A 230,686-nucleotide genomic window follows, 5' to 3' on the forward strand; every position below is an offset into this window, starting at 1 on the left:
GCGTGCGCCGCCGTTCTGCTGGGACGAGGTCGCGTAGGAGCCCTCGGGGGCCATCCAGTGCAGCGGGTCGTAGCCCCAGTTGTAGGCGTCCTGGTCGGCCACGGCCGTGACCGCCGCCTGCTGCTCCTCGGACGCCGGGCCGGCATCCTCGGGGATCGCGGGTGTCTTCTGATCAGTGCGATTCTCAGGGATGGTCGCGATGTCGAAGGTGGGCAGCAGGTGCACCGTGTTCATGCCGGCGCGCGACAGCTCGGCCAGGTGGCGCATGCCGTTGGACTCGAACTGCGTGAAGGCCATGTAAGTGCCGCGCATGTACTCGGGCACCGACGTATCCGCGGCGGAGAAGTCGCGCACGTGCAGCTCGTAGATGGAGCGCTGGGCGTCATCCTCGATGACGGGAGCCTTGGAGTCCGTCCACACCGAGGGGGCGATCGACGGATTGTCCATGTTGACGGCGACGGAGCGCGTGGAGTCGACCGTCAGGGCCACCGAGTAGGGGTCGGTCACGAGGTTCGTCTCGACCTTGCCCGTTTCAGGCACGTAGACGCTGACCTCCCACAGGTACTGGGCGCCCTCGTGGATCTCACCGGCAGCATTGTCGACGCTCCAGCGGCCGTCCTCGCCGCGCACGGCGGCGGTACGCAGGCCGTCACCCTGCACGTCGGCATCGGAGCCGCGCGGGGTCGAGGTGTTCCACGACAGCAGGGTCACGTTCTTAGCGGTCGGTGCCCACAGCGCGAACGTCGGGTTACCAACCTCGTTCCAGCCCACGCCGTACGAGGCCTGGGTGGCCTTCGCCGCGTAGAGCGAGTCGAGGACCGGGGCGATCTGCACGCCGGTGAAGGCATTGACGCTCTCCCCCGACTTCTGGGCGACCGCGATCTGGCCGGTGAGGGCCTCGCGCGCCCCGGCCTCGTCGAGGGAAGCCTTCAGGGCGATGTATCCGTTGAGATTCGGGTGGGCCGCGGTCACCTCGGCAGGCAGGTCACCCGCGACAGTCAGGGCGCTCGTCGTAGCGCCCGTGACGGCACCATCCGCCAGGCCAGCGCCGCCTTCGGGGGCGGTCACCAGCTCGTAGGAAAGCTTCGCGGAACCGTCGAGGACCTGCGCGCGGGACACGCCCTCGGGCAGCAGCGAGGTCGGCCACGCGAGAATGTTCGAGGTCACCCAGTAGGCGCGCTGCTCACCCGAGCCCGCGACAGGCGCGTCAGAGGCCGCGATGTCGAGCTTATGCGTCGCAGAATCGTAGGTGAAGGTCACGAGCTTATTCGCTTTCGTTGCAAACTGGTAGTTGGCTCCGCCAACGGCGCCATCCTGCCCGTAATTCTCGTTCCACGATCCATCAATGGCAACCTTAAGTTCGTAGGAGCCTTCCGGCAGAGCCGTCGTCTCGTAGGTGTAGGTGCCTTTGCCCACCGGCTCCATGAGGGGCGCCAGGCATTCGGGCTTCCAGTTATCCGTGCAGCCCAGCGCCTTCTGGAACGAGCCAGGCAGCGTCACCATCTGGTCGGTCGCGGTGTTCCACACGCGGTGCGTCGCGCGGTTGTAGAAGAAGGTGACGGACGTCGTCTCGGTCAGGGTGTAGGAGATGTTCGCTCCCCCCGCAGCACCCCCGGCACCAAACGACGTGTCCCACGAGCCGCCCTCGGCAACCTTGTACTGATAATCGCCGGCCGGCAGCGTGAACGTCGCACTGTACACGCCCGTCGCGTCGCGCGTGAGTGCAGCCTTATCGCAGCCGGGTGCCCAGTCCGCGTCGCATCCCATCGCCGCGTTGTGGTTACCGGGGATTGTCACCAGCACGTCGGCGGCGGCGCCAGCAGCTCCCGCGTCGACAGCAGTCGCATCGTTCCCCTCGTTTGACGTTTCCGTCCCGGGCGCGGCCCACGCGGCTGGAAGCACACCTCCCATCAGCGCGATAGCCGCGCCAACGCTGAGCGTTCGGCGCAGGAATGTCCTATTGAGTCGGTATGTCACGACAGACTCCCTCGTCCAAAAGCGATCCCCTCCCATGGGGCTGCTCCTAGGTTAGACACACTGCAACGGTTCCGAAACTTTTCTGCAAAGCACAAGAGAAAACGCGGACCGAGTGGTTAACAAAAAACCTCGCCACCGCTCAGGTGCCGAGGTCATTGGTACCCCCAACCGGATTTGAACCGGTGTTAACGCCGTGAGAGGGCGTCGTCCTAGGCCGCTAGACGATGGGGGCCTTGATTCACTTATGAATCCGTACCCCCAACCGGATTTGAACCGGTGTTAACGCCGTGAGAGGGCGTCGTCCTAGGCCGCTAGACGATGGGGGCCTTGACTGAAACTTGTGTTTCAGACTGCTGGGGTACCAGGACTCGAACCTAGAATGGCTGAACCAGAATCAGCTGTGTTGCCAATTACACCATACCCCATTGGGTATCACCTGCTTCGCTTTCACGTCGCTGGCGACAGGAGATAACTGTAGCGGACTGAGGCCCTCATGCCAAATCGAAGCCCAGTGGTCCCGATCACCCACCGCCTCTCCCCCGCGAACAGGACACCTCCGGGCACGACGAAGCCCCGACCTCGTCCTCAGACAGGGCGACGAGGCCGGGGCTGGTCTCAGCGATCAGGCCAGGGAGGCGCGCAGGGCACGCAGGCGGGTCAGCGAGGAATCGCGACCCAGGATCTCCATGGACTCGAACAGCGGCGGGGAGACCTGACGGCCGGTCACGGCGACGCGCAGCGGGCCGAAGGCCAGACGGGGCTTGACGCCCATCTCGTCGACGATGCGTGCGCGCAGCGACTCCTCGAGGGCCGCGGTCGTTAACTCGGTCAGACCCTCGACGGTCTCGATGGCGGCGTCCAGGACGTCCGCGGCGTTGTCCTTGAGCTTGGAGACGGCCTTCTCGTCCATCTCCAGGGCGTCGTCGGCGACGAAGAGGAAGGCGAGCATGCCCGTGGCCTCGCCGAGCAGCTGGATGCGCGTTTGGATGAGCGGCGCGGCCTCGGTGAGGATCTCGCGCTCGCGATCGGTCAGCGCCTCGAAGGAGTCGGCCGAAACAACCTCGTCGCGGTGCAGGAAGGGCACCAGACGGTTGCGGAAGTCCTCGCCGTCCAGCAGACGGATCTGCTCGGCGTTGATGGCGATGGCCTTCTTCTGGTCGAAGCGCGCCGGATTCGGGTTCACGTCCGAAATATCGAAGGCCTGGGCCATCTCCTCCATGGAGAAGATGTCACGGTCCGCGGCGATCGACCAGCCCAGCAGGGCCAGGTAGTTGTTAAGGCCCTCGGGGATCATGCCGGCGGCCTTGTGCAGCAAAAGGTTCGACTCCGGGTCGCGCTTGGACAACTTCTTGTTGCCCTCGCCCATGACGTAGGGCAGGTGGCCGAAGCGCGGCATGAACTTGGCGACGCCGATGGCCTCAAGCGCGCGGTACAGGACGATCTGGCGGGGCGTCGAAGAAAGCAGGTCCTCACCGCGCAGCACATGGGTGATCTCCATGAGCGCGTCGTCGATCGGGTTCACCAGAGTGTAGAGCGGGTGGCCGTTGGCGCGCACGATGACGTAGTCCGGCACCGAGCCGGCCTTGAAGGTGATCTCGCCGCGGATCAGGTCCGTGAACGTGATGTCCTCGTCGGGCATGCGCAGGCGCAGGACGGGCTGGCGTCCCTCGGCGCGGAAGGCGGCGATCTGCTCCTCCGTCAGGTTGCGGTCAAAGCCGTCGTAGCCGAGCTTGGGGTCCTCACCCTTGGCGCGGTGACGCTCCTCGATCTCCTCGGGGGTCGAGTAGGACTCGTAGGCGTAGCCGGCCTCAAGCAGGCGGGCGGCCACATCACGGTAGATGTCCATGCGCTCGCTCTGGCGGTAGGGGCCGTGTGGGCCTCCCTTACCGACGCCCTCGTCCCAGTCGAGGCCCAGCCACTGCAGGGACTCGATGATCTGGTCGAAGGACTCCTGGGAGTCGCGGGCGGCATCCGTGTCTTCGATGCGGAAGACGAAGGTTCCTCCCGTGTGGCGGGCGTAGGCCCAGTTGAACAGGCACGTACGGACCATGCCGACGTGAGGGGTTCCTGTGGGCGAGGGGCAGAAGCGGACGCGAACGTCGGCACCGGTGGCAGTTGTTTCACTCATGATTCCTCCATCCTACTCCAGCGGTAGCTGTTGCATTTGCTTGATGGGTGGGCGCGCTGCGACGCGCGCCGGGGGTGCGGATAGGCTGGTTGCATCACCGAGATCGGCCCGCGCCGCTTCCACCGACTCATCCAGGAGGACACCGTGTCCGTTCGTCTCTTTTCCGACTCCCACCTCTACCGCACCGGCTCCCTGAAGTGGACGGGTATCACGACCGCGAGCGGTGAGCCGACGATCGGCGCGTGGGTAGCGGAAATGGACTTTGGGACGGCCCCAGAGGTCGCCGAGGCGATGAAGGGGGCGATCGACGACGGCCTGCTCGGCTACCAGCCGACCTGGCTGGAGCCGCGCATCGCGGGCGTGACCGCGGAGTTCCAGAAGCGTCGCTTCGGCTGGGACGTGGATGCTTCCCACGTGCGCCTCGTGGCCTCGGTCCTGCCCGCGCTTGAGGCGACCATCCAACACCTGGTGCGCCCGGGCTCGCCGATCATCGTGCCCACGCCCGCCTACATGCCGTTCCTGACGATCCCGGGCAAGTTCGACCACCCCGTCATCGAGGTTCCCTCGCTGCGTGGCACGCGCGCCGGCGGGCGCGGCTGGGCGCTCGACCTGGAGGGGATCCGCGCGGGGCTCGAGGCCGGGGCTGGCCTCGTCATCCTGTGCAACCCGTGGAACCCGGTCGGCCGCGTCCTGCGCGAGGACGAGCTTCGCGCCCTGCATGACGTGGTCTCCGGCTACGACGCGCTCGTGTTCTCCGACGAGATCCACTCCTCCCTCGTGCTGGACGAGCAGATTCCCTTCGTCTCCTACGCGTCGCTCAGCCCCTCGTTCGCATCCCACACGGTGACGGCGACCGCCGCGTCGAAGGGCTGGAACATCGCAGGCCTGCCCTCCGCACAGGTGATCCTGCCCGACGAGGCGCTGCGCGAGCGCTGGGACGTGTTTGCCGCCGACGTGCGCCACGACGCCAACGTCATCGGCACGGTGGGCGCGATCGCAGCCTACGAGCGCGGCGATGCCTGGCAGCGCGAGGTCAAGGACCTGATCCGCTCCAACGTGGACCTCGTTGAGCGCGCTCTCGCAGATACACCGATCGACTTCGTACGCCCCGAGGGCACGTACCTGACTTGGTGGGGCTTCGAGGGAGTCGACCTGGGTCCCCTCTCCCCCGCCGCGACGCTGCGCGAGCGCGCCCGCATCGCCGCCAACGAGGGCCGCACCCTGGGAGCGGACTACGCCTCGTGGGCGCGCATCAACCTGGCGTGCGCCCCCGACGCGGCCTCGCGGATCGTGGAGAGGGTCCTCGGCCTGCTCTGATCTTCTCCTGCACGAGACGAGGCCGTGGCCGGCAACGGTGGACATCCACCTCCCGACTACGGCCTCGTATTGCGTCTGTGCGCTTAGGCTCCCAGTGCCACCTCGATGCCTGCGACCACGGTCTGGCGGGCCGCGGAGGCCGCCTCAACGACGGCGGTCGGATCCGTCGGGCCATCGGCGAACGACAGGTCGGAGACAACCGACATGCCGGCGACGCGCACGCCCAGGGCATGCAGGGTGATGGCCTCCATGACGGTCGACATGCCCACACAGTCCACGCCCAGGCCCGAGAGGATGCGGGTCTCGGCCATCGTCTGGTACTCGGGGCCGCGCAGGATCGCGTAAGTACCCTCGCGCTGACAGACCCCGCGTAGCGCCTGCGTCATCTGGGCGTCCCACACGGCCGACACATCCAGGAAGAGCGGCCCATCGAAGGGCGAGGCGCCACTGACGTTCACGTGGTCGGTGATCGCCATGACGTCGCCCAGGTTCCAGGGCTTCAGGCAGCCGTTCGCGTTTGTGAGGACCGCGCGGCTGATCCCCGCCGCAACCGCAGCTCGGGCAAGAGCCGCGACGGGGCGGACGCCCAGCCCCTCGTAGAGGTGCGTGCGGCCCGTGGCCACGAGGACCACTCCCCCGCACGCCTCGTAGGCGCGCAGCTCGCCACCATGCCCGTCCGCGACCGGCGCGACGACTCCGGGGATGTCACCCAGTGAAACGGTGGCCACGGGGGCTCCCCAGGCCTCGTCGAGAGCCTCGGACAAGCCGGACCCGAGCACGACGAGCGCGTCCGGGCGTCCCGCAAGAACGGTGAGGACCCGGGCGCCGGCCTGGGCCTCGTCGTCGAGAAGAGCCTGCGTAAAGCGCGGGTCGACGCTCACTGCTCGTCCTCATGCGCGCCCTCGGCGTAGGTACGCGAGGGAAGCTTCTCCTGCGCGCGCACGCGGCCCGCGCTGGTCACCCAGTAGCCGACGAAGCCAACGACCATCGCCAGGAGGATGCCGATGTTGGCGCCCGCCCAATCACCGTCGCGGCCACCCAGGGGACCGAGGAGGTAGCCCTGCCAGGACAGCCAGGAGGCGCTCGCGTTGACGACGAGGCCCCAGCCCACCAGCGAGCCGACGATCAGGGAGGCGACAGCACCCCAGTTCACCGAGCCGTAGCGACCCGAGGGAGCGAAGAGCGAGGGCTCGTCGTAGTCATTGCGACGCAGCGCGATGTCCGCCAGCATGACGCCACCCCACGCGGCGATGACGACACCGAGGGTTGTGAGGAACGCCGTGAAGGGTGTCAGGAAGGAGTCCGCGAAGAACACGACGACGATCGTGCCGACCGTCATGATCGTGCCGTCAATCGCAGTGGCGACCGGGCGCGAGACGGGCACGCCCGTGGCCAGCAGCGACAGGCCCGAGGAGTAGATGTCCATGACGATGCCGCCGATGAGGCCCAGGATCGCGACCAGCGCGAAGGGAATGAGGAACCAGGTGGGCAGCAGCGTGGTGAGCGCGCCGATCGGGTCGCCGCCGATGGCCTCGGAGAGAGACTCGTCGGCCGAGCCAACCAGGAGGATACCGAAGAAGACGAGGATGATCGTGGGCAGCGCCGCACCCACAGTCGTCCAGCCGACAACGCCCTTCGTCGAGGCGGCGCGCGGCAGGTAGCGCGAGTAGTCGGCGGCCGCGTTAATCCAGCCGAAACCGAAGCCCACGAGGAGCATGCAGCCCGCACCGAGCACCGCAGTCATGGGCGCCGAGGGGCGCGAGGAGAGGACCGCGAAGTCGATCGTCGGTGCGACCAGGACCAAGTAGACGATCGTCAGGGCCGCGGTGGCCCACGTGATCCACGTTTGGACCTTCATGATCGCCTCGAAACCGAGGATACCCGAGCCCGCCGCCAGCACGACGACGAGGATCAGGGCGATGATCTGGGCGACGACGTGGTTCGTGAAGCCCAGCGCCCCCATCACCGTGGCCGTGGCCTGGACGGCCATGATCGCCAGGAAGGTCTCCCAGCCCACCGTCAGGATCCACGAGATCGCAGCCGAAATACGGTTGCCGTTGAAACCGAAGGCCGCGCGCGACAGGACCAGCGTCGGGGCGGAGCCACGCTTACCGGCGATCGCGATGAGGCCGCAGACCAGGAAGGACAGGGCCACGCCGACGACGGACACAACGACCGCCTGGCCGAGGGAAAGCCCGAAGCCGAGGATCCACGAGCCCCACGAGATACCCAGGACCGAAATGTTCGCCGCGAACCACGGCATGAACAGGTCGGAGGGTTTTCCCTTGCGATCGGATTCGGGAATGACGTCCAGACCGGCCATTTCGACGGCCAGCGCGCCCGATGACTGGGGTTCGCTCACGGTGTGCTCCTATGCGACGGAGATATTGTCAGAACGACATGATCCTATCACACAGGTCACACAATTAGGCTCGGACGACAGGATTCGTCAGGCTTCCAATCCCCTCGATCTCGATCTCCACGCGATCACCCGCGTGAACGATCTCGACGCCCGCGGGCGCACCCGTGGCGATCACGTCGCCGGGCAGCAGCGTCATCTGATGAGACACGTAGGACACCAGCTCGAAGGGGTTCCAGATCATGTGCGCAGTCGAGGAGTCCTGAGCGATCTCACCGTTCAGGTACGAACGAATCGCCAGGTTGGTGACATCAAGGGCGGGGTCGACCGTGATCCACGGGCCCAGCGGGCACGCCGAGTCAAAAGACTTTCCGCGCGACCAGGGGCCGCCCGTCATCGCGTCGCGGGCAGTGGCGTCGTTAGCAATCGTGTAGCCGAGGATCATCTGCGGCGCGTCCTCGACGCTCACGTCCTTGGCGAGGGACTTGATGACGATCGCGAGCTCGCCCTCAAAGGCCACCGCGTTCGACCAGGCGGGGATCGCGATCGGGTCATCGGGGCCCACGACCGAGGTATTGGCCTTCAGGAAAATCGGCGGCTCGGGGCGCTCATCAGCCGGAATCGGGGTGTCGGAGTAGTTGTCGCCGATACCCACGACCTTCGAGCGCGGAATCACCGGGGAGAGCAGGCGCACCTCGTCCAGCTCGTAGATCTGGCCGGAGGGTTCCACGGGCGAAAACAGCGGGTCACCCTTGAGCCCCACAATCCTCGTCGAGCCCTCCTCAAGGGCACCGTAGACCGGGTTCGTACCATCGGAAAAACGTGCGATTCTCATGCCGGTAGCCTAACGCAGCTCCGCGCGCGCCGCGCCGAGCAGCGCCGACATACACGACGCCGGATACGCGAGGCACGAGACATGCCCGGCGCACCCGGCGAGGTGGTCGGCAGCTATTACTTCTTCTTCTGCTTGGGGCGCTTCCACACGCTGCCGGGAACGTCGCCGGGCAGCAGCGGGTTCTTCTCGCCCACGAAGACGGGCTCGGCGACGCCATCGCGACGCTGGGCCTCGTAGTCGCGCAGCGCGCCCAGCACCCAGCGGGCCAGGAAGACCAGGGCCACCAGGTTCGTGATCGTCATGACCGCCATCGCGATGTCGACGGCGTTCCACACGACGTCCAGGGTCAGCAGGGCACCGATCGTCGCCGAGGCCACGCACACAACGCGCACGGTCCAGGTCGCCCAGCGGGCGTCACCGAAGACGAAGGACATATTCGTGTCGGAGTAGACGTAGGCGGCGATGATCGAGGAGTAGGCCAGGACGAAGATCAGGATCGCCATGGGCACGATCGTCCAGGCGCCCAGCTCGTTGGCCACGGCCAGGGTCGTCAGGTTCGAGGGGTTCACGTCCGCGCCGCTCCACACCTTCTCGCCGGCGATGAGGATGACGAATGCGGTCGCCGTGCACACGACGATCGTGTCGATGAAGACGCCCAGGGATTGGATGAGGCCCTGGCGCACCGGGTGGGACACGGTCGCGGTCGCGGCAGCGTTGGGAGCGGTGCCCTGGCCAGCCTCGTTGGAGAAGAGGCCGCGCTTGGTGCCGTTAATCATCGCGGCAATGATGCCGCCGCCCAGGCCGCCGACTGTGGCATCCATGGAGAACGCGGAGGTGAAGATCTGGCCAAGAACGGTGCCGAACTGCGTGATGTTCATGAGGCAGACGATGGCGACCATGATGACGTAGATGGTCGCCATGATCGGGGCCATCCACTCGGTGACACGGGCGACGGTGCGGATACCGCCGAAGATGACCATCGCGGAGAAGACGAAGATCAGGCCTGCGACCGTGAGCTGCGCAGCCGAGAAGCCGCCCGCGCCGGGCAGGGGCTGCTTGGCGGCTTCACCGAAGGCGCTCGTGAGCGTGCCCGCAATGGCGTTGGACTGCACGGAGGTGATGACGATACCGCAGGTGACGACGGTGATAACGGCGAAGACGTTGGCCAGGACGCGGTTCTTCATACCGCGCTTGATGTAGTAGGCCAGGCCGCCGCGGAAGGAGCCGTCAGAGTGCTTCACCTTGAAGATCTGGGCCAGCGTCGCCTCGAAGAACGCGGTCGCCATCCCCACCAGGGCCACGACCCACATCCAGAAGATCGCACCCGGGCCACCGAACATGAGCGCCGCGGCCACGCCGAACACGTTTCCGATGCCCACGCGCGCGGCGAGCGAGATCGCGAACGCCTGGAAGGAGGAGATGCCACCGTCGGCGCCCTTGCGCGAGCCGAGGACCGTGCGCACCATCTCCGGGAAGAGGCGCAGCTGCACGCCGCGGGAGACGACCGTCAGGACGAGGCCCACTCCGATTAGGATAACAATCGTCAGGTGCATCGTGATCCAGTCAGCGATCTGCTGCTCGATCTGGGCAATGTGTTCCACAGGAGCCTCCCGGGGTGTCAAAAAACGAGGCCGGGGACGGGTCGCCGCGCCTCGCGCGCTTCGCGGGGCGCACCCGCGCGTTGTAATGGGACTCGTTCATCTTGCCACAGGGCTCCGCGCCCGGCAGGCGACGTCTCGCGACGCGCACGCCCGCGCCTGAGTGCATGGGGCGCCCCGGCCTCGTCGATGAGCTGCGGGGAGGGCCCGGCGGTGCGGGGACGCAGACGTGGGCGCACTCTGGGACAATGGGGCTATGAGCGCGACTTTGAACGAGATCCTGGACGACCTGGAGGACGAGGGCCGTCTGGGCCACGACGACGCCCTGTACGAGGCCTTCGTGTCCTGGGCCGAGGGCACCGGGCGCCCGCTCTACCCCCACCAGGAGGAGGCTCTGGTGGAGATCCTGGCGGGCAACCACGTGATCGCGGCGACCCCCACGGGGTCGGGTAAGTCGATGATCGCGCTCGCCGCACACTTCACGTCGATGGCGCACGGTGGCCGCTCCTACTACACGGCGCCGCTCAAGGCCCTGGTGTCGGAGAAGTTCTTTGACCTCGTGTCCCTGTTCGGCGCGGACAACGTCGGCATGGTGACCGGCGACGTGTCTCTCAACGCCGACGCGCCCATCATCTGCTGTACCGCCGAGATCCTCGCGAATCAGTCGCTGCGCGAGGGGCCCACACTGGACGCGGACATGATCGTCATGGACGAGTTCCACTTCTACGGGGACCGTCAGCGCGGCTGGGCGTGGCAGGTGCCGCTCCTGGAGCTGAGGACCCCGCAGGTGGTGGCGATGAGCGCAACGCTGGGCGACACGACGCGTTTCGAGCGCGCGTGGAAGGAACGCACCGGGCGCGACGTGTCCCTCATCGACGACGCGGAACGCCCCGTGCCCCTCGAGTTCGAGTACGTCGTGGACCGCCTGCCCGACACGGTCGAGCGTCTGCTGGGCGAGGGCCGCTGGCCCGTCTACATCGTGCACTTCTCCCAGCGCGACGCCGTGGCCACCGCGCAGTGTTTCGACCGTTCCTCGCTGATTTCTCCCGAGCAGAAGAAGGCGATCGCCGCGCAGCTGGCGGGCGTGTCGTTTACGAAGGGCTTCGGGCAGACCCTCAAGTCGCTGCTGGCTCAGGGCATTGGCGTGCATCACGCGGGCATGCTGCCGCGCTACCGTCGCCTCGTCGAGCGCCTCACGCAGGCGGGTCTGCTGCCGATCGTGTGCGGCACGGACACCCTGGGGGTCGGCATCAACGTGCCGATTCGCACGGTGCTGATGACGTCACTCGTGAAGTACGACGGCCGACGCATGCGCCACGTGAGCGCGCGCGAGTTCCACCAGATCGCGGGCCGCGCAGGCCGCGCAGGCTTCGACACGGTCGGTTTCGTGCGCGTCCTGGCCCCCGAGCACGAGGTCGACGCCGCCCGTGAGCGCGCACGCCTGAGCGCCGCGCAGGAGGCCGCACGCGACGCCCGCGAGGCCAAGCGCGCCGCCAAGAAGTCGGCGAAGAAGCGCAAGGGCCCCGGCGAGGGCGAGATCTCGTGGACGCGATCGACGTTCGAGCGCCTCGTCGATGCGGCTCCCGAGCAGCTCACGAGCCGTTTCGAGATGACGCACGCGATGGTCCTCAACGTGCTGGCCGGTGCGCCTGCGGCCGGGCGTGACCCGGGTGAGCACCTCGTGTGGCTGGCGCGCAACAACGACGATCCGCCCACGGATCGCAACCCGCACCTGCGCCGCCTGGGTGAGATCTACACGTCGATGAAGCAGGCGGGCGTCGTTGAGCACGTGTCCTCTGCCGACGCCTCGGCGTCGGGTGAGCCTCGTCTGCGTGCGGCCACCGACCTGCCGGACGACTTCGCGCTCAACCAGCCGCTCTCTCCCTTCGCGCTGGCGGCGCTCGAGCTCTTGGACCCCGAGTCCCCGACCTTCGCCCTGGACGTCGTCTCGGTCATCGAGTCTGTCCTAGAGGATCCGCGCCCGCTCCTGTTCGCGCAGGAGAAGGCGGCGCGGGCCGAGGCGGTGGCCGCGATGAAGGCGCAGGGCATGGACTACGACGAGCGCATGGCCGCCCTGGAAGAGGTGACGTGGCCGCGCCCGCTGGCCGATCTACTGGGGGAAGCGTTCGCGGTATACCTGCACGCGAACCCGTGGATCGAGGATCAGGAGATTTCCCCGAAGTCGGTCGTGCGCGAGATGATCGAGAACGCACTGACGTTCACGGGCATCGTGGGCCGCTACGACGTGGGTCGCTCCGAGGGCATCGTGCTGCGCTACCTGACGGACGCGTACCGAGCGCTGCGCCAGATCGTACCGGACGAGCTGATGACGGACGAGCTCCGTTCGATCATTGCGTGGCTGTCGGCGCTGATCCGCGCGGTGGACTCCTCGCTGCTGGACGAGTGGGAGGCCATGTCCACGGGCCAGGCCATCCCCGCGTCCGAAGGCGACGGCACCCAGGGCGCGGAGCTGGCGTTTGGCGCTCGGGAGGACGGGACGGTTCCGTTCAGCGCGAATCGTCACGCGTTCCGCACGGCGATCCGTGGTGCCCTGTTCGAGCGCGTGGAGGCGATGAGCCGCGACAACGTCGAGGCCTTGGCGCGCCTGGACAAGGCCTCGCGCACCCCGGTAGCCGCACCGTGGGGCGAGGACGAGTGGGACGCGGTGCTCGAGCGCTACTGGGCGGAGCACGAGTGGATCGGCATCGACCAGCGTGCGCGCGCCCTGTCGCTGTGCTCGCTCAACGAGGCCCCGACCCGCGAGGACGTGCTGGAGCTGGCCCCCGCTGTGGTTTCCTCTGATTTCGAGCGCGCCCAGGTGGCGCGCATCGAAGCGATCGCGGACGCGGTCGATCAGGCTGCGGCCGGCACGTTCTGGCTGGCTACGCAGACCCTGTTCGACTCGGAGGAGGACATGGACTGGCGTATCGTCGCCCTCGTGGACGTGGGAGCCTCGGACGAGGCGAACCGCGTCGCCTTGGCGACGGTCACTGTCGGGCCTCGTTAGGGGCCTACTCTCCGCCTTGGGTCTCTGGCGCTCGCCGCTCGCCGATCTCCTGCTGGAGGCGCACAAGGTAGCCGTCGGGGTCCTGGACCAGGAACTGCCGAACGCCGATCTCGCGCTCGCCCGCCCGATACCACTGTTCTTCGGGTTCGACGAAGATCGGCCACTGCGCCTGCGTGAGGCGCCGCCACGCGGCGTCCAGATCTTCGACCTGAACCTCGAGGTTGATCCCACGACCAAGCGGTGGCTCAAGGGGGCCGGTCGCCCACGTCCTCCCGTGGTTGATCTGGTCGAGCATCAGGTGCGCGTTGTCCAAGACGAGGTATCCGAAGCCCTCCTCGGGCCGCTCGTATCGAAGGCAGAAGCCGACGAGGTCGCACCAAAAGCGGCGCGACGCCTCGTAGTTGGTGACGGCAAGTTCGGGAACAAGCCCGGGTTCGCTGGTCATGGCCTCACTCTAGCGGCCACCGGGCGCGGGGGCGACTGGGCTGGCTGCCGCACAGCGGGTCAGCGGCGGGCGTAGCGTCGTACCTTCTCGACAAATTCGGCGCGGTATTCCGGGGTGTCCTGCGGATGATCGATCTTGCCAAGGATAAACGTGTCCGTCAGACGAATGCCGACAAAGCCCAGGATCATGTGCTTCCACCGCGTGACCGGACCACCGAAGAGACGATAGATGAGAGCGGATGCGCGGGAGGTGAGGATCAGCGCCGCGGTCTTGCCCGTCAGCTTCGCCTCGCTCTTGCCGTCGGCGAATCGGTATGCGAAGCGCGGGGTGAAAGTACGATCGATGAATCCCTTGAGGATCGCTGGTTCGGCCGACCACCAGATCGGGAAGCTGAAGACGAGGTGATCCGCCCACGCGATCAGCTCCTGGTAGCGTTCCGGGGCGCTTTCGTCCTCCATGTGCTTGCGGTACCCGTATCGCAGGTTCGGGTCGAAGTCTTCGGTAGCGAGGTCGATGGTGCGCACCTCGTGACCGGCTCTGCTTGCCTCTTCGGCGTAGGCGCTCGCCAGCTCCTGGGAGTAACTGGCTACGTCGGGGCTTCCTTGAATAACGAGGATCTTCATGATGACTCCTTCACTATCAGACACGCGGTCTAATTATACACTTTATGCCTGGACACATCGTTGATCCATCGTTACTGTCGACTATCCTCCGAGATGCTCATACGATGACAGAACCAGTATTTACAGGAGAATTCTGGCGTTCCTTTACGCGCCTTTGAAGCGTTTCGCACCAGTTCGACCGGTTTGTAGGATTATCCAGTCGATACCGGCAAAGATGGCCATGAAGAGCAGGGCGCCGATCAGGATCGCGACGATGTTGATCGTCACCTGCACGTAGCCAATGCGCCACACGTTGACGAAACCGTAGGGGTACTGGTGTGTGAAGGTGCCCCGAATCAGCGTGTACGCCACCCACGTGATCGGGATCAGCAGCGCGCGGCCCAGCGTCGCCCACGCAATGCCGCCGCGCGGACCCGCGAGCGCGGCCGTACCCACGAAGGCGGCCGGGACGACGATGTGCTGCAGCGGGTTGGTGACGAGCGCGAAGCCGGAGAGGACCTCGTAGGGGCCAATCAGCGTCGCGTAGACGATCGCGGTCACGGTGATCATCATGAGCGCACACAGGTGCGTGGCCCTCCCCCACGCCCCGACGCGGCCTCGGCGCGCGAGGCGGGTCGAGATGATCGCAACCATGATGTTGGACAGCTCGGTGAAGTAGGACAGGCAATTGATGAGGCGCTCGGGCGCGCCCGCCCAGCCGTGGGCGACACCCGCGAAGAGGCCCTCCTCGACGTAGGTCGGCGCAGCGTATCCATCAAAGGCCGTGATAATAAGAGTGGCGGCGACGCCCGCCCAGGCGAGAGCAGCGACCACCCAGTAGGCGGCGCGCCCGCGACGGCTCAGTTCAGTCAGCTCAACCATGCGATCTCAACTCTCCCGGATGAAAATAGCGGCTATTGAAACAGGTCCGAGTGGGAACCCGTACGAATTGCGGTCACAACGCAGATCTCTGGCTCATCCAGATAGATCAACAACCAATCCGGCCGAATATGACATTCGCGGAACCCCGCATAGTCCCCGGTCAAGAGATGATCCCTCCACTGGGGAGGCAACACTTCACCCGCAAGAATGAGATCAATGACCGCTTCGAGCTCCTTGATAGAAAGCCCTCGTTTGCGGACTCTCTTGAGATCCTTCTTGAATTGACCGGTCATCACAAGGGCACGCTGGCCCCGCTGAGGCTCACTCATCATCGACGTCCGCGAACGCTTGTGCCGCGGACGCGTAACGGGTAGCGGCAACACGCCCTGCGGCAATGTCGCGAGCCTCGCGCATAGCTAGCTCTGTGTCAGCATTAAAGCGGGGCTGGCGCAAGTCAAAGGGCAAGCCGCCCTCCATGATGGACTTGTGCAAGAAAACATTCACAGCGTCGGTGAGGTTCATACCGAACTGGGCGTACACCCTCTCAGCTTCTTCCTTCACGCTTGGATCAACGCGCATGTTAAGCGTCGCCGTTTTCATATCGCCACACCTTTCAGACGAATGTAATACATCTACATTACCCTGTGTACCTTTTGTGTTACAAGCGCGGCACGGCCTCAATTAGTGCGCGCGTGTAGGGCTCGCGCGGGGCGGACATGATCTGCCGAGTGTCCCCGGCCTCGACGATGCGCCCCTCTTGCATGACGGCGATACGGTCGCACGTGGAGGCGACGGTCGCCAGGTCGTGGGACACAAGCACGAGGGCCATGCCCCGTTTGCGCGTGATCGACCCCAGCAGATCCATGACGGAGGCGCGCGTGGACATATCGAGCGCGGAGACCGGCTCATCGGCGATCAGGACGCGCGGGGCAGGTGCGAGAGCGCGGGCGATCGCGATGCGCTGGCGCTGGCCGCCCGAGAACGAGCCTGGGTACTCCCCCGCGCGCGCCGGGTCGATGCCGACGTCGGTGAGGACCTCGCGGACGCGAGCACGGGCCTCCTGGCCGCGCGAGACACCCAGGGCGTGGAGCGGTTCCGCGATGGAAGCGCCGATTTTCATCCGCGGATCCAGGGACGAGAATGGGTCCTGGAAGACAGTCTGGACGCTGCGGCGCAGCGTGCGCATCGATGACTTCGAGGAGGCGCGGATGATCTCGCCGTCCAGCAGCACCTCACCGGCACTCGGCGCAAGAAGTCCGAGAAGAATGCGAGCGAGCGTCGTCTTGCCGCTGCCCGACTCGCCGACGAGGGCAACAGACTCGCCCGCGTGTACCTCGACGCTCACGTCGTCCAGGCCAGCGTCGCTGCCCGGGTAGCGGAAGGAGACGCCGCGGGCGCTCAGGATCGGCTCACTCATGGGCGTTCCCTTCGTTATCGGTCGACGAGGCAGGCTCCCCCTCGCGCTCCCCCGCCTCGCCGGGCGCATGGCCGGGCTGGGAGTCGGGGCGCACGGCACCGATACGCTCGAACACGGAGTCAAGTGCGCGCGCGGCGGACGCGATGGAGCGCGCCGAGTCGGAGAGTATGTCCGGTGCCGTGCGGAAGACCTCGACGGGCACGTCATCGGTGATGCGGCCGGCGTCCACGACGATGACGCGGTCGGCCATGCGTGCGACGACGGGCAGGTCGTGGCTGATGAACAGGAGGCTGACGCCTCGCTCGCGGGTGACCTCGTCGAGCAGGTCCAGGACGGTGCGCTGGACGGTGACGTCAAGCGCGGTCGTGGGTTCGTCGGCGATGAGCAGGGAGGGCGACGCTGCGAGCGTCATGGCCAGGGCGACGCGCTGACGCTGGCCGCCTGAGACCTCGTAGGGGAAGGACCGGGCGATGCGCGCGGGGTCGGGCAGGGCGACTTCAGCGAGCGCGCGCTTGATGGCCTCGCGCAGTGCGGCGCCTCGCAGGCCGCGGTGGCGGCGCAGCGGCAGCGCGATCTGCTTGCCGAGCCGCATGAGCGGGTCGAGAGAGGTCGCTGGATCCTGGAACATCATGGAGATCTGCGAGCCGCGCAGCGAGCGCAGTTCCCGCTCAGAGGCCCCCACGAGCTCGCGGCCGTCCCAGCGGATCGAGCCCTCCACACGGGCGCCCTCGGGCAGCAGTCCCATGATCGCCAGAGACAGCATGGACTTGCCTGAGCCAGAGGACCCGATGATGCCGACGTGCTGGCCGTCGGGCACCTCCAGGGTGATGCCGCGCAGGATGTGCGCGTCTCCGATCCACACGTTCAAGTCGGTGATGGACAAGCTCACTTGGCACCTCCCTGGGTGGGATCGACGAGGGAACGCAGGCCGTCGGCCGCAAGATTGGCTCCGAGGACGAAAGCAACGATCGCGAGGCCCGGGGCGATGGCACCCAGGGGCTGCGTCGTGAAGGTTGCCTGCGCGTCCTGCAGGAGGCGGCCCCAGGAGGCGTTCGGCGGAGGCGCACCGAGTCCCAGATAGGACAGGCCAGCCTCGGCAAGGACGGCGCCGCCCACGGTGACGGCCAGGTTCGTGGCCAGGGTCGGCCAGATGTTGGGCAGGACGTGGCGGGTGAGGATTCCCCACGTGGACACGCCGGAGGTGCGAGCGGCCAGCACGTACTGCTCGGCGAGGACGCGCCGGGCCAGGATACGCGTCAGGCGTGCCACAACGGCCGAGGCGGCCACGCCAATCGCGACGGTGACCGTGGCCAGGGAAGCGCCAAAGCCCGCGACGATGAGCATCGCGAGGAGGAGCGTCGGGAAGGCGATAAGCACGTCGAGCATGGCCGAAGCCACGTCGTCCACCCACGGGCGAGCCAACGCGATCGCCAGGCCAACACTCACGCCGATGAGGTCGGCGACCACAACTGCTCCGAGGCCGACGATGAGCGCGATGCGCGCGCCCACCATCATGCGCGATGCCAGGTCGTGGCCCAGGCGATCCGTGCCGAGCAGGTGAGCGGCCGAGAAGCCCTCGAGGCGTCCACCACTCGTATCCTCGATCGGATACGGAAGCCACACGAGCGACACGAGGGCAACGAGCGCGAGCACGCCCACCAGGAGAGCGCCGACGACGAGGGACAGCGGGATGCGGCGGGCTTTCACGGGCGGTCTCCCGCGCTCAGGGACGTGCGCAGGCGCGGGTCGATGACGCGCTGCAGGACGTCAGCGACGAAACCGATGACGAGGACGAGGGTCGTCGACACGAGGAGAACCCCCTGAATCGATGGGTAGTCGTGCTGCGCGATCGCGGTCGTTAGCATCGAGCCAAGGCCGGGAAGGGCGAAGACCTGCTCGACGACGACCGCGCCGATGAACGTGGTCGCCAGCTCGATGCCGGCAATGGAGACGACCGGGATCGAGGCGACACGCAGGCCGTGGCGGACCATCGCCTCGCCGCGCGACTCACCCAGGGAGCGCGCGAACTGCAGGAAGGGCGCGTCGAGCACGTCCAGGGCGGCGCTACGCGTGTAGCGCGTCAACGAGGCCGTGGATACCAGGACGATCGTCAGAGTCGGCAGGACGAGGGCGCGCACCGCCTGCGCGGCGTTCGTCCACCCGCGCGCGGGGAAACCAGAGGCGGGCAGCCAGTGTAGGTTCACGGCGAAGACAAGGACCAGGAGCATGCCGATCCAGAACACGGGCACGGCGATACCTAGCTGCGCGAGAGCGGAGATCACCGTTCCCGCCCAGGAGCGGCGCGCCCGCGCGGCCACGTACCCCAGCACAATCGCCAGGATCAGCGAGATCCCGAACGCCGCCAGGGTCAGCGGCAGCGTCACCGCCATGCGCGAGGCAATCTGATCGTTCACGCTCAAACCAGACGTGAACGAGGTACCCAGGTCGCCGTGTAGCAGCACCGAGGCCCACTCCCCAAACTGGCTCCACCACGGCAGGTCCGAACCCACCTGGCGGCGGGCTGCCTCGATCTGCTCAGGTGTGGCCGTGCCCGACAAAAGCGCATTCGCCGGATCACCCGGCAGGAGACGCAGGAGAACGAAAATCGCCAGGAGGGCTGCCGATCCGGTGAGGATCAGCAGCCCCGTGCGCCGCAGCAGGTAACGAGTCATCACTTCTTGGAGATGCCCGAGACGAAGAACTGCGAGTTCAGGCCGTTGACGCCGTAGCCCGACACGTTGGAACGCGCAACGACGATCTGCGGGTAGAGGTAGAGCCAGGCGCTGGCCGCGTCCGCCGCGATCTGCTCGTTGGCGGCGCGCAGCTTCTCGGTCTGCTCATCCTCGGTGGAGGCCTGCTCAGCCTCATCGATGAGAGCGGTCACGGCCTCGTTGTTGTAACCCCAGTAGAACTTCGGGTTGCCGTACCACACGACGTCGCGCGTGTTGACGTGCTCCTGGAGGGTCGCCTGGAAGTCGTGCTCCTTGTAGACCTTCGAGTACCACTCGTCGGCGGTGATCGTGTTGATCGTGACGGTCACGCCCACCTTGGCAAGCTCGGACTTGACGAACTCTGCGACCGTGGGGTGCGGGTCGTAGGAAGGCGTATCGAGCGTGAAGCTGAGTCCCTCAGCCCCGGCCTCAGCCAGCAGGGCCTTAGAGCGCTCGGGATCGTAGGGGTTGACGGAGGTCAGATCCTCGTACCACGGGTCCGACGGAGGAACCATCGAGCCGATCACCTGTCCGGCATTACCCCAGATGGATTCGAGGAGCTTCTCGCGGTCGATGGCCGAGTAGATGGCCTGGCGCACACGCGCGTCGTTGAAGGGCGCCTGCGCGTCGTTGAAGGCGAGCAGTTCCTTCGTCGTAGAGGTGCCCTCGGAGACCGCGAAGTCGGAGTTGCCTTGGAACGTGGCCAGCGCGTCCGGGGACTGCAGGGAGGTGATGATGTCGATGTCACCCGCGCTCAGGGCGTTCGTCATCGCGGTGGCGTCCGTGTAGTAGTGGAAGGTGACCGCGTCGTTCTTGGGGGAATCACCCCAGTAGCCCTCGCGGGCCTTGAGCGCCAGGGTCGAGCCCTTCGTCCACGCGTCCAGCGTGTAGGGGCCGGTGCCGTCGGTCTCGGTCTGCGAGTCAAAGCCCTCGGGAACCATCCACAGGTAGGACAGGTTATAGGGCAGGGAGATCGAGCGCTGCGAGAGCGTCACGGTCAGTGTCTGGGGGTCCGTGGCCTCGACCGAGTTGATGACTGCCAGCTGCGACTTGCGCGCGGACTGGGAGTCCTCGGCCAGGACGCGGTTGATCGAGTGGACGGCGTCAGCCGCATCGAAGGCGGCGCCGTCGGAGAACGTCACGCCCTCGCGCAGGTGGAAGGTGTAGGTCAGGCCATCCTCGCTCACGTCGTAGGAGGTGGCCAGCTGGGGCTGAATCGTACCGTCGTCGGCCAGGTAGAAGAGGCCCTCGTAGACGTTACCGTTGAGCGCCTCGGTGACGCCCTGGCCGCCGCCCGCGATGTTGGAGAGGTTGACAGGTTCGTAGAGCGAGCCGATCTCGATCGCGTCGGAGGCCGAGTTGGAGGCGGCACCGCCCGAGCAGGCCGCGAGCGCCATGGCGGCAGCGATGGTCGCGGCAGTGAGGGCGAGGGGCTTGTGAGCAGTCATGCGGGGCACTTTCATGTCGGGACGGGCCGGCGGTCCGTGGATACCAGGTGAAACTACCGTAGGGACTATTTCTGCGCCTAAGGCTTTCCACCGACTAAAACAACGTGACAGCTCACCCCCACATTCCTCCCCCGCCCGGTGGCCCTGCGCACAATCCCCCTCATTTCCGCACGCAATTCATTATTCGGATCGGCCTTGAGAGCTCAGAGACCGCATGATTTCAACGACCAATCTTCAAAACCTGAAGGAGGGCTGAGGGAATGACGTGCGAAATTGTGGGGGTACGGGAGTATCGGCGGCTGGGACGAAGACCAGGCAGGAGCGTAGGACGACGACGGAAACAGGACGAGGCCGGGCTGCCAAGGCGGCACATGCACACCGCGTAGGGCGGCTTCCACTCCAGCACCGGCACCCGCGCGGAACGAGGCCGGATCAGACCTGAGCCAGGTCCGTGACCTCAGCATCCGTCAGCTCGACGAGGTCGAGGGGGCTCAGTTCGACGCTGAGGCCTCGGCGCCCGCCCGAGATGATCATGGTCTCGTGGTCCAGGCACGCCGAGTCGATGAACACACGGTGCGAGGTGGTCTGCCCGAGCGGGCTGATGCCGCCCACGACGTAGCCAGTGCGGCGCTGTGCGACGGCAGGGTCGGCCATGGCGGCGCTCTTAGCGCCGGCGGCCTTGGCGATCAGCTTCATGGACAGGTGAGCCCGGACGGGCACACAACCGACGACGAACTCGCCGGTAGGCTCCAGGCGCACCATGAGGGTCTTGAAAGCCTGGGTGGGGTCGATGCCCAGCTTCTCGACGGTCTCCTCGCCAAATGAGCGGGCGGCCGGGTCGTGCTCGTACTCGTGAACGGTACAAGCAACGCCGGCCGCCGTGAGCGCCTCGATGGCGCGGGTGGGGCCACCACCGTGGTCTTTGCTGTGTTTACGAGCCATGACCCCAGTGTAGGACGCGTCAGAGGATGGACGCGGTCGGGTCGTCGATGACGGCCTTGCCGAAGGGGAAGCAGGTGATCGGGATCATCTTGAGGTTGGCGATGGCCAGCGGGATGCCAACGATCGTAACGGCCTGCGCGGCGGCGGTAGTGATGTGGCCGATGGCGAGCCACAGGCCCGCGACCAGGAACCACACGATGTTCATGATGCCAGAGCCCGCTCCCACGCCCGGCTTGTCGATGACGCGTTTGCCAAACGGCCACAGCACGTAACCGGCGATGCGGAAGCAGGCCACGCCCGCGGGGATCGTGACGATGAAGATGCAGGAGAAGAGTCCCGCGAGGAGGTATCCCAGGAAGAGCGGGAGCCCTCCGAAGAGGAACCAGATGATGTTGAGCAGGGTACGCATGGCGTGTCCTTTCCTTGATCTGTAAACATTCTAGTCTGCCACACCGCACGTCTCAGGTTCCCCTGAGTGGCCCCTGATTAGCCCCTGAAAGTAACACCGCGCGTACCATGAGGGCATGAGCATTCCCGAGGCCATCGCCACTGCCCGCGACCGCATCGACCGCGCGACGTCCGCGTGCGGCCGCACCGATTCGGTGCACCTGGAGCTGGCGGTCAAGACGCGCACGCCCGAGGAGTGCCGGGCCGCCGCCGCTGCCCTACGCGAGGCGGGCCTGCCGATCCTGCTGGGCCACAACCGGGTGCAGGAGGCGCGCGCGACGGCGGAGGCGATCCGCGAGGTGCCCGGCGCGCGCATCCACCTGATTGGGCCTCTGCAGTCCAACAAGATCAACCACGCGCTGGCCTGCGTGGACGCGATCGAGTCGCTGGACTCCCCCGCCCTGGCCTCGAAAATCGACGCACGCACGACCGGCACGCTCCCGGTGTTCGTCGAGGTGAACGTCTCGGGCGAGGCCACGAAGCACGGCTGCGCCCCCGCCGACGTGAGCGCCCTGGTCGACGTCGTCGGGGCCTCGGCCCACCTGCAGCTCGCGGGCTTCATGACGGTGGGCCTGAACTCCCCCGTCGAGGCCGACGTGCGCGCGGCCTACGCGCAGCTCCGCGGCATCAGGGACGAGGCCGCCGCGCACCTGGGCATCAACGAGTCCGACCTGGCGCTGTCAATGGGCATGAGCCGCGACCTGGAGTGGGCCATAGCCGAGGGCGCGACGATCGTGCGCCTGGGAACGGCGATTTTCGGCGCTCGCCGCGTCTGAGTAGACCGCTGGTTCGCTCCGACGCGCCACCAGGTAGGATTGTCTCCATGATGACCGTTCTCGCTGGAATGTCCGCCGCGATCCTGGCGCTCGCCCCAATCACAAATCCGATCGGCGGTCTCGCGGCGTTCGCAGGACTCACCGCCGGCAATGCTCCGGCTGCGGTGCGCTCGCAGGCGTGGAAGACAGGCATCTATGTGTTCGCCATCCTGACGGTGTTCGCGGTCAGTGGCTCGCTCATCATGCGCTTCTTCGGCTTCGACCTGCCCTCGCTACAGATCGCGGGTGGCTTGGTCGTCGCGCACTCGGGTTTCTCGATGTTGGAAAACAAGCGCCGTGCCACCCATGAGGAGACTCAGCACGCGACCTCCAAGCCGGACGTGTCCTTCTCCCCCATGGCGCTCCCCCTCATCGCGGGGCCCGGCTCGATCGGCGTGGTCATCGCGCTGGCCGCCCGCAACACGGCCATCGGTTTTCATGTCGGCATCGTCCTGGGAATCGCGGTGACAGCGGCCGTCATCGCGCTGCTACTGCGCTACGGCACGCCCTGGATCGACAAACTGGGTGCCACCGGCGTCGGCGCGATCGTGCGCATCATGGGCTTTCTGATCCTCGTCATCGGCGTCGAGCTCATCATCCACGGGGTGCGCGCGCTCCAGCTCTTCTAAGCGGAAGCCCGCCCCGGCCTCGCCGCAACGACGCTGAAGCGGGCAACGGGCCCGGCTCGCACCGAGCGAGCGCGCTCAGGGGATGCGGTGCACCCACTCCTCGCGCGCGAACTTCGTCTCGCAGCGCTTCCGTGCGACCTCGAGATCCGCCTCGGTGATGGTGCCGACGCTCGCGTTGTACTTCTCCTTGAAGTGGTCGAAGAACACCTTCAGGATCTCTTCGCGGGGAAGCCCGGTCTGGGAGCGCATGGGGTCCACGCGCTTGACGGCGCTGCGGGTGCCCTTGTCGCGGATCTTCTCCATGCCGATGCGCAGGACTTCGTTCATCTTGATGGCGTCGATGTCGTAGGCCATGGTCACGTGGTGGACCATGTAGCCGTTGGCCCAGCGTTTCTGCGCGGCGCCGCCGATCTTGCCCGCCTCGGAGGCGATGTCGTTGAGCGGCACGTACTTGGCCTTGATGCCGAGCTTTTCGAGGACCTCCATGACCCACTGATCGAGGTACGGGTAGGCCTGCTCGAAGCTCATTCCCTCCACGAGGGCCGTGGGGATGACGAGCGAGTAGGTGATGCAGTTGCCGGGCTCCATGAACATGGCGCCGCCGCCGGTGACGCGCCGCGACACGGTGATGCCGTAACGGTCGACGCCGTCCTGCTGGATTTCGTTCTGGTAGGACTGGAAGGAGCCGATGACGACCTGGGGGCCGTTCCACTCCCAAAGGCGCATGAAGGGCTTGCGGCGGCCCACGGCCACGTCTTCGACCAGGGTTTCGTCCATGGCGACGTTGATCATCGGATCGACGACGGGGCCGTGGATGACGTCGAAGTCGATGTCGTCCCACGATAGGGCGGCACCCATGGCCCGGCGTACGGCGATGCCGACGGCCTCGGGGGTCACCCCCATGAGCGTGTCACCTTCGTGGAGGGCGGCCTCCACGCGCGCGGCCAGATCCTTCGCGCTCGACGAGGCCGGGGCCCCTTCGAGGGACGCGGTGATCCGGGTGAGTGCGTCGTCGGGGTCGAGGAAGAAGTCGCCAGATACGCTCACGCGCGTCAGGCGGTCCTCCTCCACGTCGGTATCGACGACGACGAGCTTGCCTCCGGGAACTTTATACTCTCCATGCATGCCCACGATTGTAGGCGCTCCGCTCACGCCCAGTCGGGCAGGACGCGCACGCCGCCCTTGTCGGCGGACGCGGCGAGCATGCCGTAGACGCGCAGGGCGTCGGAGACCTGGCGGGGACGAGGCTTGGAGGGCTTCCACGGCGCGGCGCCCTTTTCGGCGCGGCGGCGCTCAAGTTCTTCGTCGCTCACGTTCGCACGCAGGACGCGGTTGTTGACGTCGATTTCGATCTCGTCGCCGGTTCGCACGAGGCCGATCGCGCCGCCGGCCGCGGCCTCGGGAGAGATGTGACCGATGGAGATGCCGGACGTGCCGCCGGAGAAGCGGCCGTCGGTGATGAGGGCGCACTTCTTGCCCAGGCCCAGGCCCTTGAGGTAGGAGGTCGGGTAGAGCATTTCCTGCATGCCGGGGCCGCCCTTGGGGCCCTCGTACTGAATGACGACGACGTCGCCTTCCTTGACTTGCTTGCTCAGGATGGCCTCGACGGCTTCCTCCTGGGATTCGACGACGAAGGCCTTGCCGATAAAGTGGAAGAGGGACTCGTCGATGCCGGCGGACTTGATGATCGCGCCGTTGGCGGCGATGTTGCCGTAGAGGACGGCCAGGCCGCCGTCCTTCGTGTAGGCGTGCTCGACGGAGCGGATGCAGCCGGCCTCGGAGTCGGTGTCGAGGGACTCGAACAGGTTGGCGGTCGAGAATGCCTGGGTGGTGCGCACACCGCCCGGGGCGGCGAGGAAGCGGTGCTTGGCCTCGTCGGTGGCGCTCCCGCTGCGCACGTCCCACTCCCCCAGCCAGTCGGCCAGGTTGTCGGAGTGGACGGAGTGCACGTCGCGGTTGAGCAGGCCGGCGCGGTCGAGCTCGCCGAGCAGGGCGGGGATGCCGCCGGCGCGGTGGACGTGCTCGATGTGGTAGGTCGTGGAGTTGGGGGCGACCTTGCACAGGCAGGGCACGCGGCGCGAGATCGCGTCGATGTCGTCGAGCGTGAAGTCGACGCCGGCCTCGTTGGCGATGGCGAGGATGTGCAGGACGGTGTTGGTGGAGCCGCCCATGGCCACGTCCAGGCTCATGGCATTCTCGAAGGCGGCCTTGGTGGCGATGGAGCGCGGCAGGACGGAGTCGTCCTCGTTGTCGTAGTAGGCGCGGCACATGTCGACGATGCGCGTGCCGGCCTCGGTGAAGAGCTTCTTGCGTTCGATCTGGGTGGCCAGGGTGGTGCCGTTGCCGGGCAGGGCCAGGCCGATGGCCTCGTTGAGGCAGTTCATGGAGTTCGCAGTGAACATGCCGGCGCAGGAGCCGCAGGTGGGGCACGCGTTGGCTTCGATGCTGGCCAGCTGGTTGTCGCTGACGGAGTCGTCGACGGCCATGACCATGGCGTCGATGAGGTCGAGGCGGTGTTCGACGACGCCGTCGACGGCGGCGCCGGATTCCATGGGGCCGCCGGAGACGAAGATGGTGGGGATGTTCAGGCGCATGGCGGCCAGGAGCATGCCGGGGGTGATCTTGTCGCAGTTGGAGATGCACACGAGGGCGTCGGCGCGGTGTGCGTTGACCATGGTTTCGACGCAGTCGGCGATGAGGTCGCGGCTAGGCAGGGAGTAGAGCATGCCGTCGTGGCCCATGGCGATGCCGTCGTCGACGGCGATCGTGTTGAATTCCTTGGCGACGCCGCCGGCTGCTTCGATGGCTCCGGCGACGAGGTCGCCCATGTTCTTCAGGTGCACGTGGCCGGGAACGAACTGGGTGAAGGAGTTGGCGATGGCGATGATTGGCTTGCCGAAGTCGCCGTCCGTCATGCCGGTGGCGCGCCACAGGGCGCGTGCTCCGGCCATGTTGCGGCCTTGGGTGGATGTTGCCGAGCGCAGCGGGCGACTCATGATGTGCCTTTCTTTTGCCTTGTAATGACTCAACAGTAGGAGCGTGAGCGCTGCGTTTCCGTGCGGGTTTCGTCTCATGGACGAGGCCGGGGCTGGGTGGGGGCGGTTTTCGCGCGGTATCTCGGGGGCTGTGGCGAGCGAGTCGCCGTGTCAGTGGGTGGACGCTTGTGGGCGTGATTGCAAGGAAAACGCAAGGGGTGCGTGCGTGAATTAGCATCTTGCCAGATGAGTGGTTGATCGCATTGGTCACGCTTCGGACATTCGGCCTCGTTCTCGACACGCGAAACGTAGGCTGGGTGCACGGATTAGAGAAAGGACTGCGATGACCATTCGCACCACTCATGTTGGTTCCCTGCCCCGTACCCCCGAGCTGCTCGAGGCGAATCGTGCGCGCCGTGAGGGTTCGCTCGGCGAGGCTGACTTCACGTCGCTGCTGCAGGATCAGGTTGACGGCGTTGTGAAGCATCAGGCTGAGATTGGCCTGGATATCGTCAATGACGGCGAGTACGGTCACGCGATGATCGACACGGTTGATTACGGCGCGTGGTGGACGTATTCCTTCTCGCGTTTCGCCGGACTGTCCTTTGAGGACGTGCAGCGTTTTGATGTGCGTCCCCCGGCAGGCCGTGACGGTCGACTTTCTTTCTCATCGTTTGCTGAGCGCCGCGACTGGCAGCGTTTCGCGGACGCGTACGCGGATCCGGATTCGGGTATTCACATTGCGAACCGCAACCCGATCGCGTTCCCGACGATCACGGGTGAGCTGACCTACATCGGCGCCGAGGCCGTGGAGCGCGATATCGCAGGCACGAAGCACGCGCTGGAGGCGGCGGGCAAGCCCGTGTCGGATGGTTTCGTGGCGGCGATTTCGCCGGGTTCGGCGGCTCGCGTGGCCAACGCGTTCTACGAGGACGACGAGGCCGTGGTGTGGGCGTGGGCGGATGTACTGCGCGAGGAGTACAAGCGCATTACGGACGCGGGCCTGACGGTCCAGATTGACGCGCCGGATATCGCGGAGGGCTGGGATCAGATGAACCCGGAGCCGTCCGTTGAGGATTACCGCGCGTTCTCTCGCGTGCGTATCGACGCGCTGAACCACGCGCTGGAGGGCATTGACCCGTCTCTGGTGCGTTTCCACGTGTGCTGGGGTTCGTGGCACGGCCCACACACGACGGATATTGCGTTTAAGGACATCGTGGATCTGGCCCTGCTGGTCAACGCGAACGGCCTGACGTTTGAGGCGGCGAATGCTCGCCACGCGCACGAGTGGACGATCTGGCGAGACATCGAACTGCCCGAAGGCAAGTACCTGATCCCGGGCGTGGTGTCGCACTCGACGAACGTTGTGGAGCACCCGCAGCTGGTGGCTCAGCGTATCCGCCAGTTCGCGGACATTGTGGGCGACGAACGTGTCGTGGCGTCGACGGACTGCGGCCTCGGCGGCCGCATCTACCCGTCGATCGCGTGGGCGAAGCTGGATGCTCTTACCGAGGGCGCTCGTCTCGCATCGAAGTGATTGCCTGATTGCTGCCTGGGGCGCGCGGGGTGGATGAGTATCCACCCCGCGCGCTTTTCCCAGGGTTTTTTCAGGCAACGCTCCCTATATCTTGAGCTTAGCCTCACACAATGAAACGTGTGTTGCAGCCCCCGCTTCCGGGTCGGCCTGCCGCGGTGGGGATCGCACGCCGCGTCGGGTTCCGGGACTGGGGGCTGCGGCACGTTTGGGGTCCTCTGATCATCCCCATCTCAATTCACTTCTCCGTCATGCGGAAAACGGAGCCCTTTCTTCGTTATTCTGGAAGTGGGCACCCATTGTCGAGGCTGTTCGAGGGAGAACATCATGGGAGCAAACAACACGGAGGGCACGCACTCCATCCGTTCGCGCGTTGGTTTGCTCGCTGCCGCTCTTGTCATCATCGCCACGGCCTGCGGCTGCCAACAGACCACGCCCGCGGCGGAGGGGCCGTGGGCGGCCGACATTGAGCAGGCGCGCAGTGAGTGGGCGTCCAACGAATTCGTTCAATCTGTCCTCGCGGACTCTGCCATTAGCGAGGCCGAACTCCAGGACATGCGTCAGCGCGTGCTGAACTGCCTGACAGACAAGGGCGTCACCGGCGCGTCTTTTGGCCCGAGCGGCACGCTGAGCATCCCCGATCAGCCGGTTGGCTCCTCCATATCCGCCGAACAGCAACAGCAGTTCGTCTCCACCTGTTCCAACGATGCCGGTCAGCCGATCATCGAGGCACTCGAGTTCAACATGCGTGTCAACCCAGATCACCGGGATGTCAACGAGCTGTACACACAGTGTTTGATCCGCAACAAGGCGGTCGAGCCGTCGTTCACGGCCCAAGAATTCACGCGTGCTCGCGAGAGCGGAACGCCTCTCGACAGCGCACTGCCGTTCATCGACCCAGCTCAGGGGCCCGACATTTTGCAGCGATGCCTTGACGACCCCAGCAAATGACCACAACCGCCCTCAGGAGTTGAGATGACAACTTCTCGCCGCTGGCTCGCCCTCACCGCGTTCGTCGCTCTCATCGCCGGTGCGGGTGGGGTCAGCGCGGGTATTCTCATCGCCTCGCCGCCCACCCCGGCCTCGCTGGCATCGTCATCTGCTCCGTCGACGGTCCCCGTCACCACGCGCGAGTTCACCGACACGCGCTCCCTCACCCTCACGATTCCCCCGGCCTCGCCTCATGAACTCACCTCCCCCACTGCCGGGCGCATCACGGCGCTTCAGGCAGCGCCGGGAACTCCCATCACGTCAGGTTCTATTCCCTGCGAGATCGACGGCCTGCCCCTTCTTGCCTTAGCCCTGTCCACCCCGCTCTATCAGGACGTGGTGGACGGAGCCACGGGACCCGATATCGGTGCCCTGAACGCTGAACTTGCGCGGCTCGGATATGCGGCTCCCGCGGAATCTCAGCGGGTCACGGTCGCCACGCGAGCGGCCCTGGCCTCGGCGATGGGCGTGAACGACGGAGCCGGAGGTGTCCCCTCCCGCATCGAGGCCTCTCGCGTCCTGTGGATCCCGGCGACTACCGTCACTCCCTCATCGGTCCCCGTTCGCCTGGGTGACAGCGTCGATACGCAAACTGTTCTCCTCGCCCTTGAGGACTCCCGCGACGCGTTGCGCCTCTCCGTCCCGCCGGATGCCTATCCTGCGGACCACGTCATCACTCTGGGGGACACGGACTACCCGGTCCCCTCTGACGGCGTGATCACCGACCCTACCCTAACGGCGGCGATCCTGTCCTCGCGCGAATACGCGTCCTTCGTCCGTTCCGCCCCGAGCGGCGATGGACCCGTTCAGCTGCCCGTCTCGTGGAAGCTCGCCTCCCCCATCACCGTCACTGTCGTCCCGCCGGCCTCAGTGATCGGAGACGCGACGAACGCGTGCGTCTTTGCAAGCGGAACGCCGATCCCCATCTCCATCGTTTCTTCCCAGCTCGGCCGAACCTACGTCCTGCCAACAACCCCGCTCTCCGCCGTCGACACCGCCGTCGAGGGACGCTCATGTCCGTCGAGCTAGACAACGTCGGGCACATGTTCGCCGCCACCCCGTGGCTCTTTCGCCATCTGAGCGCCCGCTGCGAGGACGGTGCCCTCACCGCCGTCATCGGCCCGTCTGGTTCTGGCAAGTCAACCCTGCTGTCGCTGATCGCGGGATGGGACGCTCCGACCGAGGGAACGATCACCATCCCCCGTCCGGCTAGTCCGCAGAGTCCCCGTATTGCGTGGGTCTTCCAGAACCCGTTCGGTGTCCGCGCGCGCAGCGCCATTGACCACGTTGCGCTGCCCCTGTTGGCCCGCGGCATGAGCCGGGCGCAGGCCGATGTCGAGGCGAACCGGCTCCTTGATGCCTTCAACCTGGCGCATCTCGCGACCCGCCCATTTCGGGATCTGTCGGGCGGCGAAGCTCAGCGTGTGCTCCTCGCGCGCGGGCTCGCTTGTGCCCCCACCCTTCTCCTCGTAGATGAACCGACCGCGCAGCTTGATCAGTCCACGGCTCGCGACATCGCCTCCACGCTCGGCTCTCTGCGCGAGGACGGGGTGAGCGTCGTGATCGCGACGCACGATCCGTCGATTCGCGCGCAGTGCGACGCCATCATCGACCTCGCCCACTTCCAGGACGAGGAGGAGCAGCAATGAGCACACTCTCGTGGCGAGCACTCCTGTCCGAAGCGTGGAGGGACTGCCTGAGCGGGACGGCCCGCGTCGGGATGCTGACTATCCTGGCCGCCGCCCTGGTCGGAGGCGTCATCTGCGCCGATGCGTTCTCTCTTCGTTCCGTCAGCGTTGAGGCTGCCTCTTTTCGTGTCCATCTGGGATCAGTGCGAGTCCTCCAAGCGCAAGGCGGCATCGACGGGGCCGCCTGCGATGCGCTGTCACGAATCCCCGGGGTGCGCGCAGGAGCCCTTCGCTCGGTCGAATCCGGCTTGTCCCCGCTCGCTCTTCCGGCCTCATCGCTGCCCCTGTACGAGGTCACGCCTGGAACCGTCTCTCTCCTGGGGACGACAACGGCCGATCCGACGGGAATTCTGCTCCCTGAGCAGGTAGCCGAGGAACTCGGCACCACTCAAGGAGCCCTTCTCCCCCTCGCACACGAGCAGGCCGAGGTCGCGGGCACCTACCCGTGGGACGAGAACGACGGGCGTCGTCCCGGCTACGCCTACGCGGCTCTCGCACCCGTGCCCACGACGGGGACCTTCGATGAATGCTGGTACGAATCCTGGCCGCACAGCGACGACGTGGATGCCCTGGTGCGCTCAACCCTCGTTGGAAGCGACGACCAGAACACCCAGGTCCTCGCCATGAACCCTACGCGCGGAACGGCCTTCGACGCGGCGGGGCAACTGCGGCACAGGCCGACCTGGTGGGCGTGGATCGCCGCGAGCACAATCGGTGCCGCGCTAGGGGCCGCTGCCACGTGGTGGCGTCGCCTCGAGATCGCCTCGGCTCTGCATGCTGGGCTCCGCAGATCAGATACGACGGTCCTCCAGTTGTTCGAGGCCGTGGCGTGGGTGGGCGGCGCATTCGTCCTCTCCTCGGGCATATGCCTCACGATCCTGAGCGGAGCGCCACCCAGTGACCGCTCTGACTTGATGCGCCTGGTCGCTACCGAGGGCATCTGCGCTGCGTCGTGGACTCTCATCGGTGTCGTCATCGCATCAACAACGATCCGAGAGCGCCAGCTGTTCGTTTTCTTCAAGGGCCGATAGGTACCTGCGCGTGATCGCGCCTACAATTGGCGTATGAGCATCCTCGTGATTCAAAACGACCCGATCGTTCCGGTGGGTCAGTTGTCCGCCTTCCTCGGCGGTCACGAGGTGGTGCGCGCCTGGGAGGAGCCGCAGCGCCTCCAGGACCTGGTGGCCGCTCCCCTTCCGGGTGCCCTCATTCTCCTGGGCGGGCGCGCGACCGCCTATGACGACGAGGCATGGCCGTGGCTGGAAGCCGAGCGCGAGCTGACCCGGCGATGCGTGAGCACCAACGTGCGCGTCCTCGGCATTTGCCTGGGCGCTCAGCTGATAGCAGCGACTTTCGGTGGACGGATCAGCATCGCCGACCCCTCAGGCCCCGAACGGGGCGTCATCCCGCTCGTGTGGGGCACGAACGACCAGGCGGGCGGCGGCGGCGCCGTCCCCCTGCGCATGGCGCTGGCCTCGACCCACACGGTGTTCGCCGACCATGGTGACGCCATCGTGGAACTCCCCCACGGCGCGCGCGAGTGGGCGCGCTCGGACAAGTACACGCAGATCTTCTCGTACGGCACCGCCCTGGGCGTCCAGTTTCACCCCGAGGTCACGCGCGAGATCGCGACCGCGTGGGCGGCGAACAACGAGGACGTCGACACCGAGGACATTGTGGCCGGCTACGACGCCCACGAGGGCGATCTGGCCTCCACGTGCAAGACCCTGGCCGACTGGGTCTCCGGCGTCTTCTAAGGCGCAAACAGAATCGCAGTGCGGGCACCCCCACGCGGTACCCACACTGCGATTGACAATCGGGCCTCGTCGCAGCGAGCGGAGATGAGGCCCGATTCCTATTTTAGAGGAAAACGGCACGCCTACAAGGCTTTTCCAGGAACCAAGACCACCACGTGGGACAACTTGACAACACTCCCATTCACGGCCTCGCCACGGCGCGCGACGCACCCCGGTCAGGGGGCCGCGACCTGCACAAAGGAGCCGGTGCCGTACGCCCACACGCGACGCTCGGCGGCCGAGATGAACACGGCCTGGCCGCGGCTCAGCTCCACGCTGTCCCCGCCCTGCTCCTCGCTCACGTGCAGGGAGACCGACCCGGAGGTCGCGATGACGATGCGCGGGCCCTCCCCGGGCACGGCGACCTCGTCCACGCGGGACGTGTGCTTGCCGGGTGCCAGCGTCGTCACCGACAGCTCGAACTCCTGGGCAGGTGCCAGGAAACGATCCGTCGTCGCCGAGGGATGCTCGGGGGCCACGCGCACGGGCGGCAGCGCCGAGAACTCGGCGATTTCCACGAGCTGGGCGGAGTCCACGTACTTGCCGGTGAGGCCCGCGCGCACGACATTGTCGGAGGAAGCCATGACCTCGATGCCCAGGCCCGACTGGTAGGCGTGGATCTGGCGCGGCGGAATGTAGACGGCCTCGCCCGGGCGCAGGGACACCGGTTTCATGAGGAAGGCGACGATGATACCCGGGTCGCCCGGGTGCTTCTCCCCCAGGACGCTCACAAGCTCGTCCGTGCGCGGCGAGGGGGATGTGCCCGACGCGAGGCGGGAGCGGCACGCGGCCACGAACTCTTCGACGCGCTCCGAGGTCGCCGGGGAGTCCTCGTCGAAGAGCCACGTGGCCAGGGAGCGCAGACCTCCGCGCACGGTGGACAGCTTGAGGCGGTGACGCAGGCGGTCCGCGAGATCACCCTCCAGACCGACGAGGAGCTGGCGGGCCTTGCGCGGCACGCGGAAGCCGACGAGCGCGCTGAACTCGGTGAGCGCATAGATCATCTCCGGCTTGTGGTTCATGTCCCGGTAGACGCGGCGAGTGTCCGTGCGCTCGATGCCCAGGACCTCCTCGCGCAGGTATCCTTCGCGCGCGATCTCCTTCGTCGGATGCACCTGCAGGCTCAGGGTCTGCGCGGGGGCGATGATCTTCGCCAGGTACGGCAGAGTCGGACCAAACGCGTAGAGCAGGCCACCGCCGAGGGCACGCTTGGGGTCTTCGCCGATGTACTCGGCGAGGGTCTGCCCGCCCGTCAGCAGCGTCGGTCCGTCCGGGTGGGCGCCGAACCACACCTCGGACACCGGGTCGTCCCCGGCAGCGGCCCCCAGGAACTCGGGGATCGCGTTCGTGGAGCCCCACGCGTCAGCTTTCGTCCAGCCGATCAGTCTTTCCATAGGTCGAATCCTATCGGTATCGGGCGCGTAAATACGCGAGGGACGAGGCCGTGGCCCCATCCCCCGCACGCTCGCGTCTGTCAGGCGCTGGGTTGATCGGTGGTTTCGCGCGCCTCGAGGGCGGCGAGCGCACCGCCGCGTGCGTGCAGCTCGGCGTAGGTGCCGGTCTCCACGACGCGGCCCGCATCCATGACGATGATCTGGTCGGCGTCGCGCACGGCGCTGATGCGGTGGGCGATCTCGACGATGGTGCGACCCTTCGCAACGCGGGCGATGCCCTCACGCACGCGCGCCTCGGTGGCCGGGTCGACCTGGCTCGTGGCCTCGTCGAAGACGTAGATCGGGGCGTCTCGCAAGAGCGCGCGGGCCAGGGCCAGGCGCTGACGTTGGCCGCCCGAGAGGCGCTCGCCCATGTCGCCAACCACCGTGTCCAGGCCGTCCTTTTCCGTGGCCAGCCAATCGGTGAGGTCCACGGCCTCCAGCACGCGTTCCAGGTCGGCCTCGCTTGCGTCGGGTGCGGCGAGCAGCAGGTTGGCGCGCAGCGTGTCGTTGAACAGGTAGGGGCGCTGGGACGCGGAGGAGACCGTCGCGCGCAGGTCTCGTAGGGACACCTCGGCCACGTTCGTTCCGCCGATGGTCACGGCGCCCGAGGCCGGGTCCCACGTGCGGGTCAGCAGCGAGGCCAGCGTCGACTTGCCCGAGCCCGAGGCGCCCACAATGGCGGTGCGCTTGCCGGCGGGGATGTGGATGCTCACGCCGTCCAGGACCGTGGGGGCGGGCGCGGGTGCGTCCTCGTCCGTCGGGTAGGCGAAGGTGATGTCGGTGAACTCGATGTCGCCGGGGGTCAGGGGCTTGGGGTCGGCCGGGTCGGCGACGACGGGCGCTCGGTCGGTGAACGCGAAGACTCGGGCGGCCGACGCGAAGGCCTGGTCCAGGTCCGCGGCGAACTCCTCGACCGCAAGGACCGGGCCGAAGGAACCCATCGCGATACCGAGGGCAAGGCCCGCCTGGGGCAGCGTCAGCGTCTCTGCGAGCACGTTCGAGCCCGCGACCATGGCGACCGTGACAATACCGAGGGCGACGGCGGCCTGGTTCAGGCCTCGGCGCAGCGCGATCCAGCGGCCCTGAGTGCCCAGACCCGAGGAGATACGCTTTTCGATGGCGCTCATCTCGGCCTCGCGGCGCTCCTCCGCCCTAAAAGCGAGGACCTCACGCACGCCCTGCACCGAATCGGTCACGTGGGCGGCGATCGCACCTCGGGCCTCGCGCAGCTCACGCGCTGCACGCGCGGTCGAGCCGGAACCCAGGAAGGGAATGACCGCGCCGACGATCAGCAGGAAGGGCGCCAGCACGGCGGCCAGCGTCCAGGACACTGCGCTGCCCATCCACACGACCGACAGGATCGGAACGATGATGGCCGTCGTGACGGGGGCGAGCGTGTGGGCGAAGAATACCTCGACGCGGTCGATATCCTTCGTCACGCGGTTCATGATGTCGCCCGAATCCAAGCGATCCGTGCCCGCTGGAGCCTGGGGCTCGAGCTGGTCGTAGAAGTAGTTGCGCAGCATCGCCAGGGAGTGGAAGGCCACGAAGTGACCGGCGAACTGCTCGAGGTAGCGGGCAAGGCCCTTGAGCAAACTCAGGCCGATGGCGCAGCCGATGACCAGCGCGATGCTCCAAGCGCTTTCCCCCGAGGCCAGGCCGGCGACAGCCCAGCCGCCCAGGGCGAACAGGGCGATGCCAATCATGAGGAAGACGATGCGGGCGGCGATGGAGGCCGCGAGGGGCGGCAGGACGCGCCGCGTGATCGACAGGAGTCGAAGAGACAGTTGCCTGCGGGTCATCGGATCGTTCCTTCCTGCAGGGTCGCGACGCGGTCGGAACCCTTGATGGTGGCGTCTCGGTGGGAGATCGTCAGGGTCGTGCGCCCGGCGCACACGGTCTCGAGGGAGGCGAGGATCTCGCGCTCGGAGGCCAGGTCCACGTGGGCGGTGGGCTCGTCCAGGATCATGATCGACGCGTTCTTGAGGAAGGCGCGGGCGATCGCGATGCGCTGGGCCTCGCCGCCGGACACGGCCAGGCCTCGGGCACCCACGCGGGCGTCGAGGCCACCGGGCAGGGTGTCGACGAACTCGCCCAGGTGGGCGGCGCGCAGAGCCTCGATCAGCTGATCGTCCGTGGCCGCGGGAGAGGCCAGGAGCAGGTTGTCGCGCAGCGTGCCGGAGAATAGGTAGGTGCTCTGCTCGACGACCGCTGTCTGGGCGCGCACCCACGACAGGGGCACGGTCGCCAGGTCGACGCCGTTGAGGCTCACGCGGCCTCGCGTGGGACGCAGGAAGCCCTGCAGCAACGCCGAGATCGTGGACTTGCCAGCGCCCGAGGGGCCAGCGAGCGCGACGTGCTCTCCCTGGGTGAGGGTCAGGTTCACGCCCTGCAGAACCGGGGTGTCCTTAGTGTAGGAGAAGGACACACCGCTCAGGCGGATCTCGCCGCGCTGGGGCGGGATGGCCGGGGCCTTGACACCCTTGGCGTCCACGACCGGCGGGGTCTGCTTGATGAATTTCGTGATCTCCTTGTTGGCCGCGATGCCACCCATGCCGATGTAGAAGAACTGGCCGATACGGTCCAGCGGGTCGAGCATGATCGAGGAGAGCAGCACGAGGGAGATGCCCTCGCCGACGCTGATCGCACCCTGCTGGTAGCGGATGAGGGCCAGGGCGATCGCGCCGGTGATGATGCCGAGGGAGAAGACGGAGTCGATGACAAGGAGGATCAGCTGGTTGCCGGCCAGGTAGCTCATGACCTTCGAGCGGACCTCTTCGGCGGCCTCGGCCAGGCGCTTGCCCATGTCCTTGCCCGCGTTCATGAGCGCCAGGTCACCCAGACCCTGGATGGCGTCGAGCTCCTTGGCTGCGAGCTGACGCGAGGCGTGGCGGTAGCGCGACGACACCGGCTTGAAGGCCTTGCGGAAGCCCATGACGCAGATCGGGACCAGCGGGATCGCGATCGCGAGGAATCCGCCCGCGGCCGGGTCAATCGCTAGGGCGACGACGATGACAACGAGGATCGGGATCGTCAGCGACGCGATCATCGGGGCCAGGAAGATGCCCTTGTAGGCGGCGACGCGCTCGACGCCATCGGTTGCGGAGTTGACGACGCGGCCCGCGCGTTCATTGGTCCGCTGCGAGGGCCCCAGGGCGAAGACCTGGCGGATCATTGAGTGGCGCAGCGCGGGTTCCATCTGGTTCATCTGGGCGGCTCCCAGGGCGCTGACCACCCACGCGAACACGCCCGATCCCAGGGCCCCCAGCACACCGATCCACCACGTCGACCACGCGTTGTGGCCCACAACATCATCGATGCCCCAGCCGATCGCCAGGTAGGCGGCCGCCAGACAGAGAGACGCTGCCCACGAGCAGACGACTACGATCGCGCGTTTCATTGTTCTCCTATCAACATGACGCACACGAGTACACAACCAAGGATAACCTTAGTTAGGTTCTGACACCACTGTCACTTTGGACCAATTTCAGGCTGACTGGGCGCGAACACTGCCAGCGGCCCACTACTCTATTGCCATACACAAGCCACTCAGCCAGCCACGTATCTCGTGGCAGCCTCCCACGACTCCCGCAGCAGCCGCTCAACGAGTGGGGCGCATGTTCTGGACAGACAGTGACTTTCTGGATAGGAACTGCTCTTCTGGATAGCTTATTTTCCTATCCGGAACGCAATATCCTATCCAGATCGTCGTTTCCTATCCATTTCGCTGATGCCCGACTGCTCGTGCGGCCCCAACCCACTGGCACAGTGGGGGTTTTGCACGACACGAAGCCCTCTGACAGTGCGTCACCGGCATGTCGAACTCTCATGCAGTGCAATTCCCCCATCACCCGCATAATGAAGCCACGGCCTCGTGTCAATCGACGAGGCCGTGGCTCCCCCAAGCGATCACGCTCAGACCAGGCGGTACGTCCAGCCGTAGGGATCCTCAGCGCGGCCCCACTGAATGTCGGTCACGCGCTTGTGAATCTCGCGGGTCTTGTCCCCCACCTCAATCTCCACGTCGAAGTCATCGCCAGCCAGGCGCGTGATCGGGGTGACCACGGCGGCCGTGCCACAGGCGAAGACCTCGGTGACCGCTCCCGAGCGGATGCCATCCACGACCTCGGACAGGGCGATCTTCTCCTCACGTACGGCCACGCCTTCGTCGCGCAGCATGCGCAGGATCGCACTGCGCGTGCCACCCTCAAGGATGACGCCGGTGAGCTCAGGGGTACGGATGGTTCCATCGGCCATGACGACGAACATGTTCATGCCGCCCAGCTCCTCGAGGTACTTGCCCTCGTAGGTGTCCAGGAAGCAGACCTGAGAGAAGCCCTTGGCTTCAGCCTGGATCTGAGGCAGCAGGGAGGCCGCGTAGTTGCCGCCAGCTTTGGCGCTGCCTGTGCCGCCGGGGCCGGCGCGGTGATACTCGCGCTCCACCCAGATGGCCACGCCAGACAGGCCGCCCTTGAAGTAGGGGCCCGACGGAGAGCCGATGACGTAGTAGTCGACAACGCCGGCGGGGTGGACGCCCACGAACTCCTCGGAGGCAAACATGAAGGGACGCAGGTAGAGCGACGAACCGTCGACCTCGGGAACCCACTTGACGTCGGCGCGCACGTAGTCCACGAGGGAGGCCACGAAGTCCTCGCGGCTCATCTCGGGCAGGGCAAGGCGGCGGGCCGAGTGGTTCAGGCGCGCGGCGTTGTAGCCGGGGCGGAAGGTCCACACGGAGCCGTCCTCGCGCTTGTAGGCCTTGATACCCTCGAACACGGACTGGCAGTAGTGGAAGACGGAGGCGCCGGGGGTCAGCTCGAGCGGGCCGTAGGGAATGACACCGCGGTCATCCCAACCACCCTCGCGGGTCCAGCGCATATGGGCCATGTGATCCGTGAACTTCTTGCCGAAGGCCAGGGTCGACATGATCTCGTTGTGCTCTTCCGGCGTCGCCGGGTGAGCGTTGGGGGTCAGAGGGAAACGACCGGCAAGCTCGTCGGCGGCGGGAAGTACTAGGTCGCCGGCAGCCTCAAGTTCCGTGGGGGTATGCTGCGTCGATGCCATGAGGTCTCCTGTCGTGGTTTTTCACAAATATGAAGCCAGAATATGCCCGCCGTCCGCATTGTGGCCGATTGATTTCGGCATGTGACCCTCCATGCACCACCCTGTGGAGGTTCTCACCCCCGTCAGCCCACGAAGCCTGATGTGTTGTCGGCACAGTCTCATCGTACGTTCGCGCGCCGAGCACCGGAGCCCCTCAAGGCTCCGCCTGCTAACGCTTCTCGCCACCCTAGGGAGTTTGCCCTGCGCTGAGTTCTCCCGCGTCCTCCGGCCACATCTCCCGCGAGCTCATGGGCGTGGGTGCTCTGCTCCTGGGTATCGCCCCGACCCCGTAGGCCTCGCCCTCAGCTTCCAACGCACGGGCAGCGCGCCGCAGCATCCGAAACGATACGATCAACCCATGACGACTCTGCCTAAGGCTCTCGCCCTCTGCCTGCCCGCCCGCGAGCGCCGCTCCCCCAGCCTCGAGCTTCATGACGGGCGATGGCTAGCGGCAGCAAAGTCCGGCCTGTACGTCTTCGGGGCCGGGTCCGCATCCGATGAGAAGGCTCAGAAGAGCTACGAGGTCTTCCCCTGGTACGACGTGGCGCGGGCGCAATGGGAGGCTGAGGCGGAATCCTTCACGCTCGAATGGGTGGACCCGACCCGGCCCTCGCTGGTGGGACGAGGGCAGGGCGACCCATCCGACTTCATGCGCCACACAAGCGAGTACGTCAATCGTTCCATCGTTGTACACGCCCAGGTGGAGACTGAGGGCAGGACAACAGTGACGGCCTGGGTACGGCGCGGACCCGACGGGCTCTTCTCCATCCTGACGGCGAACGGCCCACTCGATGCGGCAGGCCAACGTCAGGCGGACGCCCTGGAGGCGCGCGTACGCGACGCGGTTGGCCTGGACTAGGAGACGCCCCTCAGGTCCCGTACGCAGCAAGACCCTCGGGGTACCAACCGGCTCGAAAGGCGCTCAGCCCGCCTGGACGTACGCGACCAGGGCGAGTAGCCACAGGTGGGCGGGGTAGAACACGTAGAAGAAGTACTTGGAGAATCGCGTGTGCGGGCCGTGCTCACCGTTGTACAGGTGCAGGATCGGAATCACGAGGATAAGCATGAAATCGGAGTTCTGCGCGAGCATCGACACCGTCGCCTGCCACGTGTCGTAAGGCTGCCACACGAGGGCGAACATGGCCGCTGCGAGCGCCAGGTACGCCAAGTCACGCCACACGACGCGCGAGTAGAGCGCATAGGTGATGACCATGAAGGGCAGAAGCGGCAGGCCACCCTCGATCGGAAGAACCGCGCACACGAGCGAGAGCACAGAAACACCGCCGATCGCCCACTTGTGCCACTTTGTCCCTGACCAACGCTTGACGAGGGCGAGAAGGCTGGTCCCCACAGCCAGGGTGAGGAAAATATTGTTGTCGTACATGTGCACGTCGCGGGTGGCCAGCAGCAGGCCCAGCGCGTAGTTACCCGCGGCCATGATGAGCGACGCGCCCCACAGACGCGCCAGGTACTTGCGCATGCTCGAGGTGTAGAGAACTCCTTCGACCGCGCCGTAGGCGAACCAGACGGCCACGCACCTGGTGACGACGTGGAAGATGTCCGTCCACATCACGGGGACTAGTCCGGGAACGTGCGGGAGATGGTCGAGAACCATGAGCGCCGCCATCGCGAGCTTGATCCAATACTGGTTGACGCCCAGGCGCGACCGTGGCTCGATGCGAGCGGGGGAGGTGAGTGCGGGAGCGGACATCGTAGTGCTTTCTCCTTGCTGGTTTCGGACGCTTCTAGTATCGGCGACCGCTCCTGACGAACTCCATGGGGGGCTGCCCCTATACTCCCCTACCTTTTCCCCGACCCACCACCGCCAATAGGCCCCGAGATACACCTACGGGGCCCAGCCTCGCGGCTGGGCCCCGGACCTCGTCACGGCAGTTCAGTGAACGAGATGAATACGCTCGAAGGGGTCGAGAGAGAAACCCTGTTCGAGGATTGTGCGGCTCCATTCACGTGCGCTGAACAGCGAATGATCGCGGTAATTGCCGCACGAGAAGGCGTCGGTGCCGGGCACGTCCTCCCAGGTGACGTCCTCGGCGATCGCGTGCAGGGAGGAGGCCAGCGCCTGCGTCACCTCACGCACCGAGGGGGTGCCCCACATGATGAGGTGGAAGCCCGTGCGGCAGCCAAACGGCGAGCAGTCGATAACGCCGTCGATGCGGTCGCGCAGCAGGGAGGCCAGCAGGTGCTCGATCGTGTGCAGGCCCGAGGTCGGGATCTCCCCGGCGTTGGGCTGGAGGAGTCTCACGTCGAAGTTCGAAATCTGGTCTCCCTTGGGCCCGGCCTCGACGTTGATGAGGCGCACGTAGGGCGCCTTCACGGCGGTGTGGTCCAGGGTAAAGCTCTCAACTTCGGCCATCGGTTAGTTCCTTTCAGTGTAGTTTTGCCGACGCTGCTCCAGGCGCATGAGCTCCCGAAACATCTCGGAGTAGGTGGGGTCGTCCTCGTTCAAGCGCGACAGGGCGGCGCGGGCCTCGCCGAGCTTGCGGGTCAGGTCCATACGCACCATAGCAGCGACGACGCCTCGGCAGTATGAGCGCACGTCGGCCTCACCCGCAACGGGCAGAGGCGCAACAGCCAGCTGGGTGACGGCGGGGCCGATGAACTCGCCGGCGGTCTCCAGGACCACCTGGACGAAGCGGCGCGAGGCCGCGAGCGTCGCGTTCTCACCCGGGCCGAAGTGGGCCTCGGCCTGGCGCATCATCTGCGTGAAGGCGTCGAGCCCGCCGACCGCGCGGATCGCGTCGTGGACGGCGCGATGCGTGGGCACGGTGAAGGACTGCCCGTCAAGCTCCTCGAAGCCGGAGCCCACGGCGTAGAGCGGGTGCTGGAGGACGGCCTCGAGAGCCTGGCGCTCGATGCGGCTCACCGGGTCCTCGGGGCCTCGGCGCTCGGACGCGGGGACGGGGCGGCCGGCGCCCGCCATCTCGATCTCGCCCGGGCGTGCCTCGTGCGAGAGGACTTCGACGCGACCAGCCGCGCGGATCGCCTGCTCGACCGTGGGGATATCCATGCCGAGCCACCCGGCCAACTGCCGCGTGTACTCGGCACGCAGGGCGCGATCCTTAATGTGCGCAACAATGCCGGCCGAGGCCCGCAGGCCCTGCACGCGGCCCTCGGCGCTGCGCAGGTCCATCTGGGACAGGACCGAGCGGATCGCGAACTCAAAGAGCGGGATGCGCGAGTTCACCAGGTCGACGATCGCCTGATCGCCCTGGGACAGGCGCAGGTCGCAGGGGTCCTGGCCGCCCGGGGCCACTGCCACGAAAGTCTGGGCCGCGAAGTTCTGGTCCTCGCCGTAGGCGCGCAGCGCGGCCTTCTGCCCGGCACTGTCGCCGTCGAAGGTGAAGATGACTTCCGAGCCGTGCGCGCGCCCCGTGGACAGGAGCACGCCGGCGGCCGGATCCGCGTGGTCGCCCAGCAGGCGGCGAATGATCTTGACGTGCTCGGAGCCAAAAGCGGTACCACACGTGGCCACGGCGTTCGTCACGCCCGCGACGTGTGCGGCCATGACGTCCGTGTATCCCTCGACGATGACGACCTTGTGCTCCGTCGCGATCGTCTTCTTCGCCAGGTCCAGGCCATACAGCAGCTGCGACTTCTTGTAGATCGGCGTCTCGGGGGTGTTCAGGTACTTGGGCGATTCCTTGTCGCTGTCGTCCAGGCGACGCGCACCAAAACCGACCGTCGCGCCCGTGATGTCGCGGATCGGCCACACGAGGCGCCCGCGGAAACGGTCGTACACGCCCCGACTGCCCTGCGAGCCCAGGCCCGAAATCTGGATCTCCTGGTCCGTAAAGCCCTTGGAGCGCAGATGGCGCGTCAGGGAATCCCACGAGGCCGGGGCGTAGCCGACCCCAAAATGCGCGCACATCGCCTGGGTGAAGCCGCGCTCGGCGAGGAACGTGCGACCCTTATGCGCCTCGGGGGAAGCCAACTGCTGCTGGTAGAACTCTTCAGCGACGCGGTGGGCGTCCAGGAGGCGCTGGCGCTTGCCCGGCTCCTCGGTGCGCACGCGCGCCCCGCCCTCCTCGTAATGGAGGGTGATCCCGGCCTTCGCCGCCAGCATCTCGACCGCCTCCGTGAAGGGCAGGTGGTCGATCTTCTGCACGAAAGAGATGACGTCACCGCTCTCACCGCACCCGAAGCAGTGGAACATGCCCAGGTGAGGGCGCACGTTGAAGGAGGGGGTGCGCTCGTCATGGAAGGGACACAGGCCCTTGAGGGAGCCGATGCCCGCGGGTCGCAGCGCTACGTGTTCGCCGATGATCTCGTCGATCTTCACTGCGTTACGTACCGCTTCGATGTCGTCCTTACGAATCAGACCCGCCATGTCCCTCAGTCTACCGATGCCCGCCCACGTCTGCGTCCGATCATGCTCACAGCTGCGAGGACAGCATGCCGCACCAGCGGGCGTGCCACGCGGAGGCCGACACGTCGGTGAGCGAGGCGACCTGGTCGATGACAGCGCGCAGGCGCACGCCGTCGTCGGAGGCGGCCCGCCACTGCGCGGCGAACACGGGTTCGAGGGCGTCGGCCCCGGCCTCGTAGAGGGCGTCGACGAGATCGGCCAGGAGCGTGCGCTGCTGGTAGTAGACCGGCTCGGTCTCACGCGGGCTCATGACGTAGTGGACGGCCATGCCCTTGAGGATCTGAATCTCGGCGCGAACCTCACGCGGCACGACGAGGTCCGCGCGGTAGCGGCCCAGCGGCTCGTGCCCGAAGGTCTCGCGTGTGGCGGCCACGGTCGCCGAGCAGAAGCGGCCGATCAGCTCGCTCGTCGCGTCCTTCAGGTGCGCGAGGGAGGCGTAGGACCCGTCGAAGGAGCGCAGCCACACGGGCATGGAGACGATGCGTTCAAGCGCCTCCTCCAGGTCCGAGCGCGCGACCGAGGGCCCGTACCAGTCCAGGGTCGAGGCCACGACGGCCGAGCAGTGCGCGTCATCGAAGAGGTCCGCGGGGTCCAGCTTGCGGGTCGCGACCGCGTCCTCCACGTCGTGCACCGAGTAGGCGATGTCGTCCGAAAGGTCCATGATCTGGGCCTCCAGGCATCGCCTGCCCGCAGGCGCCCCCTGGCGCATCCACGCGAACACGGGCGCGTCGTCGGGGTACACGGAGTACTTGCGCGTCGACTTGGCCAGGTCCGGGCCACCGGCCTTGACCCACGGGTACTTGCAGATCGCGTCCAGGGTGGCGCGCGTGAGGTTCAGGCCCGCGGGCACGCCGCCCGCGCCGATGACCTTGGGTTCCAGGCGCGTGACGACGCGCAGGGTCTGGGCGTTGCCCTCGAACCCGCCGATCGAGGCGGCCGCCGCATCCAGGGCACGCTCGCCGTTATGCCCAAAAGGCGGATGCCCGAGGTCGTGGGACAGACACGCGGCGTCCACGACGTCCGGGTCGGCCCCCAGCTCCTTGCCGAGCTCGCGGCCCACCTGGGCGACCTCGAGGGAGTGCGTGAGGCGGGTGCGCACGAAATCGTCCGAGATCGGGCCCAGCACCTGCGTCTTCTCGCCGAGGCGGCGCAGCGCCGAGGAGTGGAGGATGCGCGCGCGGTCGCGCTCAAACTCGGTGCGCTCGGAGGACTTGTGGTCCTCGGGCACCCAGCGCTCGGAATCGGCAGACGCGTACGGGCGGCGCGCGTCGCCGCCATCAACACCGGGGATTGCCAAGGAAAACTCATTCACGGGGCCATGTTACGCGGACCGCACCCACCCCGAGAACGCGCCACGGCCTCGTCGACCAACACACGAGGATGCTCATACCAACTCCCCTCTCCCGTGCGCTCCGCCAAGCGCGCCGCGTCCTTTCATGAGAATCTCCTCATGAAGGCACAATGGGACTCTCACGGTCCGCATCCATCCTGGTAGCGATGAAAGGAGTACACATGTCAGAACGCATGCGTGTGATCTGGGCTATCGGCCTCATCGCTGCCGTCGGTTGCGGCGCTTTCTTCGGCCTGCGTGCCCTCGCGGCCGGAGGCCAGCAGACCACGATGGAGTCCGGCCTCTCTGTCCCCGCCCAGTCCGACGGGGCGGGCCCCCAATCCGCCCCGGTCGTCGCGGCCACCGAGGAGCCGACACCGACCCCGGAGCCGGCCCCCGAGGACCCGGCGCCCGCACCCACGCCCGCGCCGGTCGCGACGAACCCCTACTACGTCGCCCCCACCTCACCGCAGCGCGCCGTCCCCAATGACGACGATGACGATGACGACGACGATCACGACGACGACACCGACGACTGAGCGCGCGGGGTACCGGTATCAGAGGAGCCGGTACCCCATGCCGCGCACCGTTTCGAAGTAGTCTTTACCGATTTTTTGGCGAAGGTAGGACAGGTACACGTCCACCACATTGGACGCGCCATCGAAGTCGATGCCCCACACGGCCGAGAGCAGCTGCTCGCGGCTGAGCACCTGTCCCGGATTGCGCATGAAGGTTTCGAGCAGCGTGAACTCGCGGGCGGACAGATCCACCCATTCCTCGCCCACGCAGGCGCGCCTCGTCTTCAGGTCGAGCACGAGCGATCCCCGGGTCAGCGTCATCGCGCTGGACGTGGGCGTCTCTTCGCGCAGGCGCAGGCGCACGCGTGCCAGCAGCTCTTCGAAGGAGAAGGGCTTGGGCACGTAGTCGTCGGCCCCGCCCTCGAGCCCGGCCACACGGTCGGCAACAGAACTGCGCGCCGTCAGCATGATGACGGGCATGCCCACGCCCTGGCCTCGAATCTGCTCGAGGACCTCGAAGCCGTCGATGTCGGGCAGGCCCACGTCCAGGAGCATGAGGGCGCCCCGGCCCTGCAGGGCGGCTTCGACGGCCTCGGATCCCGTGGAGTAGATCTCCGGGACGAAGCCGGCGGCGCGCAGTCCTTTGGCGACGAAGGCAGCGATCCGGGCCTCGTCCTCAACGATGAGAATGGTCGTCATGATGTCTCTCCTGACGCGCCGCAGGGGCGCAGAGGGATCACCAGGGTGAAGGTCGAGCCCACCCCCGGTGTCGATTCAATGTCGAGGTGCCCGCCGTGGGCGCGGGCGATAGATTCCACGATATTCAGGCCCAGGCCGGACCCGGCAACGCTCTCGGTGCCCGCGGTGCCGCGCACGAAGCGCTGACGCACGCACTCAATGTCATCCGGGGCAATGCCGACGCCGCGGTCGCGCACCCACAGGCGTGCCCACTGCGAGTCCGTGCCCGATCCGATTGCGATGAGCGTGCCGTCGGCCGAGTATTGGACGGCGTTTTGCGCGAGTTGGAGCCACGCCTGGGTGATGCGTGTCGGGTCGAGGCAGCAGGTGACCTGCGCGGCCTCGCCGAGGGTCCACTGGCGATCTCCCAGGGCGCGGGCCTTGTCCAGGACCGCCTCGGTGAGGGCGGCAAGGTCCGTGGATGCGGGGTTCACGGTGTCCGAGGCCCGGGCAAGCTCGAGCAGGTCGCCGACGAGGGTGCCCATCCGGTCGATCTCGTCGATAACGAGCGCGCGGGTCTCGACCACGTCGTCGTGGTCGTCGGGATCGAGGAGTTCCATGTGGCCGCGCACGACCGTGATCGGGGTGCGCAGCTCGTGGCTGACATCGTCGAGGAGCTCGCGCCTGGCGACAACCGCAGTCTCGACCCGGTCCAGCATCCTGTTCACCGCTCCTGCCAGACCAGACAGGTCGTCGTTGCCGCGCACGGGAACGCGGGTCGTCAGGTCGGACTCGCCGATCGAGTCGGTGGCGCGGCGCAGCTCGCCGATGGGGCGCAGCAGGCGCGTCACCGAGAACCAGGCAAAAGGTACGACGAGGACGAGGGTGCCGAGCGCGGCAACCACGTAGAGAACCATCGCAGAGTGTGTCGATTCCCCGTAGCCGCGCATGTCGATCGCGTGGACGAGGGCCGCGTTGCTGGACGGACCCGCGATCGGCACGACGATGAGCCGGTAGGTCATCGTCGTGGTCGTATGCGTGGTGATGATGGTGTCCGTGCCCGTCGTCAGGGGCGCAACGTAGGCCACCAGCTCCGCGTCGTCCTCGATGTGCAGACGCGGCTCCTGGGAGGGCAGCCAGTACAGGGTCCCGTCGACGAAGCCGACCTCACCGGCGTACGTGCCCGCGTAGGTTCGCGCCAGGTGCAGTCGCACTATCTCCGAGGGGTCGGTGAGAGCCACGCCCGTCTCGGGGTTGGTCCCGCCTTCGACGAGGTCTTGGAGCGCGATCTTGGATTGATGCAGCCGATCCACGGCGCGGGCGTCGAGGGCACGCTGCTGGAGGATGAAGACAAGCACGCCGGAGACGGTAAGCGCAGCACCCGCCACCAGGATCACCGCGGCGATGATCCTGGTGCGGATGCTAACGGACACGCCCGCGCGCGTGTTCTGCTTGCTCATGACCTCATTGTCCGGGTTATCTCCGAGGTATGCACCCGGGCGCGACCCGCGTATCACCGTCCAATTCCCACGTGGGTCCAACCGGCGGCGTTCCACGCCTCGCGGTCCAGCGCGTTGCGCCCGTCCACGATGGTGCGCGAGCGCACGAGCGGGCCGATGGCAGCCGGATCCATGTTGACGAACTGGCTCCATTCGGTGGCCAGGACGACCAGGTCAGCGTCGGTCAGCGCCGCGTGCATATCCTCCACCATCGTCAGGTGGGGCTTATGGGCGGCCGCGTTGGTCAGGGCGATCGGGTCGGTGACGCGCACGTTGGCGCCGCGCTCGTGCAGGCGCGAGGCGACGTCCAGGGCGGGCGAGTCGCGTACATCGTCCGTGTCGGGCTTGAAGGAGGCACCGAGGACGGTGATGTTCTTGCCCGTCACAGACCCACCCAGCGCGGCCTCGGCGGCGGCGACCGCACGGGTGCGACCACGGGTGTTGATCGCGTCGACTTCCTTCAGGAAGGCCACCGATTCACCCTTGTTGAGTTCCTCGGCGCGCGCCACGAAGGCACGGATGTCCTTGGGAAGGCAGCCGCCGCCAAAGCCGATGCCGGCGCCGAGGGCGCGACGTCCGATGCGCTCGTCGTGCCCGAGGGCCTGGGCGAGCATCGTCACGTCGGCGCCGGTGACGTCGCAGATCTCGGCCATTGCGTTGATGAAGCTGATCTTGGTGGCCAGGAAGGAGTTCGCGGCGACCTTCACCAGCTCGGCCGTGGAGAAGCTGTCGACGATGACGGGGCAGCCCGCCTCGATGATGGGTCGGTAGGCCTCGTCGAGGGCGTTGCGTCCACGGAATGCACTGTCAGCATTAGCGGACAGGCCGTAGACGAGGCGCGTGGGGCGCAGCGTGTCCTCGACCGCGTAGCCTTCGCGCAGGAACTCGGGGTTCCAGGCCAGGGCGGCAGCCGTGCCCGCGAGCTTCTCTTCGACGATGTGCGCGGTGCCCACGGGTACTGTGGACTTTCCAACGACGACGGTGCGCTCGGCGGGGTCGAGCAGCTCGGTGAGCATGGAGACTGCTCCCATCAGGTGGCTGAGGTCGGCTGATCCGCCCTCGTCAGACTGCGGGGTTCCCACGGTGATGAAGTGGATGCCGGCGCCGGACAGGTCTTGCGCCGTGGGCTCGGCGGTGAAGCGCAGGCGACCCGAGGCGGTTTCGGCGGCGATCATCTCTTCGAGGCCGGGCTCGTGGAAGGGCGCCTTGCCGGCGGACAGAGCCCGCACCTTCGCCTGATCGACGTCGATGCCGACGACCTCGTGGCCGAGGGAGGCCATGCACACTGCGTGGACGGCACCGAGGTAACCGCAACCAATAACTGTCATTTTCATGGAAGTGCTCTTTTCTGTGTCGGTGTCTGTGGTCAGTGAGTGCTCGAGTGAGCGGAGAGTGCGTGGTCCATCCATTCCCCCAGCCAGGAACTCGCCCCGGGGCGGAAGGAATAGACGAAGATGAGGCGCAGTCGGGAGGCCTGCAGGTAGGCCTCCAGGCGCGCCCGCGTGGTGGGCATGCGGGACGCGACGTCGTCGATGTGCCCGATGACGACGTCAAGGCTGTGGGCGCTGAGGTGCCCGCGCAGGTGGTGCAGTTCCGCGTGGGCGCGCAGGTTCATGAGGTCGAGGGCGGGCTCGGCCATGCGGGCGCCGTCCAGGTCGATGACGCCAAGGCTGGTGCCGTCCCACAGGAGCTGTCCGTCGTGCAGGTCGGCGTGGGAGACGACGTGGGTGGTGTCGATGTCCTCGATGAGGCGGGCGGACACGTCCAGGACCGCCTCGGTGACACGTGGGTCTTCGCCGATGGTGTCGAAGATGCGCGCCTGCTCGGCCCATCGGGCGAGGATGCGCGCCTCGTGGGCGCCGGTGTGGGGTTCGAGGGCGGCGTCTCGAGTCGGCTGCCAGGCCCGAGCGAGAGCCTTCCACCCGTCCAGCCCCTCGTCCCCGAGGTCACCGAGGGAGCGGCCGGGCAGACGCGTGTAGGTCAGAGCGGTCGACGACCAGTCCGTCACGTCGGCGACGGCCAGTCCCCATGAGCGGTAGATGCGTCCGGCGACTGCCGTGTTGCAGGCGATGCGCTCCCCGCCTTTGCGCACGTGCTTGGTGACGAAGCGATCCGCAACAACGACGGCGCGTCGGGCGTGGCGGTGGACGACGAGCTCCCCTTCCCCCACGGGAATGGTCCCGAGGACCGGGTCGCAGGCGTACAGGGACATGGCGACGCCGGCATCGGTGGCGAGTCCCGCGCGCAGGCGTCCGCGTCGGTCGACGAGCTCGACGGCGATGCCGGCGCGTGCTGGCCACGCACGCTTGATCCCCTCGATCGATCGGACGTCGGTGATTAGAGACATGCGCTTTCCTCCTCGATGAGCGTCAGGGTGTGGTCGATGTGTTGAGCCCAGTCGGGGCGGGCCTCGCGCAGGGGGTCGGCGAGTTTGAGGGCGCGGGCGTGGATGCGTGCGGCGCTCAGTTCGGTGCCCGCGGGCAGGCGTCCTCCCGCCCGCTCGTATCCGCGCGCGAAGGCCTCGGCACACTCGGGATCGGCGCTGACCATGTACGAGGCCACGTCGAGCGAGGCGGCCCCCATGCGTGCGCGGTCAAAGTCGGTGAGCAGCACGGTCCCCTCCGCGGACACGAGCACCTGGTCGGGCGTGGCGTCCGCGTGGATGGGCACGAGGGGCGCTTCCTCCGGCTCGGGGGCCGTGTCCGCGAGCGCCTCAATCCGAGCTCCGAGGACGGCGTTGAGCTCGGAGATGATGCGGGCGTGCACAGCGAGGATGTGACGGGTCGAGGCCGTGGGAGCTCCCATGCGCTGGGCGAGGTGCGCGGAGGGAACGGCGGCGTGGAGACGGGCGAAGAGCTCTCCCGCTTCCTCGTGCCAGGCGTGTACCTGCCCGGCTGTGCTGGCGCTCTGGGACAGGTCGAATCCCCCGGCGTCAGCCAAGACACTCACGTTCGGGTCGCTGCCCTCGTCCAGGCGCTCGGGCACGGGAACGACCGCGCTCAGGAAGGCGTCGAGGCCGCGCACGTGTGCGTCCTCGGTGGCCTGGATGCGCACGACCACGCCGCCACTGCGCGCGACAAGGCGGCGCAGGGGGTTGTGGCGTAGCACCTGCCACGTGCGTGGTTCGACGATGCCCGAGGCCTGGGCGCGCCCGATGTGGACCATCAGGTCCGGGTCGGAGACGATGTCGCCCCACTGGAGCCACAGGCCGTCTTCGAGTGTGCGCGAGGAGGTGGGTACGTTTCGGCGCTGGGCCTTGGCGGCGCTCTTCTCGCCCTTCGCGACCGCATCCGGCCACAGCAGGCGAGCCCAACCAACCGGAAGACCGTCAGCGTCGGCGAGCGAGGCACTGATGGATACCCCGGGCTTGATGCGCACGCGGGTGGCGACCCGGGAAGCGTCCACGGCCTCGGACAGGCGCAAGGAGTCGAGGAAGAGGGACAGTGCATCCGACAGGTTCGCGCTCATCGCACGTCACCCCCTCGGGTGCTCGCGGAGGCGCTCGTCGCACTGGCCGCCCACTCGCGGAAGGCCTCGGACTCCTCGAGGAGCTGGGCGGGCGTGCCGTCCAGGAGGACGCGCCCGTCTTCGATCCACACAACGCGGCTCGAGCGCAGGGCGACGGGCGGGTCGTGGGTGATGGCCAGGGCGGTGCGCCCTAACACGAGGCCGTCGATGGCGTCCAGGACGAGTCCAGTGGACTCGGGGTCGAGGCCAGTCGTAGCCTCGTCGAGGATTATGATCGGGGTGTCGCGCAGGAGGGCGCGGGCGATCGCGATGCGCTGGCGCTGGCCTCCCGACAGGGTGCCTCCGCGCTCGCCCACCTCGGCGTCGTATCCGCCGGGCATCTCCATGATGAAGTCGTGGGCGTTGGCGGCCTTTGCGGCGGCGACGATCTCCTCGTCGGTGGCGCCCTCGCGGCCCAGGCGGATGTTCTCGCGGATGGTCGTCGCGAAGAGCACGGCGTCCTGGTGGAGCAGGGTGACGTTCGAGCGTACGGCCGCCAGGGTGAGGTCGGTCAGCGGGTATCCGCCCATGAGGACGCGACCGCTCACGGGGTCTTGGGCGCGCACCGCGAGCGACACGAGCGTGGACTTTCCGGATCCGGAGGGGCCGATGATCGCGACCCGCTCGCCCTCGCGCACCGACAGGGACAGGGAGTGCAGGATCTCGATGCCGTCGTATTCGGTGACGACGCGGTCGAACTCGAGGTTGCCGCCGATGACTGCGGGGTGCAGGGCGCCGGGCGCGCTCACGATGTCCTGGCGGACCTCCATGAGGTCGGCGACGCGCTCGCCCGAGGCGCCGGCGCGCGAGATTCGGCCCGTGTACTTGGCCATGTCGCGCAGAGGCTTCATGGCGGTGCGCAGGTAGGAGGTGAACAGGACGAGGTCGCCCACGCTCATCGCGCCGCTGAGCACGCGCAGGCCGCCGCCGACGAGCACGATCGCGGTGGCGATGCCGACGAGTAGGTCCGTGGAGCGCTCCAGGCGGGCGGCCAGGCGCAGGGACTTCACGCCCTGACGGACGGCCTTGCCGTTTGCCCCGCCGAAGCGCCCGGCTATGTAGTCCTCCAACCCGTAGGCCTGGACGACGGGGATCGAGGCCAGGGACTCCTGGGCGGTGTTCGCCAGCTGGCCCTCCCCCTTGCGGGTGCGACGCGCGGCGGCTGTGATGCGCTGGGAGGATCCGCGCGACACGAACAGGAAGAGCGCGACGGCCACAACGACCACGACCGCGAGCAGCGGGTCGAGGACCACCATGACGATGACCATGACGAGCAGCGTCGCGGTATTGGCCAGGAGCGGCAGTCCGGCCGTGATGGCCACTTCCTGCAGCCGGTTCACGTCACCGACGATGCGCTGGACCGTGTCGGCGCTGCGGTTGCGCGCGTGAAACTGCTGGGACAGGCCCTGCACGTGGCGGAACACGCGGGCTCGCAACGACTGGGCGACACGCGAGCCCACCAGCGCGAAGCACACCGTAGCCATGTAGTTCGAGGCCGCACGCAGGCCGACGATAACGACCAGCAGCCCGGCGCAGGCGACGATCATGGGGGCCGCAGACCACGGGCCTTCTCCGCGGTGCAGCGCCACCTCAACGACCGAGTCGATGACGATCTTCATCGGCCAGGGCTCCATGACGCGGAACACGACATCCAGGAGCAAAGCCACAATGCCCCCGGCGATCAGTCCGCGATGGGGACGCACGTCGGGACCCACGAGGCGCAGAGTCCGCGACAGCGCCCCCAGGTTGTTTTTCTTGCTGATCGGCGCCATCTCAGGCCTCCACCAGCTCAAGCACGCGCCCCACAACGCCCTCCCACGAGTGGCGTTCCTCGGCGGCGAGGCGAGCCTGCGCACCCAGCTCGGTGCGACGTTCCGGGTCCTGAGCGAGGGCGTCGATCGCACGAGCGAGCACAGCCGTATCGGACGGCGGCACGAGGACGCCGCAGCCCAGTAGGGCCACGGGGATCTGTCCGAGCGCGCTGGCGACGACGGGCAGGCCGGCCGCCATGTACTCATAAACCTTCAGGGGCGAGAAATAGTGGTCGGCCTCGTCTGCGGGCGCCGGGTAGGGCGCGACCGCGATGGCGGAACCCTCCAGGTGGGAGGGAACCTCGTGCGGAGCGACGGCACCGCGGAAATCCACGTCCACGCCGGCTGCGCGCGCCGCCTCCTCGAGAGCCTCGCGCTGGGGACCGTCACCAATGATGCGCAGGTCCCACGGGGACGAGGCCAGGGCGCGCGCCCCGATGAGGTGCTCCACCCCGTGCCAGGGCTTGAGCGTGCCCACGAAGGTGACGACCACGCGGCCGGCCTCCTCCGTCACGGGAGTGATCCGGTTCGTGTCGACGCCGTTGGGGACGGTGTGGGCACGCTCCGTGCCCGTCATCTCCTCCACCCAGGCGCGCACCGGGTCCGACACGCAGATGATCGCACGCGCCGCACCCGACTGCTCCACGAGCGCGGACCGCGCTCCAGCCTCGTCATCCAGGCGACGATGACGACGCTGCTCCTCGATGAGGGGCGCGTTCACCTCGAGGATCCCGCGCACACCACTGCCCTTCGCAAGGGACGCGAGCGCCGTGGAGAACAGCGAGTAGCGCTCCCACACGAGGTCCGGGGCGCTCTTCGCAACGCGCTGCGCGATCGCGCGCGAGGCCTGGGCCTGGGCGCGCTCGCGGTCGCCCGCGCCGTCCGCATCGAGCGGGTACTCGACGGTAGGCACGTCGGCCAGGTCGGCGGGGACACGGTCCCCCATGCGCACGGCGTGGATCTCCACGTCGTGGCCGCGGCGCACGAGCTCGCGCACGACGTCCTGGATGTGGACGGAGGCTCCCTTGGTTCCGAAAACCGGGATGCCGGGGTCAGCACAGATGTAGGCGATACGCATCAGAGGGTCTCCTCATCACTTTCAAGGCGGGCAAGGGCAGATGCCTGGCGGCGCGAGTCGTAGTGCTCCTCGATGAGCGCGCGCGCCCCACGCGCCAGCTCCACGACGGGGGTGGCACCGGAGGCGATGTCCGCGAGCGCCTGCGCGATCGATTCCGGGGAGCCCGGGGGAAGGAGGACACCCGAGCGGCCGTTGATGATGACCTCGGGGATCGCGGTGACGACGGTGGCCACGACGGGCGTGCCCACGGCCATGGATTCGAGGATGACGGTGGGCAGGCCGTCGATGTTGCCGTCCGAGCCGGGGATGCAGGGGGCGACGAACACGTCGGCACCCTCAAGGGCTTCACGCACCTCGCTTTGGGTGCGCGCCCCGCACAGGCGGCACGAGGCGGTGAGGCCTCGCTCCTCGATGCGCCTGGCGAGGTCGTCCTTGAGGTCTCCCTCGCCGATGATCGAGGCATCGACCGCCACTCCTTGATCTCGCAGGATCGCGAGCGCGTCGATGAGGTCCGCGAAGCCCTTCTTTTCGACGAGGCGCCCCACCGCGACGACGCGCAGCGTGCCCGTGGCGGGCTCGGGGTCTCGGTAGGAAAAGCGGGCCAGTTCGAGGGCGTTGCGCTGCAGGACGAGGCGCGCGCCCGTGCCCTCTAGCACGCGCTCGAGGTAGTCCATGTTGTACTGCGAGATCGCAATGACCTGGGCGGCGTCCGCGCAGATGCGGCGCAGCAGGTCAACGTCGACGGACTCGTGGTAGATGTCCTTGGCGTGTGTGGTGACCGTGAAGGGGATGCCGCTCAGGGACGAGGCGATCCAGGCGGTCCGCCCGGCCAGGGAAGCGAAGTGGGCGTGCAGGTGGGTGATGCCGTCCTCGCGTGCAGCGAGGGCGAGAGCGATGCCCTGGGCGACGTCGTCGGCAGGCAACGAAGCGATGGCCGGCATGAGAGCGGCGAAGCGGGTGCGCATCTCCTCGTCGGCGAGGCCGGAGGTGAGGATGTTCCACATCTCGGAGGCCTTGCGGGGGCGCGGCACCCAGCTTACGGGTGCCTCGACGTACGCAATCTCGGGGTGGAAGCGTGTGTCGGTGGTCGGGCGCAGCGCGTAGATACGCTGGTCCTGGCCCAGGTTTTGGCGGGCGAGCATCTCGGTGACCACGAAGGTCTCGGAGAAGCGGGGGTACACCTTGAGGACGTAGCCGATGCGGGTCATTGGAGGTCTCCATCGTTGGCGGGGGCGATCAGGGTCATAGCTGCGTGCGCGGCGGCGGCGAGGCCCCCGCGGGCGATGCGGGACCGGTCGGTCCGCGTGGTGACGGCACCGTTCAGCCAGCGGGACAACGCCTCGGGCGTGGCGTCGGCCTGGCTGAGGGTGTCGATGAGGTGGGCGCCCGCGAGAGCCCGGGCGCGGATGGTCTGTTCGAGGCGCGGAACCTCACGCGGGACGATGAGGGCGGGGGTGTCGGCGGCGAGGATTTCGCAGACCGTGTTGTATCCCCCCATGGAGATGACGGCGGCGGCCTCGCGGATGCGGTGGGCCAGGCCCGAGCATGTGCGCACGACGGTGGTCGTGGGGCCGGCCAGGGAGCGGGCGCGTTCCATGCTCGCGTCGTCGAGCTGGGGTCCGGCGACGACGAGGTGGTCGTGTCCCTCGGGCATGCGGGCGCCAGCCGCGGCCTCGACGATGCGCCCGCCATCGGATCCTCCTCCGACCGTCGTCAGCACGAAGGGGCGCTTGATCGGGCCGGGGTGGGGATCCACGTCGGTGCGGCCGTCGGCCAGATAGCCGGTGAAGATCGCGCGGGACGCGAGGGCGGCGGGTACCTCCCCCGTCGAGGTCGCGTCGTGGATGGAGGGATCGCCGAAGATCCACACCTGGTCGATCAGGCCGTCCAGGATCGAGGCACCTCCCAGATCGGCCCATTCCCGCGCGGCCACGGTGGGTTCGTCGAGGATGTCACGCAGCCCCAGGACGACGCGTGCCTGGGGGCGGGAGCGCTTGAGGGCGCGCAGCGGGGCCTCAAGTTCGCGGCCCACGCCCAGAGGGTGGCGGTCGACGACGACGAGGTCGGGGGAAAAGGCCACGAGAGCGGACTCGAGGAGGGCCGAGCGCAGAGCGAGGGTATCGGAGAGCGAACCGGACAGGCGGCGGGGAACGTACGCGCCATTCTTCTTCGCGATGCCGGGCAGGGCCAGCCAGTCGAAGCCCTCGGGCAGGGTGAACAGCGGGTTGTGGGCCAGGCCGGAGACGATGAGTCCGCGCACCGCTTCCCCGGCGATGCGCGCGGCAATGTGATGCGCGAGAGCAAGGTTGCGCTTCACGTGCCCCAAGCCCTGGGAATCGTGGCTGTAGAGGAGCACTGACAGTGGCGGTGTCAAGGTCTCGTCCTTTCCGTGTCGGTGATCGTTAGTGACCAGAATGCCCAACTACGAAAAGACCAGGATGAGAGCATCATGAGAACACTCTCATGATGGTTGACCAGCGACGATGGGCACGGAAGGACGCCGAGCAACACCGCCTGATGACCCGATAGGGAGCCCGGGCCTCGTTACTGAAAAAGCCCCGATAATCACCGAGAGATTACTGTGAGATACCCCTTCGGGTCTTTCAGCATTTGTTCAAACATGCTAATTGTCAAGAGTCGCATTCAGCGTCGAATCCCCATCCACGGAAGGAGTCCCGAGTGTCCAACACGGCACAGGAAATCCTCGATGCGGTCGGTGGTCCCGGCAACATCACCCATTTCACCCACTGCGCGACGCGTCTGCGCTTCGAACTCAACGACGCATCGGTCGTCGACAAGGACCGAGTCGAGGCCATTGACGGCGTTCTCGGTGCCGTCCCGCAGTCCGGCGATCGCTACCAGATCGTTATCGGCGGTGCCGTGCAGTCGGTCTTCAACGAGATCAACAACCTGCCGTCAATGAAGTCGGGAGCCGCAGCCTCGAACGACGACGTCAAGGCCGCCGCCCGCGCGAAGGCGCGCGGCAAGAACGCCATCGTTGACGCTTTCTTCGAGTACCTGTCGGACTCGTTCCGCCCGCTGCTGCCCGTCCTCCTCGGCGCCTCCCTGATCCTGGCGTTCCTCGCGGTTCTTGAAGCCTTTAGCGTCGTTGATACGCACGCAGATGTTATCCCCGCGTGGCTGGGCTACGTGAACTCCATGTGGCGTGCAGTCTTCTACTTCCTGCCCGCAATGGTCGCCTACAACGCCTCCAAGAAGCTGGACATCGATCCCTGGGTTGGCACGGCCGTTATCCTGTCGCTGCTCACCCCCAACTTCATCGGCCTGAGCAATGCGTCCTCCTTCACTGAGACGACCTGTACGACCACCGCGCTCGGCTCCGAGCAGTGCGTCACCCAGATCGGCTCCCTGCCCCTGCAGCTGTCTGACTACGGCGGCCAGGTCTTCGTGCCGCTGCTGATGGTGCCGATCCTCGCCCTGCTCTACAAGGGATTGAAGAGGATCATCCCCTCGAACGTCCAGATGGTGTTCGTCCCCTTCATCTCCTTCATCATTATGATGCCTCTCACTGCCTTCCTGATCGGCCCCCTGTCGATCTGGATCGGTAACGGCCTGGGCGGCGGCCTGGCCTGGCTCAACGGCCACGCCCCCGTCCTCTTCGCGATCATCATCCCTATCATCTACCCCTTCCTCGTGCCGCTGGGCCTGCACTGGCCTCTCAACGCCCTGCAGCTGGCCAACATCGCCGCGACGGGTTCGGACTTCATCCAGGGCCCCATGGGCGCGTGGAACTTCGCCTGCTTCGGTGCCACGGCCGGCGTGCTCTTCCTGTCGATCCGTGACCGCGACACTGACATGCGCCAGACCGCGTCGGGTGCTCTCGCCGCGGGCCTCTTCGGCGGCATCTCCGAGCCGTCCCTGTACGGCATCCACCTGCGCTTCAAGCGCATCTACCCGCTCATGCTCACCGGCTGTGTCGTCGGTGGCCTGGTCATCGGCATCGGTGGCGGCGCGATCACGCACACCTTCGTGTTCACGTCGCTGCTGACGATCCCGGTCTTCTCACCCATGTCCGTCTACGGCCTTGGTATTGCCGCCGCATTCTTCACCGCGTTCCTCATGGTTGTCTTCTTCGACTACCGCACGAAGGAGCAGAAGGCTGAGGTTCGCGCGAAGAAGTCCCTTCTCGAGGACGACGCTCCCGTGGTCGCTCCTTCCGCCGCTGCCGCCCCGGCTGCTGCTTCTTCCGCCGCTCCGGTGGCTGAGGCCGCTCCCGAGTTCAGCGACGAGGCGAAGGCTGACCTGACGCTCACCTCCCCCATGGCGGGCACCACGGTCGCGCTGTCGGAGGTTGCCGACGAGGCCTTCGCAGCCGGCGCTCTCGGTCCCGGCATCGCCGTCTCCCCGGCCGCTGGCGCCGTGGTTGTTGCTCCGTGTGACGGCAAGGTGTCGGTTGCGTTCCCGACGGGCCACGCCTACGGCATCAAGTCCGCGTCCGGCGTCCAGGTGCTCATCCACATCGGCATGGATACCGTGAAGCTGGAGGGTAAGGGCTTCACGCCGCGCGTCGCCAAGGGTGACGTCGTCAAGCGCGGCGACGTCCTGGCTGAGGTTGACTGGGATGTTATCCGCGAGGCCGGCTACGACACGATCACCCCGATGGTCGTGACGAACAAGAAGAAGTTCGGCGAGATCACCCCGGCCGCCCCCGGCCCGGTGGGTATCAGTGACACGGTCGTGACTGTGTCCCCCAAGGAGGCGTGAGCTTTCCGAGCATCGCTGTGGGCGCGGGCCAATCGGCCCGCACCCACATGCGTTTCTACCCCGCACCACCGACGCGCGCGGTAACCGCACGCAATGTGCGTGAGGGGCGCTGGAGAACTCTCCGGCGCCCCTCACCATGTCACGCCCTACTTTCTATGGAACCTCGGGCTCGTGCCCAAGTGGATGGGGTAGGTGTTGTCTTTGTTGGTGATCTGTGATTCGTCGAGGCCGCGGTAGGCGTAGGAATTGTCGTAGGCGATTTCGGTGGGATCGACGAGCCCGTCGGCGTACTGCTGGACCTCTGCGGGGGTGGGGCTGGTACCGCCCCCCTTGTCTGCCAGCGGATTCTCGTCGGGGTACTGGCTCGGGTCAGTGTTGAGCATCTTTCCAGGGTTAATAGCCCCATAACCGCTATAGATATTCTGTCCTTCTGCAGGCAACGTAGCGGTATTGATGAGTAACTGTAACAGTTGGTTCGCGGTTGCGTTGGGCCACTTTGCGCGCGCCTGAGCGAGAGCTCCAGCAACAATGGGGGCGGAATAAGAGGTGCCCTGGGTAGTGCCGATTTTGCCGTCAGATATTAAGCGTTCAACAAATGGTCCACCAACCGCTGCAGTTGTCACTCCCTGGCCCCACGATGAGTAGGAAGCAAACTTTCCTTTGTCATCAATAGCAGAGACCCCGACAACGCCAGACCACCAGGATAGGGAGGTATCATTTTCGTCCTTTCCCGCATTACCCGCTGCAGCGGTAATAATGACTCCCTGACTCATGGCCCGGGCTATCGCCCACTTCAGATTGTTCTCATGTTCTCGACTCGATGCCGAGAAACTGATGATGGATGCGCCATCATTTATAGCGTGATTAATTAGCGAAGGGAGACCGATAAGAGGGATCTTTGCCGCAAGCTGACAATCGTGCTCAACTGTGCTTGAAGAGTCGTGGCTCTGGTAGGAAAGAAGTGTCGCGTCGGGAACGACTCCGTAGTCACGAGAAACTAGAAGGGAGGCTATACCCGTTCCGTGGTTTGTGTGTTCGGAACTTGAATTGACCGTACAGGGAGTCTTGTCAATAATGTTTGCTCCTGCCAACTCGGGGACGGAGGTATCAACTTTTCCATCAATGAGCGCGACGGTAACTCCCTTTCCCGTGTAGCCCTTTGCTCGCGCGGCGTCGAGGTGGTAGTACGAGAAGTACGCCTGGTCGGCGGCCGTGATCTGACGGTCGTCCGCGTGCGTAGGGGTGGCTGCCAATGCGCTGCCTGCCAAAGCAAGCACGCATCCAGATGCTACTGCAGCGCGCCGTGAGCCTTTCCTCAGAGCATTGGTGAGCACCGCCTGTCGTACCGTCACCATTGGTTGGGATCCCATCCGTCGTCGCGGCGGCGTGCCGGCGCAATGTCCTTGTCTGTACCGTACGTCTGAGACAACGGATTGACGTATCCACGTGGCAGCGCGTCGTCATCCTCATCCTCGATGCGGAAGGCCTCGTACTTGCGGCGGCGCTGCTTCTTATCTTCCTTCGCGCCACCGGCACCAGCGCCGGAGGCACCCATGAAACCGCCCCGCTGACCGGCGGCAGCACCCTGCCCGGCGGCAGCTCCTGCCGATTGACCGGAACCTGGTGGCGTGTAGGTGCCCATGCCCGTTCCGCTGTACGTTCCCGCACGCAGAGCGGACGAACCAGCTACCGCACTGCCACGACCGAGCGCTCCGGCACCAGAGGTGCCAAACGAGCCTGCTCCTACGCCTCCCATTCGCCCCATAGCCCCCATGCTAACGGAACCCATGCGAGCAGCTCCCCGTAGGCCGAGAACTCCAGCCCCCATCACACCGATGCCGCCAAGGCGGCCTGCTGTTTGGGATTCCGCAGCACGAGAAGCATTCAACCCCCACAGCGGATGATCACGGTCGATCGGAGGGGCTGGAGTATGCCCGCCAATGACGCCGTTTGCGTGCCGGTCTCCATTGACGCGCGTGTGCAGCAGGTCCATGTCCATGAGATCCTGCGGGTCAGTGATCGGATTCGCGCGCGAACCTACTTCTCCCTCAGGGAAATAACGGCTCGGCACGCGCGGCGACTGCATGACGCGCTGGTTGATGCCTTCGCCGTTGTCGTATCCTCCCGGATAAAGACCCGAGTCTGAACCCCTTAGATCGGCGTTGCCGAATGCATCCGAACGCGAACGTCCGTAGGCACCGCCCTCATACGGAGAAATAGTGATATGCCCTTTTTCGAGGGCATCCGCTGAGTCCTTTGGGATTTCAGGAATGGGAGTCCAGTCGCCTCGGTCGGAGAGGTTAGGTCCAGTATCGGTGTGCCCCTGTAACTTTGAGCTCAGATTGTTCATCGTAGATTCGAGGTGCTCGATGATTTCGGTGGACTTTGCCTCCCGCTGTGCGTTGGCCTGCGCTTCGACAGCGTTGACGTACGCGGCACCGGTGACAACAAGGGAGTTCACGAACTGTCCCGGAAGACCGAAGTTGGAGGCGACAGGGATTGTCACCGTAGCAACGTCACGCATAGCTTCGGTCATCGGATCCAACAACGTGGGCGACAGCTGGCGGGCTTCCTCAGCGGCTAGCATGATCGCGCGGCGCGCCTCAACGTAGTACGACATGCCTGTCAGGTAGAAGTTTGCCTGGCCATTGAATCGATTAAAGGCACGCACCGCCTCGGCGCTCATCGCATCGCCGGCCTGCCCCGTGAAGCCCTGGTGATCCTTGAAATGCTCAATCTTCTCCTGAGCCTTGCGGATAGCCTTAACGACGGTCGAATGTTCGTCGTCCCAGCCGTAGAGCTTTTCATTCTCCGGCGCGCTGTTAGCGAACTGCATCAAGCGGTCGTACATGGGTGAAGACACCAATTCTATAATCTCCTTGATCCAGTATGTTTCAGTAGCTATTGGGCTCATCGTGAGACGGTGTTTGCCCAACAGTATTGGATGTTTCCTGCTGCTCGCTTTCGTGCTCGTCGCCCTGCACAGCATCATCCTTGGGCTTATTCTCACTCGTCAATTTGTCGATGGTCTCCTGTGAATAGACCTTATGCGCGCTCTCTCCCTGATTCAGCGACAGCAGCGCGGTACTGACAGCGGCCATCGCGGCGCGAGCATCCTCCTCGGTCCCCTCGAAGTCCGCCACCGCCTGATTTACTTTCACGTCCATATCGCCGACGAACTGCGCTTCATGTGCCATTTGCGAAGAAAAGGCCGTCAGGAATGAACGCACTGTCTTTCCCATGTCCTGAGCTGCGTTTTCCGTTGTCCAATGCCCGAACATCTGCGCCATCGCGAGCACATTGGCGGACACGGCGGAGGCTGCGAGTTCCTGCCCACTGTCGTGTACATCATGACGCGCCTGCGCATGACGTTCCGAATCAAAAGCAACGTCTGGCATTGCCCAGCTCTCCTTCAGTTGAACCCAGCCTCGCTCCTCGGCAGCGAGGTAACCACCTAGTCACAGTCTATCGATGGAAGCTGAATTCCTGCGAGGATTTACTATCCTTCGGACACAACAGAATGACAATATTGATTGTCAGTGAGGGGCGCCGGAGAACACTCCAGCGCCCCTCACGCTGCACAGCAACCGGCCGCGCACGACAGGCTCTAGGCCTCGCCTACCTCGACGATATCCAGGACGGTTCGCACCTGCTCGACGGTGAATTGGCCGGGGGCACTCCCCTCCCACCCGGGCAGGGTCGCGAAGGTGGCCGCGGAGCCAAGGGCGGATCCGATCAGGCGTGTGGGCGCGCCGTGCTCCCCCATGGAGATGCCGATGACGGGACGGTCGTAGGCCTCGCGCGCCCACGCCTGCGCGGCCAGGACGCGGGCCGCGTCCGTGGCGTTGGTCGCCATGCACGCGAACTTCAGGACGTCAGCGCCCGCGTAGTTCATGGCCGCAAGAACCTCGGCGAGCTGTTCGTCGCCGGGCGTCGCCTCACAATCGTGGAAGGAAGCGACGACGATCGCGCCGGCCTCGTGCGCCTCCTCGATGAGAGCGGAAGATCCGTCTCGCGAGATCTCCACGTCGACACCGCCCGCGAAGGACGCAAGCCGCCGCACCAGGGCGCAGTATTCCTCGTCATCCAGGTAGGCCTCGCCGCCCTCGACCGACGTGCGGATGGTCGCCAACACCGGCAGGGGCGAGGAATCCGCGACATATCGGGCCATGCGCACCAGGTCCTCCTCCACGTCCGAGGCGGCCACGAAGTGCGACCCCACGAGGGAAGACAGGAAGGTGTCGGCCCTCCACTCGACGATGTCCGCGCGGCACAAGGCCAGCGCCTCAACCTGCCCGCTCAGGGCTGCCGCATCCCCGCTGACGGGAACGATGACCTGGGTACGTCCCCCGAGCGTCGCCTTCTTGGCGGCTCGCCCGATGGTGACGAGTCCGGGCGCAGGGTCGGGGTCGGGCGCAGATGAGTAAGGCATGATTCCTTCGCTTAGTATCCGATTTCTGCCAGGTGCAGGCGATCTCGTTCGCTCTGCGTGAGGGAGGGGTGGTCCAGCCAGCCGTCGGGCAGGTGGGGGGTCTTTTCGCCACCGGCTCGGCCGCGAGGTCCGCGTGCTGCGGGCGGGAACGCCTGGTTGAGGTCCAGGTCCGCGAGGCGCTCGTGGAGCTCCTGCAGGGTCGAGACCATGGACAGGGCGTGGCGCTGGGGGCCGCCGACGGCAAATCCGCGCAGGTACCAGCCGATGTGTTTGCGCATCTCGCGCAGCGCTCGCCCCTCGTCGCCCTGGTCGACGACGCACCAGGCGGCGTGGCACTCGATGACGGAGACGACCTCGGCGAGGCTGGGGCCGGGCGGGATGGACCCGCCGTGGTAGGCGGCGACGATGTCGCGGAAGATCCAGGGGCGTCCCTGGGCGCCGCGCCCGACGCTGATGCCGTCACAGCCGGTCTGTTCCAGCATGGCCAGGGCGTCGGCGGCCTCGAAGACGTCGCCGTTTCCGAAGACGGGGATGTCGAGCAGGTCCTTCAGGCGCGCGATTTCGTCCCAGTGGGCGTGTCCCGCGTAGTGCTGGTTCTGGGTGCGCGCGTGCAGGGTGAGGGCGGCGGCGCCGAGCTTTTGCGCACTCAAGGCGGCGTCCGTCGCGGTCTCGTGCTCGGAGTCGATGCCGATGCGGATCTTGACGGTCACGGGGATCTCGCGCCCCGCTCGCTCCCCGGCCTCGTCGCAGGCGCGCACCACGGCACCCACGAGGTCGGAGAACAGGTCGCGCTTCCAGGGCAGGGCCGCTCCCCCGCCCTTCTTCGTCACCTTGGGGACGGGGCACCCGAAGTTCAAGTCGATGTGGTCGGTGAGGTCGCGTTCGACGAGCATCGTCGCGGCCTTTGCCATGACGGCGGGGTTGACGCCGTAGAGCTGCAGGGAGCGCACGCGCTCGGCGGGGTCGGGGCGCACCATTTCCAGGGTGCGTTCGTTCTCCTCGACGAGGGCGCGGCTGGTCACCATCTCGGTGACGTACAGGCCTGCGGGCGCGTCCACGCGCGGGATGGTGACGTGGCGCGGCTCGTTGGAGCTTTCGCCGGGTGCCTTCGGGGACGAGGCCGTGGCCCCCTCCCCCGACTCGGCCGCCCAGGAGGGGATGCCGACGGGTCGCAGGTGGTCGGGCAGGCCCGACTCGCCCATGATGCGGCACAGGCGTCGGAAGGGCACGTCCGTCACCCCGGCCATGGGGGCCAGGACGACGGGTGTCCACAGGCGCAGCGGCCCCACGCGAAGAGGGGCCGCTGCGGATGTTGAGGCTATCTGCAAGTCAGCAGCCCAGGCGTTCGATCAGGTACGACTTGACCTTGTCGAGCGGGATGCGCACCTGCTCCATCGTGTCACGCTCGCGGATGGTGACGGCGTGGTCTTCGATCGAGTCGAAGTCGTAGGTGATGCAGAAGGGGGTACCGATCTCGTCCTGGCGACGGTAGCGGCGGCCAACGGCGCCGGCATCGTCGTAGTCGACGTTCCAGATGCCACGCAGCTCGTCAGCAAGCTCCTGGGCGGGGCCGGTCAGTTCGGGCTTGCGGGACAGGGGCAGGACGGCGGCCTTGACGGGGGCCAGGCGCGGGTCCAGCTTGAGAACGACGCGCTTGTCGACGCCGCCCTTGGCGTTGGGGGCCTCGTCCTCGTGGTAGGCCTCGATGAGGAAGGCCATAAGGGAACGGGTCAGGCCCGCCGAGGGCTCGATGACGTAGGGGGTCCAGCGTTCCTTGGTGTTCGGGTCGAAGTAGTCGAGCTTCGCGCCGGAGGCTTCGGAGTGGACGGTCAGGTCGTAGTCGGTGCGGTTGGCGATGCCTTCGAGCTCGCCCCACTCGCTACCCTGGAAGCCGAAGCGGTATTCCAGGTCGACGGTGCGCTTGGAGTAGTGCGAGAGCTTCTCCTGCGGGTGCTCGTACTCGCGCAGGTTCTCCGGGTCGATGCCGAGGTTGACGTACCAGGCCTTGCGGTAGTCGATCCAGTACTGGTGCCATTCCTCATCGGTGCCGGGCTCGCAGAAGAACTCGAGTTCCATCTGCTCAAACTCGCGGGTACGGAAGATGAAGTTGCCGGGCGTGATCTCGTTGCGGAAGGACTTGCCGATCTGGCCGATGCCGAACGGCGGCTTCTTGCGCGCGGCGTTCATGACGTTCGCATAGTTGATGAAGATGCCCTGCGCGGTTTCGGGGCGCAGGTAGTGCAGGCCGGCCTCGTCGTCAACGGGCCCCAGGTAGGTCTTGAGCAGACCGGAGAAGGCGCGGGGCTCGGTCCACTGGCCGCGCACGCCACAGTTGGGGCAGGCAATGTCGTCGTTGGACAGGGTGGATTCCTCGACGCCCTTCTTTTCGGCGAGTTCTTCGATGAGCTGGTCCTGGCGGGCGCGCTTGTGGCAGTTGAGGCACTCAATGAGCGGGTCGGTGAAGGCCTTGACGTGGCCGGAGGCGACCCACACTTCGCGCGGGAGGATGACGGAGGAGTCCAGGCCGACGACGTCTGCGCGGCGGCGGACCATGGCGTTCCACCAGGCGCGCTTGATATTTTCCTTCAGTTCCACGCCGAGCGGGCCGTAGTCCCACGCGGAGCGGGTGCCACCGTAGATGTCACCGCAGGGAAAGACGAAGCCGCGGCGCTTGGCCAGGCTGATCACATTGTCGAGGCGGGAGGGTCCCTTAGCCACTTGTCACTCCTTGAGTATCTGGGGCACGACTGGCTGTCGTGTCGCCATCGATACTAGCCGATAACTACTGTGTCGGGCACTTGCGACCCCTTCCGAGCTCATGGAGCCCACCACAGGTGCGCACCCAACCGACGAAGGAGCCCCGGCCTCGTCCCCGGATGATGAGGGGACGAGGCCGGGGCCGGGTCGAGGGGTCATGTTCCCCGGGCGGAACAGGCGTTCAGCCGACACGCCTGATGTGACCCGAGGCGGTCAACGGCCAGCCGGAGGCGATAACCGTCAGCGAGATGAGACCGAGCAGGTAGAAGGCGGGGTGCATCGGGGGCAGGTAGCCGGACTTATGGACGAGGGTGAGGACCAGCCACGTGACCGGCGCACCGATGGCGCAGATGCCCAGCGGAATCGCACCCATGAGCACAAAGACTCGTTTCCAGGTCGACCCGATGCAGCGGGCGAGCCCGCCGATGAAGCGCCCAGCTCCATCACACGCCACCCAGGCGAATAGGACGAAGATCCACGAGTCGACGCCGAGAGGGAAGGACTCGCGTCCCATGACGAAGAGGAGGGGATGGATGGCGATAAGAAGCCACCAGATAAGGGATCCCAGGCCAATGATGACAATGGAGTGGACGTAGCTCGCCGCGGTAAGCACGGGGCGCGACCCGCCGCTGAGGGCTGAGGCTCGCATATTGACGGTGGCGCTGACGACCCCGCAGACGAAGAGGAAGACGCCCGTGACAAAAGCGGAGTTTGTGGCAGCCTGGTCCACCTGTCCGGTGACGTCGGGGACTGATAGGTAGACGATTCCATTGACCGTGAAGTTGACGAGGAACTGGAAGCACACAACCAGCAGGTAGAGGACCACCGTGAATCGCGATCCGACAAGGCCAATGCGCAGGGGTGACGGGGAGGACTTGATGAGGTCGGGGTTTGCAGTGATCATTGGTCTTTCTCCTGGATGAGGTAGGCGAAGGCGTCCTGGAAAGAGCAGGGCGAGAGTGTGAGGGAGTGGGAGGCGATCTCGCGGTCGGTGATGCCGCGGTCGCGCAGGTCCACGACGATCTCGCGGGCGGATCCAAGCGTTCGCGAGCTGATGACGGGAGTGCCGGGGTGGTCGATCAGGAAGCCTTCGACGTCGGCTGCGTTTCCGGTGATGGCGCAGATGCGGGAGGTGAACGCATCGACGCTCTCGTGCGCGAGGAGGCGCCCGTTCTTCAGAGCGACGACGTCTTCGGCGACGTTCTCGAGCTCGGAGACCATGTGCGAGGAGATGAGGAAGGTGCGCCGAGGGCGGCGCCCCTCCATGCAGTCGGCGGCCAGGGTGAGCAGCTCCTCGTAGAAGGCATAGCGGGTGGGCACGTCCAGGGGTGCCTGAATCTCGTCGAGGACGGTGACGGGGGCTCCCGAGGCCAGCGCGACGGCGCCCGTGAGGATCGCGGCCTGGCCGGAGGAGACCTTGCGCAGCTTCTTGCGACGCTTCATCTGGAATCCGAAACGCTGTGCGTAGTGGTCGAAAAGCTTCTGGTCCCAGGTTGGGCGCAGGGAGGCGTACGCGACTAGCGCCCCAGCCGAGGAGTTGTCGAAGTCCCTGTCGGAGGAGGCCATGACCGAGTAGCCGAGCAGGTCGTCGGGGCGCATGTCCGTCCCGTTGATGGACACACCCCCCGAGGAGGGCGGAAGGAGGCCGGAAAGGATCTGCATGAGGGTCGTCTTGCCCGAGCCGTTGGGGCCGACGAGGGCGGTGACGGTGGAGTCACCGAACTCAAGGGAGAGGTCGGTGAGGGCCTGCTCCGCCTCCCCCGGATAGGCGTGGTTGATAGCGTTGAAGGTGATCATGAGTCTTCCTTGGTGCGAAGGTCGGCGCCGTAGGCGCGGACGTGGTTGGCGATGGAGTCGATGTCGAGGCCGAGAGCGAGTCCCGCCTCGACGGCGGGGTTCAGGGTCTCCTCCACGTAGGATGCGAGCCCGTCGGCCACGAGCGCGCGGCGGGCCCCCTCGGCGACGAACATGCCGATGCCGCGTCGCTTGTCGACGAGGCCCTCGTCGACAAGGATCGCGAAAGCCTTGCCGACGGTGGCCGGGTTGATGCGGTAGGTCGCGGAGTACTCCGTGGTGGAGGTGAGCTGGTCCCCGGCACGCAGGGTGCCGCGCAGGATCTGCGCGCGAATGTCGTCGGCGATCTGCACGTAGATCGGGATCCCCGAGACGAACGTGGGTGCCATGCGCAAGCCCTCCCTTCAGCTTCAGTGGTTCATTACATGACTATTGAACCATATAACCAACTAACCTGTCAAGCGGTCTCGCCACACGAACCTCGCACCCCTTCCACTCCCCCACACCTACGCCGCCCCCCAAATGTCGCAGGCAATTCTCCCTGGTCAGTCTTCAACACCACCCACAAACGTTACAATTCCAACGATCCCGTTTACCTGTTTGAAAGGTTTACATGGGAATTGCATGCGGCATTGTTGGGGAACCACAACGCGAGGCGACAAAGAACCCCAAACAGAAAAGATCTCAAACCTACAGGCAACTCAAGGCCCAAAGGCGCCCGCGCCCCATGCAGCCACACCACCAGAAGCAACACCCCAGCGGGAGCGCTGCACCCGTTACGGAACCATGCACCCGATCAGGGGCACTGCACCCGATCAGAAGAGGTGCATTGCCTACGGATCGGGTGCAGCACCCCAACGCACAAGAACAAACGCGGAACTGGCAAACCGAGCCGCTCCTGGCCCACATCCAGCCCGAGCATAGGACGCCGGGCGGGCGCCGGGCGGCTATCTTGCGCCCCGTTGACACTGCCCTACCGCGAGCCCACCCACAACGCGACATCGCAAGCCACCGCGCCCAAACCGTAGTCCGCTTCGCCCCAAAACCCCGTTCTCGCCGGATTTCACCCAAGTGGACTGCACTTTGAGCACACCACCACACGGACAGTACGGGCGGAGACACCGCCCGTAGGGTTCGGGTGAGCATCTGGTCGGACACTACGAGCGAAGCGAGGCTGCCAGTTCTCGCGGGAGACCAGGCCCAAAGGCACACACAAGAGTGCGCTACGAACGCCCAACAACCAGCACTGGTCACCGACCGGCAGCGCCCGAACACCCGTTCCCAACGACCCGCATCTCGCGGCCATCAGCGCCCTCGGCCCACACTGTGCCCACATCCCACACGATGCCCGCGCCCGGACGCATAAAACAGCCCCGGCCTCGTCCCACGGGGATAGGGGACGAGGCCGGGGCTGGCTAGGCAGGAGGGCTCGGAAGCACTTACTCCTTGACGCCGCCGGCGGTCAGGCCGGAGACGATGTACTTCTGCAGGTACTGGAACAGCAGGATCACCGGAACGGCCGCGATCACGGAGCCGGCCGCGAAGATACCCCACGGGGCGGTACGAGCATCCGCGGCCCAGTTGTACATACCAACGGCCAGCGTCAGCTGCTGCGGGCTCTGCAGCACCACGCGAGCGATCACAAAGTCACCCAGCGAGGAGATAAAGCTCAGCAGACCGACGACTGCCAGGACGGGGCGGACCAGCGGCATGATGATCGTCCAGAAGGTCTGGGCGTGCGTCGCACCGTCGATCATGGCCGCCTCATCCAGCGAACGCGGGATCGAGTTGAAGAAGCCGTAGAGCAGGAAGGTGTTCGAGCCGAGCGCGCCACCGAGGTAGACGCAGATCAGGCCGAGCTTGGAGTCCAAGCCGAGGACCGGGAAGATATCCTTGATGCCCAGGAGCAGCAGGAAGAGTGCCACGAAGGCCAGCATCTGCGGGAACATCTGCACCAGCAGCAGGCCGGTCAGGGTCGTGCGGCGCCCCTTGAAGCGGAAGCGGCTGAACGCGTAGGCGGCAGCCGCGCCCATGAGAACGGTGCCCACAGCGGTCGCGGACGACACGATGAGGGAGTTCAGGACCCACGACCAGTACGCGGAGTACTGGCCACTGCCCAGTGCCGCGAAGTTCTCGAACGACACCTTCGAGAAGAGCTTGTTCGAGCCGGTGAGCGTCGCACCCGGATTCAGGGACACCGACAGGACGTAGAGCAGCGGGATGAGGCAGTAGATGATCATCAGGATGGCGACGATGTGGCGCCAACCGACCTCTTTCCACCAGCGCGCACCCTTCAGGGTCGACTCGCGATTCTTCTTCACAGTTGCAGCGCTCATCACAGCTCCTCAAGGGTCTTCGTCTGGCGGAAACCAAGCCACGCGATCACGCCCACGACGATGAAGATGACGATGGACATGGCCGAGGCCAGGCCATAGTTCGGGGAACCCGACTCGATCGCGATCTTGTAGACCATCGAGATCAGGATGTCAGTCTGGCCGACATCCAAGCCCGGGTAGTTCGGGCCGCCGCCGGTCAGCATGTAGATCAGCGAGAAGTTGTTGAAATTGAACGCGAAGGACGCGATCAGCAGCGGCACCGTGGACTGCAGCACGAGCGGCAGCTTGATGGACCACACGGTGCGCAGACCGGAGGCGCCGTCAATCTTCGCGGCCTCTTCGACGTCACCCGGCAGGGACTGCAGAGCGCCGAGGCACACGAGGAACATGTAGGGGAAGCCCAGCCACAGGTTCACGCCCAGAATGGAGAACTTCGCCAGCGTTCCATCCGTCAGCCACGGGATATTCGTGCCGCCGAGCAGCACCTCGTTGATGAAGCCGAAGTCCTTGTTGAGCATACCCTTCCACACCAGGGTGGCAAGGAAGGCCGGGAAGGCGTAGGGCAGGATCATAAGGGACTGGTAGATCTTACGACCCTTGATGCGCTTGTCTGCGAACACGAGGCCCAGGATCAGGCCGAGCGCGAAGGTCGACAGGACGGATGCTGCGGCGAAGACGAAGGACCACAGCAGGGCCTTCAGGAAGGGACCAGCCAGGTCGCCGCGGGCAAACATGTTCATGTAGTTGTCGAAGCCGACGAAGACGCGCCAGCCCGGGTCGATCTGGTTGCCGTCCGCGTCAACGAAGGCGCCGATCTTATTGTTTGCCGTGTAGACGACGCCGGTCGTCGTGTCGGTCAGGGTGTCGGCGGCCTCGTCGTAGTTGTAGCGGGACTTGGCCAGGTAGGCGGTCGACCCGTCATCGCTGCGGTAGCTTCCGTCGTTCGGATTGTCGGAGGCCGGAACCTTGATGGCGGAGACCTTCTGCTGCGTCTCGGGCTGTAGGATTTCGGCAATCGTCAGGACCTTGTAACCGTCGACCGCGCTGATCGCCCCGGCTGCATACGTGCCGGACACCTCGTGCAGCGGGGTCTCGGAGTCGCCCACGCGGATCGCACCCGTCGCAGTGTCGACCACCGCGAGCCCGAGGCTGTTGCTGTCCTCGACGACAGCGGCAGGGAGGCTCGGCGCACCCTCGGCGCGCTGCTCGGAGGCCTGCAGGATCGAGGCGACGGCGTCAGCCTTGCTGGAGTTATGGCCCTGGCCGTAGTTCGTGAAGGACACGTAACCCGTGTACCCCATGACGAAGACCTGGTAGATGAGCAGGAAGACCATGCCGGGAACGAGGTACTTCGCGGGAATAGTCCGCTTGGAGAAGTACACCCAGTTGACCACGAGAAGCAGGACGACCAGGACGGCAAGAACCGTCCACGACTTCACCAGGTAAGCGGTGAACATGCCGTAGATTCCCAGGGCATCGATGAGCATCATCAGAACAAGTTTGACGAAGAAACCGGGCCTGGTTACTTCGCTAGCGTGCGAGGCGGTGCGCGCCTCTTTTTTCTTTTCTGCAGCCTTCGCTGGCTCAGACATCGTGTCCTCCACACGTGCGCAGTTTGCGCGTCATTGCGACGATACCCGCCTGGTGGCGGGTCGGAAAGCACCCGGGGGTGCGAGTGCACCGCAGTGCGGCGCGAGCGTTTTGCGGGCCTCGCACCCGCCCGCCGCGTGGGACGCGGGCGGGTGCGAGGCTGGGTGCTCGCCTCAGGCGAGCGGGGTGTCAGTCGCTATTCAACCGGCGGATTCGATCACTTGGAGGCGATCGCGTTGTTGATGTTGGTGACCATGGTCGCCCAGCCTTCTGCCGGGGTCTCGGTGCCACTCACGATGTTGGCCTCGGTCTGGCCCCAGAAGTTCCAGACGGAACCCATCGCGGGGATCGCGGGGGCGAGAGCGCCGGACTCGGCGACCTTCGCGAAGTCCTTGATGTCCTGGTCATCCGACTTGGCGGCGACCGAAGGCATCGCGGAGGCGCGGCCACCGAGCTTCTGCATCTCTTCCTGAGCCTCGGGGGTAGCCAGGTAGTTGAAGAACTGCTTGGCGGCGACCGGGTTGGCGGACTTGGCGCTCTGGTAGAACATCTGGACACCAACGAAGGGCTGTGCGGCCTGGGAGCCGGCGGAGGGGATCGACAGGACGGAGACGTCCATGCCGGCCTCGCGGAAGGCGGCGACGTTCCAGGGGCCGGTCACCGTGTAGGCGGCCTTGCCATCGAGGAAGGCCTGCTTGGCGATATCAGCCGTGATGGACGGGGAGAACACATTCGCGTCAGCCTGAGCCTTCAGCCAGGTGGCGAAGTCGGTGCCACCGGAGCCACCCATGGCCAGCTCGGAGGTGTACTCGCCGTCAGCGTTGGTGTTGAAGACGGGGGCGCCGAAGGAGGTCTGGAAGCCGTAGAAGTGGTACGGGTCGCCCTTGTCACCCATCTGGATGATGAAGGGGTACTCGACGCCGGCGGTCTTGCCGGAGGCGATCATGTCGTCGTAGGTCTTGGGCTCGTCCTTGGTGAGAGCGTTGTTGCGCACCAGGGCCACGGACTCGACGGCGTAGGGAACGCCGTAGGTCTGACCGTTGTAGGTGACGGCCTTGACGGCGACGTCTGCGAAGTTGGACTTGGCCTCGCCGAGGTCCACGGGGGAGACGACGCCGTTAGCGACGAGTGCGCCGAGCTTGTCGTGGGCCATAACGATCAGGTCGGGGCCGTTGCCGGTGGGAACCTGGGTGGTGAATTCGGTATCCATGTCGGATTCGGACTTCTGAACGACGTTGACCTTCACGCCGGTGCTGGTGGTGAAGTCCTCAGCGAGGGTTTCGACCTGGGTGAAGCGGGTATCGTCCGCCCAAATCGTCAGGGTCGCCACAGCGCCGGTCGTGGCGCCGTCCGAGGAGGAAGGGGAAGAGGTCGTGCCGTTGTTGCAGGCGGCCAGGGCGGTAGCCGCCGCGAAGACGCCGAGTGCTGCGATGCCACGTCGCATTATTACTCCTGTGTTGATCAGGTGGTCGCCACCATCAGCGACCTGCTACACGACCACTGTAATACGCTCGATTTTGTTTCTGCAACAATTTTCGCAATTGTGTGCAAGCTGTTACATTTATAGGGAAACAGCTGCACTCGGACGCCCAAAGGAGAGTTGAGCCGATGACCAAAAATCGTACAAGCATGGCCGATATTGCGGCCCATGCGGGTGTATCGACCGCAACTGTTTCACGCGTTTTCAACGGCGTCGGCCAGGTCTCCGAAGACACGCGCCGCAGGGTCCTGACGGCGATCGATGAGCTGGGCTACGACCGTCCACCCAGCGAGCACACGCCCAGTACTCCGACGATCGGTGTTATCGTGCCCGAACTCACGAACCCGATCTTCGCTTCCTTCGCCCACCACCTCCAGGAGGAGATTTCGCGCGCGGGCGGCATCGCCCTCATTCGCACGCAGACACCGGGCGCAACGTCCGAGTTCGATCATCTCGCGTCACTCGTCGACCACCACGTCGACGGACTCATCTTTGTCTCCGGCAGGCACGCAGATCTCTTGTCCGACCTCTCCCCCTATCACGACGTCGCTGCGCGCGGAATCCCCTTCGTCACGATCAACGGCGCACGCCAGGAGGTCCCAGCCCCCGACTTTTCCACCGGGGACTCCCTCGGCATTCGCGCCGCGGTCAGCCACCTGCACGAGCTGGGCCACACGCGCATCGCGCTTCTCACCGGCCGCACGCACATTGTCCCAGCCCTACGTAAGGCCGAGGCATTCACGCAGGTGATGGGCGAGCTGATCGGGGACCACTCCCCCATCATCGAAGAAACCTTCTACACGTACGAGGCCGCAGCCGCCTACACGCACGCCCTCCTGGAGCGCGCCGTGACGGCAATCATCACGGGTTCTGACCTGCAGGCCCTCGGCGCCATCCGCACGATCTCCTCGCTCGGCCTGTCCGTCCCGGATGACGTCTCGGTCATCGGTTTCGATGACACATTCCTCATGAGCCACCTGGATCCGGCACTCACGACGATTCACCAGCCCGTGCAGTCGATCGTCACATCCGCCGTGCGCGCTCTCTTCGAGGCATTGAACACAGCCAATTACGCCCCCGCGCACGCCGATTACGTCTTTTCGCCCGATTTGATCGTGCGGAGCTCGACGGGACGCGTCCGATAACTCCCCAGATCACGGCGGTTCGGGCGGCGAGATTGACTTGACAAAGATTCTCAATGTCAAAGAGAATGATTTTCATGTCGAAGAGAATCCTTGCTGCCGCATGCGCGGCTGCCACAGCGCTCGCCCTGTCCGCCTGCACCTCCACGGCCACCTCCGGAGATAGCTCCCCCAAGGACGGCAAACTGGCCGTCATGGCCTCGTTCTACCCCCTGCAGTACCTGGCTGAGAAGATCGGCGGCGAGCACGTTTCCGTCACCTCCCTGACCCCGGACGGCGCCGAGCCGCACGACCTCGAGCTCTCCCCCAAGATGGTCGACTCCCTGTCCTCCGCGGACGCGGTTGTCTACCTCGCGGGCTTCCAGAGCGCCGTTGACGAGGCCATCGAGCAGCAGGCCCCCAAGACCGTCATCGACGTCTCCCCCGCAGCCGAGCTGGTTGAGGCCGGCACCGACGCCAACCACCCCTCCGAGGAGGAAGAAGAGGCTACCGACGAGGCTCAGTCCGGTGAGACCGAAGCCCACGACCACGATCATGAGGGCCACGACCACGAGGGCCACGATCACCATCACGACATGAGCGCGGACCCGCACTTCTGGCTGGATCCCACCCGCATGGCGAAGGCCGCCACCCTGGTGGGCGACAAGCTCGCCGAGGCTGACTCCGCCCACGCCGACGTCTACAAGGCGAACGCGAAGGCCCTGGCCGACGAGCTCAACACCCTGAGCGACACCCTGGTCACCAAGACCTCGAGCTGCAAGGTCAAGACCTTCGTCACCGCGCACACCGCCTTCGGTTACCTGGCGGACCGCACCGGCTTGACCCAGGTTGGCATCTCCGGCCTCGACCCCGAGTCCTCCCCCTCCCCCGCGCGACTGGCTGAAATCGCCCAGATCGCCAAGGAGCAGGGCGTGACGACAATCTTCACCGAGGCCCTCATCGATCCCAAGGTCGCTCAGACCCTGGCCGACGACCTCGGCATCACGACGGCCGTCCTGGACCCGATCGAGTCCCAGACCGACGCATCCAAGGACTACGCCGCGACGATGAACTCCAACATTGACGCCCTGACGAAAGCCCTCGACTGCCAGTGACAACGACTGACAACCCCACGACGGCGGGAGCCTCCTTCGCGGAGGCGACCGCCGTCGTGCGTCTCCACAACCTGCACGTGGCCTGGGATACGGACCTGATCCTCCACGGGATCTCGCTCGATATCCCCGCCTGCCAGACCGTGGCGATCACGGGCTCGAACGGATCGGGCAAGTCCACGACCCTCAAGGCCCTGCTGGGCACCGCTCCGATCACGAGCGGCGACGCCCAGCTCTTCGGTCGCTCGATTTCCGCTCGCCGCCGCGTACCGTGGAACAAGATCGGCTACGTGCCCCAGCGCATCTCCTCGGGCGGCGCGATTAGCGCCAGCGCGATCGAGGTCGTGCGATCCGGCCTGCTCGGGCCTCGTCGTCTGTGGGCGCTGCCGGGCGACACCGCGAAGGCCATGTCCGCCCTTGAGCGCGTCGGCATGGCCCACCGCGCCCACTCCCCCCTCAACATTCTGTCGGGCGGGCAGGCCCAGCGCGTCCTCATCGCACGCGCCCTCGTGCGCCGACCCGAGCTGCTCATCATGGACGAGCCGATGGCTGGAATCGACGCAACATCGCGAGCGCGCCTCGCACAGATCGTTGCCGAGGCCAAGGCTGAGGGGACGACGATCCTCATCGTCCTGCACGAACTGGGCGAGCTCGGCCCACTCTTGGATCGAGAGCTGCACATCAGCGCGGGACACGTCTCATACGACGGCCCACCCCACATTGAGGATGACCACGAACAGCATCACGGCGGCGGCGATCACTGCCACTCCACGACCGAGCCCGGCCCGGCGACGCGCGACCGCGGCCTCGTGAGCGGAATCTAGACGGGAGCGACACATGATTGACGCACTGACGACCCTCCTGTCCTCGCAGATGATGCAGCGTTCGCTGCTCGCCGCCCTGATCGTGGGCCTCACCGCCCCGATCATCGGCACCTACCTGGTCCATCGCCGCCTCGCCATGCTGGGCGACGGCATCGGCCACATCTCTCTGACCGGTGTCGCGCTGGGATGGCTGGCGGGCACGTTCGCGAACGTAAGCCCCGCCGACTCATGGGCGATCCCCGGCGCGGTCATCATCTCCCTGCTGGGCGCAATCACGATCGAGTTGGTGCGCCAGAGCGGTCGCACGTCCGGCGACACTGCCCTGGCCATGCTCTTCTACGGGGGCATCGCCGGCGGCGTCCTCCTGATCGGCCTGGCGGGCGGCACCTCCGCTCAGCTGAACTCCTATCTGTTCGGTTCGATCTCGACCGTGCGATGGAGCGACATTACGCTCATCACGCTCCTCGGGGTCGCAATCGTGGCGCTCGGGGTAGGCCTGGCCCCCGCGCTCTTCTCGGTGACCAACGACGAGGACTTCGCACGCTCGACGGGGCTGCCCGTGCGCACGCTGTCCCTGCTCATCGCTATCCTGTCGGCACTGACCGTGGCCGTCGCGATGCGGGTCGTCGGCTCGCTGCTGGTCAGCGCACTAATGGTTATTCCCGTGGCTATCGCCCAGCTCGGAGCACGTTCGTTCCGCTCCACGATGGGCATCGCGATGGCTCTCGGCGTCATCATCTGCACGTGCGGGCTGTCGCTGACGTACTTCGTTGACCTGTCGCCCGGTGCGACCATCGTTGTCGGCGCAATCTGTCTGTACGCGATTGGATTCACGATCCGGGCTATTGTGGACCGTATCCGCAGGGTGCGCAGGCTTCGCGCAGCCCGCGGCCACAACCAGCATCCGGAGCGCGAACCTCTCGCTCACGCAGACGCATCATGAGGAAGGGAACACCATGCAGCGCATGACGAAGCAGCGTCAGGCGGTCCTCGATGAGCTGACCCGTGTCAGTGACTTCCGCAGCGCCCAGCAGATCTTCGAAGACCTCCACGTCCAGGGACAACGCGTGGGCCTGGCGACCGTGTACCGCTCGCTCCAGAGCCTCGCGGACGACGGTCGCGTCGACACGCTGCGCTCCTCCGACGGCGAGACCCTGTACCGCTCGTGCACGACGCACCATCACCATCATCACCTGGTGTGCCGCGAGTGCGGTTTCACCAAGGAGATCGAGCAGTCGCAGATCGAGTCGTGGGTAGATTCGGTCGCAGCGGCACATGGATTTGGAGATGTCGAGCATTCCCTGGAGCTCTTCGGGGTGTGCGCATCCTGCCAGTCGAAGAAGTGACCTACTGAGGCTGTATCAGCCACGACGAGGCCTGGGAAGCGGACGACGCTTTCCCAGGCCTCGTCCGTAGGTTAGGATAGGCTTCGTTTGGTTAGCCTCAGTCTGGGAGTGTCATGTTCGCCGCCGGAATCGACTCCATGGTCCCCGCCTTTGCGCGCGAGGGTATCTGGCTCTTCGTCTTCCTTTTTGTGGTCGTTTTCTTCCGCGCGCAGGCGACTTACTGGCTGGCTCGCGGCGCTGCCTCCGGCGCAGTCCTGGCGACAGGACGACAGGGCTTCCTGGGCGCCATGGCCCGCTGGTTCGACGGCCCGGTTCCCCGCAAGGGCGCGGCCATGCTGGACAAGTGGGGCATCATCGCCATTCCCCTATGCTTCCTGACGGTAGGCATCCAGACGGCGATCAACGCGGGCGCGGGCCTCGTGCGCATGCGCTGGAGCACCTACACGATTGCCATGATCCCAGGCTGCGTCCTGTGGGCACTGCTGTACGGCCTCGGCACGCTCGCCGTTTTTGCCGCGGCGATTCGAGCCGTCGCCGGTTCCCCCTGGGGCTGGGCTGGCCTCGCCCTCATCATCGCGTTGATCGCTGCGAAGATCGTGTGGGGCCGCCGTAAGCGCCGCGCGGTCGACGCCGCGCTGGCCTCTGACGAGGCCTAGGACTGCGCGACGCGGTCGATCGCGCCGCCGAAGCGGCGGTCTCGCCCCGCGTACTCCTCCAGGCACCCCCACAGCTCCTCGCGGTCGAACGCGGGCCAGGGGATGTTGACGAACATCATTTCCGCATACGCCATCTGCCACAGCAGGTAGTTGGACAGGCGCTGCTCCCCCGACGTGCGGATCATGAGGTCAACGTCGGGCACGTCGGGCAGGTAGAGGTGGCGTGAGAGCGTCTTTTCTGTCACGCCGCGCGGGCTGAGGCGCCCCGCCGCCACGCCCTCGGCGATGGACCGGGCGGCATCCGCCAGCTCGGCCCGACCACCGTAGTTCACGCACATGATCAGGTCGAGAGCCTTGCAGTGCGAGGTCGCCCGATCAGCCTTCTCCAGCGCGTTGATGACGCTCTTCCACAGCTTGGGCCGGCGCCCACTCCACCGCACGTGCACGCCCCACTGGGCGAGCTGGTCGGTACGCCGCGCGAGCACGTCGGAGGCGTAGTTCATGATGAAAGAGACTTCGGCGGGCGAACGTTTCCAGTTTTCCGTGGAGAACGTGTAGACGCTCAGGTAGCGCACACCCGCGTCGATCGCGCCGGCGATCGTGTCCATGAGGGCGTACTCCCCCGCCCGATGTCCCTCGGTGCGCGCCAGGCCTCGGCTATTGGCCCAGCGCCCGTTTCCGTCCATGATGAGGGCGACGTGCTCGGGCACCTCACCCTTACGAAAGACGGGCGCCTCGCAGTGCCACTGGCCGGGCCCGAGCAGCGGCGCGGTTGGGTCGTTCGGTGCGCGGTCCATGGGGGTGGGTCGCAGGTCCGTCATGGGTGACTCCTATCGATGACGCTCAGCGAGCGGAGGCGACGTTCCAGATGCCATTGAGTGTACGAGGAAATGAGGCCCGAGGCCTCGGTGCGCGCGTAGGGTTCGCACCGGTCGGCCCGCTCCCAGTCGCCGCTGAGCAGCTGACCGAGGAGGGCCACCGTGTCGGGCGCGGGCGAGGAGGCGCCGGGCGGTCGGCAGGTATCGCAGACGGTGCCACCGTCGGGGATGGAGAACGAGGTGTGCGGCCCCTGGGTGCCGCACACGGCGCAGTCGAAGCAGGAGGGCGCCCATCCGGCGAGAGCGAGGGCGCGCAGCGTGTAGGACGTGCGAATGAGGGTCGGGTCGTGTCGGCCTCGTGCCAGGGCGTTGAGGGCCCCTAGGAGGAGCAGGTATTGGGAGTGGGTGCCGTCGTGAGCGTCCGCGGTGAGGCGCTCGGCAGTTTCGACGACGACGGTGGCCGCGAGGTAGAGGTCGTAGTTGGCGGCGATGGCATCGCCGTATTGGGCGATCGAGGCGACCTGGGTGAGGGTGTCGAGAGTGCGGCCTCGATGGAGCTGCGCATCGATGACGGAGAAGGGTTCGACGCGTGCGCCGAACTTTGAGGTCGTCTTGCGCACTCCCTTGGCGACGGCGCGCACCTGCCCATGCTCGGCAGTTAGCAGCGTGATAATGCGATCCGCTTCGCCCAGCTTGTGGGTGCGTAGGACGATCGCCTCGTCTCGATAGGACTTCATCACACGAACATTGTGTCACGGCCACGCGACTTGGGAGAGGAGGCCCGGCCCGCATCGCATGACGCGAAATCTGTTGTGAAGTGCGCTGTCACATCGCTCGACAAGCGCCCCCGCGTGCGCTGTCAACAATATATGAGAAACTGACAGCGTGGTCGGTTACACAGCCGGCAAACGGTTTTCGAGTAGCTAGTTTCTTCGTAACTGGATATGGTTTACCCATAACCGTCGAAGGAAGGAAACAAATGGCTCCGCCGATTGATGCCCGCGAAAAGCTTGGCACCGCACTGCGCCAGGCCCTGACACAGACCCCGCTGTCAAAGATCTCTGTCAGCGCACTGACACGCTCCGCCGGGGTCACCCGTCAAGCGTTCTACTACCACTTCAACTCCCTCAACGACCTCAATGCCTGGGTTTTCCGCACGGAAGTCACAGCGCACCTGACCACCAGTTCGGGAGAATGGCTCGACGCCATCGAAGCGACCATGACGTGGATGCACGCCCATCACGACGAGACCGCCGCCGCCATGAAAACCATCGAGGCGAACGACCTGTGGGCGTTCCTGGCCTCCCACATTCAGGAACTCATCGAGTCCCGCCTCCCCAGCTCCGCCTCGGCCACGGCGCGCGACGTCGTCGCCCAGCACTTCGCTCTGGCGACCACCGCCCACATGGCTCAGTGGATGCTCTCCGGCCTGGAGGTCAACCCCTCGCTCGCGATTGCGCGCATGCGAGTGCTCATGACCGACCAGACCACCCCGGCTCTGGGTCGCCTCGCCAAGTGATGCGGTAGTTCCCACCAACCGCACGAGGGTAGACATAGCTCTCGTCAGGCCCCGGCCTCGTTCCAACGAGACCAGGGCCTGACGCATATCCGCAACATAATCGTGACAACCAATCCCTAGACGCGTAACCAGGGCCTCGCTATAAGATTGGTCAGTTCTGTCTAGACAGGCAGTAGGCAGCTCCGCGAATTTGCATGTATAGTCCGCACGTAACCTCATCGTTTCTTGTCGCCGAGGATCACTGATGCCCCACCCCGATGCGAAAGAGCGGCTCGCACGCGCCCTGCGCGACGCCCTCACGACCGTCCCCCTGTCGAAGGTGACGGTTTCCGGAATCACGCGCACCGCCGGCGTGACACGCCAGGCCTTCTACTACCACTTTTCTGACATCCGCGACCTGACCGTGTGGGTCTTCAAGCGCGAGGTCGCCGACCAGATCATCGCCCAGGCTACCTACGAGGACTGGTCCGATGGACTGCTCGCCATGTTCGTGTGGATGCAGAACCACCCCGAAGAGACCCGTTCCGTCGTCTCCTCCCTCGGCATGGAGGACCTGCAGATCTTCCTCCACAAGCAGCTGCGCGCGGTCATGGAACCCATCGTCGATCAACACTGCATCGATCTGCGGGTCACCGAAGACGATCGAGTGTTCGTCACCGACCACTTCACTCTCGCCATTCTCGGCCACGTCTCCCAGTGGCTCGCAACCGGCATGAGCACCGACCCCTACATCCTCACCGAGCGCATCGCCCGCGTGCTCGACGGCCAGGTGCGCCGATCCCTTGAGGCCCTCGCGGCCGCCCCCATCCCGGACGCCCAGCGCACCTGACAACACGACGAACCCCGGCCTCGTTTCTCCATCAACGAGGCCGGGGTTCGCCCTATCTGTCTGCGAGCGCTTAGCGCAGGGCTCGGTTGACCGCCGAGATGACGGCCTTGTAGGACGCGCGCGTGATCGAGGAGTCGATGCCAACGCCCCACACGATCTGCCCGTCGACCGCGGCCTCCACGTAGGCGGCGGCGCGGGCGTCGCGGCCCTGGCTCATCGCATGCTCGGAGTAGTCGAGGATGCGCACATCGAGATCGAACTCGTGAAGCGCCGAGACGAAGGCGTCGATCGGGCCCGTACCCGTTGCCTGCACCTTCACGGTCTCGCCGCCGTCCGTGAGCGTCGCGTTGAGCTCGACGTGCTCGTCGTCGATCGACGAGACCTGCGAGGAGCGCATCTCGAAGCGACCCCACGGCTCCAGACCGGGAGCGGCACTCGTGGGCAGGTATTCGTCCGCGAAGATCTGCCACAGCGTGGCCGCGTTGATCTCGCCACCGTAGGTGTCGGTGTGGCGCTGCACGATGCGAGAGAACTCCACCTGCAGGCGGCGCGGTAGCTCCAGGGCGTGCGCCGTCGACATGAGGTAGGCGACGCCACCCTTGCCGGACTGCGAGTTCACGCGCACCACGGCCTCGTACGAGCGGCCCACGTCGTGCGGGTCGATCGGCAGGTAGGGCAGCTCCCACACGACCGCTTCCTCGTCGCCGCCGGCCGCGTCCACCTTGGCCTTGCGGGCGGTGAAGCCCTTCTTGATCGCGTCCTGGTGGGAACCGGAGAAGCTCGTGTAGACCAGATCGCCGACGTAGGGGGCACGCGGCGAAGTCTCCATCTGCGTGCAGTACTCGACCGTGCGGCGAATCGCGTCCACGTCGGAGAAGTCGATGCCCGGATCGATGCCCTGGCTGAACAGGTTCAGGCCCAGCGTCACCAGGTCGACGTTACCGGTGCGCTCGCCCTGGCCCAGCAGGCAGCCCTCAATGCGGTCCGCGCCGGCCAGGAGTGCCAGCTCGGCCGTCGCCACGCCCGTGCCGCGGTCGTTGTGGGGGTGCACGGACAGGGCCACGTACTCGCGGCGGCTCAGGTTGCGGCTCATCCACTCGATCTGATCCGCGAAGACGTTCGGGGTGGAACGCTCGACCGTGGAAGGCAGGTTCAGGACGATCTCGCGACCCTCGCCCGGCTCCCACACGTCCATGATGGACTCGCACGCCTCGAGGGCAAAATCCAGCTCGGTGTCCACGAAGATCTCGGGCGAGTACTCGAAACCGAAGATCGTCTCATCGCCCAGGCGCTTCTCAGCCTGCGCAATAATCTCGCGCGCACCGGACTGGGCGAGCTCGATCGTCTGCGCCTTATCAGCGTGGAAGACGACCTCGCGGAACACGGGGGCCGTCGCATTGTAGAGGTGCACCGTCGCGCGCGGGAAGCCGACCATGGCCTCGACCGTGCGCTCGATCAGCTCGGAGCGAGACTGCGTGAGCACCGAGATCGTCACGTCCTCGGGCACCGCATCATCCTCGATGAGAGAGCGCACGAAGTCGTAGTCCGTCTGCGAAGCCGCGGGGAAACCGATCTCGATCTCCTTATAACCCAGCTTAATGAGCAGGTCGAACATGCGGCGCTTGCGGGCCGGATCCATCGGCTCGATGAGGGCCTGGTTGCCATCGCGCAGGTCGGTGGACATCCAGCGCGGTGCCTTCGTGATGCGCTTGGAGGGCCACTGGCGATCCGGCAGGTCCACGGGATTCGTATCGAGGAACGGCCGATACTTACGAATCGGCATGCGCGAGCCGGAGGGGACGGGAACAGCGGATGTAGTCTTCACGCTTCGTAGTCTATCGACGAGGCCGGGCACGCGAGCAGGCGCTGCGCATACTGGACGTGAGATGCGGCGCGCTCCCCACCCAGCATTGACAAAGAAAAACGCTCAAAAATATGTACGCCTCTGCGTTCATATGTCATGATAATTGGGTCCAATGTCCCACACACTGACGCGCGGAGCAGCCATGACTTCTCTTTTGTTAGCCCAATCTTTTACCCCATCGACGACTGCCGTCGCGGGTAACGTCTTCCTGACAGCCGTCGTCGGGCTCCTTCCGCTCGTCGTCTTCTTCGTCCTCATGGGTGTCTTCAAGGTCGCCACCCACTGGTGCTCGATCATCTCCCTGGTGCTCTCCCTGGGCATCGCGGTCTTCGCCTTCAAAATGCCCGTCGGTATGGCGCTCCTGTCCGGAACGCAGGGCGCCGCGATGGGCTTTATGCCGATCATCTACATCATCATCGCTGCCGTGTGGCTCTACAACCTCACCGAGAAGTCGGGACGCAGCTCCGACCTCAAGGCTGTTTTTAATACGATCGGCCGCGGCGACCAGCGCGCCCAGGCCCTCATCGTCGCTTGGTGCTTCTGTGGCCTGCTCGAGGGCTTGGCCGGCTTCGGCGCCCCCGTGGCCATCACCTGCGCCATGCTGGTGACCCTCGGCGTCCCGAAGATCAAGGCCGCCGTCGTCACCGTCGTCGGCAACGCCATCAACGTTGGCTTTGGCGCCATGGCCATCCCCACGACCACCGCCGGCAAGCTCGGTGGTGCAGAGCCCGTCGTCGTCGCCGGCGACATGGGACACCTGACCTGGATCTTCTGTCTGTTCATCCCCCTTCTCCTGCTGTTCATCCTGGACGGAGGGCGCGGCGTGCGACAGCTCTGGCCCCTCGCCCTCGTCGCCGGCCTTGCTGCCGGTGCGGGCCACTTCTTCACTCCTTCCATCTCCTACGAGCTGACCGCCGTCGTCGCCTCCCTGCTCGGCTTCGCTGCCTGCTACGTCTTCCTCCTTTTCTGGGGCCCGACGACCCCCGCGGAGTGCGCAACCGAGGCCGACGAGGCCGACAAGCCCACCGGCTCGCGCATCGGACTGGCCCTGCTGCCCTACGTCCTCGTCGTCGTCATCATCGCGATCACGAAGCTGGCCAAGCCGGTCGCTGCCTTCTTCTCCTCGACGGACGTGAAGATCCCGTGGCCCGGTATCTACGGCAACCTGCTGACCGCCGACGGATCCCCCTCGACCGCAGCCAACTACAACCTGCAGATCCTGTCCAACCCCGGCACCTGGATCTTCGTCACCGGCATCATCGTCGCCATCGTCTACGGCACGAACTCCTCGAACGGCCGTTTCCAGACCTCCGTGGGTGAGATGTTCGCGGTCCTGCCGCGCACCATCTACTCGCTGCGAATGGCCATCCTGACGATCGCCTCCGTCATGGCCCTCGCCTTCGTCATGAACTTCTCGGGCCAGACCACCTCGATCGGCGCCGCACTGGCGACGACGGGCGCGGCCTTCGCGTTCCTCTCCCCCATCCTGGGCTGGATCGGCACGGCCGTCGCCGGATCCGCGACCTCGGCGGGCGCTCTCTTCGCGAACCTGCAGTCGACCGCCGCAGCCGGCGCGGGCCTCGACCCGTCGATCCTGCTGGCCGCCAACACCATCGGCGGCGGCCTGGGCAAGATCGTGTCCCCGCAGAACCTCGCGATCGCCGCGACCGCGGTGGATTCGAAGGGCTCCGACGCGGAAATCCTCAAGAAGGCCGCCCCCTACTCGATCGGCCTGCTCCTGGTGCTGTGCACCCTGGTGTTCGTCGCATCCCAGGGCTGGCTGGGCGCCTACATGCCGCACTGATCGGCGGCTCATGGGCTCGGGAGGTCCCGGGAAGCAAGTTGCTTCCCGGGACCTCCCCCTTGTAGGCTCCTAACAGAAGTACGGACAAAGGGGAGATGGCAGTGCCCGACTTGAGTTTTTCGAGCGATGCCTTACGCACGGCCGCGCAGTACGTCGACGAAGCAGCAACCTGCACCGAGGTGACTCCTCCTACGGGGGATCCCTGCAGCCATGTCTACGCGCAACGGGTCAGCAAGCCGATCAATGACCTCAACGACGAAGAGACCGCCATCCAGGACGAACTCAAGGCAATGCACTCCGACATGCTGGAGACGCTCCAGGCATTTGAGGACATGGAGAACACGATCGCCAGTTCCTTCAACGCGTCCAACGAGGGATGACACAGATGGTCACGAAAACTGAACTATACGCGCTTGACCTATCGTCTTTTACAACCGCGATTGAAAGCCTCGACAAGCAGCTGCGAGCCAATCGGGAGAAGTTAGACGACATTGCCCATGCGAAGGAGATACTTTCTTCAAACATGCAGGGACAGAGCGCCCAGGCGATGATCTCCAAGCTGGACACGCTCGAGCAGCGGATCAACGCTCACATGACTGCGATCCAACAGACGCAGGCGGCCCTCACCACCTACCGCACCAACAAGCAGCAGCTCCAACGCAACGTTATCGATTACGTTAACGGAGTAGAACTCGATGGTTTTGCCGTTTCCAATGTCTGGACAATCCGTCCCTCGGACACGATGCTCGCAATGCTTTCTCCGGTCTACATTGGTGCAAAATTCATCGCAGCTGCCACTAAGCAGCAACGACTCACTGCGCTCGTAGAAACGTTTGAACGATACGACCTTCAAGCTTCTCTTGATTCCGGCTCAGATGTCCAGCCTTTTACAACATCGGGCGGGTTCTCGACTATCGAACCCGACCGAACCATAGCCTGGGACAATGACTTTCCTCATGGTTCGAAAGCGGGGCAGGACACTCCTGAGGACCATTACAATTGGTGGAAATGGAAAGCGATGCTTGAAATCGGTGCCCGAGGGATCAAGAACATCCCGGATGCCGCTAACTTCTATGCACATTTCCGGGATAATACCGGCACTCCAATGACATTTGATTACGAGAGAGCCTACAAAGAGGATGCTGGTGTCCGGAACCGCGTCAACGCGCGCGTTAATGACTCGCTACAGGCAGCTAATGAAGCGGTCTCTGCCGGAATGACTGAAACTACACTCTACTCCCCTGCAACTTCTGAGGGCCCCTATCCGGTAACCGAAAACTGGCGCAAAACAATCGGCGGCCACACGAACTACACGACAACAAACGTCGAGGTGTCTGGGGACACCGTCACCGCAACAGTGACCGTTCACGCTCGCGATAGATACAACTTCGATAGAGACAAAGCCGACATCGACTCAGGAACACCTGACGCGGTCAACGGGCGTTTTGAAGAACTCGGCTGGGCACAGAGCTTCGACACAAGCGGAAGTTTGACTCAGACATACACTTGGAAAGTAGGCGAAGAGCCACCAACACTCCCAACGGATACCACAGAAAGCGAGAGCGGACGAGGACTCAGGGGTAGAAACCGATGAAGATATCACAACTACTTTCCACGGATGGCTTAGACCAGCTCTTTCCCGTGCACGAGTATTTTCAAATACTAGATCGGGATGTCACTCTCATCGTGGAGGAAACACTGCTCGGCCCGTCTGATCGACTTCTTATAATATTTGCACGTGCAAATAACGAATGGCGTGACGTTCTTGCCGAGCACTGCGCAGGAGAATATACCAGGGAGCTTCACTTGCCCGCAGATCACGCTCATCTCAATAATGAAACATGGTACACGGGCCAAGACCTGCCATCCTTCCTTGGAATCAGCCACCACCCGACAGACGTGGCCATTTGCGGGAATTACGTGTATATCTCGATGTTTTTCGGAGCTTGATCAATGAAAGCAGTCTTTCGCCTGTCCCTTCCGATACTTGCCGTCGCGGCGCTCGCCGCCGCGTGCAATCCGTTCGTGCACAAGGCAACACCTCAGTACCCGAAGGATCCGCGTTTCTCTGAGTTCGTCTTCAGAAGCGATGAAGAGCCCACCGTCAAGGACCGGACGGACTCCGTGAACGTGCGTTGGCCAAATATGGAGGCGAGCGAGGCGCACCTCACCATCGCTTATTCCAGCCAAACAGGTTTCCTCCCCGACAAGGACCCCGAGTTCTGGCTGACCGCTGTTGCCACCGTCCCCGACGAGACGATCCAGCTCCTCGCAGAGGGTGCAGCCACCGACACACTCCTGCCTGGAATCTATCCTCATCTCTACGAGTACGTGCCCCAGGGATGCAAGTTCACGACGATCGACCCGGAGTTCGCGGACAAGGCCCTCGCGCCGGATAAGGAGAAGATCCCACACGATTTCGGCCCCATGGACATACAAGCGCTCGCCGTGTCCGAAGATTGCCACCTTCTCGTGTTCACCGCACTCGGCCACTCCTGAGCTCCACAGACCTCCCCTCCGTTTTCAACCGCGCCCCGGCCTCGTCAATGACAGTCCAAAGGACCAGCCAAGGAAAGCCATGAAGCTCTCACTCAAGACCATCGTGCCGCTGCTTGCGGTTGCGGCGCTCACCACCGCCTGCAACCCGTTCACGCACAAGAATACGCCGACGGCTGCTCCAACTCAGTACCCGCAGGACCCGCGCTTCTCTGCATTCACGTACGACACAGCTGATGAACTGAAGGTCGAAGAACGAGTCGATGTCTTCAACACGTATATGCCTAAGCTGGGGGCAACCGCCGGACACGTTGTTGTAGCCTATTTTCGGGATGGCGCGTCCCGGATGCCGACACCCGACCGCCAATTCTGGGTGACCGGCGTTGCCGAAGTCCCCGATACGACAATCACCATGCTCGTCGACGACAACATCGGCGCTTCATCGTTACTGCCCGGCATCCATCCCAGCCTGTACGAGTACGTGCCCGAGGGATGTACTTTCACGACCGTTGACCCCGCCGTTGCCAACAAGGTCCTCGGCACTGATCCGGAAGCCATCTATTCAGAATGGGGATCGTTCGAGATCCGCGAGTTTGCTGTCTCTGCCGACTGCAATCTCATTATCGTCACCGGCGATGGCCTGGACGCCTAGTACCAATATTCAGGACACTCATGAAGCTCCCCCTCAAGGCCCTCGTGCCACTACTCGCCATCGCGGCTCTCGCCACCGCGTGCAACCCCTTCACCCCCAGGAACACGCCGACGGCTGCTCCAACTCAGTACCCGCAGGACCCGCGATTCGCCGAATTTGTCTACAAGAGCGATGAAGAGCCAACAGTTCAGGACCGGATGGACTCCGTGAACCTACGTTGGCCGAACATGGAGGCGAGCGAGGTGCACGTCGTCGTCGAGTATTCCCCAGCACTTGCCTTTATCCCCGCACAGGACCCCGAGTTCTGGCTGACCGCTGTTGCCACAGTCCCCGACGAGACGATCCAGCTCCTCGCAGAGGGAGAAACCACCAACACACTGCTACCCGGCATATATCCTCATCTCTACGAGTACGTACCCCAGGAGTGCAAGTTCACGACGATCGACCCGGAGTTCGCGGACAAGGCCCTCGCACCCGATAAGTCGAGTATTCCCGACGATTTCGGCCCCATGGACATAGAAGCGTTGGCCATGTCCGAAGATTGCCACCTTCTCGTCTTCACCGCCCTCGGCCACTCCTGAGCCCCAGGGACCTCCCACTCGTCCTCTCCACCGCACCCCGACCTCGTCCATTTCCGAGGCCGGGGCGAACGTATGCGCAGACGAAACCATCGCAAAACCGAAAAACGAAAACTCACCCTGAGCTAAGTCGCGCCCCGAAGGTCCTAAAACGCCCAATGAGAGGCCTATTTTCGTTGATTATCGGCAGAGATTTTTCCGCAAGATAAAGCGGATATATCAGCCTCTCCCGAGTTGTCTGGACAAAAACGGTCGCTGGGACCTCGGACCCAGCCATAACCTGGGCTGGACAGCACCCACGAGGAAGGATCCCCCAGTGCGCATCGCTCTCTTTTCCACCTGCCTGGCAGACGTCATGTTCCCCCAGGCTGCCCAGGCCACAGTGACCCTGCTTGAACGCCTCGGCCACGAGGTTGTCTTCCCTGAAGACCAGGTCTGCTGCGGACAGATGCACGCAAACACCGGCTACTTCGAAGACGCCGCGAAGATTACCCGCAACCACGTCAAGACGTTCGAGCCCGTGCTCGACGGCCAGTGGGACGCTATCGTCGTCCCCTCCGGCTCCTGCACCGGTGCAGCGCGCCACGAGCAGAAGGTCGTCGCCGAGCACGTGGGCGACGAGCGTCTCGCGAAGCAGTCCCAGCGCATCGCTGAACACACCTACGACCTCACCGAGCTCATCACCGACGTTCTCGGCCTCGAGGACGTGGGCGCGTACTTCCCCCACACGGTCACGTACCACCCGACCTGCCACTCGCTGCGTGTCGCCAAGGTCGGCGACCGCCCCTACCGCCTCCTGCGCGCCGTTGAGGGCCTGACCCTCGTCGACCTGCCCGACGCCGAGGTCTGCTGCGGTTTCGGCGGCACCTTCGCCATGAAGAACTCCGAGACCTCCACCTCGATGCTCGCGGACAAGGTCACCAACGTGATGTCCACGCGCGCCGAGGTCCTCGTCATGGGCGACTACTCGTGCCTCATGCACGTCGGCGGCGGCCTCTCGCGTCTCAACTCGGGCATCCGCCCGATGCACCTCGCCGAGATCCTGGCATCCACCAAGGATCAGCCCTTCGAGGGCAACATCTCCTTCGCACCCGAAAGCGCACAGGTGATCTGACATGACCGCAACGTTCATCGGAATGCCCTCCGCCCCCGAGTCGCACACCGGCGGATGGCGCACCACCGTCACCATCCCCGAGGACACCCTCCGCTGGGGCCCCACCTTCCCGGAAGGCGCCCACAAGACGCTGGCCAACACCCAGATGCGCCGCAACCTGGGTCACGCCACCCGTACGATCCGTACCAAGCGCGGACAGCGCGTCGCGGAGATGCCGGACTGGGAGGATCTGCGTAACGCCGCCGAGGCCGTCAAGTTCGAGGTCGAGTCCCGCATGCCCGAGCTCCTCGAAGAGTTCGAACGCAACGTGACCGCCCGCGGCGGCATCGTCCACTGGGCGCGCGACAAGCACGAGGCCAACCGCATCATCGCAGACATCATCAAGTCCAAGGGCGTTGACGAGGTCGTCAAGGTCAAGTCCATGGCCACCCAGGAGACGAACCTCAACGAGTACCTGAAGGACCAGGGCATTCACGCTCGCGAGACCGACCTCGCCGAGATGATCGTCCAGCTGGCCGACGACATGCCCAGCCACATCGTGGTCCCCGCGATTCACCGCAACCGCTCCGAGGTTCGTGGCATCTTCCTGGATCGCATGGAGGACGCTCCTCGCGACCTCTCCGACGATCCGACCGAGCTGACCGCCGCGGCACGCTCCCACCTGCGTAAGAAGTTCCTGCACGCCAAGGTTGCTGTCTCCGGCACCAACATGGGCGTCGCGGAAACCGGCACGGTCTCCATCTTCGAGTCCGAGGGCAACGGCCGCATGTGCTTGACCCTGCCCGACACGCTCATCACCCTGATGGGCATCGAGAAGCTGGTCCCCCGCTTCCAGGACATCGAGATTTTCTCCCAGCTCCTGCCTCGTTCCGCCACCGGCGAGCGTATGAACCCCTACACCTCCATGTGGACGGGCGTCACCCCCGGCGATGGCCCCCAGGAATTCCACCTCATCCTCATGGACAACGGCCGCACCAAGGTCCTCGCCGACCCGATCGGACGCCAGGCCCTCGCATGCATCCGCTGCGGCTCGTGCATGAACATCTGCCCGGTGTACCAGCACACTTCCGGCCACGCCTACGGCTCCGTCTACCCGGGCCCTATCGGCGCAATCCTGACCCCGCAGCTCACCCAGGGCCTCGACGAGCACGATCCCGTGCACACCCTGCCCTTCGCGTCCTCCCTGTGTGGAGCCTGCGGCGAGGTCTGCCCCGTCAAGATCGACATCCCCACGATCCTTATTCACATGCGTGCGCGCACGGTTGACGTCAAGCGCAACCTTGTGCCGGACGTGTGGGACCTCGCGATGGGCCTCTCTACCCCGGTCATGTCGAACGCGAAGCTGTGGAAGGCCGCGAACGTGCCGACCAAGGCGACACGCCTCTTTGCGAAGAAGGGCGCCATCGGCGCACTGCCCTTCCCGGCCTCGCTGTGGACCCGCGCGCGCGACCTGCCGGTCGCTCCCAAGGAGACCTTCCGCGAGTGGTGGAAGCGCACCCACAAGGATTCCGACGCCAACGCGCCTCGCACCGACGCCCCAGCGACGGGCATCCCGCTCGCGTCCGAGCATGGCATGACCACCAACACGACCCCTAAGGAGGCGTGACATGAGCACCACCACCATGGACGCGAAGACCGCGATCCTGGCTCGCGCACGCGACGCCATCTCTCGTTCTCAGCAGGGCCGTCCGGTGCGCCCGATTCCCCGCGACTACATCCGCTCCACCGAGCACGCGCCCGGTTCCGATGCGGTCATCGAGGAAATGATCGAGACACTCGAGGACTACTCCGCGCAGGTCGTCGTGGTCTCCAAGGAGTCCGAGGTCGCCGACGCGATCTCGAAGTTCCTGGCCGACCAGAAGGCCACCTCCGTCGTGGTCCCCACCGGCCTGGACGAAGCCTTCAAGAAGGCCGCCGCCCGCGACGGCCGCACGGTGCGCGAGGATTCCCGCGAGCAGGCGATCCCAACGCTGGAGCTGGACGAGATAGACGCCGTCGTCACGCGTTGCCGCGTCGCGATCTCCCTGTCCGGCACGATCGTCCTCGACGGTGAGCCCGACCAGGGTCGCCGCGCGATCTCGCTCGTGCCCGACACCCACGTCGTCGTGCTCAAGGCGTCCGACATCGTTCCCACGGTGCCCCAGGCCGTTGAGATCCTCGGCAAGAACCCGACCCGTCCGATGACCTGGATCGCCGGCGGCTCGGCAACTTCCGACATCGAGCTGGTCCGCGTCAACGGCGTGCACGGCCCCCGCTTCCTGCGAGTCGTCATCGTCAAGTGACCTAATCACAACACGGTGCCCGGCTGCCTCACGGCAGCCGGGCACCATGCTTATCTGGGCCGAGACCCACCTGATGTTTCCCCTGCGACAGAGTCTCAGCGCAGGTAGCGTCCCGTCACCGAGGCCTCGCTGTCCACGATATCGCTCGGAGTGCCCTGCGCGACGATACGACCACCTTCAATGCCGCCGCCCGGGCCCATATCAATGACCCAGTCAGCGCAACGGATCAGGTCCAGGTCATGCTCGATGACGAGGACCGTCGCTCCACGCTCAATGAGGTGCTGGAGCACGTTCAGGAGGACCTGCACATCATACGGGTGCAGGCCGATCGTCGGCTCGTCGAAGACAAAGAGAGTGCCCTCCTGGCGCCTACCCATTTCGGAGGCAAGCTTGAGGCGCTGGGCCTCGCCACCAGAGAGGGCGGGAGTGGCCTCCCCCAGCGTCAGGTAGCCCAGGCCGAGGCCGGCCAGGGTCTCGAGGAGCGCGCCCGCTTTCTTCAGCCCACGCACGGCCATCCGTGCCTCGTCCACGCTCATCGCCATGATATCGGGCAGGCTCAGCCCATCGCGGCGGATCTGCGACGCCCGCGCGCCGTAGCGGCTCCCTCGACAATCTGTGCACTCAATGTCCACGTCAGGCAAAAATTGCACATCCAGGGTGATCTGCCCGGTACCGTCACACGTGGGGCATCGAAGCGAACCCGTGTTGTACGAGAATGCCCCGGGCTTCAGCCCAGCAGCCTGCGCCTCCTCGGTACGCGCAAACGCCCGGCGCAGCTCATCCAGGACACCGGAGTACGTGGCCACGGTCGAGCGCACGTTCACTCCGATCGGCGTCGCGTCGATCAGGTTCACCCGTGAGATACCGGCGGCATCCACGTCGCGCACGTGCGCGGGCAAAGGCTCACCTGCAAGGCGCGCACGCAGCGCGGGAACTAGCGACTCAAGGACGAGTGTCGTCTTACCCGACCCACTGACGCCCGTGACGGCCGTCAACGAACCCAGCGGAATATCAACACTCAGGGGCCGCACCGTGTGGATCTGGTTAGTCTCCAGGTGAAGCACACCGCGCCCATCGATATCCGCGCCCTGATCCGACTCCCCCGCTGCACGCTCAACCCGACGGACCCCAGCCATGTACGGGCCGATGCGGGACGCGGGGGCGTGGGAGGCCTCGTTGATGGGGCCCTGGAAGATGACGCTACCACCGTCCACTCCCGCTCCGGGTCCGATCTCGATCAGGTGATCCGCGGCTGCGAGGACACGTGTGTCATGGTCGACGACGACAGCGGAATTCCCGTCGGCGAGGAGTTCCCGGATGATCGCCAGGACGCCGTCGACGTTGGAGGGGTGTAGGCCAATGGTCGGCTCGTCCAGCACGTAGAGGACCCCAGTCGTCCGGTTGCGTACGGCACGGGCGAGCAGCATGCGCTGGCGCTCACCGTTGGACAACGTCGAGGACGCGCGGTCGAGGGACAGGTAGGACAGGCCGAGCTGCACGAGGCGATCCATCGGCTCGGTCATCTCCTCAACGATGACGCGAGCCATGGGAGCTACCTCATCCGGAACGAGGCCGGGGACGCGCTGGACCCACTCGCGCAGCTCCGTGAGCGTGAGGCGCGAGGCCTCGCCCAGGTCGATGCCCTCGATCAACGTGGAGCGCACACGTTCCCCCAGGCGCGTGCCGTCGCACGCGGGGCATGTGCGGGTGACGAGGTATTTTTCCACGCGGGCGAGGGCCTTCTCATCTTTCGCCTTCGACAAGGCGTTTTCGACCGTGGCGACCGCATTGAAGTAGGTGAAGTCCAGCTCCGCGCCGCCGGTCTTGGTGGGGACGACGATGTGACGTTTCTCGGCGGGCCCCTCGTAGACGATCGCCTTCTCCGCATCGCTCAGGTCCCGGAAGGGCACGTTCGTGCGCACACCCATTTCACGGGCGACGTCCTTCATGAGCTTCCACATAAGGGATCCCCACGGGGAAACCGCGCCCTCGTCAATAGTGAGGGATTCATCGGGCACGAGGGACGCTCGGTTGACGACGCGCTGGACGCCCGTCCCCTCACACACCGGGCACGCACCGCCCGAGTTAAATGCCATCTCCTCCGCACCGAGGCCGTAAAAGGAGGCTGCACACTGCGGGCACGTGAGAGGCACTTCTAGGGCCACGTTGCGCGAGGGCGGGACGCGGTGCCCGTTGGGGCACAGGTAGGAGCCAACGCGCGAGAACAGCAGGCGCAGGTAGTTGAGAAGCTCCGTCGCCGTACCGAAGGTAGAGCGCACGTCGGGTACACCTGGGCGCTGGCGCAGCGCGAGCGCGGCGGGCACGTGCGCAACCTCGTCGACCGAGGCCTTGGCAGCCTGGGAGATGCGCCGACGCGTGTAGGTCGCCAGGGACTCCAGGTAACGCCGCGATCCCTCTGCATAGAGCGTGCCCAGGGCCAGGGAGGATTTGCCCGACCCGGACACGCCCGCGACTGCGACGAACGCGTTCAGGGGAACGTCAACGTCCACGTTTTTCAGGTTGTGGACGCGGGCGCCGCGCACGCGGATGACACTGGGCATATCAGAATCCGAGGCGTCCCAGCATCTTCGGGTCGGACTGCCAGTCCTTCGCGGTGCGCACGTGCAGGTCAAGGTAGACGCGGCGGCCCAGCAGCTCCTCGATGTGCGCGCGGGCCTGGGTGCCGATCTGCTTGAGGCGGCTTCCCTTGCGGCCGATGATGATGGCCTTCTGGGAGTCGCGCTCGACGTAGACGTTCACGTGAATGTCGAGCATGGGCGGGCGGTCGTCGCCCTCGCGACGCGGCCTCTCGATGATCTCCTCGACCTGGACGGCCAGGGAGTGCGGCAGTTCGTCGCGCACACCCTCCAGGGCGGCCTCGCGGATGAACTCGGCGATCAGGGTGTCGCGGGACTCGTCGGTGACGTCACCCTCGGGGTACAGCGGCGGCGACAGGGGCACAGTCTGCGCGAGGACCTCGCGCAGGTGGTCGATGCCCTTGCCTTCCACGGAGGAAACCGGCACAATGGCGGCCCACTCCCCCAGCTTTTCGATGGACAACAGGTGCTTCATGACGCGCTCGCGCGGCACGGCGTCGCACTTGGTCGCCACAGCGATGATCGGCCGCTTGATGCCGCGCAGTTCGCGTGCGATGAACTGGTCGCCGGGGCCGATGCGCTGGTCGGCGGGCAGGCAGAAGAGCACGACGTCGACCTCGGAGAGGGCCTCGCGCACCATGTCGTTGAGTCGCTTGCCCAGCAGCGTGCGCGGGCGGTGGTATCCGGGGGTGTCCACGAGCACCAGCTGGTAGTTGTCCCCGTGCACGATGCCGCGAATGTTGTGACGCGTCGTCTCGGGACGGCCCGAGGTGATCGCAATCTTGTGCCCGACCAGCGCGTTCGTCAGGGTTGACTTACCGACGTTGGGACGCCCGACGATCGAAACGAAGCCGGCGCGGAAGTCCTCCGGGAAGTCCGGCATCTCGATGGTCGCGGCGGCGTCCTCGCGCAGGGAAGCCAGCGAGGTCATCGCCTCGAAGGCATCGAGGTCGGCGTCCTCCTCGTCCTCCAGGCCCTCGAGGTCCTCGTACTCGTCGTCGTCCTCGTCTTCCTCGGAGTCTTCAAAGTCCTCGTCATCGCCGGGCTGCGCCCCGGCCTCGTCCTCAGTGTCGTCGCTGACGCCGACGTCGATCTGCGCACGAGCGTCGGCTTCCGGATCGGCGGCGTCGGGTGCGACCTCAATGCGAGCGTCGCCGAAGGCGTTGGGGCCGGCCATGAGTTCATCGTCGGAGGGGAATCGCATGTCAGTTGTCCTTGTCGTCGGCGGGGTTGAGATCGGAGGTCAGGAGCTGCGCGTCGGGGTCGAGACGGCAGAGGATCGTGGAGACTTGGCGGCGGCGTCCACGCGCCTCTTCCGCCGTCATTATGACGCCGGCGAGGGTGCCGGTCGCACCGGGCAGGGGCACCCGCCCAATCGCCTTGGCGAGCAGGCCGCCGACGGAGTCGACGTCCTCGTCTTCGATCTCGCGGTCGAGGAGCTCGCCCAGCTCGGAGATCGGGTAGCGCGCGGGCACGCGCCACACGCCCGGCTCGACTTCCTCGGGTTCGATGGAGTGGCGGTCGTGTTCGTCGGTCAGCTCGCCGACGACCTCCTCGAGGAGATCCTCGAGCGTGACCAGGCCAGCAACGCCGCCGTACTCATCAATGACGATGGCCATGTGGAAACGTTCTGCCTGCATCTGGCGCAGCATGTCGTCCGCGGGCTTCATTTCGACGGCGAACTCGGCGGGGCGCATCATCTGCTCGGCGCGCATGTCGAGCTGGCCGCCCGTGGCCTCCCAGCGCGACACGAGGTCCTTGAAGTATAGGATGCCGCGGATGTCGTCCACGTCATCGCCGACGACGGGTACGCGGGAGAAGCCGGAGCGCACGAACAGGCGCAGGGCGGAGGGGGCGGGCGTGTCGGCGTCGATGGTCACCATGTCGGTGCGCGGCACCATGACCTCGCGCACGAGCGTGTGTCCAAGGTCCAGGACGGAGCGGACCATGTCGCGGTCCTCTTCCTCAAAGCTCTCGGGCTCGCCGACCTCATCGACGATCTCGCGCAGGTCGGAGATGAGTTCGGCGCGCACCTGGGCCTCGGTGGGCTCGGGGGCGGGGCGCGAGGAGCGCACGCGGGTCAGGAGGGGGTCAACCAGGTGGCTAAGACGCGCAAGGCGGTCCGCGAACCTGGTGCCCGCCAGGGCGATACCCTCGGGGTTGCGCGCGCCCCACTGGGCGGGCAGGAAGGACACGAAGAGCAGATGCAGGGCCGCGATCACCAACACCGCAATGAGGGCGACCGCCCACCACGGCAGACGGGTATCGACCAGGATAATCGTGCCCATGACCGCGTAGACGACCTGCCAGAAAGTACGGAAGGCGCGCAGCGACAGCAGGGTGCGCTGGCGATGATCGACGAGGCCGTAGAGGACGCGCGCGTTCCGGCGCTGTTCCTCGATGAGGTCCTCGACGCCGGCCAGGGTTAGGCGCTGGACGGCCTGCTCGACGCTCTGGGCGACAGACGCGAACACCAGGGCGATGACCGCGAGGACCAGGAGCGCCACGGAGGGCACGTCCAGGATCGACGAGGCCGGGGATGCCTGCAGGGGAAGGATCATCGGGAGGCCAGGAAGGTCAGCAGGAGCTTGCGCTGGAGCGCGAACATGACCTCGCGCTCGGCGTCGGTCGCATGATCGTAGCCCAGGAGGTGCAGCATGCCGTGCGTGGCCAGGAGGAGCATTTCCTCGGCGGCGCTGTGGCCGGACTCGGCGGCCTGGCGGGCGGCGACCTGCGGGCAGATGCAGATATCACCGAGCATGCCGGGGGGCGTGGGGTGATCCGCCGTGCCGGGGCGCAGCTCGTCCATGGGGAAGCTCATGACGTCGGTGGGGCCGGGCAGGTCCAGCCAGCGCACGTGCAGGTCTTCCATCGGCTCGGGCTCGATGAAGATGATGTTGACTTCCGCGTCGGAGCTGACATGCATCTGGTCGAGCACGTAGTCGGCCAGCGCGGAAAACTCGGCTTCGTTGATCTCGTAGTCGGTCTCGTTGATGACCTCGGTCATGACGTGTACTCCCTGCGTGCGGTGTTGTGGCTGCGCGTGCGTGCGCGACGCGCGGCGTTTCGATCGTCAAAGCGCTGGTAGGCATCAATGATCGCGCCGACCAGCTCGTGGCGCACGACGTCGGCGCTGGTCAGGTGGCAGAACTCGATATCGTCGATGTCGCCGAGGATGTTTTCGACGACGGACAGGCCCGAAGTCTGGCTGCCGGGCAGGTCGATCTGCGAGGCGTCGCCCGTGACGACGACCTTGGAGCCAAAACCCAGGCGGGTGAGGAACATCTTCATCTGGCCGACCGTCGTGTTCTGGGCCTCGTCCAGGATGATGAAGGAGTCGTTGAGGGTGCGTCCGCGCATGTACGCCAGGGGCGCGACCTCGATCGTGCCGGCGGCCATGAGCTTGGGCAGGGCCTCGGGGTCGAGCATGTCACCCAGGGCGTCGTAGAGGGGACGCAGGTAGGGGTCGATCTTGTCGGTGAGGGAGCCGGGCAGGAAGCCGAGGTTCTCCCCCGCCTCGACGGCCGGGCGGGTCAGGACAATACGGCGGACCTCGCCGGAGAGGAGGCGGCGGACGGCTTGTGCCATCGCCAGATAGGTCTTGCCGGTGCCCGCGGGGCCAATGCCGAAGACGACGGTCGCGCGGTCGATGGCGTCCGTGTAGGCCTTCTGGCCGGGGGTCTTGGGGCGAATCGAACGCCCGCGCGCGGAGAGGATCTCTTCCGTGGGGGCTTCGCCCGAGGTGAGACGTCCGAGCAGACCAACGGCCTGCTCGACAGCGGTGGCGTCCAGGGCGGTGCCGCGCCGGGCCATGCCGATGAGTTCTTCGAGGAGGCCCGCGGCCACGTCGATGTCGGCCTGGGTGCCGGCCAGCGAGATTTCTCGCCCGGTGACGAGGAAACGGACGTGCGGGAAGCCGCGTTCAAGGGCGCGCAGGACCTGGTCTGCGACGCCGAGGACCACGATCGGGTCCATGTCTGCGGGGATGGTGACGCGCCCCGTGGTGTGTGCGAGGGTGGCCGCCGCGAGCGCCGGCGCTGTGTTCTCCGTAGTCATACTGCTTCCATTCTACGCTGGAGCGCCCCTCCACAGGCTTCACGTTGCCCTCTCACGCAGTGACCCCGGACGCATCGGAGCGACGCGGTGGATGGTTCCCGGATGCATGGACACCCTGGGAACACGCACAATGAAGCCATGCCCACCCTTGACGAACTCGTTTCGCACCCGCCACATCTGCCGGTCACGCGCGCCCTGAGCGATATCGCGGCGGCGGCGCGGCCGGGTGGCTGCGCGGTGATCACGGCGCCTCCGGGCACGGGTAAGACGACGCTGCTGCCGCCCGCGGTGGCGGTGGCATTGGCCCAGCACGACGCTGCGGTGGGGCGTGTTCTCGTCACGCAGCCGCGCAGGGTGGCGGCCCGGGCGGCGGCGCGCCGGATTGCCCGTCTGCTCGGCGAGGAAGTCGGCGGTCAGGTCGGCTATTCGGTGCGCGGGGATTCACGCGTCAGCGAGCGTACGCACGTGGAGATGGTGACGCCGGGCGTGGCGCTGCGCCGCCTGCAGCGCGACCCGGAGCTGCCCGGGGTGTCGGCGCTGATTATCGATGAGTTCCACGAGCGCGACCTGGACACGGACCTGACGCTGGCATTCGCGTTGGATGCCCGCTCGGCGCTGCGCGACGACCTTTTCGTTGCACTTACCTCGGCGACGCTCGAGGCCTCACGAACGGTTGATTTCCTGCGCGCCTCGACGGGCGAGGAGCCCGCGCTCGTTGATATTCCGGGGGATATTTTTCCACTGGAGCTGCGCTACGCTCCCCCGCCACGCGGCGTCGAAGCCGTGGGCGCGATCGGGGACGAGCGCGTGGGCGTGCGCCGCGAGTACCTGGCGCACGTGGCGCGCACGGTCGAGGAGACGGTTGCCGCCACCGAGGGCTCGGTCCTCGTGTTCCTACCGGGAGTGGGCGAGATCGAGACAGTCCGAGGCAACCTGCGTCTGGGCGATATTCCGGTCCTGGCGCTGCACGGACAGCTGAGCGCCGCCGAGCAGGACCGCGCGCTCTCCCCCGCTTCTGGTCGCCGCGTCATCCTCTCCACGTCCATCGCGGAGTCCTCGCTGACGGTTCCCGGCGTGTCCGTCGTCGTGGATGCGGGGCTCGCACGAGAGCCGCGCTTCGACGCGGGGCGTTCCCTCTCCTCTCTCGTGACCGTTCCAGCGGCCCTCGCCCGCCTCGAGCAGCGGGCGGGACGCGCCGCTCGCACAGGCCCGGGCATCGCCGTGCGTGTCATGGATGCGGTGGACGTGGCCCGCAGGCCCGCGCAGTCCGCGCCGGGCATCGCCACGCAGGACCTGACGGACGCACGCCTCCAGGTTGCCTCGTGGGGCACCCCGGTGGAGGAACTCTCCCTGCTCGATGCTCCACCCGCGGGCACGTGGGAGGCCGCCAGGCAGCGCCTGTCATCCCTGGGTGCCGTCGACGAGGCCGGGGCCGCCACCGCTCTCGGCCGCACGCTGGCGTCGCTTCCGTTGGACCCGCCCTTGGGCAGGGCCCTCCTGGCGTCGAGCGCGCTCCTGGGGGCGTCGAAGGCGGCGCGTTTTGTGGCCCTCCTGTCGGAGGACCTGCGCGTTCCGGGGGCTGACCTGGGTGCGCTCGAGCGTCGGCTGGGTCGCGGCGGCGCCAGCGATGCGGGAGGCACACACGCGCAGGCGGCGCGGGTGAAGGAAACGCGGGCGCGCTTGGAGCGCCTGGCTCAGCGTCTGCCGGCTTCCGCGCCGGACGACCCCCTCGCGTCCGTTGTGGCTACGCACCAGCAGGCAGGCTCGCGCACGCGGGAGGACGAGCTGGCCCTGACGTGCGCACTGGCCTACCCGGAGTGGATTGCGCGGCGCCGCGCGGGGTCCGCGGCCTACATTTTGGCGGGCGGCGTGGGCGCCGAGCTGCCGCAGGGCTCTCCCCTTGAGGGGCAGGAGTGGCTGGCCGTGGCCTCGATCGACCGGGCACCGGCCTCGCGCCACGCGCGTATTCTCGCGGCTGTGCCGCTGTCCGAGGAAGACGCCCTGGCGGCGGGCGCGGCACTGCTGGAAACCCGCACGCAGGCCAACATCGACAAGGGCGCCTTGCGTGCGACCCGCACGCGCGCCCTGGGAGCTATCCCCCTGAAGAGCACCCCGGCCTCGTCCCTGAGCGAAGACGAGGCGGTCGCGCTGGTGGCCGATCACCTGGCCGCGCGCGGGCTGGGCGATCTGGGCTGGGGGAAGGAGGCCTCATCCCTGCGCAAGCGCATGCGGGTGCTCCACGACGTGCTCGGCAATCCGTGGCCGGACGTGTCGGATGAGGCCCTCGCGTGCAGCGCCCACGAGTGGCTCCTCCCCTGGGCAAAGCGCCTCGCACAGGGTGGTTCCTTGAGTAACGTGTCGATGCTTGATGCGCTGCGCTCGATGCTGCCGTGGCCTGACGCTGCACGTCTCGACGAACTGGCGCCAGAAAAGATGCCGATTCCTGCGGGAGGTACTCGCCCCATCGACTGGAGCGGTGCGCACCCGGTGCTGACGCTGCGCGTCCAGCAGGCGTTCGGGTGGACGGACACGCCCCGACTGGTGGACGGGCGCGTTCCCCTGGTGCTGCATCTGACGGATCCGGCGGGTCGCCCCGCTGCTGTTACCTCTGACCTGACATCGTTTTGGGCGGGGCCGTACCGGGACGTGCGCGCCCAGCTACGCGGGCGCTATCCGAAGCATCCGTGGCCCGAGGACCCGCTGCACGCGGAGCCCACGAACCGCGCCAAGCGCCGGGGGTAGCCGGCGGCTCCCCCTGCGCCGGGCAATCAATCGTCCAGCTTGCCGACGATCCCCCGCCCGTCGGGCAGGTTCTTGGATGGCATCTGGTAGGCGTCGAGGTCCGTCATAGCGGGGCGCTCAAGGCCCAGTTCGCGCAGCTGCGCGTAGGTCGACATGCGCACGGGACCCAGCTCTGCGACAGGCTGGCCTTCCTCTGTGAGCGTGACGACTTCACCGGATGAGGCGCGCGCCAGAGCGGCCCCCACATCCTCTTTGAAATCACCAATTTCTAGAGCCCTCATACCCCTAATCTAAGCACGCCGAAGGGGGTTTGAACGAACGGCGCGATCACTATGTGAGCCTTCGTTCCCTTACACCCGCCAAACGAGCGTCATACAGCCAAACGATCGTGAAAATAGACATCCCCGCTGTGACCACCTGGTGGACATTTCCGCTTGATGGAATAGATCCAGGCACGGCGCGTTGAGATAGGTAACCCTTTACTACCCAAGGAGAAACATGTCCACGAACGCAATCGAGAACGTTGACCTGCTGGTTGTCGGCGGCGGCAAGGCCGGAAAGTCCCTCGCGATGGAGCGCGCGAAGGCGGGCTGGAAGGTCGCCATGGTGGAGCGCCAGTTCGTCGGCGGCACCTGCATTAACGTCGCCTGCATCCCCACGAAGTCGCTGGTCAACTCGGCTCGTCGCCTGAGCGATGCCCGCTCGGACGAGGCGTTCGGCGTGGTCGGAACCCAGGGCGCGCGCGTGGACCTGGCCAAGCTTCGCGCTCACAAGGAGGGCATCGTTGGCGCCATGGTCGGCGCGCACGAGAAGATGTTCGCGGCCTCCGGCCTGGACTTCATCCGCGGAGAGGCTCGCTTCACGGGCGAGCGCACGGTCACCATCGCCCTGGAGGACGGCGGCGAGCGCACGATCCGCGGCGAGCGCGTCCTCATCAACCTGGGCTCGCGTCCGGCGCGTCCCGCGATCCCCGGCCTGTGGGAGTCCGGCGCGTGGACGAACGAGGAGATCCTGCGCCTCGAAGAGCTCCCCTCGTCCCTGGCGATCATCGGCGCCAGCTACATCGGCGTGGAGTTCGCGTCGATGATGGCGACATTCGGCGTGGACGTCACGCTCATCTCCTCGGGTGACCACGTGCTGCCTCGCGAGGACGAGGACGCCGCCCGCGTCGTCGAAGCTGGCCTAGAAGCCGCCGGCGTGCGCATCGTGCCCGGCCGCGCTGAGTCCGCCTCGCGCGAGGGCAACACGACCACCCTGACGCTCTCCGATGGCTCCACGGTGTCCGCCGAGGCAGTCCTCGTGGCCGTGGGCCGCGTTCCCAACACGGACGGCATCGGCCTGGACGAGGCCGGGGTTGAGCTGACCGATCGCGGTTTCGTCGCGGTGGATGAGCACCTGCGCACCTCTGCTGAGGGCGTGTGGGCGGCCGGCGACTGCGCGGGCACCCCCATGTTCACGCACGCGTCCTGGTCCGACTTCCGCATCATCCGCGCGCAGCTGACCGGCGCGTCCCTGGACGATGCGACCACCACCACGAAGGGCCGCACGATCCCCTACGCCGTGTTCGCCACCCCCGAGCTGGCCCGCATCGGCCTGTCCGAGGGCGAGGCCCGCGAGGCCGGCCTGGACGTGCGTATCGCCAAGATCCCCACGGCCGCAATTCCGCGCGCCAAGACGATGCGCTACGCGGGCGAGGGCTTCTGGAAGGCCGTCGTGGATGCGAACACGCACCAGATCCTGGGCGCCACGCTGATCGGCCCGAACGTCTCCGAGGTCATCACGGCCGTGCACGTCGCCATGGCCGGCGGCCTGACCTACGAGCAGCTGCGTTTCCTGCCGATCGCTCACCCGACCATGGGCGAGGGCCTGCAGGTCCTCTTCGACTCCCTGGGCTGAGAGCCCATCGCGCCCCTGGGCACCAGTGGGGGCGCGCCCGGATCCCTCCCGGGACGCGTGAGGGAACAACGGGGCGGGTCCGAACGCTAGGTTCGGACCCGCCCCTGTTTGTCTTCAGTTGAGCATCGCGTCAGGCACGATCGGCGTCGGCGCGCTCAACGCGGGGTTTGAGGCCGGAGCGTCCCAGCCCCGGCCTCGTCCCCTTTTGGCTCAGCCGAGCCACGCGCCGGAGGGCGCGAAGTGGTAGCGCGTGCCGTCGATGGAGACCCAGCCGGTCACCATCTTGCCCGAGGCGTCAAGGTAGTACCAGGTGCCGCCGTCGTTGACCCAGCCGATCGCCATCGCACCGTTGCCGGTCAGGTAGTACCACTTGCCGTTCACGGCGGTCCAGCCGGTGGCCATGGAGCCGTTGCCGTTCAGGTAGTACCAGGAACCGTTGACCTGGACCCAGCCGGTGGCCATCGCGCCCGAGGCGTTCAGGTAGTACCAGGTGCCGTCGACGTTGGCCCAGCCGGTGGCCATCGCGCCGGTGGCGGGATCGAGGTAGTACCAGGCACCGCCGACCTTGGTCCAGCCCTTGGCCATGCGGCCGGAGGAGTTCATCCAGTGCCACGCCGAGTCGAAGCTGACCCAGCCGGTCGCCATCACGGAGTCGTCGTTGAAGTAGTAGGTCTCCCCGCCGATCACGATGGACTTGTTGCGGACGCAGGAGCCGTTGCCGTAGCAGTACTTCCAGCCGCCATCGCTGTTGACCCAGGCACCGTCCTCGTGCACGGACTCATCCACGTGGAAGTAGATGGTGTCCTTCACATCGTCGTCGGCGCGCGCGTCCTTGTTGCGGCCCTCAGCGCTGACGGTCACCTCGACGTGGGGGGCGTCGGTCATCAGGTCCGCGGCCGCGTAGGGTCCGGCCACGAGCGTGACCTCGTTGTTCTCGAAGGCACCGGTTCCGGTGGCGCTCACCGCTTCCTTGTCAGCGACCTTCAGGGAGGCGTTGGTGACGGGGCCGCCGACCGTGGCGCGCACGTAGACGGTGCCCGACAGGTTGGCGTCGGCCAGCGGACGCCAGTCGGTGGCGCCGTCGCGGGAGTATTCAACGGGGCCGAGGACCGGCTGCGGCTGGTCCTTGAGGACGGCAGCCAGGGCGTTGACGAGGCCAGCGCCGCGGTATTCCTTGCCGTCCGTCGGCTCGGCGAGGCGGTCGTAGGTGTAGCCGGCCTGCTTCTTGAGCAGGTCGATCGTCTGGTCGGGGGTGTAGTCCGGGTGGATCTGCTTGATCAGCGCGGCCACGCCGGCTGCGTGCGGGGAGGCCATCGAGGTGCCGGACAGGTAGCCGAAGGGCGGGTTCTTCTTCCAGGTGGGCACCGTCGACCAGATGCGCGAGCCGGGGGCTGCGACGTCGACGGAGTTCTTACCGTAGTTGGAGAAGCCGGAGCGTTCGAGCTTAGCCGTTGCGGGATCCGTGCCGGTGGGCAGGGCCAGGGCGGACACGGACACGACGGAGTCGTTGAGCATCGCGGGGACGTCGATGCCGCCCTCGACGTTGCGCTCTGCGGCGGCACCCTCAACGTCGTTGGGCGAAGCCTTGTCGATCGTCGGGTTGTCGTGGTCGTCGTTGTCGTTGCCTTCGGCGGCGATGCTGACGACGCCGAGGTCCTTCGCGTAACGGATCGCGCGCGAGGCGGCCTCAAGACCCGCGGCCTGCGAGCCCTCGTTGGGCATCCAGAAGGCGTAGGGGTCCATGTAGTAGCTGGAGTTCGTCACGTCGATGTCATGCTCGGCGGCCCAGTCGAAGCCGCAGGCCACGTACTCGGGGTAGAAGGATCCGGCCTCGTTCGAGACCTTGATGGCGACGATCGTCGCGTCGGGTGCGACGCCGTCCACGCCGTAGGCGTTGTGCGCGGCTGCGATCGTGCCCGCGACGTGCGTGCCGTGGTAGTGGTCATCCTTCCAGGCGGCGGGGTCCGTGTTGGGGATGCCGTTGACCTGGCAGCCCACGGAACGATCGGCGTCCAGGTGCTCCTTGAGGTCCTTGTGGTCGGGGTCGATGCCGGTGTCCATGACGCCGACGGTGACCTTCTCGCGGGGGACGTCGACCTGCTGCGCGTCGATCGCGCCGATGGCGGCCAGGCCCCAGGCGTTGGCGTCGCCCTCGTCGGGGACGAAGTCGTTGAGCTGGGAGTCGGCGGCCAGGCCGGTCGGGTGCGTGCCCGCGGCGTCGGCGACGGCATTGGCTTCAGAGGTGGTGGTCTGCGGCTGGTCGGTACGCACCTCGGCGCCGGTAACCATCTTGTAGCGGGTGGGGCCAATCGAGTGGTAGGAGATGCCGGCATCGACGAGGCTCTTGCCGAGCGTCGGGGCGAAGGCGGCCTTCACCGACTGGACGAAGAAGGAGTTGAATTCGGGGTACTGGGCCAGAACCACGCCGTTCTCCGAGGCCTTGGACACGGCCGCATTGAAGTCGTAGCGGGTTGCGTCGGCCGGCAGGTTGACCGCGTAGTTCATCACCTCGTCGCGGGCGCGGGCATCGGAGGTGATCCCCGGGACGCCGGCCGCGTGTGCGGGAGCGCCGAGCGCAGTCATCGTCAGGCCGGCCGCGAGGGCGGCTCCTCCCGCGATGAGGGTCTTCCATGAGCGTTGGTGCATCATTGTTCCTCGTTTCTGTACGGATGGGGGCGCGTCTCCCGAGCACATCGGATGGTGCGCCATTGCACCATCGTGTCAAGGATTTCGACAAACCTTCCAGAGGATTTCACATTTTAAGAAATCTTGACCCTTGGGTCGAAAATGCTTGACTATTGCCCTGAAGCAGGGAACGATGCGCCAATGCTCGATCGGAAGAGGCATCAACGCGCACCGTTGAACCCCCGTCACAACAAAGCTCCGCGAGCAACATGGCCGAGCAGTAAAACCTACCAACCGGATCATTAGACACTCATTCACAATCATAACGTTATCGAGAGTAGTCTTGCCAGCAAACGTTGCAACTATAGCACCTCTCATTCTGACAGAACGACCAAACAGCTTGACATTTGCACATGAACTACCAAAACATATGTGCTACGGTCAGTAGCGTCAGTCACACGCCAGTGGTGGGAGGCAACGATGCCAGCGTCCGTCTACATCAACTTTGACGCACCAGGGCAGGTGCCAGCGACACCGCGAAGGCTACATGCCGCCCTGTCCGCGGTTCTGGACTTGCCGCCCGGGGTGAGCCCCGAGCGGGCGGCGCAGTTTCCGACGCTGGCACACCGCCCCGTTCATGGTTCTGGTGGAGTGAAGCCCTATTCACTCGGCGAGCTAAGCCGTTCAGAGTCGACGTTTGGCGTCGAGGTACGCTTCCTGGACGATCGCCTGGTTGACACACTGGATGCATGGCTGTCATGGGGCGGCGTGATGCGCCTTGGCGCAGGCACCGACGATGACGCGGTGCTCGTTGCAGTCGAGGGGCAAGTGATCGCACAGGAGTCCTGGGAGGAGCTCGTCGAACGAGACGGGGACACGACGTGGGAGGTACGTCTGGTGACCCCAACGACTTTTTCAAGCAAGGGGCAGCACGTCCCGGGGCTGAATCCTGCGACGATTGCTACGAGCCTGCAGCAGAGGTGGTGGGCATGGAATAGGAGGCTCGCTCCCCCGCGGATCAATCGGCATGAGATGGCGAGCGTGTTGGCCACGCAGGATTACACACGCTCATCCATGGTGTCACTGGCGATGCCACGTAATTCTGGCCAGGGCCGCCTGAGCTCGCGCCGCATCCCGGCCCACGAGGGACACCTCCGCATCAGCGGCGTCGAGGGGGCCGAGGCCACCCGAGTCTTCTCGCGCCTCATGGCGCTGTCCGCATACACGAACGTCGGCTCACACACGAGCTATGGCATGGGTGTCATAGACGCCGTCGCAGCGTAAGAAAGGAAAGAAAGTTAGTAATGAGTATCCCGTCGCACAGGAATCGGTTGTGCATTTTCACGCTTCTCCTCATTGGAAGCACTATCATAACCATCTTTGTCCTACTCGAGTACATCCAACAGAAAAATGAGACATGGCATGGAATTGCTGAGAATTTCGCCTTTCCGTTCATCTACTCAATATTTGGTATCCTAATCGCGGGAGTCATCGGGGACGCCATCGCAACATCAGTCCTCGACCACTACAATTCCAGGCTTGCCAGCGGCCTAACCCAACGCACAATTCAGCTAATCGGCGCTCCTTCCCTAACATCCAAACTGCACGAGGACATAAAGAAGTCCGCTCTCATCAAGAGCAAGGTCATCACAAGCACGATGTCCGTTTCAAGCGAGTCAGATCTAGTTGTTCTATCACTGGATCTTGACTGGTATTCCGGACCTCGGCCACAAGACGGCCCTACCGCGGACAAACTTGTCAAAGGTGAGTCGGAATTGACCAGAGTTATCAATGAACTGACGGAGTCGCAAGCACTCATCGTTCTCACCCTCGGAACACTTGATCGAACAGCGGATGTCACTAAGACCTTCTTTGAGCGACGCTTCAGCACTATCGTCAATGCTCAAGGACGAATTCTCAGCGACATTCATTCACTCCTAACTACTCTTCCCCCGCGAAATAGAGAGTGAAAGGCACACCGATATGGGCAGTACCCTTGTCATGCTGCAGACGAACAGCAATCAGCCGTTTATCTTCTCGTCCCCTCGCCTGCGCGAGCAGATCGGGGCCTCCTTCGAGATCACGCTCCTGTCCCGTTGGGTGAAGGAAGCCGCGTTTGATATGAAGCTTCCTTCCATGTCTACCATCGAGAAAGGAATAAAGGCCCTCCCAGCCTCCTTCTGGGTGTCGGACTCGTCCGGCAAGGTGATCGTCCGATTCACTGAATCTGACGGAAATCCGGAGAAACTAGCGAGACAACTGATCCGAGAGGTCACCCTCCGAGCGCTGACCGATGCCCCAGGCCTCGACGTCACGGGAGTCGTTGTTCAGACGTCATCCAACACGGTTGATGCGGGTGACCTGAACGCGCTTGATAGCGTGTTCCTAGAGTACTCGCTGAACCGCCGCCCGGCGCTGGCACGCTTCCCACAGTTCCCATTCCTGGACAGGGCGGACGAGTCCGCCCTCCCCGCGTCGGCCGCACTCTCGGAGGAGGAGCTCGACAGGATCCGCGAGTACGCGGGTGGCTCACTCATGGTTCCGATTCTTTCGGACGACCACGGTCAGGTCCCAACGCAGACGGGAAAGGACAAGGATCGGTCTCTGTCACTTCCGTCGCGAGTCAAGCGCACATGGTCGCGTTCGGCGCGCCGATTGCAGCTGAGGGAAGTCATCGCGCGCCAGGATTCGAGTCTGAGCGACGAGGAAGTCAGAGATCGAATCGGGAACCTGAACGAGGACCCATTTCAGCTTGAGAGGGCCTTTCAGGATGTGTCTGACGAGGACGGGGCCACGAAGCCTCTCCCGGAGCTGTCCTCCGTCGGCGTGATCCACATCGATGGCAATGGCGTGGGTGCGATCATGCGTGACCTCGGCAGAGCCTTCGACACAGTCGACGCGCGCCTTGACTCGCTCAAAGACGCGGCGTATCAGCGCAGAGACAACCCGTGCTCGATCAAACATGATCGTTTCCAGTGGTTCGTCATGGAGGTCAACTACCGTCTCGACGGAGTCGTCAATCAAGCGGTGGCTGAAGCATGGCAAACCGTCGACAATATCGCTGGCGTCAATCGCCTTAAGACCCTTCCCGTGGTTCCGGTGCTGGTGGGCGGCGACGACGTCACGGTCTACACGGACGGGCGATACGCGATTCCCTTCGCTGAAGCTTACATCCGCCACTACGAGCGCCTCACCGGCGAGGACGATCTTCTGAGGGAACTCGCCGTCATCGCTCGTGCGCCAGATCCGGGTCCGCTCACGGCCTCGGCGGGCGTGGCCATCATCGGCCGTAACTTCCCGTTCCACATCGCCTACGACCTGGCGGAAGGCCTGGTCTCGCGCGGAAAAAAGCTCGGCAAGAAGCCGGGGGCCTCTCCCTGTTCGACGATCGACTTCCACGTGCTGCGCGACACGACAGTCCTCGCCCCGCAGGACACGCTGGAGGAGTACGAGGGCCGCACGCAGCGCCCCTTCCTGATCGGCCACTACGCGCCGGAGCGGATCGGAGGAGCAACCACAGCCTCGGCTTCCGGAGGAGCGCCACAAGCACAGGATCAGTGGAAGAAAGTCCTCCAAGCGGTCGCCGCCTTTGATGGTAAGGACCCGGATTCCCCCGGCAAGACGGTCGGCGATCCGTTCCCACGTGCCCGCGCGAACCGCATCGTCAAGCTCCTCGCGGAAGGCAAGGAAGAGCAGGCCGCAACAGAGTGGGGCGACGCGCTACAGAACGCCCCCGGTGCTGGACTCCTTGCCCAACAGTTGAAGCTTCTCCCACCTCACTCGTCGAGCTCCGATGAGGCTGGCGAATCCCTCGAGCAGATCAAGTGGCTCCTGGACCTGATCGACCTGTCCGAGAACTTGCCTGACGGGTACATCGCTTGCCGGATTCGCGGGGACGCCGACATCTCTGGCTCCGCGGAAGCAGCAGATAATTCCACCGAAGGAGGTGCCAAGTGACCACCAATTCACCTACCACTTCTCCTACCGCAAGCGGCCACGTGACCATCGTGTTTACGTCCGACTGGGGCGTATCCACAGGCGTGGGCCACGCGGGACGCACGCACTCAACAATCGAGCGTTGCGGCGACGACCCGGTCGTGCGCGGCACGGTCATCACGGGAGTCCTGCGCGAGCAGGCAATGCTGGCGGCGAAGGCCCTCGACGGGCAGAAGGACGGGAAGTGGACCAACTTTGCCCTGTGGCTCTTCGGCCAGGATCCCAACAGCAAGCTGGGCTCAACCCCCCACCCGCGTCACGTTCTCTTCTCGGACGCGACCCCGGCCTCGTCGATCCCGGTCCACGACACGGTATCCCTCTCCATCGACCCAAAGACGGGGACGGCGCGCGACCAGTTTCTGCGCTTCACCGAGCGCGCGGCGGCCGGCATCCTCACGGGCACGTTCACGCTCATCGACGAGGCCGGGGCGTCTCTCTCCGATCAGACGACGATCGATGCCGCGCACTTCCTCCTGGGGGTCGCGGGCCTCATGGTCCGAGGCATCGGCTCGGGCCGCAGCGGAGGCGACGGCGAGTGCACGGTGGCGGTCAGCGACAAGGACTACACGAAGACTGACCTGCAGGATGAGAAAGCAGCCGACGCGCTGACACGGATCCTGGCGAACCGAGATAACGATGACAGCCCCACATATTCGTCGGCAGACGTGAAGGCCTTCGCAGATTGCCTGCGGAGCCGCGTTCGGGAGAGCTTGCGGGAGATCCCAGCCCTGCCAAAGGATCTTCCGAAAGACAGCCCCCAAGACATCGCAATGCCTGACCTTCAACAGTCGGAGTCCGGTAACACGACCTGGTACGAAACGTCCCTCGACATCGTTCTTGAATCTCCTGTTGTTTCCTACGAGGTCCCTTTCTCGAACGAGGTGCGGTCGTTGGACTTCCTGCGCGGAACTGTGTTGGTCCCGTGGCTGCACGGGCTGCTGCGCAAGAACTACCCGGGCAATGCCCTCGTGAACTCCGCTATCGTCAGCGGTGACCTGCGTGTCAGCGATGCGCTACCGGTTTACGGGGAAACCCCCGGACTGCCCGTTCCTTTCGTTTTGGAGAATGAGAAGGTTCCCGAGGACAAACAAGACGATAAACAACCCTGCACGCTCTTCAACAGGCATATCCCAATCAACGATCAGGTATGTGGAGACCACACGATCCCCACACGTGGCCGCTATATATTCGTTAAATCGAACGTCGCTCCCGTCACGGGGTGGATCGGCAAGCCCTCGCTGATTGGTCGACAGTCGACGGCGATCAATTCGGAGACGGGCGCAGCGAAAGATGGACAGCTGTTCCTGGTGCGTGCCCTGCCCGCCGGGTTGACGCTGCACGCCTCGGTTGTCGTGTCGAAACAGCTACTGAGCGCACTTCGCGGCACCGATGCCACATCCGAAGCTTCACCCATTACGCTCGACCTCGGCATTGCTGAGCAGCAAGCCTTCCTCGGATCACGCAAGCTCACGGGGACCTTCGGTCGTGCACGCTGCACCGTTGGTAGTACCTTCACCCGCGTGGGAAGCACCCCGCCACCGGTAGAAGGTCCTGTCACCGATGAGGGAACCCAGGCCTCGTCCTGCGAACACACCGAGGTTGTGTCTCTGTGGTTCACGTCCGACGTGCTCGCACGGTCGAGCGCTCTGGGACCAAGCGGGAGCGTTGAGGATCTAGAGCTCGCTTTCAGGCGAGCCAACGTTCCGGTCACGGTCGTTCAGGAGAGCCCCGATCAGGACTCGGGCGACAAGAATCGTAAACGGATTCTGACTGCGATCAGGCACCGGCGTGTGGACTCGTGGTCGCCGCGGGATAATGCGCCTCGCGCCACGCGGCTGGCGATCCAAGCGGGTTCAGTAGTCCAAGTGCGTCTCTCCCCGGACGATCTGGGGGCACTCGAGACACTCGGGCATATCGGCGTCGGTGAGCTCACGCCCCAGGGATACGGGCGCTTCCTCGTGGACTCCCCCACGCTGGCGGAAGCGACGCTGCCCTTATTCAAGACCGACAGTAAGAGCTTTACAGCACCAACGGAGGCTGTCTCATGACCATCTACCGCTACGACATGACGATCCCCGTGCGCGTCGTCTCCGCGCTGCACTCCGGCGGCGTCGATGAAGCACCTGAGCGCCCCATAACCGACGAGGACGGCCGAACTGTGCAGCCGAACGCTTTCGTGCGCAATGGGCTGGGCGAGGCGATTCTGCCGGGTCGCTCCATCAAGGGAGCCATTCGTGCCGCGTTCGAAGAACACATGAATGAGCTTGGCTTCAGCGAGGAAGAACTCAAGAGCCTGTGGGGCGGTGAGATGCGTCGGGAGGTCGGTACTCGCAAAAAGCAACGTGGGGATGGAACCGACGAATCTCTCGCACTGCGAGCAAGCGCCCTCACCTTCCACCACGCCGTGGTGTGGGACCGCACTAGAGGCGATCTCCCCCACCGCATGAGCACGGCCATTGACCGCGCCACCGGCGGGGCCGCAGACGGCGCACTTTTCGCGTACGAGTACCTGCCCGTGGACACGACTTTCGAGATCTGTGTCAGTGCCGAAGCCCAGGACCCGACCCGAGAACCCCCAGAAGACAAGGATGCACAGTCCACAACACCGAGCAAGGAAACAAAGGGGACACCGCCTGCGCCCCCTGCTCTCGTTGAGAAAGCCCTGCAAGCGATCGTGACACTCCTCGGCGGCGAGTTCATCAGCCTCGGAGGCAGGACAGGATCGGGATGGGGCGCAATTGATCTCCGTTGGAAGAAGGTGTCGTGTAAGAAGGTTGCTATTCTCAGCGAACAAGCAGGGAACAACGAATCTACCGATTTTCTTTCTGTAGTCTTTAGCCAGTCCGAGCCGCTCAAATTTAAATCAGACAGTAAGCTCACCGGGAATCACCCATCAACGTCCATCAGAATCGAGTGGCAGGCTCCGTCGGGGTTGTTCGTCGGAATGAACAAACCCGACGGCATCAAATCCTCGGAAGAAGACACGGTACCCGCAGCGCCACTGCGCAACTGGCACCTCAATGACACGCATCGCGCCGATCACGGGGATGCAACTTATCCGAAAGTCGCGCATGAGGACAAAGCCTCGCTGCTGCTTCCGGGCACGTCGATCCGCGGGGCGTTGCGGTCCCACTGTTCTCGCATTGCTCGGAGCATCGTCAGTGACAGCGAGGGTTCTGACGAACTCACGATGGCAGAGGATGTACACAAGCAGCTCGCTGCCGATCCGCTCCTCGTGCGCTACTTGTTCGGGACAACTGAGTACCGGGGAGCAGTCCGCATTCACGACTGCGAGGGGCAGATACCAGAAGACACGGGAAAGGACAAGCCTCTTAAACTCACGCGCAACGCGATCGACAGAGTTACCGGGAGCGCTGCCCACGGAGCGTTGTATTCGGAGCTGCTGTATCCGCACGCTACATGGGATCCAATCGAGATCGAGATCGACCATGCGCAGCTGTGTCGGAATATCTGTCAGGACCCCGGCAATTGCGCACTTTCAACCGTGTCCGCGTCAGACCAGGAATGCGAGCGACCGGCCATCAAAAACCGCCTGCGAGCAGCTATCCTACTCCTAACCATGGCCGTCACCGACCTCTGCAAGGGAGTCCTCCCTCTTGGAGGAGGGACAGGCGGGGGTCTCGGCTTCATCGAGGTCTCATGTGTGCGTGTCAATGGATTGCCAGACGATACATCACCTGTCGAGATTCTCTTCGAGGCAGCCGACCATCCCGAAGATTCTTGCAAGGTGCGCGAGGCTCGAGCAAACTTTGCACGAGATATTCTGACGCGTATCCTCACCGCTTTTGCGGAAGATGGTGACGAAGCAACCTCGGCTGAGCAAAGAGTCATCAACCTGATTCGACAGTGGGCGGAGCTAGGACCCGGTGACGATCAGGGAAGTTCTGTTCCCTCTCACTTCCGCCCGACGACGGTGCGGATCGGGTGGAATTCACCGACGGGCGTATTCGTGCATGACCCCCAGGCAGACGACGGAAATACTCAATATCCCCTCAGGGCTAAGACTGCTGACAATAACGGGAAGAACAGCACAGCTCCCCTGCTACTTCCCGGCACCTCAATTCGTGGTGCGCTGCGCTCCAGGTGTTCGCGGATCGCTCGAACCGTACTGTATGCCGATAATCCCCCATCACAGGTCGAGAGCTTCACTCAGGCAGATAGCGATGGCAACCAGGTACCCATCGATATTCACGAGCAACTGGCCAAAGAGCCACGGCTCGTGCGTTACATGTTCGGTACCACCGAATATCGTGGGGCAGTTCGAGTCCGAGACTGTACGACGAAGGACACCGGACCGTCAGTCACGGTCACTCATAATGCAATCGACCGGTGGACCGGCGGAGTCGTCGAGGGGCTCCTGTTCAACGAGGTGACCTATCCGCACGCGACGTGGAATGACATCGTGATCGAGGTTGACACCGCACGTCTTCTTCAGAACGTGAAGACCGAATCGGGTATCGGCGGCCTATCACTCGACGAGTGTTTACCCTTCGTCCGAGCGTCCTGGTGTCTCCTTTGTATTGCCCTAGCGGAACTCAGCGCGGGCACGCTTCCGCTCGGAGGCAGGACAACCCGAGGCCACGGCCAAGTTGAGGTAACGAGCCTCAGCGTGGCTGGCGCTGATGGTCAGGTCGTAAATACTCCACCAGAAGAGCTTTTGTGGAAACGCAACGATAGCAGTGAAGATGATGCGCGCGGAGGCGCAACAGCACTTCTGGCCTATCTGAGAAACAAGACAGAGAAAGAACCCTCATATGAGGATTGGGCTGAACGTTTACAAAAGCTCGAAGAGCCAACAAACGGGGCCTCCACGCCTAATGAGAGCGACGAGCAATGAATGAGACAAATATCGATAACCACGGGCACGCAACAAACCTGCTCCCCTGCCACCTAACGACAACCAATCACATAATCGGTAACGCTACTGCGCTCACTGCGTATATCGATGAGAAATTTGCTGCCCACGAGTTCGCCGGCATTGTATGGACAACCAACGGTACGCAACGAGTGCCGGATGTAAAGTCCGCAAGCTTCGATGACTCACGCACTTATGAGATCCGCCTCTGGCAGGTCATTGACAGTGACAGCGCAGACTCGACGCTTGCCCACGAGTTCCGTTGGGTAAACGGCGTGGGTGCCGTTGAGCTGACACTCACGAAAGGCACAACCAACGCAGCGTCCGAAGGCTCGGAGCCAAAACCCGTCAGTGGATGGTTCCACAAGGTGAGCTATCTGCAGCACGAGTCCGCAGCGGACAGTGATGCAGATTCAACCTCGGAGGCCCCCTCCGCTCAGACAGGCAAGAGCAAAGAAAACGCCACCACCAAGCAGATGACGGCAGTCGAGTTCATACGCGAAGAAGATAAGTACGGAAACACGGTCGTCGTGGACCAACTATTTACGGGAGAGTGGAAATACAATGCCTGAGATTCACGCAGCGGCAAATAGGATTCCTGTTCTACGAACCAACACCACGCTCAAAAATTACCCGGAACTCGCCGACCGAGAACCATCATCACTAGACCATTTCCCAGCACACACTTGGAGCGGATCCATAAGGTTTTCAATTACTGCAAAAACACCACTCGTTTACGGAAATGTAGACGAAGATACCGGTGCAATCTCAGTTCCTACAACGACAGTCAAGGACAGGGGGAAAGCGACACGTACGGTTCCCATTTTACCCGCAACGATGGTGAAGGGTATGCTGTCTAACGCCTATGAAAGGGTTACCTCGTCCCGCCTGCGGGTATTCGGAGACTACTCAGATCCCCTCACATATCGTATGGATCCCGCAGAATGCCAAAAACTCGTCCCCGCATTCGTGCAACCTAATAAGAGAACAGCAGTTTTGCTTACGGGAACTCACGACAGGCTGCCATCAGTTAAAAGAAATAACAACAGTCGACCAATTCCCGTCATGATGGCAGCAACGCTTCGAACGCGACAAGGGGATAATACAAAGTTTGCCCCAGGAATGAACAACAAACGCCTATTGGAATTAGTTCGCCCACTCCAAGGCCAACGATACCGTCCAGTTGAGTTCGACGCAAAGCTAGTCGACAATGGAACATACGCATACTGGTTCATCTACGCGCTGTACACTAGCACAGAACCACAAAGACGCATTCCACTGTTTGATGAGAACACACTCACCGGGGAAGACTTGAATGAGAAATTAATCAAACAGCGAGGATATGTATATCTCACCACAGACCCGGACGACATTTCAAGAAATGCTAGCACTTTCGAACAAAAGATGGGGGAACGCGTTTTCTTTATAGAGCGCAACAGTCCGACCGAAACGGCGACTATTCCCGCAGGAACCGACAGCCATCCATCTCCCATCGAGAAGTATTTCCATGTACTCGAGAGTTATTTACGCAACTGGGATAGCGAAGCGGGAAGTACGCCAAACATCTTCATCCGCCAAAACGAAGAGATACTCACTAAGAAGACTGCCAGTTTCTGCGCCTACTCGCTCCTGTCAGAGAACTCGACAGGCAAAAAGATAGTAGATGCACTCGTACCCATTTCCGTCGGCCGCAATGCCTACGCAATGTCTCCTCTGGCAGTTGCAAAGCGCTCTCACGTAGACCCTGCCGAACATTTCTTCGAACTATCTCCAGCCGATCGTCTGTTTGGCTACGTAGCGTATCACGATAAGACGCGATCAGATTTTGATAGAGATAGCGATCCCGCTTCTTCATTTAAGGGACGAATTTCGGTGACCGATGTTAGCTTGTCCGACGGTGAGGGAATAGGGGATTCCGTACTGAGATTGAGGCCGCTTTTAAATCCTCGCCCTTCCTCTGCACGGCGATTCTTAACACGTGTCGATGGGTCGAACATCAATTCATCCGGACATAAGGTCAGGCGAAGTCAATATTTCTCAACCGAGCCCAAACAGGCGCTCGGGGCCACAACTTACCCTATTGACCGAAGCGCATGGGCACTAATCGACAAAGAGACCGGATTCCCCAAGAAGGCACTCAAAACGCGGAGCGACACCGACAACGTTACACCCGAGGTGAAGTCATACGTCAAAGCAGGCACAAAGTTTGAAGCGACCATTCATTATGAAGCACTAACTCATTTTGAGCTAGCATGGCTCCTTTGGATTTTGGATCCAACAAATCTTGTTCCACGGGTTCAACGTCAACAACGAACGAGTAGCACTCCATCGGATCAGGTCGGTTATCTACGACTCGGCACCGGAAAACCACTCGGTCTCGGCATTGTGGAGGTTACTCTTTCTCCTGATGGCCTCCAGGCAAGCAAAAGCGTCGCTAATAACGGAGATACACCATCGTTGTGTTCGGCCTACACTCAGTTGACGGGCTGTCTAGGTACCGTTGCGACGATTACCGATCCTACTCAATTTCAGGTTCCCAGAGAATATCTGATGGCACCTTGGGTTGAGGCTTTTCAGCGTTCATGCTTCGGATATGACGACGCATTTGACGTTCGACACTTCACGCTTGATGAGAACAAGGAGAACAACCGGACGGATTGGGCGACAGGCCTTCCAGTTGAAGGCGCCGGAGTCGAACCTGGTGTCCTTTGGGGTTCCAAGAGTGGCGCTCCTATTTCCGTTCCCGAACGACGAAAGAAGAATCGCCGCTAACCCCTTACCACACTCCCCGGCACAACCCCACGTCGTCCAGCGCTATGGCCGCGCCGAGTATGTCGGCGCGGCCGGCGCAGGATGAGCAGATGGGGTAGATGTGGATGACGTCTTCGGATTCGGAGATGAGGGCGGCAAGCCGAGCACGCACGCGCGCCAGAGTGGCTGTGTCGAGGCGGAGTTGGAACACGGATTCTTGGATGCGGTAGCCCCAGGATTCCAGTGTTTTGGCGACGCGGAGGCGCCGTTTGTTGTCGGCGATGTCGTAGGCGATGATGTAGATCATCGCCAGGCGACCCCGCTCCACGGGTAGTCGGGTTCGTCGATGGCGCGTGCCAGCATCTGCGCCGAGTGGGCGATGTGTCTGGGCCACGACCCCGAGTATCCGGGCAGGGCACCGGTGACGGATCGCTGGCAGGCGGCCTCGTACGCGTCGACGAGGATTTTCTTGCCGTCGGCGCCCAGCCACACTCCCCCGGCCTCGGCCTCGACGACGCCGTGTTCGGGCCGGAGTTTGCGCGTGCGCAGGAGCGCCATGACGGTCTGGTCGACCAGGAGTGGGCGGAGCTGTTCCATGAGGTCCAACGCCAGGCTGGGTCGCTTGTCGGTGGGTGCGTGCGCGATGCCGAGTGTCGGTTCGAGCCCGGCGGCGTGCAGCGCGCCGACGCATTCGGACAGGAGGATCGCGTACCCGTAGGACAGGGCGGCGTTAGGCAGGTCGCGGGGTGGGGCGTCGACTGCGCCCGTCGAAGGTCACGTCGGCGGGTACGCACGCGGCGAGCGCGTCGAAGTAGGCGTTGGAGCACGCGCCTGCGATGCCCATGATCTCGTCGAGTGTGCGCGCCCGCGAGGGAGCGCCGCCAAGCGTGCATGTGCGCGGTTGTGTCGGCGACGTGCACGGCTTCGTCGCGTCGTGCGATGCGGGTGAGGACGTGGATTTGGCCGCGGATTTTCGCGCCGATGAGGCTGGCAGCCAGGCGGACGCGCCGCTCGTGGTCGCCGGTGAGGGCGACTTGCACGAGGAGTCGGCTCGCGTGCGCTCCCCTGTTCGCACCGATGAGGGCACCTTGGTAGGAGCCTCGCCGCGACAGGCACACGACGTCGACGCTGCTGCGCATCGCCCACGAACGCGCGCCGGCGAACAGGCCGACGTTTCCTGACAGGACGATGCGCGTGACGCTGTTTTTAGGGACGGAGGTCGCGAGCAGCGAGCCGGGCGCGTCGACGAGGACGCGGCCCACTTTGACATGGACGCGCGCGCCATCGCGGCCGACGTAGAGGATGCGATCGGCTTGGCCTGTGGGTTCGTCGCTGGACCGGGTGTCCCACGGGTCGATGCCGATGCTCGCGAGGGCTTTCTCCTCGTCAATGTACTGGGCCGTCACGTCGGTGAGGCGCGCGCCCGCGCCAATGGCCGCGGCGGCGACGGCATCGATGGCCTCGGCCAAGCGCTGGTCGATTGGTGCCGCGAGCACGAGGGTGGTTCCGACGCGCGAGTAGAGCAGGCCTGCCCCAGTGGCGTACCTGTCAAGATCGAGCAGAGCGGCGTCAGCAAGCACGCTCGCGATCGGGTTGGGGTCCGAGGCCTGGGCGAGTTCGTCGATAATGGGCGCGTCGGCGTCGGGCAGGCCCAGGTAAGAGAGTGCCGCGCGGGTCACGAGGCCTGGGTCGGCCGGGCGGATGGTGGCTCGCGCCAGGTGGTGGTTGCCATGGTCGTAGTCGTCGACGACTCCTCTGCTGAATGCGTCGTGTCCTGCGCGCGTGTCGTCCTAGGTGCCGTGGGGGTGTTCCGCGGCGAGGCGGCGTTCGAGGCTTTCGCGCACTGATACGGCCAGGAGCGCACGGGTGACGGTGTCAGTCGTCGTGAGAGTGCTCACGTCGAGTGCGACGATGCGTGGCGGTGCCCAGTCGTGGGCGGCGAGGACGCGGAGTTGTTCGTCGGTGAGGCTTCCCGGCGTGGGGTGTTCGCTCTGGTGGGGTCCGGGTGTGCTGTGAGGAGTCGGCGTCTGGCGCGAATGAGGGCCTCGGGGCTGGTCGCTTCTCTCAGGGACGAGGCCGTGGCGGGTGTCGTCATCGTCTGTCCTTCCACTGAAGGTCCTTGCGGTTCCTCTACAAGTGTGAAGCGTTATGGAAGAGCGACACGCCGACGATGGCGGCGATTTCCGGGACAGCGTCGGCCCCGCAGGCATTCCGCGGCGATGCGGGCAGTCGCAACGAAAAGTCTGGTAATCTGGCCTCGTGCTTGCTGGTCGGAGGGGTGCTTTTTCAACCACTGGCGATCCGACATGGCGTTTCCCCTAGCCACAGGGGGTACGACACGCCGAGCAGTCAGAAAGCACCGAGCGCCAAAAGGTGCATTAAGACTCATCTACGCCGCGAGAGGACAGCTCCTTTGTGAGCGCAGACAGAAAGCGCCGAGCGCCAAAAGGTGCATTAAGACCTGTAGCTTCATGCCGTCACGCCACACGGAGAACACGAGTGTCAGAAAGCACCGAGCGCCAAAAGGTGCATTGAGACGCCCTCAAAAAGGTCTCGCCCGTCCCAGTAGTTGAGGTCAGAAAGCACCGAGCGCCAAAAGGTGCATTAAGACCAGCCATTCTCACCAGCCTTCCAGTCGCGGTAGTGCACAGTCAGAAAGCACCGAGCACCCAAAAAATTTCGCATGCAATTCTCTTAGTTCAAACTTCATCGAACGATGAAAACCGCGACATCTCAACGGTACAGCTTCAAGTCTTGAAGGATGAGAAGCCGAATTACATACGACATTTTCCAACAACCCTCAAAGATCAGCGCCATAAGGTGCATTAAGACTGCTTCAACCATGCGGTCTGGTAAGAAATCTTTGCATAGGGTTAGAAAGCACCGAGCACCATAAGGCGCATTAAGACATCGGAGCGAGAGAGTCACCGATCACGCGCTGCTCGCCCGTTAAAAAGCACCGAGCGCCAAACGGTGCATTAACACGTTTTTCTGACCGGCCTTGAATGGGCTTAAAACAGCCGTTAGAAAGCACCGAGCGCCAAAAGGTGCATTAAGACTCATTGATCGCGGCTTCCCTGACTTCCTCGCAGAACTCGTCAGAAAGCACCGCGCACCAAAAGGCGCATTAAGACTTCCACACGCTCATGGCCGTCTTGCCCGTGCCAAGGCCCGCGTCAGAAAGCACCGAGCGCCCGAAAATTTCGCATGCAATTCCCTTAGTCCAAACTTCAATGAACGGCGAAAACCGCGATATGTCAACGGTGTAGCTTCAAATCTTGAAGGGTGGAAGCCGAATTGCATGCAACATTTTCCAACAACCCTCCAAGATCAGCGCCAAAAGGTGCATTAAGACAGAATCACCACGTAAGCCGTGACCTCTACCACAATTACCGGTCAGAAAGCACCGAGCACCAAAAGGTGCATTAAGATAGGCTTCATATCGGTTGGTGGAAGAGGCGACGAGTAGTCAGAAAGCACCGAGCGCCAAAAGGTGTATTAAGACCGCCCATACCAGAGCGGTGTACCACACTTGTTACACGTCAGAAAGCACCGAGCGCCAAAAGGCGGATTAAGACCGATACCCGGCGAATACTCAGCAGTGGTATCTCCAGAACGTCAAAAAGCACCGAGCGCCAAAAGGTGCATTAAGACCCATCAAGGCGCGTCTGACACAAGCCGACAGCCATAGAACCGTCAGAAAGCACCGAGCGCCAAAAGGTGCATTAAGACGCTCTTGCACTGAGCGCTCCTTGCACGTTTTCCCACGTCATAAAGCAGCGAGCGCCAAAAGGTGCATTAAGACAGAGACATCGCGCCGATAATCCCCAAGAGGATCGCCAGAAAGCACCGAGCACCAAAAGGTGCATTAAGACTTCACCCCCTCGTCGATGGTGAAAGTGAACTTGCCGCCGTCAGAAAGCACTGAGCGCCAAAAGGTGCATTAAGGCTTGGGTAGAGAGGTGTTGAACTTGTCGTTATCGACAGCACATCAGAAAGCACCGAGCTCCATAAGGTGCATTAAGACTCGCTGAGCGTATCGTTTATCAACAGATTCATGTTCTGTCAGAAAGCACCGAGCGCCAAACGGCGCATTAAGACAGGTTTGCTGCGTGGGCAGTGAGGAGGTCGGCGGTTTCGTCGGAAAACACCGAGCGCCAAAAGGTGCATTAAGACGCCTTCTTGCCGGCGGACTTACCGCCGCCACTGCCCTTGGGTTAGAAAGCACCGAGTGCCAAAAGGTGCATTAAGACGCGACGATACGGATGTACGTATCAGGGTCGACACTTGGTCAGAAAGCACCGAGCGCCAAACGGTGCATTAAGACTCGGTATTCCATCGGAGGCATGGGCTACCCTGGATCGGGTCAGAAAGCACCGAGCGCCAAACGGTGCATTAAGACGCCACGTCGAACGCTTCCAAGGGCTGGGCAAGAATCTCTGTCAGAAAGCACCGAGCGCCAAACGGAGCATTAAGACATGCTGTGCCAAACCGTCGAATGAGATGTATTTATCGGTCATAAAGCACCGAGCGCCAAACGGTGCATTAAGACGAATATTCTCTTGTGTGTTTCAGTTGTGGTTGTGATTGGTCAGAAAGCACCGAGCGCCAAACGGTGCATTAAGACTTCCTTGATGGGCTTCTTGTCTACTTCTACCGCGGGTCAGAAAGCACCGAGAGCCAAAAGGTGCATTAAGACTCGCCGCGCTCGTCGATAGACGCCTGCGGCAGCAGGCCGTGAGAAAGCACCGAGCGCCAAACGGTGCATTAAGACTTGGGTAGGAACGTCTCAACCGTCACATGCTTACCGGTGAGAAAGCACCGAGCGCCAAACGGTGCATTAAGACATGCTCCCGCCGTGGTTGGGTGTCACCTCGTGGTGTACGTCAGAAAGCACCGAGCGCCAAACGGTGCATTATGACCGGCAGAGTTTGTTGCTGATCTGGTCGGAGTCGTAGATATTAGAAAGCGCCGAGCGCCAAAAGGTGCATTAAGACCCGTGCAAGACTTGCACTTGCGGTGTGGACTGGTTACCTGTCAGAAAGCACCGAGCGCCAAAAGGTGCATTAAGACTGCAGGAATCATTTCAAAAATGATTTCCATCTTTCGGTCAGAAAGCACCGAGCGCCAAAAGGCGCATTAAGACCTGCCGTGAAAGCGATCTTTGCGCCCATCGTCTTGACCAGTTAGAAAGCACCGAGCGCCAAAAGGCGCATTAAGACCTGAACATGATTGGATCCGGGTAGAGCCGGTCGAGCTTCGTCAGAAAGCACCGAGCACCAAAAGGCGCATTAAGACCGCAGAACTTGTCCGGGTCATGTCAACGACGAGAGGAGTCAGAAAGCACCGAGCGCCAAAAGGCGCATTAAGACTCCGATTCTTCGCATGATAAAATCACTCCCTAAAAGGTCAGAAAGCACCGAGCGCCAAAAGGTGCATTAAGACCCGTCGCAGGTGCCCACCTGGATAGGAGTCCGGTCAGAAAGCACCGAGCGCCAAAAGGTGCATTAAGACGTGTCTTCATTCTCGATATTAAGGTATCTCTTTGTTTCTGTCAGAAAGCACCGAGCGCCAAACGGTGCATTAAGACACAACGAAAGTGGAGAGCTTGAGGGTCATGAGAGTTCCGTCATAAAGCACCGAGCGCCAAACGGTGCATTAAGACACCCCTAAACTGGGGTTAAGGTTTTTTCATTTCTAGAAAGTCATAAAGCACCGAGCGCCAAACGGTGCATTAAGACCAAGTAATATCTGCAGAGTGAGGGACCGTTTTTAGGCGGTCATAAAGCACCGAGCGCCAAACGGTGCATTAAGACATCAGCGGCTAAGCACACACAACTGCATAAGGGGGTGTCATAAAGCACCGAGCGCCAAACGGTGCATTAAGACTCGAACGCGGCGAGCTTGCTGTAGAGCGCCTCGGATGCGTCATAAAGCACCGAGCGCCAAACGGTGCATTAAGACTAATCACGCAGGTCAACCACGATGGCGAGCAGCTCGGGTCATAAAGCACCGAGCGCCAAACGGTGCATTAAGACGCGCGCTTGATGTAGCACGCGAACCGATCAGACGGCTTGGTCATAAAGCACCGAGCGCCAAACGGTGCATTAAGACTTTCCGCTAATGCACTCTTTGTCGCACTCACGATCGCACGGTCATAAAGCACCGAGCGCCAAACGGTGCATTAAGACCCACTCGATGAAGCCCGTGTCGATCGCGATCTGCAAGTCATAAAGCACCGAGCGCCAAAAGGTGCATTAAGACCAGTCGAACTTCTGCTTCTTGTAGATTGTGGTCGGGTCAGAAAGCACCGAGCGCCAAACGCTGCATTATGACGGCTTACCTCGACGATGTTTCCGTGTTCGACTACAGAGTCATAAAGCACCGAGCGCCAAACGGTGCATTAAGACTCCCACACGACGAGGCGGGGGCGGATGGTTTCGACGGCGGTCATAAAGCACCGAGCGCCAAACGGTGCATTAAGACTAGGACTAACCTCAGTCACAACCAACTCCAACCCGCCCCGTCATAAAGAACCGAGCGCCAAACGGTGCATTAAGACTCGTTGACGAAGAAAGTCTTAAGAGCCTCTTTGATAGGCCATAAAGCACCGAGCGCCTAACGGTGTATTAAGACCCGGGGATAATCGCGTTTTCGGCGCGAATCTTGTCCGTCATAAAGCACCGAGCACCAAACAGCGCATTAAGACGCAGCGTTGATTCCATACGGGACGTATGCGAAGTCGCCGGTCATAAAGCACCGAGCGCCAAATGGTGCATTAAGACCAACCGAAGCCAAGAACAGGTGTGTAAATATCACGAATTCATAAAGCACCGAGCGCCAAACGGCGCATTAAGACCTTCTGGATTGATTGGATTGGTGAGTGAAGCAGCATCCCCGGCCATAAAGCACCGAGCGCCAAACGGTGCATTAAGACTCAATTCCGAGTTGGCACATGAATGCTTGGGTGAGTCCTGGTCATAAAGCACCGAACGCTATCAGGTGTATTACGACGTCTTGCGCTTCAGGTCGCCCTGTCCGTCCGGATCACCGTCAGAAAGCACCAAGCGCCAAACGGCGCATTAAGACGCCAGCGGCGCTACCCACGCCACATGATCAGTTGCATCCCAGTCATAAAGCACCGAGCACTAAACGGTGCATTAAGACAAGGCAATCGAGGACGGATCCTGGCTGTCGATTGCAAGGGTCATAAAGCACCGAGCGCCAAACGGTGCATTAAGACCGGCAGGCGCTCCCGCCACCGGTGCGCCTGCTGCCACCGGGTCATAAAGCACCGAGCGCCAAACGGTGCATTGAGACTCCATGAGGGCCTTCACCGTCGGCGCGAGGTTGCTGCGGCCATAAAGCACCAAGCGCCAAACGGTGCATTAAGACCGGTGGGCCGCGAACTTCTGGATGACCGGATTGTAGCCCACGTCATAAAGCACCGAGCGCCAAACGGTGCGCTAAGACTCCATTCCACCAGCCATTTGGTGTTGTCCTTTCGTCTGGTCATAAAGCACCGAGCAACAAACGGTGCATTAAGACACGCCCAGGTAACGCTTGAGCAGCTCCAGCTTGGACTCGTCATAAAGCACCGAGCGCCATCAGGTGCATTAAAACACGAGTGTTCGTCGTCCGTTGATTGTTTGCCAGTAGGCGAGTCATAAAGCACCGAGCGCCAAACGGTGCATTAAGACCGGATGTAGGAACGGATGGTGGGGACGGCGAGGCCGACGTCATAAAGCACCGAGCGCCAAACGGCGCATTAAGACTTGCGGTCCTTCGTGTCCTGGACGGTGTTCTCATCGACGTCATAAAGCACCGAGCGCCAAACGGTGCATTAAGACCCGCTTAAACGCCCTGCACTCATCCTCACTCAGATACTCCGGTCATAAAGCACCGAGCGCCATAAGGCGCATTAAGACTCATACCCGATTGTGGCCAGGTCTCCGACCACACGTCCGGGTCAGAAAGCAGCTAGCGCCATAAGGTGCATTAAGACAGGAAGAGGATTGTTGTCGCATCAATGATCGACACAGCCAAGTCAGAAAGCACCGAGCGCCATAAGGTGTTTGCAGCGCGCTCTCGTGGACAACCGGATAACCCGTCGGCTTCTGGATAGGCTATTGCGTTCTGGATAGGATAATACGCTATCCAGAACTCCGTTTCCTATCCAGAAGCGCACCCAGGTGACGCGGGGTAAACCTCGCCCCACCCCGAACATGTTCGAGGCCTCCCCGGTACACCCAGGGAGGCCTCGTCAACGATGTACGCGAAGGGCAGCTACTGCCGCGAACCCGAGAGCCGCTTAGACGGATGCCGCCTGTCCTCTCCCCTCCACCACGGCATCCACGCCGCGTAGCCGTCCGCGCGCGGCATGGGAGAGTCGGGCTCGAAGCCCAACTCCTCCGGCGTCTCGGGGATGCGATCCACCAGGAAGTACTTATCCCTATCGTCGCAGTGCTCGCGCACGATCGTGCGGAACTCCGCCAGCTCGCAATACACGACCCCCGTGATCGGATTCCTCCTAAACACCACGATCTTGTACAGCCACTAGGCAAACAGCGCGACATTAGCCGCGAGCGCGAGCGCCGCACACGCGATGTTCGCGCGCGGGTCCATCGTCGCGAAGTTGAAGATGTCCGAGGGCGGCACCAGGACCTCGGGCAGGAGCGTATTCATGGAGATCCATGAAAACCAGGGTGAAGCAGCGGAACCAGATCCACTGGCCCTTCGCCCACGTGAACGCCGGGATCATACAGGCCTGGAGCAGGGCAAGCGTGCAATACCACGTGTAGTCGGCCAGCGAATTGTACAAGAACGCGTGGTTCCACAGGTCGTAGGCAATCACCCACGGCCACACCATATCCACCCAGATGAAGCCGCGCACCGATACCGACACGCATGAGGGGCCGCGCACAAAAAGACGCGCGCGGCCCGTCTCTAACGCTCGACCGGGAAGGATCCCCAGCCTCGTCGCGGCTACTGCGGCAGGCGGCCCTACTCGAGCGAATCAATCAAATCGCGCACAAGCTGCGACGGCGTCGTACCGCGCTCCTGAGCCACCTCAGCGAGCTTGGCACGACGAGAACGGTCAAGACGGAGGGTGAACGGCTTAGCACCAACACCAACGCTAATCGGGCGTCCGGCCACAGACGAACCGAGATGCTTCCCGTCGTAAGGCACACCGTTCTCGGCCTGGTTCCCCCAACGCTCCAGATCCTCATCAGTGAAGGTCGCACCATCAGCTGACGTATACATCGCCATCATTACCTCCTTAAACCAACCTCTGCGAGCACCGCTCGCGTTACCAGCATCGGATGAAATCAACCCACCCATTCGCACACTCATCAGTGTATGTACAAAATAGGCACCAAGGGAAGGCCCCACGGCATCTCTTCCCACGCAGGCATCACACGTACGAGGGGCCACGCACGAGACATCGTGCGCGGCCCCTCTCTCCGTCTCAACCAGGAAGGAACCCCGGCCTCGTGATACCTACTCCTGGAGGCGGCCCTCGTCGTCGAACACGTAGCGCGTGCCGTCGATCCAGCGCGCCCCGGTCACCATCGCCCCGGAGGAGGAGAGGTAGAACCAGGAGCCGCCGTCCTTCACCCAGCCGGTGCTCATCGCGCCGGAGGTGGCGAAGTGGTACCAGGAGGATCCGATGCGCGCCCAGCCCGTGGCCATCGCACCGGAATCGGCCAAGTAGTACCAGGTGGAGCCCTCACGCATCCAGCCGGCGTGCATCGCGCCCGAGGAGCCCAGGAAGTACCAGGTGTCGCGCACCTTGGTCCATCCGCTCGCCATCTCGCCGCTGATGGGATCCAGGTAGTACCAGGTTCCACGCACCTGCACCCAGCCTGCGGCCTGGCCGCCGGAGGGTCCGTAGTAGAACCAGTGGCCGCCCTCGCTGAACCAGCCGGTCACCATGTACCCGCGGGCATCGAAGCGATAGATCGCCCCGTCGATGCGCAGCTGCATCGAGGTCGGGTAGGTGCCGTCCTCGTAGCGCCACCACCAGCCAAACACGCCGGACACCCAGCGGCCCGAGCGGGCCTCGTCGGGACCGACCTGGTCGGGGCTGACGGTGAAGGGAACCTGGAGCGTCGCGTCGTCGTCGGCGCGGGCGTCGTTGTTGCGGCCCATGGCCTCGACCGTGACCGTCGCGGCGCCCGCGAAGCGTCCCGTGCCGTTCGGGTGGGACACGTCCACGCCGTCGGCCTGCAGCGTCACCGAGTTGCCCTCGAAGGCGCCGTTACCCACACCGGTCGCGACCTCGCGCTCACCGACGAGGAGACGCGCAGAGGTCACCGGACCGGTCACCGTCACACGGATGGAGACGCGCCCGGCGACGCTCTCCCCCGCCAGCGGCTGCCAGGTGGTGCCATCCGTCGAGTACTCGACGCTGCCGATGACGGGCTTCGCCTGGTCCTTGAGGACGGCGTCCAGGGCGTTGGGCAGGCCCGCGCCCCGGTACTCGCGGCCCTTGACGGGCTTGAGGCGATCCCAGTTCGACGGATCCCCCGCCTGCTTCTTGGCCAGGGCAATGATCTGCTCGGCGTTCATCTCCGGGTGGACCTGCCGCAGCGTCGCGATGACGGCGGCTGCCAGAGGCGATGCCTGCGAGGTGCCGTACAGGTTGCCGTAGGCCTTGCCGTACCAGCTCGTCAGAGGCGCGTAGATCTTCGCGCCGGGGGCGGCGAAGTCGATGCTGTTCGCACCCCAGTTCGACCAAGAGGCCGGCTCGAGCACGCCGGTTGCGGGGTCGGCGCCCTCGGGCAGCTGCAGGGCGGACACGGAGAGCGTGCCGCGCAGCTTCGGTGGCATGTAGACGGCGCCCGTCACGTCACGCACGTGTGCACCCCAGGTGTCGCCGGGAGCCGAGTTGTCGGTCGTGGGCAGGTTGTCCAGGTCGGTCGAGAAGTTACCCGCGGCCACGACGTTGATGACGTCCTTCGAGGTCGCGTAGTCGACCGCGCGCTGCACGGCCTCCTGGCCCGCGGCCTGCTCCGGGTCGTTGGGGAGCCAGTACTTCCACGGGTCCACGTAGTACGAACCATTGGTGACCGAGATGCCGTGCTCGGCGGCCCACACGAAGCCACACACGATGTACTCGGGGTAGAAGAATCCGCCGTTACGCGAGGCCACGTTGATCGCGGCGATGCGCAGGGTCGGGTTCACGCCGTCCACACCCACGCCGTCGTGCTTCGCGGCGATCGAGCCGGCCACGTGGGTGCCGTGGGTGGCGTCGTCCCAGCGCCAGGCGGCGGGGTCGCGGTTCGGGATGCCGTTGAACGAGCAGGACACGGACTTGTCGTGGTCGACCTGTCCGACCAGGTCCGGCACGGTGTCATCGACGGACTGGTCCATGATGCCCACCGTGACGGGCGCGCGCATGACGTCCACACCCTGCGCCTCGAGAGCGCGCAGGGCCTGGAGGTGCCATCCGTTGCCGGTCTGCGGGTCCGGGGTGAGGGCCGCGTCCTGGTCACCCTGCGCTCCCTGGGAGCGCGGTGCTGCCGCAATCGCCGCGTCCGCCGCGACTCGGGTCTCGTAGGAGATGGGGACCACGGCCTCGTTACCGCCGACGGGCGCCTGGCGGGTCGGGCCGATCGAGTCGTAGCTGATGCCCTCCTTCACGAGAGCCGCGCCCAGGTCGGGCGAGAAGGTGGGCGACGCGGACTGCACGAAGAACGTCCCGAAGGCAGGGTACTGGGCCAGGACGAGCCCACCGTGGAACGAGGCCTGGGCCGCCGCACGCTGGAAGGCGGCGTTATCGGTGCCCTTGGGCAGGTTGACCGCGTAGTTGGCGGGCAGCTGGTCGTTGCTGCGCGCGGGAGCGGTGATGCCAGCCTTGGCGGGGCCAGCCGGCGCGGGCGTCGCGTCCGTATCGGGCGCGGGGGCCGGGGTGACGGCGGCGTTCGGGTCGCGCGAGACGGTGAAGACGGCCTCGCGACCCGTGTCGTCGTCAGCCTGGCGATCGAAGTTGATGCCGGTGGCGCTGACCTGGACGCGGGCGGTCACCGAGTCCGCGCCCTCGGGCAGCAGTGCGCTGAGGTCCACGTTTTCGATCGAGGCACCCAGGGCATCGTCGAAGTACTTGCCCGAGCCGTCGCGGTCGACGGATGCCAAGCCGGCAACGTCCATGTGCAGGTGGCTGATCGGGGCGATCGCCTCGGTGTAGAAGGTGACGGGGCCGGCCGGCAGGGTCGCTCCGTGCACGTCCTTCCATTCGCCCTTGCCGACCCGGTACTGCAGGGTCTGGACGGTCGGCTGGGGCTGGTCGCGGCGCATGGTGGTCAGCGCGTTGATGAAGCCGTAGCCGCGGAATTCCTTGCCGTCCTCGGGCGCTTCCAGACGCGTGTATTCCATGGCGGCCTGCTTGCGCATGAGGTCGGTGATCTGCTTGCCCTGGAATCCCGGGTGGATCGACTTCATGAGCGCGGCGATGCCCGTGATGTGGGGCGTGGCCATGGAGGTGCCGCTGGTCTTGGCGTAGCCGGAGGAGAAAATCGCCGTAGGTACGGTCGAGTAGATGTCCTGCCCCGGAGCAGTAAAGTCGACGCTCTTGCCGTAGTTGGAGAAGTCGGCGCGCTTGAGGTTTGCCCATTCGGGCTTGGTCTCGACATTGGTGCGCGTGGCGGCGCTGACCTGACTGACGCCCTCGACCATGGCGGGGACCTTCACGCCGTTCTTCACGGGGCGGTCCTTGATCGGGGCGTCAAGGTCGGTCGGCGACCCGCTGTCGGTCGTGACGTTGTCGTTGTCCATGCCGTCGTTGCCCGCCGAGGCGATGACGGCCAGCCCCTTGCCCTGTGCGTATGCGATGGCGCGGGTCGCGGCCTCGAGGCCCGCGGCCTGCTCGGGATCGCTCGGGCTCCAGTAGACCCACGGGTCCATCGAGTAAGAGTTGTTGACGATGTCAACACCGTGGCTGGCGGCCCACATGAAGCCGCAGGTCACGTACTCGGGGTACATGAGCTGCTCGTCGTTGGAGGCCTTGATGGACACGAGGCTCGCGGTCGGCGCGATGCCATCGATGCCGATGCCGTTGTGATTCGCCGCGATGATGCCCGCGACATGCGTGCCGTGGAAGTAGTCGTCACGCCACGACCCGTAGGCTTGAGAGGGGATGCCGTTGTGCCCGCAGGAGACGGAACGGGAGGTGTCGACGCGCCCCACGAGGTCGGGGTGCGTGTCGTCGATGCCGGTGTCGATGACACCGACCGTGACGGGCGCGTGCGCAATCGGCACGGCCGCCGCGTCGGTGGCGCTCATCGCCTGGGCACCCCAGTTGACGACCTCCTCGGGCTTATCAGCCTCGGTCGCGTCCTGTCCACGTAGAGAGGACGGGCCACCCGACTGTGCGCCCGACTGAGCCGGGCTCGCCTCGCCAGACTGCGGGCCGGGCTGCGGGTCCGGGGCGGCGGCCTGGCGCTCCCCCTCGGGCACGGCGGCCACGCGTGTCGGGCCCAACGAGTGCACGGAAATTCCGGCCTTCGCCAGGGCTGCGGCCAGGTCCGGGGCGAACGAGGTCGACTCACTCTGGGCGAAGAACGTCCCGAGCTCCGGGTAGGAGGCCAGCGTGACGCCACCGGCGGATGCGACCAGCGAGGTCGCGCGCGCGAGGTCCTCGGCGCTGGCCCGAGGGCTGAGGTTGATGGCGTAGTTCATCAGGCCGGCGCTGGCGCGAGCGGGCGCGATGAGGCCGGTATGATCGTCGGCCCGGGTGGGTGGGGCGGTCGCTGTGGCCACGCCCATGGACAGGGCGAGGGCGGCGACGAGCCCGATGCGTGCAACATTGCGGCGCATGGTTCCTCGACTTTCAGTTGTGGGTCTGGCGAGTACGACAATGTACCCATCGAAACTATCATGCTTTAGTTTGTCACTCGCCACAATATAGACCAACTTAAATCCGCCATCACCTCAACAAAGGCGACGCTGTCGGGTAACCACTCCCCACGAGCGCACGCGAGGCCTCCTGACAGCGCGGCGGGGCCGCGCACCCTCAGGTGCATGGCCCCGCCGTGACGACGTCGCTCAGCCTAGTGCCGCAGGCGCCCGTCCGGACCGAAGGTGTAGGTCGTCCCATCTACCTGCTGGGTGCCGGTGACCATCGCCCCCGAGGAACCCAGGTAGTACCAGGAATCTCCCTCATGCAGCCACCCGATCGCCATGCCACCGGAGAGCGTGAGGTAGTACCAGGTGGATCCATCGCGAACCCAGCCGGTACCCATCGCACCCGAAGCGCTGAGGTAGTACCAGGTGCCATTGACGAACACCCAGCCCGTCGCCATCGCGCCCGTGGCCGGATCCAGGTAGTACCAGGTGCCCTCGACCTGCGTCCACCCCGAGGCCTGCGCGCCCGAGGCCTGGTGGAAGAACCACTGGCCTGCCTCACGGACCCACCCGGTCACCATGTATCCGCGCGCGTCGAAGCGATAGGTTGCTCCGCCGATCGCAATTGCCGCAGAGGCCGGGTAGGAGCCGTCCTGGTAGCGGTACCACCAGCCGATCGCATCTTTCATCCACGTTCCAGCCTTGGCCTCGTCGGCCTGATCCTGACCGCCCGACACCGCGTCGAGGGCGTCGAGGAAGCCGTAACCGCGGTATTCCTTACCGTCGATGGGAGCGTTGAGACGTCCATAGTTGGCAGCGGCCTGCTTCTTCATCAGGTCGATGACCTGGGCGCCCGTAAGCTCCGGGTGCACCGACTTAATGAGTGCCGCGACGCCCGACACGTGCGGGGTCGCCATGGACGTGCCGTCGGCGACGGCGTAGCCGCTGCGGTAGAAGAGCGTCGTGGCCGTGGAGTAGATCTGGTCGCCCGGGGCGGCAAAATCGATCGTCTGACCGTAGTTGGAGAACTCAGCGCGGCCCAGGGACAGACCCGGCTTCACGTTGTACGCCTGACCAACCGCGCTCACCTGAGCGACACCGTCGAGCATGGAGGGAACGCGGATACTGCCCTTCACTGCACGATTCTTCGTCGGCGTGGGGACGTCCGTCGGGGACCCGTTGTCGATCGTCGGGCTATCAATGTCGACGCCCTCGTTACCGGCCGCCGCGATCACAGCCAGGCCCTTGTCCTGCGCGTACTTGATCGACCTCGTGGCCGCCTCAAGGCCCGCAGCCTGCTCGGGGTCGGTCGGACTCCAATAGACCCACGGGTCCATCGAGTAGGAGTTATTCACGACGTCCACCCCGTGGCTCGCCGCCCACATGAACGCACAGGTCACGTACTCGGGGTAGATGAGGCGGTTGTCGTTGGTCGCCTGAATGGCGACGATGGTCGACTCAGGGGCGATGCCGTCGATACCAATGTCATTGTGGTTGGCAGCGATAATGCCCGCGACGTGCGTGCCGTGGTAGAACTCATCACGCCACCCGTAGAAGTCCTGCGTGGCAACGCCGTTGACCGAGCACTTCACAGAACGCGACGTATCGACGCGCCCCTCCAGGTCGGGATGCGTATCCTCAACGCCGGAGTCAACGACCGCGACGGTCACGGGGGCGCGCTTGACATTGACTGCCTCAGCCTCGCGCGCGTGCATGGCGACGGCGCCCCAGTTGAAGATCTCCTCGTTCGCTTCAGCGGGGGCAGCGCTCGCGGTCTCGTCGCGCATCGCGTTCAGACCGCCTGCCGCGCCGGACTGCGGGGCCTCATCCTTCTTGTCGGTGGGCAGGTCGACGCGCTCGTAGTAGAGGACGGGGGCCACGCGGGTCGGGCCGATCGAGTGGATGGAGATACCGGCCTGTCGCAGGGCGGCGGCCAGGTCGGGCGCGAACGAGGGCGTGGCGCTCTGCGCGAAGAAGGTACCGATCTCCGGGTACGAGGCCAGGGCGGCACCGCCGGCTCCGGGGACGAGGGCGAGGGCCCGCTGAAGGTCCTCGGGGTTCGTGCCGGCGAGGTTGATCGCGTAGTTCATCTCGTCGTTGTCAGCGCGGGCTGCGGAGACGAGTCCGGGCTCCTCAGCACGGGCGGAGGGGGCGTTCACCGCGGCCACGCCCATGGACAGGGCGAGAGCGGCGACGATGCCGATGCGTGCGGCAGTGCGGCGCATAGTTCCTCGACTTTCGATTGTCACTGTCAGGATTTCGACTGCATTCACAGCTGCACCCATCATCCTAGAGTTTGTCAGTAACAACAAAACCTAGGCTTACCTAAGTCCATCCTCCAAGACTCCATCAATTCACCGCATATGAGACGGGGAACACCCGTAGGCACTCCCCGTCTCGTCGCTCGTTTTGTTGGAAGCCGACGTTTACTCCAGGCCGGCGTCGAGGGCCAGCAGATGGTCGACTGTCTGCGGACGGATGAACCAGCGCGCCGATCCATCCTCAACGGCGAGCACGCCCGGCTTCGTCAACATGTTGTAGTTCGAGGCCATCGAGTAGCCGTATGCCCCCACAGCGGGAACGGCCAGCAGGTCGCCACCCGCGATGTCGGCCGGCAGGTCGATATCGCGGATGATGATGTCGCCGCTCTCGCAGTGCTTGCCGACGATGCGGCAGCGCGCGAGTTCAGATGCATCGGCGGGATCGCGGTTAGCGAGCGTCGCCGTGTAGGCCGCGTCGTAGAGGACCGGGCGGATGTTATCCGACATGCCGCCGTCGATCGCCACGTAGCGGCGCACTCCCCCGTCTTCCAGGGAAATGTCCTTGACGACGCCGACGCGGTAGAGCATGACCATCGACGGGCCGGCAATCGAGCGACCCGGCTCAACGGACACGTGCGGGATCGGCAGGCCGTGGTGGGCGCAGCGCTCGCGCACCACGGTGGCCAGGGCGCGGGCGACCTCGACCGGGGAGGTCGGGACCGGATCTTGCCCGGTGTAGGCGATGCCGACGCCGCCGCCCAGGTCGATGGCGGGAACGTCCAGGCCCAGCTCAGCCTTCAGGAGCGCCGCGAAGTCGATGACGATGCGCGCGGCCTCGGCAAAGGCCTCGGTCCCAAAAATCTGGGAGCCGATGTGGCTGTGCAGGCCCCGGAAGTCCAGGTGCGCCGCATCCTTGATCACGGCCACGGCCTCGTACGCCTGACCGGTGGCCAAGGACAGGCCGAACTTCTGGTCCTCGTGGGCGGTCGCAATGTACTCGTTGCCGCCCGCGTGGATGCCGGACTTCAGGCGCACCATGACGGGCGCGACGACGCCGAGGTCAGCGGCGATGCGCTCGATCTGGTGGACCTCGTCCATCGAGTCGATGAAGATGCGGTGGATGCCAGCCTGAAGGGCGAGGCGGATCTCCGCATCCGACTTGTTGTTGCCGTGCAGGCCGATACGGTCGGGGCCCACCCCGGCGCGCAGGGCCAGACTCAGCTCTCCGAGCGAGGCGGTGTCGATACCCATGCCCTCGGCGGCGACAAGGCGCGCGACGTCGGCGCTCAGGAAGGCCTTGCCAGCGTAGAAGGCGTCACCGCCGTTCATGCCGTATCCGTCCCAGAACTCCTCGGCCATCGCCGAAGCCCACACGCGGGCCCGGCCGCGCATGGCCTCGACGTCAAGCACGAAGGTGGGCGTGCCGAAGTCGGCGGCGACGCTGGTCAGGTCGACACCTCCCAGGCGCAGCACGCCACCCTCCCGAGAAGCGCTCCACGGCCACAGGTCGGGGCGCTCATCGGGGGTCGGGCAGGTGAGGGTACCGACGCTTGCCGTCTCGCTCACTGAGTCACATCCTCTCGGGGGCACTCACACCGAGGAGGCCGAGGCCGGTGCGCAGCACCTGGGTGACCGCGTCGTTGAGCCAGAGGCGGGCGATGTGGCCGGGCTCAACCGGGTCATCGCCGCGAGGCGTCACGCGGCACTGGCCGTACCAGGCGTGGTAGGTCGCAGCCAGGGACTCGAGGTAGCGGGTGATGCGGTGCGGCTCGCGCAGCTCGGTCGCCTGCGCAACCTGCGCGGGGAACTGGGCGAGGGCTGCCAGCAGGGCCTCGTCGGCCTCGGAGTCGAGGGCGGCCGGGTCGAAGCCAGCATCGCGGGTGACGCCATGCTCGGCCGCATTGCGGGCGACATTGCAGGCACGCACGTGCGCGTACTGCACGTAGTAGACCGGGTTGTCATTGGAGTGCTGCGAGAGCAGGTCCAGGTCAATGTCGACCTGCGTGTCCATCGAGACTCGCACGAGGGCGTAACGCGCGGCGTCCACGCCCACGGCATCGACGAGGTCGTCGAGGGTGACGATCGTGCCGGCGCGCTTGGACATGCGCACGGGCTCGCCATCCTTGACGAGGTTGACGAGCTGGCCGATGAGGATCTGCAGATTCTCGCCCGGCTTGTCACCGAACGCAGCGCACATCGCCATCATGCGGGCGATGTAGCCGTGGTGGTCGGCGCCCAGCAGGTAGATGGCGACATCCGCGCCACGCTCACGCTTGTTGAGGTAGTAGGCGACGTCGCCCGCGAAGTACGCGGCCTGGCCGTCCGACTTGATGAGGACGCGGTCCTTGTCGTCGCCGTAGGTGGTCGTGCGCAGCCACACCGCGCCATCCTCGTCGAAGATCTCGCCGCGCTCGCGCAGGCGCTCGATCGCCGCGGCAACCGCGCCGGAGGTGTGCAGGGACTCCTCGTGGAAGAAGACGTCAAAGTCGGCCCGGAAGGAGTGCAGACGCTCCTTGATCTCCGCGAACATCAGCTCAACGCCGCGAGCACGGAAGACCTCGATAGCCTCTTCTTCGGGCAGGGTGATCGGGTCGGGCTCGCCGGCCGCGCGCGCGTCAGCACGGACCTGGTCGGCAATGTCGGCGATGTACTGGCCGCCGTAGCCGTCCTCGGGAACCTCGCGGCCCATGGCGCGGGCGTAGAGAGAATGCGAGAAGCGGTCGATCTGCGAGCCGTGGTCGTTGAAGTAGTACTCGCGGGTCACGGCGGCGCCGGAGGCGGCCATGAGGCGGGCGAGAGAGTCACCGACGGCTGCCCAGCGGGCGCCGCCCAGGTGCACGGGGCCGGTCGGGTTTGCAGAGACGTACTCGAGGTTGATCGAGCGGCCCGAGAGGGTCTCGTTGCGGCCGTACGCGGCGCCGGCCTCAACGATCGTGCGAGCCAGCTCGCCGGCCGCACCCGCGCCCAGGCGGATGTTGATGAAGCCGGGGCCAGCGACCTCGACGGAGTCGATACCGTCGGCGGCGGCCAGGTCATCGGCGAGGATCTGCGCGAACTCACGCGGCGCCATGCCGGCCTTCTTACCGAGCTGCATCGCGACGTTGGTCGCCCAGTCACCGTGCTCGCGCACGCGCGGGCGCTCCACGGTCACGGGGTCGGGGACCAGCGAGGGGTCGATCGAAATGCGACCGGCGGCAGCAGCGTCCAGCAGGGTCGCGCGGATGAGAGTAGCAAGTTCTTCAGGAGTCACCCCTTTAGACTACGGGGTTTGTGCTCCTATCCGCGAACTCTCCCCGGCCTCGTGGATGAAAACCTGGCCACATGCGCGTCCCATTCCCCACCCCTCCCCCGCCCCGCGGGCCTCGAGACGGGTACAGTTTCGGGTAACCGAACGTTTTTCGTCAGCAGTGAGGAACACCTGTGACCACCACGGACACCCAGCAGCGCCGCAAGCTCATCCCCCTCCTCGGCCCCGCCTTCGTCGCGGCCGTCGCCTACGTCGACCCCGGAAACGTCGCCGCCAACATCACGGCGGGCGCGCGCTACGGGTATCTGCTCGTGTGGGTTCTCGTGGCCTCGAACATCTTCGCGATGGTCATCCAGTACCTCTCCGCCAAGCTCGGCCTGGTCACCGGCCAGTCCCTGCCCGCCCTGCTGGGTGCACGCATGCGCAAGCCCGGGCGCATCGCATTCTGGCTTCAGGCCGAGATCGTGGCCGCCGCGACCGACCTGGCCGAAGTCATCGGCGGCGCACTCGCCCTCCACCTCCTCTTTGGGGTTCCGCTCCTGTGGGGCGGCGTCATCGTCGGCATCGTGTCGATGGCTCTGCTTCTTGTTCAGGGCGGTGGGCGCCAGCGCCAGTTCGAGACGATCATCGTCGGCCTGCTGATCATCATCACGCTGGGATTCCTGGCGGGCCTCTTCGTCGCGCCCCCCAGCCCCTCGGGCATGCTCGGCGGGCTCGTTCCTCGCTTCCAGGGCACCGACTCGGTCCTCGTGGCCGCCTCCATGCTGGGTGCGACCGTCATGCCGCACGCGGTCTACCTGCACTCCTCCCTCGTCAACGACCACGAGGCCGACGAGCTCGGCCCCTCCACCGGCGACGCCCGCCACTCCTCGGGACACCTCTCGCGCCTACTGCGCGCGACCCGCATCGACATCTACTGGGCGCTGAGCATCGCGGGTCTGGTCAACATCGGCCTGCTGCTCCTGGCCGCCGCGGCACTGGCCGGCCAAAGCGGCACCGACACGATCGAGGGCGCGCACGCCGCGATCTCCTCCACGCTCGGGCCCATCGTCGGCACGGTGTTTGCGGTCGGCCTGCTCGCATCGGGCCTGGCGTCCACGTCGGTGGGCGCCTACGCGGGCTCAGAGATCATGAACGGCCTGCTCCACATCCGCGTGCCCATCATGGCGCGTCGCCTCTTCTCCCTGATCCCCGCGCTCATCATCCTGGGCGCGGGCGCCGAGCCCACGTGGGCGCTCGTCGTCTCGCAGGTCGCCCTATCGTTCGGCATCCCCTTCGCGATCATCCCGCTCATGCGCCTCACCGCCAACCGCGACGTCATGGGCGACTACACCAACAATCGCCCCCTGCGCGTCACCGGTTTCCTCATCGCGGCCGTCATCGTCGCGCTGAACCTGTTCCTCGTGTACCTCACCCTCACCGGCCAGGGCTAAGAGGCGAGGCCGGGGCTCGGGCCCCTTGTCGGTTGCCACGGGCCTTGCTGGGCCGGAGTGGCGGCCGGCGGCACTTTTTCCCACCCCACTCAGCCACCATTGAATCCACTGACACCTTTGCAGGGATCCAATCAGCCCCCATTGAAACCGCGAGCACCTTTGCAAGTCGAAACGCGTCTAAATTCAGCTAATCTTCACCCGCAGTGGCGATAGCGGTTTCACTTCGCAATGACTACGAGGCAGCAAAGGTGTCATCGGTTTCGTGCAGCGAGCACCCCCACTGATACGCCGATGCGGCCACCCACACCCACAGTCGCATGCAATTCCACGACTTCCTGCACCGACGTATTCTCGAAAACGCTGCAATCTCAAGGATCTGCTACCACAGCTTGAAGGACTCACTGGGGAATTGCATGCGATATTGCTGAGCTCCCGCTTGGAGACGGCGGCGAGGACTGCAAGATCCCTCAGAACAGGCAACGCGAAACCTGCTGCGCCTGTGCGGACGATCGCTCCCCGGACGCCCGATGTTACAAACGTCGTCAAATCGGAGCATTTTCAATCGTTCAATACGGGGTCCTGTTACAAACGTCGTCAAACCAAGTCCAAAACAAGCGTTTTCTGGCGAAATATCGTGTGGATTGACGACGTTTGTAACAATCGCCCGTGGAGACCTACAAAAAGTCGCTCGAATTGACGACGTTTGTAACACGAAACAACTCAGCGGCATGAACTCTCACACATAAGAGCAGAACGTCGTCGCAGAGGGCAGACAAGTTGGGGATACCGCGCGGTCTGCGGGCCCTGGCGAGGCTTCCATCGGACGCGCCGAGCCACAGGTAAGCCACAAGGGTGGCGAGCAGACGATAGCCCACACGGTAGCTCCAGATCAGGCGGAGCGCACAGCGCCGAGACACCTCAGGCAACGAACGACGGCAAAAACTGCCGAAGCGGACGCACAAAGCGGGGCCGGTGGTCATTCACCGGCCCCGCCTCGTATGAATTAGCGCGAGAAGCGCAGGTATCAACGCCAGAGGCTATCAGGCGCGCACGGAGCGCTCGTAGTCCTTCATCAGGTCGATGCGGCGCTGGTGGCGCTCGTCGCCGCTGAAGGGGGTCTCCAGGAAAGCGTCGATGAGGGCCAGAGCCTCTTCCTCGCTGTGCTGGCGGGCGCCGACGGCCACCACGTTCGCGTCGTTGTGCTCGCGGGCCAGACGCGCGGTCGCATCCGACCACACGAGGGCGGCACGCACGCCTTCCACGCAGTTGGCGGCCATCTGCTCGCCATTACCGGAGCCTCCGATGACGATGCCGAGGCTGCCCGGCTCGTCGACGACAGCCTGGGCTGCCTCGATGCAGAACGGCGGGTAGTCGTCGAGCGCATCGTAGGTGTGGGCGCCGTGGTCGACGACGTCGTGACCAGCCTCGCGTAGGTGCGCAACGACCTTTTCCTTGAGTTCGAAACCGGCGTGATCGGTGCCGATATGAACGCGCATGGGATCCTCCTGAAGAGTTCTCAAACAAGCAACGCCCACTAGTATGGCACACATCACCGTCCCGCGTGGTCGTATGAAACCCTGCTAAACTGACCGAGCTGCCCCGATAGCTCAGCGGATAGAGCGCTTGCCTCCGGTGCAAGAGGTCGCAGGTTCGAGTCCTGTTCGGGGTGCCACTCATATCCACACCGCTCACAATGCCCGCGCCCAACCCAGCGGAAACCCGTGAGCGAACGCGCCCCGGCCTCGTCGATGAGGCCACTCCCACCTCCCGGAACGCTCCACACCCCGTTCCCCTACCCCATAAAATGGGGGGCGTATTTATCGTCAATCAAGGACTGGCCGATGACCTATCCCTGGTGGAGCCTGCTCCCCTTCGTCGCGATGCTCGCATGTATCGCCCTTCTGCCTATCATCCCGAAGACCTCGCACTGGTGGGAGAAGGAATCCTCCCAGCTGTCCGTCGCGCTCGCGCTGGGCGTGCCGACGACGATCTGGATGTTCGTGAAGGCGGGCACGGGCCCGCTCATCGCCACGGGCGTGGAGTACGTGCAGTTCATCGCGCTGCTCTTCGCGCTGTTCGTGGTCTCCGGCGGCATTCACCTGGCCGGTGACATCAAGGCGACCCCGCGTAACAACACGATCTTCTTGGCGATCGGCGGCCTGCTGGCCTCGTTCATTGGGACGACGGGCGCGGCCATGCTGTTGATCCGCCCGCTCCTGGAGACGAACAAGGAACGTAAGCACCGCGTGCACACGGTCCTGTTCACAATCTTCATCGTGGCGAACTGTGGCGGCATACTGACTCCGCTCGGCGACCCGCCGCTGTTCCTCGGATACCTGCACGGCGTGCCCTTCGCGTGGACGTTCGCGCTGTGGAAGGAGTGGCTGTTCGTTCTGGCGCTGCTGCTCCTGTCGTACTACTCGATCGACCGCGTGCGTTACGCGTCCGAGGACACGTCCTCGATCGAGGCTGACGACCGCGAGATCAAGCCCCTGAGGCTGCACGGCACAATCAACCTGCTGTTCTTCGCGATCATCATCCTGGCCGTCGCCTTCGCTCCATCCTGGGACGGCGAGGCCCTGGCCGAGGGGCACGTGCACTCGTGGACCGGCTTCGTGCCGTGGCGCGAGATCATCATGTTCACGGTTGCGGGCCTGTCCTACAAGCTCTCGGACAAGAAGGTGCGCTTCGAGGAGAACGCGTTTACGTGGGCTCCGATCATGGAGGTTGCGACCCTGTTCATCGGCATCTTCTCGACGATGGCGCCGGCGCTGCGCTACCTGGAGCAGATCGCCCCGTCGCTGCCGCTGACCCGCATGACGTACTTCGTGTTCACGGGCGGCCTATCCTCAATCCTGGATAACGCCCCGACGTACATGACGTTCTTCGAGATGGCGAAGGCGTCCGGCGGCGATGGCACCCTGGTCGCGGGCGTGCCCGAGTACTACCTGATCCCGATTTCGCTCGGCGCCGTGTTCTGCGGCGCGATCACGTACATCGGCAACGGTCCGAACTTCATGGTCAAGTCGGTCGCCGAGTCCGACGGCGTGCCCATGCCGTCGTTCGGCCGCTACATCGGCTACGCGTTCACGCTCCTGGTGCCCGTCCTGGCCGCCATGGCAATGATCTTCGTGGGCGAGACCTGGCTGGTTCGAGGCCTGGGCATCGCCCTGGCCACCGGCCTGGCGTTCCTGTCGCTCGTGCGCATCCGTCGCGCGGGCCTGGACGAGGCCGTGGCCGACTTCAGCGGCAACGAGTGAGCCGGCGGTCTTGACAGATGCGTCGAGGGGGGCGGAGCCAAGCGGCTCCGCCCCCGTTTCGTCATGCCGCGCTTTATCGCTGCGTTACTTGATGGTCACTAGAAGGGCGGGCTATCCTGATCTGTTAATGTTGACCATATCGTAAGGGGAGACAAATGGCCGGTGGAGTCAGATAGGATGCGGACGAGGTGTCGCGTGCCATCACTATCTTGAACTACTCAAGCGAGAACATAGCATCCCGCACTCTTACACCACCCAGTAACGCGGGGAGTAATGAGGCGGACCTTGCGACACAGGTTGAGAGGATCAATCGTGTCATAGAGAAGGCTTCTTTTTGTTCTTTTACTATCGCTCGCGGTCTGACCGCCGCATCCGAGACTTTTACGGCCACCGATGATCAGGAAGCTGCCAGCTTTGACACAGTGGGAGAATATCTGCGCGCCAGGGGGCCACGATGAGCACTAATGAAGACACGCCCCAACACGGAGCATGGTTTTCCATGCCATTCCCCATTAACGTCGACAATCTCTTCACGTTCAAGGATCAATGCGCACACAGCTCCGGCGCATTGTCTACCGCAGACGGCGATACGATGCGCGCTTCTTCCATTGTCGGCCAGCAGGAGGCGCTCTGTGTCGACTCGTGCCAGTACGATTTACAAGTCGCATCGGACGTGTGTGAAGGGATCTCCAACGATCTGACAGCACTCGCAAACGCTGTGTCAGAACTCGCCTGGTCGATGAAGTCAGTGCGAGACGAGTACAAGGGAATCGCGCAGGCAGCCAAAGGCTGCGGTCTGGTGGTCGTAGGAGACAAAGTAATCCTATTCGACGAGTCGGACGATGACCTTGTCCATAGTTTTAATGAGCTGCAAGCGCAAGCTGAGGTCCAGCGGTTGAATTATGAACGCGCCGAGCACGTGTTTTCACTCGCGCTAGACAACCTCAAAGTGGATGTCTATGAACAATGGATTGAACCCGTGTTCGACGCACTCAAGGAACAGTTTATTTTGGATGACAAGCATCCGCTAGCTAAGGCGTTCCCCTATGCTGTGGGACTGTTGGACATGGGCGGGCAAATAACCATTGGGAGTTCGATGACGTATTTCAAGAGGCTGTATGAACCCCCCAAAGGATTCTTCGCCAAAGGCGACCTGTCGAAGTGGGCCTTCCGGCCCGGGAGACATGGGCTGGAACCAATGGCCACACGATCGGTATCTCCGATAGCCACAAAAATTGGGAAGGTTGCCGGCCCGATAGGGGCGGTCGTCGACGGCGGTATCACCGCCTACGACACCTACCAAACTGATACCGAGCAGCACCCCGAATGGAGCGAGGGCCACAAGATCGCACGAGCGGGTGTCAAAGGAACTGTGACAGGGGGAGCTACGTGGGCTGGAGCCTGGCTAGGAGCCAAAGGCGGCGCTGCTATCGGCGCCGCTGTCTCAGGGCCTTTCGCCCCCGTTGGTGCTGTCGTTGGTGGCGTTGTCGGCGGCGTCATCGGAGGAGTGATCGGGCACTATGTTGGCGAATCTGCTGGCGATTGGCTCAATGATAAGGGTGTAGACCGTGTTGCAGCATCGATGGAATGAGGGATGACTTATGAAGGATAATGTGCTTGGCTGTCTATGCGCTCTGATTCTTGGTGTTCTTGGCGTGGGCATATGGTACGCCGAAATGTTCACAGACTCGAAGGCTGCGAACCTGTGGCGCCGCATGAACGGACAAGGTCGCATCAGCAAGAACTGGGCAGCTATCGGCTCTCCGGCTATATCATCAATTTGTTTCATCTATCTATTTTCTGTTCTCATTGAGAAGCACGTCCCCGACTGGCTAATATTTGGGCTTGCATGCCTCATGATGCTACTTCTTCTCGTAATGATCATTGGCCTTCTGCCCATCAAGTTCCCCCGGTGGGTCTACGCCGATTGGCAGTACGCCAAGCGGCATGGGCTCTTAGACGCCGATGGAAACATCGATCAGGAGGCTTACGAAAACCATGCGGACAGGAAGGAATTCTGGTGAACGAACAGATAACAATGACTCTTTCCTCGGGATGGAGATTCCTGACCCCGGAGGAATACGCACAGCTCGGCCCCCTCGCAGAGGATCCCAGCGTTCGCCTCGTTGCCGTCGCTAAGACGAAAGATGAGGGAAAAGTTCCGACCTTCGTGGTGACCGGCGGAGCACTCAGCACCGACGCGAGCGACGACGAAGTCTACGCGGACACCATCAGGCAGGTCGAGGAAGTGTTGCCCGGATTCCACCTTATTGACGACTTCAGGTGGCCGGTTCTCCCGGAGGAGGCTCGATGGCGAACAGGCGCTTACATTCTCGACGATGTGTCGCTGACCCTTAGCCAGCTCACGTGGATCACACGCACTGCGCCCGCGACACAGCAATCTCCACAGCGTTTCCTGTGGACCGCGACGTGCACATGCCCCAGCATTCTATTCCCAATGATCATCGATGATTTCATCACGATGGCTCAAACCCTGGAGGTGACCCCGTGAGCGAACATCCGATCGAAAGCAACTCCTCGGATCAGATCATCGTCACTGTCGAGCAGGCAGATGCCCTACTCGAGATGATTGCCAGTGACGAGAATGCCGGGCGCATTTCAAGCGCTGCTCTCTCCAGCGGACTGGTGTCGCTCGGACTGGCCGGCGCCAACGGCTTGGCCGGCGACGCCGCACGAATCCTAGAGCCAGTGCGAGCAGCTCGTACCCAAATTGCGATCCGCGTCGTGTCCCCTAGCATGCGCGGGGTCGTACGCGACTGGAGGATCTGGCCCACAATGCCTCGCTCCGTCGTTATGCGTTCCGGTGTGGACGGCGTGCACTTCAGTCAGGTTGATTACTGCGAAGTCCCCCATATCTTGGCCTTTGCCTCCCTGCTGCACGCCGGACCTACCATCCACGACGGGCCTCCTTACATTCCCGCAGATTTCATCGCTGCGGTTCGTTCCCTGGATGCACAAGGCGCTCAGGATGTGCTCAACGATCTCGTGACATATGGTCCCGCGGAGTCACACTTCGCCCAGGACTGCGTCTCGGGGCGCTGGAGCGTCGTCACCTGCGTGCGCGAGGAAATGCACCGTCGCGAGTGGAAAACCGGCTTGCACTATGAGTGTTTCGTGACGGACCATCTGCACGCGCAAATCCACGCGCCGCTTGACGAGGAAGCTCTTGCCCACCTGTCAGCCGATCCAACACTGGATGCGCCGCCTCGCGCAGCGATCTGGGCGATGCTGATGGGAATGCTTGCCCCATAGCGCTCCCCGCGCGGGCATGGGCCTGGACGAGGCCGTGGCCGACTTCAGCGGCAACGAGTAAGCCAGCAGGCCTGACACAAGTGCCGAGAGGGCAGAGCCAAGCGGCTCCGCCCCTCTCGAGGCGTACTAACCTCAGTCCCTGGGACCCGAAACAGAACCCGGAGCCGGGGGTTGCGTCCACAGGCCGCGCTGGTCCAGGAAGTCGCGCAGGAAGACGGGGCGGTCGGTGATGATGCCGTCGACGCCGACCTCGAGGAGGCGCAGCACGTCGGCCACCGTGTTGATGGTCCACACGTGGACGGCCAGGCCCAGGGTGTGGGCAGTAGCCACGAAGCGCTCGTCGACGACGCGGATGGGGCCCTGGTGCATGGGAACCTGTGCGGCGATGGCGCCCTGGCGCGGGCCGGGCACGTGCCACCAGGCGGGGTTCGTGGCGCTCTTCGCGGCGCCCACGAGGCGCACGACGGCCTCGGTCCCCAGAGATGTGGCGACCGCGCGCGCAGGGTCCGAGGCGGCGATGCCGCGCACGGCGCGCAGGCGCGGCTCGGAGAAGGAGGCAACGAGCACGCGGTCAGCCGCGCCGTGGTCGGCGATGACGTCGAGGAGCGGGCCTTCGACGCCCGGCTCCTTCGCGTCGATGTTGAAGTACATATCGGGGAAAGCCTCAAGGACCTGAGCGAGCAGCGGCATCTGCTCCCCGGAGTCGCGGTGGCGCAGCTTGGACAGCTCGCGCCACGTCATCTGAGCGATCGCGCCACTCCCGTCGAAGCAGCGGTCCACGGTCTCGTCGTGGCAGATGACGACCTTGCCGTCGGCGGTCACGTGGGCGTCGGTCTCCACGTGGCGGATCCCGGCCTCGTAGGCGTACGCGAAGGCGCTCATCGTGTTTTCGGGGGCCTCCTCGCTGCCGCCGCGGTGGGCGAAAACGATGGGCCCCTGACGCATGGTGACGGGCATCATGAGCAAGACTCCTGTCCGAGATAAACAGCTTTGTTTGTCTGCATCCACGCGTCCGGATCCACGGGGGTGTCCGAAGAATCGTGGATTTCGAAATGGAGGTGCGGGCCCGTCGACCATCCGTTGTTGCCGACCGCGCCGATGACCTGCCCGGCGGTGACGGTGTCGCCGACCTTCACCGTAATCTTGTTCATGTACTGGTGCAGGTAGGCGGAGTGGAAGACGGTGCCGTCGGAACGCGTGTGCTTGATCTGCACGTAGGCGCCCGAGCGTGAGTTCTCCGCGACCTCCTCGACGACGCCGGCGTACACGGAGGTGATGGGCGTGTCGAGCGGGGCGGCCATGTCGATGCCCTCGTGAGCGAGGAGCTGGCCAGACACGGGCGAAATACGCATCGTGAAGGGCGAGGTCACCGTGTAGGTGCCCTGCGGGAGCGGCCAGTAGATCGTATCGGCGACGACGTGCACGTTGCGGTTGCCGTCGGCGCCGTTGCCCGATGCGCAGCCGGTGATGGACACGGGGGCCTTGGCCTTTGCGCGAGAGTTTGCGGTAAGGGTCGCGTCCAGGGCAGTGGCCTGGGGCAGGGCGGAGGACAGGGCCCAGCTGGGGCCGCCCACCGAGGCGCCGAAGGCTCGCGCGGGCACGGTCAGCGAGGAGTCGGATCCGACGCGTCCCGTCATGGGTACGGCGATCGTCGTGCCCGCCAACCCCAGCACGAGGAGGGCGCGGAGGACGTAGCCGACCGGGTGAACATTACGGCGCCGTTCCCCCGTCGACGAGGCCGAGTTTTCCTCCGCATCCTCTCGATCCGTCGCGGGATCAGGGGTGGGGGCCGAGGCCTCGTCAGTCATCGGGATCACAGACGTCGTCGGGTTCTCCGGCTGATCGTCCGCGTCGTGGGGGCGCGCCGCTCGCAGCTGCGAGCGCTTCGGCAGCGGGCACTCGGTGTCGCTCACGCTCTCCCCCTTGTCTGTGTTCGTCATGAAGTTTTGACCTCGATCTAATGTACCTTGCGGATCGCGGCTCGTCACGAGCGCTGGAGAACGTCTCGGACTTCGCCGACCAGTAATTCGAGGATGTCTTCGAGGAAGAGGATGCCGACGATTGCTCCCGCATCGCGCACGAGGGCGCAGTGCGCGCCGGTGCGCTGCATGTGGCGCAGCGCGTCTTCGACCTGGTCGTCGGCAGACACGGCCTCGAGGCGTCGGATTCGCCACGGGGTGATCGGCTGCTCGCGATCCTCACCGGTGGCATACAGGACGTCCTTGAGGTGCACGTAGCCGACGATGGAGCCGTCTTCGCCGGCGATCGGGAAGCGCGAGTAGCCCGTATGGGCGACCTGTTCTTCCACGTCGGCCGGGGTGGCACCCTCGGGCAGGACGATGAGCTTGTCGAGGGGGACCATCGCGGTCCCGGCCGTCTCCTCGGAGAATTCCAGGGTGCCGCTGAGCAGGCCCAACTCGTCGGTCAGCACGCCCTCCTCCTGCGAGGCGACGACGATCGAGGCGACCTCCTCGATCGTGTAGGAGGCCGAGATTTCCGAGCGCGGCTCGTAACCGGCCAGGCGCACGAACCAGTTCGCAAAGCGGTCCATGGCCTCGATGATCGGGCGCAGGACGTGGCCCAGGCGCACGAGGACAGGAGCCAGGATCAGCAGCATGCGCACGGGGGCGGCGATCGAGATGTTCTTCGGGACCATTTCGCCGAAGACGACGTGGCAGAAGAGAACGATGACGAGGGCGGCGGCGAAGCCGACGACGTGGCTGGTCGCCTCGGGCGCGCCCAGGCGCCCGAGCGGCGACTCGACGAGATGCGCGATCGCGGGCTCCGCGACGACGCCCAGGGTCGTGGACGCGACCGTCACGCCCAGCTGGCAGATCGCCAACATGAGGGACACGTGCTGCAGTGCGTACAGCGCAGCGGCCGCGCCGCGCGCACCTTCGTCGGCGAGAGGCTCGACCTGCGAGCGACGCGTCGAGGTGACGGCGAACTCGCCGGCAACGAAGAAAGCGTTGACGGCCAGCAGGGCCACGGTGATCGCGAGACCAACTCCCACGCTCACAGTGACACCTCCTCATTCTCAGCCTCGGGAGCGGGCGTGATCGCCACCTGGGCGACGCGACGCCCCTGCATCTGGGTGACCTCGATGCCGATGCCGTCCACGTTCACGCGCGATCCAACGACCGGAATCTCGCCCAGCTCGTTCATGACGAGGCCGCCGATCGTGTCGTAGGGGCCGTCCTCGGGCAGGTTGATGTCCGTGCGGCGCGCAAGCTCGTCGGGGCGCAGCGTGCCGGGAACAAGAAAAGTCCCGTCGGGGCGCGGGCGGATGCCGAGGCGACGCTGGTCGTGCTCGTCGGAGACCTCGCCGACGATCTCCTCGACGACGTCCTCAAGGGTGACGATGCCCGACACGCCGCCGTACTCGTCGACGACGACGGCCATCTGCAGGCCCTCGTCACGCAACTGGACCATGAGGGGACCGATCGGCGCGGTCTCGGGAACCGACGGCGCGTCGGTCATGAGAGACGACGAAATCACGGGGACCTCGGCGCGACGATCGGCGGGCACGGCGACCGCGCGGCGCAGCGACACCAGGCCGAGGATGTCGTCGGAGTCGTCGCCAATGACAGGGAATCGGGAGTGTCCGGTTTCGCGGGCCAGGTCGAGCACGTCCTGGGCGCTATCGCCCTCGCTGAGGGTGTGCAGGCGGCCGCGGTCGGTCATCACGTCGGCGGCGCTCAGGGTGGACATGCGGATCGTGTTGACGAAGAGGTCGGCCGTGGACATGTCGAAGGTGCCTTCTTCGACGGAGTGCTCGACGAGGGCGGCCAGCTCGGAGGCGGAGCGCGCCGAGGAGATCTCCTCCTGGGGCTCGATGCCCATGCGGGCGAGGACCCAATTCGCGGTCCCGCCCAGCACCCAGATGACGGGGCGGGCAATCGCGGTGAAGGCCATCTGGAAGGGGACGACGCGCACGGCGGTCGCCAGGGGGTGTGCCAGGGCGAGGTTCTTGGGGACGAGCTCACCGAAGAGCATCGAGAAAACGTTGACGAACGCGGCGGCCACGAATGCCGCGATGCCGGTCGCAAGCCCCCAGGCGAGGCCGACCGATCCGAGCAGGTCCTCCAGCAGGTCGGCCAGCACGCTCTGCGTCGTGTAGCCGAGCAGGATCGTGGTGAGCGTGATGCCCACCTGCGCGCCCGACAGCTGGGTCGACAGCGTGCGGGTGGCGCGAAGGACGGAGGCGGCCCCACGATCCCCTTCCTCGGCCTTCTTGTCGAGGACGGCTTGGTCGACCGCAACAAGCGAAAACTCGGCGGAGACAAAGATGAAGGTACCGGCGGTCAGGACGACGCCGAGCAGAAGCATGAGGACGGTCGTCATCGCGTGGCCCCCTCGACGAGGCCGGGGCGGGTCGCGGGTACGCGCGCGGACAGGGGGTGAGAAAGAGCGGCCATAGAGCCGGCAGTGTCGCAGTCCATGATGGTTACAGTCTAGCGGCCCAGCCCGCCTCCCCCAGCGCGCATTTCCACACACCGCGGGCCATGTGCCAACAATCATTCTTCAACGGACCAAAGGCCCTTGAAGTACACGCCAAAGGTGTACCAGGTTTCGTGAAGACGATCACGCGGCGGTAGAATTGTGGAGGTATGGCCGCGCGGGATTTCGCCCATGCGCGCGGCGCGACACTTACGGAGGAATACGTGCCCACTCCCACCGCTTCCCAGCCCGATCCGCAGTGGTACATCGCGAAGATGCGAGACCTCTACGAGCGCGATCCACAGCTCCTGGATCCCTCCTGGCGCGCCTATTTCTCCACCGAGTCCGCTCCCCCGCAGCTGCGCGCCAAGCGTCCCGACATCCCCGAGGGCGCTCCCTCAACCCCGGAGCCGGCCCCGGCCTCGTCGGTCAAAGCCGCAGTCCCCGTTGACCCCGTTGCCCCCGTCTCGGTGACCCCGCCGACCCTCGACATCGAAGACGATGCGCCCGAGGCGGCCGCCACCGAGCACGCACACGTCGTCTCCGTGACGCGTTCCGACCTGCCGCCCGCCCCGCCCGCCGCCGTCGCCGAGGCCACCAGCCCCTACACGCGCCAGCAGCACGGACGCGCAGCCTTCACGCTCTTCCAGGACGCCCCCTCGCACGACGAGCTCCACATCCTCAAGTCCGCGGCGCGCGCGACCGCCAAGCACATGGAGGCCTCGCTCTCCATCCCCACGGCCACCTCCCAGCGCCAGATCCCGGCCAAGCTCCTCATCGAAAACCGAGCCCTCATCAACGCGCACCTGGCGCGCACCGTCGGCGGCAAGGTCTCCTTCACGCACCTCATCGGCTACGCCCTGGTGGAGGCTCTGTGTGAGATGCCCGACCTGAATGTGCGCTACACGATCGAGGGCGGCAAGCCCGCCGTCGAGCAGCTCGCGCACATCGGCTTCGGCCTGGCCATCGACGTGGCCGACGCGCAGGGCAACCACTCCCTGAAGGTCCCCGTCATCCACGACGCCGACACCCTGACTTTCGCCGAGTTCGTCGACGCCTACCAGGACCTCGTTGCGCGTGCCCGCACGGCGACGTTGACGACCACCGACTTCCAGGGTGCCTCCGTCACGCTGACGAACCCGGGCACGCTGGGCACCACCACCTCCGTGCCGCGCCTCATGGTCGGCCAGGGCCTCATCATCGGCGTGGGCGCCACCGACTACCCGGCGGAATTCCGCGGCGTCTCCCCCAAGCGCCTGGCCGCCCTCGGCATCGGCAAGACGATGTTCTTCTCCTCCACCTACGACCACCGCATCATCCAGGGCGCGGCATCGGGTCGCCTCCTGGCCCTCGTGGACGCCAAGCTCTCGGGCCGCGACGGCTTCTACGAGCGCGTCTTCACCTCGATGCACGTCCCCGCGCGCCCCTACGCGTGGGAAGCGGACTACGACTATGATCCGAACCACGAAAAGGGCAAGCCCGCGCGCATCGCGGAACTCATCCACGCCTACCGTTCGCGTGGCCACCTCGCCGCCGACACCGACCCGCTGGCCTACCGCGTGCGTCGTCACCCCGACCTCGATCTGTCATCCTACGGCCTGAGCGTGTGGGACCTGGATCGCCCCTTCCCCACCGGCGGATTCGGCGACTCGGACCAGATGCTGCTGCGCGACATCCTCACGCGCCTGCACGACACCTACACGCGCACGGTTGGCATCGAGTACATGCATATTCAGGATCCTGAGCAGCGTGCATGGGTCCAGAAGCGCATTGAGCGCCCGTACGAGGCCCCCTCCCCCGACGCGCAGCGCCACATCCTGGGCACCCTCATCCGCGCCGAGGCCTTTGAGGAGTTCCTCCAGACGAAGTTCATGGGCCAGAAGCGTTTCTCCCTCGAGGGCGGCGAGTCACTGATCCCGCTGCTCGACCACATCCTCGCCGACTCGGCGCGCACCGGCATCCACGAGGTCGCCATCGGTATGGCGCACCGCGGGCGCCTCAACGTCCTGGCCAACATCGCGGGCAAGTCGTATGCGCAGATCTTCGACGAGTTCGAGGGGAACTACATGCCCAACTCCGTCCAGGGATCGGGCGACGTCAAGTACCACCTGGGCACGTGGGGCGTGTACTCCCTTGACGACGGCCTGGCCACGAAGGTCTACATGGCCGCCAACCCCTCGCACCTGGAGGCCGCCGACGGCGTCCTGGAGGGCATCGTGCGCGCCAAGCAGGAGCACCTTGGCGACCCGGACCTGCCGATCATCCCGATCCTCATCCACGGCGACGCGGCCTTTATCGGCCAGGGAGTCGTCCAGGAGACCTTCAACCTCTCCCAGCTCGAAGGATACAAGACCGGCGGCACGATCCACATCATCGTCAACAACCAGATCGGCTTCACGACGGGCCCGACACAGGGCCGTTCCACCGGCTACGCGACGGACCTGGCCAAGGGCCTGCAGGTCCCGATCCTGCACGTGAACGCGGACGACCCCGAGGCCGTCATCCGCTGCGCGCACCTGGCCTTCGAGTACCGCAACGCCTTCCACAAGGACGTCATCATCGACATGGTGTGCTACCGACGCCGCGGCCACAACGAGGGCGACGACCCGTCGATGACCCAGCCCGTCATGTACTCCCTCATCGACCGCATCCCCTCCACGCGCGCGGTGTACATCCGCGGCCTCGTGGGTCGCGGCCAGCTCACCGAGGACGAGGCCCGCCAGTCGATCGCCCAGTACGAGGCGGAACTCGGGCGTATCCTCGAGGAGACCCGCGCGGGCGGCGCCTCCTCGGTGTCCGAGATCAACCCGGGCAGCCGCACGCACGACCCTGCCCTCACCGCCGGGGTGGGCGAGGCCGGGGAATCCCCCGACGAAGAATGGACCATGCCGGAGTCCCAGATGCCCGGCATCGGCATGATGATCGGCTGGACGTCGGCTGCCCCCGCCAAGCAGCTACGCCGCATCGGCCGCGCGCACACGCGCTTCCCGGAGGGCTTCGAACCCCACCCGAAGCTGCGTCAGCTGTGCGAGCGCCGCCTCGAGATGGCGCTGGGCAACAAGCCCATCGACTGGGGTTTTGCGGAGCTCCTGGCCTTCGGCACGCTCCTCATGGAGGGCACTGGCGTGCGCCTGTCCGGCGAGGACGTGGGCCGCGCGACCTTCGTCCAGCGTCACGCGATCCTGCACGACGCGAACGACGGCCGAGAGTTCACGCCGCTGCGTTTCCTCACCGAGAACCAGGCGCGTTTCGACGTGTGGAACTCCCCTCTGAGCGAGTACGGCGTGCTGGCCTTCGACTACGGCTACTCGCTGGAAAGCCCCGAGACCCTGACGATCTGGGAGGCCCAGTTCGGCGACTTCGCGAACGGCGCCCAGACGGTCATCGACGAGTTCGTGTGCTCGGCCGAGCAGAAGTGGGGACAGCGTTCCTCGCTCGTCATGCTCCTCCCCCACGGCTACGAGGGTCAGGGACCCGACCACTCGAGCGCGCGCATCGAGCGCTACCTGCAGCTAGCCGCCCAGGAAAACATGTGGATCGTTCAGCCCTCCACGCCGGCGAACTACTTCCACATGCTGCGCACGCAGGCCTACAAGCGCCCGCGCAAGCCACTCATCGCGTTCACGCCCAAGCAGCTGCTGCGCCTGTCGGCCGCCTCCTCGCACCTCGACGAGTTCACCTCGGGCGCCTTCCAGCCCGTCATCGGTGACTCCTCGATCACCAATCCGTCGTTGGTGACGCGCGTCCTGCTGTGCTCGGGCCGCCTGTACTACGACCTCATTAAGGAGCGCGAGCACCGCGGCGACACGTCGACGGCGATCATCCGCTTGGAGCAGCTCTACCCGCTGCCCGAGGCCGAGGTTACCGAGACCCTGGCCCAGTACCCGAATGCGTCGGTGTCCTGGGTGCAGGACGAGCCGCGCAACCAGGGCGCGTGGCCGCACCTGGCGCTCAACCTGTTCCCGTCGCTGGGACGCCCGGTTCGCGTGGTCTCTCGCCCCGAGTCGGCAACAACCGCAGCGGGACGTGCCTCGCTTCACAAGGAGCAAGCAGCTACCCTTGTTGCGCAGGCCTTCGAAGGCTAACGAGGGCCGGCGCTCCCACCGGGGGCGCGGGAGGCACCGGAAAGGAACACCATGCGGATCTGCTTCATCGGAGACGAGCTCGTCGCGGGCGTCGGCGACCCCCGAGGCCTGGGCTGGGTCGGTCGCGTCAACGCGCACTCCACCTTCGATCTGCCTGCCACGTTCCTGACCCTAGCCGTACCCTCAGAGACGACGAAGCAGATGGCCGCGCGCTGGGAGGCCGAGGTGCTGCCGCGCCTGGCCGAGGGGGAGCCCCACGGCCTCGTCATCGGTGTGGGCCCTGGCGACGTCGCAGCCGGCATTTCGACGGCCCGCTCCCGCCTGAACCTGGCTAACATCACCGACCGGGCGACCGCGCTGGGCATCCCCAGCTTCGTCGTGGGTCCCCCGCCGCTGGCTGGCGTGGACTCCGGGTCGCTGAAGGCTCTGTCCTCCTCGTGCTCCGAAGTGTGCGCGCGCCGAGGCATCCCCTTCGTCGACTGCTACACGCCGCTGGTCGCGCATGACCAGTGGTTCGAAGACATGGCCGCCTCCCTGGCGCGAGGCGCGGACGGGCAAACCCTGCCCAGCCAGGCTGGGTACGCCCTCATGGCGTGGATCGTCCAACACCAGGGCTGGTACGAGTGGACGGGAGCGACCCCGGCGGACGTGTAGTATCCCGGCATGCGCAGTAATAATCCGTACGCACCGCCCACCGGGTCGGAACCCGCGCTGCCCGAGGAGAACGTGGAGGCTGCGCACCGGGTGCCACGAAACGGGCCGGTGCCCGTTGAACCCTCCGCAGAAGGGTCTGACCCTGCGTTCCCATACGGAGTTCCCACCCCTCGCACCGGGGATGAGAAACCCGTCGAGACTCTGCCCCCGCACATCTCCGAGGCGCATGCGGACAGCGAGCCGACGGCGCCTGCACCCCGCGCCGCCTCCCCCTCAGCCGCTGCGCAGCGCGATCGTTCATCGTCGCCGACCGCTGCACGGCCTCACGCGACGTCAACAGGCACAGACCCACAGGACAGTTCCACACCAGAGGATAAGTCCACGAAGGCCTTCACTCTCCCGATACCCACCCACGTGTTCGCGGGTCTAGCGAGCGTAATCGCAGTACTGTTCTTCACCAGCATCGGAATTGCTCAAGCCAACGATTTTGGTACTGCCACACTTCAATGGCAGTTCGCCGCATGCCTGTTCGGGCTCGCAGCCGCGGGTTTGTGCATTCCCTTCATTCCCGCCACGGTGCGCTACACGCGCATCTTGTTCACAGAAGGCGAGAATGAGTCGGCCGAAACTCGGGCGTCCGGGTATACCCTCATCTGCCTCGTCGGACTTGCCGCCGCAGTCATCTCAATCAGCAACGCAGTGCCGGCAGCACGCGACCTCATCGAAGGACCCCACGCCACAACAGTCTCCTCGTGCTGGTTGTACCAACGTCCGGTGAAGAGCTCACCAACAAACACCAGCCCGAGCAGCTATAGGAACGAATTCAACATAACACTCAACGACAAGAGCACGCTCGTCCTTGTCATCGAAACAGAAAAACGGGATGAGTTGCAGTCGGCATCGGGCATCTCCGGCACCCTCTACAAAGGATGCGAGTTGCGCCCCTCATCGAAGAAGCTGGTCCTCGACCTGTATCCGCGCACGCAGATCATCGCTGACGCGCGCCTCGTCTAGCGAGTACCTGTCCATGAACGAATGCCCCTGCCGACTCATCAACACCTATCAGTCAGGCGTCCTCGCGCTCGCACGCACTCAGCTCAGAGGATGCGCCCGAATGCGCCGACCTCGTCAGCAGCCGATTACGTCCGGAAGACCATGAGCAACCAGTATCCTCTCCCACCCTCCAGCGACGGCCCGACGCAGTACGGCGCTCCCAACTACGGGACGACGCAGTACGGCGGCTACGGCACCGATCCCGCCAGCCTGTCCTATCAGCGGGTCTCACCCACGACCGTGGCCAATCACCAGCAGCGCAGACAAAGCCTCAAGTTCGTCATCATCTCGCTGGCCACCATCCTCCTGGGCTGCGCCGTCTATTTCCTCCGCGACCTCTTCGAGTACGGGACGCCACTCCTCATGTTGAGGCTCGCCGAGAGCGCGGCGGGGCTTGTTTTAGCGTTGTCCTGTTTTCCTTTTGCTTCCATTCTTCGACGCCAAGCACAGCCAGCGTATCCATCGAGCAGCACCCCTCAGCGGCCGCGCGACATGAGCGGCCCCCTCTACTTCGGCATGGTGGGTCTCCTCATCGCGGGTGTGTCGCTCTACTTTGGTCTGCCCGCCGCGATGGATCTCGCGGACGGCCCTCAGCCGAAGACCGTCACGTCATGCATGTATTTCCAGTACGACGCCCCCCGATCCATGTTTTCTCACTCATCGGTCTACAGGGACAACTTCTCGATCAACTTCGAAGGCGGGCTCACGCATACGACGACGTTCATCTCAGAGAGCATCGACGACATCGAGACGCGTGGGGACCTAGCGACGGAGCTGTACAACGCCTGCGAGCACCGCGAGCGCACTCAAACGATGACGGTGTCCTACTACCCGCGCACGTGGATTCTGACGGGCGTGCAGGTCAGCGGCTCGTGAGAATCCCAGAAACAAAAGCGTGCGCTGACAAGAAGGGGGCCTCACCTCTGACACTTGAGGTCTATCGCCACAGCTGGATCATCGTCGACGCGCGGGTTGAGTAGGATGCTGCGTGTTTTCACCGACGAGGTGGGTGCACCCGCCCAGCCCGAGCCTCGTCGTCACGACGCCACACGGCACCACTGAGACACCACCACCGAAGAACTCCCCGCCTTCAATCCACACCACGCTACCTATGCAGGTGGGCAGTGACACGGAATAAACAGCCTCGTCCATCTCCGTCCCAGCTGAAACGGTTCTTATGAGCAACGAAGCACCTCTCTCCCCCGATCAACCCTCCGTTGATGAACCCCAGATCTCGCGCACTGCCATCGCGGTAGCGGCGGGGAGCCTCACCGCAATTGTGTGCTGGATGATCATCCAATTCGCACGCATGTCACCCATCGCCGTTCCCGTCATCATCCCCATCTGCGCGGCTATCATCCTGAGCGGGATCATTGGATGTGCCATCTATTATTCAATCGGTTTCGCTATACGAGACTCGCATAGGCCACGTCGGCACCGCAAAGAACGCGACTGAGCACCGCTACCCGCCGTACCCATTGAAGCACCCCCATGAGCAAGCGTAAGAACACGTCTACCACACCCCAATCCCCAACAAGTTCGCTGACGAAAGAGCAGAAGCGCTATGGGACAGCGTTCTGGATCGTCCTCACTCTCATCTTGTATGGTTTGGCCCATTTGGCAGACACAATTTCCCCTCATGGCCCCTCTCGGTTCCGCTGGCTGACTTTCTCCTACGGCACAGCGTTTCTCATCATGCTCGCATGCATCGCCGCCATTACCTACTTGTTTCAATGGTTCGACAAGCGCGAGAGAGCTGGCACTGTCATGGGCTTGCACAAACGAGCCACAGCCCTCGTGATACCGGTGCTTATTCTGATTCCAAGCGCCTACAACGCTCTAGGTTACGGGACGCGTGTCGTCTTCGATCTCTTCACCGGTCCGCAGACTGTGACCGTCTCATCGTGCACACGCGAAATTGTTTCGCGCCGAGAACCACATGGACGCTACCGAACCATGTCCGTAGCTGACTATCACTTCATCATGACCCTGGCCGACGGAACCACCCGTCAGACAGTCATCGATAGCCGTGTATTTCTCGATGACCGACGCGTCGACGAAGTCCTGTACAGTGCTTGCATCAAGAATCCAGGGACAACTTCGATGACACTTGACGTCTACTACTACTCGTGGATCATCGATCAAGCAAGGCTGGATTGACGAGGCACGCCGTCACTCCGACGCACGTACACATCGGCGGCATCTTGCCCTCGATCAGCGAGGCCGTGAAACGGGGCGTGAAACGGGTCGGCTCACGGCTGGGTGAGAATCCCCGAGATAAAGCGCGCGCTGTGGTCGAGGGCGGCCTCGGCCTCGGGAATGACGGGGACTGAGAGCACGTAGACGTGGAAGCCATCCGGCTCCACACGCAGGCGCACATCGACGCCAGCGCGAGCCGCCTTGCGGGCGAACTCGATCGTGTCGGGGCCCAAGATATCCGCGTCGCCCTGGAAAATCCGCATCGGCGGCAGGCCCGCCGGGTCACCGTACAGGGGGCTGACCCGCCAGTCTGCGGGGTCCAGGTCGCCCGCCCACGCGCGGCCCGCCCACTCCAGTCCGGGCGCGCGCAGGATCTTATCGCGGTGCTGCACGTCCTCAATCGCCGGGTTCGTCATCGTCACGTCGACCCACGGGGCATACAGGACGAGGCCATCCACCTGACGTTTACCCGCGTCGCGACGCTGCATGGCGAGGGACAACGCCAGACCGCCGCCCGCCGAATCACCAAAGATGACGACGCGGCCGAACTCAGCCTGGACCTCGTCGATAATGGGCTGGACGAAGTCGAACGCTTCGGCCGCGGTGTGCTCGGGGGCGAGCGGATAGTCCGGAATGATGACGGGCAGGCCTGTGCGGTCGATAAGGCCCTCAACGATGCCCCACTGGCCGTCAACCAGCGGGAAGAGGTAAGCACCGCCGTGCAGGAAGATGAGAGCGCCACCCGAGCGCAGGCCCTGCTTCGGGAACACGCGGGTCACGCCTTTATCGCACGTCGCCGTGAAACGCGCTCGCATACGTTCGGGCATGGGGTGCTGCAGTGGGGCACCCGCCGCCATGTCGCGCGCGGCTTCCTCAGTGTGCAGTGCGGGAGGCGTAAGCCCCTTGCGAGCGTGAATAAGACGCATCTGGAGGGACATGGGGCCTCTTTCATATCGATGAATCAGTCTGCGCGCACCGGGACGCGCCCGAGCGCCAACAGGTACCAGGATACGCTGCGAGAGTGGTTCGCTCCTCGCTGCGACGCGAGTGCAACACCACCGCAGGTGGATAAGCTCGGCGTCGCCCACGCCGAAGTCGAAGGCTTCTGCACTTCTCGCGGAAGATCGAGGCGCCCGGTTGCATCAGGATCTGACACGAGCAGATCGGCCGATATCTGGATGCTCGTTCAAGTGTCGCACGCGCGTATTCGGTTCACTGGAAATAGTAGAGTTGGCTTGTGGATAGGAAACGTTGTTCTGGATAGGAACTAGTTATCTGGATAGGTTATTAAGCTATCCAGAACGCAATAACCTATCCAGATTTCCATTTCCTATCCAGATGGTGCGTGAGGCTTCTCCTCGTTGATCTCTACGGGACGCTCCTCACCCCAACAACGTACATTCAGATATCAGTCCCCCTCACACACCCCATCGCTAACAGCTCTCCGCGCGCGCTTCCGCCCCCATCCTGACAGGCGACTCCCGACACCTCACTCCTCGCCGTTATGCACAGGGGCATAAAGAGAGACCTGGTTATCCACAGGCCGTCCTTTTCGACTACCCCCAACTCGAAGCTCTGTTCAAAGCTGGATACATGAACCAGGTACCTGTTGTCGTCACCGATGTCTTACAGACACCAAAGAGCCAAGCGCATTCGCCCGTCACCGTTCGCATCATGCGCGGCATTGCAGCTGCTCTCCCACTGCATCCAGACGAGTCAACTCCTTGGGAAATATGGAACGCGGTTGCCCTCGCCCGAATCCATGCAGTGAATGCATCCCTACAACACCAAGCACTGTACGTAGGACGTAGTTGCCTTCTACTCAACGGAATTCAGGGATGGTCCGCTAATCCACAGATAACCATCTACAGGCCAACAAGACGATCCACTTCCCGACTTCCAGCGTGTTCGGTCGGCTCAACGACAGTACCCGAAACAGGTGTCACCTGTTCCAGCATCCCTCCACTCTCTGAGGAACGCAGACGCACTAACGGATTGGAAACGGAACACCCGTACGATGCACTCATCCGTTGCGTTCAGCAAGAGGAGCCGTTGGAGGCTTTCACCCTCGGATGCATGGCACTGCATCAGTGGAGCAACTTTTCAATGTTTGAGCAGATGGAATCACGTGAACGGGCAGAGGAAATCCGCGTAGAGCTCCTCAAGCGCCTCGAACGCTCCCCCACAAAACGAGGACTCCGTCGAGCATGCGCCATTCTTCGCGCGATTGATCCTGGATGCGAGAATCCTGCTGAAGCAGCCTTGCTTTGGCTTGTGCGCTCGATCAGCCCTTTCCCGTCACTGACTCAAGTGCACATTGAGGTCCGGGGTCGTCACTATTACGCAGATATTGTCATCGCAGATCTACGAATCATCATTGAATTTGACGGCATCGGGAAACTAGGCGACAACCAATCCGATCTTGCGCGCGCAAAACGGGAGTGGATCCGCAGGGATCAGGATCTTCGCGATGCAGGATGGAACGTTATTCGTGTCAGCTGGCCGGACTACAACGACTGGGAGGGTCTACGGTTGAGGCTCATGAGAGCGCTAGGGCGTACAAGCTCATCACTCGATCATCGCCTTCTATGGAGCCCTCCCACCGAGCGCTGCGATGGGCGAAATCGACGTTTCCGGATCGGACGTGCCCCACAACGAGTTCATGTTCTGGATAGGAAACAGTGAACTGGATAGGTTATCGCGTTCTGGATAGCTTAATAACCTATCCAGATGCGTGGTTCCTATCCAGAACGGCGTTTCCTATCCAGAACGAAGGCCAGTGGATTGGCGCCCCCATAGACGGGCTCCTCACGCCACCACGAGCGTCCTCAACACCAGCCCAGCACACGAACAACCTATCCCCATGTGCACAGCGCGATCACAATCTGCAGCGAACGGAAGCCCCACACACCGTTTTACTGAGATGCAGGGCCGCAAATGGAGTAGCGCACACACCAGACACGGCACACCCCACTCATCATTTGCGCCCAGCACACGACACGCCACCAAGCGCCGCACGCCCCAGACACGGCGCAGGCCTGGTCCCGCTCCCGCGCGCCCTTGCGTCACGTGCGCCTCGCACGGCCGCATCTGGTCCTCACCAGCCGCGCGTACACAACGCGCATACAAAACGCGCCCGGACCAACCGGTCCGGGCGCGCAACGTATTCGGCTCAGGCGTTAGGACGCTTGCCGTGGTTCGCGCCGTTCTTACGACGATCGCGACGCTTACGACCCCGCTTCGACATGTCATTCTCCTTGGGTTTGTTGTCTAGACTGAAGCATTTTTGCACACATCGGCCCAAACCACCAAGGCACAGGCCGTTCGCGGCGACGAAGGTCACCGAAAAACGGGTGGCAACCCCAGGCTCGTCTGCCCGCGCGCCGCGACGCGATCACGCGTCGTCGCAGCGCTCCTAGCGCCAGGTGACGGACACGCTGGTGATTGATGCGACGACGCGGGCGCGCAGCGCATCGGACGCCTGCTCGGACTCGTAGCAGCCGCGCAGGAGGGCGCGCACGTGGCGCTCCGCATCCAGGGCGTCGGTGCAGTGCGCGCAGGTGGCGACGTGCTTGATCATGAGGGCACGGGCGCGCGCATCGGGGCCGGGCACGGATCCGGCGTCGATGAGGCCGCTGCGGCGGTCACATTCCTCGCAGTCGATCAGTTCGTATAGGGCGTCTAGGACATCCTGGCAGGTCACGTGAGTGTTCACTTGGTTGCTCCGATCCCGTATTCCGCGGCGACGTCAGCCAGCACGGAGCGCAGGTTCTTGCGCGCCCGGTTCAGTCGGCTCATGACGGTCCCCATAGGAACTCCTAGTTCTTCGGCGATTTCCTTGTAGCTCATACCCTCAACGTCAGCCATGAGGACAACCATCCGGTGTTCCTCTGAGAGCGAATCGAGGGCGTCACGCAGCTGAGCGGAGGGCAGCGCCTCAAGCGCCTCGACTTCCGCGGATTTGAGGCCAACCTCTGAGTGGGAGGCGGCGTCGGCCAGCTGCCAATCCTCGACGGTGTCGCTGGAGGCGCGCTTGGGCGAGCGCTGCGCCTTGCGGTAGCTGGTGATGTAGGTATTGGTAAGGATCCGGTAGAGCCAGGCCTTGATATTGGTGCCAGGCTGATACTGGTGGAACTTCTGGTAGGCCTTGAGGTAGGTCTCCTGAACCAGATCCTCCGCGTCGGCGCGGTTGCGGGTCATGCCCAGTGCCGCGCCGAAGAGTTGGTTCATGAGGGGCATCGCTTCGTCCATGAAGCGCGCCTCGAGCTCGGCACCATCCAGAGCGGACGAGGCCGGGGTAAGCTCGGGTGCCTGCGGCGTCGGTGAGGGGGTTGTCGTATCCATCGCCTCTCAGCGTAGTCGCGCAAGCGTGCGGCGCGAATGGGAGTGGTCGATGGGCGGTCATACTGAGGGCAACGCCTCACCCCCCTCTTTATTCCATAACCCTCAACAAGTGTGCGTTGCACCACTTTTATCCCGTTGTTTGGGAGTGGGCAGGCCGTTCGGCTTCCCCCAGGGGCAAAGGTGTCGAACAATAGGGGTATGAATCTGCTGCGCGTTGTTGCCCGTCCTTTGCTCGCCGCCCCGTTCATCGCCGACGGGGTTGATGCCCTCATGCATCCGCATTTCCACGTGGAGCGCGCCGCGGGCGTTCGCCCTCTCATCGATAAGGCGACCCACGCGGTCGGCCTGGATCCGCTGACGGATCAGCAGCTGGCCGTTGCCACCCGCGTGACAGGCGCGGTGATGGTTGTCGCCGGCCTGCGTTTCGCGCTGGGCCGCAAGCCCCGCGTGGCCGCCCTGACCCTGGCTGCGATCGGCGCGCCCATGGCCCTCGTGAACGCTCCCCTGCCTGGCACGACGCGAGGCCTGCCCAAGGAGCAGATCAAGCGCCGTCGCTACCGCACGCTGAATAAGGCGGGCCTGGCTGCGGGCGTCCTCCTCGCGTCGACGGACCGCGTCGGCCAGCCTTCGGCCCTCGTCGCCCACGCGATGCGCCGCGACCAGCGCCGTGCGATCGCTGCGGCCGAGGCCGCCGTTGTGGAGCGTCTGAGCGGCACCGCTTCGTGAGCGCGCCCTGGCCCTCTCCCCTGCCCACCTCCCCCGTGGATGCCACGGTCGAGGTGCCGGGTTCGAAGTCAATCACGGCGCGCGCCCTGTACCTGGCGGCCGTCGCCGATTCTCCCTCCGTCATTCGGGGTGCCCTGGACGCGCGCGACACGCGCCTGTTCGCGGCTGCCCTGGAGGTGATGGGCGCACACGTCGAGGACGAGGGCGCGGGCATCCTGCGCGTCACACCGATGTCGCTGCCGCCGCGCGGCGGTCGCATCGAGTGCGGCTTGGCCGGCACCGTCATGCGTTTCCTGCCTCCCCTGGCGGCCCTGTCCCCCGAGGAGACACTCTTCGACGGGGACGAGCAGGCCTACGCACGCCCGCTGGGCCCGCTCCTGGACGCCCTGGTGCGCATGGGCGCGACCGTCACGTATCACGGTGAGCGCGGGCACCTGCCCTTCACGATTCAAGGCCCGATCCACACGCCGCTGGGCGCGCAGGCATGGGTAGACTCCTCGTCCTCTTCGCAGTTCCTCTCCGCCCTGTTGCTCGTCTCTCCCCTGGTCGGCGATCCTCTCTTCGTCTCGGCTCCGGGCGTCATCCCATCAATGCCACACGTGGAGATGACGCTGGCGTCCCTCGCGGGCGCGGGCATCGACCTGGAGGTCGTGGACGAGGGCCGCGCGAACCTGTCCACCTGGCACATCTTCCCATCGCGCCCCATCGGCGGCGACATCACCGTCGAGCCGGACCTGTCCAACGCCGGCCCCTTCCTGGCAGCAGCGATGGTGACGGGCGGGCGCGTGCGTATCCCAGCGTGGCCGGAGGCAACGACGCAGGCGGGCGACGCCTGGCGCGCACTGCTCGGTCACATGGGCGCGACCATCACCCTGGACGAGGAGGGCCTGACCCTGACGGGTCCCGGCGCCGGCAACTACCCGGGCATCAAGGCCACGATGGCTGAGGTCGGAGAGCTCACCCCCACCCTGGCCGCGATCTGCGCATACGCCTCGACCCCCTCGCACCTGAGCGGCATCGCGCACCTGCGCGGACACGAGACGGACCGCCTGGCGGCCCTGGTCACCGAGATCAACCGCGCCGGCGGGCAGGCCGAAGAGACCGAGGACGGACTGATCATCACGCCGCGCCCGCTCCACGCCGCGCAGATCCGCTCGTACGCGGATCACCGCATGGCGGCCTTCGGCGCGATCCTGGGCCTCATCACGCCCGGCATCACGGTCGACGACATCGCCTGCACCTCCAAGACGCTGCCGACCTTCGAGGCCATGTGGGCCTCGCTCGTGAGCGAAAACGGTGAGGAAAGCACCCAGGCTGCCCCGGCCTCGTCGATCGAGGAGGAGGAGTGATGGCCCGCCGCGACACGGGAACCGACGACCCGCGCGTGCGCGTACGCGCCGGCAAGGGCTCACGCCCCCGCACAAAAGACCGGCCCGACTGGTCCTCCAAGCCGCTGGGCCGCGTCATCGGCATCGACCGCGGCCGCTACCAGGTGAGCCTGGAGGCGGACGGCACCCGTGTGGTCGCCGTGCGCGCCCGCGAGTTGGGGCGCGGCTCCATCATCATGGGCGACCGCGTGCGCCTCACCGGCGACCTGTCGGGGCGCCCCGACACGCTCGCGCGCATCGTCGCCGTCGAGGAACGCTCCTCGGTGCTGCGCCGCTCCCTCGAGGACGCCCCGGATCAGCGAGGCGAGAAGGCGATCGTCGCGAACGCCGACACCATGTGCATCGTCGTCGCACTGGCGGATCCCCCGCCGCGCACCGGCATGATCGACCGCTGCCTGGTCGCCGCCTTCGAGGCGGGCCTCGACCCCGTCCTCGTCCTGACGAAGGCGGACCTGGCCAGCGCGGACGAGCTGATCGCCGCCTACGAGGACTTCGACCTGCGGGTGGTGCTCACGAGCGCCGAGGCCGGGGAGGCCGACCCGGGCGTCGCCGAGCTGCGGGCCCTGTTGGCCGGCCACTGGTCGGTGCTCGTGGGGCATTCGGGGGTCGGAAAGTCCACGCTCATCAACCTCCTGGTGCCGGGCGCGGGCCGCGCGACGGGCCACGTCAACGAGGTGACGGGGCGCGGGCGCCACACCTCCACATCCTCGGAGGCCTTCGAGCTGGACGAGGGAGGCTGGATCGTGGATACGCCCGGCGTGCGATCCTTCGGCCTGGGACACGTGAGCGTCGCCGACGTGCTCGGCGTCTTCCCGGACGTCGCAGAGGCCGCCGCCTGGTGCCTGCCGCTGTGCTCGCACGGCGAGGAGGAACCCTCGTGCGCGCTTGACGCTTACGCGCGCGCCACCGGCCCCTTCACCCTCGACGAGGCCGGGGACGGCGATGCGGATCGGGTGCGCTCCGAGCGCGCCTCCCGCGTGGCGTCGGTGCGCAGGCTCCTCGAGGCCGTGGCCACGGCGGAGGCTGCCAGCAAGGCCACCCGGTAACCCCAATATCACATTCGCAAAATATTACAAACAATAAGGGCGTAATGTAACATCTTTCACTAATTGGAATGCTTGACAGGTCATCAGGACAGTCAATAATAGAAATGTAGCGGCGGTCGCTACACCTGACCACAAGGACGTGATCATTATGAAAACTGCTATCAGGGCTCTCGTATCCTTCGCCTGCGCAGCACTCCTGTCGGCAGGCATGGTTCTCCCCACACAAGCCGCTGGTCGATCAACCATCGCCCCAACGGGTGAAGCGGCAGTCGAGCAGATGGAATCGACCGAGGGCACGCAGGTTGTCGGAGAAATTATCGGAATACTAGCGCTTGGGTACGCCATCGCCTACAACGACGGCGTCTCACGTGCAAAGTCGGGCGAGGTAACGTGGAGCATGTGGAACGGTTCATTCGGTCACGTTCTCCAGGCAGCAGCTTCCGTCTCGCCTGCCGTCTGGCTCGGGTACCTAGGGTGGAGCCAAGGGTTCAAAGGCGAATGCCGCCAGCACAGCTACTGCTACAACAGGTGAGTGTGAAATGAACGCCCTTGATTTGACCTCGCCGCAGCAAGCACCGATGAACAACACAAGCATTGGTCACGTTGCAGCGAAGATGCTATTAACGGCGGCCTGCATCCTCTTAGTCGGCACTGTCTCATATTCGATAGTCACGGGTAGAACACCAATGAACTGGTGCTTCTACAGCGGAATGATCTTGTTGCTGATTCATCGAATTCCAATGATGATCGAACGAGCACGCCACCGACGCGAGGAACAACAGCACGCCTCAGAAATACCGTAGGCCACCCATCATGATGTGCCACCAACTCGTCCTCATGGGCTCCGAGTTGGTGGCCATCTGTTTCTCCATCATGATCTCCCCGGCCAGGCGGCGTGCTCGCCGCCGCGGGCTGATTCCCCCAGCCCGCTAGAGCCGGGACCTGGGCGCGCGGCTCCGCCCGCCGGGCGAGTGTCAGCGCTGGAAGCGACGCACGAAGTTCTGGAGGACGAGGCGTGAGGGATCCGTGTCCACGGTCGCGACCTGGGCGCGGATTGCCTCGGCCTTGTCGGCCGGGTAGTAGCGGCCCGCGTACTGGTCGATGCGCACGTTGACGCCCTCGAGGTCCATCTCGGGGTGGAACTGGGTCGCCCACGCTGCCTCGCCCACGCGCACCATCTGGATCGGGGTGTCGTCACCGGCCAGGAGGACCTGCATGCCGGGGGCCAGCTCGCGCACGGCCTCGTGGTGGCCGACGTAGGAGTGGAAGCGGTCGGGAGTGCCCTCCAGGAGCGGGTCCTCGCGCCCCGCATCGGTCTTGGTCAGCGCGATGCCGCTGATTTCCTCGCCGTGGTGGGTGTCGATGACGCCGCCCAAGTGCAGGGTGAGGGTACCCAGCCCGTAGCACAGGCCCAGGATCGGGAAAGATTCGCCGAGCGCCCGGTCGTAGAAGGACCGCAGCCAGGCCTCGGCGCGCACTTGGCGCGCTTCCTTCAGGTGGTCGTCGGCGTTCGCGTCCCACGGGGACCCGCAGACAAACGCGCCCGAGTACTCGGACAGGTCGAGGTCGGGCAGCTCCCTCTCCATGCGCACCTGTCGTACCTGGTCGGGGGTGAGTCCAGAGAAACGAGGCAGGTCGGCGCACTCGGCGGCCAGGACGGGGCCGTCGTCGCGCGAGGTCAGCATGAGGAAGGGCTTGGTCATGCCCACCATGCTATCGGCTGAGCGCACGCGTGCAGCTCGTGTCCGCTCTCCAAGCGTGTGTGACGGACGCAGATGTGGGCGGCCTCTGCCACACTGGAAGCATGTTGATTCTGCACACCTCCGACTGGCACCTGGGACGCACGCTGCACGGCGCGTCCCTGGGAGACAGCGCGGACGCGTTCATTGAGTGGCTGGTGGCCCTGGTGCGTGAGCGCGGCGTGGATGCCGTGCTCATCTCGGGCGACGTGTTCGACCGCGCGGTCCCGCCCGTGGATGCGCTCGCTCGGATGCGCCGCGCCCTGCGCGAGCTGACGGAGATCACGACACTCATCCTGACGTCGGGAAACCACGATGGGGCTGCTCGCCTGGGGCTGTTCGCCGACATGCTCACCCCCTCGCTGCACGTGGTGACGGACCCGGAGGCGATCGGCACGCCCGTCGAGGCCGGGGGTGCTCTCGTGTACCCGATGCCCTACCTGGAGCCCGACCTCGTGCGCCAGAGTCTGTCGGACCTGCCTGCGCGGGGCGAGGCCGACCTACCCACTCCCCTGCCTCGCTCCCACCAGGCGGTTCTGGGGGCGGCGTTGCGCCGGGTGCGCGCGGACCTTTCGGCTCGGCGCGACGCGGGCGACGAGCGCCCGGCCATCGCGATGCCGCACGCCTTCGTGACGGGCGCCCAGGCCTCGGATTCGGAGCGCGACATCCAGGTGGGCGGCGTCCCCTCCGTATCGGCGGACCTGTTCGACACGCTCGGGGACGAGGAGCCCCTGACCCACGGCCTGGACTACGTGGCGGCCGGGCACCTGCACCGCCCGCAGGACATCTCGGGTGCATCCGTCCCGATCCGCTACGCGGGCTCCCCCATCGCGTATTCATTCTCCGAGGCCGGGGCCACCAAGTCGATCACCCTCCTGACCACGGATGCCACCTCGGTGACCGACATCGAGGTGGTGCCCATCCCCACGCTGCGGGGCATCGCGGTACTCGAGGGAACCATGGATGAGCTGCTCGCGGATCCCGACGAGGCCACCACGGCCTCGTACGTGTCGATCACGGTCACGGACGACGCGCGCCCCGAGCGCATGGTTCCTCGCATCCGGGAGGTCTACCCGCATGCCCTGGTCGTCGTGCACCGTCCCTCCCAGGCCCCCGCGCTCGCTCCCGCGATGACCGTGCGCGCGTCCCGCGATCCGCGCGAGGTCACGGAGGAGTTTTACGAGGCCGTGGGCGGGCGGGCGCTAAGCGCTCAGGAGCGCGAGCTGGCCCTGGACGTGTGGGCGCAGCTTCGAGGAAAGGACATGCAGTGAAGATTCGGTGGCTACGTATTGTGGGCATCGGCCCCTTCGCGGGCGAGCATACGGTCGACTTTTCGGCCTTCGAGGACTCGGGGCTGTTCCTGCTGGACGGACCGACGGGCGCGGGCAAGTCCACGCTCATCGACGCGATCACCTTCGCCCTGTACGGCGACGTGGCGCGCACGAAGGACGCGTCGAAGGACCGCCTGCGGTCCAACCACATCTCGGATTCGGATCCGTCGGAGGCGGACCTGGTGTTCGAGGTGGGGACGGGCATCTACCGGGTGACCCGCACCCCCGCGTACACCCCGGCGGGCAAGAAGTCGCAGCGCAATTCGAAGTCGACGCTGATGCGAGTCGTGGAGGATCCGGACGCGCCGGACGGGTGGCGTACGGTGGAGCCGATCGCGTCGGGTCCCCGCGACGTGGGCTCAGAAATTCCGGCAATCGTGGGCCTGGATAAGGACCAGTTCCTGCAGACGATCGTGCTCCCGCAGGGCAAGTTCTCCCAGTTCCTCAACGCCACATCGGATGCTCGCGAGCAGATCCTGCGCGACATTTTCGACACGCAGATCTACGTGGACTTCACGAAGGCCCTCGTCGATGCGGCCACCTCGTCGAAACGCGGCATCGAAGAGCGGCGCGTGGCTGCCATCGGCGCTTTCGAGCGCGTGCGCTCACTGGACGCAGCCTTTGCCGAGAACGGCACTGAGGACGGGTCTGCCGCCGACGGCCGTGCGGCCGACGCCAAGGAGGCCGATCAGCTGGATGCGGGCGCGGAGGATTCCAGCGCCGTGACGCGCTGGGCCGAGGACGCATGCGAGCGCGCACGCGAGGCGCACGCACAGACCCTGCACGTTGCCGAGGTGGCCACGGCAACCGCGCGCGAGGCTTCCCGCGCCCTGTCCGAGGGGCGTGCCCTGGCTGAGGCTCAAGCGGAGCACGCACGCCTCAGCGCGACGCTCACCGAGCTCACCTCATCGGAGGGAGCAATCGCATCCGACCGTGAGCGCGCGGGTCAGGCCCGCCGAGCGCTGGCCGTGGCTCCCCTCGACGCGGCCGAGGCCTCGGCACGCGCTCGTCTGGAGGCTGCGGGAGACCAGGTTGCGGCCCTATCCCCTGCTCTCGGAGACGAAGATTCCATCGATTCCACATCCTTGACACCCGAGGCCGTGGCCACTCTCGGCAAGCGGGCGCAGGACCTGCGCGGCGAGGCGACGCGCACGCGCGGTTCTCTCGAGGAGGCCCTGGCCGTCGAACGCTCGCTGCCCGAAGTGCGCACCCACATCGACTCGCTGCGCTCCCAGCATGAGCAGGCATTGGCGCGCATCGCGTCGATCGAGGCCGAGCGCGAGACGTTGCCCCTGCGCATCGAGCAGGCCTCCGAGGCCCTGCGCCTCATGCGAGCGGATGCCGACACGCTGCCCGAGGCCGCGTCCGCGCTGCGCGCCCTCAACGAGCGCCTGGATGCCTCCATGCAGGCGGACCTGCTGCGCTCGGCCCTCCTCGGAGCATCGGACGAGCTGCGCGAGGCCACGGTCGCCGCGAAGCTTGCGAATGCCGCGGCGGCGGACGGCCACGACCTGTGGATCGCGCAGAGCGCATCGGCGCTCGCACGCGAACTCGAGGAGGACATACCCTGTCCCGTGTGTGGCTCCACCGCTCACCCCAATCCCGCACCGGCCGCGGACGGGGAGATCACGCGCGAGCAGGTCGCGGAGCTCGACCAGGCGCGAGACCATGCGGAGGCCGCGCTGCGGGATGCGCAGGCTGGCCACCAGGATCTTGTGCGTCGTATCGCCCAGCTCAACGAGGTGGCCGGCGCCCCCACGCCAACGCTCGAAACCGAGCGGGATCGAGCCGCCGAGCTCGTTGCGAAGCTCAAGGCTCTCAGCCCGCAGATCACAGAGATCGAGGCGGCCCTCGCGCAGGAGCGCGCCCGCCTCGACGGCCTCACGGACTCCCTCGCGAGCGCCCGAGAGACCGCCGCTTCCCTCGCGTCCACCCTCCAGGAGCGCACATCTGCTCTGGCTGCGGCTGAGGCCCGCGTGGAGACTGAGCGCGCCGACTACACCTCCCTCGATGCGCGCGCTACAGCCCTGGATGAGCGCGCACACCGGGCGGCAGCCCTGGCCGTGGCCTGCGCCGATTGGGACAATGCCCGCGCCGCGCTCGCGCAGGCGCAGCGATCCCTTGCGAATGCACTTGAGGAACAGGGCCTCGAGGCGGACTCGTGGCGCACGCTCCTGCTTCCACTCCCCCAGGTCGAGGCTCTCGAGGCGCGCGTGGCCGCGCATGAGAAGGCACTCTTCGCGGCACGCGAAGCGCTTGCTTCGGAGCGCCTGACCCGTGCGGCGTCAGCGCCCGCGCCGGACCTTGAGGCCCTCACCGAGACCGCCCGCAAGGCCGAGGAGGACGCCGCTATGGCGGCCCGAGCTTCGGGTATTCTCGAGCAGCACTGCGCTCAGCTGGACGCCGCCCACGCCTCCCTCGAGCAGGCGTTGGAGGCGCTCGGGCGTGCCCGGGAGCAGGCCGGGCCCATCCGCCGCCTGGCAGACATTGCCGCGGCATCCGGCCCGGAGAACCTGGCCTCCACTCCCCTGTCGGCGTGGGTGCTCATCGCGCGACTAGAGGAGGTCCTGGCGGCCGCGAACCCGCGCCTCGCGGCAATCTCATCGGGACGCTACGAGCTCGTGTCCGTCCCCGACGACGGCACCGCCTCGCGCAAGTCCGGCCTGGGCCTGGCAATCGTCGATCACGATACGGACGCGCTACGCAGCCCGCGCACGCTGTCGGGCGGGGAAACGTTCTACACGTCCCTCGCGCTGGCGCTCGGCCTCGCGGACGTCGTCTCAGCCGAGGCCGGAGGCGTCGAGCTGCGCACGATGTTCATCGACGAGGGCTTCGGATCGCTCGACTCGCACACGCTGAGCCTGGTCATGGCGCAGCTCCAGGCGCTGCGCTGCGCGGGACGCACGGTCGGCGTCATCTCGCACGTCGAGGAGATGGCGACCCAGATCGCGGATCAGATCCAGGTGCGACCTCTGCCGGAGGGCGGATCGACCCTCAGCGTGCGCGCGTAGGTGTCAGCCCTGGTGCAGGGCGAGGACGGCGGGGCGCTCGGAGCGGTCGAACCACGCCAGGGAGGACTCCCACAGGGCGGCCACGGCCTCGTCGGCGCTCTCCTGCGTATCGGCGCTCAGGACGGCCTGCACTGCGGGTGAGGCGTCGGGCAGGTCCGCGAGGATAGCGGCCACGTCCGACCAGGTGTATTCGAAGGCCGGGGCCGCGAAGATGTGGGGTTCGATCTGCTCGCCGGGGGTCAGCGTCGTCGAGGTGGGGGTGTCGACGGCCAGGACGACGCGAGCGACGCCCGCTCCCTCCGTCTCACGCGCCAGTTCGAGGGAGGACAGCGCCGCCTCGGTGATGGCGTCGTCCTCGAGGACCTCGATATCCTCTCCACTCATGCCGGCCTCGGGCACACACAGGACGCCGCTGCGCACGGGCGGCAGCGGGACGCACAGGTCGGACAGGACGGCGGGAACATAGACGCGCATGGTCACAGTGTAGGCACCCACTGCTCGACAATCGCCTGCAACGCGTCGGATGCGTCGCAACGCGCACCGTTTTCTCCCAGAGCCTTGCCTCGCAGGGAAGCCCGCCCAACCCCCTCATCCTCGGGAACGACGTGGAAAATGCAGTCGGGCATGAAAGCGCCGATCGCCGCCTGCAGGGAGGGCACCGGGTGCGGGCCGATATCCGCGGTGCTCACGCGGTTGACGATCACCTCGACCGGAATGGCGCGCTCTTGTGCCTCCCACCACCGCGCTAGGAACGAGAGCCGGTTGATGCCGACGATATCACCGCGCGCGACGATGACGAGCCGATCGGCGCGCTCAAGCACCCCGAGCGCGGCATCGTCACGGCTGGCCCCGCGCGAGGCCTTTTCCAGCGAGGTCGACGCAATATCAACGACCGAGTAACGGGCGCTCAGGCGCAGTGCCCCGACGATGGATTCGATACCGGGTTTGCTCACTTCTCGCCAGCGGTGTGGCGTCACGAGGCCCGTGATGACGTGCAGGTTCTCGGAGCGCATGACGGCTGCCCCGAGCGTGTCCGCGGGCGTGATGGGGCCGCGCGAGGCCGTACGCGCGAGGGTTGACAGACCCGACGCATGGACGGGAAGGCCCAGCAGGTGCGCGATCGTCGGGTTGGCGGTGTCCGCATCGACGAGGAGGGTGGGCCCGTGGGCGGACAGCGCGGTCGCGATACCGACAGCGAGGGTCGTACGCCCGGGCGCACCGGATGTCCCCCAGACGGCCAGCACGCTGCCCGGAGCGGAGGGCGGAGGAGGCGGCGGTGGTGCGGACGAGGCCGTGGCAGGGGTCGAGCGGCGCGTGCGCGTCGCCGCGATGAGAGAGTTGACGACCTGGTCGGGGCTGCCGGGCGCGGCGACCGAGGCGACCCCCAGAGCGATGAGGCGGGAGCGCTCGTGATGGGGCGCAAGGGCAACGACGACCATGCCGCAAGCGCGCAGCGATTCAACGGTCTCGATCGTCAGGTCGGGGTCGGATCCGTCGATGACCGCGAGGTCGGCGAGGCCGGCGCGGGCCGCGGCGACGACCTCAGCCAGGTCAGCGCAGCGCCGGACGATGGCAAGGACATCCGATCGGGCCTGAATCGCCTGGATGAGGGGTGCCTCGTAGCGCTGATCGGCGAGGACGACTACCCCGTGGACGGAGCTCACGGCGCCCCCACGGGGACTGCGGCCAGCTCGTCGGTCGAGGACTGCGCGGCGAGGAGGACCGGCATGGACTGGGCGTTCGCGAGGATCTCGATCCGCTGGCCACGGTGCGACTGGGACGAGGCCTCGATCCGACGCACGAAGGTGAAGGTCCCCTCGATCTCGCGCGCCTGATTGCCAGCCTGTCCCTGCGTGCGCGCGGGGATCGTCCACAGCCGAATCCGCGTTCCGTCAGCGACCCCGTCGGGCAGCCCGGCACTGACCGTGACGGCCACGCGCAGCATGTCTGTCTGCACTGTTCCGCTGTCCCCCTGCGACAGATCCGTGCGCATGACGATCTGGCCGGGGGTGATCTGCCGAGTCACGACGGACCCCATGGGGGCCTCGGACGTGGGAACGTAGACGTCCGAGTCGACGCTGAGGACAACCTCTCGGACATTGTCCGCAGTGAGGGTTTCCCCCGGGGCGATGGTCGTCGTCGCGGTGTAGACGCGGCTTCCTCCCCGCAGGAGGCCGCTGAGAGCACTGAATGCGATCAGGGACGCGATGATAAGGACCAAGCCGATAACGAATCGACGGTCCATCTTGCCGGGGGCGCGCGTCGGGATCGACACTGAAGCTGAGACGCGTTTCACTCTTCTATGATGCACGCTCATCCGAAAAAGCGGTAGGTTGTCGACTATTCATCAGAACCAACCGATCCGATCGGTGAGATGACGCATAAAAAATTGCTGACTCAAACCAATCAAACGAAGCAACCCCAACTGATAGCGTAGTGCCATGGCAACACGATTCCTCACTCTCGCTGACGTCGCCGAGACCCTGAATCTCACGATGTCAGCCACCCGCGCCCTCGTTTCCTCCGGCGAGCTCCCGGCCATTCAGGTCGGCGGCAAGCATGTGTGGAGGATCGAAGAATCGGTCCTGGAGCAGTTCATCCAGGATCAATACGCCGCGACGCGCGAGCGTCAGAAGGCGGAGAACGCTCACTAGTCGTCCGACCATCGCTGGCCGAGCACGCGGAGTCGACGAAGCCCCGCAAGTGCCAGCGACACGGTCATGCCACCTACTTCATCCCGGTCGTCATAGGCGAAGGCCTCTCCATCCAGGGCGACATCGACGTGGTCCGCATAGACCGCGTCGATGATCCCCCGATGGTCACCCCCGTCGGATTCGATGACGACTCCGACACCGCGTGCACCTAGTTCGCGCAGGACATGGCCAACGCCGACGCCTCCTCGCACGGAGGACTCGCGCGCAACACTGCGCCCGAGGGGCCAGGCCGCGACGATTGCGGAGAGCATGATCAGGCTATCGTCGCGACCTCCGCGCAGGAGCACCCACGAGCGGGTCGAATCGAGCACCGCCCCAGTGATCGTCAAACCCCCTCGCAGCGCCAGTGTAATATCACCGTCTGCACCGGCCAGGCGGGCAGACAGGCTGACCGAGGCGCGTTCAGCATCGGTGAGTTCGTCGATGAGCGCATCGAGATCGCGACCGCGCTCATCATCAAATTGTGCTTCTAGCTCGGCAATGAACGCTGACATATCCATGCCCCTACGATGCCACATTCATGCGCCACACATCACATTTAGATAACATAAACTAACATCTATTGACATAGTGCACTATAAAGCGGATAGTTAAGGTATCGAATCCGTCCACTCAATGAAGAGTTCACCATGACTGATGATTCACTGACCGTCGCCGGCCAATCACACCTCACCGACGCATTTCTCTGGCTCGTTGGTGCCCCGCTGTGCCTCCTCGACGCACTCTATCTCTCCCGCCTCGCTCCACCCCTAAGCGCGGAGCGTCCCGAGACGCTCATCCTCTGGGTTCTCGGCATTGCTGCCCTCGCACTCCTGGCGTGGAGTCTCCTATGCTCAGCATGCGCTCACCTCGCGCTCCTGCGCGTTGCTCCCCCAGCGGCGCGCACAGCTGCACGTTTCTTTGTCTCCCGTTGCGGCACCCGTCTCTCGCGGTCGCTTCTGGCTCGCGCCGGAGCCAGCGCATTGATTGGCTCCACACTCGTCACCGGTGCACCCGCCGCGGCTTCCCTGGCAGCACCGCAGGAACAGACCTCCCCCACCGTCTCACTGACATGGGCGGATACCCCCGGAGCCCCTTCCCCCGACCAGGAGGCGACACAGACTGCTCCGGCCACATTGCCCGTGCCCGCGCAGGATGCACCGGACGCGGATACGCCCGATCACCCTACCTCAATCACGGTCGCGCCGGGCGATTCACTCTGGTCGATCGCCGCCTCCCTGCGCCCCGACGCCGATGATGCGCACATCGACGCCACGTGGCGGGCAATCCACGCGGCCAACGCCGAATCGGTCCACGACCCCGCTCTCATCTACCCCGGACAGACACTCGCCATCCCCCAGGACCTGCCATGAGCACCCAAATCGCGCCCCGGCCTCGCGCCTCCGAGGCCCCCAGACGACGGACCAGCACGAGGCCCACCCCCACCCGTCCGATCCAGCCCACCCCGTTCCGGTGGAGTCAGGATCCTCAGTTGGTCTACAGGGCGGCAACATCGCCGACACCAACCCACTACGTCACCCTCCCACGGCAGAATCTCCCGGATCCCGGACCGTGGGCGGCGAACCTCGCACGCGCCATCGTCGAGGTCGTCACGGGCGTTCGTCAGGCACCCCAGCTACGCCGTTGGATGTTGCCCGACCTCTACGGAGCCCTCGCATGCGTCCACTTATCCCCTTGCGCGCGGGGAACAAGGCCCGTCCACGTGCGCACGTGTCCCCTTGACGAGCGCACAACAGAGGCCGCCGTCATCGTCTCCACCGTGTCACGCACCTACGCCCTTGCTCTGCGCCTTGAGGAGTACCACGGACGCTGGATCACGACGGCCCTCGAACTCGCCTGACGGACCGGCCGCGCGGCTCGACGGATACACAAACGGGTGAGGGGGCTCCCACAGGAACCCCCTCACCCGTGACGTGTACCGATCAGCGGCGGCGACGCTTCTTAGCGGCAGCGCGACGCTCCGCGCGGTTACCGCTCGACGAGGACGCGGCCGACTCGGTGCCCTCAGCGGAGCTGTAGCTCACGCGGCTCGGCGCCTTCGCGCGACCCACGTTGCCCATCACCGAACGGGCGTGAGCAACGGCCACGCGCGCGGCCGCAGAGGCCGCAGACTCGGCGGCGGCAACGTCCTCGACGCTGGGCTCAGAAGAGGACGACGAGGCATCCTCCTGCGCGGGAGCGACGCTGGCGGCGGCGATCGAACCACCGGCCTCCTCCTCGGCGGCGGCCAGGGCGCGCTCGAACTGCTTGGCGTAGGAGAACACCTGCTGGACTGACTCCTCACGGATGCGCTCGACCATCGCCTGGAACATTTGGGCGCCCTCGTCCTTGTACTCGACGAGCGGGTCGCGCTGACCCATCGCGCGCAGGCCGATGCCTTCCTTCAGGTAGTCCATCTCGTAGAGGTGCTCGCGCCACAGGCGGTCCACCACGGAGATGACGACGCGGCGCTCGAGGGTACGAATGGGCTCATCGCCCAGCTGCGCCTGCGCCAGCGGGTTGGCGTTCAGGCGGTCCTCGGTGTCCGCGTAGACGGCGTGGATGTCGCCGACCAGCTCGGTCACCAGATCGTCGCGCACGAGGGACGCAGCACCACCGTGCTCCTCCTCGACCTCTTCGATCGTGACCGACGGCGGGTAGTAGGCGCGCAGGTGCTCCCACAGGCTGGGCAGATCCCACTCGTCCACGGGCTTGTCGGCGATCGCTTCGTCGACCAGGCCGGTCACGAGGGACTCCATGAACGCGCGCATCTGCGGGCCCATGTCCTCGCCCTCGAGCACCTTGCGGCGTTCGGCGTAGATCGTCTCACGCTGACCCGTCATGACATCGTCGTACTTCAGGACGTTCTTACGGATCTCGAAGTTGCGGGCTTCCACCTGGCGCTGGGCCGACGCGATCGAACGCGACACCATGCGGTTCTCCAGCGGCATGTCCTCCGGGTAGGCGCCCGAAGCCATGATGCGCTGCGCCATGCCCGAGTTGAATAGGCGCATCAGATCGTCTTCCATCGACAGGTAGAATCGGGACTCGCCCGGGTCACCCTGACGACCGCTTCGTCCGCGCAGCTGGTTGTCGATACGACGCGACTCGTGGCGCTCCGAACCGAGCACGTACAGGCCGCCCAGCTCGCGCACCTCCTCGCGCTCGGCCTCGACGGCCTCTTCCGCGGCCGCGAGAGCCTTGGGCCACGCCTCGCGGTACTCCTCCGGGTTTTCCTTCGGGTCGAGGCCCTCGGCAGCCAGGTTCGCCTGGGCGAGGAACTCCGAGTTACCACCCAGCATGATGTCGGTACCACGGCCGGCCATGTTCGTGGCCACCGTGACCGCGCCCTTGCGGCCGGCCATCGCGACGATGGCGGCTTCGCGGGCGTGTTGCTTGGCGTTGAGCACCTGGTGCGGAATGTGCTTCTTCCTGAGCATCTGCGAAAGCAGCTCGGACTTTTCCACCGAAGCGGTACCGATGAGGACCGGCTGGCCGGCCTCGTGACGCGCCACGACGTCCTCGATGATCGCGTTCAGTTTGCCCTTCTCCGTCGGATAGACGAGGTCGGACTGATCCTTGCGGATCATCGGCTTGTTCGTGGGGATCGGGATGACGTCGATCTTGTAGGTCGAGTGGAACTCCGCGGCCTCGGTCTCAGCCGTACCGGTCATGCCGGAACGCGAGCCCTCGGGGTACAGACGGAAGTAGTTCTGCAGCGTGATCGTAGCGAGCGTCTGGTTCTCGGCCTTGATCTCCACGCCTTCCTTGGCCTCGATCGCCTGGTGCATGCCGTCGTTGTAGCGGCGGCCCGGCAGGACACGGCCCGTGTGCTCGTCAACGATGAGGACCTCGCCGCCGTCCACGATGTAGTCGCGGTCCTTAAAGAACAACTCCTTGGCGCGGATCGCGTTGTTGAGGAAGCCGATCAGAGGGGTGTTCGCCGCCTCGTAGAGGTTCTCAACGCCCAGCTGGTCCTCAACCTTGTCGATGCCCGGCTCCAGGATGCCGACGGTCTTCTTCTTTTCGTCGACCTCGTAGTCCTCGTCGCGCTTCAGCAGGCGAGCGATGCGGGCGAACTCCACGTACCAGCGGTTCAGGTCGCCGTCAGCGGGACCCGAAATAATGAGGGGGGTACGGGCCTCATCGATGAGGATCGAGTCAACCTCGTCGACAATGACGAAGGCGTGGCCACGCTGGACCAAATCCTCGGGCACCTGCGCCATGTTGTCGCGCAGGTAGTCGAAGCCAAACTCGTTGTTCGTACCGTAGGTGATGTCGCAGGCGTACATCTCGCGGCGCTCAGCAGGCGTCTGCCCCACGAGGATACAACCGCAGGTCAGCCCCAGGAAGTTGTAGACGCGGCTCATGATGTCCGACTGGTACTTCGCCAGGTAGTCGTTGACCGTCACAACGTGCACACCCTTGCCGGTCAGGGCGCGCAGGTACGACGGCATCGTGGCGACCAGGGTCTTGCCTTCACCGGTCTTCATTTCGGCGATCTTGCCCTGGTGCAGGGCAATGCCACCCATGACCTGCACGTGGAAGGGACGCATGCGCAGGATTCGCCACGAGGCCTCACGGACCGTCGCAAACGCCTCGACCAGGATATCGTCCAGGGTCTCGCCATCCTCGAGGCGATCCTTGAATTCCTGAGTCTTAGCCTGCAGCTCCTCGTCCGTCAGAGCCTCAAAATCCTCCTGCAAGGCATCAACCTGCGACGCAAGCCGATCCAGCTTGCGCAGCATACGCCCTTCGCCAGCGCGAAGGATCTTGTCAATAATCGACACGAATAGCTCCTGACGTTAATCGCCCGCCCCCTTGTAGAGCAGACAGTCAAATCCACCCATTAGTTTACGAACTAACTGCCCAAAGTGGAAACGCCCGCGCGAACTATGGACGTATTTAACGCTCACAGCGCACACGGGAGCGCCCCGGGCATGGTGCCCGGGGCGCCGCGGTCCTTCAACCGTCAGATTGTCGTGTTCAAGCGAAGCACGCCGTACGTCCACCCGTGGCGGTGGTAGACGACGCACGGCTGGTTCGTGTCCTTGTCGACGAAGAGAAAGAAGGGGTGGCCAACCATCATCATCTGGTCCAGGGCCTCATCCACACTCATCGGCGGGGCCTCGTGCACCTTCTGACGGACAATGATCGGGGTATCACCCCACTGTTCCTCACGGGCCTCTCCGACCTTCAGGTCCTCAGCACTGCGCAGCGGCTTGGGAGCCTCGGTTTCGAATGTGGCTGTCTCTTCGACGACGGGAGCTTCGAGGATTTCGGCTTCGGCCAGGTCGCGCGGGTACCGACGACGGTGGTCCTTCACGCGATCACGCAGGCGGCGCAGGCGCTCGTAGAGCTTGCCGGCGGCGATGTCGACGGCCGCGTAGCGATCAGCGGACTGAGCCTCAGCGCGAATGATCGGGCCCTTCCCGTAAACGGTCAGCTCGATACGCTCGGCAGTGTCGGCCTGGCGGGGGTTACGTTCGTGAGTCAGCTCCACATCGACGCGCTGAGCGCGGGGGTAGAACTGAGTGATCTTCGAAACCTTCTCCTCCACGTATTCCCGGAAATTCGGGTGAATCTCGGCATTACGTGCGACGACGGTGATGTCCATGTGTTTCCTCCATGGTGTGCGGCGGGCATCGTTGCCCGCAGGTGGGGATTGTTCGGTGCTCACTGCCCGAACCGTGGTCTGAGCTATCACCTCCCGCACTGACGCGAGGAGCGTCCCTGCTGCTCACGCTATCGAAAGTCAGTACGCACATCATACCCCAGCCGGTGACCTGCGTCATGAGATAAGCCCGGTTCGGCACAGAGTCACAACCGCGTCGAGACCGCCCAACACACGCTCCATTTCCCGAACCGTTGCGCCCGTCGTCACCACGTCATCCACCGCAACAACACGCACGCCATGCCCCGGGACCGCGAGCGCACGCATCGACCCCATGCGCCCCACCGTACGCTGTGCCCCGGCCTTGCCCGACTGGGAGGTCGCGCCCACGCGCAGCCGCACAGCGTCCACCACCCGAACGCGCACGCCAGGACGCGCGCCTGCCGCCAGAGCTCGGGCAACAGCGCGCGCCAACGGCAGCGCCACCTGCCTACCCCGCAGGCGTCTCTTCCACGAAGAAGGCGCGGGCACCACCCACACCTCCACCGCTCCCCCGGTGAACGAAGACCTCCCCTCCAACGAACCCACACCGGCGGCGGGCGACCCAGCCACGCCCAGCACCCCACCCAGGGCGGTGCCGAGGCAGGCCCCGGCCTCGTCGAGAAAATCGGTGACGTCCGTACGCGCGGAGTGCTTGGCGGCAAGGACGATGCGGCGCAGCGGCCCGTCGTAGTCCCCTATGGCCACCAGGGGAAGGGGGCCTCGCACGCCCTCAAGGGAGGCTACGTGCGCGGGGCAGCCAGCCAGGGAGCGGCATGACGGGCACAGGACCTCGTCCCAGGCGCGACACCCGGCGCATTGCACGGGAAGGAGCGCGCCGACCAGCCCCCGCATCAGGCCCCGGACTCCGCTCCCGCCCACCACGGTTCTTACCCCGCGTATCGGGCGGAGGTGAGCGACTCGGGGGCGTTTTGCCACAGCGCGCCCGAGCGGATGAGCACCTGCGCCTTGCCGTCGGCATCGGTGCCCGAGATGACCACCACGGAGGAGGACCCACCGGCGCTCATCGATGTCACGCGAATCGGGAGGGACACGTTCGAGGGCAGACCGCCGAGGGGCAGCGTGACCAGCTGGTCGTCCTCACCGGTGGTGCGCACAACGAGCACGAAGCCCGTCGATGTCGTCCATGATGCGTCGACAACCGAGCCGTGTTCAAGGGGGATCTGTTCGAGGGAGCGGATCGCCAGCGGGTGCCCGGAGGCATCGCGTTCGACGACACCGACCCACGCGCTCGCGTCGCTTCCGCGCAGGACGAGGGCGCGCGTGCCGTCGGGAGAGATGCGCACCGCGTGGATCTCCCCGGCGCTCTCGGACTCCACGCTCACGCTGAACGCGCCATCGACTCCCCCGCCGACGCTCACCGACGAGGCCGTGGCAGGACCCCACACCCATCCGAAGCGGTCCACCGACGGGCCGAGAGGCGCCTGTCCAGGCAGGAATGCGACCGATGTTCCGCCGCGATGCGCGTACACACCGTCGGTACCGCTCCAGGCAACCAGCGAGGGGTCCACGGGCGAGACTGTCGGGTTGGAGGCATCGGTGGTGCTGGTCAGGCTCGTGAGCCCCGACGATGACACGATCCCCACCCCGTCGGGGCCCGCCCCCACGAGAGTGTCGAGAGAGTATGTCGGGGGCACCGGGATCCCCTGAGCATCCAGCACGTCACCGGACAAAGAGACGCTCACCTGCGACACGTCCGCCACCTGGGTGAGGGTGCGGGTGAGCTCCCACGCGAGGTTCGCACGCGCCCCCTCGGTCGCGGGCACCACCGCGTTCAGTTCCACGCGCGCCACCCCGTCGACGACGTCGAGTCCCTGGGAGGGCACGGTCGTGCCCGCCGGGATAGCGTTCGCCGTGACCGGCTCGAGAGATTGACGCGGCCCTTCGACGAGGCCCGCGAGCAGATGGGAGGCTAGGCGTCGCGACGGGTACCAGCGAGGATCGGCAACCAGGTCCCCACCCTCTGTCGTTGGGAAGTAGAGATTGGCGAGCGAGAACGAGGCCGTGAAAGACGCCCGGCTCATGAGGACCATGTTCTCGGGGCTGTTGATACGCCACTGTCCGTCTTCGCGCACGAGGCTGAAGGTGCGCGTCACGGTCGAGGCAGCCACGCGGGTCAGCACGCCCGACGCGTCGATGCTGGCCACACCGAGCACGGAGACCGTCACGTCCACCTCGGAGCCGTTCTCGGATCCGGCGGTGACCGCGGGGGCCGCGTCCGTGTCGTAGATGAGAATTTCCATCTCCGGCTGCCACGAACGCGCCGACGTTGCGCTCAGGAACAGGCGCGCGGTCGCGTAGTCGTCCTGGGGGCCGGCGGCACACGCCAGCAGGAAATCGCTCACCAGGGTCGCGGCGTCCGCCCCGTCGGAGGGGCCCTCCGCGGAAAACTGGATGCCGCTGCCGTCCCGAGCTGACACGTCGAAGGGCGCGGGTGCCGAGGAGGTGGGCAGGGAGGTACATCCCGCGAGGGCCAGGCAGGCTGCCACGGCGAGTAGCATCAGGCGGCGTTTCATTCGTCCTCCCACAGGGCAAGGGGGCGGCTAACGATCTCTTCGCCGGCGCGCTTGGGCAGGGTCATCAGGAAGGACGCGCCGCGACCGGGTTCTCCGTACGCCTGCAGGCGTCCTCCGTGGATGGCGACATCCTCAGTTGCGATCGCGAGGCCGAGGCCAGTACCGCCAGTCGTGCGGGCGCGGGCGGTGTCGGCACGGTAGAAGCGGTCAAAGACGTGGTCGGCGACCTCCTGGGTCATGCCCACCCCGCGGTCGCGCACGCGGCATGCGACGTCGGTCTCGGTCGCGGCGAGCGTGATCGTCACGGGCGTGCCGTCGGCATGCTCGATCGCGTTGACGACGAGGTTACGGATGACGCGCTCGATACGGCGTTCATCAATCTCGGCCGCGACTCTGCCCTGCGCCACGATCTCGACGCTCACGTTCTGTCGCTGTGCGAGCTCCGCACAGCCTTCGACGACGCGCAGGGCGATCGGTCGCAGGTCGCGGTCCTCGGCGTCCAGCAGGGCACTGGCAGCGTCGTAGCGGGAGATCTCCAGCAGGTCCGCGAGCATCTGCTCCATGCGTTCGGTCTGGTCGTGCAGGAGCTCGGCGGATCGACGCGCGTGGGCCGGCAGTTCGTCCCGGTTGTCCCACACGATGTCCTCCGCCATGCGGATCGTTGTCAGCGGGGTGCGCAGCTCATGGGAGACATCGGAGACGAAGCGCTGCTGGAGCTTGGCGAGCTCGTCGTAGCGCGAGATCGTCTCCTGGAGCGAGGAGGTCATCGCATTGAAGGCGTGCCCGAGGTCGGCCATCTCGTCGTCCCCATGCACATCCACGCGCACGTCGAGGTCTCCCTTTGACGCCTTTGTCGCAGCTTGCGCGGTCACTCGCACGGGCAGGAGGAGGCGATGCAGCAGCGCGAACACACCGATCGGCAGGGCCACGATGATGGGAAGCGCAGAAAGGACGAGGACTCGCAGGACCACGTCGACCTGCGCCTGATCGGCGGATAGCGAGTAGAGAATGTAGAGCTCGTGCGTGCCCGCACGAGGCAGCTGCACCTGGGTGCCGACGAGAATTCCGGGGACTACCTTGTCGGAGTCGCTCGAGCGGATACCAACCGACTGCCACTGTGCGCCCCCACCCGAGACTGCGGTGCGCATCTGCGGAGTGATGAGTGCGCGCATCTGCTCATCCTCGATCTGGTTGATGCGCAGCGACGCCGTGGCTCCCTCCGAGCGCAGCAGCGCCACGTTCGTCGCACCCGCGCCGGCCGCCGAGGCCTTGAGCGAGGCCAGCGCGCCGCGCGCGGACTCCTGAACCTGCGCGGGAGACGAGGCCGTGGATGAGGAGAACACGGATTGCGCGGATGAAAAGCGCAGGGACGCGTCAGCCAGGATTGCATCCTTGCGCGTCTCGAACATAGAGGTGCGCAGCTGGGAGGCGATTATCACCCCGAAAACGAGGAGGATGACGAGCGCGGCGACCGTGATTGCCAGGGCGATGCGGGCGGACAGGGAATGCCGAATACGACTGGCGAGGTGAGAGGAGGCGAGAAGGGACCACGGCCTCGACGATGCGACGGCACGCAGCAGATCCTTGAGCGCGTCCCTACGCCCCTGCGCCGGCACGGTACCCAACCCCGCGGACTGTTACGACCAGCTCGGGACGCTCCGGGTCGCGTTCGATCTTGGAGCGCAGGCGCTGCACGTGGACGTTGACGAGCCTGGTGTCAGCGGCATGACGGTAGCCCCACACCTGCTCGAGGAGTTCCTCGCGCGAGAACACCTTCCAGGGCGAGCGCGCCAGGGTCACCAGCAAATCAAATTCCAGAGGAGTCAGCGCAATGACGCGCCCCTCACGCTTGACGATGTGGCCGGCAACGTCGATCGACAGGTCCTGGAGGGACAGGCCCTCATCTGCCTGCGAGTCCTCACGGCCCCGCAGCCGCGCGCGCACACGCGCCACAAGTTCCTTGGGCTTGAAGGGCTTGGGAACATAATCGTCGGCACCGGCCTCGAGACCCGTCACGACATCAGAGGTGTCGGAACGGGCGGTCAACATAACGATCGGAGCATCCGAGACACGACGGATCGCGCGGCACACGTCAAAGCCGTCCATGCCGGGTAGCATGACGTCCAGGAGGACCAGGTCCGGATTGTGCTCTTGAAATTGAGTCAAAGCAGCGGATCCGTCGGCACAGGAGACGACCTCATAGCCCTCGTTCTGGAGGACAATGCCGATCATCTCAGCCAGGGCGACGTCGTCGTCGACGACGAGGATGCGCGAACTCATATCACGATAGTGTCACGAAATCGTCACGAACGCAGGAGAATCGCGCAGCCATCCCTCAATTTCTCTCCGAGATAAGGTTTCGCGCAAGTTGCGCATATGGCAGGATGGACACTGTAGAAGCACCATCAACACGGAGGCATCAATGAGCTCCCCCTGGACCTCTCCCGATCCGTCCGCCCCCTACCAGGGATGGACGCCGCAGCCCGAGTCCGGCGCACCGACGCCCCAGCAGGGCTACGGCGCACAGCCAGGCTACGGCGCACAGCAGGGATACACGGCCCCCCAGCCCACCCAGGGCTACGGCGCACAGCAGGGATACACGGCCCCCCAGCCCACCCAGGGATACGGAGCCCAGCAGGGCTACGCCGCGCCCCAGGCCCCCGCCTACGGCGCACAGCCCGCTTATGGTGCACAGCCTGGCTACAACGCCCAGCCCGGGGCATCCGGCTACTCCACCACCAACCGGTGGGGGTGGCAGTCCAAGCCCGGCATCATCCCCCTGCGCCCTCTCACGATCGGCGACCTGTTCAGCGGCGCCTTCGAGGCGATCCGTTCGAACCCGAAGGTTCTCTTCGGCTTCACCGTCGTCATCATGCTGCTCGTGTCGCTCATTGCCAGTGTGTCGATCCTGCTCTCGGGCCTCGGATACGAGTCCGTCGCCAATACTGACTACGATCCCCAGGCACTCCATCAATCGATGACGGATCGCACCAACGTTCTCCTCCTGAGAATGATTTCGAACATGGTGCAATGGATCGCCACGTTCGCGGGCACGACCATCCTCACGGGCCTGCTGGCCTCGACTGTCTCACAGATGACGGTCGGTAGGAATCTGACGTTGAGCGAGGCGTGGGCGATGACGCGCAAGCGACTCGGATCGCTCCTTGGCTCTTTCGCATTGACCGCGGTCATCACGGGGGTCCCCATCATCCTCTGGATCGTCGCCGTCTTCGCCTCGCTCGCCGCGCTGATGGGTGGCAACGATGATTTGTGGTGGCTCGTGCTTGTCGCCTTCGCTGCTATTATCCCCATCTTTATCCTCGTGTATTTCTTCCAGATCAAGCTGCTGTTCGCTCCGATATGCGCGGTGCTGGAGGAGATCGGTCCCGTCGCTTCGCTGAAGCGTTCCTGGTCGCTCGTCAAGGGTGAGTTCTGGCCGACTCTCGGCCGCTTCCTGCTGCTGAACCTCGCCGTCAGCTTCATCGGCGGATTCATTGGATTCGTCATCGGCCTCATCGGCGGCCTGGTATCCGTCGCGGCGACGTCCGACCCCTCAAGCCCGGTCGGCTCTGCCATCGCCATATTCTTCGTTATGCTCGGCTCCTCGCTGTTGCTGCCTTTCTCTGCATCGTTCGAGACGCTCATGTACACGGATCTGCGTATCCGTAAGGAGAACTTCGCCTCGGTCCTGGCTCAGGCAGGCGCTCAGCAGCAGTGATCGGCCTGCTCTCCTGCGATGCTCCGCTGACCCCCGATGAGGGGGAGGCGCACGAGTGGATCGTTGAGGAACTCTCTCACGGCGAGTACGCCAATGTTCCCAACCCCATCGCGCGCTGGGTTGCGTCGCTCATTGACTGGTTCTGGGAGGCCCTGTCGTGGAAGGGGCAGGGCGCTCCCCCGGTCTCCCTGATCTTTATGATCGTGGGAATTATCGCGGTTGCCGCAATCCTCATTGCGCTCATCCTCAACCCGATCCGCCTCGCCAAGCGCGTCTCTCGCACCGTGTTCGAGGAGGAGGCAAGCGAAACGGAGGCCCAGGCCTCGTTCGACGAGGCCGTGGCAGCCCAGGACTGGGACCTGGCCTACGTGTGGGCGTACCGTCTCATGGTTTTGGGCCTCGATGCTCAAGATGTCGTGACGTCCACGCCCGGCTTGACGGCGCGCGAGGCGGCGCAGGCGGCAACGCGAGTCGCGCCCATGTTCGGCCCCCAGCTCGATCAGTTTGCACAGGCCTTTGACCAGGTGCGCTACGGCCGCTCCGGCGTTTCATCCGATCAGGTTGAGGCGTTGCGCCGCTTCACCCCGGACCTCCTGCGCGCGTGCCGCGATGCGGAGGTGGCGTCGTGAAAGCCAGACAGGTCGCTGTCGTCACTCCGACGGCCCGCGAGCGCTTCGCCGCAGCACGCCCGATGATCATCATCGTCGTATTCTCGCTGCTGTTAGCTATCGCGGCGTCCATCCTGCCCAAGGCTGGGTACAACAACGCCCCCGTCGGTATTCGGAATAAGGAGGGCGATGGGGCGCGCGCCCTCGCCCAGGTGCTGGGCGACCACGGCATTTCCGTGCGTGATGTGAACGCGCAGCAGGCCGCGTCGGTCGACGAGAATACAACTCTCGTCGTTGTTTTCCCGTCGCGTATGACCGATGAGATGGCGAAGGCTATCGAGACGCGCACGAACGTCGTCTACGTGGGCCTCGAGGAGGATCAAGGATCCTACTCCGTCTACCTTCAGGGCTTGCGTTCCAGTCGCACATACAGCAGCAAGACGTGGCTCACCCCCGGCTGCACGTCCGACATTGCGGGCCGCACCCAGCATCTGCAGGCCTCGGACTACGTACTGTCCGGCTCGGCCGACGGATGGAATCTGTGCTTCTCCGACGACGGCAGGAACTACGCGTACGCCGAGCGCTCCGACTCTGGCCGATTCCGCGCTCTGATCCCCGACTCCCTGCGCCTGCGCAACCGCGCGATCTCCGAGGGAGGAAATGCCGCGCTGGCAATCAATACGATCGGCCGGACCCCGAAGGTCGCCTGGTATTCGCCGACGCGCACCGATACTCCGACGGGCACGTCGACGCAGGAGCTGCTCACCTCCCCGTACCTCATGCCCGCGTTCCTCATGGTCATCGCCGCCTGCCTGCTGGCTGGCCTCGCGCGCGGTCGCAGGCTCGGCCCCCTCACCTCCGAACGTCTCCCCATCGAGGTCCCGGCCTCCGAGACGCTTATCGGCAAGGCCCGCCTCATGCGTTCCCAGCGCGCCTACGAGCACGCCGCGCAGGCACTGCGCAGCTCCACGGCCTCGCGCATCGCGACCGCCCTGGGCGTTGCGCACACCGCCGACCGGGAAGCCCTCACTCACGCGATGGAACAGCGAGGCCTGCCCGCCTCGCGCTGCTCCGCCCTCCTGTGGGGTCCGCCCCCAACCTCCGAAAAGGCGCTCATCCACCTCGCCAATGACCTCGACGCTCTCGAAAAGGAGATTCGCCATGACTAGCCCGATCCCCGGCCCCGCGCCCGAGGGCATGCCCCAGCCCGGCCCCATCCCCGCCGCGCCGCCGAACGGCTACGCTCCGCAGGGCGCGCCGGCCCCCTACGCGCCCCAGGTGCAGGTCGCCCCTCAGGACACCCGCGCCTCGTTCTCTGCGCCCACCGGCGAGGGGTGGTCGGGCCGCGCGCTCGATGAGACCGAGAAGCGTACCCAGGAGGCGCTCCTTGCCCTGAAGGCAGAGATCGGCAAGGCGGTCGTCGGCCAGGACGCCGCAATCAGCGGCCTCATCGTCGCTCTTGTCGCGGGCGGTCACGCGCTCCTCGAAGGCGTGCCCGGCGTTGCCAAGACGCTGCTCGTACGCACCCTGTCGCGCGCCCTCGACGTGGACATGGCGCGTATCCAGTTCACCCCCGACCTCATGCCCGCCGATATCACGGGCTCGATGGTGTGGGACGCCGGACAGTCCGAGTTCATCTTCCGTGAGGGCCCCGTCTTCACGAACCTACTGCTCGCGGACGAGATCAACCGTACGCCTCCGAAGACCCAGTCCGCCCTCCTCGAGTCGATGGAAGAGCACACCGTCTCGATCGACGGCGAGACCCGCCAGCTCCCCGATCCGTTCATGGTGATCGCGACGCAGAACCCCGTTGAGTACGAGGGCACCTACCCGCTGCCCGAGGCCCAGCTGGACCGTTTCCTACTCAAGCTAGAGCTGCCGCTGCCGTCGCGTGAGGCCGAGATCGACATCATCGCGCGTCACCAGGCGGGCTTCAGTCCGATGGCGCTGGCCGAGGCCGGCATCCGCCCGGTCGCCAGCGCAGCCGACATTCAGGCTGCCCACGCGGTCGCATCCCGCATCGAGGTCTCACCGGCAGTCATGGCCTATCTCGTCGATCTGTGCCGCGCGACGCGCACCTCCCCCGCCGTGCGTCTGGGCGTATCCCCCCGAGGCGCGACCGCACTACTGCGCACCTCGCGCGTGTGGGCGTTCCTCCAGGGCCGCGGCTTCGTCACCCCCGACGACGTCAAGACGATGGCTCCCGTGACGCTTGCACACCGACTAGGTCTGCGCGCCGAGGCCAACCTTGAGGGCGTTACCGCCACGGACGTCGTCGCCGGCGTCCTCGCGGCTACCCCCGTGCCCCGCTGAGGCCCCCGTGGCGATTTCGGCGCGTAGCGCGCTCCTTGTACTGGTCGGGCTCATCCCCCTCGCCTTCGCCCCGTCTCGCGCTCTCGCGTGGGCGTGGTGTGGCCTCGTCGTGGCCGTGTGCCTCCTCGATGCCTTTGCCGCGCCCTCCCCGCGCACCCTGCGTCTCAGCCGTGACGTGACCGGGCCGATTCGTGCTGACCAGACCACCGAGTCTCGCCTGCAACTGACGAACACGACGAAGCGCCACATGAACCTGGATGTGCGCGACGCGTGGCCTCCTTCGCTCAACCCATCGCCGGTGCGCCAGCGAGTGCAACTGCGCCCGGGCACCTCCGAGCGTGTCTCTACCGTGCTCGCCCCGACCCGGCGCGGCACCCGCGAGGCCGACGTCATCACCATTCGCTCGTGGGGTCCCCTGCACCTGGGCGCGCGCCAGGTGAGTCTGTCCGCTCCCCTCGCCCTGTCGGTCCTCCCCGAGTTCAAAGCGCGCGTCCTGCTGCCCTCGCGCCTGGCGCGTCTCCACGAGCTCGAAGGAACCACTCCGACGACGCTGCGCGGCGCGGGAACCGAGTTCGACTCCCTGCGCTCCTACGTCGTGGGCGACGATCCTCGCGACATCGACTGGCGTGCTTCCGCTCGTTCGACGGAACTGATGGTGCGGCAGTGGAGGCCCGAACGCGACCGCCACGTCGTGATCGTCGTGGACTGCGGGCGTGCCTCCTCGGCTCTGCTCGGAGCCCCCGAGCACGAAGAGGTCGACTCGATCGCGCTGGGACGCGCCCCGCGCCTCGATTCCTCTATCGAGACTGCCCTGCTTCTCGCTGCCCTGGCTGACCGAGCGGGCGACAAGGTGCACCTCATCGTCCTCGACTCGGCTGTCCGCGCACGCGTCTCGGGCGTGCGCGGAGCTAAGGTCATCGAGACCCTGGCCCACACGTTTACGGATATTTCACCCCGCCTGGACGTCACCGACTGGTCGGAGATGGTCAGCACGGTCGAGCAGACCGTACATCATTCCGCATTCGTCGTTATCGCAACGAAGATTCCACCGGCCGGCATGGAAACCGAGTTCACCGATGCGCTGGCGCGCTTAAGCGACCGCCACACGGTGCTGGTTGCATCGGCGACCGATCCGGATGAAATCCGAGCGCGGGCAGGACGCGAGGACGCCGAGCAGGTATTCCTTGCTGCCTCCGCCTCCCTCGCCGAACGGTCCGACGAGGCGGGAGCCACCGACGCTCGCCTGGCCGGCGCGCTCACCGTGCGCGCCTCGGCGGGTCTGCTTCCCGCTCGGACCGCGGACCGCTACATCGAGCTCAAGAAGAGCGGCCGACTCTGAGCCGCGCCTGCTTCGCGCGCGCATTGACGCCACGTGAGCGACTCACCCCGAGACAGGCTGGTAGTAGCCTGCGTCAGTGCCGACATCGGCGCTGGCGCCCGCCTGGTGCGCGCGCCGCCCGAGGATGAGGATGTATACCCACACGGCGGCCGTCATGAGGGCACCGAGGGTGATCTTGACGGCGTCAGGCAGGTCGGAGGGCGTCACGAAGCCCTCCAGGACGCCGGATCCGGCCAGGAGAATGGCACAGCCCGCCGCGACCGTCATCGCGCTACGAGCCGCCTGTCCGACAGCCTGGAAGCGCGTCATCGGACCGGGCACGAGCAACGACCAGAAGACCCGCAGGCCCGCCGCAATCGAGATGAAGACGGCAGTCAGCTCGGGAAGACCGTGCGGCAGGATGAAACGGAAGAAGTGCCAGACTCCGCCGTAGCTGAAGACGACGGCCGTTGACGTGCCGATGCTCGTGGCGTTCTCCCACAGGATCTTCAGCGGGTAAACTCCCGTAATCCCCGTGGCCACGCCCACCAGGGCGATCCAGGCATTATTAGCCCACACGGACAGGCCAAACTCCGCGTTCGTGTCCTGGTGGTAGTACTCAACGAACGCGCTCTGCGCATAGTACTTCAGCTGCTCGGGGGTACCCAGCTCGTTCATGACATCCGGGTGACTCATCAGGTAGTGCGCTTGGACGCCGGCGATGGCAATGAACGCTGCCATCACGGCCAGGATCACCCAACGGATCCGATAGAGCGTGAGCGGTAGGGACACCGTGAAGAAACGCGCGATAACGGCTCCGGAGAGGCCGCCGGTGCCCGCGAGACGCCCGCGCGCGGCGGACAGGATGCGCGACAGCTCGGCGATCACCTCGGGATCGGGGTTGAGCGTGCGAACGCGCGCCAGATCCGTCGTGGTCGAACGGTAGAGACGGTCGAATTCGTCGATCTCGTCGCCCGACAGCGAGCGCTGGCGCGTCAGCTGTTCCAGCCGTTTCCATTCCGTTTCGCCACTTACCCGCAGCACATCAATGTCCATTGGACTAGCGTGTCATATATGAGCACGCAACGCAGTCAATCGAGCGCCATTCAAGACGACTTTGTGCGCACGGGCGAGGCAGTCACCCTGGACGTGACGCCGGCCTCGCCTCCGGAGCGCTTCGCCGCCGCAGTTATGGATGCGACGACGTACTTGATGTGCACGGTCGTGCTGCTTGTCATGGCTGTCAGGTTCACCTTGCCGTCCCCGTCGATCCAGCGCGTGATCATCATCGGCTTCTTGTCGACGACAATGTTTTTCCTGCCGCTGGTGGTCGAGATTGCGACCCGTGGGCGCTCGTTTGGGAAGTGGGCATTTAACCTGCGGGTCGTGCGCGACGACGGCGGTGCGATCACTGCTCGCCATAGCGCAGTGCGCGTCTCGACAGGCATTCTGGAGAACTGGGCGACCTTTGGTGGCCTGGCTGCACTCGCGGAGCTCATGAGCTCAAAAGGCAAGCGCCTGGGCGATCTGGCGGCCGGGACGATGGTGTGTTCACAGGGCACGTCCGTGTTCTACCCGCCGCTCGTACTGCCGCCGGGCCTCGAAGACTGGGCGCGCACCGCGACGATCCTCCCCCTCGACGATGCCCTCGTCGCCGAGGCTCGTGCCTTCCTGCAGTCGAATCGCTCGTTGAAGACGGACGTTCGAGGACAGGTCGCAGTCTCACTCGCACAGCGCCTGTCGCGTCGCGTGCAGACTCCCCTCCCCGATGGCCTCCACCCGGAGGTTGTGATTGCGGCCGTGCTGGTGGCCCGCAGGGATCGCGAGTGGGGTCGGGAGGCTGAGCGCCGCTCGCGAGGCCAGACTCGTTTCCACGAGGCGACGCAGGCTCGTTTCGGCCTCTAGCCCCTAGTCGTGTCCTCGGTGTCCGTGCCGTCGACAACGGTGAACTGGGCGCGGCGTCGCGCGTACGGGCTCGACGGATCGAGCGGGCTCGAGGTGTCAGGGGTCCCCACGGAACGCGCGGGCCCGAACGGTCCGGTGGTCGGCTTGCGGGTCTCCTGAGGCGGCGCCGGGGCCGCCTGCGCCTCCTGGGCAACCCTGCGCACAGCATCGACGAGCGCCGCGAGGTCATCTCCCGAGGGCGGCGCGGGTTCGAAGGTGGTTGCCAAACGCACGACCTGCCAGCCAAGCGGCGCGGTGAGGTTGTGCGCGTGTTCGTCGCACAGGTCGTAAGAGTTAGGGTCGGCGACAGTCGCGAGGGGGCCGACAACGACCGTCGAGTCGCGGTAGTCGTAGGTCAGAGTGGCGACGGCGACCGCGGAGCAGCCGGGCTTGGAGCAGTGGCGTTGGGCAATCACGCCCCTAAGAGTACGACACTCTGTGCCCGTATCGCCCGCTTCGGCGCGCCATACGCCTACCCTGAGGGGGTGTTTTCTACGCGCCGCCATGTCTCGAGTCGTGACCGCCACGGTCGCGGTCCGCGCGGTCCCCTGTTTTTCCCGGGGACTCCGGCGTGGAGGACGCGGCGTGAGGACTTCGATCTGATGGTCGGCGAACTCGTCACCGAGCTCATTCGTCGATGGCCGCAGGTGGCCACGATCGAGTTTGCGGTCGAGGATGTCCCCCCGTCGAACCCTGCTCCCTGGGAGTCTCACAACGTCGTCGTCGCGCGTATTTTCCCGGCGGATCGGCGTCGCGGTCTGCACGATCGTATCGTCGTCTATCGCCTGCCGATCACGCTGCGGTGCGCCCCGGAGGAGGTCGCTGTTATGACGCGCAGGGTATTGATCGAGCGCATCAGCCACATCCTGGCGTTGCCGCCGGACGAGATCGACGACGCGATGCGCTGAGCGGCGCTTCAGTTGGTGGTGCGGATGGTGCCGCTGACGGCGCTGATGCCTTCCGTGCCCACGTTCCACGTCGTGGTCATGCGACCCACAGCCGTGTCCGCGGAGACGACGATAGCCGCCTGGATCGGAGAGTCCGCGCTGAGGGTTCCACCGTTGTCAGGCAGATCCACGAGGGTGGGGATCCCGGGTGCAACGTAGATGGTGCGCCCGCCCACGCGCACCATGACCGCTCCGGGTGTGGAAGCAGACGTTCCGCTCGACTGTGGGTCCTGATCGGCGCCGGACTGGCTTGTCCCGGACTGCCCGCCACTCGGCGAGGGCGAGGCCCAGATGTCAGGGGTTGCACTCGGGCTGGGGGCATCCGATGTGGCGACGCCTTGATCGTTCGACGAGGCCGGAGCGTCCGCGGGTGCGTAGAGCAGGAGGCTCGCGCGTACGTTGGTGACGCCCGAATTGGTGGCCAGGGAGGTGGCACGGATCGGCGTCGTGGAGAGGACCTGGCGTCCCATGCCCTCAATCTGGGTGGCGCCAGGAATAGTCGCCTCAGTCAGGGCTGTGGCGGGAGTCGCGTTGGACCGCATGATCCAGGCACTCGCTCGCTGCGCCCACGGCGCACCGAGGGTGATTGTCGTCGTCTGAGCCACGACCTCACGATCGGAGGTCACGATGAGCGTGATCAGACTGGAGTCGCTGGATGCGCCGTCAAGGGGCATGTCGAGGGTGGTGCCTTCGGCGACCGCCGCCTCGCCTCCAGCCAGGGGGTGCACGCCAGTCGAATCGGCGACGGAGACGCTCACGTGGGCCTCTCCCGACGGCGAAGCGAGGCGGAGCAGGGAGGTTCCCTTCGGGTCCACGCCGAGGATGGTCTGCGTGGTTGCGGGCACGACCGCGGAAGCCAGGGTGGTACCCTGCGGGATTTCACCGTTCATGAGGGAGGCCTGCGTCCAGGCGGCAACCCCTCCCCCGTCGGCGGTCACATGCACGGCCAGTGCGCTCTCGTCGGGGAACCATCCGGCGAGCAGCACCGAGGCCGAGGAACGCGCGGGGACTGTCACCTGACGTGGTGCTGCGTTGAGCGGCCCCGACGCGCCATACCCATCGATGCTGACGACCGATGCTGTGGGGCCGGGGTTGGACAGGATCAAGACCATGTCGGCACCCGCGGTGGTCGCACCGGTCGCGATCCACTGAGATGTACGAGCGGCCGCGCAGCCGACGGCGCTGAGGCCGGCGAGTTCACCGCCGCCCTGACCGGCGAGGGTGAGGGCCGTCGGGATGACACCGCCCTGCCCTGTGACGGAAGCGGGTGCGGGAGACACGGGAGCCGTCGCCAGCGACGACCAGGTGATACCCGCTGCGACGTTCGTGGTCTCAAAGGGGTCGACAATGCCAGAAGGGCAAGCGAGCTGGACCTGGGAGGGGTGTGCGCTCTGCGCAGTGCCTTCCACCACGGCAGGAGCAGATGACACCCACATGGACGCCGAGGCCACAACCGCCGCGGCTATCCCCGCTCCCATCAGTGTCGTCAGGGAGTTGGCTGGGCGCTTCGTCATCTCTTCCTCCACGCGGATAGGGCGCTTGCTGCGGCGACGACCAGGCACACGCCGGAGGCGATCCGCCAGGGGATGATCCACCACGCGCTGTAAGTGAGCGTCAGGTGCCCTGCGGTAGGCATCTCGAAGGCCTGAGACCATCCGTCGGCTACTTCAGTAGCGACCAAAGCGGTGCCGTCGACGGATGCGCGCCATCCGGAGTCGGCGCGCTCGGCGAGGATCAGGGTGCCGCTCGCATCAACGTCTCCGCTGACGCTCAGCTGGCTGCCGCCGACCGGGGTAGTCACGCCGGACCCCGATTCGACGCGGGCACGCGAAGGGGTCACGCCGCCCGGTCGCACGCGCCAGACGGTGCCCGAGTTCGTGTCGCCGACTTTCTCGAGGCCGGAGGCGCGGTCGAGTCCGGAGGTCAAGGCCTGGGATCCGCTGGCGCCGAGGGGCACCAGGATCGTATCGATATCGTGGGCGGCCAGGGTCGCCACGGTCGTGTCATCGGGGTAGACGACGAGCGTGTAGGCCGCCTGGGCAAGCGACGCGGTCGCGGGGTCTCGCAGGACTCCTTCCGCCGCGCCCGAGCGAGCACGAGCGAGGGCGAGGGCGCGCGTTGCCGGCGATCCATCAGTCAAGGAGGGGCCCGAGCCGCGCCAGAGGGACGCGTTCACCGTGCCGTTCGTAGGATCGCCGTCGAGGACGAGGATGCGGCCCACGCGCGTCGATCGCTGGGCCTGCGAGGCGACAGCGGAGACGATCGGCGAGGACATCGGGGAAACGGTCGAGCGCTGCGCGAGCGTGAAGGTCGGAGTGTCCGCTGCGTCGCCACGTGCGGCGAAGGCCGAGACGGCCACGCCTCCTCCTGCTCCGAGCAGAACGAGCGCGCTGAGGGCGCCGAGCGCACGTACGGTGAAGGGACGCGAGCCGTCCCATGCGGGACGCGAGGCCTCGGCCTCGTCTTCGTTGCCCGAACCAGATCGGGCGGCGAGCACGAGCAGGGCGCCGACAGACAGGGACAACGCGGGGCCGGTCCACGCGTGAGCGACGAACGCCCCGGAGATTCCCACGCCGATCTGCGAGGCAGCCCAACCGGCCGCTGCGGCCACGAGGGCTAGGCAGAAGGCGAGTGCAGCACAGCGAGTACGCAGGCGCAGGAGAGCAATGCCCGCGGCGGCAATTATGCCGGCACCGATAGTGCCCAGAGCAATGGCCTCGAGCGGCGTTGACGGTGCGGCAGGCATGCCAAGCATCGCCATCCACGAATCGGCGCGCGTGTAGGCGTGCACTCCCCCGCTCGTCGAGGCGAACGCCGGCCATGCCGAAGGGTGCACCGCGATCGAGACGTAGGTGGGCACGAGGAGGACGATGGCGGGCAGTGCCACGAGGAGGGAACGACGCGAACGCCACGCCAGAACACCCGCACCCAGCGGGAGCGTCCAGGGAGCGCAGCAGCATAGGACGACGAGGGCAAGAACGGCGCATCCGCCGTTGATTCCTCGCGGACGCAGCGGGGCCTCATCGACGCCACCGGCACCAGCTACCAGCAGAGGCTTCGGCTGGCCCAAGCAGTATGCGGCAAAGACCGGCAGGGCCGCGTGCGCGAGGGTCGCTGCGAGAACGCCGTGCGTGGCGCTCATAAGCAGAGAGGGTGCGACAGACCATGCGAGCGATACGAGGAAGCGGACGCGCAGCGACGAGGCGAGCACTCGTGAAGGAATCCAGGCCATCATCGCTGCAAGCGGAGTCGACGTGACAAGCAGGAAGGTGGCGAGAGCTCCCGGGGTGATGCCCGCGGGTGCAAACGGAGCGCTGAGAATCGCCATGAGGATCGTCAGCGGATCAGCCCCGCCGGCGTACCCGTCTCCGCCCGGTATCCACGCGGACCACGCGGCTGCCCACAGCTCGGACCACGAGGAAGGCAGGGACACCCAGGCCCCGCCGACGAGGCCAGCCCCCGTCCCCCACCACTGCATGAGTGCCAGGGCGGCAGTGAGGATGAGGAGCCCCACGGCAGTCGATGCCGAGCGGAATCGGTAGCGTCGCATCGAGGCAATGATGAGCGGATCGATCCGCTCTCCATGCTCATCTTCGTCCACGCCTGCGGGTTCCTTGCGCAGCAGGGCGGGAGCCGTCTCAAGCGCGCGGAGGGTCGAGCGGGGAACGCGACGCGACTGAGCTGCGCGCGCACGCCCCGCCAGCAGGCGCGGGGTCGCGCCGATCAGGGACAAGAGGGCGCCGATTTCGGGCAGAGCCAGGGAGGCCCGGCCCGTCAGAATGCGTCCGAGGGCGCGGGCGGGGCTCCACACGAGGAGCCACAGCGCCAGGAACGGCAGGATGAGGGCGGGCACCGCCTTGCACCAGTTGTACATCTGGGCGTAGCGGCGCTTGCGGAACGATCCATCGGTCGCGTCGTTGCCATCGACGACGGCATCGGAGACATCCCCCGTCGGTTCGCTGTGGTCCGTGTCCGAAGCGCCATCGAGGCCGGAGTAGAGGGAGACGCGGGCGTGACGCACGCGCGCCTTGGGGGCTACGATCACGCGATACCCGGCCAGGTGCAGGCGCCGCCCCAGGTCGAGGCCGTCACCGAAGGGACCGAGCGCGGGATCGAATCCGCCGACTGCCTCGTAGGCCTCGGCACTGATGAACAGACCGGCGGTACCGACGCCCAGGACGTCGCTCGTGCCATCGTGCTGGCCCTGGTCAATGTCGTCATCACCGATACGCTCAAGTCGGCGGGCACTGGCCGTGGCAAAGATGCCGAGTTCAAGGAGACGGCTGTCATCCCAGCTCATCTGCTTGACGCCGACAGCTCCGACGATCTTACCGACGGCGGCGGCCTGGATCAGCTCGTCGAGACACTCGGGTTCGGGGGCACTGTCCTCGTGCAGGATCCACCACCACTGCTCCGACGTAAAGCGGGCACCCTGTGCGTGAGCACGACGAATCGCGTCGCCGAGGTTGCGGGCGCGGCCGACGCGCACGAGTTCGGCACCGTCGGGAACTCGGTCAGCGGGGAAAGGAGTGACGTGTCGGCCTGCGACATCAATGATGGTCAACGAATGCGGGGCCACCGATTGATTCTCAATGGCCCGCAAAACGGACTGGGTCAGCGGCGCTTCTCCCCTTGTAACAAGGATCGCACCCACGGAGCGCTGCGTCGGACTCAACCGGCCATACGGCGCAGGCGCCGCCTCTCGCGCTCGGACATGCCGCCCCAAATACCAAAGCGCTCGTCGTTAGCCAGCGCATATTCCAGGCATTCTTCGCGCACCTGGCAGGCCTGACAAACGGCCTTAGCATCGCGAGTGGAGCCACCCTTTTCCGGGAAAAACGCCTCCGGATCCGTCTGCGCGCACAGAGCGTGCTGCTGCCACGCAAGGGGGCCGTCAATGCGGGCATACTGCGTCGCGTCGGCGTCCTCGGACCACTCCAGAGGTCCGTCACCGAAGATGTTCCACATTGCGGGAGCTCCTTATAACGAATCGATCAATACGAAAATTACACGCGTGTCGTTGTCGGAAGTCAAGCCGTTTCGCGATATTGAGACCTTTCCCGTAGCACTTGACCCAACGGTAAAACAATGCCATATTTCAAGGACTTCACAGTTACTAAGTATTTGGGTCACCCGAGACCTTCGATATACTTGAAACCATGAACAATAAGTCCTTAGAAACTATGAGCAGGCTCACTCACTGTATCACAGCAATTAACGGATGGTCAGGTCCAGCACTCACCCAATATGGCCAGGAGCGGGTTGAACTGGGAGGACCCGTGGTCAGCCGGTGGTTAGCAAAGATCGCAAACTACCTGACAAACGAACTTGCGGCCGATCTGTTCGGCACGGGCGAAGCGACACCGACTCGCATCTACATCTACACGACTCTTCAGCCCTGGCAGGACGCACTTTGGCAGATCGCAGCGCGGGCGATGGGGTGGGAGGTTCTCGATACGCGACGTCCCCTCCCCGGAGACCTTTTCGTCACGAATATTCTCGGTTCCGAAGCATCCGACGCGCTGGACGCCGGGGCGCACGTTCTCGCCCAGCCCGCGCAGTACCTCTCCTTCGCGTGGGATGGTCCCCTGGACGGAGCTCTCGACGGCCTCGCGGAAATCGCCATGCAGCCGGATGCCCTCGTTGTCGACACTCCCCCGCTGCTCGTCCAAGCCCGAGACGAGGCACTGGCTGGGACCCGCCCGTCGGCGCCGGCTCAGGGTCGCCGCGTCGCGCTGCTGTGGGACGCGCGTACGGGTGCGGGCCAGGTGCTGGATCAGTGGATGCAGGGACGCTCCGTCCTCATCATCGACCCGAACGCCATCTCGCCGGACAGGCTGACGCAGATCCTGGCGACGGAGGATGCGGACGGCGGGCTCGTCACCTATCAGAGGTAGAAGGTCACCACACGCCGAGGACTCGCGCAGCGGCGAGCTTGAGGCCCTCCATGCGGTCACGGCGGATCTGACGCCAGCGTAGAGCGAAGCGCAGCCTCGAGGCGATGCCTTGCCCCTCGAGCTCGCCCAGGATGGCGCGCAGCTGGCGAGCGCGGCGCTCGTCGAACGTGCCGACCTTCTGGGCGGTACGGGCAGTCAGAATGAACTGGTTACGATAAAAACCGTTCCGCAGCTTGGCCATGCGGGCGTCACGCGCCCCGGAGCCGGAGTTCGCGCCCTGCACATTGCCGCCGTGCTGACGATACTCAAGTGTCGGTTCCTCGCCGATTACCCAGGTGAGGCCGATTGATCGGGCCAGCGCGTACACATACCAGTCGTGCACGCCGATCTCGCTGTAGTCGAGGCCTTCCAACACCTGCACGAGGGCCTCGTGGCCCTTCGGACTGAAGACGTAGGTGGAGCCGGGTCCCGCGGCTTCGAAGAGAAAGTCCCAGGCCCGCTGAGGCTGCGACTTGCGAATGAGGCGGCGCTCCCCCACCGCCCCGCCGGGCAGCCACTGGAAGGACGTCACGTTCGATGACACGACGTCAGCCCCACGATCGGCCATGAGGGCCAGCTGAGAACTCAGCTTATCCTCGTGCCACACGTCGTCCTGGTCTGTGAAGGCGACGTAGGAACCATCGGGGGCATGCGTCGTAAAAAGGTGCAGGAAGTTGCCCGTGACGCCGGGGGTACCGTCACGCTGGGGCAGAACCGTGATCCGAGGGTCGGCAGCGGCGCGCGCCTCCAGGTGTGCGCGCGTCCCGTCGCTCGACGCGTCGTCGGACACGACGAGATGGACGTCCACGCCCACCTGGGCGAGCACGGAGTCAACCTGTTCGTCGATCCACGCCCCGCCCTCGGCCATCCCGTTGTAGGTGGCCATGAGGACGGTGACTCGGGGGCAAAGCACGGCCTCGTCTCGGGTCACGCGATCCAAGGACTCAGTGTCCTTCGGCGGCGTACTTCGCCTCGACGGCTTCCTTGAGGGGAGCCCACCACGCCTCGTTCTCGGTGTACCAGGCGATCGTGTCGGCCAGGCCGTCGCGGAAGTTCGTGAACTGGGGCTCCCAGCCGAGCTCGGTGACCAGCTTGGAGTTGTCGATCGCGTAGCGCAGATCGTGGCCCGGACGATCGGTCACGTGATCGAAGTCGTCGGGGGCGTAGCCCATCAGCTCGTTGAGGATGGCGACGACGTCGCGGTTGTTCGTCTCGCCGTCCGCGCCGATCAGGTAGGTCTCGCCGATGCGGCCCTTCATGAGGATGTCCCACACGGCCGTGTTGTGGTCGCGCACGTGGATCCAGTCGCGCACGTTCAGGCCGTCGCCGTACAGGCGGGGGCGCACACCGCGCAGGCGGTTCGTGATCATGCGGGGGATGAACTTCTCGATGTGCTGGTAGGGGCCGTAGTTGTTCGAGCAGTTCGAGATTGTGGCCTCAACACCGAAGGAACGCACCCACGCGCGCACCAGGAGGTCCGAACCCGCCTTGGACGAGGAGTACGGCGAGGAGGGGTTGTAGGGCGTGGTGGGGGTGAACTTCGCGGGATCGTCCAGCTCGAGGTCACCGTAGACCTCGTCCGTGGAGATGTGGTGGAAGCGGACCTTGTGGCGGCGCACGGCCTCCAGCAGGGTGAAGGTGCCCACCAGGTTGGTCTGAATGAAGGGCGAGGGGTCGAGGAGGGAGTTGTCATTGTGCGACTCGGCGGCAAAGTGCACGACCGCGTCGGCACCGGCGACGACGCCATCCACGAGGTCGGCGTCGGCAATGTCTCCCTCGACAACGGTCAGGCGAGCGGCGAGCTCGGCGGGCACATCGGTCAGGGACGCACGGTTGCCCGCGTAGGTGAACTTATCCAGGACGACGACGTCGACGTCCGGGTGGTCCTCCAGCAGCGTGTGAACGAAATTCGCTCCAATGAAGCCGGCACCGCCGGTCACAACGATCTTCATGAGGTCTTCTCCTTTGCGCGCCCGGAGGCGTCCGAGGGTGCTACTCACCCGATTCCTGCCCCTATTATGCCGTAGTTCTCACGCATTCCACACCACTGACCTCCACCTACCCGTCGGATACGTCACTATTCGCCACGCTTGAGGTCCAGTGAGGGGCCGCAGCGCGCTGATAAATTGGACGTATCCCCCAACAGAAACGGACCTCTCGTGACTCGTCTCGTCCCCTCGCTCGCGCTGCTCACCCTGTGCGCCCTAGCCACGACCTCGTGCTCCGTGCTTGAGGACACCCAGAGCGTTCAGTCGACGCCCGCGGCCTCCGTTTCCCCAGGGGACCTCGGCCAGCCGTCCAGTTCCGCGATGCCGACCCTGCGCGCCGCCTCCCCTGGCTGCGCGGCGATGGATGAGATCTTCTCCGAAGCTCTCAACGGCTCCGAGACCGGCCAGGCTTACAGGTCGCTGGCTGCGAAGCGCTCAGGGGAAACCACCGCGGACGAGCGACACCGCGCGTGGGAGGCCTTCGCGGCCGCCTTCAAGAACGACTACTCCGACCGCCTCACCCAGGCAGCCACAGACGAAACCTCCAAGCAGGCCCTAGCGGCTCTCGCGGTCTACGTCGAGCGCAACGCGGCCCTCGACTCCGGCGCAATCCCCGAGTTCACCGATCAGCAGGGAGCCGAGGAGGCCCTCAAGCGCGGTGAAAACCCCGAGGTGAATCCCGCCTACACGCAGGCCCTCGCCGAGGCAACGAGTGCACACGGCACTCTGACGACCTGCATGCCTCACTGGCCCGTCGTTTTCTAGGCTCTGCGTGGCCTCGCGCCCGCCGGGCCACGCCCGGACTCGTGTACATTAGACGTACCTATCCCGGACAGATTGGCTCATTTCATGGCACGTGCGCTCATCGATCACCTCGCTCCCGCGCGGGATCGTTTCGTCTCTACCGCAGCGCGACCTCTGGCCTTCCTCATCCTGGCCTTGGGCATCCTCTCCGTGGCCACGGGCTGGATCTTCGCTTCTCCTCCGGGCTCTTCCCCGGACGATGACTACCACCTCGTCTCCACGTGGTGCCCGCGCCCCATCGAGTCCACGGGCTGCGACACGACCACGATCGACGGGGAGCTGTACGTGATGGCCCCCGTGACCACGTCCCACGCGCAGTGCGAGGCCTTCAGCCCCGACAAGTCGCACGCGTGCATCCATGACTACTCGGACGACACGATGTTCCCGTCGTACCGATACAACGACGGCCAGTACCCCTACGGCTTCTACCAGTTCCACCACCTGTTCGCGGGCCACAACGTGGAGCACTCGGTGTGGATCATGCGCTCGATCAACGTTGGCATTGCGATGGTGCTGATCGGCGCTGTCTGCGCGCTGTCAACCCACGAGGTGCGCCGCGCAACCGCGCTGGCCGCGCTCGTCGCATGGACGCCGATGGGCCTGTACTTCATCGCCTCCAACAACCCCTCCTCGTGGGCGATCACGGGTGTCTTCACCTACGGCGCAGCACTCTACGGCGCACTGAACGCACAGGGCTGGCGCCGCTGGACGCTCTTGGGCATGGCGGCCCTCGCCTCCCTCCTGTGCTATGGATCGCGTGGCGACGCGGCATTCTATGTATTCGTGGCGTCGCTCGGCATTCTCATCCTGGCTGCCTGCCGCCGCCACCTACCCGAGATTGGCATCGCGTCCGTCCTGAGCGTCATCGGCATCTGGTGCATGCTCGGCTCCGGCCAGTCCGGTCACATCGCCCAGTCCGAGGCCTCGGTGACCCTACGCGAGCGCATCGAGGTCGCGATCATGAACATCCGCTACCTGCCCGAGTACTTCGCCGGTTTCATCGGTTTGAACTCCGGCCCCGGCTGGCGAGACACTCCCCTGCCGGGTTACACGACGATCCTTGGCCTCCTCGTCCTGGGCGCGGTCCTCTTCTACGGGGCACGCACGATGAGCCTTCGCAAGATCCTAGCCGCCTTCGTCGTCTTCGGCGCGATGGCGGGCATCCCGCTGCTGATCGCGACCCCTCCGACCTTCCCCAACCTCGGCGGATACCACTCCCGCTACGCCCTGCCGCTACTGGGCACGTGGCTGCTCATCTGGCTCTCCTGCGCCATCAAGAAGTCTTCGATAACCCGTGGCCAGATCGTCATGTTCGTGTTTTTCCTGAGCGTCGTCGACGCGGTTGCGATGCACACGACGATCGCCCGCTACGTCCGAGGCCTGCTATCGATCCGCCACATGGGGTGGATCGCACCGGGTAACCTGAATGGTGACATCCAGTGGTGGTGGGCCGACATGCAGCTGAGCCCGATGGCCCTGTGGGGCCTAGCCTCCCTGGGATACGCACTTGCCCTGGCGAGCGCCATCTACCTGCTGCGTAACCGCCAGGTGGAGGCGCCCGCCTCGACCACTCCGACCAAAGAGGAAGAAACTGCATGAGCGCAACAGTCACCGTCGTCGTGCGCACGCGTAATCGCCCGGCGATGCTCACCCGTGCCCTCGCATCGATCGCTTCTCAGACCTTCAACGACTACGAGGTCGTCATCGTCAACGATGCCGGCGACGAGGCCGAGGTTCGTTCGATCGTCAAGAAGCAGAAGAGCGCCGTTCGTTCGAAGATCACGATCGTCACGAACGAGGTCTCGAAGGGCCGCGAGGCCGCGCTCGAGTCGGGCCTGTCCGCGTCGCACAACCGCTACTACGCGGTCCACGACGATGACGACTCCTGGCACCCTCACTTCCTGGAGAAGACGGTCGCCTACCTCGATGAGCATCCGGAGGCGGGCGGAGTCGCCTCCCGCTGCGAGATCGTCCGCGAGCGCGTGCGCGCCGACGGCACGTGCATCGAGATCGAGCGCGAGGTCCTGTCGACGGATAACTACGGCCTGTCCCTTGTGGACATGATGGTGGAGAACTACACGCCGCCGATCTCGCAGCTGATCCGCCGTGAGGTCGCCGACCGCGTGGGCCACTGGGACGGTTCCCTGCAGACACAGGCGGACTGGGACTTCAACCTGCGCCTGCTGGCGGACTCGCCAGTCGGCTTCATCGACGGGGAGCCGCTGGCCTACTGGCACCACCGCGACACGATGGATGCGTCCCTGGGCAACTCCGTCGTCACGGACGCGTACCTGCACAAGTGGGACAACCTGCATATCCGCGACCGCTACCTGCGTGCCATGCTGGCGACGGAGGATCCTTCATCCCCGCACCTGGGCCAGGCTCTGCTGTCGGCGGAGTACTACCGCCGGATGCGCGAGGAACTCGCGCGCGTAGATTCGGGCTTCCACTCCTCGCTCAACCTCGTGCACGTCGACATGCTGAACACGATGACGGCCTTGCACCAGCAGGTGCACGAGCTGCGCGGAGAGGTCAGCGCCCTGCGCGAGCATCTTGATGCCGGTTCGCCCCTGCGCCAGTCGCTGCGTCGCACGGCATCCCTGCCGAAGCGCATCGTGCATCGCCTGCTGGGGCGCTGAGTAACACCTGTCACGAAGGGGCGGGCCGGCCGTGGAACACCCACGACCGGCCTGCTTCCACTTCTCTCCTATGGCAGCGGGCGCACGACATCCGGCGTCATGCGCTCCCACCCGTATCCGGCGGTGATGTGCTGCATACGGGCGGGGCGTCCCATCCAGTCGGTGTGGACGACCATGTCGTCCCCCAGGTAGATGGCGACGTGCGTGACGGTGCCGCTCGTCGTGTAGAAGATGAGGTCGCCGCGCTGGCGCTGCGCAAGGGGCACGTGCTGGAAGCGCGGGTACGCGTAAAGTTCCTGCGACGTGCGGTAGGACGGCCACGCGTGCTTGATCACGTCGATGGGCTGGGGATCCAGGCCCGCAGCGTAGAGGGATTGGAGAACCAGGCCCGAGCAGTCAAATCCCTGGTCGTAGGGGCCTGCCCCTCCCCACGTGTAGGAGGAGCCGGTCTGGTTCCACGCGTACCCGATCATGGCCTCGACGCGCTCGGAGCGCGTGGCCGTCAGGGGCAGGGGCGTGGCCTGGTACTGGTCGACGGTCCACGGGTAGCCGGTGTCCATGGCATCCCAGGTGGCCTTGTCGACGACGCCGGTGACGGGTAGTCCCGCCCGCTGCTGGAAGTTCTTGACGGCGGCCACGAAGGGCGCGTCGACGGAGGCGAGCTTATTCGAGTGCCACAGGCCCAGGCGCACCCGTGCGATGCGTACCTTGGTGCCGTTCATCCCCCAGGTGAGCGTGTTGGTCGCGTCCCCGAGGCCCGTGATGTGGTCGGTGGGCTGCAGGTAGCCAGCCGGGGCCTCGTATCCGCGCCAAGCGCCCGAGGCGTCGAATTCGTAACGGCGGCCGTTCAGTTCCAGGGGCGCGGTGCGCATGACGCCGGTATCGGGGTCGAGGTAGTACCACTGGCCCCCGTCGCGCAGCCAGCCACCCATCTGCGCGCCGCTGGACGCGAAGAAGTGCCACCCGTCGGCAAGGCGCTCCCAGCCGGTGCGCATCGCGCCCGACGAGTCCAGGTAGTACCACGTGCCATCCACGCCGGTCATACCCGTACGCATGACGCCGCTGTTCGGGTCGAGGTAGTACCACTGGCCCCCATCGCGCAGCCAGCCACCAACGAGCGCTCCGGAGGGAGCCAGGAAGAACCAATCAGCACCATCACGCAGCCAGCCTGTGGCCATGTAGCCGCTGTCGTAGAAGAAGTAGCGCGCGCCCCCGATCCTCACCCACTGGGAGGCGGGGTAGGTGCCGTCGGCGCGCCGCCACCACCAGCCGACCGAGTCACGCATCCAGGTGCCCCGTCCGGTCTCGTCCTGCGCGCCCATTGTCGGGGGGTCGTCACTCTCCGACGAGGCCCGGGCCGCCCGATCCCCGTCGCTCGAGGCGGGGGCGGTGGGCTCGGGCACGTCCGTGGTCTCGGGGCTAGGCGAAGCCGACGGCGCGGCAAGCAAGGCGGACTGGGCAGCGGTGGAAGTGTCGGCTGCGGACTGTGGCGTAGCCTCATCCCCAGCGTCGGCGCGGGCCTGCGCGGGCAGGGCGATAAGCGCGAGGGTCAGGGCTACGGTGAGGACGCGCGCGAGCACGCGGCGGGCGAGCGTGAGCGTCGATGCCATGACAGTGCCTTGTCGCTGGAAAACAGTTCTCCTATAAGTGTAGGATGCTCCTCACACTGCGCGGGCACGTTTGAGCCACCAACTCCACAAAATGCCGGGGCCCGGCGGCATCACACCGCTGAGCACCGGCCTCGAACGCCGTTGCGTCCGTCAGTCCTCATTCTCGAGCGCGTCGGCCTGCTGGGCCTGCATGCGCGCGAGGTGCTCGTAGTCGGCGGCGCCGCGCCTGGGCACGTCGCGCATGGGGCGCGCGGGCGTCAGGTCCGTGAACGACGCTCCCAGGTTCACCAGGCCGCCGGACTCCATGCCCGGGCCGGGCAGGACGTCGAAGCGGCGCGCCTTTTGCAGGGCGTCAATGACGCTGGTCATGTCCTGGTTCTGGATGGCTGCGGAGATCGTGTACGCGCCCGGGTTGAAGGTCAGACGCGGAATGTCGATGTCGAGGTGACCGGTGCCCGGCTCGATCGAGGTCGGCACGTAGCAGGCGTCCATACCGTGCAGTCCCCACACGAAGACGCCTTCGCGGGTGTCGATGGAGGCGCCGAAAACCGGGGACTCGATACGCTCGTTCGCGCGGTAGTGCAGGCGCAGGCGCACGGGATCGCCCGGGTACACGAGCGACGTGGGCTGACCGGACGCGGACAGCAGTTCGATGCGCTCGATCATGGCCTCGCCGCTGCCGAAACGCGTGCCACCACCCTCGACCTCGACGGCGTGGTGAGCGACGTCGGAGTAGGTGTCGATAACCTCGGCTGCCGCACCCACGTCGACGAGCGTGCCGTGATCCAGCCACGCGGCCTGGTCACAGAAGGTACGCATCTGCTCGAGGCCGTGGGACACAACGACGACCGTGCGCCCCTGATCCTTAAGCTGGGCAAACTTGTCCATGCACTTGTTCTGGAATTCCATGTCGCCCACGGCCAGGACCTCGTCGACGAGGAGGATGTCCGGCTCCACATGGATGGACACGGAGAAGCCCAGGCGCACGTACATGCCCGACGAGTAGTTCTTCACCGGCTGATCGATGAAGCGCTCGACGCCGGAGAAGTCGATGATCGCATCCAGCTTGGAGTCGATCTCCTTCTTGCTCATGCCCAGGATCGCGCCGTTGAGGTAGATATTCTCGCGGCCCGACAGCTCGGGGTGGAAGCCGGAGCCGACCTCGAGCATGGCGGCCATGCGCCCCGTCGAGGAGATCGTTCCCCTGTCCGGGGTGAGGATCTTCGCGATGCACTTGAGCAGCGTCGACTTGCCCGAACCGTTGTGGCCGAGCAGGCCGAATGTCTTGCCCTGCGGGATCTCGAACGAGACGTCGTCGAGGGCCCAGAACTCCTCGAACTGAGCGCGCGAACGCTGCAGGAACGCGCCCTTGAGGGACTGGTTGCGGTTCTTGTAGATGCGGAAGCGCTTGGAGACGCCCTCCACCGAAATCGCGTTCGTCATCAGAGTTCCTCCACGATTCGTGCCGAGAAGCGGCGGAAGATCAGCGAGCCGAGGCCGAAGATGCCGAAGGCCCAGGCGGCGCAGCCGAGCCACACCTGCCAGGACGGCATCGCGAAGCCGTACAGCGTCGAGCGGTAGGCCTCGAGGAAGAGCTCGGCGGGGTTGAGACGGAAGATCGTGACGATCGGGAGGGGCTCGCCTCCCCAGGTCCATCCCTTGGCCGCCAGGTCGGTCTGGACCTTGTTGAGCATCGAGAGGGAGAAGACGACGCCGGAGGCGTACATCCAGATCTGATTGAAGATCTGCCACAGGTGCGAAATATCGCGGAAGTAGACCGAGGCAACCGACAGGATGAGGCCCATGCCGATCACGAAGAGCATCGCAAGCAGGGTAATGACGATAACGGCGGGAATCATGAGCAGCACGCCGGGGCCGCCGGCAATGCACATGATGAGGATGATGACGCCCAGCTCAAAGGCAAAGTCGTAGGCCAGCGCCAGGACCGAGGAGTAGATGAGGACCTGACGCGGGAAGTAGACCTTGGTGAGCAGGCCGGAGTTACCCACGAGGGAATCCATGCCGCGCTGGATGCCGCTCGACAGGAAGTTCCAGGCGATGACGCCCACGCCAATCCACAGCGCGAAGGAGGACAGGCCCGAGTTCACACCCTTGTCGGCCTCGCCGCGGAAGACGACGCCGAAGATCAGCGCGTACACAGCGATCGTGGCGATCGGGTTGATGAAGGACCACAGACGGCCGAGCGCGGTGCCCTTGAACTCCGAGGAGATCGAGCGCTGCGCCATGCGCACCGTCAGGTCAATGACCCGTTTCGTCTCAGACACGGCTACTCCCATCGCTTCTGTCGTGGTCAGGAAATCTATTCTACTTGCCGGCGGCCGGCGTGAGTACGAGGTAGCGCAGCGTGAACTCCACGATCACGACGCTGGGCTTGTAGGCCTCGATGAGGGCGGCAACGTCCGTCGGCTGCTCGGTGTCGAGGCCGTGGCCGACCTGGATCGTGTATTCGAAGGTGGCGGCGACCTCGGGTCCCAGGTTGTTGCCCTGGGAGTCACGCACGATGAGCGCAGTGCCGCGTCCGTTCGGGTTGTAGGTGAGTGCTGGCTTGTTCTGGAAGTCGACGGGGCTGGCCAGGGACACCTCGGGGGCGCCCGTCACCTCGGCCAGGCGCGCGGCGGTGTCGGCCAGATCGTCGCGAGTCTCCAGCTGCAGCAGGTGGACGCTACCCGGGTCCTGCTCGTAGGTGGGGACCGCCCACGGGCCACTCTGGGCGGGGGCTCCCAGGGCCTCGTACTCGTTGGGGGCGTCCACGCTGCTCACGCCGGACGGCGTCAGGGAGGGCAGGCCCTCAAGCTGGGGGTTCACCGCAGCCAGGCAGGACAGCGTCTGGTTCCACGCGACGTGCGCGGCGTAGGGCGACCAGTGGGGATTGACCGCCGAGTACAGCGGGGCCTCGCTCCCCTCGCGGGCCTCGCGCAGGCCCTCGCGCACGTCCACCCACGCGCGGGTAGGCAGCGCCGAGCGCATGAGATCCAGGGGGGTCGTGCCCATCAGCGGGTCGGTCCACTGGGGCAGCTTATCGGAGTAGATGTCCCACGTGGCCGGGGCGGGCATGAAGAGCGCGGTCGCACCCTGCTCGCTCGCGGCGGTCTCGATACCGCTCATGTAGCGGTCCCACGCGCTCACCTGCTCGGGGGTGGGGCGCACACGGCCCAGTGCCTGGGAGAAGTTCGCGTTGAAGACGTCGGAGAGGAACAGGTAGCCGTCGCGGCCCTGAACGTAGGTGGTCACGCCGGTCATAGACTGCTCGAACGAGGCCTGGGCAGCGTCCGTGGGCAGGTAGCCCGCCGTGCCGGCGACTCCGGGCGTCCACGGACCCACGTCGGCGCGCGGGGTGGGGGCGCAGACCTCGGGCAGGGATTGGGGCGTGGTGCGCGCGAAGGACGAGGCCTGGGCGGCGGGTGCGGGCACCTGAGGAGCGGGGTGGGTGGCCTTGTACCAGGTGCCAACGCCGGTGGCCGCGCACGCGCCCGCAAGGAGAACGGCGAGGGGCACGTAGTGGAGGCGGCGCTTCCACGAGCCTGCGGGAACGCCCTCGTCGAAGGAGACATCGCGCAGACCGGACTCGGATTCCTTGAACTGGCCGGCGGCCTTCTTCTCACTCACTTGGTCTCCTCCTCGCTGCGTGCGGCCGCCTCTTCGGCCTCCATGACCGTCGCGATCCTGGTCGAGGACAGGGCCGGCGTGACAATGCGGCGTGCCACGGCCTCGTACGTGGGACGGAAGTGCTCGATGAGCTTGTCCATCCATCCGGGCAGGTAGTTCTTCAGGCTCATCGCGGGCTTCTCAATGAGGTGCCACGACAGGTAGGCCAGGATGTGCACGGTCACGACGACCGTCAGGTGGTAGGCGATCCAGCCGCGATCCTGCAGGTGGAAGTAGGCGGCGAACGCCATGATCGGCCATGCGTAGATGTAGATGCCGTAGGACAGGTCGCCGTGCTTCTCCCAGTTCTGCAGGGGCAGGCGAATCGCCAGGTACATGAGGAAGTACAGGAAGCCGTACTGGCCGACGATGTTCCAGCCGCCCGACGCATACGACAGCAGGCCGAAGATGAGGCCGCCCCACGCCAGGCGCGAGTCCATGGGGATCTTGTCGCCGTAGAGCGTGAAGAGCATGCCGAAGGCAAAGGGGCCCATGAACATCAGCATGTAGGGGTCGCGCAGCAGGTAGTTGACGTTGGCGACCTGGCCCGCGCCCATCCACTGCAGGGCGTTGAGGGCAATCAGCACGAGGGCGAAAGCGCCGCCCACCTTGCGGTTCGCGAGCGCTCCAAACAGGCCGAGGATCGCCACCAGTATGTAGGCCTTGAACTCGTAGATGAGCGTCCAGGCCGAGCCGTTCCAGTCACGGGCGCCGTGCAGGATGAAGTAGGGCAGGTTCTCGCCCATGCCGGCGATGTTGCGCTGGCCCAGGTTCAGCCACATGTTGTTTACGAAGTACGTGAGCGGGGACTCGGTGGCCGGGTGCAGGTAGCCGGAAATATTGTGGTAGGTGTGCCAGTAGGCGATCGGCGCGAGGATACCGACCGTGAAGAGCAGGGCCGCCCAGAAAGCGGGGAAAATACGCAGGACGCGGCGCCACATGTAGCGCCAGATCGTCGCACGCCCCATACGCGAGCGCGTGATCAGGAAGCCCGAGAAAAAGAAGAAACCCGCGACGGCGACGCCACCGATGGACTGCTCCTTGGAGATCTGCACGCCCAGGTCCTCGCCGCCGTAGAAACCAGCGATCGGGCCAGCGTGCGAGAAGATGACCATGAAGGCCATCAGCCAGCGCAAAAACCCAATCGAGTTGGACCTGGAGTTGAATGCCTGCGCGACGGACTGGGGCGTGTGGGGGGCCGCAGCCCGAATCGTGGAGGCCAGGCTCATCGCTCACCCTTCATGGATCGGATCTTATGGACGGCACTGCGGGCCGCGCGGTACGCCGGCTTGAGGGCGTTCCCCAGTCCCGGGGTATGCACCATGATGTTGGTCTTGACGGCACCCAGCAGGTTCGGGACCGTGCCCATGCGCGCCTTGAGGAAGGGCACCTGGTCGATCGCGAAGGCGGGCATCATCGAGGAGGTCGCCGCCAGCTTGTACTCGAGGTAGCCGTAGTACACGCCCGCCCACTTCGGGGTCATGACGGGGCGCACGTAGTAGCCGCGCGACAGGACCGCGTAGGACAGGAGACGCTCGATGACGTGCGCCAGGGAGCCGTCCTTGTAGCCACCTTCCTCCGGGAAGTCCTCGGGGACGAGGCCGGCACCGGTCAGCAGGGACAGGGCCTCCGGGCGCGCGATGAACATGGAGCCGTAGGGGGCCAGCGGCTGGTGGTCGTCGAAGGGGACGGTGATGCCGACCTTCTTGGCGAAGTCGCGGGCGGGGGCGCGGTTCGCGAACCACGCGTGGCCCATCGTCGGGTAGCCCATGTGCGGCATGGGTGCAATCACCATGCCCAGGCCCGGGTGGGCCGCGAACTTCGCGAGGATGCTGGCCACGTGATCGGAGGAGGCCAGCAGGTTGTCGTAGAGGTGCTCCTTGAAGAGCTGGGCGGCGTTGTAGTCGTCCTGGACGGACTTCTTGGAGTGGATCTTCACGACGATGTCGTACTCGCCGGAAGTGAGCACGTCGTTGCAGTCCACCAGGAACGCGCCGATGTCGCGGCCGCGGTTGGAGGACACGACGCGCACGTCGGCGTCCACGCCTCGTTCCTGGGCGTGCGCCTCGATGAGGGCCTTGTTCTCCTCGTTTGAGGTCGTGGCCACCAGGTGGTAGCCGGCGGGCAAGACGCTCAGGCGGTCGAGGATCTCGTCGGCCATGTCGGCGTAGAAGATGTGTGCGACCGCGAGGACCTTCAGGGATGCGGCGGCGTCAAGGGTGGCCTGGTCGGCGCGCGGAGAGATGACGGTCGTCAGGCCCGCGTTGGTCACGAGGTCACGCGGACGCGAGGTGCGCGCAAGGTTCGTGAGGATCAGGTCGGTGTCGTAGCCGGCCCTGTCCGCCAGCTCCAGCATGTCCGCACCGATGATCGCGTGGCGGTCCAGGTAAAGCGGGTCGTGGAAGAGGTTGCGGCGCTTGAGAATCGGGCAGCCGTCCGCGAGCAGCATCGACGCGTTGTCGAAGACGGGGTTGCGCGAGGGGTACTCCTCGCGCGGGTAGGCCACAACATGCGTGTAGCCGAGGTTGCCGAAGTACTCCGTGAAGCGCGACTCGTGCCACTGGATCGAGTCGTTGTAGGAACGGATCGGGGGCATCTCGTCCCAGTACTTGCGGAAGTCCGGGGAGCTGAGCAGCGGGTTGCGAACGGCGATCCAGTGGGACTGGATGTGGCGCGGCATACGAGTGGCTGCCAGGAAGGGGTGGGGACGCACCTCGTCGTGTTCGGTGATGCCCCAGAAGTCCACCGCGCCAGCGGCCTCCACGCGGTCGAAGAGGTTCTTCCACGGGTTGACGGGCGCGAAGAAGGTGTAGTTGAAGAGGACCAGCTCGTCGATCTGACCGAGGCGGTCCCAGCCGAAGCGAGCGATGCCGTCGCGGTAGCCGCCCACGTCGAAGCCGGTGTTTTCGCGCTCGAAGACATCGGTGGCGCCCTTGAGGAGGCGCTCACGAGCAGTGTCGTCCAGAGGAGAGTTGGAGACGACGAGGATCTCGTCGAGGTACTCGCGCAGCGATGTCAGGCACTCCACGATGTAGTCGTCGACGAGGCCCTGGGGATCAAAGAACAGGAAAATACCGGCGCGCTTCACGGCCTTACTCCCCCGTGCCGTCGACGGTGGCCAGGATCTGGCGGATCTTCGTGGCGTCGCCCCACACTCCGGGCGAGTCGTAGGGACGATCCGGGAAGGCCCCGTACTCGAGGGTGATGTCCAGGTCGTTCTCGCGGATGTAGGATTCGACGCGGTCGGCGAGGCTCATGGGTTCGCCGCTGCAGATGTTGATGATGCCGGTGACCTCGTCCTGGGAGACGGCGGCAGCAATCTGGTAGGCCAGTCCCTGAATGGAGATGAAGTCGTAGAGGTTCTTGCCCGTGGTGAAGGGGAAGGTCTTCTTGCCTTCCTGGGCGGCGGCCAGGAGCTTGGAGAAGATCGAGGAGCCGTGCGCGTCGTCGCCGACGATGTAGTAGCCGCGCAACCACTGCATGGTTGCGCCGTGCTTGGTGGTCAGCAGCGACGTGATCTGTCGCAGCGCGTTCTTGGAGATGCCGTACAGCGAGGCGGGGTTGCACGGGGAGTTTTCGTCGATGGCGCCTTCCCAGTAGCCGACCTCGTGCATGGAACCCATGACGGCCAGGTGGGTGCAGCCGCCCTCGAGGAGGTTCTCGATGAAGTGGTAGTGGGCGGGCAGGTCCTCGATGTGGGCCGGCGAGTTGTGCACGAAGCCGTCGCGCCAGGCGAGGTGCAGGACCACGTCCGGGCGTCCGAGCTGGTCGTAGATGTCAGCGTCGCCGCTGAAAATCTGGGTGTCGATGCGGCGCGCGCGCTCGTCGACACCGTCGAGGCGGAAGTCCACGACGCTGACGTCGAGGCCGCGCTCCAGCAGGGCGTGAACAATGTGGCGGCCAATGTAGCCGCCGGCTCCGGTAACGAGGACAGTCTTCACCATGTCAGCCAGTCTATCAAGGCGTAGGCGCTGCGCAGCTCCGCCCCGCGTTGTGTGCCGTGACGCACCCACCGGCCCCGGCCTCGTCCACGAGGCCGACTCCCCTATCGTCGGGGACGCGGCGCGGTGCGGTGGCGCAGCGCGCGAGGCAGGGCGAGGAGCCCCTGGAGGACTCCGCGGGCGACCGGCCCCCGTCCGCCCGAGCGCACCGCCCGAGCAATCGAGCGGGCGATGGCGCGCGCGACGACGCCCCACGGGGCGTGCTGGGCGGCGACGATGATGCGGTTGCGTGCGTTGACCCGCAGGAACATGGGCGAGGACGTGCCCGAGGAGGCCGCGTGCTCATGGTCGACGACGGCACCGGCGACGAAGCGCACCTCATACCCAGCTTCGCGCAGCTTGTAGGACAGATCGGTGTCCTCGTAGTACATGAACAGGTCCGTGCGCACTCCCCCGACAGCTCGCCACGCGTCGGCGTCGATCGCACAGGCGCCGCCGCACAGGCCGAAGACCTCGGGGGCAGGAAGCGGGGAGTTGGCGGGGTCCAGCCAGGAGCGGTCATAGCCATTACCAGCGTGATCGACCTCGTTGCCGGTGGAGTTGATGAGAACCTGCCCACCGCTGTCTCCGTCGGCGACGCGCGTCCAGCGGCTGCCGTCGCGGGCGACGAGGAACTCCATGTCGGAGGGGGTGGAGGGACGCCAGGTGCCGGTCAGGAGGATGAGCGCGGTCGTGGCGCCCACGGCCTCGCCCAGGGGTGCCAGGAGGGCATCGAGGAATCCGTCGCGCACTGTCGCGTCGTTGTTGAGTAGGACGACGGCATCTTCGCTCAGGCCGGCCGCTCCTGCCATGACACCGGCGCCGAAGCCGTCGTTCGTCCCGGCGTTGACGAGGGAGACGCGCGCGGGATCGGCGACGCTGCGCAGCTCGTCGAGTCCTTCGCGCAGGACGATGAGCGAGTCGTCGTCGGATCCGTTGTCGACGATGACGAGGTGGTCCCCCTCCCCCATCTGCGGGGCGATGGAGTGGGCGGCGCGCAGAGTGAGCGGCGCATTCTTCCAGTTGACGAGGATGACCCTCGCGCTGCGCGCCCTCATCGGTCGCCCGCCAAGGACGCGTAGATGGCGGCGTGAGCGGCGGCGGAGGCCTCCCACGTATAGTCGCCGGCACGCTCGATACCGGCTGCGGCGAGCCGGTCGTGCTCGCTGCCGGCAGCTGCCTCAAGGGCTTCGGCCAGGGCCGAGGCGTCAGTGGCCGGCACGAGGAGACCGGCGTCACTACCCGTAATCTCCGCCATGCAGGTGTCCGCGCTGGTCACGACGGGCGTTCCGTGCGCCATGGCCTCGAGGACGGGCAGGCCGAAGCCCTCCCAGATCGAGGGGAAGGTGAAGACGCGGGAGCCCGCATACGCGCAGGCCAGGTCGGCATCGTCGAGGCGTCCGAGGACGTGGACGCGCTCGGGAGGCAGCGGCGCGTCGGTGGGGTCGGTTCCCCATCCGGCAGGTCCGACGAGGACGAGGCCGAGGTCGGTCCCGCGCATCTGCTCGTAGGCTGCAAGCAGGGTGGGCAGGTTCTTGCGGGGCTCGCGGGTGCCCACCCACAGGACGTAGGGGCGTTCGAGTCCGTGGCGGGAACGGAACTCCTCCACCTGCGCATCGGTGACGGGAGTGTGGCTCAGGCCGTGCGGGATGACGGTGATGCGCGAGGCATCCAAGCCTGCTTCGATACAGTCGTCAGCGGTGGCCTGGGAGGGGACGATGATGGCATCGGCGCGCTTCCTGGTGATCTCGAGGGCGCGGTGGAAGTACGCGGAGCCGTGGGCCGTGAAATGGTCTGGGTCGCGCAGGAAGGCGACGTCATGGACGGTGACGACCAGGGGGCGCGAGGTCGGCGGGATCGCCCACGTGGTCGCGTGCACAACAGCCGCTCCCCCGCCCGATCCGACGCCGAGCATCCGGTCGACGCTGGGGGTACCCAGCCGATCCCAGGCGGCGTACAGGGCGCGGCGAGGCAGCGCCGAGTTGAGCACGGGGATGGTCAGGCCTACCTCGCTCGGTGTGGGCTCGCCCGCGCCGCGCCGCGCGGCGATGCCGATAGCACGCACACCCTGGTCTGCCAGGCGGTCTGCGACCTCGACGATGTACCGGCCAGACCCTCCGGGCACCGGCTGCCACATTTGCTCGACGACCATTCCAACGTTGACGCTCATACATCTAGGGTAGTTCACGGGCGCGCGGGGCCAGGAACAAAAGTATCCGCGAGCGCAAAATGGCATACGATAAGGGGAATAGTTGTTGCTCCCGACCCAATGGGGATGATCGTGGCCCACTCCGTTTCTCACTCGCATCCGATCCGCGTCTTGCTGGACGGCACCGCGATCCCCGCAGACCTGGGCGGCGTTGGCCGCTACGTGGACGACCTGGTGCCGGAGCTGGTCGAGCAGGGCGTTGACCTGACGATGGCCGTCCAAGAGCGCGACGCCGAGCACTTCGCGACGCGCCTGCCTTCGGCCCGCATCATCCCGATTTCGCAGCGCTTCGAGTCCCGTCCCGCGCGTATGGCGTGGGAGCAGACGGGCCTACCCAAGCTGATCCGTAAGGTCCGCCCCGACGTCCTGCACTCCCCGCACTACACGTCCCCGCAGTTCCCGGGCGTGCCCGTCGTCATCACCCTGCACGACGCGACGTTCTTCTCGCACCCGCAGGCGCACTCGCGTCTCAAGCAGCGCTTCTTCACGGCGGCGATTCGCCGCGCGATTCGCCGCGCGGACGCCCTCGTTGTGCCGTCCCTGGCCACGCGCGACGAGACGATCAAGTACGCGGGCGGTGACCCGTCGCAGTTTTACGTGGCCTACCACGGCGTGGATCGCTCGATCTTCCACCCGGTCTCGGACGCCGAGCGCGAGCGCGTCAAGGCGTCCCTGGGCTTGGAGGGCCGCGACTACATTGGTTTCCTGGGCACGCTGGAGCCGCGCAAGAACGTGCCGAACCTGGTGCGTGGCTGGGTGAAGGCCGTCTCGGACCGCCCGAATCCGCCGGCCCTCGTGCTGGCCGGTGGCAAGGGGTGGGACGAGGACATCGACCCCGCCCTGGCCTCGGTGCCCGAGCATCTGACGGTCCTGCGCCCCGGCTACCTGCCCCTCGAGGATCTGCCCGGTTTCCTGTCGGGCTGCGTCATCCTGGCTTACCCCTCGATTGCGGAGGGCTTCGGACTGCCGGTCCTGGAGGCGATGAGCTGCGGTGCCGCGACGCTGACGACCCGCCTGACCTCCCTGCCGGAGGTTGGCGGCGACGCCGTCGCCTACTGCGACATCGACCCCGACTCGATCGCTCAGGCTCTCACGGAGCTGCTGGACGATCCTGCTCGTCGCGAGGCCCTTGGCGCTGCTGCGATTCCGCGCGCCGACGAGTTCACGTGGGCTCGCGCCGCTTCGGTCCACATCGAGGCATTCCGCGCCGCCGCCCGTTCCTGAGCCGACCGCGCCCGAAGGAGGCCGCCGTATGTCCACGTCCGACCCTCAGCGCCGCACGTTTATCGCCGCGTTCGTGCTCGTCGCCGCGGCGATTGTGGCCTCGTTGGCGTGGGTTATCGCTTCCCCGGTGGGGTCTTCCCCGGACGAGGACTTCCACGTCGGTTCCATGTGGTGTCCTCCGCCGGTGGACGAGACGGGCTGCCAGATTTCCACCAAGGACGGCGAGAAGGCCGTCATGGTGCCGCAGTCGCTGGCCAAGGAGTACGTCACCTGCTACGCCTTCGACCACAATAATTCCGCTCTGTGCGCCCTCAACGCCTCGGACGAGGAGCTGGCGCCGACACTGCGCTGGGACGACGGAAACTACCCCTGGGGCTACTACCAGTTTGCTCACCTCTTCGTGCAGCGCTCGACGAGCCACGCGGTGTTGGCGTTGCGCACGGTGAACACACTGCTCGCGGTTGGCCTGATCGGCGCGATCATCGCTCTGGCAGATTCTGGGTTGAAGCGCGCAATCAGCGTTGCCGTGACGGTCGCGTGGCTGCCGATGGGCTTCTATTTCGTTGCGGGCATGAACCCCTCGTCGTGGGCGATGACGGGGACGTTTGCATTCACGGCCGGCCTACTGGCGGCCACGCGGTCAGTGGGGCCACGCCGAGTGGGCCTGATCGCCTGCGCCGTGGCAGGCGCAGTCATGGCCTGCACGTCCCGCGGCGACAGCGCCTTCTTCCTCTTCGTCATCACCGTCGCGCTGGCCTTCGCCGTGCCGATGAGCAAGAGAGTCGTTCCCGAGGCCGCCCTGGCATGCGTCGCCTCCGTCGTGGGCATCTGGGTCATGGCGCGCACGAACGTGGCCGCCTCGCACCTGGGGTCGAGTAACGAAATGGCGGGATACTCTCTCTCGCACATCCTGTGGCTCAACGTTTCCGCTCTGCCTACCTACCTGCGCGGCTTTGTGGGGCACGGCCTCGGCCCCGGCTGGAACGATGTCTCCTATCGAGGCACGGTCTCTTTCGGCGCAAGCCTCGTGGTCCTCGCGGTCCTGTGCTGGTCGCTACGCCAGCTCACCTGGCGCAAGGCGCTCTCAGCCATCACAGTTTTCGGCGCAATCACGGGTGTTCCGGTAGTCATCGGCCTGCGCGGTCATTTCAACAACGTTCACGTCTACCAGCCTCGCTACATGCTGCCGCTCTTTGCAGTGTTCCTCCTGATGCTCCTGGCGCCCTCTCCCACCCGGGCGGGCGACGGACGGCGAGTGGGCAGCGAGGCATTCCGCTTCCCCACGAGCATCGCCGGCCGGGTGGGCACGGACCTTGTGGCAACCCTGTGGGCGCTCGTTAATGCCCGGGCTCTCTACCTCGTCATCGAGCGCTACGCGTTCGGGCGTACACAGCACGGCTACCCCATCGACCTGTCGACGCGGAACCTCAGCGCGGGGAACGAGTGGTGGTGGCCAACGGCTCCGATCGGACCGATGGCCGTATGGATCCTTGGTTCTCTCGCTGGCGCGCTTGCGATTGGCCTGGCCGTTTTCCTATGGCAACGCTCCCCCGATAAAGCGCCCGAGCCTCGTCGATAGACACTTCACACCCAAACCGTTCACAAATCCACCTAATAGTGCTATGCTCGAACATACAGCACACAAGCGGCTTCCGTGAACGAAAGGTGATCGCATGCCCACGACCAACGTCGGCACGCTCAGCGAGCCCCAATTCAACATCCTGAACGCACTGGCCAAGGCAGACTCCCCCCTCACGCAGCGGGCACTGTCGGAGGCCACCGGCATGAGCCTGGGGCGCGTCAACACCGCCACTCGCGAGTGCGAGGCCGCCGGCTACACCGACGAGCGCGCGATCACCGATGCGGGACGCGAGGCCCTCGAGCCCTACCGCGTCACGGGCGCCGTCATCATGGCCGCGGGCCTGTCCTCGCGCTTCGCTCCCATCAGCTACGAACGCCCCAAGGGCACGCTCAAGGTGCGCGGAGAGATCCTCGTCGAGCGTCAGATCCGCCAGCTCCACGAAGCCGGCATCACAAACATCGCGCTGGTCGTTGGCTACAAGAAGGAGTACTTCTTCTACCTGGCCGACAAGTACGGCGTCGACATCGTCGTCAACCGCGAATACTCCACGCGCAATAACAACGGGTCCCTCTGGCTCGTGAAGGACCGCCTGGACAACACCTACGTGTGCTCCTCGGACGATTACTTCACCACGAACCCCTTTGAGTCCTATGTCTACAAGGCCTACTACTCGGCGAACTACGTCGAGGGCCCCACCGACGAGTGGTGCATCAAGACGGGTCCGGGCGACCGCATCACGGGCGCGACCGTTGGCGGCGCCGACGCGTGGGTCATGCTCGGCCACGTCTACTTCGACCGCGTCTTCTCCGCGAAGTTCCGCGAGATCCTCGAACAGGTCTACCACCTGCCCGAGACGGTGTCGAAGCTGTGGGAGTCCATCTACCTGGACCACATCAAGTCCTTCGACATGGTGATCCGCCGCTACCCGGACGGCGTCATCCACGAGTTCGACTCGGTCGACGAGCTTCGCACCTTCGACCCCCTCTTCATGGAGAACGTCGACTCCGAGGTCTTCGATCACATCGTGGCCACCCTGGGCTGTCAGAAGTCGGACATTTGCGACTTCTACCCGCTCAAGCAGGGCATCACGAACCTGTCGTGCCACTTCACGGTGGGCGACGACGAATACGTCTACCGCCACCCCGGCATCGGCACGGAAAAGATCGTGGACCGCAGCGCGGAGTTCGCCGGCCTGCGCCTGGCCGCCGAGCTCGGCATCGACGACACCTTCCTCACGGGCGACCCCGCGGCCGGCTGGAAGATCTCGCGCTTCGTGCGCGACGTTCGCAACCTGGACGTGACCCGCCCCGAGGAGCTCAAGTCGGCCATGGAGATGGACCGCGCGCTGCACACTTCCGGTCGCGTGCTGGACCGCTCCTTCGACTTCGTCACCGAAGGCCTGCGCTACGAGGGCCTCCTCAAGGCCTTCGGCCCAATCGACGTGCCCGGATACTTCGAGCTGCGCGACAAGGTCCTGCGGTTGAAGGCCTTCGCCGACGCCGACGGCTTCGACAAAGTCCCCTCGCACAACGACTTCTTCCCGCCGAACTTCCTGGTGGACGAGGACGGAAAGATCAGCCTCATCGACTGGGAGTACGCGGGTATGTCGGACATGGCCGCCGACTTCGGCACGATGGTCGTGTGCACGCCCGAGATGACCCGCGAGCGCGCGGCCGCCGCCCTGGAGTACTACCTGGGCCACGACCCCTCCGAGCGCGAGGCGCGCCACTTCTTCGCCTACGAGGTGTTCGCCGGCTGGTGCTGGTACCTGTGGGCGCTGGTCAAGGAGGCCGAAGGCGACGACGTCGGCGAATGGCTCTACACCTACTACTCGCACGCGACACGCACACTCGATTCCCTGCTCGCAGCCTACGAGGCCGCCTCGAGCACTCAGATCTCCACGGAAGGTGAACTGGCATGAAAACTCAGCACGGAGGCAAGCGTTACGGCATCTTCTCGGGCGCCCTGTGGGGCCTCGACACGGTCGTGCTGGCGATTGCGCTGGCCATGACCCCCTTCGCGAACTTCGGTCAGTCGGCGCTCGCCGGCGCGGTCCTGCACGACGTCGCCTGCGCGGTGATCCTGCTCGTGTACATGGCGGTTCGTGGACGACTGAGGGATACTGCGGTAGCTCTGCGCACCCGCCCAGGTATGTCGGTGATCGTGGCGGCGCTGCTGGGCGGCCCAATCGGCATGAGCGGGTACCTGATCGCCATTGACAACATCGGACCGGGGCTGACGGCGATCATCTCGACGTTCTACCCGGCGCTCGGCACCCTGTTGGCTTTCATCCTCTTGAAGGAGCGCATGGCTCCCCGCCAGATCGCGGCCCTGCTGGTCGCCCTCGCGGCCATCGTCGCGACGGGTTGGTCGGCGACCTCGGAGCCGATCGAGGGCGGCAATGCGCTCCTCGGCGTGGTCGGCGCGCTGGCCTGCGTGATCGGCTGGGGGTCCGAGGCCGTGATCCTCACGTGGGGTATGCGCGACGAGGCCGTGGATAACGAGGTGGCCCTCCAGATCCGCGAGACGACCTCGGCGGTCGTGTACCTGTTCATCGTGGCCCCCATCGCCGGAGTCTTTGGCTTCACGCTGCACTCGCTCGCCCACCTGTCGGCGGGCGTGGTGACACTGGCGGGCCTGGCGGGCACGGCCTCGTACCTCTTCTACTACAAGGCGTTGTCGGCGATCGGCGCGTCGCGCGGCATGGCTCTGAACATCTCGTACTCGGCGTGGGCGATCATCTTCGCTCTCGTCCTGCAGGGCACGGTGCCCACGGCCACCCAGGTGGTGTGCTGCGTCGTGATCCTCGTGGGCACGGTCCTGGCGGCCACCTCCAACTGGGGTGACCTGCTTCCCAAGCGAACGGAGAAGGTCACGAGCTCCCAGGCGTGAGACAATGGCGGGTGGGCGCACGTGCGTTCACCCGCTTTGTCATATTCGGAGGACTGATGACGACACCCGATCACGACCTGCGCAAGGTCCAGAAGCTCCTGACGCTGATCCTGGCCGAGCTGGACCGGGTGTGCCGACGCATCGGTGTGTCCTACGCGATCTACGGCGGCACCGCGATCGGCGCGATCCGCCACGGCGGCTTTATTCCGTGGGATGACGACATCGACGTGATGATGACACGCGCCGACTACGAGCGCTTCCTGGCCGAGGCTCCCGCCCTGCTGGATGATCGTTTCCGCCTGGATAACACGCGCACGCGCGACGATTTCCCCTTCATGTTCACGAAGATGGTCATGCCGGGGACCCTGTTGATCCCCGAGGCGGACAAGGACTCGAAGTACCGGATGCCCTTCTTCTTGGACATCCTGCCTCTGGATGAGATTCCGGACGACGACAAGGCCTTCCAGGAGATGTCGCGCCAGTCGTGGCTGTGGGGTCGCCTGCTGTTCCTGCAGGGCACGCCCCGTCCGCACCTGATCAACACTCCCGCCTGGAAGAAGGCCCTGATCTTCTCGGCGACGACCCTCGCGCACCTGGGCCTGAAGGCGGTGCGCGCGACGCCGGCGAGCCTGCAGGCCAGGTGGGAGCGCGCGGTTCGCCGCTACGAGGGCACGGGCACGGGCGTGTACGCCGACTTCACGATGCGCGACCCGCAGAACTGGATCGTGCGCGAGGAGGAGTTCTTCCCCACCCGCGATGTTCCTTTCGAGGACATCACGGTGATGATCCAGAACGAGTATGACGCCCTGCTGCGCCGCGGATACGGCGACTACATGCAGCTGCCTCCCCCGGAGAAACGCTACAACCATGAGGCCGCCGTCATCGACTTCGGCCCCTACGCCGACAACCTGTAAGCCTCACGGCCCTGAAACGATCGGAGAACTGATGAGCGCAGCAGCCCCCTCAACCCTGGCAGCCATTCAGCGCGTCACCAAGCGGTGCCTGGCGGAAATCGATCGTGTCTGCACACTCCTGGATATTCGTTACGTCGCCTACGGAGGCACGGCGATCGGGGCTGTGCGCCACCGGGGCTTCATCCCCTGGGACGACGACGGGGACGTGTGCATGCCGCGGGCGGATTACGAGCGTTTCATCGCCGAGGCCCCGGCCCTCCTCGGGGAGGAGTTCTTCATCGCTTCCCCCGCCACCCACCCCGACTACCCGATCAGCTTCGGCGTGCTGGGCCTGAAGGGCTCGGAGTTCGTCTCCAAGGTCGCGAAGGACCGCTCGTTCCGCATGCCGATCGGCGTGGATCTGTTTGTCTTGGATGAGATCGCGGACGACCCCGGCCGCTTCCGCGCCCAGTCGCGCGGCACGTGGCTCTGGGCGCGCCTCATGTTCCTGCGCTCGATCCCCAACCCGCCGACGGGCCTGCCCACGCCCGCGCGCCAGCTGGCCTCCGCGGCGATGGCCTGCGCCCACTGGGGCATGCGGGCGCTGCGCGTCAACGAGGCCTCGCTGTACCGTCGCTGGCTGCGCGCCGCCCTGAAGGGGCGCGAGAATCCGCAGAAGGCGGCCGACGGCTCGATCCTCTTCGGTGATTTTTCGACGCGCGATCCTCGCCGCTGGAGCGCCTCCGAGGCCGAGCTCTTCCCGGCCCGCTCCGTTCCCTTCGAGGACATCACGGTGCGCATCCCGGCCGCTTACGACGTCGTGCTCACGCGCGGCTACGGGGATTACATGCGCATTCCGGATCCTCAGGATCGGGTCACCCACGAGCCCTTCCACATCATTTTTGGACCCAACGATCCGGGGCCCGATGCCCCCGAGGAGGCCGGCGCGTGAGCGAGAAGGACACCACGACCTCGTCCATGCCGCCCAACTCCGGCGACGCGCAGGTCGAGGCCACGGAGGAGGCCCTCGAGTCGCGCGGCCAGCTGGGGCGCGACTACCTGTGGAACACGGCGGCTTCCCTCATGTCGAGCCTCGCCGTGGTCATCATGGGCGTGGCGATCATGCGCTCGGGTGCCACAGATTCCTTTGCACGCGCCCAGTACGGACTGTTCACGCTGGCGCTGGCGATCGGCCAGCAGTACCAGACGGTGGGCCTGTACGAGGTGCGCACCTTCCACGTGACGGACGTGCGTCGCCGCTTCGACTTCGGCACCTACCTGTCGACACGCCTGCTGACCTGCCTGGTCATGGTCGGCCTCATCGCCTACCACTCGTGGACCGCGTCGACGAAGGACCCCTACCCCGCGTTCACGGTCATCGCAGCGGTGGCTCTCCTGCGCATCTTCGACGCCTTCGAGGACGTGTATTACTCGGAGTTCCAGCGCTCGGGTCGCCTCGACATCGCAGGCAAGGCCTGCTTCGCGCGCATTTTCACGACGACGTTCCTGTGGTCGGGCCTCTACTGGTTCACCCAGGACCTCCTCGTGTCCACGATCATCACCTTCGCGGTCACCTGCGTGGTGCTCGTGGTGGCCTACGGGCTGCCCGCGCGCGGCGTATTCCCGCTTCTCCCCTCATTCAATCTCCGAGGCATCGCGGGAATCCTGTGGGAGTGCCTGCCCCTGTTCATCGCCGCGTTCCTCAACCAGTACCTGGCGAACGCGCCGCGCTTCGCGATCCACGCGAGCCTCGGCGACGAGGAGCTGGGTGTCTTCGCGATCATCTACATGCCGGCGGTCGCGATCAACATGCTGTCGCTGTTCGTATTCCGCCCCCTCCTGACCCGCATGGCGCTGCGGTGGGCGGAGGGTAAGCGTGAGGAGTTCCTGTCGATCGTGCGCAGGGGCCTGCTGACGACCGCAGCAGCGTTCGTCGTCGTCGCCGCGGTTACCTACGTGATCGGCGCTCCGCTCCTCACCCTCGTGTTCGGCACGGACGTGTCGGGCTACGTCGGCGAGCTCATGGTGCTCGTCCTTGCGGGCGCACTCAACGCCGCCGGCGTCATCCTCTACTACGCGCTCGCGACGATGCGCCGACTGCGCGCGGTCCTCGTCGCCTACGCGGCGGCCGGCGCGACGGCCTACCTGATCGCGCCGATGCTCACGATGTCCCACGCCATGATGGGTGCCTCGCTCGCTTATGCCGCCACCATGGGGCTGCTCGCGATCCTCTTCGTCATCTTCATGCTCATCCCTGCCCCTCGCGCGACCATCGAAACGGAGCCCGTCAATGACTGATCGCCCCCACTCCCCCGTCAAGGTCGGCATCTTCATGGAGTTTTTCCTGCCCTACCTGGGCGGGATCGAGCGCTACCAGGATCGTCTCAGCGAGCAGCTGCGCGCCCTGGGCTACGACCTGTTCATCGTCACGTCCCTGCACGACGAGTCCCTGCCTCGTTTCGAGAACAAAGACGGCCTGCGCATCTACCGCCTGCCAACCAAGGGCCTCTTCAAGCAGCGCTACCCCTTCTTCAAGCGCGACGAGCGCTTCAAGGAGACGATGGCTGCGGTGGAGGCCGAGAACGCCGACTTCTACATCGTCAACACGCGCTTCCACCTCACCAGCCTGCTCGGCGCACGCCTCGCACATCGCCTGGGCCGCCCCGTCGCGCTCATCGAGCACGGCACCGCGCACATGAGCGTCGGCAACCCGATGCTGGACTTCTTCGGAGGCATTTACGAGCACGGCCTCACCCACTTCGTCAAGAAGCACGTGACCTCCTACTACGGGGTGTCGCGCAACTGCAACAAGTGGCTGCGCCACTTCGGGATCGAGGCCTCGGGCGTGTGGTACAACGCGGTCACCCCAGAGGATACGGCCGTCGCTGACGACCGCTACGAGCGCGAGTGGCCACGCGGCGGTGCCGACTCCGAAATCGTCATCTCCTACGCCGGCCGCCTCATCGCTGAGAAGGGCATCATCGCACTCCTCGACGCCTTCGCACGCCTGCGCGCCGAACTCCCCAACATACCTCTGCGTCTTGCCGTCGCCGGCTCTGGCCCCATCGAGGACGAGCTTCACGAGCGCTACGGCTCCGACCCCGCCGTGTCCTTCCTGGGCAAACTCGACTTCCCCGCCGTCATGAGCCTGTACCGACGCTCCGACGTGTTCGTCTACCCGTCCATGTACCCCGAGGGCCTGCCCACCTCGATCCTCGAAGCGGCCCTGGGCGACTGCGCGATCGTGGCGACGCCTCGCGGCGGCACCGAAGAGGTCATCACCTCTCCCGCCCTCGGGTGGATCGTGGACGGCCGCACGTCCGCCGAGCTCACCGATGCGCTCGTCCCCGCCCTGCGCGAGGCCGTCACCGACCCCGTGCGTCGCGCATCCTGCGCGGCGGCTGTGGGCACGCGCGTGCGCGAGCATTTCACGTGGCAGTCCGTGGCCCGAGAGGTCGCCTCCGTCATCGACGAGGCCGTGGCGCGCTAGCTTCCCGCAACCTCCCACCGCCAGACCTCCGTGCGGCCTCCCGCCGCGAGACCTCCGCGCGGCGCGAGGCCTGCCCGCCCGCTCGCCGTCCGCGCCGCGAGCTTCGCTCGGCGCGTCGTCTCGAAGCCCGGCCAGGCCCAGCAGGCCTCGCGCCACCCTCCAGTCGGGCGGCCACCCACACCACGGCGGCAATCCCCGCAGGCCACGCGTCCCTCTTCCTCTGGCTCCTCCGCCTGCTCCTGCAGCACATGACAACCGCGGGTAACACGCCTGACGAGATCGGCAAGTAGCCAGGTTCTAAGCGGGACAAAACTCTCCCCGCTCAACACATCAGCCGTAGGAACGGGACAAAACTCTCCCTGCTCGTCATAAAACGCTCATTTTGGCCTGCTTTACGCATACAGGGAGAGTTTTATCCCGGCATCCTGGTCGCGCATGGGCCACACCCAGGATCTGCGATGACCAACCAGGTGCATCTCACTGTAACGAGTCCCATGACGGACACACGCGGATAGGTTATCTTGATCCGGATAGGCTAATGAGTTATCCGGATGCGCTGAACCACTGTTGCGAGGAGAGCAACGGCACTCATGCACGCCCCGCCACAACCAACCGGCGGTCGAGTCGAGCGAGATGCTTCCCTGTTGCGGTGTCGTCATCGCCCTTCCTATCCGTTCAACAAACAGGTGTACCTGGTGGGACGGCCTCCCCACCGGACACACGGACGTGAACTATTCGTTCTCAGGAGTAGTCCTTCTGGAACTTCAGTTCCAGTTCCTCCAGCGAGTGGAACTTCGTCTCGGGGACGACCTTCCAGTAGAAGAGGAACGAGAGGAAGTTAATGGCTGCGAAGATCGCGTACGTACCAGCGCCACCGACGGTCGCCATGAGCGGTGGGAAAACAACGGCTACGAGCGCGTTGGCAAGCCACAGGGTGCCTACCGCGATACCGAGGGCAGTGCCACGGACAGCGGCCGGGTAGATCTCGGAAACGAGAACCCAGGACACCGTTCCGGACTGCTTGATGAACACGAAGATGCAGACGATGCCAAGAACCAGCCAGGGTGCGAAGGTCGGGGCGCCGGAGATATTTCCCTCGCCATCTAGGTAGGGACTGATAAAGACTGCAAACACGGCAGACAGCGCAGCCAGAGAAATCGTGATGCCGAGCTCCTGATACATGCCCACGTGACGGCGAGCGAATCGGGCGACGAGCCACAGGCCCACGGCGGAACCGATCGCGGAGATACCACCGGAAACGACGTTCAGGGTGATGGCGTCTTCCATGGGAACGCCGGCAGCGTTGAGGATCTTCGGCGTGTAGTACATGGCCGTGTTGATGCCGGTCAGCTGGTCGGCGATGCCCAGGACGATACCGATAGAGAGGAGCTTGCGTGCCCACTTCACGGTGAGGATCTGGGACAGCGACCACTTTTCCTGAGCAGACTCTGCACGCTGAATATCAAGCATCTCGTTGATCTCGCCAGCGACGTCGTCCTTCTTTTCATCGCGCGCACGCTTGAGGGAGCCGATGGCCTCGACAATGCGCAGATTGGCGGCGTACCAGCGCGAGGACTCGGGCACAGTGCGGATACCGATCCACAGGGCGATGGCGGGCAGCGAGCACAGGACGAGCATGTAGCGCCAGGTCAGACCATTGCCCGTGCCGGCGACATCCGCAATATTGACGGCGGCCTGGACGGTCTCCCACGCGACGGACGTGCCAGCGTGGCCGAGCACGTGCCCGGATACATCCACGGCATCACCGGTCAAGGTGACAGTGGGACCACCCTGCATGTGAGCGATGACAGCGTTCATAGAGAAGGCCAGGAACTGGCCAAAGACGATCATCATCTGATCCGTCGCGACAAGGAAACCACGCAGCCGCTTGGGAGCAGTTTCGCTGAGGAAGACGGGAACCGTCGCGGAAGCGCCACCAACCGCGAACCCAAGGATGATACGCGCCAGGTAGAGGACCCAGATGTTCGGGGCAATCGCGCAGCCGATGGCGCCAAACAGGAAGATGATGGCGAGCAACGTGATGTTATGGCGGCGACCAAAGCGGTCGGAGAGGCGTCCGCCGAAGAATGCACCGGCGGCAGCACCGATGCACAGCAGGCCGCCGACCCAGCCTTCTTCGAAGGTGGTCATGTTCAGACCGCCGGCGCCTCCGGGCATGTACATGTATGGCAGGGCGCCAGCGACAACGCCGGTGTCATAGCCGAAGAGGAGAGAGCCAAGCGTCGCGATGACAGCAATTGCGCCCAGGGAGCGCTTCGCACCGGAAGCGGGGGTCTTCTCGACGAGCTCGCGCACCCTGTCGGGCGTGTAGTCGTCAATCGTTGGAGTGTGTGCCATATGGTTCTCCTCTGCACTTCCTCGTCGGAGTAATCCGGATGAACGAGACAGCAGCCATAGCATAATGCCGCACCCGTGTACGCACCGCTTCCCGGCAGATGTCAGGCGGATGACGGTCGCACCCCTTGAGGATATCAAGGCCGAGGCCGCAGCGAGCACCTCGTCGTCGGGGCACTCAAGCCCACACCTATGACTGTATAGAGTGGAGGGGTGGGCACAGTGTGCCCACCCCTCCTATCAGAGAGTTGTCAGACTCAGCCGTTCGTCGGGAAGTTCATGCCAACGTAGCCCACCTTCTCACCACGCTTGGGCCAGCGGGTCGTGACAACCTTCGCCTTCGTGTAGAAGCGCACGCCCTCGGGGCCATGGATGTGAGTGTCGCCCAGCAGCGACTCCTTCCAACCACCGAACGAGTAGTACGCGACCGGAACCGGGATCGGCACGTTGACACCAACCATGCCGGCCTCGACATCGACGACGAAGTGGCGGGCGGTATCACCGTCGGAGGTGAAGATCGCGGAGCCATTGCCAAACTCGGAGGAGTTGACGATCTCGATGGCTTCCTCGTAGGTGTCGGCGTGCACGACGACCAGGACCGGCCCGAAGACCTCTTCGCAATAGACGCTCAGGTTGCGATCCACGCCATCGATGATGGTGGGGGCCAGCCAGAAGCCGTCCGCGTATTCCTCACCCTCGGGGCGGTAGCCGCGGCCATCGAGGACGATGTTCGCACCCTTCGCCTCAGCCTCGTCGATCCACTTGGTAATGCGCTCCTGGGAGGAGCGGGTGATGACCGGGCCCATCTCGGAGGCCGGGTCGGTGCCGGGGCCGACGACGATCTTCTCAGCGCGAGCCTTGATCGCGGGCACGAGCTTCTCCTCGACGCCACCAACGGTGACGATCACGGGCAGGGCCATGCAGCGCTGGCCGGCCGCGCCGAATGCGCCGGCGCTGATGTGCTGCGCGGCGAACTCGATGTCCGCATCGGGCATGACGATCGCATGGTTGTTCGCACCACCCAGGGCCTGGACGCGCTTGCCATGGGCCACGCCCGTGTCCTGCACAATGTGGGCGACCGGGGTGGAACCAACGAAGGAGATCGCGTCGATGCCGGGGTGGGTGAGGATGTCGGTGACCAGGTGGCGGTCACCGGCGATGACGTTGAACAGGCCGTCGGGCAGGCCGGCCTCCTTGTAGAGGCGGGCGATGATCAGCGAGGCGCTGGGGACGACCGAGGCGACCTTGAGAATGAAGGCGTTGCCGGTGGCCAGGGCGACCGGGTGCATCCACATGGGGACCATGGCCGGGAAGTTGAAGGGGCAGATGCCGGCGACGACGCCGACGGGCTGACGCAGGGTGTGCACGTCCACGCCGGTCGAGGCCTGGTCGGTGAACTCACCCTTGAGGGCGGCGTTGATGCCACACGCAAAGTCGATGGTCTCACGGCCACGAGCGATCTCGCCGAGGGCGTCGCCGTGGGTCTTGCCGCCCTCACGTACGATGGCGTCGGCGATCTCATCCTGATGCTCGATGACGAGCTGACGGAACTTGAACATGATGTCCACGCGCTTGGCCAGGGCGGTGCGGCCCCATTCCTTCTGCGCTTCGCGGGCGATCTCGACGACATGGTCGAGGCAATGCTTGTCGGCCAGGGCGAGCTGATCGACGACCTTGCCGGTGGCAGGGTTTTCGACGCCGATGGTCTTCTCGGAGTGAGCGACATACTCTTCGCCGTTGACCCACAGGTTGATTGTCATTGGTTTTACCTTTCTTCCCATTCATCCACGAATGGCGGAACAACTTTGTTAGGACAAACAATAGCACGTCCCTAAGACTAATGTCGCGACGTCCGAAACATCAGCGCCAACAGGGCCCAGATTGTCCCGTCTATAGGACACGCCCCCATCGCCAACTCCCCACACCAGCCAACGCGCCGTTTCACAAAACGTTTCACGCCGGGCCTACTGACGCACCAAGGGTATACGCGACAGGGGCGGCCGCGGACTAATCCAGGGCCGCCCCTCACGCACTCAGCGCATCACAGGTAGTGGCGCTGCGGCTTGCGATCGTTCTGGTAGTCCTCGTAAGCACGCTGGGTCGACTCGAGCACGGACACCTCCGAGATCGCCACGTCCCACCAGGAGGATCCGGGCGGGTTGGGGCCCATCAGATCGGTCTCGATGTGAATCATGGTCGCACGATCCGAGGCGGCGGCCGCCTTGTATGCCTCCTTGAACTCCTCGATCGTGTGGACCTCGAGCACGTCGATGCCCCACGAGCGAGCGTTCGCCGCAATGTCCACGCCAGCGATCGTGTCCGTATCCTCCAGGTGCGAGCCGGTCCCACGCTGGCGGTACTTCGTGCCGAAGCGCTGGGAGCCGCGCGACTCGGACAGGGCGCCAATCGATGCGAAGCCGTAGTTCTGCAGCAGGACGTAGATGACCTTGATACCCTCCTGGGCGACCGTGGCCAGCTCCATCGGCAGCATCTGGTAAGTGCCGTCGCCGACGATCGAGACAACCTCGGACTGCGGACGGGCCAGCTTGACGCCCATGGCGGCCGGGACCTCGTAGCCCATACAGGAGAAGGCGTACTCGACGTGGTACTGGACGGGGGTCTTCGCCTGCCACAGGGCCTGCAGGTCGCCGGGCATCGAGCCGGCGGCGTTGATGACCACGTCCTCGTCGCCCATGAGCTCGTTGAGCGCACCGAAGACTTCGGTCTGCGCGGGCAGCGGGGCGTTGCCCACGTGGTAGCACCGCTCCACCTTGGCGGCCCAGGCCTCGCGCTCG

Annotated in this window: 185 protein-coding genes, 4 tRNA genes and 2 pseudogenes (2 of these 191 only partly in view); 81 read left to right on the plus strand and 110 right to left on the minus strand. The window is 65.3% G+C overall.

All coding sequences use genetic code 11. The features are described from left to right. From pulA to gltX, 5 genes are all read right to left on the minus strand, one after another. On the minus strand, positions 1–1,977 hold the 5' portion of the coding sequence (pulA, locus tag FOC40_RS07810) for a pullulanase-type alpha-1,6-glucosidase (RefSeq protein ID WP_039929308.1). The gene continues 2,112 nt to the left of window position 1, outside the view; the window shows 1,977 of its 4,089 coding nt (coding positions 1–1,977); it begins with the start codon at positions 1,975–1,977; its stop codon lies off the left edge, out of view. Positions 1,978–2,133: 156 nt separating this feature from the next. Then, positions 2,134–2,209 (minus strand) — tRNA-Glu (locus tag FOC40_RS07815). 21 nt (positions 2,210–2,230) lie between these two features. Continuing rightward, a tRNA-Glu gene (locus tag FOC40_RS07820) sits at positions 2,231–2,303 on the minus strand. 27 nt (positions 2,304–2,330) lie between these two features. Further along, positions 2,331–2,402 (minus strand) — tRNA-Gln (locus tag FOC40_RS07825). Between the two features lie 197 nt (positions 2,403–2,599). Continuing rightward, positions 2,600–4,105, minus strand: a complete 1,506-nt coding sequence (gene gltX, locus FOC40_RS07830; RefSeq protein ID WP_039929307.1) for a glutamate--tRNA ligase — start codon at positions 4,103–4,105, stop codon at positions 2,600–2,602. Positions 4,106–4,249: 144 nt separating this feature from the next. Between gltX and FOC40_RS07835 the strand changes: the two genes are divergently transcribed. Continuing rightward, complete coding sequence (locus FOC40_RS07835) at positions 4,250–5,422, plus strand: MalY/PatB family protein (RefSeq protein WP_003794930.1); 1,173 nt, start codon at positions 4,250–4,252, stop codon at positions 5,420–5,422. Positions 5,423–5,505: 83 nt separating this feature from the next. Here the strand turns inward: FOC40_RS07835 and FOC40_RS07840 are convergent, their stop codons facing one another. The 4 genes from FOC40_RS07840 to FOC40_RS07855 form a co-directional block, all read right to left on the minus strand. Next, the gene (locus FOC40_RS07840) at positions 5,506–6,303 is read right to left on the minus strand and encodes a purine-nucleoside phosphorylase (protein WP_003794928.1); all 798 of its coding nucleotides are present in this window, start codon (positions 6,301–6,303) and stop codon (positions 5,506–5,508) included. Beyond that, positions 6,300–7,745 (minus strand): purine-cytosine permease family protein, encoded by a 1,446-nt coding sequence (locus FOC40_RS07845; protein ID WP_003794927.1) that lies wholly within the window; start codon positions 7,743–7,745, stop codon positions 6,300–6,302. The genes FOC40_RS07840 and FOC40_RS07845 overlap by 4 nt, the downstream gene beginning before the upstream one ends. Before the next feature lie 103 nt (positions 7,746–7,848). Continuing rightward, a complete protein-coding gene (locus tag FOC40_RS07850; protein WP_003794925.1) occupies positions 7,849–8,616 on the minus strand; it encodes a fumarylacetoacetate hydrolase family protein in 768 nt (255 codons plus the stop codon). A 116-nt stretch (positions 8,617–8,732) separates the two neighbouring features. After that, a complete protein-coding gene (locus FOC40_RS07855; protein ID WP_003794923.1) occupies positions 8,733–10,217 on the minus strand; it encodes an alanine/glycine:cation symporter family protein in 1,485 nt (494 codons plus the stop codon). Between the two features lie 253 nt (positions 10,218–10,470). Between FOC40_RS07855 and FOC40_RS07860 the strand changes: the two genes are divergently transcribed. After that, complete coding sequence (locus FOC40_RS07860) at positions 10,471–13,221, plus strand: DEAD/DEAH box helicase (RefSeq protein WP_003794916.1); 2,751 nt, start codon at positions 10,471–10,473, stop codon at positions 13,219–13,221. Between the two features lie 4 nt (positions 13,222–13,225). Here FOC40_RS07860 and FOC40_RS07865 read toward each other — a convergent pair whose 3' ends face one another. The 12 genes from FOC40_RS07865 to FOC40_RS07920 all read right to left on the minus strand — a co-directional run bounded on the left by FOC40_RS07865 (position 13,226) and on the right by FOC40_RS07920 (position 22,077). Continuing rightward, positions 13,226–13,666, minus strand: coding sequence for a bleomycin resistance protein (locus FOC40_RS07865; RefSeq protein WP_003794914.1), 441 nt, complete (start codon positions 13,664–13,666; stop codon positions 13,226–13,228). A gap of 59 nt (positions 13,667–13,725) precedes the next feature. Next, positions 13,726–14,313, minus strand: a complete 588-nt coding sequence (locus FOC40_RS07870) for an NAD(P)H-dependent oxidoreductase (RefSeq protein ID WP_231125993.1) — start codon at positions 14,311–14,313, stop codon at positions 13,726–13,728. Positions 14,314–14,433: 120 nt separating this feature from the next. Beyond that, positions 14,434–15,150 (minus strand): Pr6Pr family membrane protein, encoded by a 717-nt coding sequence (locus FOC40_RS07875; protein ID WP_003794912.1) that lies wholly within the window; start codon positions 15,148–15,150, stop codon positions 14,434–14,436. A 32-nt stretch (positions 15,151–15,182) separates the two neighbouring features. Beyond that, positions 15,183–15,482, minus strand: a complete 300-nt coding sequence (locus FOC40_RS07880) for a type II toxin-antitoxin system YafQ family toxin (protein WP_003794910.1) — start codon at positions 15,480–15,482, stop codon at positions 15,183–15,185. Further along, entirely contained in the window at positions 15,472–15,750 is a 279-nt protein-coding gene (locus tag FOC40_RS07885; protein ID WP_003794908.1) for a type II toxin-antitoxin system RelB/DinJ family antitoxin, read from the minus strand. Before FOC40_RS07885 ends, FOC40_RS07880 begins: the two co-directional genes overlap by 11 nt. 58 nt (positions 15,751–15,808) lie before the next feature. Further along, the gene (locus FOC40_RS07890; RefSeq protein WP_003794906.1) at positions 15,809–16,567 is read right to left on the minus strand and encodes an ABC transporter ATP-binding protein; all 759 of its coding nucleotides are present in this window, start codon (positions 16,565–16,567) and stop codon (positions 15,809–15,811) included. Next, the gene (locus tag FOC40_RS07895) at positions 16,560–17,456 is read right to left on the minus strand and encodes an ABC transporter ATP-binding protein (RefSeq protein WP_003794904.1); all 897 of its coding nucleotides are present in this window, start codon (positions 17,454–17,456) and stop codon (positions 16,560–16,562) included. Before FOC40_RS07895 ends, FOC40_RS07890 begins: the two co-directional genes overlap by 8 nt. Continuing rightward, a complete protein-coding gene (locus tag FOC40_RS07900) occupies positions 17,453–18,274 on the minus strand; it encodes an ABC transporter permease (protein WP_003794902.1) in 822 nt (273 codons plus the stop codon). The genes FOC40_RS07895 and FOC40_RS07900 overlap by 4 nt, the downstream gene beginning before the upstream one ends. Then, positions 18,271–19,239: an ABC transporter permease gene (locus tag FOC40_RS07905; protein ID WP_003794900.1), complete on the minus strand. Its 969-nt coding sequence runs from the start codon at positions 19,237–19,239 to the stop codon at positions 18,271–18,273. Before FOC40_RS07905 ends, FOC40_RS07900 begins: the two co-directional genes overlap by 4 nt. Continuing rightward, on the minus strand, positions 19,239–20,726 hold the full coding sequence (locus tag FOC40_RS07910) for an ABC transporter substrate-binding protein (RefSeq protein WP_050755225.1): 1,488 nt from the start codon (positions 20,724–20,726) through the stop codon (positions 19,239–19,241). Before FOC40_RS07910 ends, FOC40_RS07905 begins: the two co-directional genes overlap by 1 nt. Positions 20,727–21,158: 432 nt before the next feature. Then, a complete protein-coding gene (gene ybaK, locus FOC40_RS07915) occupies positions 21,159–21,668 on the minus strand; it encodes a Cys-tRNA(Pro) deacylase (RefSeq protein ID WP_003794893.1) in 510 nt (169 codons plus the stop codon). Positions 21,669–21,687: 19 nt separating this feature from the next. Further along, positions 21,688–22,077: a YccF domain-containing protein gene (locus FOC40_RS07920; RefSeq protein ID WP_003793039.1), complete on the minus strand. Its 390-nt coding sequence runs from the start codon at positions 22,075–22,077 to the stop codon at positions 21,688–21,690. Positions 22,078–22,192: 115 nt separating this feature from the next. On the opposite strand from FOC40_RS07920, the gene FOC40_RS07925 reads away from it, so the two are divergent. After that, positions 22,193–22,891, plus strand: coding sequence for a YggS family pyridoxal phosphate-dependent enzyme (locus tag FOC40_RS07925; RefSeq protein WP_155844131.1), 699 nt, complete (start codon positions 22,193–22,195; stop codon positions 22,889–22,891). A 47-nt stretch (positions 22,892–22,938) separates the two neighbouring features. Next, complete coding sequence (locus tag FOC40_RS07930; RefSeq protein ID WP_003794886.1) at positions 22,939–23,559, plus strand: MarC family protein; 621 nt, start codon at positions 22,939–22,941, stop codon at positions 23,557–23,559. Positions 23,560–23,634: 75 nt separating this feature from the next. Here the strand turns inward: FOC40_RS07930 and FOC40_RS07935 are convergent, their stop codons facing one another. Together FOC40_RS07935 and ilvD are read right to left on the minus strand one after the other, a co-directional pair. Then, positions 23,635–24,684: a lipoate--protein ligase family protein gene (locus tag FOC40_RS07935; protein WP_003794884.1), complete on the minus strand. Its 1,050-nt coding sequence runs from the start codon at positions 24,682–24,684 to the stop codon at positions 23,635–23,637. A gap of 23 nt (positions 24,685–24,707) precedes the next feature. Continuing rightward, positions 24,708–26,510, minus strand: coding sequence for a dihydroxy-acid dehydratase (ilvD, locus tag FOC40_RS07940; RefSeq protein WP_003794883.1), 1,803 nt, complete (start codon positions 26,508–26,510; stop codon positions 24,708–24,710). A gap of 367 nt (positions 26,511–26,877) precedes the next feature. On the opposite strand from ilvD, the gene FOC40_RS07945 reads away from it, so the two are divergent. The 6 genes from FOC40_RS07945 to FOC40_RS07970 all read left to right on the plus strand — a co-directional run bounded on the left by FOC40_RS07945 (position 26,878) and on the right by FOC40_RS07970 (position 32,503). Beyond that, a complete protein-coding gene (locus tag FOC40_RS07945; protein WP_003794880.1) occupies positions 26,878–28,071 on the plus strand; it encodes a cobalamin-independent methionine synthase II family protein in 1,194 nt (397 codons plus the stop codon). 324 nt (positions 28,072–28,395) lie between these two features. After that, positions 28,396–29,019, plus strand: coding sequence for a hypothetical protein (locus FOC40_RS07950; RefSeq protein WP_003794878.1), 624 nt, complete (start codon positions 28,396–28,398; stop codon positions 29,017–29,019). A gap of 24 nt (positions 29,020–29,043) precedes the next feature. Beyond that, positions 29,044–30,087, plus strand: coding sequence for a hypothetical protein (locus FOC40_RS07955; protein WP_003794877.1), 1,044 nt, complete (start codon positions 29,044–29,046; stop codon positions 30,085–30,087). Beyond that, on the plus strand, positions 30,072–30,707 hold the full coding sequence (locus FOC40_RS07960; RefSeq protein WP_003794875.1) for an ABC transporter ATP-binding protein: 636 nt from the start codon (positions 30,072–30,074) through the stop codon (positions 30,705–30,707). The genes FOC40_RS07955 and FOC40_RS07960 overlap by 16 nt, the downstream gene beginning before the upstream one ends. Then, entirely contained in the window at positions 30,704–31,777 is a 1,074-nt protein-coding gene (locus FOC40_RS07965) for a hypothetical protein (protein WP_003794873.1), read from the plus strand. The genes FOC40_RS07960 and FOC40_RS07965 overlap by 4 nt, the downstream gene beginning before the upstream one ends. A gap of 33 nt (positions 31,778–31,810) precedes the next feature. Then, positions 31,811–32,503, plus strand: coding sequence for a type 1 glutamine amidotransferase (locus tag FOC40_RS07970; RefSeq protein ID WP_003794872.1), 693 nt, complete (start codon positions 31,811–31,813; stop codon positions 32,501–32,503). Between the two features lie 215 nt (positions 32,504–32,718). Here the strand turns inward: FOC40_RS07970 and manA are convergent, their stop codons facing one another. The 4 genes from manA to FOC40_RS07990 form a co-directional block, all read right to left on the minus strand. Next, positions 32,719–33,936 carry a mannose-6-phosphate isomerase, class I gene (gene manA / locus FOC40_RS07975; RefSeq protein ID WP_003794870.1) on the minus strand — a complete coding sequence of 406 codons (1,218 nt, stop codon included), beginning with the start codon at positions 33,934–33,936 and terminating at the stop codon, positions 32,719–32,721. Positions 33,937–34,016: 80 nt separating this feature from the next. Next, positions 34,017–35,780, minus strand: coding sequence for a thiol reductant ABC exporter subunit CydC (gene cydC, locus FOC40_RS07980; protein ID WP_003794868.1), 1,764 nt, complete (start codon positions 35,778–35,780; stop codon positions 34,017–34,019). After that, entirely contained in the window at positions 35,777–37,378 is a 1,602-nt protein-coding gene (locus FOC40_RS07985; RefSeq protein ID WP_003794866.1) for an ABC transporter ATP-binding protein/permease, read from the minus strand. The genes cydC and FOC40_RS07985 overlap by 4 nt, the downstream gene beginning before the upstream one ends. Before the next feature lie 515 nt (positions 37,379–37,893). Further along, entirely contained in the window at positions 37,894–39,042 is a 1,149-nt protein-coding gene (locus FOC40_RS07990) for a branched-chain amino acid aminotransferase (RefSeq protein WP_003794862.1), read from the minus strand. A 397-nt stretch (positions 39,043–39,439) separates the two neighbouring features. Between FOC40_RS07990 and FOC40_RS07995 the strand changes: the two genes are divergently transcribed. Next, positions 39,440–39,940: a hypothetical protein gene (locus FOC40_RS07995; RefSeq protein ID WP_003794860.1), complete on the plus strand. Its 501-nt coding sequence runs from the start codon at positions 39,440–39,442 to the stop codon at positions 39,938–39,940. A 63-nt stretch (positions 39,941–40,003) separates the two neighbouring features. Here FOC40_RS07995 and FOC40_RS08000 read toward each other — a convergent pair whose 3' ends face one another. The 4 genes from FOC40_RS08000 to FOC40_RS08015 form a co-directional block, all read right to left on the minus strand. After that, entirely contained in the window at positions 40,004–40,792 is a 789-nt protein-coding gene (locus FOC40_RS08000; RefSeq protein WP_003794859.1) for a TraX family protein, read from the minus strand. Between the two features lie 183 nt (positions 40,793–40,975). Further along, the gene (locus tag FOC40_RS08005; RefSeq protein ID WP_003794857.1) at positions 40,976–41,455 is read right to left on the minus strand and encodes an S-ribosylhomocysteine lyase; all 480 of its coding nucleotides are present in this window, start codon (positions 41,453–41,455) and stop codon (positions 40,976–40,978) included. A gap of 3 nt (positions 41,456–41,458) precedes the next feature. Beyond that, positions 41,459–43,429, minus strand: a complete 1,971-nt coding sequence (gene dnaG / locus FOC40_RS08010) for a DNA primase (RefSeq protein WP_003794854.1) — start codon at positions 43,427–43,429, stop codon at positions 41,459–41,461. A gap of 46 nt (positions 43,430–43,475) precedes the next feature. Beyond that, positions 43,476–44,780 carry a deoxyguanosinetriphosphate triphosphohydrolase gene (locus FOC40_RS08015; RefSeq protein ID WP_003794852.1) on the minus strand — a complete coding sequence of 435 codons (1,305 nt, stop codon included), beginning with the start codon at positions 44,778–44,780 and terminating at the stop codon, positions 43,476–43,478. A gap of 200 nt (positions 44,781–44,980) precedes the next feature. On the opposite strand from FOC40_RS08015, the gene FOC40_RS08020 reads away from it, so the two are divergent. Beyond that, the gene (locus FOC40_RS08020; RefSeq protein WP_231126084.1) at positions 44,981–45,337 is read left to right on the plus strand and encodes a hypothetical protein; all 357 of its coding nucleotides are present in this window, start codon (positions 44,981–44,983) and stop codon (positions 45,335–45,337) included. 18 nt (positions 45,338–45,355) lie between these two features. Here FOC40_RS08020 and FOC40_RS08025 read toward each other — a convergent pair whose 3' ends face one another. Genes FOC40_RS08025 through FOC40_RS08065 form a run of 9 tightly spaced genes read right to left on the minus strand, consistent with a single transcriptional unit; the run spans position 45,356 to position 56,263 of the window. Continuing rightward, positions 45,356–46,015, minus strand: a complete 660-nt coding sequence (locus FOC40_RS08025; protein WP_003794848.1) for a response regulator transcription factor — start codon at positions 46,013–46,015, stop codon at positions 45,356–45,358. Beyond that, the gene (locus FOC40_RS08030) at positions 46,012–47,454 is read right to left on the minus strand and encodes a sensor histidine kinase (protein ID WP_003794846.1); all 1,443 of its coding nucleotides are present in this window, start codon (positions 47,452–47,454) and stop codon (positions 46,012–46,014) included. Before FOC40_RS08030 ends, FOC40_RS08025 begins: the two co-directional genes overlap by 4 nt. 53 nt (positions 47,455–47,507) lie before the next feature. Beyond that, positions 47,508–48,827: a UDP-glucose dehydrogenase family protein gene (locus FOC40_RS08035; RefSeq protein WP_003794844.1), complete on the minus strand. Its 1,320-nt coding sequence runs from the start codon at positions 48,825–48,827 to the stop codon at positions 47,508–47,510. A gap of 32 nt (positions 48,828–48,859) precedes the next feature. Continuing rightward, the gene (locus tag FOC40_RS08040) at positions 48,860–49,840 is read right to left on the minus strand and encodes a phosphotransferase family protein (RefSeq protein WP_003794843.1); all 981 of its coding nucleotides are present in this window, start codon (positions 49,838–49,840) and stop codon (positions 48,860–48,862) included. Continuing rightward, positions 49,831–50,961, minus strand: coding sequence for an aminoglycoside phosphotransferase family protein (locus FOC40_RS08045; protein WP_003794841.1), 1,131 nt, complete (start codon positions 50,959–50,961; stop codon positions 49,831–49,833). The genes FOC40_RS08040 and FOC40_RS08045 overlap by 10 nt, the downstream gene beginning before the upstream one ends. Beyond that, on the minus strand, positions 50,958–52,772 hold the full coding sequence (locus FOC40_RS08050; protein ID WP_003794839.1) for an ABC transporter ATP-binding protein: 1,815 nt from the start codon (positions 52,770–52,772) through the stop codon (positions 50,958–50,960). The genes FOC40_RS08045 and FOC40_RS08050 overlap by 4 nt, the downstream gene beginning before the upstream one ends. A gap of 1 nt (position 52,773) precedes the next feature. Next, positions 52,774–53,889: a glycosyltransferase family 4 protein gene (locus tag FOC40_RS08055; RefSeq protein ID WP_155844132.1), complete on the minus strand. Its 1,116-nt coding sequence runs from the start codon at positions 53,887–53,889 to the stop codon at positions 52,774–52,776. After that, positions 53,889–55,097, minus strand: coding sequence for a glycosyltransferase (locus FOC40_RS08060; RefSeq protein ID WP_003794834.1), 1,209 nt, complete (start codon positions 55,095–55,097; stop codon positions 53,889–53,891). The genes FOC40_RS08055 and FOC40_RS08060 overlap by 1 nt, the downstream gene beginning before the upstream one ends. Then, positions 55,094–56,263 (minus strand): glycosyltransferase family protein, encoded by a 1,170-nt coding sequence (locus tag FOC40_RS08065; protein ID WP_231125994.1) that lies wholly within the window; start codon positions 56,261–56,263, stop codon positions 55,094–55,096. Before FOC40_RS08065 ends, FOC40_RS08060 begins: the two co-directional genes overlap by 4 nt. 305 nt (positions 56,264–56,568) lie before the next feature. Between FOC40_RS08065 and FOC40_RS08070 the strand changes: the two genes are divergently transcribed. Beyond that, positions 56,569–58,614: a glucose PTS transporter subunit IIA gene (locus tag FOC40_RS08070; RefSeq protein WP_003794827.1), complete on the plus strand. Its 2,046-nt coding sequence runs from the start codon at positions 56,569–56,571 to the stop codon at positions 58,612–58,614. A gap of 146 nt (positions 58,615–58,760) precedes the next feature. On the opposite strand, the gene FOC40_RS08075 is transcribed toward FOC40_RS08070, so the two are convergent. The 12 genes from FOC40_RS08075 to FOC40_RS08130 all read right to left on the minus strand — a co-directional run bounded on the left by FOC40_RS08075 (position 58,761) and on the right by FOC40_RS08130 (position 72,967). Further along, positions 58,761–59,984, minus strand: a complete 1,224-nt coding sequence (locus tag FOC40_RS08075) for a S8 family peptidase (RefSeq protein ID WP_081445511.1) — start codon at positions 59,982–59,984, stop codon at positions 58,761–58,763. Beyond that, the gene (locus FOC40_RS08080; protein ID WP_003794824.1) at positions 59,963–61,465 is read right to left on the minus strand and encodes a hypothetical protein; all 1,503 of its coding nucleotides are present in this window, start codon (positions 61,463–61,465) and stop codon (positions 59,963–59,965) included. Before FOC40_RS08080 ends, FOC40_RS08075 begins: the two co-directional genes overlap by 22 nt. Positions 61,466–61,508: 43 nt before the next feature. Next, positions 61,509–62,012: a hypothetical protein gene (locus tag FOC40_RS08085; protein ID WP_003794821.1), complete on the minus strand. Its 504-nt coding sequence runs from the start codon at positions 62,010–62,012 to the stop codon at positions 61,509–61,511. A 209-nt stretch (positions 62,013–62,221) separates the two neighbouring features. Continuing rightward, the gene (gene aroD / locus FOC40_RS08090) at positions 62,222–63,046 is read right to left on the minus strand and encodes a type I 3-dehydroquinate dehydratase (RefSeq protein WP_003794819.1); all 825 of its coding nucleotides are present in this window, start codon (positions 63,044–63,046) and stop codon (positions 62,222–62,224) included. Positions 63,047–63,057: 11 nt separating this feature from the next. After that, complete coding sequence (dusB, locus tag FOC40_RS08095; RefSeq protein ID WP_039929297.1) at positions 63,058–64,335, minus strand: tRNA dihydrouridine synthase DusB; 1,278 nt, start codon at positions 64,333–64,335, stop codon at positions 63,058–63,060. Positions 64,336–64,375: 40 nt separating this feature from the next. After that, the gene (locus FOC40_RS08100; protein WP_003794815.1) at positions 64,376–65,764 is read right to left on the minus strand and encodes a glycine--tRNA ligase; all 1,389 of its coding nucleotides are present in this window, start codon (positions 65,762–65,764) and stop codon (positions 64,376–64,378) included. 220 nt (positions 65,765–65,984) lie between these two features. Continuing rightward, the gene (locus tag FOC40_RS08105) at positions 65,985–66,707 is read right to left on the minus strand and encodes a hypothetical protein (protein WP_003794813.1); all 723 of its coding nucleotides are present in this window, start codon (positions 66,705–66,707) and stop codon (positions 65,985–65,987) included. Then, positions 66,704–67,600, minus strand: a complete 897-nt coding sequence (locus FOC40_RS08110) for an ABC transporter ATP-binding protein (RefSeq protein WP_003794812.1) — start codon at positions 67,598–67,600, stop codon at positions 66,704–66,706. The genes FOC40_RS08105 and FOC40_RS08110 overlap by 4 nt, the downstream gene beginning before the upstream one ends. Continuing rightward, positions 67,597–67,986 carry a GntR family transcriptional regulator gene (locus tag FOC40_RS08115; protein WP_003794810.1) on the minus strand — a complete coding sequence of 130 codons (390 nt, stop codon included), beginning with the start codon at positions 67,984–67,986 and terminating at the stop codon, positions 67,597–67,599. The genes FOC40_RS08110 and FOC40_RS08115 overlap by 4 nt, the downstream gene beginning before the upstream one ends. Positions 67,987–69,036: 1,050 nt before the next feature. After that, entirely contained in the window at positions 69,037–69,933 is an 897-nt protein-coding gene (locus FOC40_RS08120) for a sugar ABC transporter permease (RefSeq protein WP_003794808.1), read from the minus strand. Further along, positions 69,933–71,525, minus strand: coding sequence for an ABC transporter permease subunit (locus FOC40_RS08125; protein ID WP_039929294.1), 1,593 nt, complete (start codon positions 71,523–71,525; stop codon positions 69,933–69,935). The genes FOC40_RS08120 and FOC40_RS08125 overlap by 1 nt, the downstream gene beginning before the upstream one ends. A 215-nt stretch (positions 71,526–71,740) precedes the next feature. Continuing rightward, positions 71,741–72,967, minus strand: a complete 1,227-nt coding sequence (locus FOC40_RS08130) for a sugar ABC transporter substrate-binding protein (RefSeq protein WP_003794804.1) — start codon at positions 72,965–72,967, stop codon at positions 71,741–71,743. Between the two features lie 164 nt (positions 72,968–73,131). Here FOC40_RS08130 and FOC40_RS08135 point away from each other — a divergent pair, with 164 nt between their 5' ends. The 6 genes from FOC40_RS08135 (at position 73,132) to FOC40_RS08160 (ending at position 78,062) form a co-directional block, all read left to right on the plus strand. Then, a complete protein-coding gene (locus FOC40_RS08135) occupies positions 73,132–74,148 on the plus strand; it encodes a LacI family DNA-binding transcriptional regulator (RefSeq protein WP_039929291.1) in 1,017 nt (338 codons plus the stop codon). Positions 74,149–74,213: 65 nt separating this feature from the next. Further along, entirely contained in the window at positions 74,214–75,239 is a 1,026-nt protein-coding gene (locus FOC40_RS08140) for a metal ABC transporter substrate-binding protein (RefSeq protein ID WP_003794801.1), read from the plus strand. Further along, complete coding sequence (locus FOC40_RS08145; protein WP_003794799.1) at positions 75,236–76,060, plus strand: metal ABC transporter ATP-binding protein; 825 nt, start codon at positions 75,236–75,238, stop codon at positions 76,058–76,060. Before FOC40_RS08140 ends, FOC40_RS08145 begins: the two co-directional genes overlap by 4 nt. Before the next feature lie 13 nt (positions 76,061–76,073). Beyond that, positions 76,074–77,003, plus strand: coding sequence for a metal ABC transporter permease (locus tag FOC40_RS08150; RefSeq protein ID WP_003793125.1), 930 nt, complete (start codon positions 76,074–76,076; stop codon positions 77,001–77,003). Between the two features lie 13 nt (positions 77,004–77,016). Beyond that, positions 77,017–77,406 carry a Fur family transcriptional regulator gene (locus FOC40_RS08155; RefSeq protein WP_003794796.1) on the plus strand — a complete coding sequence of 130 codons (390 nt, stop codon included), beginning with the start codon at positions 77,017–77,019 and terminating at the stop codon, positions 77,404–77,406. A 113-nt stretch (positions 77,407–77,519) separates the two neighbouring features. Beyond that, positions 77,520–78,062, plus strand: coding sequence for a hypothetical protein (locus FOC40_RS08160; protein WP_003794794.1), 543 nt, complete (start codon positions 77,520–77,522; stop codon positions 78,060–78,062). Here FOC40_RS08160 and FOC40_RS08165 read toward each other — a convergent pair. Both FOC40_RS08165 and recO read right to left on the minus strand, forming a co-directional pair. Further along, the gene (locus tag FOC40_RS08165) at positions 78,059–78,883 is read right to left on the minus strand and encodes an isoprenyl transferase (RefSeq protein ID WP_003794793.1); all 825 of its coding nucleotides are present in this window, start codon (positions 78,881–78,883) and stop codon (positions 78,059–78,061) included. The two genes, FOC40_RS08160 and FOC40_RS08165, sit on opposite strands and share 4 nt — an antisense overlap. Further along, a complete protein-coding gene (gene recO, locus FOC40_RS08170; RefSeq protein WP_003794791.1) occupies positions 78,880–79,617 on the minus strand; it encodes a DNA repair protein RecO in 738 nt (245 codons plus the stop codon). The genes FOC40_RS08165 and recO overlap by 4 nt, the downstream gene beginning before the upstream one ends. Positions 79,618–79,859: 242 nt before the next feature. On the opposite strand from recO, the gene FOC40_RS08175 reads away from it, so the two are divergent. Continuing rightward, entirely contained in the window at positions 79,860–80,399 is a 540-nt protein-coding gene (locus FOC40_RS08175) for a TetR/AcrR family transcriptional regulator (RefSeq protein ID WP_003794789.1), read from the plus strand. Positions 80,400–80,643: 244 nt separating this feature from the next. After that, positions 80,644–81,228 carry a TetR/AcrR family transcriptional regulator gene (locus FOC40_RS08180; RefSeq protein WP_003794788.1) on the plus strand — a complete coding sequence of 195 codons (585 nt, stop codon included), beginning with the start codon at positions 80,644–80,646 and terminating at the stop codon, positions 81,226–81,228. A 70-nt stretch (positions 81,229–81,298) separates the two neighbouring features. Here FOC40_RS08180 and leuA read toward each other — a convergent pair whose 3' ends face one another. Continuing rightward, the gene (leuA, locus tag FOC40_RS08185; RefSeq protein WP_039929287.1) at positions 81,299–83,053 is read right to left on the minus strand and encodes a 2-isopropylmalate synthase; all 1,755 of its coding nucleotides are present in this window, start codon (positions 83,051–83,053) and stop codon (positions 81,299–81,301) included. Positions 83,054–83,234: 181 nt separating this feature from the next. On the opposite strand from leuA, the gene FOC40_RS08190 reads away from it, so the two are divergent. The 9 genes from FOC40_RS08190 to FOC40_RS08230 all read left to right on the plus strand — a co-directional run bounded on the left by FOC40_RS08190 (position 83,235) and on the right by FOC40_RS08230 (position 92,018). Then, complete coding sequence (locus FOC40_RS08190) at positions 83,235–84,896, plus strand: L-lactate permease (RefSeq protein ID WP_003794781.1); 1,662 nt, start codon at positions 83,235–83,237, stop codon at positions 84,894–84,896. A gap of 95 nt (positions 84,897–84,991) precedes the next feature. Then, entirely contained in the window at positions 84,992–85,276 is a 285-nt protein-coding gene (locus tag FOC40_RS08195; RefSeq protein WP_003794780.1) for a hypothetical protein, read from the plus strand. Further along, positions 85,273–86,490 carry a hypothetical protein gene (locus tag FOC40_RS08200; protein WP_003794778.1) on the plus strand — a complete coding sequence of 406 codons (1,218 nt, stop codon included), beginning with the start codon at positions 85,273–85,275 and terminating at the stop codon, positions 86,488–86,490. The genes FOC40_RS08195 and FOC40_RS08200 overlap by 4 nt, the downstream gene beginning before the upstream one ends. 359 nt (positions 86,491–86,849) lie before the next feature. Further along, a complete protein-coding gene (locus tag FOC40_RS08205) occupies positions 86,850–87,395 on the plus strand; it encodes a hypothetical protein (protein WP_003794775.1) in 546 nt (181 codons plus the stop codon). A gap of 79 nt (positions 87,396–87,474) precedes the next feature. After that, a complete protein-coding gene (locus tag FOC40_RS08210) occupies positions 87,475–88,044 on the plus strand; it encodes a hypothetical protein (RefSeq protein ID WP_003794774.1) in 570 nt (189 codons plus the stop codon). Positions 88,045–88,064: 20 nt separating this feature from the next. Further along, positions 88,065–88,625 (plus strand): hypothetical protein, encoded by a 561-nt coding sequence (locus FOC40_RS08215; RefSeq protein WP_003794772.1) that lies wholly within the window; start codon positions 88,065–88,067, stop codon positions 88,623–88,625. 313 nt (positions 88,626–88,938) lie between these two features. Further along, complete coding sequence (locus FOC40_RS08220) at positions 88,939–89,736, plus strand: (Fe-S)-binding protein (protein ID WP_003794770.1); 798 nt, start codon at positions 88,939–88,941, stop codon at positions 89,734–89,736. 1 nt (position 89,737) lies between these two features. Further along, complete coding sequence (locus FOC40_RS08225) at positions 89,738–91,342, plus strand: LutB/LldF family L-lactate oxidation iron-sulfur protein (RefSeq protein ID WP_003794769.1); 1,605 nt, start codon at positions 89,738–89,740, stop codon at positions 91,340–91,342. Position 91,343: 1 nt separating this feature from the next. After that, entirely contained in the window at positions 91,344–92,018 is a 675-nt protein-coding gene (locus FOC40_RS08230; protein ID WP_003794766.1) for a LutC/YkgG family protein, read from the plus strand. Positions 92,019–92,113: 95 nt separating this feature from the next. On the opposite strand, the gene FOC40_RS08235 is transcribed toward FOC40_RS08230, so the two are convergent. From FOC40_RS08235 to FOC40_RS08255, 5 genes are read right to left on the minus strand one after another with little or no spacing between them, the layout of a single operon-like run. Further along, positions 92,114–94,579, minus strand: coding sequence for a hypothetical protein (locus FOC40_RS08235; RefSeq protein ID WP_003794765.1), 2,466 nt, complete (start codon positions 94,577–94,579; stop codon positions 92,114–92,116). A 1-nt stretch (position 94,580) separates the two neighbouring features. Then, a complete protein-coding gene (gene era, locus FOC40_RS08240) occupies positions 94,581–95,819 on the minus strand; it encodes a GTPase Era (RefSeq protein ID WP_003794762.1) in 1,239 nt (412 codons plus the stop codon). A gap of 1 nt (position 95,820) precedes the next feature. After that, on the minus strand, positions 95,821–97,176 hold the full coding sequence (locus FOC40_RS08245; RefSeq protein ID WP_003794760.1) for a hemolysin family protein: 1,356 nt from the start codon (positions 97,174–97,176) through the stop codon (positions 95,821–95,823). Beyond that, positions 97,173–97,622, minus strand: a complete 450-nt coding sequence (gene ybeY, locus FOC40_RS08250) for an rRNA maturation RNase YbeY (RefSeq protein ID WP_003793159.1) — start codon at positions 97,620–97,622, stop codon at positions 97,173–97,175. Before ybeY ends, FOC40_RS08245 begins: the two co-directional genes overlap by 4 nt. After that, positions 97,619–98,671, minus strand: a complete 1,053-nt coding sequence (locus FOC40_RS08255) for a PhoH family protein (protein WP_003794758.1) — start codon at positions 98,669–98,671, stop codon at positions 97,619–97,621. Before FOC40_RS08255 ends, ybeY begins: the two co-directional genes overlap by 4 nt. Positions 98,672–98,809: 138 nt before the next feature. On the opposite strand from FOC40_RS08255, the gene hrpB reads away from it, so the two are divergent. Continuing rightward, positions 98,810–101,413 carry an ATP-dependent helicase HrpB gene (hrpB, locus tag FOC40_RS08260; protein WP_003794757.1) on the plus strand — a complete coding sequence of 868 codons (2,604 nt, stop codon included), beginning with the start codon at positions 98,810–98,812 and terminating at the stop codon, positions 101,411–101,413. 26 nt (positions 101,414–101,439) lie between these two features. Here the strand turns inward: hrpB and FOC40_RS08265 are convergent, their stop codons facing one another. Beyond that, positions 101,440–101,694, minus strand: a complete 255-nt coding sequence (locus tag FOC40_RS08265) for a type II toxin-antitoxin system Phd/YefM family antitoxin (RefSeq protein WP_003793167.1) — start codon at positions 101,692–101,694, stop codon at positions 101,440–101,442. A gap of 217 nt (positions 101,695–101,911) precedes the next feature. Here FOC40_RS08265 and FOC40_RS08270 point away from each other — a divergent pair, with 217 nt between their 5' ends. Beyond that, on the plus strand, positions 101,912–103,309 hold the full coding sequence (locus FOC40_RS08270; RefSeq protein ID WP_003794754.1) for a dihydrolipoyl dehydrogenase family protein: 1,398 nt from the start codon (positions 101,912–101,914) through the stop codon (positions 103,307–103,309). Between the two features lie 210 nt (positions 103,310–103,519). On the opposite strand, the gene FOC40_RS08275 is transcribed toward FOC40_RS08270, so the two are convergent. After that, on the minus strand, positions 103,520–105,955 hold the full coding sequence (locus FOC40_RS08275) for a S8 family serine peptidase (protein ID WP_196773374.1): 2,436 nt from the start codon (positions 105,953–105,955) through the stop codon (positions 103,520–103,522). Between the two features lie 630 nt (positions 105,956–106,585). On the opposite strand from FOC40_RS08275, the gene cas6 reads away from it, so the two are divergent. From cas6 to FOC40_RS08310, 7 genes are read left to right on the plus strand one after another with little or no spacing between them, the layout of a single operon-like run. Beyond that, on the plus strand, positions 106,586–107,218 hold the full coding sequence (cas6, locus tag FOC40_RS08280; RefSeq protein WP_003794747.1) for a CRISPR system precrRNA processing endoribonuclease RAMP protein Cas6: 633 nt from the start codon (positions 106,586–106,588) through the stop codon (positions 107,216–107,218). Positions 107,219–107,238: 20 nt separating this feature from the next. Then, on the plus strand, positions 107,239–107,904 hold the full coding sequence (locus FOC40_RS08285; protein ID WP_003794745.1) for a hypothetical protein: 666 nt from the start codon (positions 107,239–107,241) through the stop codon (positions 107,902–107,904). Between the two features lie 13 nt (positions 107,905–107,917). Continuing rightward, positions 107,918–109,891 (plus strand): hypothetical protein, encoded by a 1,974-nt coding sequence (locus tag FOC40_RS08290; protein ID WP_003794744.1) that lies wholly within the window; start codon positions 107,918–107,920, stop codon positions 109,889–109,891. Further along, on the plus strand, positions 109,888–111,978 hold the full coding sequence (locus FOC40_RS08295; protein ID WP_039929279.1) for an RAMP superfamily CRISPR-associated protein: 2,091 nt from the start codon (positions 109,888–109,890) through the stop codon (positions 111,976–111,978). Before FOC40_RS08290 ends, FOC40_RS08295 begins: the two co-directional genes overlap by 4 nt. Next, positions 111,975–114,788, plus strand: a complete 2,814-nt coding sequence (locus FOC40_RS08300) for an RAMP superfamily CRISPR-associated protein (RefSeq protein WP_003794741.1) — start codon at positions 111,975–111,977, stop codon at positions 114,786–114,788. Before FOC40_RS08295 ends, FOC40_RS08300 begins: the two co-directional genes overlap by 4 nt. Next, entirely contained in the window at positions 114,785–115,378 is a 594-nt protein-coding gene (locus FOC40_RS08305) for a hypothetical protein (protein ID WP_003794740.1), read from the plus strand. The genes FOC40_RS08300 and FOC40_RS08305 overlap by 4 nt, the downstream gene beginning before the upstream one ends. Beyond that, positions 115,371–117,578, plus strand: coding sequence for an RAMP superfamily CRISPR-associated protein (locus FOC40_RS08310; protein ID WP_003794739.1), 2,208 nt, complete (start codon positions 115,371–115,373; stop codon positions 117,576–117,578). The genes FOC40_RS08305 and FOC40_RS08310 overlap by 8 nt, the downstream gene beginning before the upstream one ends. A 4-nt stretch (positions 117,579–117,582) precedes the next feature. On the opposite strand, the gene cas2 is transcribed toward FOC40_RS08310, so the two are convergent. From cas2 to cas1 (FOC40_RS10795), 3 genes and pseudogenes are all read right to left on the minus strand, one after another. Beyond that, the gene (gene cas2 / locus FOC40_RS08315) at positions 117,583–117,864 is read right to left on the minus strand and encodes a CRISPR-associated endonuclease Cas2 (RefSeq protein WP_003794737.1); all 282 of its coding nucleotides are present in this window, start codon (positions 117,862–117,864) and stop codon (positions 117,583–117,585) included. Further along, positions 117,861–118,295, minus strand: coding sequence for a CRISPR-associated endonuclease Cas1 (gene cas1, locus FOC40_RS10785; RefSeq protein WP_081445510.1), 435 nt, complete (start codon positions 118,293–118,295; stop codon positions 117,861–117,863). The genes cas2 and cas1 (FOC40_RS10785) overlap by 4 nt, the downstream gene beginning before the upstream one ends. Next, positions 118,288–118,963: pseudogene (cas1, locus tag FOC40_RS10795) on the minus strand (CRISPR-associated endonuclease Cas1). The gene cas1 (FOC40_RS10785) and the pseudogene cas1 (FOC40_RS10795) overlap by 8 nt, the downstream one beginning before the upstream one ends. On the opposite strand from cas1 (FOC40_RS10795), the gene FOC40_RS08330 reads away from it, so the two are divergent. Continuing rightward, entirely contained in the window at positions 118,871–119,404 is a 534-nt protein-coding gene (locus FOC40_RS08330; RefSeq protein WP_155844134.1) for a hypothetical protein, read from the plus strand. The pseudogene cas1 (FOC40_RS10795) and the gene FOC40_RS08330 overlap by 93 nt on opposite strands. A 6,439-nt stretch (positions 119,405–125,843) precedes the next feature. Here FOC40_RS08330 and FOC40_RS08335 read toward each other — a convergent pair. The 6 genes and pseudogenes from FOC40_RS08335 to argS all read right to left on the minus strand — a co-directional run. Beyond that, positions 125,844–126,453, minus strand: a pseudogene (locus FOC40_RS08335) (DUF5692 family protein); the annotation flags it as partial. 107 nt (positions 126,454–126,560) lie between these two features. Next, the gene (locus tag FOC40_RS08340) at positions 126,561–126,821 is read right to left on the minus strand and encodes a CopG family transcriptional regulator (RefSeq protein WP_231125996.1); all 261 of its coding nucleotides are present in this window, start codon (positions 126,819–126,821) and stop codon (positions 126,561–126,563) included. 237 nt (positions 126,822–127,058) lie between these two features. Next, the gene (locus FOC40_RS08345) at positions 127,059–131,375 is read right to left on the minus strand and encodes a S8 family serine peptidase (protein WP_003794690.1); all 4,317 of its coding nucleotides are present in this window, start codon (positions 131,373–131,375) and stop codon (positions 127,059–127,061) included. A gap of 233 nt (positions 131,376–131,608) precedes the next feature. Further along, complete coding sequence (locus FOC40_RS08350) at positions 131,609–133,627, minus strand: S8 family peptidase (protein ID WP_003794687.1); 2,019 nt, start codon at positions 133,625–133,627, stop codon at positions 131,609–131,611. Between the two features lie 201 nt (positions 133,628–133,828). Continuing rightward, positions 133,829–135,229: a diaminopimelate decarboxylase gene (lysA, locus tag FOC40_RS08355; protein ID WP_003794685.1), complete on the minus strand. Its 1,401-nt coding sequence runs from the start codon at positions 135,227–135,229 to the stop codon at positions 133,829–133,831. Positions 135,230–135,233: 4 nt separating this feature from the next. Further along, positions 135,234–136,913 carry an arginine--tRNA ligase gene (argS, locus tag FOC40_RS08360; RefSeq protein ID WP_003793189.1) on the minus strand — a complete coding sequence of 560 codons (1,680 nt, stop codon included), beginning with the start codon at positions 136,911–136,913 and terminating at the stop codon, positions 135,234–135,236. Between the two features lie 170 nt (positions 136,914–137,083). Here argS and FOC40_RS08365 point away from each other — a divergent pair, with 170 nt between their 5' ends. Beyond that, positions 137,084–138,343 carry an Nramp family divalent metal transporter gene (locus FOC40_RS08365; protein WP_003794681.1) on the plus strand — a complete coding sequence of 420 codons (1,260 nt, stop codon included), beginning with the start codon at positions 137,084–137,086 and terminating at the stop codon, positions 138,341–138,343. Positions 138,344–139,383: 1,040 nt separating this feature from the next. On the opposite strand, the gene FOC40_RS08370 is transcribed toward FOC40_RS08365, so the two are convergent. Next, a complete protein-coding gene (locus tag FOC40_RS08370; protein ID WP_003794677.1) occupies positions 139,384–139,839 on the minus strand; it encodes a ribose-5-phosphate isomerase in 456 nt (151 codons plus the stop codon). Between the two features lie 100 nt (positions 139,840–139,939). Here FOC40_RS08370 and FOC40_RS08375 point away from each other — a divergent pair. From FOC40_RS08375 to FOC40_RS08400, 6 genes are all read left to right on the plus strand, one after another. Continuing rightward, positions 139,940–140,015, plus strand: a tRNA-Arg gene (locus tag FOC40_RS08375). Positions 140,016–140,184: 169 nt separating this feature from the next. Next, positions 140,185–141,603, plus strand: coding sequence for a sodium:proton antiporter (locus tag FOC40_RS08380; RefSeq protein WP_003794675.1), 1,419 nt, complete (start codon positions 140,185–140,187; stop codon positions 141,601–141,603). Positions 141,604–142,102: 499 nt separating this feature from the next. Further along, positions 142,103–143,194, plus strand: coding sequence for a glycine zipper domain-containing protein (locus tag FOC40_RS08385; protein WP_003794673.1), 1,092 nt, complete (start codon positions 142,103–142,105; stop codon positions 143,192–143,194). 10 nt (positions 143,195–143,204) lie between these two features. Further along, positions 143,205–143,627, plus strand: a complete 423-nt coding sequence (locus tag FOC40_RS10725) for a hypothetical protein (protein WP_003794670.1) — start codon at positions 143,205–143,207, stop codon at positions 143,625–143,627. After that, on the plus strand, positions 143,624–144,115 hold the full coding sequence (locus FOC40_RS08395; protein ID WP_231125998.1) for a hypothetical protein: 492 nt from the start codon (positions 143,624–143,626) through the stop codon (positions 144,113–144,115). Before FOC40_RS10725 ends, FOC40_RS08395 begins: the two co-directional genes overlap by 4 nt. Next, a complete protein-coding gene (locus FOC40_RS08400; RefSeq protein WP_003794666.1) occupies positions 144,112–144,876 on the plus strand; it encodes a hypothetical protein in 765 nt (254 codons plus the stop codon). Before FOC40_RS08395 ends, FOC40_RS08400 begins: the two co-directional genes overlap by 4 nt. A gap of 132 nt (positions 144,877–145,008) precedes the next feature. Here FOC40_RS08400 and FOC40_RS08405 read toward each other — a convergent pair whose 3' ends face one another. Genes FOC40_RS08405 through FOC40_RS08420 form a run of 4 tightly spaced genes read right to left on the minus strand, consistent with a single transcriptional unit; the run spans position 145,009 to position 149,220 of the window. Continuing rightward, positions 145,009–145,836, minus strand: a complete 828-nt coding sequence (locus tag FOC40_RS08405; RefSeq protein ID WP_003794663.1) for a glycerophosphodiester phosphodiesterase — start codon at positions 145,834–145,836, stop codon at positions 145,009–145,011. Next, positions 145,833–146,816: a M23 family metallopeptidase gene (locus tag FOC40_RS08410; protein ID WP_003794662.1), complete on the minus strand. Its 984-nt coding sequence runs from the start codon at positions 146,814–146,816 to the stop codon at positions 145,833–145,835. Before FOC40_RS08410 ends, FOC40_RS08405 begins: the two co-directional genes overlap by 4 nt. Positions 146,817–146,860: 44 nt before the next feature. Next, the gene (locus tag FOC40_RS08415; RefSeq protein ID WP_003794659.1) at positions 146,861–147,895 is read right to left on the minus strand and encodes a hemolysin family protein; all 1,035 of its coding nucleotides are present in this window, start codon (positions 147,893–147,895) and stop codon (positions 146,861–146,863) included. Beyond that, positions 147,892–149,220, minus strand: coding sequence for a hemolysin family protein (locus FOC40_RS08420; protein WP_003794656.1), 1,329 nt, complete (start codon positions 149,218–149,220; stop codon positions 147,892–147,894). The genes FOC40_RS08415 and FOC40_RS08420 overlap by 4 nt, the downstream gene beginning before the upstream one ends. Before the next feature lie 266 nt (positions 149,221–149,486). On the opposite strand from FOC40_RS08420, the gene FOC40_RS08425 reads away from it, so the two are divergent. The 5 genes from FOC40_RS08425 (at position 149,487) to FOC40_RS08445 (ending at position 157,268) form a co-directional block, all read left to right on the plus strand. After that, positions 149,487–153,401 (plus strand): multifunctional oxoglutarate decarboxylase/oxoglutarate dehydrogenase thiamine pyrophosphate-binding subunit/dihydrolipoyllysine-residue succinyltransferase subunit, encoded by a 3,915-nt coding sequence (locus FOC40_RS08425; protein WP_003794655.1) that lies wholly within the window; start codon positions 149,487–149,489, stop codon positions 153,399–153,401. A gap of 51 nt (positions 153,402–153,452) precedes the next feature. Beyond that, positions 153,453–154,055: a GDSL-type esterase/lipase family protein gene (locus FOC40_RS08430; RefSeq protein ID WP_003794654.1), complete on the plus strand. Its 603-nt coding sequence runs from the start codon at positions 153,453–153,455 to the stop codon at positions 154,053–154,055. A gap of 414 nt (positions 154,056–154,469) precedes the next feature. Beyond that, on the plus strand, positions 154,470–155,069 hold the full coding sequence (locus tag FOC40_RS08435) for a hypothetical protein (protein WP_003794651.1): 600 nt from the start codon (positions 154,470–154,472) through the stop codon (positions 155,067–155,069). A 141-nt stretch (positions 155,070–155,210) separates the two neighbouring features. Beyond that, entirely contained in the window at positions 155,211–155,984 is a 774-nt protein-coding gene (locus FOC40_RS08440) for a hypothetical protein (protein WP_003794649.1), read from the plus strand. Between the two features lie 615 nt (positions 155,985–156,599). Next, positions 156,600–157,268, plus strand: a complete 669-nt coding sequence (locus FOC40_RS08445) for a hypothetical protein (protein WP_003794642.1) — start codon at positions 156,600–156,602, stop codon at positions 157,266–157,268. A gap of 92 nt (positions 157,269–157,360) precedes the next feature. Here the strand turns inward: FOC40_RS08445 and FOC40_RS08450 are convergent, their stop codons facing one another. Then, a complete protein-coding gene (locus FOC40_RS08450; protein ID WP_003794641.1) occupies positions 157,361–158,245 on the minus strand; it encodes an alpha/beta hydrolase in 885 nt (294 codons plus the stop codon). Between the two features lie 1,138 nt (positions 158,246–159,383). Here FOC40_RS08450 and FOC40_RS08455 point away from each other — a divergent pair. Next, on the plus strand, positions 159,384–159,992 hold the full coding sequence (locus FOC40_RS08455; RefSeq protein ID WP_231125999.1) for an endonuclease domain-containing protein: 609 nt from the start codon (positions 159,384–159,386) through the stop codon (positions 159,990–159,992). 487 nt (positions 159,993–160,479) lie between these two features. Here the strand turns inward: FOC40_RS08455 and FOC40_RS10890 are convergent, their stop codons facing one another. From FOC40_RS10890 to FOC40_RS08465, 3 genes are all read right to left on the minus strand, one after another. After that, positions 160,480–160,554 (minus strand): 50S ribosomal protein bL37, encoded by a 75-nt coding sequence (locus tag FOC40_RS10890; protein ID WP_370465157.1) that lies wholly within the window; start codon positions 160,552–160,554, stop codon positions 160,480–160,482. 168 nt (positions 160,555–160,722) lie between these two features. Next, positions 160,723–161,022, minus strand: a complete 300-nt coding sequence (locus FOC40_RS08460) for an anti-sigma factor RshA (protein ID WP_003794633.1) — start codon at positions 161,020–161,022, stop codon at positions 160,723–160,725. After that, positions 161,019–161,651: a sigma-70 family RNA polymerase sigma factor gene (locus FOC40_RS08465; protein WP_003794631.1), complete on the minus strand. Its 633-nt coding sequence runs from the start codon at positions 161,649–161,651 to the stop codon at positions 161,019–161,021. The genes FOC40_RS08460 and FOC40_RS08465 overlap by 4 nt, the downstream gene beginning before the upstream one ends. A gap of 198 nt (positions 161,652–161,849) precedes the next feature. Between FOC40_RS08465 and FOC40_RS08470 the strand changes: the two genes are divergently transcribed. From FOC40_RS08470 to FOC40_RS08485, 4 genes are all read left to right on the plus strand, one after another. Next, complete coding sequence (locus FOC40_RS08470; protein ID WP_003794629.1) at positions 161,850–162,377, plus strand: DoxX family membrane protein; 528 nt, start codon at positions 161,850–161,852, stop codon at positions 162,375–162,377. Continuing rightward, the gene (gene aroA / locus FOC40_RS08475; protein ID WP_039929271.1) at positions 162,374–163,726 is read left to right on the plus strand and encodes a 3-phosphoshikimate 1-carboxyvinyltransferase; all 1,353 of its coding nucleotides are present in this window, start codon (positions 162,374–162,376) and stop codon (positions 163,724–163,726) included. Before FOC40_RS08470 ends, aroA begins: the two co-directional genes overlap by 4 nt. Further along, positions 163,726–164,811 carry a ribosome small subunit-dependent GTPase A gene (gene rsgA / locus FOC40_RS08480; RefSeq protein ID WP_003794624.1) on the plus strand — a complete coding sequence of 362 codons (1,086 nt, stop codon included), beginning with the start codon at positions 163,726–163,728 and terminating at the stop codon, positions 164,809–164,811. Before aroA ends, rsgA begins: the two co-directional genes overlap by 1 nt. 539 nt (positions 164,812–165,350) lie before the next feature. Continuing rightward, entirely contained in the window at positions 165,351–165,614 is a 264-nt protein-coding gene (locus tag FOC40_RS08485; RefSeq protein WP_131240505.1) for a hypothetical protein, read from the plus strand. A 171-nt stretch (positions 165,615–165,785) separates the two neighbouring features. On the opposite strand, the gene FOC40_RS08490 is transcribed toward FOC40_RS08485, so the two are convergent. Continuing rightward, entirely contained in the window at positions 165,786–166,514 is a 729-nt protein-coding gene (locus FOC40_RS08490) for a glutamine amidotransferase-related protein (RefSeq protein ID WP_039929531.1), read from the minus strand. 101 nt (positions 166,515–166,615) lie between these two features. Between FOC40_RS08490 and FOC40_RS08495 the strand changes: the two genes are divergently transcribed. Together FOC40_RS08495 and FOC40_RS08500 are read left to right on the plus strand one after the other, a co-directional pair. After that, positions 166,616–167,821, plus strand: a complete 1,206-nt coding sequence (locus tag FOC40_RS08495) for an exonuclease SbcCD subunit D (protein ID WP_003794618.1) — start codon at positions 166,616–166,618, stop codon at positions 167,819–167,821. Next, positions 167,818–170,892: an AAA family ATPase gene (locus FOC40_RS08500; RefSeq protein WP_003794616.1), complete on the plus strand. Its 3,075-nt coding sequence runs from the start codon at positions 167,818–167,820 to the stop codon at positions 170,890–170,892. The genes FOC40_RS08495 and FOC40_RS08500 overlap by 4 nt, the downstream gene beginning before the upstream one ends. 3 nt (positions 170,893–170,895) lie before the next feature. Here the strand turns inward: FOC40_RS08500 and FOC40_RS08505 are convergent, their stop codons facing one another. Genes FOC40_RS08505 through FOC40_RS08515 form a run of 3 tightly spaced genes read right to left on the minus strand, consistent with a single transcriptional unit; the run spans position 170,896 to position 173,137 of the window. Next, the gene (locus FOC40_RS08505; protein WP_003793264.1) at positions 170,896–171,366 is read right to left on the minus strand and encodes a DUF6912 family protein; all 471 of its coding nucleotides are present in this window, start codon (positions 171,364–171,366) and stop codon (positions 170,896–170,898) included. A gap of 2 nt (positions 171,367–171,368) precedes the next feature. Next, positions 171,369–172,556, minus strand: coding sequence for an AAA family ATPase (locus FOC40_RS08510; RefSeq protein WP_003794613.1), 1,188 nt, complete (start codon positions 172,554–172,556; stop codon positions 171,369–171,371). After that, the gene (locus FOC40_RS08515; protein WP_003794611.1) at positions 172,553–173,137 is read right to left on the minus strand and encodes an SAF domain-containing protein; all 585 of its coding nucleotides are present in this window, start codon (positions 173,135–173,137) and stop codon (positions 172,553–172,555) included. Before FOC40_RS08515 ends, FOC40_RS08510 begins: the two co-directional genes overlap by 4 nt. 196 nt (positions 173,138–173,333) lie before the next feature. Here FOC40_RS08515 and FOC40_RS08520 point away from each other — a divergent pair, with 196 nt between their 5' ends. Next, complete coding sequence (locus FOC40_RS08520; RefSeq protein WP_003793271.1) at positions 173,334–173,546, plus strand: helix-turn-helix domain-containing protein; 213 nt, start codon at positions 173,334–173,336, stop codon at positions 173,544–173,546. Here the strand turns inward: FOC40_RS08520 and FOC40_RS08525 are convergent. Further along, positions 173,543–174,106: a hypothetical protein gene (locus FOC40_RS08525; RefSeq protein ID WP_003794608.1), complete on the minus strand. Its 564-nt coding sequence runs from the start codon at positions 174,104–174,106 to the stop codon at positions 173,543–173,545. The two genes, FOC40_RS08520 and FOC40_RS08525, sit on opposite strands and share 4 nt — an antisense overlap. A gap of 129 nt (positions 174,107–174,235) precedes the next feature. Here FOC40_RS08525 and FOC40_RS08530 point away from each other — a divergent pair, with 129 nt between their 5' ends. Beyond that, positions 174,236–174,958, plus strand: coding sequence for a LysM peptidoglycan-binding domain-containing protein (locus FOC40_RS08530; RefSeq protein WP_003794605.1), 723 nt, complete (start codon positions 174,236–174,238; stop codon positions 174,956–174,958). Further along, positions 174,955–175,446, plus strand: coding sequence for an Rv3235 family protein (locus FOC40_RS10730; protein WP_231126000.1), 492 nt, complete (start codon positions 174,955–174,957; stop codon positions 175,444–175,446). Before FOC40_RS08530 ends, FOC40_RS10730 begins: the two co-directional genes overlap by 4 nt. An 82-nt stretch (positions 175,447–175,528) precedes the next feature. Here FOC40_RS10730 and secA read toward each other — a convergent pair whose 3' ends face one another. The 6 genes from secA to mtrA all read right to left on the minus strand — a co-directional run bounded on the left by secA (position 175,529) and on the right by mtrA (position 184,055). Beyond that, entirely contained in the window at positions 175,529–178,375 is a 2,847-nt protein-coding gene (gene secA / locus FOC40_RS08540; RefSeq protein ID WP_039929266.1) for a preprotein translocase subunit SecA, read from the minus strand. A 182-nt stretch (positions 178,376–178,557) separates the two neighbouring features. Beyond that, positions 178,558–179,202, minus strand: coding sequence for a ribosome hibernation-promoting factor, HPF/YfiA family (hpf, locus tag FOC40_RS08545; protein ID WP_003794598.1), 645 nt, complete (start codon positions 179,200–179,202; stop codon positions 178,558–178,560). Between the two features lie 174 nt (positions 179,203–179,376). Continuing rightward, positions 179,377–180,093 carry a hypothetical protein gene (locus tag FOC40_RS08550; protein WP_003794596.1) on the minus strand — a complete coding sequence of 239 codons (717 nt, stop codon included), beginning with the start codon at positions 180,091–180,093 and terminating at the stop codon, positions 179,377–179,379. A gap of 35 nt (positions 180,094–180,128) precedes the next feature. Next, positions 180,129–181,775 (minus strand): LpqB family beta-propeller domain-containing protein, encoded by a 1,647-nt coding sequence (locus FOC40_RS08555; protein WP_003794593.1) that lies wholly within the window; start codon positions 181,773–181,775, stop codon positions 180,129–180,131. Continuing rightward, the gene (mtrB, locus tag FOC40_RS08560; protein WP_003794591.1) at positions 181,772–183,391 is read right to left on the minus strand and encodes an MtrAB system histidine kinase MtrB; all 1,620 of its coding nucleotides are present in this window, start codon (positions 183,389–183,391) and stop codon (positions 181,772–181,774) included. Before mtrB ends, FOC40_RS08555 begins: the two co-directional genes overlap by 4 nt. Next, positions 183,372–184,055 carry an MtrAB system response regulator MtrA gene (gene mtrA, locus FOC40_RS08565; RefSeq protein ID WP_003794589.1) on the minus strand — a complete coding sequence of 228 codons (684 nt, stop codon included), beginning with the start codon at positions 184,053–184,055 and terminating at the stop codon, positions 183,372–183,374. Before mtrA ends, mtrB begins: the two co-directional genes overlap by 20 nt. Before the next feature lie 142 nt (positions 184,056–184,197). Here mtrA and FOC40_RS08570 point away from each other — a divergent pair, with 142 nt between their 5' ends. The 5 genes from FOC40_RS08570 to FOC40_RS08590 are packed head-to-tail and all read left to right on the plus strand — an operon-like array spanning position 184,198 to position 189,753. Further along, positions 184,198–185,493 carry a glycerophosphoryl diester phosphodiesterase membrane domain-containing protein gene (locus tag FOC40_RS08570; protein ID WP_003794587.1) on the plus strand — a complete coding sequence of 432 codons (1,296 nt, stop codon included), beginning with the start codon at positions 184,198–184,200 and terminating at the stop codon, positions 185,491–185,493. Further along, positions 185,490–186,122 (plus strand): DUF4129 domain-containing protein, encoded by a 633-nt coding sequence (locus FOC40_RS08575; RefSeq protein WP_003794586.1) that lies wholly within the window; start codon positions 185,490–185,492, stop codon positions 186,120–186,122. Before FOC40_RS08570 ends, FOC40_RS08575 begins: the two co-directional genes overlap by 4 nt. Continuing rightward, positions 186,119–187,270, plus strand: a complete 1,152-nt coding sequence (locus tag FOC40_RS08580; protein ID WP_039929264.1) for a DUF4350 domain-containing protein — start codon at positions 186,119–186,121, stop codon at positions 187,268–187,270. Before FOC40_RS08575 ends, FOC40_RS08580 begins: the two co-directional genes overlap by 4 nt. Beyond that, positions 187,263–188,414, plus strand: coding sequence for an AAA family ATPase (locus tag FOC40_RS08585; RefSeq protein WP_003794582.1), 1,152 nt, complete (start codon positions 187,263–187,265; stop codon positions 188,412–188,414). The genes FOC40_RS08580 and FOC40_RS08585 overlap by 8 nt, the downstream gene beginning before the upstream one ends. A gap of 7 nt (positions 188,415–188,421) precedes the next feature. Next, a complete protein-coding gene (locus FOC40_RS08590; RefSeq protein ID WP_003794580.1) occupies positions 188,422–189,753 on the plus strand; it encodes a DUF58 domain-containing protein in 1,332 nt (443 codons plus the stop codon). A gap of 42 nt (positions 189,754–189,795) precedes the next feature. Here FOC40_RS08590 and FOC40_RS08595 read toward each other — a convergent pair whose 3' ends face one another. Continuing rightward, entirely contained in the window at positions 189,796–190,788 is a 993-nt protein-coding gene (locus tag FOC40_RS08595; protein ID WP_003794578.1) for a stage II sporulation protein M, read from the minus strand. Positions 190,789–190,806: 18 nt separating this feature from the next. On the opposite strand from FOC40_RS08595, the gene FOC40_RS08600 reads away from it, so the two are divergent. Further along, positions 190,807–191,637, plus strand: coding sequence for an RDD family protein (locus tag FOC40_RS08600; protein WP_003794577.1), 831 nt, complete (start codon positions 190,807–190,809; stop codon positions 191,635–191,637). On the opposite strand, the gene FOC40_RS08605 is transcribed toward FOC40_RS08600, so the two are convergent. Beyond that, positions 191,634–192,092, minus strand: a complete 459-nt coding sequence (locus FOC40_RS08605) for a DUF3499 domain-containing protein (RefSeq protein ID WP_003794574.1) — start codon at positions 192,090–192,092, stop codon at positions 191,634–191,636. The two genes, FOC40_RS08600 and FOC40_RS08605, sit on opposite strands and share 4 nt — an antisense overlap. Positions 192,093–192,278: 186 nt before the next feature. Here FOC40_RS08605 and FOC40_RS08610 point away from each other — a divergent pair, with 186 nt between their 5' ends. Next, a complete protein-coding gene (locus FOC40_RS08610) occupies positions 192,279–192,584 on the plus strand; it encodes a metallopeptidase family protein (protein ID WP_003793306.1) in 306 nt (101 codons plus the stop codon). An 8-nt stretch (positions 192,585–192,592) separates the two neighbouring features. On the opposite strand, the gene FOC40_RS08615 is transcribed toward FOC40_RS08610, so the two are convergent. Genes FOC40_RS08615 through FOC40_RS08625 form a run of 3 tightly spaced genes read right to left on the minus strand, consistent with a single transcriptional unit; the run spans position 192,593 to position 197,591 of the window. Then, complete coding sequence (locus FOC40_RS08615) at positions 192,593–194,137, minus strand: DUF5719 family protein (RefSeq protein WP_003794572.1); 1,545 nt, start codon at positions 194,135–194,137, stop codon at positions 192,593–192,595. After that, positions 194,134–197,298: a glycosyltransferase family 2 protein gene (locus FOC40_RS08620; protein ID WP_003794571.1), complete on the minus strand. Its 3,165-nt coding sequence runs from the start codon at positions 197,296–197,298 to the stop codon at positions 194,134–194,136. The genes FOC40_RS08615 and FOC40_RS08620 overlap by 4 nt, the downstream gene beginning before the upstream one ends. Next, complete coding sequence (locus tag FOC40_RS08625; protein ID WP_003794568.1) at positions 197,295–197,591, minus strand: WhiB family transcriptional regulator; 297 nt, start codon at positions 197,589–197,591, stop codon at positions 197,295–197,297. Before FOC40_RS08625 ends, FOC40_RS08620 begins: the two co-directional genes overlap by 4 nt. A gap of 311 nt (positions 197,592–197,902) precedes the next feature. Between FOC40_RS08625 and FOC40_RS08630 the strand changes: the two genes are divergently transcribed. Beyond that, positions 197,903–198,520, plus strand: coding sequence for a hypothetical protein (locus FOC40_RS08630; RefSeq protein ID WP_003794567.1), 618 nt, complete (start codon positions 197,903–197,905; stop codon positions 198,518–198,520). 4 nt (positions 198,521–198,524) lie between these two features. On the opposite strand, the gene FOC40_RS08635 is transcribed toward FOC40_RS08630, so the two are convergent. Then, a complete protein-coding gene (locus FOC40_RS08635; RefSeq protein WP_131240502.1) occupies positions 198,525–199,499 on the minus strand; it encodes a glycosyltransferase in 975 nt (324 codons plus the stop codon). A gap of 4 nt (positions 199,500–199,503) precedes the next feature. Further along, complete coding sequence (gene rfbB, locus FOC40_RS08640) at positions 199,504–200,511, minus strand: dTDP-glucose 4,6-dehydratase (RefSeq protein ID WP_003794562.1); 1,008 nt, start codon at positions 200,509–200,511, stop codon at positions 199,504–199,506. A gap of 207 nt (positions 200,512–200,718) precedes the next feature. On the opposite strand from rfbB, the gene FOC40_RS08645 reads away from it, so the two are divergent. The 3 genes from FOC40_RS08645 to FOC40_RS08655 all read left to right on the plus strand — a co-directional run bounded on the left by FOC40_RS08645 (position 200,719) and on the right by FOC40_RS08655 (position 203,990). Further along, entirely contained in the window at positions 200,719–201,312 is a 594-nt protein-coding gene (locus FOC40_RS08645) for a hypothetical protein (protein ID WP_003794558.1), read from the plus strand. Positions 201,313–201,396: 84 nt separating this feature from the next. Next, the gene (locus FOC40_RS08650) at positions 201,397–202,950 is read left to right on the plus strand and encodes a DUF2142 domain-containing protein (RefSeq protein WP_003794557.1); all 1,554 of its coding nucleotides are present in this window, start codon (positions 201,397–201,399) and stop codon (positions 202,948–202,950) included. Beyond that, positions 202,947–203,990: a glycosyltransferase family 2 protein gene (locus tag FOC40_RS08655; RefSeq protein ID WP_081445505.1), complete on the plus strand. Its 1,044-nt coding sequence runs from the start codon at positions 202,947–202,949 to the stop codon at positions 203,988–203,990. Before FOC40_RS08650 ends, FOC40_RS08655 begins: the two co-directional genes overlap by 4 nt. Before the next feature lie 68 nt (positions 203,991–204,058). On the opposite strand, the gene FOC40_RS08660 is transcribed toward FOC40_RS08655, so the two are convergent. The 9 genes from FOC40_RS08660 to FOC40_RS08700 form a co-directional block, all read right to left on the minus strand. After that, complete coding sequence (locus FOC40_RS08660) at positions 204,059–205,600, minus strand: NlpC/P60 family protein (RefSeq protein ID WP_003794551.1); 1,542 nt, start codon at positions 205,598–205,600, stop codon at positions 204,059–204,061. 150 nt (positions 205,601–205,750) lie between these two features. Next, positions 205,751–207,043: an ABC transporter ATP-binding protein gene (locus FOC40_RS08665; RefSeq protein WP_003794548.1), complete on the minus strand. Its 1,293-nt coding sequence runs from the start codon at positions 207,041–207,043 to the stop codon at positions 205,751–205,753. After that, on the minus strand, positions 207,043–207,885 hold the full coding sequence (locus FOC40_RS08670) for an ABC transporter permease (protein WP_081445504.1): 843 nt from the start codon (positions 207,883–207,885) through the stop codon (positions 207,043–207,045). The genes FOC40_RS08665 and FOC40_RS08670 overlap by 1 nt, the downstream gene beginning before the upstream one ends. A 40-nt stretch (positions 207,886–207,925) precedes the next feature. Further along, a complete protein-coding gene (locus FOC40_RS08675) occupies positions 207,926–209,227 on the minus strand; it encodes a hypothetical protein (RefSeq protein WP_003794545.1) in 1,302 nt (433 codons plus the stop codon). Further along, on the minus strand, positions 209,224–210,495 hold the full coding sequence (locus FOC40_RS08680; protein ID WP_003794543.1) for an acyltransferase family protein: 1,272 nt from the start codon (positions 210,493–210,495) through the stop codon (positions 209,224–209,226). The genes FOC40_RS08675 and FOC40_RS08680 overlap by 4 nt, the downstream gene beginning before the upstream one ends. Then, a complete protein-coding gene (locus FOC40_RS08685; RefSeq protein ID WP_003794542.1) occupies positions 210,492–212,354 on the minus strand; it encodes a rhamnan synthesis F family protein in 1,863 nt (620 codons plus the stop codon). The genes FOC40_RS08680 and FOC40_RS08685 overlap by 4 nt, the downstream gene beginning before the upstream one ends. A 4-nt stretch (positions 212,355–212,358) precedes the next feature. Next, positions 212,359–213,210, minus strand: a complete 852-nt coding sequence (locus FOC40_RS08690) for an NAD-dependent epimerase/dehydratase family protein (RefSeq protein WP_003794540.1) — start codon at positions 213,208–213,210, stop codon at positions 212,359–212,361. 101 nt (positions 213,211–213,311) lie between these two features. Next, on the minus strand, positions 213,312–214,304 hold the full coding sequence (locus FOC40_RS08695) for a glycosyltransferase family 2 protein (RefSeq protein WP_155844135.1): 993 nt from the start codon (positions 214,302–214,304) through the stop codon (positions 213,312–213,314). Continuing rightward, positions 214,301–215,416 (minus strand): glycosyltransferase family 4 protein, encoded by a 1,116-nt coding sequence (locus tag FOC40_RS08700; RefSeq protein WP_131240500.1) that lies wholly within the window; start codon positions 215,414–215,416, stop codon positions 214,301–214,303. The genes FOC40_RS08695 and FOC40_RS08700 overlap by 4 nt, the downstream gene beginning before the upstream one ends. A gap of 99 nt (positions 215,417–215,515) precedes the next feature. Here FOC40_RS08700 and FOC40_RS08705 point away from each other — a divergent pair, with 99 nt between their 5' ends. From FOC40_RS08705 to FOC40_RS08740, 8 genes are all read left to right on the plus strand, one after another. Then, positions 215,516–216,679: a glycosyltransferase family 4 protein gene (locus tag FOC40_RS08705; RefSeq protein WP_003794532.1), complete on the plus strand. Its 1,164-nt coding sequence runs from the start codon at positions 215,516–215,518 to the stop codon at positions 216,677–216,679. Positions 216,680–216,707: 28 nt separating this feature from the next. Continuing rightward, on the plus strand, positions 216,708–218,258 hold the full coding sequence (locus tag FOC40_RS08710; RefSeq protein ID WP_003794531.1) for a DUF2142 domain-containing protein: 1,551 nt from the start codon (positions 216,708–216,710) through the stop codon (positions 218,256–218,258). A 94-nt stretch (positions 218,259–218,352) separates the two neighbouring features. Beyond that, complete coding sequence (locus tag FOC40_RS08715; protein WP_003794529.1) at positions 218,353–220,182, plus strand: phosphotransferase; 1,830 nt, start codon at positions 218,353–218,355, stop codon at positions 220,180–220,182. Further along, positions 220,179–221,153, plus strand: a complete 975-nt coding sequence (locus FOC40_RS08720) for a DMT family transporter (RefSeq protein ID WP_003794528.1) — start codon at positions 220,179–220,181, stop codon at positions 221,151–221,153. Before FOC40_RS08715 ends, FOC40_RS08720 begins: the two co-directional genes overlap by 4 nt. A gap of 56 nt (positions 221,154–221,209) precedes the next feature. Further along, complete coding sequence (locus FOC40_RS08725; RefSeq protein WP_003794526.1) at positions 221,210–222,067, plus strand: LicD family protein; 858 nt, start codon at positions 221,210–221,212, stop codon at positions 222,065–222,067. Positions 222,068–222,098: 31 nt separating this feature from the next. After that, positions 222,099–222,998 carry a LicD family protein gene (locus FOC40_RS08730; RefSeq protein ID WP_155844136.1) on the plus strand — a complete coding sequence of 300 codons (900 nt, stop codon included), beginning with the start codon at positions 222,099–222,101 and terminating at the stop codon, positions 222,996–222,998. Next, complete coding sequence (locus FOC40_RS08735; RefSeq protein WP_003794520.1) at positions 222,995–224,344, plus strand: lipopolysaccharide biosynthesis protein; 1,350 nt, start codon at positions 222,995–222,997, stop codon at positions 224,342–224,344. The genes FOC40_RS08730 and FOC40_RS08735 overlap by 4 nt, the downstream gene beginning before the upstream one ends. Beyond that, positions 224,337–225,536, plus strand: coding sequence for a glycosyltransferase family 4 protein (locus tag FOC40_RS08740; RefSeq protein WP_003794519.1), 1,200 nt, complete (start codon positions 224,337–224,339; stop codon positions 225,534–225,536). Before FOC40_RS08735 ends, FOC40_RS08740 begins: the two co-directional genes overlap by 8 nt. Positions 225,537–226,277: 741 nt before the next feature. On the opposite strand, the gene FOC40_RS08745 is transcribed toward FOC40_RS08740, so the two are convergent. The 3 genes from FOC40_RS08745 to iolD form a co-directional block, all read right to left on the minus strand. Further along, on the minus strand, positions 226,278–227,894 hold the full coding sequence (locus FOC40_RS08745) for an MFS transporter (protein ID WP_003794177.1): 1,617 nt from the start codon (positions 227,892–227,894) through the stop codon (positions 226,278–226,280). Between the two features lie 254 nt (positions 227,895–228,148). Continuing rightward, complete coding sequence (locus FOC40_RS08750) at positions 228,149–229,651, minus strand: CoA-acylating methylmalonate-semialdehyde dehydrogenase (RefSeq protein WP_003794175.1); 1,503 nt, start codon at positions 229,649–229,651, stop codon at positions 228,149–228,151. Positions 229,652–229,932: 281 nt separating this feature from the next. Further along, positions 229,933–230,686 carry the 3' end of a 3D-(3,5/4)-trihydroxycyclohexane-1,2-dione acylhydrolase (decyclizing) gene (gene iolD / locus FOC40_RS08755; protein ID WP_003794174.1) on the minus strand. 1,154 nt of this gene lie beyond the right edge of the window, so 754 of the gene's 1,908 nt are visible here — the last part of the coding sequence; its start codon lies off the right edge, out of view; it ends in the stop codon at positions 229,933–229,935.

The sequence above is a fragment of the Schaalia odontolytica genome (assembly GCF_009730335.1).
In the GTDB taxonomy this organism is placed as follows: Bacteria; Actinomycetota; Actinomycetes; order Actinomycetales; family Actinomycetaceae; genus Pauljensenia; species Pauljensenia dentiphila.

Bases quoted from the DNA above. Each gene is read 5' to 3' on its own strand.
- FOC40_RS08035 (WP_003794844.1), bottom strand. From the start codon at position 48,827: ATGAAAATGACAGTTATTGGTTGCGGTTACCTCGGTGCCGTCCACGCA.
- hrpB (WP_003794757.1), top strand. From the start codon at position 98,810: ATGCCCACCCTTGACGAACTCGTTTCGCACCCGCCACATCTGCCGGTC.
- FOC40_RS08195 (WP_003794780.1), top strand. From the start codon at position 84,992: ATGGCAGTGCCCGACTTGAGTTTTTCGAGCGATGCCTTACGCACGGCC.
- FOC40_RS08215 (WP_003794772.1), top strand. From the start codon at position 88,065: ATGAAGCTCCCCCTCAAGGCCCTCGTGCCACTACTCGCCATCGCGGCT.
- FOC40_RS08135 (WP_039929291.1), top strand. From the start codon at position 73,132: ATGACCAAAAATCGTACAAGCATGGCCGATATTGCGGCCCATGCGGGT.
- FOC40_RS08060 (WP_003794834.1), bottom strand. From the start codon at position 55,097: ATGACCCGCATCGGCTACGTCCTCAAGGTGTACCCCCGCTTCTCCGAG.
- FOC40_RS08270 (WP_003794754.1), top strand. From the start codon at position 101,912: ATGTCCACGAACGCAATCGAGAACGTTGACCTGCTGGTTGTCGGCGGC.
- FOC40_RS08680 (WP_003794543.1), bottom strand. From the start codon at position 210,495: ATGAGCCTGGCCTCCACGATTCGGGCTGCGGCCCCCCACACGCCCCAG.
- FOC40_RS08490 (WP_039929531.1), bottom strand. From the start codon at position 166,514: ATGACCAAGCCCTTCCTCATGCTGACCTCGCGCGACGACGGCCCCGTC.
- FOC40_RS08165 (WP_003794793.1), bottom strand. From the start codon at position 78,883: ATGACGGACCTGCGACCCACCCCCATGGACCGCGCACCGAACGACCCA.
- FOC40_RS08700 (WP_131240500.1), bottom strand. From the start codon at position 215,416: ATGAGCGTCAACGTTGGAATGGTCGTCGAGCAAATGTGGCAGCCGGTG.
- FOC40_RS08150 (WP_003793125.1), top strand. From the start codon at position 76,074: ATGATTGACGCACTGACGACCCTCCTGTCCTCGCAGATGATGCAGCGT.
- FOC40_RS08665 (WP_003794548.1), bottom strand. From the start codon at position 207,043: ATGACGAACGCGATTTCGGTGGAGGGCGTCTCCAAGCGCTTCCGCATC.
- FOC40_RS08440 (WP_003794649.1), top strand. From the start codon at position 155,211: ATGAGCAACCAGTATCCTCTCCCACCCTCCAGCGACGGCCCGACGCAG.
- FOC40_RS08525 (WP_003794608.1), bottom strand. From the start codon at position 174,106: ATGGATATGTCAGCGTTCATTGCCGAGCTAGAAGCACAATTTGATGAT.
- FOC40_RS08595 (WP_003794578.1), bottom strand. From the start codon at position 190,788: ATGGACATTGATGTGCTGCGGGTAAGTGGCGAAACGGAATGGAAACGG.
- FOC40_RS08380 (WP_003794675.1), top strand. From the start codon at position 140,185: ATGACCTATCCCTGGTGGAGCCTGCTCCCCTTCGTCGCGATGCTCGCA.
- FOC40_RS08290 (WP_003794744.1), top strand. From the start codon at position 107,918: ATGGGCAGTACCCTTGTCATGCTGCAGACGAACAGCAATCAGCCGTTT.
- FOC40_RS08160 (WP_003794794.1), top strand. From the start codon at position 77,520: ATGTTCGCCGCCGGAATCGACTCCATGGTCCCCGCCTTTGCGCGCGAG.
- dnaG (WP_003794854.1), bottom strand. From the start codon at position 43,429: ATGGCGGGTCTGATTCGTAAGGACGACATCGAAGCGGTACGTAACGCA.
- ybaK (WP_003794893.1), bottom strand. From the start codon at position 21,668: ATGGCTCGTAAACACAGCAAAGACCACGGTGGTGGCCCCACCCGCGCC.
- FOC40_RS08345 (WP_003794690.1), bottom strand. From the start codon at position 131,375: ATGCGCCGCAATGTTGCACGCATCGGGCTCGTCGCCGCCCTCGCCCTG.
- FOC40_RS07990 (WP_003794862.1), bottom strand. From the start codon at position 39,042: ATGGCATCGACGCAGCATACCCCCACGGAACTTGAGGCTGCCGGCGAC.
- FOC40_RS08695 (WP_155844135.1), bottom strand. From the start codon at position 214,304: ATGAGGGCGCGCAGCGCGAGGGTCATCCTCGTCAACTGGAAGAATGCG.
- FOC40_RS07995 (WP_003794860.1), top strand. From the start codon at position 39,440: ATGACGACTCTGCCTAAGGCTCTCGCCCTCTGCCTGCCCGCCCGCGAG.
- FOC40_RS08305 (WP_003794740.1), top strand. From the start codon at position 114,785: ATGAATGAGACAAATATCGATAACCACGGGCACGCAACAAACCTGCTC.
- FOC40_RS07955 (WP_003794877.1), top strand. From the start codon at position 29,044: ATGACAACTTCTCGCCGCTGGCTCGCCCTCACCGCGTTCGTCGCTCTC.
- FOC40_RS08005 (WP_003794857.1), bottom strand. From the start codon at position 41,455: ATGGCCGAAGTTGAGAGCTTTACCCTGGACCACACCGCCGTGAAGGCG.
- gltX (WP_039929307.1), bottom strand. From the start codon at position 4,105: ATGAGTGAAACAACTGCCACCGGTGCCGACGTTCGCGTCCGCTTCTGC.
- FOC40_RS08040 (WP_003794843.1), bottom strand. From the start codon at position 49,840: ATGTCTCTAATCACCGACGTCCGATCGATCGAGGGGATCAAGCGTGCG.
- FOC40_RS07925 (WP_155844131.1), top strand. From the start codon at position 22,193: ATGAGCATTCCCGAGGCCATCGCCACTGCCCGCGACCGCATCGACCGC.
- FOC40_RS08105 (WP_003794813.1), bottom strand. From the start codon at position 66,707: ATGATCACTGCAAACCCCGACCTCATCAAGTCCTCCCCGTCACCCCTG.
- FOC40_RS08385 (WP_003794673.1), top strand. From the start codon at position 142,103: ATGCCATTCCCCATTAACGTCGACAATCTCTTCACGTTCAAGGATCAA.
- mtrA (WP_003794589.1), bottom strand. From the start codon at position 184,055: ATGAGTTCGCGCATCCTCGTCGTCGACGACGACGTCGCCCTGGCTGAG.
- FOC40_RS08285 (WP_003794745.1), top strand. From the start codon at position 107,239: ATGAGTATCCCGTCGCACAGGAATCGGTTGTGCATTTTCACGCTTCTC.
- FOC40_RS08130 (WP_003794804.1), bottom strand. From the start codon at position 72,967: ATGCGACGTGGCATCGCAGCACTCGGCGTCTTCGCGGCGGCTACCGCC.
- FOC40_RS08465 (WP_003794631.1), bottom strand. From the start codon at position 161,651: ATGGATACGACAACCCCCTCACCGACGCCGCAGGCACCCGAGCTTACC.
- FOC40_RS08515 (WP_003794611.1), bottom strand. From the start codon at position 173,137: ATGGACCGTCGATTCGTTATCGGCTTGGTCCTTATCATCGCGTCCCTG.
- FOC40_RS07885 (WP_003794908.1), bottom strand. From the start codon at position 15,750: ATGAAAACGGCGACGCTTAACATGCGCGTTGATCCAAGCGTGAAGGAA.
- FOC40_RS07880 (WP_003794910.1), bottom strand. From the start codon at position 15,482: ATGATGAGTGAGCCTCAGCGGGGCCAGCGTGCCCTTGTGATGACCGGT.
- FOC40_RS08520 (WP_003793271.1), top strand. From the start codon at position 173,334: ATGGCAACACGATTCCTCACTCTCGCTGACGTCGCCGAGACCCTGAAT.
- FOC40_RS08045 (WP_003794841.1), bottom strand. From the start codon at position 50,961: ATGAGCGCGAACCTGTCGGATGCACTGTCCCTCTTCCTCGACTCCTTG.
- cas2 (WP_003794737.1), bottom strand. From the start codon at position 117,864: ATGATCTACATCATCGCCTACGACATCGCCGACAACAAACGGCGCCTC.
- ybeY (WP_003793159.1), bottom strand. From the start codon at position 97,622: ATGACCGAGGTCATCAACGAGACCGACTACGAGATCAACGAAGCCGAG.
- rsgA (WP_003794624.1), top strand. From the start codon at position 163,726: ATGGCCCGCCGCGACACGGGAACCGACGACCCGCGCGTGCGCGTACGC.
- FOC40_RS08445 (WP_003794642.1), top strand. From the start codon at position 156,600: ATGAGCAAGCGTAAGAACACGTCTACCACACCCCAATCCCCAACAAGT.
- FOC40_RS08585 (WP_003794582.1), top strand. From the start codon at position 187,263: ATGACTAGCCCGATCCCCGGCCCCGCGCCCGAGGGCATGCCCCAGCCC.
- FOC40_RS08235 (WP_003794765.1), bottom strand. From the start codon at position 94,579: ATGCCCAGTGTCATCCGCGTGCGCGGCGCCCGCGTCCACAACCTGAAA.
- FOC40_RS08550 (WP_003794596.1), bottom strand. From the start codon at position 180,093: ATGCGGGGGCTGGTCGGCGCGCTCCTTCCCGTGCAATGCGCCGGGTGT.
- FOC40_RS07890 (WP_003794906.1), bottom strand. From the start codon at position 16,567: ATGAGTGAGCCGATCCTGAGCGCCCGCGGCGTCTCCTTCCGCTACCCG.
- FOC40_RS08050 (WP_003794839.1), bottom strand. From the start codon at position 52,772: ATGGCGCCGATCAGCAAGAAAAACAACCTGGGGGCGCTGTCGCGGACT.
- FOC40_RS08120 (WP_003794808.1), bottom strand. From the start codon at position 69,933: ATGAGCGCTGCAACTGTGAAGAAGAATCGCGAGTCGACCCTGAAGGGT.
- FOC40_RS08055 (WP_155844132.1), bottom strand. From the start codon at position 53,889: ATGCGTATCGCCTACATCTGTGCTGACCCCGGCATCCCGGTTTTCGGA.
- FOC40_RS08750 (WP_003794175.1), bottom strand. From the start codon at position 229,651: ATGACAATCAACCTGTGGGTCAACGGCGAAGAGTATGTCGCTCACTCC.
- FOC40_RS08115 (WP_003794810.1), bottom strand. From the start codon at position 67,986: ATGGCACCCACGTTCGTCTCGGGGATCCCGATCTACGTGCAGATCGCC.
- FOC40_RS08175 (WP_003794789.1), top strand. From the start codon at position 79,860: ATGGCTCCGCCGATTGATGCCCGCGAAAAGCTTGGCACCGCACTGCGC.
- FOC40_RS08275 (WP_196773374.1), bottom strand. From the start codon at position 105,955: ATGCACCAACGCTCATGGAAGACCCTCATCGCGGGAGGAGCCGCCCTC.
- FOC40_RS08200 (WP_003794778.1), top strand. From the start codon at position 85,273: ATGACACAGATGGTCACGAAAACTGAACTATACGCGCTTGACCTATCG.
- FOC40_RS08225 (WP_003794769.1), top strand. From the start codon at position 89,738: ATGACCGCAACGTTCATCGGAATGCCCTCCGCCCCCGAGTCGCACACC.
- FOC40_RS08080 (WP_003794824.1), bottom strand. From the start codon at position 61,465: ATGTACGACCGCTTGATGCAGTTCGCTAACAGCGCGCCGGAGAATGAA.
- FOC40_RS08655 (WP_081445505.1), top strand. From the start codon at position 202,947: ATGAGCGCAACAGTCACCGTCGTCGTGCGCACGCGTAATCGCCCGGCG.
- ilvD (WP_003794883.1), bottom strand. From the start codon at position 26,510: ATGGCCGGAGCACGCGCCCTGTGGCGCGCCACCGGCATGACGGACGGC.
- FOC40_RS08410 (WP_003794662.1), bottom strand. From the start codon at position 146,816: ATGACGAACACAGACAAGGGGGAGAGCGTGAGCGACACCGAGTGCCCG.
- FOC40_RS08425 (WP_003794655.1), top strand. From the start codon at position 149,487: ATGGCCGCGCGGGATTTCGCCCATGCGCGCGGCGCGACACTTACGGAG.
- FOC40_RS07905 (WP_003794900.1), bottom strand. From the start codon at position 19,239: ATGACTCGTTACCTGCTGCGGCGCACGGGGCTGCTGATCCTCACCGGA.
- FOC40_RS08030 (WP_003794846.1), bottom strand. From the start codon at position 47,454: ATGAGCAAGCAGAACACGCGCGCGGGCGTGTCCGTTAGCATCCGCACC.
- FOC40_RS08745 (WP_003794177.1), bottom strand. From the start codon at position 227,894: ATGGCACACACTCCAACGATTGACGACTACACGCCCGACAGGGTGCGC.
- FOC40_RS07865 (WP_003794914.1), bottom strand. From the start codon at position 13,666: ATGACCAGCGAACCCGGGCTTGTTCCCGAACTTGCCGTCACCAACTAC.
- rfbB (WP_003794562.1), bottom strand. From the start codon at position 200,511: ATGAAGATCGTTGTGACCGGCGGTGCCGGCTTCATTGGAGCGAATTTC.
- FOC40_RS08730 (WP_155844136.1), top strand. From the start codon at position 222,099: ATGAGCGCAGCAGCCCCCTCAACCCTGGCAGCCATTCAGCGCGTCACC.
- FOC40_RS08230 (WP_003794766.1), top strand. From the start codon at position 91,344: ATGAGCACCACCACCATGGACGCGAAGACCGCGATCCTGGCTCGCGCA.
- FOC40_RS08265 (WP_003793167.1), bottom strand. From the start codon at position 101,694: ATGAGGGCTCTAGAAATTGGTGATTTCAAAGAGGATGTGGGGGCCGCT.
- FOC40_RS07950 (WP_003794878.1), top strand. From the start codon at position 28,396: ATGGGAGCAAACAACACGGAGGGCACGCACTCCATCCGTTCGCGCGTT.
- FOC40_RS08125 (WP_039929294.1), bottom strand. From the start codon at position 71,525: ATGTCTGAGCCAGCGAAGGCTGCAGAAAAGAAAAAAGAGGCGCGCACC.
- FOC40_RS08255 (WP_003794758.1), bottom strand. From the start codon at position 98,671: ATGACTACGGAGAACACAGCGCCGGCGCTCGCGGCGGCCACCCTCGCA.
- FOC40_RS08000 (WP_003794859.1), bottom strand. From the start codon at position 40,792: ATGTCCGCTCCCGCACTCACCTCCCCCGCTCGCATCGAGCCACGGTCG.
- FOC40_RS08300 (WP_003794741.1), top strand. From the start codon at position 111,975: ATGACCATCTACCGCTACGACATGACGATCCCCGTGCGCGTCGTCTCC.
- FOC40_RS08650 (WP_003794557.1), top strand. From the start codon at position 201,397: ATGGCACGTGCGCTCATCGATCACCTCGCTCCCGCGCGGGATCGTTTC.
- FOC40_RS08075 (WP_081445511.1), bottom strand. From the start codon at position 59,984: ATGGGATCCCAACCAATGGTGACGGTACGACAGGCGGTGCTCACCAAT.
- FOC40_RS08660 (WP_003794551.1), bottom strand. From the start codon at position 205,600: ATGGCATCGACGCTCACGCTCGCCCGCCGCGTGCTCGCGCGCGTCCTC.
- FOC40_RS08705 (WP_003794532.1), top strand. From the start codon at position 215,516: ATGGGGATGATCGTGGCCCACTCCGTTTCTCACTCGCATCCGATCCGC.
- FOC40_RS08405 (WP_003794663.1), bottom strand. From the start codon at position 145,836: ATGATGCCCGTCACCATGCGTCAGGGGCCCATCGTTTTCGCCCACCGC.
- aroD (WP_003794819.1), bottom strand. From the start codon at position 63,046: ATGCCTTACTCATCTGCGCCCGACCCCGACCCTGCGCCCGGACTCGTC.
- FOC40_RS08085 (WP_003794821.1), bottom strand. From the start codon at position 62,012: ATGCCAGACGTTGCTTTTGATTCGGAACGTCATGCGCAGGCGCGTCAT.
- FOC40_RS07860 (WP_003794916.1), top strand. From the start codon at position 10,471: ATGAGCGCGACTTTGAACGAGATCCTGGACGACCTGGAGGACGAGGGC.
- FOC40_RS08340 (WP_231125996.1), bottom strand. From the start codon at position 126,821: ATGTATACGTCAGCTGATGGTGCGACCTTCACTGATGAGGATCTGGAG.
- FOC40_RS08470 (WP_003794629.1), top strand. From the start codon at position 161,850: ATGAATCTGCTGCGCGTTGTTGCCCGTCCTTTGCTCGCCGCCCCGTTC.
- FOC40_RS10730 (WP_231126000.1), top strand. From the start codon at position 174,955: ATGAGCACCCAAATCGCGCCCCGGCCTCGCGCCTCCGAGGCCCCCAGA.
- FOC40_RS07910 (WP_050755225.1), bottom strand. From the start codon at position 20,726: ATGACTGCTCACAAGCCCCTCGCCCTCACTGCCGCGACCATCGCTGCC.
- FOC40_RS07920 (WP_003793039.1), bottom strand. From the start codon at position 22,077: ATGCGTACCCTGCTCAACATCATCTGGTTCCTCTTCGGAGGGCTCCCG.
- hpf (WP_003794598.1), bottom strand. From the start codon at position 179,202: ATGGACATCACCGTCGTCGCACGTAATGCCGAGATTCACCCGAATTTC.
- FOC40_RS08615 (WP_003794572.1), bottom strand. From the start codon at position 194,137: ATGACGAAGCGCCCAGCCAACTCCCTGACGACACTGATGGGAGCGGGG.
- FOC40_RS07935 (WP_003794884.1), bottom strand. From the start codon at position 24,684: ATGCATGGAGAGTATAAAGTTCCCGGAGGCAAGCTCGTCGTCGTCGAT.
- FOC40_RS07985 (WP_003794866.1), bottom strand. From the start codon at position 37,378: ATGAAACGCGCGATCGTAGTCGTCTGCTCGTGGGCAGCGTCTCTCTGT.
- FOC40_RS08710 (WP_003794531.1), top strand. From the start codon at position 216,708: ATGTCCACGTCCGACCCTCAGCGCCGCACGTTTATCGCCGCGTTCGTG.
- recO (WP_003794791.1), bottom strand. From the start codon at position 79,617: ATGAAGTCCTATCGAGACGAGGCGATCGTCCTACGCACCCACAAGCTG.
- FOC40_RS07850 (WP_003794925.1), bottom strand. From the start codon at position 8,616: ATGAGAATCGCACGTTTTTCCGATGGTACGAACCCGGTCTACGGTGCC.
- FOC40_RS08720 (WP_003794528.1), top strand. From the start codon at position 220,179: ATGAAAACTCAGCACGGAGGCAAGCGTTACGGCATCTTCTCGGGCGCC.
- FOC40_RS08180 (WP_003794788.1), top strand. From the start codon at position 80,644: ATGCCCCACCCCGATGCGAAAGAGCGGCTCGCACGCGCCCTGCGCGAC.
- FOC40_RS07875 (WP_003794912.1), bottom strand. From the start codon at position 15,150: ATGGTTGAGCTGACTGAACTGAGCCGTCGCGGGCGCGCCGCCTACTGG.
- FOC40_RS08430 (WP_003794654.1), top strand. From the start codon at position 153,453: ATGCGGATCTGCTTCATCGGAGACGAGCTCGTCGCGGGCGTCGGCGAC.
- FOC40_RS08600 (WP_003794577.1), top strand. From the start codon at position 190,807: ATGAGCACGCAACGCAGTCAATCGAGCGCCATTCAAGACGACTTTGTG.
- FOC40_RS08350 (WP_003794687.1), bottom strand. From the start codon at position 133,627: ATGCGCCGCACTGCCGCACGCATCGGCATCGTCGCCGCTCTCGCCCTG.
- FOC40_RS07970 (WP_003794872.1), top strand. From the start codon at position 31,811: ATGAGCATCCTCGTGATTCAAAACGACCCGATCGTTCCGGTGGGTCAG.
- FOC40_RS08505 (WP_003793264.1), bottom strand. From the start codon at position 171,366: ATGCGCGTCTATGTTCCCGCCGTCCTGTCCGACCTGTGCGTCCCGCTG.
- FOC40_RS08205 (WP_003794775.1), top strand. From the start codon at position 86,850: ATGAAAGCAGTCTTTCGCCTGTCCCTTCCGATACTTGCCGTCGCGGCG.
- FOC40_RS08555 (WP_003794593.1), bottom strand. From the start codon at position 181,775: ATGAAACGCCGCCTGATGCTACTCGCCGTGGCAGCCTGCCTGGCCCTC.
- FOC40_RS08485 (WP_131240505.1), top strand. From the start codon at position 165,351: ATGAACGCCCTTGATTTGACCTCGCCGCAGCAAGCACCGATGAACAAC.
- FOC40_RS07945 (WP_003794880.1), top strand. From the start codon at position 26,878: ATGACCATTCGCACCACTCATGTTGGTTCCCTGCCCCGTACCCCCGAG.
- FOC40_RS08725 (WP_003794526.1), top strand. From the start codon at position 221,210: ATGACGACACCCGATCACGACCTGCGCAAGGTCCAGAAGCTCCTGACG.
- FOC40_RS08690 (WP_003794540.1), bottom strand. From the start codon at position 213,210: ATGGTGAAGACTGTCCTCGTTACCGGAGCCGGCGGCTACATTGGCCGC.
- FOC40_RS08715 (WP_003794529.1), top strand. From the start codon at position 218,353: ATGCCCACGACCAACGTCGGCACGCTCAGCGAGCCCCAATTCAACATC.
- FOC40_RS07845 (WP_003794927.1), bottom strand. From the start codon at position 7,745: ATGGCCGGTCTGGACGTCATTCCCGAATCCGATCGCAAGGGAAAACCC.
- FOC40_RS08210 (WP_003794774.1), top strand. From the start codon at position 87,475: ATGAAGCTCTCACTCAAGACCATCGTGCCGCTGCTTGCGGTTGCGGCG.
- era (WP_003794762.1), bottom strand. From the start codon at position 95,819: ATGCGATTCCCCTCCGACGATGAACTCATGGCCGGCCCCAACGCCTTC.
- FOC40_RS08370 (WP_003794677.1), bottom strand. From the start codon at position 139,839: ATGCGCGTTCATATCGGCACCGATCACGCCGGTTTCGAACTCAAGGAA.
- FOC40_RS08625 (WP_003794568.1), bottom strand. From the start codon at position 197,591: ATGTGGAACATCTTCGGTGACGGACCTCTGGAGTGGTCCGAGGACGCC.
- FOC40_RS08610 (WP_003793306.1), top strand. From the start codon at position 192,279: ATGGTCGGCGAACTCGTCACCGAGCTCATTCGTCGATGGCCGCAGGTG.
- FOC40_RS08245 (WP_003794760.1), bottom strand. From the start codon at position 97,176: ATGATCCTTCCCCTGCAGGCATCCCCGGCCTCGTCGATCCTGGACGTG.
- FOC40_RS08740 (WP_003794519.1), top strand. From the start codon at position 224,337: ATGACTGATCGCCCCCACTCCCCCGTCAAGGTCGGCATCTTCATGGAG.
- FOC40_RS08190 (WP_003794781.1), top strand. From the start codon at position 83,235: ATGACTTCTCTTTTGTTAGCCCAATCTTTTACCCCATCGACGACTGCC.
- FOC40_RS10725 (WP_003794670.1), top strand. From the start codon at position 143,205: ATGAAGGATAATGTGCTTGGCTGTCTATGCGCTCTGATTCTTGGTGTT.
- FOC40_RS08495 (WP_003794618.1), top strand. From the start codon at position 166,616: ATGTTGATTCTGCACACCTCCGACTGGCACCTGGGACGCACGCTGCAC.
- FOC40_RS08530 (WP_003794605.1), top strand. From the start codon at position 174,236: ATGACTGATGATTCACTGACCGTCGCCGGCCAATCACACCTCACCGAC.
- FOC40_RS07965 (WP_003794873.1), top strand. From the start codon at position 30,704: ATGAGCACACTCTCGTGGCGAGCACTCCTGTCCGAAGCGTGGAGGGAC.
- FOC40_RS08020 (WP_231126084.1), top strand. From the start codon at position 44,981: ATGTCAGAACGCATGCGTGTGATCTGGGCTATCGGCCTCATCGCTGCC.
- FOC40_RS08570 (WP_003794587.1), top strand. From the start codon at position 184,198: ATGAGCTCCCCCTGGACCTCTCCCGATCCGTCCGCCCCCTACCAGGGA.
- FOC40_RS08025 (WP_003794848.1), bottom strand. From the start codon at position 46,015: ATGACGACCATTCTCATCGTTGAGGACGAGGCCCGGATCGCTGCCTTC.
- FOC40_RS08455 (WP_231125999.1), top strand. From the start codon at position 159,384: ATGGCACTGCATCAGTGGAGCAACTTTTCAATGTTTGAGCAGATGGAA.
- FOC40_RS07960 (WP_003794875.1), top strand. From the start codon at position 30,072: ATGTCCGTCGAGCTAGACAACGTCGGGCACATGTTCGCCGCCACCCCG.
- FOC40_RS08420 (WP_003794656.1), bottom strand. From the start codon at position 149,220: ATGACGACCGTCCTCATGCTTCTGCTCGGCGTCGTCCTGACCGCCGGT.
- FOC40_RS08110 (WP_003794812.1), bottom strand. From the start codon at position 67,600: ATGATCACCTTCAACGCTATCAACCACGCCTATCCGGGGGAGGCGGAG.
- FOC40_RS08310 (WP_003794739.1), top strand. From the start codon at position 115,371: ATGCCTGAGATTCACGCAGCGGCAAATAGGATTCCTGTTCTACGAACC.
- manA (WP_003794870.1), bottom strand. From the start codon at position 33,936: ATGGAAAGACTGATCGGCTGGACGAAAGCTGACGCGTGGGGCTCCACG.
- FOC40_RS07930 (WP_003794886.1), top strand. From the start codon at position 22,939: ATGATGACCGTTCTCGCTGGAATGTCCGCCGCGATCCTGGCGCTCGCC.
- FOC40_RS08155 (WP_003794796.1), top strand. From the start codon at position 77,017: ATGCAGCGCATGACGAAGCAGCGTCAGGCGGTCCTCGATGAGCTGACC.
- cydC (WP_003794868.1), bottom strand. From the start codon at position 35,780: ATGACCCGCAGGCAACTGTCTCTTCGACTCCTGTCGATCACGCGGCGC.
- FOC40_RS08140 (WP_003794801.1), top strand. From the start codon at position 74,214: ATGATTTTCATGTCGAAGAGAATCCTTGCTGCCGCATGCGCGGCTGCC.
- FOC40_RS08450 (WP_003794641.1), bottom strand. From the start codon at position 158,245: ATGTCCCTCCAGATGCGTCTTATTCACGCTCGCAAGGGGCTTACGCCT.